Source organism: Phyllobacterium sp. LjRoot231 (assembly GCF_964253365.1).
Classification (GTDB): domain Bacteria; phylum Pseudomonadota; class Alphaproteobacteria; order Rhizobiales; family Rhizobiaceae; genus Phyllobacterium.
The window spans coordinates 1-225,363 of sequence record NZ_CAXUQT020000003.1; the positions used below are offsets into that span (position 1 = coordinate 1).

The following is a 225,363-nucleotide window of genomic DNA, read 5'->3' on the forward strand; positions in this document are numbered from 1 at the left end:
CGGCCAATCTTCACCACTTTCCCCGCAACAAGTTCTCGTCAACTGACCATCGCGAACTTCGTCATGCTGCAATAACAGCGTGGCGTGAGATCGCATGCGCGACAGCAGCATAACTGCGCTATCAAAGACACCATTGTACCTGATCAGAACCAGCGGAAAGTTAAGGTTACAGTGCCCTATTTCGAAATCGGAAAACAGGACGGTGCGACGTTGGCAACAGGCGGGGCACGATCTGGCACCAAGGGGTATTTCGTTGAGCCCACCATGTTCACGAACGTGAAGAACGGTATGCGGTTGGCTCAGGAAGAAATCTTTGGGCCTGTTGTGGCGCTCATTCCATTCAAGGATGACGCCGTATTTCAGGCCAACGACATCCAATATGGCCTGGCGTCGTCTATCTGGACAAACGACCTTGGCAGGGCACATCGCGTTGCGCGAAAGATCAAAGCTGGGACCGTTTGGGTCAACACATTCTTTGAATTCGATCCGATCTTCCCGTTCGGTGGATACAAACAATCTGGGCTTGGCAGAGAGTATGGCCAAGAATCCGTCGATACTTACACTCAGATCAAGTCGGTCGTTGTAAGGTTCTAAGATCCAATGGCCACCTCGGTGTCTGTCGAGGTGGCCTTGCTGATAGCGGTGCCCAAGGGGCCGCCAATCGTCGTAGACAAAAGTAGCCTCAAACAGCCGATTTTGCGATGCTTAGATATTAGGCGAGAAGTGTGTAGTTCGGGGATTCGCGACTGCTGACCCAACGGCGCACAGGTAGAAAGATTGGGATGGAGGATACGCTGAAATCTTCGGTCTACATCTCCGGTGCATCATGTTCCGGAGTGACAACGCTCGGTCGCGGCCTCGCGTCTGCGTTAGGCTTGCGTCATGTTGACTGCGACGACTTCTATTGGTTCCCGACCAATCCACCGTTCACGACGAAGCGTCCGCCTGCCGATCGAGTCCGCCTGATCCGCGAGGCGTTGGGAGAGGAGGGGTGGGTACTGTCCGGATCGTTTGACGGCTGGGGAGACTCCCTCATCGAACGCGTCGATCTGATCGTATTCGTCTACACCCCTACACCTATTCGGATGGAACGGCTCCTGGCGCGGGAACGGGAACGCTACGGCAACCGGATATTGCCTTCGGGCGACATGTACGAAATCCATACGAATTTCGCGGCTTGGGCCGCTCAGTACGACAAACCGGGTTTTCCCGGACGAAATCTGGCCCGCCATTAGGATTGGTTGGAGAAGCAAATCGCCCCCGTATTGCGTCTTGATGGCACCCAAGATCCGCGGGCTCTGGTCTCACGGGTTCTCACTAATCTACCGGCAATCGGTTGAGCTGCCATCCTGCGAACAAAGCGCGCCAAATCATGGTCGACTAATGACGTCTGGGGGACCCAACCACGATAAACTTGGAGCTCGAGGAGTTACCACCACTTGCTACGAAGGCAGCGTCTGTAACGGTCCTCGAAGGACTATCTGAGTTGCTTGCGGCATCACCTTAGTCTTGATGCCGCACTACAAGCCCGACCTGACGGTCGGGTCCAGGGAGCGCACCCGGGAGCGGTCGTGAACCGCAATGGGGTCGGCTACGGCCCTCTTTAATGGAGCGCCGCCCCCATTGCTATCCTAACGGTGTCCCGGATGGAATGCATTCAGATGACATATTGCGTAGGGGGGATTGGCTACGACACCAAGATCATCCGCACGATCGTTCGTCTGCGCAAGAAGGACGCCAACGAGCGCAAGGAAGAAGAAGCGATTCTCGAGCTTTATATGAACGCACTCGGGATGGTTTGATCAATCCCTTTTTATATGAGCATCCCTTAGCTTTTGCAAAAATTCGAGGAGATCAACGTCCCTGGCTGCCAGTGCACAGGCGGATCAGAAGGTGGGTCCGCCATTGCAAACACCTTGAGGTGAATCTACCCGCTGCAAAGTTCCGAGCGGTACGACCGGCCCGCAGCAATCGCTGTCGCTAAAAGTCATGGCCCACGCGATCGATTCATTGCTCAATGCAGTCGAGTTGAAAGAGGCCGAAAGGACATGGTCCGTCTCTGGCGAAGGGGGTAAGATGATCGCGCGACCTTTACGGAGGCGTCAGCGATGCTCTGCGACATGGCGTCTCCGACAAGACAGGCCGAATCTGCAGGCGGCCATGGAGCGAACTATGTCAAAGGACGGAGACGGAGCTGAGGAGGTACTCTCCAGCGGTGAGCAAGAGCTTCGCTTGCTGGTGGAGACGATTCCGGCGCTGGTGTGGCACGCTGGGCCGGAGGGCAATGTTGAATACGTCAACAAGCGTGTGCTCGAATATTTTGGCGCACCGCTTGGCGAAATCGCTGACTGGGGATGGGCGGAAAGAGTCCACCCGGAGGACGTCGCATTCAAGGTGAGGAGCTGGCTCGAAAATCTCGAAACTGAAAATCCTCACGATGTAGTCTGCAGATTTCGCGGAGCGGACAACCGATATCGCTGGTTCAATGTACGCGGAGAACCGCTGCGGGCCAGTGATGGCACCGTGCTCCGCTGGTACGGCGTCCTGATCGACATCGATGAAGCCAAGAAGGCCGAAGACCTGCTGCGCCGTAGCGAAGCCCATCTGGCCGAAGCGCAGACGCTGAGCCATACCGGTTCCACGATCTATAACGAGACCACGCTTCTCTATTGGTCGGAAGAGACTTACCGCATCTATGGGTTTGATCCGGCATTGGGCATTCCGAGCTTTGAAGCCGTGTTGCAACGGGTCCACCCCGACGACCGGGACCGGGTGCGCGCAAAGGCTGAGCGCGCGTACACCGAGAAAAGAGGCTACTCGATCGCGTACAGAATCGTACTGCCCGATGGAACGGTCAAACACCTCGAATCAATCGGCCGTCCTGTTTTTTCTTCGGACGGAAGGATTGTCGAGTTTTTCTGCACAAACATGGATGTGACGGATCGCAAATGCGCCGAGGAAGCCCTACGAGAAAGTGAATACAAGCTCCGTCAAATCTTCGAAACGGTACCGAGCCTCCTCTGGTCATCGGACCCCGCCGGCGAACCGACTCAACTCAATCAGCGCTTGTTAGACTATAGCGGCATGCGATTTGAGGATTTCAAGCATGGCGGTTGGGAGACCTTCCTGCATCCTGACGACTTTCCAGAAACTGCAAGGGCTTTCCAACACGCAATTCAGACCGGAACTTCGTACGAGGCTGTGAACCGTCTGCGCCGGGCGGATGGCGAGTTTCGCTGGCACCATACTCGTGGTGAACCTCTGCGTGACGGACAGGGGCGTATCGTCCAGTGGTACGGCGTGTCTGTCGACATCGATGCAGCCAAGAAGGCCGAAGACGTGCTGCGCCGTAGCGAAGCCCTTCTGGCCGAAGCGCAAAGGCTAAGTCACAGCGGTGCGACGGCCGCCAACGAATCGAAGGTCCTCTATTTTTCGGAGGAGGCTTACCGCATCTGGGGGTTTGATCCGACGCTGGGTATTCCGAGCTTTGAAACGATGGCCGAACGGCTTCACCCAGAGGATCGGGACCGGGTGCTTGCAGCGGTTCAGCTCGCGTTCAGCGAGAAAAGAGGCTACTCGCACGAATACCGAATCGTACTGCCCGATGGAGCGGTCAAACACATCGAATCGATCGGCGAACCCGTGCTGTCCGTAAGCGGGGAACTTGTGGAGGTTGTCTCTACACAGATCGATGTGACTGAACGCAAGCGGGCCGAGGAAGCGCTGCGAGAAAGCGAACACAAGCTCCGTCAGATCTTCGAAACGGTACCAGGCCTCCTCTGGTCGACGGACGCCGCCGGCGAACCGACGCAACTCAATCAGCGCTTCCTGGACTATACAGGCATGCGATTTGAGGACTTCAAGCATGGCGGCTGGGAGGCCTTCCTGCACCCAGACGACTTTCCAGGCACCGCAAGGGCTTTCGATCACGCAATTCAGACCGGAACTTCGTACCAGGCTGTGCATCGTTTCCGAAGAGCAGACGGCGAATTTCGCTGGCACCATACGCGTGGTGAGCCTTTGCGCGACCGGCAGGGACGCATCATTCAGTGGTACGGCCTGTCTGTCGACATCGATGAAGGCAAGAGGGCGGAAGTCCTGCTGCGCCGCAGCGAAGCTTATCTGGCCGAAGCACAGAGGCTGAGCTGCACCGGTTCCGCGGCCTATAACGATACAAAGATCCTCTATTGGTCAGATGAGACGTATCGAATTTTTGGGCTTGATCCGCGTAACGGCCTCCCAAGCCGCGAAGCTGTGGAGCAAAGGATGCATCCTGACGACCGAGAACGGGTGCGCGAAAAGGCCCGGCGAGCGGTGCGGCAGAAGAAGGACTATAAACTCGAGTACAGAATTGTACTGCCCGCAGGAATCATCAAATATATCGAAGTGACCTCTCATCCCAAGTTCTCTGCAAGCGGAGAACTTGTGGAGGTTGTCAGTACGATCCTCGACGTGACGGAACGCAAGCGGGCCGAGCAAGCATTGCGGGAGAGCGAGGCGAAATTCCGCGACTACGCCGAAAGTGCCTCCGATTGGTTTTGGGAAATCGGTCCGGACTACAAATTCACACTGCTGACCGAGAATGCGTTTGGTTCAGACTCGGCTGATCGAATCGGCACGGCGTGCTGGGATCGCGCTCTCGATCTTGAAACGGAGCCGGAGAAATGGCGGCTTATCCAGGCAACTCTCGATTCACGCAAACCGTTTCGTGACTTCGTATATCGCTCCGCTCGCCGTGACGGCTCTCCGATGTACGTGAAGGCCAGCGGCAAGCCAGTGTTTTACGCCGACGGAGAATTCCGTGGCTATCGCGGCACCGGCACCGACGTGACAGCACTCATGCTCGCGCAGGAGGAGCATGAGAGGTTGCGCCAGCTGGAGTCGGATCTCGCGCACATGAGCCGCCTGAGCGTAATGGGAGAACTGACCGCCTCGCTGGCCCACGAAATCACGCAACCGATTGCCGCGGCGCGCAATAACGCCCGTGCGGCCATGCACTTTCTGGACAGAAATCCACCGGATCTGGGCGAAATCCGGGAAGCGCTCGCCAGTATCGTCGACGATGCCGACCGAGCCGGCGATATCATCGACCGTATCCGTGATCACATCAAGAAAGCACCTCCTCGCAAGTCTCGTTTTGATCTGAACAAGGCGATCGACGAAGTGATTGGATTGGCGCGAAGCGCAATCACCACGAATGGAGTCTCGGTCCAAACCCGCCTCTCGGAGGCGCTGGTTCCCATCGACGGGGATCGTGTTCAACTACAACAAGTCATGCTGAACCTGATCCTAAACGCAGTCGAAGCCATGAGCAGGGTCGAGGCGGGGCCACGGGAGTTGTTGATCAGCACCGAGCAAACCCAGACCGGTGGCGTTCTCGTGTCCGTGCACGATTCAGGGCCGGGCATTGATCCGGACCGTCTCGATCGCGTTTTCCAGGCTTTCTACACCACGAAGTCGAGCGGCGTAGGAATGGGACTGTCGATCTCCCGGTCGATCATTGATGCCCACGGGGGCCGGCTGTGGGCAGACACGAATGCATCAGGTGGGGCCATGCTTCGGTTCTCCTTACCCGGCGCAGGCAAGGAACTCACGAATTCTCGTCGCCCGGCTCACCTGACCGGAGGGCCGCACCAAGACACCGTATCAGATGCCGCTCATCAAACGGCTTACGAAGGTAACAAACGACCCCGTCGTTCATAGCGCGGGCGTGGTCAACGTCGTCGGGGTAGGCAGTAACGAGTATCGTCGGAATGGCGTGACCCCTCTCGATGAGGTGTTCATGGAGCTCGAACCCGGTCATCGCTGGCATATGGACGTCAGCGATCAGGCAGGCGGTTTCGGCGAGATGAGGCGATGCGAGGAAATCGGCTGCCGACGGGAAGGCCGCGACGTCGTAGCCAAGCGATCTCATGAGCCTCCTCATGGATTCGCGAAAGAACTGATCGTCCTCGACGACCGAGACCAACGACACTGTCGCCATGTGTGCTCCGGAAGTGCGCATGAACTGCGAAGCGGGCACCCGCATGCGAGTGGTAGCTTGCGCCCAAGAGTGATGCTGGAGCAATACCAGTGCCTGTAAACTTTGGCTTATGCCAGGACGCGAATTCCGTAGCTACGCGGCAGGATGCCACCAAGCGGATGATAGAGCGCATAAACTTTCGTTTACGCCCGCGCGCATCCCTGACGGAGAATGAGACTGTTCACGTCCATCGATCGGGACTAAGCTTGCGATAGGGGAGCCACGCGAACCTCTCCAACCGAGACAGGCTCATTTGCCTGCCCTTTAATCGAGAGCAGCCGCGATGTCGGACGAGAACGCTACCGTCTTGGTCATCGACGATGATACAGCCCTGCGAGACTCGATCGGGCGTTTGTTGCGATCGCTCGACCTGGATGCTCGGCTGTTTGCTTCCATCTCGGAGTTTCTCGAGTCGGACCCGCCGAATGGTCCCGCTTGCCTGGTGCTCGACGTCAGATTGCCGGGGGGAAGCGGCCTTGATCTTCAACGTCAGCTCGCCATGACGAACCAGGAGGTCCCAATCATCTTCATCACAGGCCATGGCGATATTCCCATGTCGGTGCAGGCGATGAAGGGCGGCGCCATTGAGTTCCTGACCAAGCCGTTCCGCGATCAGGAGCTGCTCGACGCCATTCAGCTCGGCCTCTCTCGCGATCGTGCCCGGCGGGAGAATGAAGAGGCGCTGGTCGCTCTCAGGGAGCGCTTCGCGTCGCTCAGCCCCAGGGAGCGCGAGATCATGATTGAGGTCGCGCGCGGCCGCCTCAGCAAACAGATTGCCGGCGATATCGGCATCGCAGAAGCCACGGTGAAGGTGCATCGCAGCCGTCTGATGCGAAAGATGAAGGCCCACTCGCTTCTCGCGCTCAGCCGAATGGCGGAAAAGCTGCAACTGGTACCCGAGGAGCCGCAACACTGCTGAGCCGAAGCCGCACCAGCAGTGGTGGTTCTACTGGCATTCGATCTGCCGTCCTTCGCGTGTAAACTAAAGTTCAGCGCTGTTAAACCATGATGCTATTCCGTACCACCTGCGTGCAATAGATCGCAGCATTCCAAATCATCAAACTCTACGTCACCACGGCCGAGACCGTGTTTTGTTTCTCTTTGAGAGCCAGCACATGAAATTCGTCCCGGCTGGCAAGGGATATTTGACGAGGGGTTCGATATGGAAAGGCTCTACAGCGAGGATGCCGGTGTTTCGTCTCCAACCGATTTCGAGTTCGGTTCTCTGGCAAACAGCCTCGCGCTGCTCCTTGAAGCAGCCAAAACCGAGCTCGAGCATGATCAGGAGGCGGCAAGGACATCGCTGGCCACCGCGTCGTGCATCCTCCAGTCAGAGATGGAGCGCCGTTCACGCGCCAAGGACTCCAGAACGGGTGGATTGGCGGGTTGGCAGATAGCGCGTGTCCGATCTTTCATTGACGAGAACCTGCATCGGACCATTCACGCCAGTGACCTCAGTGCCGTCGCGCGGCGAAGCACGGCGCACTTCTCACGCTCGTTCAAACGAGCGTTCGGAGAACCGCCGCACACCTACGTCGTGAGGCGGCGGCTCGAGGAAGCCTGTCACCTGATGCTGACCAGCTCAGCAACGCTGAGCGAAATCGCTCTGAGTGTCGGATTTTCTGACCAGGCACATTTGTGCAAGCTTTTCAGGCCGGCCTTTGGCCAAAGCCCAGCCAAGTGGCGGCGCGAACACGAGGCTCCAGAGCGCGGCTGACGGGCTCCGCCGGCGCCCGATGGAACGGTTCGCGCGTCCCTTTACTGGCTAACTCGAACTACAACACATCCAGGACACAGTAGGTGCATACCGTCACCTCGACGGAATTGGCTCCATCCATGCCTGCATTGGAGCACACCTCAGGGCTACATACTTACCGCAATCCGGAAACAAAGGACAAATCGACGAGGCAGCTGATTGGTAATTGAGAGAGCAGGAAACGACAAGACCCGATGACAATCGCCGTCAAGTATTGTCCAGACCAACGAGTGGAGACTTACGGTGCCGGACATGTCGCGTGACTCGCTAAACGAGACATCAGACTCGACTGATGATCTTCGCGCGCCCACACCAGTCCAACTCGCCGCCGCTGAGCCGCCCAGAACCTCGAAAATGGCAGCGATCATCGTTGCGTTCAGCGTGCTGGCGATCGTTGGGTTGTCATTGTGGTATCTCGTTCAGCCGCAGCCGCTGCTGGTGCAAGGTGAAGCCGATGCCACCCGCGTTGATATTGCGGCTCGTATCGATGGCAGGGTCGCGCAGCGACCGGTTTCGCGCGGCGACAATATCACGGCCCTGCAACTGCTCGTGGCGATCGATAATCCGGAGCTGTTGATGAAGCTCCACGAGGCGGAGGCCGCAAGGGTCGTCGCTCTGGCGGATTTGGCGCGCATCGAGGTCGGCACGCGCGCCGAGGTGGTTGCAGAACGCAAGGCTGCGGTCGCTGCAGCCGAGGCAAGTCTGACGCTTGCCCAGCAGACCTACGACCGAGTCAAGCAGGTCACTGTGGGCGGCTTCGAGCCGGTCGCGAAGCTCGACGAGGCGACCGCATCGCTGGACGTGGCGACGCGAACTTTGGAGCAAGCAAAGCTCGCCTATCAGGAAGCTGTCGCTGGCTACACCGCCGAGGAACGCGGCGTGGCACAAGCTGCCGTCGCCAAAGCTGAGGCCGCGATCGCGACCCTCCAAGCTCAGGTTAACGAGATGACCGTCAAAGCTCCGATCGCGGGGCAGGTCTATCAGGTCGGCGCGGAACTCGGCGAATATGTCTCGCCCGGCGTGCCGCTACTCTCGCTTGTGGACCTCAGCGACGTCTGGCTGCGCTTCGATCTTCGCGAGGATCTGGTCAAGGATCTGAAAGTGGGGGACCGGTTCACCGCCAGGATCCCGGCGCTCGGCGATACACCCGTAACCGTCGAGGTTCGCACGATTGCCACGCGTGGCGAATACGCCGGATGGCGTGCAACGCGTGCGACCGGCGACTTCGATCTCAGAACCTTCGAGGTGCGGGCCTATCCGGTCGACAAGCTCCCCAACCTCAGGCCCGGCATGAGCGCTTACGCGGACTGGAATGGGGTGCACTAATGCCGAGCGTGCGTCGTTTCGGGATTGTCGACGTCGCCGTCCGCGAGGTGATCTGGATCTGGCGCGACAAAGTTGCGCTGCTGCTCGTCGTCGGCATCCCGCTGATTGCCTTTGCGATCCTTGCCGCCACATTCAGCAATGCCGTGATCCGCGATCTCCAGGTGGACGTTGTCGATCAGGACCGATCCAAGACGTCCGAAACCTTCGTGCAGGCAATCAGCTCGGCGCCCGGCGTCACCGTGGCGAGACGTTCTTCCGATCTCAATGGAGCCATGCACGCCGTCCGCTCAGGCGAGGCTATCGCTGCGGTCTACATTCCAGAGAATTTCGAGCGCGACATCACGGAGGGGCGTCGACCCCAAGCGGTGATTTTCTTCAACAAGCAGTTCTTCACGCCTGGCAACGTCGCATCGAGTGCACTGCAGGCCGCGCTATCGGCAGCCGTCGCCGACCTGCAGGCGGGGCCACACAGTACTGCCTACACGCCAGGTCCGCTTGTCGTCGAACAATACGTTCTCACCAATCCCGCATTGAACTATGCGCAGTTCCTGTTGCGAGCGATCCTGCCGACCGTGCTCCATGTCATCGTCGCAATTTCAGGCGGCTATGCGGTCGGCTCCGAGTTCGGGTCGCGCAACATGCGCGAATGGCGCGCCACAGCCGGAGATAGCACGCTCATCGCCTTTGTCGGCAAGCTGGCACCTTACTTCGGCATCTTCCTCGTCATGATGGCTGTCGGGCTTGGGATTATTCACGGCATTTTCAAGATACCATTCCGCGGCGACCCCGTGCTGGTGGGATCTGCCGCTTGCTTGCTGATCATTGCCTATTTGTCGCTGGGGGCACTCCTGCAACTCCTCGCCAGGAACCTGGCCTTCGGTCTCAGCCTGACCGGCATCATCTGCTCGCCGGCTTTCGGCTTCGCCGGCGTGGGCTTTCCGGTATTGGCGATGAACATCTTCGCCCGCGCCTGGGGCGCAATACTTCCGCTGCGCTGGTACATCCAAATCCTGTTCGACGAGGCGGCCCGTGGCGTGCCGGTAGCAGATTCCGCGCAGCCTTTCATGATGCTCGGCGGATTGGCAGTCGTCTATTTCGGCTTGGCCTGGCTGAGGCTGCGCTCTATTGCTCGGCATCCGCTGCGAAAGCCGGTCACAGCGCCTGAACAAGACAGGCCGGGCAGGATCGGCATTGTTCGAGCATTCACTGAGGAATACGGCCGAGTGATCCGTGACCGCAGCGCCTTCGGTCTGATCGTTCTGGCGCCTATCATATACGGTGTGTTCTATCCGCAGCCCTATCTCCGCCAGCTCATCAAGGACATTCCAATCGCCATCGTGGATGACGATTCCTCCGACGTTAGCCGCACGATCATCGAGGCAGTCAATGCCGACGAAGCGGTGAAGGTGGCGGTTCGACCGACGACGTTGGCCGAAGCGCAGGCGGCACTCGCACGCCGAGAAGTGTTCGGCATCCTGAGTATTCCAGCAGGAACGGAGCGCGAGATATTGAAGGGCGATCAGGCCAGACTGCCCGCCTATGTCGATTCGGCATATTTCCTGCTCTACAACCGGACGCTGCAGGGTATTCAGGAAGGAGTGGGCGCGGTCAGGACAGATCTCGCGGCGCGCAGCGCCCGCCCAGACGGCAGCCTGTATCGTGCTGCTCTCGCGAAGAGCTCGCCTGTGGAGATTCTGAACCAGCCTCTGTTCAATCCCACCGGCGGCTATGGCAGCTACATCGTTCCGGCCGCTTTTCTGTTGATCTTGCAGCAGACTCTGCTGATGGGCTCGGCAACGATGGGTGGGGTGACCTACGAGCAGGGCGGCCGCAGCGCTCGCCGCCGTCGCGGCACCATGTCAGCGGTGCTTGGCCAAAGCCTCGCGCATCTGCTGCTGGCGTTGCCGGGCTTTACGTTGTTCCTCGTCGTGCTGCCAAGGGTCTACGGTTTCTCGGCAAACGATCATGTGCTCGACCTGATCGTCCTGGTCATTCCCTTCATCCTCTCGGTCAGCCTCCTCGGCCAGTTCATTGGCAGCTGGTTCAAGCGGCGCGAAACCGCGGTGCTGCTGTTCATTGCCATCAGTCTTCCGATCTTCTTTCTCGTTGGCGTCGCCTGGCCGCTGGAAGCGATCCCGCCGATCCTTCGGACGGCCAGTTTTATCCTTCCAAGCACTTTCGGGATCGATGGCCTGGTGCGGGTCAACCAGATGGGAGCGACTTTGGCAGACGTCTCGAAAGATTGGATGCGGCTGTGGGTGCTGACAGGCGTTTACGCAATCCTTGCTATCGCCTCAGCCAGAATCACCGCGGGTAGGAGGGTGTCTGATGCGCGCTAGATCGAGACGCGGATTTGCAATCATACTCGCTACCGCGAGCGCCATAACTTGTATTGCTTGGGAAGCGTCGGCAGAGCAGGCGAAGCCGCCGATCCCCGGCATGGTTAGGCAGACCGAGATTCGCATCGCGCCCGAGACGACGGGGCGACTGGCGACGATAGCCGTCATTCCAGGCAAGCATGTCCACAAGGGCGATCTTCTTGCCGTGCTTGACAACCCGGAGCTGACAGCGGCTGTTGGTGAAGCCAAAGCCGCCGCGGCGAGCGCCAAAGCAGAGCGGGATCGGGTCTATTCGGGCGTGCGGGCGGAAGAGGTGGCAAGCGCTACCCAAGCCGTCCAGACGGCGGAAGCCAATCTTTTGCTCGCCCAGCAGCAGTATGACCGCGCATCAGCACTTGCCGGCAAGGACTTCGCCAGCAAACAAATGCTCGACGAGAGTACGGCCTCGCGTGCAAAGGCAAAAGCTGACCTTGATCTCAAGCGGGCGCAAGTTGCAGAGGCAGGCGCCGGTCCCACCGCCGAGGAGCGTGCTCTGGCCGATGCCCACGTGGCGTTGGCGGCGGCCACAGTCGCGGAGCTCCAGGCCCAGTTGGATAAGACCAAGCTGACCGCGCCAGCGGATGGGACAATCGGCATCCGCGTGGCGGAGCCTGGTGAGATCATTGGTCCCGGAAAGCCGGTGATGACGATAGAAGTGGATGGCCAAGCCTGGTTCGCCTTCACTCTGCGTGAAGATGATCTGCACGAAATGACGCTCGGCAAAACGGTAGCGCTGACGGTGCAGGACGGGCGCCAAATCGATGCACGCGTGACGGAACTGCGTCCATTGGGGGAATTCGCGACCTGGCGCGCGGCCCGAGCCGTCGGCGACCACGATCTCAATTCCTTCCGACTCCGCCTTGATCCAAACGGCAGTGCCGAAGGACTGGAGCCCGGCATGACCGTTTGGCTCACCGCCCAACCGTAGGACTCAAGTTGAGGGCGGTCGCGGGCGCGACAGGAAGACCAGGAAAGCTGTGGTCGGCACAATGTTAAACTATAGCGACATCCTAGACGTCATCGCTGATCCGATCGTCCAGACCGGGTTGGTTGCGGCGGTGGGGGCCCTGGTTACGCGTGTTCTCCTGCGTGGCCACCCGGCGCGTCGTCTTGTCGGTCAACTGGCATTCTTTTTGGCCCTCACGACCCTGCTGCTCTATCACGGCATTGTTCCTTACGAACCCGTCCCTCCGAACGCGTCTACGCTGCAGCGCGTATTCATCGGGATCGCGAAGGTCATCTGGTGGATCAACGCTGCCTGGTCCCTGATCAGCATCGTTCGGGTTTTTCTGATCTTCGAACGGCAGCCTCGAGAGGGCCGGATTCTTCAGGATCTTGTTGTTGGCGTGATCTACGTCGGAGCAATCCTGTCGGTCGTCGCCTACGTCTTCAACGCGCCCGTCGGAACCTTGATTGCCACGTCGGGTGTGGTCGCCGTCATCCTCGGCCTTGCGCTGCAGAGCACCCTGGGCGACGTCTTTTCGGGCATCGCGCTCAACCTGGCCAGGCCTTACGGAATCGGTGACTGGCTCGAACTCAGCAACGGCATCGAAGGCAAGGTCGTTGAGACGACCTGGCGGGCGACGCATCTGCTCACAGGTGCAAACGACCTGGTGGTCGTTCCCAACAGCGATCTCGCAAAGGCGAGGTTGACCAATCTCAGCAGCCCGGAGCGTAGTCACGGCGTGACAATCACGGTCTGGTTACGGCCGACCACAACGCCATCCGCTATGGTGGATGTCATGCGCGCGGTTCTCCTTAGCAGCAACTTGATACTTGCCGAACCGGAACCTTCCGTTGAGGTGGTGTCTCTAGACGCAAGCGCGGTCGAACTGGAGCTGAGTTTCCGGGTCGCGGAAATAGGTGCAGCGGCAAAGGCAAAAAGTGAAATCTTCGACCTGATCTATCGGCATGTAAAAGCGGCGGGGCTGGCCCTCTCGACACCCTCAGACGGGGCGAGTGTTGCACTCGCTGCATCGCATACCGATGAGCCGCTGTTTGACCATCACCCCACGCCGCGGCGACTGCTCGACGCGGTCGCGCTATTCGCATCGATGACTGAAGACGAGAAGGAAGCGCTAGCCTCGACGATGAGCCGCCGGACCTTTCGGAAAGGCGAAATCCTGGCCGAGCAGGGTGCCGTGATGAAATCACTCATGATTGTCCGCAGCGGAGTTGTGGCGGTCATCCGGCGAGATGGAGTACGAGAGACGGAACTGGGGCGCTTGGCCCCTGGTGACTTTTTTGGCGAGAGCGGCCTTCTAACCGGCGCCGGCGGGTCGGGCACGATTCAAGCTCTGACGTTCGTTGTCGTGTATGAAATTACGCAAGAAGGGTTGGCTCCCTTGTTGCAGGACCGCCCGGCGATTGCCAATGAACTGGCCTCGCTTCTCTCGAAGCGGAACGCATCTGAGCTACTTCGGCTCGGGCAAAGCGACGGGTCAGTGAATGCAAAGGCGATACCGCCTCTGAGGGCACGTATCAGGCACCTGTTCAATCTCTGATCTTCCGGGACCAATCCCGCTCGACGCGCGAAAAAGCTCAACGCAGCGGGCTGGCTCGCGCCATGTCGTCGATTCGTCGCCGCGGGCCCGGCTCGTCGAGCGTTCGATCGAGGAGGCCGAGCGGCAGAAAGATCCTGCGAGAAACGTCAAAAGACCAGATGCTTCGTACAAGCCCTGAATCTTGAGACGTGATCAAATGCCACTCATGGAAGACGAGACTTTGGATGCTGTCAATGGAGAGAAAGCCATGACCAACAATATCAGTCTGCTACCCAGACATTGCGGCACAGATGACGGCACAGCGGCGCCAACAACTCCTGATCCGCGCGTGCTTCTCGCCTCGATGGTTCACGATTTCAACATCTTCCTGACGCCGATCGTGTCCGTCCTTGAGGAGATGCAAGGTCGCGGGGCCGAAACGGCGCGGCAACTGAGAAAGATTGACGGAGCGATTTACTGTGCCTTTCGCGCCAAGACGTTGTCACGGCAACTGCTTGAGTTTGCGAGCCCCCGACCAGTCAAGCTTGCTGCGGTCGATGTCGGTCGGCTTCTGGAACGGCTCGAGGCACCGCTTGTAAGCTTATTGTCGACGCGCATTCGTCTCGAGATGGACATCGCCCACGGTCTGCCCAAGGCCTTCATCGACCCGCAGCTGATCGAGCGGGCGTTGCTCAATCTCGTTTTGAATGCCCGTGACGCGATGCCGGCTGGCGGACGTGTGACGATTGCTGTTGCGCAGGATTATCATTCCACCGGTCGGGTGCGAGGAGGCAACGCGATGATCCGCCTGACAATCTCAGACTCTGGCATCGGAATGGATGAGGCGACCCTGAAAATGGCGGGGGAGCCTCATTTCTCGACCAAGACAAATGGAACGGGCCTCGGCTTGGCGACTGTCAGGCAACTCATGGAACGCCAGGGTGGTGGGCTGTCGATCGTCAGCGCGCCTCATCGCGGCACCACCATCGATCTGTGGTTACCAGTGATGTCACCTGCCTTCGCCGAGTAGTGTTACCGATCAGCAGGTCTAAAGGAGACGTTCAATCGATGTCCGCACTCTACTCACCAAAGTTGGTTCTAGCACCCGTGATTTCTTCTGGCCGCGCTACCGGCCGGAGCTGTACTACATGCGGGGCGCCGGACCGGCTACTGCTCGCCGTGCCGTCATGGTTCAGTCGCGCCAAGTGCCGCGGAGATTACGTGAAGAACAGCGGTAGCCTCTCCTGGCGACGCGCTCACACCCGTCTGGCCAGCGCTGCGCTTCGGCTATCGGGGCGCTACTCCTCGGGCACGCACTTTGATCTACGTCCAGGGATCTCCAAGCATCCGTTAAGCCCGGCACCGTCCGAATGCCGCAAGCACGTTCCGCTCGCGGCAGACCGGTACAAGAGAGATGTGCATAGGGAAGGTATCGCATTGCATGGTCGTCAGATCGGCCAGTTGCACAACCCCCAGCTAGTCATGAGGTGATGAGCGATGTTGGCTGAGACTGATCCCTTCGAGATTCGCGCCCCAGGCGCAAGGCCGCGCGTCGTGATCATAGGTGCGGGCTTCGCGGGAGTTGCGGCCGCACGGGCCCTTAAGAGATCCGATGCGGAGGTTGTTCTGATCGATCGCCGCAATCATCATATCTTCCAGCCGCTGCTCTATCAGGTGGCGACCGCAGTGCTTGCACCGTCCGAGATCGCGGCGCCGATCCGGCAGCTAGAAGCGAAGCAAGCCAATTTGAATGTGATACTCGGTGACGTCGTCGACGTAGATTCGGCCCATCGCACGATTGATACCGTCTGTCCCGGGATCGGCACCCGCAAGGTGCAGTTCGATTTCCTCGTGGTCGCTACAGGCACGCGTCCGAGCTATTTCGGCCACGACGAATTCGCAGCCTTTGCACCGGGGCTCAAGAATCTCGCCGACGCCGAGGCGATCCGAACGAAGATCCTGAGCGCGTTCGAAATGGCCGAGGCGACCGATGATGAGAATGAGCGCGCCCGCCAGATGAATTTTGTGCTCGTCGGTGCCGGACCGACCGGTGTCGAACTCGCGGCCTCGATCGCTCAACTGGTCACGGTCACACTGCGTGGGAATTTCAGGCAGATCGATCCTGCTACCAGCACGATCACCTTGCTCGAAGGAGGCGACCGGGTTCTTCCGAGCTTCGCTCCTTCGCTGTCAAGGAAGGCGGCCAAGCGTCTCGCGAAGCTGGGCGTAAAGGTTCTGACAGGCGTCAAGGTCGAGCGTGTTGACGCACAAGGTGTGATCGCAGGAGGCACAAGGATCCCAAGCGCGACCGTGTTGTGGACGGCAGGCGTCGCCGCATCGCCGATCGTCCAGCTGCTCGGTGTCAAAACGGACCGGGCGGGCAGGGCATTGGTTGAGCCCTTCCTCAATTTGCCGGGTGAACCAAACATATTCGTGGTCGGCGACGCGGCGTCCGTCCAGCAGGACGGGCGACCCGTACCCGGCGTTGCGCAGGCGGCCATCCAGCAAGGGCGCTATGTGGGGCGTCTGATCTCCGATCAAATCAGGGGGCGCGAACCAAAGCGCGCGTTCCGGTACCGGGACAAGGGCAATATGGCGGTCGTCGGCAAGAACTTCGCCATCCTGGAGGCCGGTCATCTCAAAACGGGGGGCTTGCTCACTTGGTTCATATGGGCTTTCGTTCACCTGTTGGCTCTACCCCAACTTCAGAACCGTTGGAGGGTTCAATCGCAATGGCTGTGGTCGTATCTGACCGGTCAGCGCAGCTCGCGGCTGATTTCTGAAGCGCCGCCACCCACAAATGCTTCACAAGCGACAAAGCAGACGCTTACGTCATGACCAGCTTGGCGCGCAAAAGGAAAACCTCCTCGTCACGCGCGGTGATTTCTTCGACGAGGCGCTGAGGTGACTGCAACGCTGCCGCACCATCACCCATCTCGCCCGAGCCGGGCAGTGACCAGATAGTTTTGATCGAACGACGCTCGGACGAGCCGCAGACGACCTGACGAATGGCCTGATCGATCAGCCGCACGACATCCTCAAACACACGACACAGGAGAACCTGACGGGTGTCCGCGAACGCGGCCAAAACGGTGCTCAATGTGATGGGGTCACCGCGTAAGATGGGGGCACGGACTTCCTACCCACCGCAGAGTTCTCCAAGAAGAAAGCGCCGGCTGAAGCCATATTCCACTCACACTTCATTCCGAGAGATCGGGACAATCGAGCAGGAGAACGAGGATGGCAATCGCAACCAACGAAGACAAGAAGGTGAAGCCCTTGCCGGCGCCGAACAGCGACTTCTACCAGCTTGTCGACGTCCTGACCCCCGACGAATTGGCGGTGGTCAAGAAAGTGCGGACCTACATGGAGACCAAGGTCCAGCCGATTATCAACAAATACTGGTCCGACGACGCGTTTCCTTTCGAGCTGCTGCCTTCGTTCAAGGAGCTCGGAATTGGCGGCCTCGGGTACGAGGGCTACGGCTGCGCCGGCGGAAGCCAGAAGCTGTTCGGCTTCGTCGCCATGGAGCTGGCACGCGTCGACGCTTCGTTCTGTACCTTCTTCGGCGTGCACAGCGGCCTCGCCATGGGCTCGATCTATCTCGACGGCTCGGAGGAGCAGAAGCAAAAGTGGCTGCCACCGATGGCGCGCTGGGAAAAGATCGGCTGCTTCGGCCTTACCGAGCCACTGGTCGGTTCGGGCACGAGCGGAGGGATGACGACAACTGCCAAGCGCGAGGGCGACACGTGGGTGCTTAACGGGCAGAAGCGCTGGATCGGCAATGCGACGTGGTGCGACGTTTCGATCATCTGGGCGCGCGACCTCGCCGACAATCAGGTGAAGGGCTTCATCGTCGAGAACAAGACGACGCCAGGATTCAGCGTCGAAAAGATCGAGCACAAGATCGCGCTCAAAGTGGTCCAGAACGGCCAGATCACGCTGAAGGATGTCCGCGTGCCGGAAGCGAACCGCCTGCAGGGCGGCAACTCGTTCCGCGATACCGCGCGGGTGCTGCGGATGACGCGGTACATGGTGGGCTGGGCCTCGACCGGCATCCAGATGGGCGCGTTCGAGGCAACACTGAAATACACGCAGGAACGTCTGCAGTTCGGCAAGCCGATCGCTTCATTCCAGATGGTGCAGGATCTCCTCGCCAAGATGCTCGCCAACGTGACCGCGTGCCAGTGCATGATGGTCCGCCTGGCGCAGATGGATGACGAAGGCAAGCTTGCCGACCACCACGCGTCACTGGCCAAAGCGTTCTGCACGGCAAAGTCACGCGAGACCGTTGCATGGGGCCGCGAGCTGCTGGGCGGCAACGGCATCGTCGCCGACTACAATGTCGCGCGGTTCTTCGCGGACGCCGAAGCACTCTACTCATACGAAGGCACCTATCAGATGCAGAATCTGATCGTGGGTAAAGCCATCACCGGGCTTGGTGCATTCGTGTGAGCAATGGCGAGCCAGGGGGTCCCTCCCCACCTGACTCGCCCCCTTCCTAAAACAGGAGATTCATCATTATGGCTTCGGAAAGCGCGGGCCTGACGCTCGCAAACGTCCTCTACGAGAAGAAGGGCAGCATTGCCTACGTCACCGTAAATCGCCCAAAGGTCCTCAACGCGCTCAATACGCCGACGTGGTCGGACTTGAGAAAGGCCTTCGAGGATGCCCGGGGCGATGCCGCGGTACGAGGTGTCATTCTGACGGGTGCCGGCGATAAGGCTTTCATTGCGGGCGCCGACATCAGCGAGCTCGCGCAGGTATCAGCGGTCGAGGCTGAACAGTCCAGTCGCTTTGGACAGGAGGTGCTCGATGTCATCGAGAATCTCGGCAAGCCGGTGATTGCAGCTGTGAACGGCTTCGCGCTCGGCGGCGGCTGTGAGACAGCGATGGCCTGCACTATCAGGATCGCGGTGGAAGCGGCGAAGTTCGGCCAGCCAGAAGTCGCACTTGGGTTAGTGCCCGGTGGCGGCGGAACGCAGCGACTGCCGCGGCTCGTTGGGAAGGGCCGCGCCCTTCAGCTCATCCTCTCCGGGGAGATGATCACAGCGCAGGAGGCGTATCGGATCGGGCTGGTCAACGAGATCGTTCCGGCCGCCGAGCTGATCCAGCGCGCCGAGGCAATCCTTACGAAAATCGCCTCCAACGCTCCCATTGCCATCAAGTTCGCGCTTGAGGCGGCAAACAAGGGGATGGAGACGAGCCAGAGCGAAGGCCTGCTGCTCGAGGCCTCCTATTTCGGGCTTTGTGCCGCAACCGAGGACAAGAAGGAGGGTACGACCGCCTTCCTCGAAAAGCGCACGCCACAATTTCGCGGACGGTGAAGAAAACCCGACGCACACGGCAATTCAGAAAGGACAATCCATGGCAAACGACAACATTTTCTCCGGACTGAAGGTGGTGGACTTGGCGAGCTTCATCGCGGGTCCGGGTGCAGCGGTGATCCTGTCCGACTTCGGCGCCGACGTGATCAAGGTCGAACCACCGACCGGCGACACCTGGCGGATTGGGTACAAGATCCCGCCGCAGCCACGCGCAAAGGACAACTATCCCTGGCATCTCAACAATCGGAACAAGCGCGGACTGGCGCTCGATCTGAAATCGCCCGAAGCGAGGGAAGTTCTGCGGCGACTGGTTGAGTGGGCCGACGTTCTGATCGTCAATACGCCGCACCCCGCTCGCGAAAAACTCAAGCTCGGCTATGAGGACGTCGCACCGTGGAATCCGCGCCTGATCTATGCGGACGTGACCGGCTATGGCGACAACGGGCCTGATGCGCAGCTTCCGGGATTCGACATCACGGCCTATTGGGCGCGAAGCGGCCTGCTGTCCCTGACACGAGATGCGGGTGCCCCACCGACACTCCCGGTCTCGGGCAGCGGCGACCATGCGACGGCGGTCAGCCTCTATTCGGCAATTGTGACCGCACTCTACCGGCGCGAACGCACGGGAAAGGGTTCGTACGTCACGACCTCGTTGCTCGCTGCCGGCGTCTGGGCCTCTGCTGTCTCGGCTCAGGCAGCACTTAGCGATGCCACGTTCTTCCCGTTGCATGATCGGGCGAACCCGCCGAACGCGACCTTCAATGTCTATCGGGCGGCCGATGACACATGGTTTGTGATCGTACTGACGCCCGACAAATGGCCGGCCCTGGCCAATGGAATAGGCCGCCCGGATCTCTTGACGGATGCCCGGTTTGCCGACCCTGCAAAGCAGGCCGCGAATTCAGCGCAGCTGACTGCGATCCTGGATCAGACCTTTGCCTCGCAGCCGATGGCGCATTGGCGTGAGGTCTTCGAGCAGGCCCATCTTACCTTTGGCGTGGTGCTTGCACCCAGCGAAGTGATCAAGGACCCGCAGCTCAGGGCGAACGACATCGTCGTTCCACTCGATGGCGCTGGTGAGAACCTCAAGTTCACGATCAGCAGCCCTCTCCAGGTGCATGGCATAGCCAAGGTCCCGGCCACACGGGCTCCGGAACTCGGTGAACACAGCGAGGAAATCCTCAAACAACTCGGCTTCAACACCAACGAGATAGACAGTCTGCGCACCAGCGGCGCCGTTCCGAAAGCACCAGGACGCGCCGCCTAGAGCGCGGTACCGCAGCCACTCGAACCCTGCCGAGCCTAGCAATTATTGGGCAGACGGAGATTGAAGACGATGGATGACATAGTGATTGAACGCTCCGAAGGTGTACTTCGCGTTGAATTGAACCGACCAGAAAAGCTTAACGCGATGACTTCGAGCATGTACACGAAGCTCGCGGATGTCTTCAATGACGCGGCCAAGGACGAGCGCATACGTGTCGTGCTTTGGCACGGCGCAGGAGATGCTTTCAGCGCCGGCAACGATGTGAAGGACTTTCTGAAGAATCCGCCCGGTCCGGGAGAATCTCCGCAGGCCCGGCTCATGAATACGCTGGTTGATTTCGACAAGCCGCTGATTGCAGCCGTCCACGGGGCGGCGATCGGAGGCGGAACCACAATGCTGTTGCATTGCGATTTCGTCTATGCGGCGGAGAACACCAGATTCCAGATGCCCTTCATTAACCTCGCCGTGGTGCCGGAATTTGGATCGTCTTGCCTTCTACCGCTTGCAATCGGGCACATTCGCGCGGCTGAGCTGATCCTCCTGGGATCGCCGTTCGATGCCAAGCGCGCTGCAGAATTGGGATTGGTCACGGAGGTCGTGCCATATCTCAGCCTCCTGCAGGTGGCGACCGAGACAGCGCGAAATCTGGCAGCGAAGCCGGCTGGTGCGCTGCAAGCCTCCAAACGGCTTCTGAAGCGCTCCTTTCGCGAACAGGTCAAGGCGGCAATGAGGGCTGAGAACGAAGCATTCAGCGTGCAAGTTCGTTCGGAAGAGGCGAAAGAGGCGCTGACGGCCTTCCTAGAAAAGCGTGCACCTGACTTCACCAAAACTAGGAAACATGTGGCGGCCACGTAAAGCTGCCGCCGTCGAACGAACATCCAGAGATGCTTCGGCATTGAGGCCTGAACTGTGAAAGGAAAGAACCATGACTGACGCTTTCGCGACGAAGTCGAAACCAACATCGGGCCGCAAGGACGCGGTTGGCCGACTGTTCGTTCTCGAACTGAGTGGTGACCGTATCCACTCGATGAGTCCGGAGGGCTCCAACCGGAAGGTCATCGTCACCGAGTGTCATCTGCCTGACGGCATCGTGGTCGATGTCGAAGCCGGTCACATCTACTGGACAAACATGGGGATTCCCAACCTCAACGACGGTTCGATAGAGCGTGCCGATCTCGATGGAAGCAACCGAAAGGTCATCGTTCCGCAGGGCGTCACACACACGCCAAAGCAGCTTCACCTCGAAAAGCGGAGCGGCAAGCTCTACTGGTGTGACCGCGAGGGCATGCGGGTGATGCGTGCAAATCTCGACGGCACAAACGTCGAGACGCTGGTCAAGACGGGCGAGGGCGAAGACGATAGTCGCGACGCGACGAGGTGGTGCGTCGGCATCACGGTCGATCCAAAGCGCGAGCAAATTTACTGGACACAGAAGGGTGCTGATAATTCCGGCCTCGGCCGCATCTTCCGCGCTGGCATAGACATCCCAAAAGGCGAGGACGCGGCCGGTCGAACAGACATCGAACTATGGTTCGATGACCTGCCTGAACCGATCGACCTCGAGCTCGACCTTGAAAGCCGCGTCCTCTACTGGACGGATCGCGGCAACCCGCCGCTCGGCAATACGGTCAATCGTGCCTCAATCGATGCGCCGGCCAAAAATGGACGCGCGCCTGAAATCATCGCCAGCGATCTGATGGAAGGCATCGGCATCGCGCTCGATGTTCCCGGCAATCGGATGTTCGTCACCGACCTCGGCGGCTCGGTCTATTCCGCAAAGCTCGATGGCTCCGAGAAGCGCGCGCTTCTCTTTGCCCAAGGCAATCTGTCTGGCGTCGCATACGCCGAAATCACTTCAAAGGAGAATTGACCATGGCTGCGAACAAACAGATCTCTCAAGTCACCATTATCGGCACGGGTGTCATCGGCGCGAGCTGGGCGGCACTCTTCCTGGCAAAGGGCCTAGATGTCGTGGCGACAGATATCGCGCCGAACGCCGAAGGTTCGTTGAGACGCTTCGTTGACGACGCGTGGCCCGCGCTCGAAAGACTGGGCCTCACTCCCGGCGCCTCTCCACTTCGGCTGGTCTTTACGGCGGACTTGGCAGAGGCCGTGAAGGGTGCCGATCTTGTTCAGGAGAACGGACCCGAGCGGATCGATTTCAAGAAGAAGCTCTACGGTCAGCTCGACGAGCTGCTGCCGTCCGATGCGATCATCGCATCGAGCTCGTCCGGCCTGACGATGAGCGAGATCCAGTCCGGTTGCCCGTTTCATCCGGAGCGCTGCGTCATTGCGCATCCGTTCAATCCGCCACACTTGATCCCGCTTGTCGAGATCGTCGGCGGAGCGAAGACGTCCGAGGAGACGATCCGGCGTGCTTCTGAATTTTATACGGCTCTGGGCAAGCGAACTGTCCGCCTTCACAAGGAGGTGCCGGGACATGTTGCCAACCGGCTGCAAGCTGCCCTGGCCCGGGAGGTGTATCATCTGGTGGGCGAGGGCGTTGTCAGCGTCGCTGACGTCGACACTGCGCTCTGCTGGGGCCCCGGACTCCGGTGGGGCATCATGGGCCAGGTCCTCCTCAACCATCTCGGTGGTGGCCAAGGCGGCATGGAGCATTTCCTGGAGCAATTTACCGGTCCCATGACGGCGTGGTGGAAGGTCCTGGGTTCACCGCAACTGACCCCGGAGCTCCAGCAAAAGCTGATCGAAGGCGTTCATGCCGAGGTGGGCTCGCGGTCGATCGACGACTTGGCGGCAGAGCGGGACGAGGTGCTGCTTGGGCTTCTGGAATTGCGCCAAGGCGGCTGAAGAAGCTGTGCAGGCCAGAAAAAGCGATCGCGACGCTTAAAGGCGCGTCAAAGTGAAAGCCTGACAGGAGGAGACTCGCCGTTATCAAACGCCACTTGGCCGGCGTGCTCGCCATCGAGCGCTGACGCGCGACATATTTGAGGACGCCGCCATGACTGGAAGGCTCATACAAGTCACTGAGAATGCATATCAGTATCCACTGCTCATAAAGCAGCTGTGGCATACCCCCCTTCAGCAAGCGCCCGATCAGGAGATCGTATATCGTGACATGAGGCGCTTCACTTACCGGCAGTTGCGTGAGCGCATTGGACGGCTTGCATCCAGCCTCGCGAGGCTCGGTATTGTCGCCGGCGACACAGTCGGCGTGCTGGATTGGGACAGCAATCGATTCCTGGAGGCCTACTTTGCCGTTCCAATGATGGGGGCTGTCTTGCAGACGGTAAATGTCCGTCTGTCGCCGGAACAGATCGCCTACACGATCAATCACGCGGGCACGTCGGTCCTTCTCGTCAACGACGACTTCGTCCCAGTTCTGGAAGGCATCAAGCAGCAACTGCCTAAGGTGAAGACGCTGATCCTGATGTCGGATCGGGCGGTGCCCCAAACCGGCGGGCTTACATTCGCCGGCGATTATGAGGACCTCCTACTCGGCGCTTCGCCCGACTACAGCTTTCCGGACTTCGATGAGAACACCCTCGCCACCACCTTTTATACGACCGGGACGACGGGTTCGCCGAAGGGTGTCTACTTCAGCCATCGACAACTGGTTCTCCATTCACTCGCCGAAATGGCTTTCTTCGGTACCGCCGCGAAACAGGGCCGGTTTTGCCGCGACGACGTCTATATGCCGATTACCCCGATGTTTCACGTGCACGCTTGGGGATTTCCGTGGACGGCGACGCTTTCTGGCGTCAAGCAAGTGTATCCGGGTCGCTACGACCCCGCTTTGCTCGTAAAGCTGATCAAAACGGAACGTGTAACATTTACGCACGGTGTCCCGACGATCCTGCAAATGCTGCTTGGCGCGGCCACGGCGGCGAATACCGATCTCGCCGGCTTGAAGATAGTAGTAGGAGGTTCGGAACTACCGAGGGCGCTCGCCAGACAGGCGCTCGCGCTGGGCGTCGATGTTTATGCCGGCTACGGGATGTCGGAGAGCGCTCCGCTGCTTTGTTTGGCGCAGGTGAAATCCGCGGACCTTACTGGTGACCTTGAAAAAGAGGTCGATATCCGAACCAAAGCCGGCATGTCCGCACCGCTGGTCGATATCCGTTTGGTCGACAAGGACTTGAACGAAGTACCTCATGACGGAAAAACTCCTGGCGAAGTTGTCGTGCGCGCGCCGTGGCTCACCCAGGGATATGTCGACAACCCCGAAGCATCCGAGCAGTTGTGGGCTGGCGGTTACTTACACACGAGTGACATCGGCGTCATTGAGCCGAGCGGCTATCTTCGTATCGTCGACCGAATCAAGGACGTCATCAAGACCGGTGGCGAGTGGGTGTCATCGCTCCAGATCGAGGATCTCATTTCGCAGTGCGAGGGTGTGTTGGAGGCCGCTGTCATCGGCGTCAAGGACGACAAATGGGGCGAGCGCCCACTGGCGCTCGTCGTCAGGGATGCCGCGACGGGCGGCGATCTCAGCGACACGCAGATAAAGTCGCATCTGAAGTCCTTCGCCGATGCCGGGGTGATTTCGAAGTACGGAATCCCCAACACGATTCTGTTTGTCAAAGCGCTCCCTAAGACAAGCGTCGGGAAGTTCAACAAGAATGAGCTCAGAGAGAAATACGGCAAACTCTAGCGCACTCTGCATTTGCCGACCGGCGTTCTCGACCGAAGGTGGTCGCGACGCCGATCTCGCCGTCGGAGGTTCGAAGGTGGGGTTCGCGCTCGGTCAAGGAATTGAGCCGCAATGTGAGACAACGTCCTGCGCAGATTGCTCGAGTTATGCAATTTGACTGCTCCGAGCGGCTGGGCGTTAAACGCTCGTTGCCTTTCAAGAGCGATGACCAACTCGTCGCATCCGCCAGCACCCTTGACGTATCAAGCCCATTTACAGCCGTTTCTCGGAAGGATTTGGAACCCTGATCTCGTTCTTGCGCGGAAAATTCGAAACACTCCCTGACACGCGCCGACTGGCAGGAGCTTTCCATCCGGGCAACGCTGGATGTTGCAGGTCGATGTCGACCTCGGCGTTTACCCATTCTTTGAGCACGATCGGCCCCAGTTCAGCAGCGCCGTACAAGCGTGTTTCCCCTTGAACATGCAACGTCGGAGAATGGACGTCCGACACGATGAGCATACGGCACGGGCCTCTATTCGAAAGGATTCGGAGCAGCATGATGAGCGTCAAGACCATTGCTGACCAGATGAGGTTTGATATGCGGCTTAAGCTGCTCGCTACTAGCTCGATCGCCGCCGTGACACTCACGGGCTGTTCGGAAGGTGTGCTCAGCCCGCAAGGCCCCATCGCCTCCGCCGAGCGGCAGATTCTGTTCAATTCGCTTGGCATCATGCTCGCGATCGTGATCCCGACGATCCTCGCCACGCTCGGCGTCGCCTATTGGTTTCGTTCGTCGAACTTGCGCGCTCGCTACATGCCCGATTTCGAGTATTCGGGCCGTCTCGAAATGCTCGTCTGGTCGATCCCAGCCATGACGGTCCTCCTGGTGGGTGGCGTTGCCTGGGTCGGCGCGCATGACCTCGACCCGCGCAAGCCAATTGCCTCTGCGGTCAACCCTGTCAGGGTTCAGGTGGTCTCGCTCGACTGGAAATGGCTGTTCATCTACCCCGACCAGGGAATCGCAAGTGTCAATCAATTGACCGTCCCCGTCGGCACTCCGGTCAACTTCGAGCTGACCTCCTCGGGCGTGATGAACAGCTTCTTCGTGCCGCAACTCGGCAGCCAGATCTACACCATGGCGGGAATGGTGACGCGCCTTCAACTGCAGGCCGATCGTCCCGGAGCCTACCGGGGCCTCTCGGCCAACTTCAGCGGCGACGGTTTTGCCGATATGCGCTTCGCCGTTAATGCAGTACCGGCGGAAGGCTTTGCGCAGTGGGTAATTGCAACGCGCCGAGCCGGTCCGCTGCTCGACGCGCAAGCCTATGCCGACCTGGCCAGGCCTAGCGAAGCGGTCGCGCCTTTCACTTACCGCGAGGTCGCCCCCGACCAGTTCAACAACATCCTGATCTCCGCAACGCAACCGAACGATACATCCCGGCTCGCGGATCTGGCGTCACAGAGGACAGAAAAATGAATCTTCTTGGCAAGCTCAGCTGGAGTTCAATCCCGTTCGACCAGCCGATCATCATGGGGACAGGGGCCTTCATGGTCCTGGCGATAGTCGCCATCCTGTCGTGGGTCACGCTGAAAGGATATGTTCCCTATCTGTGGCGCGAGTGGATCACGTCCGTCGACCACAAGCGGGTCGGCGTCATGTACTTCCTGCTGGCGCTGGTCATGCTGCTGCGCGGATTTGCCGATGCGATCATGATGCGGGCGCAACAGGCGGTCGCCGCCGGCGGTGCCCAAGGGTACCTGCCGCCGGAGCATTTCGATCAGATCTTCTCGGCACACGGCACCATCATGATCTTCTTCGTGGCGATGCCATTGGTCATCGGCCTGATGAACTTCGTCCTGCCGCTGCAGCTTGGCGTCCGCGATGTCGCCTTCCCGACGCTGAATTCGGTGAGCTTCTGGCTGACGGCCTCAGGCGTCCTGCTGATCAACGTCTCCCTCGTTATCGGCGAGTTCGCCAAGACAGGGTGGATCGCCTATCCGCCGCTCAGCGAGCTGCAATTCTCGCCCGGCGTCGGTGTCGACTACTATCTGTGGTCACTGCAGATCTCCGGCGTCGGCACGCTGCTGACAGGAATCAATTTCGTCACCACAATCCTGAAGCTGCGCGCACCGGGAATGGGCTACATGCGCATGCCCGTCTTCTGCTGGACCTCGCTCGCGGCCAACCTGCTCATCGTCGCGGCCTTTCCGGTTCTGACCGCCACCTTGGCGATGATGCTGCTCGACCGCTATCTCGGCTTCCATTTCTTCACGGTCGACGGGCAGGGCAACGCGATGATGTATGTCAACCTGTTCTGGGTCTGGGGTCACCCGGAGGTCTACATCCTGATCCTTCCGGCGTTCGGCGTTTTTTCGGAGGTCGTCGCGACCTTCTCGGGCAAGCCGCTGTTCGGCTATCGCTCCATGGTGGCCGCGACGATGGCGATTTGCGTCCTCTCCTTCCTCGTTTGGCTGCACCACTTTTTCACCATGGGCGCCAGCGCCGACGTTAACGGCTTCTTCGGCGTCATGACCATGATCATCGCGGTGCCAACAGGCGTCAAAGTCTTCAACTGGCTGTTCACGATGTATGGCGGCCGCGTTCGCTTCACAGTTCCCGTCCTCTGGTCGCTGGGATTCATGGTGACCTTCGTCATCGGCGGCATGACGGGCGTGTTGATGGCTGTGCCTCCCGCCGATTTCCAGCTGCACAACAGCCTCTTCCTGGTCGCCCATTTCCATAACGTCATCATCGGCGGCGTCGTGTTCGGTGCGATGGCGGGCTACAATTACTGGTTTCCCAAGGCGTTCGGCTTCAAGCTCGACGAGCGCTGGGGCAGGGCATCGTTCTGGTGCTGGCTGATCGGCTTCTACGTCGCCTTCATGCCGCTCTACGTGCTGGGCCTGATGGGCATGACCCGGCGCATGCAGCACTACGACAATCCGGCCTGGCAGCCATGGCTGGTCGTGGCGGCGATCGGTGCCGTCATCATTCTGGCCGGGGTTGTCTGCCAGATCGTGCAGCTGGTCGTCTCGATCCGCGACCGCGATCTGCTTCGCGTGAGCGGCGATCCGTGGAACGGCCGTACGCTGGAATGGTCCACGGCGTCGCCGCCGCCTGCCTGGAACTTTGCAGTCCTGCCACATGTCGCCGAACGGGACACGTACTGGGTTGGGAAGCAACGCGCCAGCGTACAGCAAGATCAACCGGTGCCACAACATCAGTACGAACCGATCGAAATGCCGAGGAACTCCGCAGTCGGGGTCGTCAATGCCTTCTTCGCGGTCGTCGCTGGTTTTGCACTGATCTGGCACATCTGGTGGATGGCCGGGCTGGGTCTTCTAGGCACGTTCCTGGCGATACTCATCTTCGCCTTTCGCGATGAGGACGAGATCGAGGTGCCGGCAGCGCAGGTTGCCCAATTCGATCGGGTTCACGAGGCGGAGGTCGCGATATGAATGTCACCGTTGCCATTGACGCTGGCGAAGCGCCGCCGAGCGCAAGCGAAGCGGGTCCAGCGCCGAAGCGGATCGTCGTTGCCTACGGCTTCTGGATCTTCCTGCTGAGCGACATCGTGATGTTCTCGGCGTTGTTTGCCGCCTACGCCGTCCTGCGGCATGCCACCGCGGGCGGACCGACCGGCGCCGAGCTGTTCAACCAGGGCAGGGTTGCCATCGAAACCGCCTGTCTTCTCGCCTCGAGCTACACGTGCGGGCTGATGACATTGGCGGTCAATTCGCGCCGCCGCATCGGCATATATCTCGGTGCTTTGCTCACATTCGCGCTCGGAGCCGCGTTCCTCACTCTCGAGATCCGCGAATTCGCCGACATGATCGCACAAGGCGCGAGCCCGCAACGCAGCGCATTTCTCTCGGCCTTCTTCACACTTGTCGGCTGCCACGGGCTGCACGTTGCCGCAGGGCTAATCTGGCTCGTGGTGATGATGGCGCAGGTCGCGTCGAAGGGCTTTCGCGCGCCGGTGCTGCGTCGGTTGCAATGCTTTTCGCTGTTCTGGCACGCGCTCGACATCATCTGGGTCGGGCTGTTCACAGTCGTCTATCTGATGGGAGTCACCTCATGACAACAGAACGTTACGATCGCGCCCCGGGCGACCGGTCGATACTGGCCGACAAGGAAGAAGCGACATCCTCCGGCGTGCTCATCTACAGCATTGGCCTGCTACTTGCGGTGGTCCTCACAGCGGCCTCGTTCTGGGTCGCCAACACGTCGCTGCTCTGGGCGCCGGGTATCCCGCTTGGCCTTGCCGTTCTCGCCATCGCTCAGATGGGGGTCCACGTCGTGTTCTTCCTGCACATCACAACCGGCCCGGATAACACCAACAATGTTCTGGCGCTTGCCTTTGGTGTGCTGATCGTCCTGCTGGTGATGGCCGGTTCCCTGGTGATCATGGCCAACTTGAACGGCAGCATGATGCCGCCGGCCGAGATGATGGACATGCAAATGAAGTACTGACCCCGAATGCGCGGAAAAAGGCGAAGGCAAGAGCGTCGAGGAGCACTGTTTTCGCTACAAAGTCGCACTTCGAAATAGAACCCACCCTGCTACAAACAAAGATCGCATAATGGCTTGTGTGGAACTCGATCGGAACACGGCGGCGGATTACCTTTAGTTGATGAACCGGACAACGACGCCCGGCTTCACCATTCCAGCTAGCTCCTCGGCGTCCCAGTTCGTCAGACGAACGCAGCCATGCGACCCGACTTTGTTGATAAGCTCGGGATCAGGCGTTCCATGAATGCCGTAGGTTGGCTCGGTTAGATCGATCCAGACGCTTCCGACCGGCCCATTGGGGCCCTTGGGGATGGTGAGGACCTTGTCGTTCTTCCCTTGCTTAAAGTTGACCTTTGGATTGTACCTAAAGACGGGCATCCGCGCGACGCCCTTCACCTTGTGCGTACCCCCCGGAGAAGGATTGTCCTCGCTGCCAACTGTCGCGGGATACGCCGCTAGTATGACATCACGATTATCGTAAGCCGTGACCTGCCCCGCCGTCTTGTCGGCTTCGATGCGGGCCACCTTTCCTTGACGCGGGGGACCCGGCATCGCTACCTGGACTGTCTCCCCAGGGACGAAATCCGAACCTGGATTAAGCGCAGTCAGCAGGTCGATATGCATGTGGAAACGCTCTGAAAGCTTTTCGGCGACGCTGGTGTAACCCAAGCTGGGCATCTTCGCCTTTTCGCCGTAGTCTACGGGAATATGGTCCACGAGGCCTTTCGCGTCGTCGGCCGTGACCGTGTAGGTGCCGATAATCGGACCACCCGTCTCCAGCTTGCTGATTACATCGGGGTCGATTGTGCCGTCCGGGGGCATCCCCGTCATCTTTTCGAAACTGACCACCGCCTTGGTAACGTTCTTTCCATAAATGCCGTCGATCACGCCCGGCGACGTACCCGCGCGGTCGAGGAGAACCTGAAGGCGGACGATCGCAGGATCGGGATCCGCTGATGGTTTGGAAGCGCGTTCTGCTGGGATTGTGGACAGGGATGCAGAATTGATCGCGTCGGGTTTGACCTCTGCGGCTTCAGCGACGATGACGGAAACGATCAGAAAGAACGCGGACATTCCAACAAATGTTTTCATGTCCGCTCAAATGGAGTTGCGATGAAGATGTTCCGAAAATAATGGTTCTTCTGTGTGAACGTGTGATCAAGTACGCTCTTCGGTGAGGCCGTTGACTGCGGCATTTCGAGAGACCGCTAGTCGGTGCGGTGATCCGCGGATTGGACCAAGATCTTGTTCGCGAGCTCTGAGCTTCAAGATCTGTTCTGGTTTTCCCTATCCGGATCGGTTCGATCCCGTGCCCATTCAGGTCATCGACTTCTTGCATCTCTCACGGGCACAAATCGTTAATATGAATCTCTATCGTTACGTCCGTGCTTCGAAAATCGCATAATGCCTCCTCTGGAACCGCAGTGCCCATTCAGGGCTTCGGTGGTTCGTGCCGCCATTTCGTCATCGGCATGCGCGAGCGGAGAACGCCACATGGACGGAAGCTGATCGCTCGGAATCAATTCTCTCGCAGAATTCTATCAATGGCTTTTCCCCGAGCCAGCTCGTCAATGAGTTTATCCAAGTAGCGGATTTCACGCATAATGGGCTCCTCGATATCCTCCACTCGAACGCCGCAAACCACGCCCTTGATCAAGGTTCTCGAAGGATTGAGGTTAGGAGCCTCCGTAAAGAATTTTTCAAAATCAGTTTGTTGTTCAAGCTGAGTTTGAAACTGCTTCTCGTCATAGCCTGTCAACCAAGAGATGATCTGATTAACCTCCGCTTTTGTGCGTCCCTTTTTCTCCCCTTTCGCAACGTAATGAGGATAAACGCTTGCGAAGCTGGTCGTATAGATCCTGTGTTTTGCCATATACTTCCTACTCCTAGATCCTGCGCTAAATTGGGCTACAAGACCATGCTGGCGCTGAAGGACATGAAGGACGGCAAGCCCGCGCCTGCCGATCCGACCTACACCGGTCTCGACGTCTGCACCCCCGAAACCGCCGGCACCTGCATTGCAAAATAGGTGAGGCACGCAACTCTGCGGCGGGCGAGAGGACACTCTCGCCTGCCCCTGGGAGGCGACAACAGACCAATCCAGCGACTGGCTCAAATCGACCGCTGCCGTCAGGCCTCAGGGAGGCTTCGCTGGCCACGGCGTGGCAGTTTGAGGACGAGTGCCGGGAGTGTCCCATTCGGGAGGACCAATTGACGACGATACGGTATGCCGTGGTGGGCTGGATTGCACAGGAAGCCTTTATGCCCGGTGTGCCCTAGACCGGAAGCTCGACAATCACGGCGATCGTCAGCGGCTCGGCCAAAAACGCCGCGAAGCTCGCCGAATTCTACGGCGTGGAACACGTCTTTCTTAAAGACGTTAGTTCGCTCGGCTAGAAAGACCGCAGCAATGCGACTGCGGCCCGTTAAAGCCTTGAATTTTTATACCGCAATTGGGATCAGCCAAGGCTGATCGGTTGCTACCGAGCTGTCAACAACCGCATCCACGAATGCGACCCCCTTGAGCCCATCGTGCGCCGTCGGAATATCGCGTCCAATCGCTGTCGGTTCGCGTCCTTCACGCTTGGCACGAATTGCTTCCGCAAAGCCGGCATACAGATTCGCGAACGCTTCGAGATAGCCTTCTGGGTGGCCGGGAGGCGTACGGGTCCGCGCTTTGGCGCCTTCGCTGAGATCGTGGGCGCCGCGTTTGATGATTTCAGTCCGCCCATTCAGCCGAGCGTGTACGAGCTCATTCGGTTGTTCTTGAAACCAAGTCAGCGAGCCTTTTTCGCCAAACACCCGAAGGCGCACACCATTTGAAGATCCGAGTGCAACCTGTGAAGACCAAAGTAGCCCGCGGGCGCCGCCTTCATAGCGCAGCATGACATGAGCGTTGTCATCCAGGGCGCGGCCTTCCACGAATGTGGCGAGATCCGCAGTCAGAGATTGAAGCTTGAGACCTGAGACGAAACCGGCCAGATGATAGGCATGCGTACCGATATCGCCGATTGAGCCACCGCGGCCGTTTTTCTTGGGATCGGTTCGCCAGGCGGCCTGCGCATTGCCCTCAGTCTCAATGGCGGTCGCCATCCATTCCAGCGGATACTCCACCTGAACGGTGCGGATCTTCCCTAGTTGGCCAGCCGCAACCATATGCCTGGCCTCATGTACCATCGGGTAGCCCGAGTAGGTATATGTAACGCCCATAAACCGGCCACTATCGCGAACCAGGTTTTCGAGCATGACTGCGTCATCCAAAGTCGCAGTAAGAGGTTTCTCGCAGATGATGTCGAAGCCCGCTTCCAGAAACGCCTTGGCGATTGGGAAATGCGTGAAGTTCGGCGTGCAGATTGCGACCGCATCAATACGGTCCTCGCGGACGCTCTCGCCCGCGATCATGGCCTTGAAGTCGTCATAGGAGCGTGTGGGATCCAAGCCCTCACTCAATGCAAAAGCATGACCACGGGCGGAATCAACGTCGAATGCACCTGCAACCAGGCTCCAGGCTCTGTCCTGGCGAGCGGCGATGCGATGGATATTGCCGATGTAGGCGCCACTGCCCCCACCCATCATTCCGAGGCGCAACGGTCTTTGCGAAGAAGAGTTTGCTGGCATATTTATCCTCAATTCAATCCGAGCATCGCTCGGTTGGCGTCCCTGTTGGCGCCGGATTTCACGAAATCGTCGAATGCGCGGTCAGCGACCCTGATGATATGTTCACGGATGAACTTCGCGCCCTCGGCGGCCCCGTCCTCCGAATGTTTAATGAAGCACTCCCACTCCAGCACCGCCCAGCCGTCGAAGTCATAGGTCGCGAGTTTGGTGAAGATTGCGCCGAAATCCACCTGACCGTCACCGAGTGAGCGGAACCGTCCCGCGCGTTTCGACCATGGCTGGAAGCCGCCATAAGCTCCTGTCTTGCCGTTCGGCCGGAACTCGGCATCCTTGACATGGAACATCTTGATCCGCTCGTGGTAATGATCGATGAATTCCAGATAGTCGAGCGCCTGCAGCACGAAATGGCTCGGATCGTAAAGAATGTTGCAGCGGCGATGATTGCCGAGGCGCTCCAGGAACATCTCGAAGGTCAGGCCGTCGTGGACGTCCTCGCAGGGGTGAATCTCGAAGCACAGATCGGCACCCTGTTCATCGAAGTCGTTCAGGATTGGCAGCCAGCGCTTTGCCAACTCGTCGAATGCCTCGTCGACCAGGCCCTCCGGCCATTGCGGATAGGGATAAAGATAAGGCCAGAGCAGTGATCCGGTAAAGCTGACATGGCGATCGATGCCGAGATTGCGGGAAGCGCGGGCGGCAAAGCGCATTTGTTCCTCCGCCCAGGCCCGCCGGCCGGCCGGATTGTTGTGAACGTGCGCAGGGGCGAAGCTGTCCATGATGCGGTCATGGGCAGGGTGGACGGCGACGAGCTGGCCGGTAATGTGCGAACCGAGCTCCGTCACTTCAAGCCCGCTTTCCGCAAGCACGCCCTTGAGATCATCGCAATACGTCTTGCTTTCGGCCGCCATCTTCATATCGATCAGGCGATTGTCCCACGTCGGTATTTGAACGCCGGCGAAGCCCTTGCCAGCGACCCATTCTGAAAGGCCGGAAAGCGAATTATACGGGGCTTCATCGGCAGCGAATTGAGCCAGATAGATGCCGGGTCCTTTTATCGTTTTCATGCTTTCTCCCTTATTCGGATAAGGCTGCTGCCGGGGCAGGGGGACCGCCGTCATAGGCTCCCCAGACCGATTGATCGAAGTGCACGACAGAGCCCGTCATCATCCCTGAATCGTCGGATGCGAAGAACAAGACGGCCCGGGCGACTTCCTCGGGTGCCAGGATGCGGCCAAAGGGTTGTGCTGCTGCGGCCTTTGCCAACCAATCCGGGTCCGCACCATGATATTCGCGCTGGACGCGGTCCTCTCCGTCAGAGGCCATCCAGCCGATATCGAGCTGATTGACCCGAATCTGGTTGCGCATCAGGGCGTAGCCGGAGTTTCTGGTGAGCGTAGCCAGCGCACCCTTTGATGCAGAGTAGGGGGAGAGAAATGGCTGTCCGGCATGCTCCGATGTGGAGCCGATATTGATCATGCTGCCCCTGATGCCATCTCGGATCATGAGTTTTGCCGCATCTTGCATGAGAAAGAATGGCGCGCGCACATTGACGGCGAACATGCGGTCAAAAAGATCTGGCGACGAATTCAAGAGATTGCCACGGTCAGTGAGGCCGGCGGCATTAACCAGAATATCGATTCTGCCGAATTCTGCGTCCGCCCTTGCGATGACCGATCGGCAATCTTCGACCCTTTCAAGATCCGTGGGCACAAACGTCACCGGGACCCCGGTGTCGCTCGTAATCGAAACAGCAACGGCATTGCCTTTTTCGGCATTTCGTCCGCAGGTGACAATGCCGGCTGCACCCGCTTTGGCGAAAAGCCGTGCAATCGCTGCACCCAGCCCCTGTGTACCCCCGGTGACAACAGCGATCTTTCCCTCGATGCGATTCATCTTACACTCCTACACGCTGCTTCTTGCGGATTTCTTCCTGATCAGCACGCGCCTTTTGAACGGATTCACGCTCTGAGACCTCTGGAACGCCGACGTCCCAGTCGGCATCGCCCGGCATCCAGGCATAGGCGTCAGTGACCAGCGTGACGATCGTCGTGCGGTCCGTCGTCTGCGCCCATTCCATTGCCGTCTTCAGATCGGCAAGGCTTTCGCAGCGGCGTGCAAGGGCCCCCATGGATTCCGCGTGCTTCACAAAATCGACGGCGAACGGTTCCTTCACCCGGCAATCCTTGATGAGATTGTTGAAGCCGGGCACGCCTTTGAATTGCTGCAGACGATTGATGACCGCATAACCGCCATTGTCGCAAACGACGACGATCATCTTGTGGCCCGTCAGTATCGTCGAATAGATGTCGGAGTTCATCATCATATAGGTGCCGTCCCCGATCATGACGATCGGTGTGCCGTTGCCGGCCTTGGCCATAGCATGACCCCACCCTGCGGCGATCTCGTACCCCATGCAACTGAAGCCGAACTCGCAGTCGAAGGTGTTCGGATTCTTGACGCGCCAACCCTTTGTGACTTCGCCAGGTGTACCGCCTGCAGCCGCAATCAGGGTGTCGTTCGGTTTTGAAGTTTCGTTCACGATGCCGATCACCTGCGCGTAGGTGGGGATCGGTCCGTTCGTGACAGCCTGATGCTGATCAAGGAGCTTGTTCCAATCGGCAAATAGCGATTGAGCCTTTGGAAGCAGCGCCGGATCGGCCTTCCAATCACCGAGCGCGTCGTCCAACTCGATGACCGTTTCAAGCGCGTCACCGACGACGGCAAGGGCGCGATGCTTGACAGCGTCAAAGCGCGCGGCGTTGATCGAAATGAACTTTGCATCCTGGCGGAACGCAGTCCATGAACCGGTGGTAAAATCCTGCAAGCGAGTCCCGATTGCCAGTATAACGTCCGCCTCGCTGGCGAGCGCGTTCGCCGACGTCGAACCAACGATCCCGATCGGACCGGCGTGAGCAGGGTGGCTGTGAGTCAATGCGCCTTTGCCGGCAATGGTTTCGACGATCGGGATACCGCGATTGATGGCGAATTCCGCGACTTTCTCCTCGGCCAGCGAATAGCGAACACCGCCTCCCGAAATGATAAGCGGCTTCTTGGCGGATTTGAGCAATGCCGCCGCTTCGGCCAGTTTTTTTCTGTCGGCGCGGGGGCGGGGTATAGACCAGATAGTTGGGTCAAAGAATGCGGCCGGATAATCGAAAGCGACTTCCTGGGTATCCTGAGCCAGACCAATGAAGGCGGGGCCGCAATCTGCCGGATCAAGCATCGCCGCAATTGCCTGTGGCAATGATGAGATGATTTGTTCAGGCAAAACGATACGGTCCCAATATCTGCTGACCGGCTTGAACACGTCATTGACCGTCAAGGTTGGATCGTTGAAGTGTTCGACCTGTTGTAGGACCGGATCGGGAACGCGGCTGGCGAAGGTATCTCCTGCAATCAGGAGCACTGGCAGACGGTTTGCATGCGCGGTACCAGCTGCCGTCACCATGTTGGCTGCGCCCGGTCCAATTGACGTCGCCGCGACCATCAGCTGGCGCCGGCGTTTGGCTTTGGCAAAGGCGATCGCGGCGAGCGCCATCGACTGCTCGTTTTGACCACGCCAAGTTGGCAATTGGTCCTGCACCGACTCGAGTGCTTCCGACAAGCATGTCACGTTGCCGTGACCGAAGATGCCGAACACGCCCGCAAAAAGTGGGAGGCGTTCGCCATCGATCTCCGTGAATTGATTACACAAATAGCGCACAAGCGCCTGCGCCATCGTTAGGCGCACGGTCTTCCGGGACATCCGGTTCTCCTCCCATGGATCATGTTCTCTGGATGCTACGAAATATTAATTGACAAATCAAGAGTTCCGCAACAATCATTGCATAAATTAATTTGGGAGGACACTTATGCTGAAAATCGCCGTTCTCGGCTGCGGCCGTATTGGCCGAATGCACGCCGAAAACATAGCCGCACATCCGCGGGCAACGCTTGCTGGTGTCTTTGACGTTAATCGATCCGCCGCGGACGATGTCGGCAGCAAACTTGGCGTGACGGTGTTCGATTCCGCCGAAGCGGTGTTCTCCAGCAAGGATGTCGACGCGGTACTGATCGCAACCTCTACGCCGACGCATGCCGATTTCATTGAGAAAGCCGTCGCGGCTGGCAAACCAATTCTATGCGAAAAGCCGATCGATCTGAGTCTCGCTCGCGTCCAGCGGTGTGCGGAAGCGATTGGCACGACCAAAGTGCCGATCATGCTCGGTTTTGTCCGGCGCTTCGATCCTGGTCACAGGGCCGCTCGCGATGCTGTCCGCGCAGGCGAGATAGGAGACTTGCATCAGGTCGTTATAACATCGCGGGATCCCGGTATGCCGCCCGTCGCCTATGCCGAAGCGTCCGGCGGTATCTTTCGCGACATGACAATCCACGACTTCGATATGGCGCGGTTCATGTTGGATGAGGAAGTTACCGAGGTTTCGGCGACTGGTAGCGGTCTTGTCGATCCGGCTCTCATGCAGCGGTTGAACGATTACGATACGGTGACGGTCGTGCTGAAGACGGCATCGGGCAAGCAGTGCATCATCAATAATTCGCGTCAGGCCGTCTACGGCTATGACCAGCGCGTTGAGGCTCTGGGGACGAAGGGGATGGTCATTTCCGAAAATTGCCGCCCCAACATGACGACATTGCACCGTGCCGATTCCACTGGCAAGGGCGCGCCGCTCCTGAACTTCTTCATCGACCGTTACGCCGCGGCTTTCATGGCCGAGATCGGCGCTTTCGTCGATGCGATCGATAACGGCGAGCCTCCAGAGGTTGGGTTTGAGGACGGCCGTCAGGCGCTGATCCTGGCAGAGGCCGCGATAAAGTCGGCGGCCGAGGGCCGCACAGTAAAAACCAGCGAGATTGGGTGAAACATGTATCAGAATTTTGGACTGTATATCGATGGTAAATGGCGCGGCGCCGCTGATGGAGCAATGGTCGATGTCCTGAGCCCTGTAACGCAAAGTGCTCTGGGGGCCGTTCCCGTGGCAACGGCCGCTGATACGCAGGAAGCCTTGGCCGCAGCCGGCAGAGGTTTTGCGGCGTGGAGGGCGACAACCGCTTTCGCTCGCGCCGACATTTTGCACCGGATTGCCGACGAGATGCTACGACGCACCGACGAAGCGAAAACGATGATCTCCGCAGAGACCGGCAAGCCGATTGCGCAGTCGGAGCGCGAATGGGGATTGTCCATAGATCAGTTCCGGTGGTTCGCGGAAGAGGCACGCCGCATCTACGGCAGGATCATCGAATCGCGAGTACCAGGCGGCCGCTTCGAGGTGACGCGTGAGCCTGTCGGCATTGTTGGGGCCTTTACTGCCTGGAATTTCCCTGCGGCACTCGTCGCCCGTAAGGCAGCGCCTGCGCTTGCGGCAGGTTGCGCCGTCATTATCCGGCCTTCCAGCCAGACACCGGGCGTGGCCATGGTCATGGTCGATTGCATGCGAGCGTGCAACCTTCCTGATGGCGTCGTCAATCTGGTCGTTGGCCCGACCGCAACCACCTATACGCCGATAATGGCGGACAAATCGGTGCGCAAGGTGTCCTTGACGGGCTCAACGCGCGTCGGCCAGCAAATGATCCGCGATGCCGCCGATACCGTGAAGAAAGTCTCGATGGAGCTAGGCGGCAACGCACCGCTTATCATTTATGATGACGCCGATCTTGAGCTTGCGCTGAATATGTCCGTGCCGACGAAGTTCGCAAATGCCGGCCAGGTTTGCGTGACGCCAGATCGCTTCTTCGTGCACGAGCGTTTGCACGACGCCTTCGTTGATGGGTTCGTCACACGCACAAATGCGCTCAAACTCGGCGATGGCCTCGATCCCGCAGTGCAGATGGGGCCCCTGATCAATAGCGGGCGCCTTTCAGAGATCGAGTCGATCGTCGCGGGCGCGGTGAAGGCAGGAGCCGAATTGGTAGCGGGTGGTGAACGCGCTTCGGAATTCAACGCCGGTCATTTCTACAAGCCAACCGTTCTGACCAACGTCACCGATGATATGAGGGTCTTCGCCGACGAAAATTTTGGCCCAATCGCCGCGGTCACACGGTTTACCGAGGAAGACGAAGTGCTTTCGCGGGCCAATGCCTCCGACATGGGGCTTTCGGCCTATGCTTTTACCCGCTCGCCCGATCGTGCAAGGCGGACGGTATCGACCTTGAAGGCAGGGATGGTCGGAATAAACAGCTTTGCGCTGGCAGCGTCCGAGGCGCCGTTTGGCGGCACCAACCATTCCGGCATGGGCCGCGAGGGCGGGACCGAAGGTATCAGCGATTATCTCGACACCAAACTCGCGCAAATTGTGTTTTGAGGGCAATGAAAATGATCAAAAACAAGCTGAAAGAAATCTGGGCTGAAGGCCGTCCGTCGATCAATGGTTGGCTGTCAATCGGCAATGCCTTCACCGCAGAGATTATGGCGGCTCAAGGCTATGACTCCGTCTCGATCGACATCCAGCATGGCGCGCTGGATTACAATTCGGTTTTGCCGATGTTTCAGGCCATGCGCGCCTCCGGCGTCGTGCCAATGGCGCGCGTGCCCTGGCTGGAGCCGGGCATCATCATGAAAGTGCTGGATGCGGGCGCCTATGGTGTGATTTGCCCGATGGTAAATACCGCCGCACAGGCAGCCGAATTCATCAGCTATCTTCGCTACCCGCCACACGGCCAACGCAGTTTTGGACCGACGCGGGTTAGCTTCGCCGCTGGGCCGAATTATGCGGGTGAGGCGAATGCAGAAGTCCTTGCTTTTGCCATGGTCGAGACCAAACAAGCGATGGAGAACCTCGATGCGATTGCCGCAACGCCAGGATTGGACGGCATTTACGTTGGCCCAGCCGATCTGACCTTCAGTCTGACGGATGGCCGGCTTACGCCGGCTTTCGATCGCGAAGAGCCGGAGATGATCGAAGCTCTCCAGCGTATCGTCGCGGCCTGCAAAAAGAACAGAATTCGCGCCGCCCTTCATTGCGGCATGCCGGAATACGCCGCTCGCGCCGTTCAATGGGGCTTCGATATGACAACCGTATCAGGTGATACTCGGCTTCTCGCAGCAGCGGCGGCGACAAGTGTCGCGAAGTTTCGCGACCTCGTAGGACAGTCGGCCGGCCGAACTGAAAAGGGGGCGTACTGATGCCGCATATTCTCGTTGCTGGAAAGCTGCATCCGTCAGGGATGGCGCTATTAAACAGCGCCCCTGGGGTGACGTTCGACTATGTCGAGGAAGTATCGGAGCGGTCCTATTGCCCGCTCATCGGCAGGGCTGACGCTCTGGTGCTGAGGACGCAGCCCCTGTCCGCATCGACTGTCGCGAGCGCGGATCGCTTGAAGATCGTCTCCCGCCATGGCGTTGGATATGATGCCGTGCATCTGGCGTCGCTCAACGAAAGAGGCATCGCGCTCACCGTTGTCGGCGACGTCAATTCGGTGTCGGTGGCTGAGCATGCAATGATGCTGATCCTGTCAGCGGCCAAAAGAGTTCTTCGCGGCGATCACGCTGTGCGCAATCCGTCAGAGTGGGGGTGGCGTAATCGACTGGAAGCGGAAGAGATTTCGGGAAAGCGCCTGTTGATCGTCGGATTTGGTCGCATTGGGCGTCATCTCTCGCGGATGGCCACCGGCTTTGGCATGGAGATCAGGGCCTTTGATCCTTTTCTGCAGACCCAAGGCTGGCCCGAAGGACCGGTCCTGCCGGTGGGTGATCTTCTGGAAGGGCTTCGGTGGGCGAACGTCGTTTCGGTCAACATTCCAAAGGCCGATCGGCCGATCATTGATAAGAACGAATTTGCGGCGATGCAGCCTGGTGCCATACTCGTCAACACGGCTCGTGGAGGCGTTGTTGATGAGACCGCCTTGATCGAAGCATTGCAATCCGGACATTTGGGCGCAGCGGGGCTTGATGTCTTTGACGACGAGCCGCCCTCCAAAGATTGCCGACTTCTCGTGTTCGACCAGGTGGTGCTGTCGCCGCATATTGCGGGGTTGACGCGTGAGTGTGGTGAACGAATGGCCGTAGCGTCGATCCAAAATGTGCTGGATTTCTTTTCTGGACAAATAGATCCGAGGCTGGTCGTGAACGCTGATCAGTTGCGAACCAACTAGGCTCTGAAGCCGATTTTAATCGCAAACTGAGTGAAGCGACAGCCAGAGGCTCCTGTCACGCGGGTCGATTTCAATCCGTCTCGCAATGAAAATTGCAATAGTAGTAAAATGCATAAAACATTGAAATATGCTTTGACTCACGAGTTATTGCAGTTTACTGTAATTTGCAATGATTGTTGCAATCGACATAGATACGGGCGGCAATCATGGACTGGTAGAGGGTTTGGCGCTGGGAGGCGTCTCTCTGCCGGTCTCGGGGTTCACTTTGTTCCATGGGAGGTAGAAGATGGGACGTCTGATCCGTGGCCTGTTGGCCACAACATTTATCGCATCTGCAATGGGCGGGACAGCAGTCGCGCAGGACAAGTCCAAAGTCTTTTTCCTATTGCCCAATCAAACGACAATTCGCTTTGCAAGCCGTGACGCGCCGTTTTTCGTTCAGGCAATGAAGGAAAAAGCACCCAGCGTTGAAGTGGTGGTTCAAAATGCACAGGGCGATCCCACCAAACAGCAGGCTCAGGTCGAAGATGCGATTGCGCAGGGAGCAAAGGTAATCCTGCTCACCTCTGCCGACGCAAATCTTGCTGCCGGTGGACTCGCCGCTGCCGCCAACGCAAACATCCCGGTTGTTCTTTACGATCACGACGCAGTAGGAGGAAAGGCCGACGCTCATATTGTTTTTGACTCACTCGCGGTTGGCCAGGAGCAGGGCAAGCGCGCCGCTGAATTAATCAAGGCCATGTCGAAGCCGCTGGTCAAGGTTGCTCGCGTTAAGGGTAATCAGGGCGAGTATGGTACTGGGCAATATGAGAAGGGGCAGAACGAATTTCTCCAGCCGCTGATCGACTCCGGAAAAGTCAAAATCGTCTGCGAACAGTACACCCAGAATTGGGATCCGGTGCTGGCCCAGAACTTTGCTGAGGATTGCCTTACAAAGAATGGCGGCGACGTTGACGTCTTTCTTGGCATGAATGACGGCACCACGGGCGGCTCTGTGGCGGCCCTTATTTCTCAGGGATACAAGCCTGGAGAGAAGCTCGTAACCGGCGGCCAGGATGCCACTGTCGAAGCACTTCGCTACATCGCACAAGGGTGGCAAGACAACTCCGTTCTCAAAGACCTCAAGGTGCAGGCAACTCAGGCCGCGGATGTCGTCTCTTCGATTGTCGCCGGCAAGGGCGTGCCGAAGGACGTTGTCAACGGCAAGGTCAATAACACCTTCATGGATGTTCCGGCCGTGTTCCTGCCCGTCACTAACATCACCAAGGACAATCTTGGTGATGTGGTCTCGAAGGGCGTTTGGACCTGGGCAGAGATCTGCAAAGGCGTTGAGACGACTGATGTCTGCGCAAAAAATCTTTAATTTGACCATTTGCTGCGGAGGAAAGCGGGGCGACCGCTTTTCTCTTTCCGCTGGATCAATATCCCCGAGGATGAGATGACCGCGACCATTCCAGAGCATTTAGAGGACGATACCCTTTTAAACAGAGAATCCGTTCCGCTAATTTCGATGCGCAACATCCAGAAGTCATTCGGCTCAGTTCATGCCTTGCGAGGGGCTTCGGTTGATGTACATGCGGGCGAGGTCGTCGCACTCGTCGGCGACAACGGCGCTGGCAAGTCGACACTCGTGAAGGTGATGGCGGGTGTGTGGGCCGCTGATTCAGGGGAATACGAAATAGAGGGCAAGCCGGCCAATATTAGAACACCTGCTGATGCGACTGCACAAGGCATTGCAACCGTCTACCAGGATCTGGCCTTATGCAATAACCTAGACGCCGTTCAGAACCTGTTTCTTGGCCGCGAATTGACCGGCTCGGGTATTTTCGGCCGCCGCATTCGACGCGCCGAATGCGAAGTGCGGGCCCGCGAAGTGATGACAAGAATGCGTCTTGGCAATCTTTCGCTGACTCGGCCCGTGGGCGCCATGTCAGGCGGCCAACGTCAGAACATCGCGATCGCCAGATCAATTCTTTGGAAGCCCAAGGTAGTAATCCTCGACGAACCTACGGCTGCTCTCAGTCATTCTGCGGCGCAGCAGGTCGCAGATCTTGTCCGCAGCCTGGCCGACGATGGGCTGGGTATTGTGATCGTCAGTCACGACATCCACCACTTTGTCGTGAACTCGACCGACCGGATCGAGGTCATGCGACTTGGCGCGAATGCGGCGAGCTTTCGCTCTAAAGATGTGACCGGCGAAATGGTTGTCAATGCGATGGTCGGTGGCAATGAAGGGGTTAATCTTGCAGGCTGACAAGAATCTTTTCCATGTTCGAGGATTGAAAACTATGGCTTCTATGGCATCCGTCTCCACAACCGCCGTGCCGAAGCGGCGTACATTCGGAGAGCTTCTCAACAGCGATCTGAGGGCCCTGCCGGTGGTTATCGCGCTGATCGCACTATGGGCCTTCTTCGCCGTTCAAAGCGACATCTTCCTCACGCCACGAAACCTGTCAAACTTGCTTCAGCAATCGACGGTCGTGGGTGTGATGGCGCTCGGCCTGATGTTTGTACTTCTGGTCAAGGAAATCGATCTTTCGATCGCAGCAATACACGGTGTCACCGCGGTCTTCAGTGCCAAGCTGATTGTCGATTATGGATTTTCACCTTGGTTGGCGCTTCCTATTGCCATATTGATCGGAGCTGCAATCGGGTCCTGTTCTGCGCGGTGGGTGAACTGGGTTGGGGTGCCGTCATTCGTTGTAACCTTGGGGTTGGGACTCGCACTCAACGGTATCCAATTACTTCTACTTCCTGCCACCGCCCGCTATGGCCTGTTAGGAACCGGTATGGAATATATAGCGCAGACGACGATCTCCGGCGCCAGTGCCTGGATCACGTGGGCGGTTGGCCTTGCGCTGTTTGCAGGCCTGATTTCTTCTGGTGTCGCCCGGCGGAGGCGCGCAGGTCTCGAAGTGTCGACGCTTCAGAGCGTGGTTATACCCCTCGTCGGAGCCGGCCTGTTGGGAGCACTTGTCGTACTGGTCCTCAACGCCAGCCAAGGCATCCCATTGCCCGTTCTTATCTTCGTTGTTCTTCTCGGCATCGGCGGCTACGTCCTGAACGAAACGCAATTCGGTCTTTATCTCTATGCTGTGGGAAACAATGACGAAGCGGCACGACGGGCTGGCATCAGGGTGCCGCTCATCCGCATGGCAGCCTTTGCGATTGCAGGGGGGGTTGCAGCAATTGCCGGCATCATTGCATCATCGCGAACCCTTGGGGTGGGCGTCTTCTCGGGCGGTGGGGTCGGCGGTGGAACTCTGCTTCTGGAATCAATTGCGGCGGCAGTTATCGGCGGTGTGAGCCTATTCGGCGGCCGAGGCTCCATTCATGCGGCGCTTTTGGGTGCTTTGGTAATCGGCACCGTCCAAAACGGCCTGAATCTCATGGGTGTGGAGAACGAAGTTCGTCTGATTGTCACCGGTCTTCTCCTGGTTCTCGCCGTTTCCATAGACAAGATCATTGAGAAACTGACTGGGCAAAACTCGTTCTGATCTAGCGCCACGCGAGGTGAGGGCGAGGCCACCGCCGCTGCTTGTGAGAACCGTTCGATTTGACCTTGGCAATCTTTTGTTATTCAGCGCATGATGCAATGAAATTTGCAGGTTTAAAAAATGACAGAGATCGAATCACCGCGCGATTATGAGGAATTCATTCGTCTGGTCCATGACCGTTATGACGGTATGAGCAAAACCTATCAGAAGATCTCGGTCTATCTTACGCAGAGCCCAAATGATGTGGCGGTCCTTTCTGTCAATGCAATCGCAGATCGCTGCGGCATCCACGCGTCCAGTTTCGTGCGTTTCGCACAGTCCTTGGGCTACGCGGGTTTTAAAGATCTACAAGGTTTGTTTCAGCGCCGGCTTTCGACGGCCGCACCCGGTTTTGAAGCGCGAAAGAAGGCACTTGAAGGAGAGTTGGGCGCGCGCACGGACAGAAGCGAGGCAGGATTTCTACGCGACCTTGTGGTGCGGGACATTGCGTCGCTGCAGGACGTACTTGCTCAAATCTCAGGCGAGGATCTGGCCACGGCGGTTGACCTTCTGGAAAAAAGCGAGACGATCTACTTAATTGGGCAGCTGCGCTCAGCACCGGTCGTCGACTTGCTGCGTTATATTCTTACCATGCTTGGAAAGCGATGTGTTCTGCTCGACCCGAGCGGTGGGCTTGCCACGTACATGGCACGCGTGATGAAGGACACCGATCTTCTGTTTGCAGTATCGTTTCGCTTTTATGCAACGGAAGTCGTGAACGTGGTCGAAGATGCTGCCGCTCGCGGCATTCCTATCGTTGCCATCTCCGATAGCACGCTTTCGCCTCTGGCCAAGTCTGCGAACGTTCTTTTCCCTGTCCCCGAGCATGAATATACGTTTTCACGCTCTCTCGCGGCTCCGATGTGTCTTGCACAGGCTTTGACCGTTGCGTTGGCAAGCCGCCTCCAAGGCAGCAAGGACGAGCCTCGGATTCCAACTGTGACCGGGCAGTAGCGAGCCCATCCCGCGTGATGCAGGCGCTCTCTGCTCCGATGAGTCGATGCAGTGATTGTAGAATTTCGGGCACCAATCGAAATCTGCGAAAAATTGCTATTATCGGAATTTGCAAAGGAACGTTTACCAACGAGTGTCGGTTTTGAACAAACGCCGAAATCCGAGGGTACCGGCAGCAGGCCAGCCATCCAATTGGCGCCCATCCGCGGCATGACCTCGTGTCCTTCAATTCAGCTCGTATGGATCGTTAGTGTCGAGACGCGACATGTGGAGTTCGCGCTTGACTGTCATGCCGGCCAGTCGACCAAAGTCTCGTTCACCGCGCTCAAAGAAAATCATGATCGTGAGTGCCATACGTTCGGCCAGTGGATGCACAAGCGGATCGCGCCCGAGGAAATCACAAGCCCGACGGTGCGCCCTTTGCAAGATGCGCAAGTCCTCTTGGGTGTAGTCGTGGTCAATCGTGGAAAATGGCATGAGGTGCTCCACCTTTGGCGGGAGCACATCTCATCTCTCAAGCGCCGATGGGCCTCTAATTTACCCGGCGTTGTATGGATTGTACGCCTCTGTGGGTGAATTGCGAGTCTTCTGGAAAAGCCTTGCTGCTCCAAGGCGTGGATGGGTTCCTTTAGCTGCCTCAGCGGCGTTGTCACGGTAACCGAAAGATCGCGCGAGATTTCCTCGGTCCCGATTTCAATCGAGTATGCCGGTCATGGCTTTCCACTCAGCCATGGCCCTGAGCCGGTGCAGGTGAATACCAAGAGCGGAGCGGTTGTGGCGGAGTGGAACGAACAGATTTCGAAGGGCTGAGAAGGTGAACACCCGCCCGCGGCAAGATTTGCGATCGCGATGCTGTCGCCAGAGCATTGGAAAGCGGCCAGTTGGCCGGGTATGCAGGGGATGTCTGGTTTCCGCAACCGGCACCGAAAGATCATCCGTGGCGGACCATGCCGCATCACGGAATGACGCCGCACATCTCCGGAACATCCTTGTCCGCCCAGACGCGTTACGCGGCTGGAACACGAGAAATCCTTGAATGCTGGTTCGAAGGGCGGCCCATTCGTGAGGAGTATCTGATCGTTGACGGCGGGAAACTCGCAGGTGCTGGTGCACATTCCTACAGTGCCGGCAATGCAACGGCCGGGTCCGAAGAAGCAGAGCGTTTCAAGAAATGATCTTCGGTAGGCTGGGTTACGCGAGGCCAAGATTTCCGCCCAAAACTTAGGCAAACAGCCAACCCTGCCGACACAAGCAGCACTGCTTTTTTCGCTATGGGGCAGATTTATGTGCAACTGCACCGCAGTTTCACCAATCTGGTTGCACCCCCGCAACTCTACACCACTTGGCATAGTAATTGCTTGATTGATCCTGACAACAGCCAGAACAGGAAACAAGCAAGATGAAGCGCAGACAACTTCTCCTAACATTCGGTGCCGCGATCATGATGATGACACCAATCCTGGCGCCCAAGGCCGCTCGGGCCGACGCGCTTGCCGATATTACAGCGCGAGGCGTGCTGCGCGTGGCTGTTCCACAGGACTTTCCGCCTTTCGGAAGCGTGAGTACCGACATGGCGCCGATGGGGTATGATATCGATATGGCCAATCTGATCGGCGAGAAACTGGGCGTAAAAACCGAACTGGTTCCCGTGACAAGCGCCAATCGCATTCCCTATTTGCAGACGAACAAGGTCGATCTGGTTATTTCCAGCTTGGGCAAGAATGCGGAACGAGAAGCTGTCATCGATTTTTCCAAACCCTATGCGCCATTTTTCAACGGCGTCTTTGCGCCTGAGTCTGTAGCTGTATCGAAGGCTGAAGATCTCTCCGGCAAAACAGTCGGTGTGACGCGCGGTGCCATCGAGGATCTGGAGCTGACCAAGATTGCCACGGGCGATACGGTCATCAAACGCTATGAAGACAATAATGGCACCATTTCGGCTTTCCTTTCCGGCCAGGTGGAGGTTGTGGCGACGGGCAATGTCGTTGCCGCCGCCATCCTTGCCAAGAACCCGCCAAAACGTCCCGAACTGAAGTTCCTGATCAAGAATTCTCCCTGCTATATCGGTCTCAACAAGAACGAACCTGCACTGCTGGAGAAGGTCAACGCCGTCGTAGCAACCGCCAAGTCCGATGGTTCGCTGAATACCATCGCGCAGAAATGGCTAGGCGCCGGCATTCCCGCCGACCTCTGAAACCAGCTTCTCGTCACCCCGCCACGCGGGGTGTCTTTTTCTCCTGAGCGGACGGGGGCTCCACTTTGAAATATATATTTGATTATGCTTGGCTCGCCCAATATTGGCCGGTGCTGTTGAAGGGCATTCTCGTTACCATCCAGCTGATCGCCGTTGGCGCTGTTGTCGGCATAGCGCTCGGCATTGCCTGTGCATGGGTCCGAAGTCTGGGGCCGAAATGTTTGCGCCCGCCAGTCACGGCCTATGTCGAACTAATTCGCAACACACCTTTCCTGATCCAGTTGTTCTTCATCTTCTTTGGCTTGCCCTCGCTCGGGCTGCAGATGAACGAGTTGCAGGCCGCCAATCTGGCGATGATCGTCAATCTCGGCGCTTACAGTTGCGAGATCATCCGGGCAGGCATTCAAGCGACGCCGCGAGGCCAATTCGAAGCCGGGGCAAGCCTTGCCATGTCACCTTTCGAAACATTTCGCCACGTCATCCTCGTCCCTTCGCTGCAACGGATTTGGCCGGCACTGTGTTCACAAGTCATCATCGTCATGCTGGGTTCGTCCGTTGTTTCCCAGATTGCCGCTGAAGATCTGACGTTTGCAGCCAATTTCATCCAGTCCCGCACCTTCAGGGCGTTTGAAGCCTACTTCGTCTCGACGGCAATCTATCTGCTGCTGGCGATATTGCTGCGGCAGGTGCTCATTACCGTGGGGTCGCTGATTTTCCCGAAAAGGAGCCCCCGGTGATCGAATTTTCTCTCTGGGATATTGTTCGCAATCTCCTTCTGTCGGCGCGCTGGACAGTTGTGCTGTCGCTGGTTTCGTTCATTGGCGGCGGGCTCGCCGGGACATTGCTCCTGTTCATGCGGATCGGACGCCGCCGCGTGCTCCGGCTCGCTGCGAAATACTATGTCGAGTTGTTCCAAGGCACGCCGTTGCTGATGCAACTGTTCCTTGCCTTCTTCGGTCTCGGTCTTTTAGGTATCGACGTTCCTGCCTGGCTGGCGGCGGGTGTTGCACTGATCCTGTGGTCCGCCGCGTTTCTCACCGAGATCTGGCGCGGTTGTGTTGAGGCAATCGCCAAGGGACAATGGGAAGCATCGTCCAGCTTGGGCATGGGATATGTGCAGCAGATGCGTTACGTGATCCTTCCGCAAGCGCTGAAGATTGCGATCCCGCCGACCGTCGGCTTTTCCGTTCAGGTCATCAAGGGGACCGCCCTCACCTCGATCATCGGTTTTGTCGAGCTTTCAAAAGCCGGAACCGTCGTGACAAACGCGACTTTCCAACCCTTCACGGTCTACGGGCTCGTCGCACTGATCTATTTCGCGCTGTGCTGGCCGCTCTCGAAGAGCAGCCAGATCTTGGAAAGGAAGCTCAATGTCGCTCATCGAAATCACTGAAGTCCGCAAGAGTTTCGGGGCAATTGAGGTTCTCAGGGGCATCAATATCGATGTCGATCCGGGCGAAGTCATTGCCATCATCGGCAAGAGCGGCTCGGGAAAATCGACACTGTTACGTTGCATCAACGGTCTGGAACTGATTGATGATGGCTCGATTTCCGTCGCTGGTGCGCAATTGTTGCCAGATGAACTCCATCTCAAGGCGCTGCGGCAGAAAGTCGGCATGATCTTTCAACAATTCAATCTCTTTCCGCATCTGACCGCCGGTGGCAATGTGATGCTTTCACAGATGGTGGTGAAGATGACGCCGAAGGCCGAAGCCGAAGCCATGGCACGCAAGATGCTCGACCGAGTGGGGCTTGGCCACAAATACGACGCCTTTCCTGACGAACTGTCCGGCGGACAGCAACAGCGCGTCGCCATCGCACGTGCGCTTGCGATGCAGCCTATCGCCTTGCTCTGCGATGAAATCACCTCGGCGCTCGATCCGGAACTCGTGGCTGAGGTTCTGGGTGTGGTGCGTGAACTCGCCGCGGAGGGCATGACCCTGCTGATGGTGACGCATGAAATGAAATTCGCCCGCGACGTCTGCAGCCGGGTCGTCTTCATGCATCAGGGCCGTGTGCACGAGATTGGAAGACCAGAGGAGGTCTTTGCCGATCCGAAGACACCGGAACTGAAGCAGTTTTTGGGAGTGGTTGCCACCGATCGTGCGGGATCGTCGTGCGGATGATCGGTTCTGTTGCAACTTTTCGATTACCGTTTGTGTGGCATTGAATATCTGACGAAAACGCAGACGTTCAGATGTTCAAAGGCCGTCAATTCGATCGATCTGTGAACCTGCTTTGTGTGCGCTGGTATCTGGCTTATGGACTGAGCCTGCGCAACTAGAAAGAGATGATGGCCGAGCGCGGCATCAGTGTGGATCATTCTACCATTCATCGATGGGTTATCCATTTTTCACCGTGGCTGATGAAACGCTACAGCTTGCGCAAGCGTAAGGTATCCAGAGCAAAGTTTCGGGGACAATGGATGTATCTTTACCGTGCCATCGACAGTCTCGGCGATACGGTTGAATTCAGGTTTAGCGAACACAGAGATCTCCGGGCAGCGAAACGCTTCTTCAAGCAGGCATTGCAACGACACGGACAGCCGGAACGTGTTGTCATCGACGGTACCCGATGCCGCGACTGCCGTCCGGCAGGGACTGGTTGTCGTGCCGCTGCACGACCACCGGTGATATCGGTTGTATCTCTAAAAGGATGTAATTGCTGTAAAGGAAGTGCGATGGCAGAAGTGAATAGTCCGCAGAAGCCTGATCCCTCGATATCGCCATCGAACGACGGAGTCCGGGCAAACCTCCTGCTTGGTACGGCCGTGACAATACTTCTCTTCGGCGGCCTGGGTGCCTGGGCCTCCACGACCTCACTGGCTGGAGCAGTCATCGCGGCGGGTACAGTCGTTGTCGAAAGCAACGTGAAAAAGGTACAGCATCAATCCGGCGGCATCGTTGGCGAAATTTTGGTTCACGAAGGGGATGCTGTCTCGGCCGGCGATGTCCTGCTCAGGCTTGATGAAACGCTGACGCGAGCCAATCTTCAGATTATCAGCCAACAATACGACCGCATGATTGCTCGGGAATCGCGCTTGCAGGCCGAACGTTTGGGCCTGCCCGAAATCGAGTTCCCCGATAGTTTGCAACAGCGAATGGACGATCCGCAGGTCGCGGTGGTCGTCGCCGGAGAACAAGCACTGTTCGATAGCCGGAATAAGGCGCTCGCTGGTCACAAGGCTCAGTTGGAAACTCGCGTGGCTCAATTGCGCCAGCAAATCGACGGTCTTACCGCGCAGCAAAAAGCGATGGATGAATCGGCAGAGCTCGTCGAGAAGGATTGGAGCAGTCTGCAGACTCTTTATGACAAGAAGCTTGTTTCGCTCGAGCGCGTTAGTGATCTTCATTTGAATCTGTCACGATTACGCGGCGAGTCCGGGCGATTGGTCGCTGCAAACGCGGAAATCGAAGGAAAAATAGGCGAGACGAAGCTTCAGTATCTTCAGCTCGATGAGGATATGCGCAAGGACGTTAATGAGGAGCTGCGCGAAATAGAAGGGAAGGCCGTCGAATTACTTGAGCGTCAACTGGTTGCCCAAGACCAGCTTATGCGTACCGATATCCGCGCTCCGCAGTCAGGGCTGGTGCAGGAACTTGCCGTCCATACCGTCGGGGGGGTCATTGGTGCGGGCGAGACCATCATGCTGATCGTACCCGCTGCCGATCGGCTTGTGGTCGACGCTAAGGTCGCGCCGTCGAGTGTTGACGATATCGAACCAGGCCAGCCGGTTTCTATTCGGTTTTCCGCATTCGATGCTAACACCACACCTGAGTGCCATGGAGTTGTGGAAAGAATCTCTGCCGACCTCATCAGGGACACTCAGATGCAGATTTCTTATTACGTCGCACGAACGACGCTTGATGACAAAGAATCGTGCTTGCGCGGCAAAAGACGTCTTCTGCCCGGCATGCCAGCCGAAGTTCACATACAGACAGGTGAACGCAATGTTTGGTCCTACCTCATGAAGCCATTGTCAGACCAGATGTTCAGGGCGTTTAGGGAATAGCCATCGCGAACGGACCAGCCGTTCCATTTCGTTGCGCGACGGTCCATGAATCCGCCTGCCCCGACTCAACAGGAGTGCCTCTCCCAACGTGATGGACCGGCTTGTTTAAGGATTGCGGCACCAACGATACTTCTCTGCAAAGCGCCGCCAAGTGCTTATCCGCCTAAAGAGTTACCGTATGGCACATCAGTGCCGGCTGAAGTCCGGACAGCTTTGCCGTTCCTGGACATCGCGCCTAGAGAGCGTCGCCCACACCCCGTCTTTCGGCCGCAGCGTAATTGACGGATGGGGTGTCACCTTTCGTTCGAGGTGCAAGGCAATCCTGAAGCGGTGCACGATCGTGGCAAGAATCAGAACCGCTTCCATCATCGCAAAGCGCTGGCCGATGCAGATGCGCGGGCCGCCGCCGAAGGGGCAGTAGGCGAACCTCGGCAGCTCGCGGTGCAGACCATCCGCCCATCGGCCGGGCAGGAATTCGTCGGGGCGGTCGAAGTTGCGCGGGTCGCGGTGTATCACCCAGGGCGAGATCAGGATCGTGGTGCCTGCCGGTACGGCGTAGCCGCCCAGCTCGCAATCGCGCACGGCCTCACGACCGATCGTCCATACCGGCGGATAGAGCCGCATCGCCTCGGTGACCACGCACTCCGCGAACCGCAATGACGGCAAGTCCTCCACGATTGCGCAGCGGCCGTGCAGCAACTCTCCTGCCTCGGCTGCCAGCTCCGCTTGAACGTCTGGGTACCGTCCGAGGAGATAGCAGGTCCAGGAGAGCGCGAGAGCGGTGGTCTCGTGGCCGGCCAGGATCAGCGTGATCGCCTCGTCACGCAGCTGGCGATCGGACATCGGCTGCCCGTTCTCGTCTCTCGCCGCCATCAACTTGGAGAGGAGATCGGTGCCTGCCGTTTTTGCTGACCGGCGCTCGCCGATCAGCCTGTCGATCAGCCGCTCGATCCGCGCGATCGCGCGCCTGTAGCGTATGTGGCCCGGAAGAGGAACGAAGTCGGGTACAACAAACGGACGCTTGAATCGGGCGGCAATCTCCCCTGTGAGGTCGTTCAGCGCACGATCTATTTGCGAAACATCCTCCGCGATTTCGGAGTCGAACAACGTCTTCGCGGCGATTTCGAGCGTGAGTGCCATCATTTCGGCATGCAGGTTGCGGGTTTCGCCATCCCGCCAGTTCTCCAGCATCCGCTCGGTGTGGCACACCATGGCCGTACCGTAGCCCTGCAACTGGCCGCCGGCAAATGCAGGAGCCGCAAGCCGCCGCTGTCGGTGCCAAAGCTCGCCCTCACTCGTCAGCAGGCCGCTGCCGAAGAGCGCAGTGACGTGTCTCCAGAAGAAGCTGTGCTTGACGAAATTCTCATGCTCCTTGACGAGAACCCTCTCGATGTCGTCGGAGTTAGAGAGCAGCAAGGCCGGCCAGGAGCCGAGCCGCATCGCGACGACATCCCCGTACCGGCGCGCGCTTGCGGTCAGGAAGGCGAGCACGTCGCTGTCGAAGTCGACCAGGTTGCCGATAAGAGGAAGCCCTTTCGGGCCCGGCGGTTTGCCTGCGGACGTCATGTGTCGCACTCCTCGATGACGAAGCGCCGGACCTTTCCCGTCGGCTCCGGTTTGAGCTCGCTGCAGGGCTCTACGACCAACTGCAGATCGCCGACGCCCATGTCGCGCAGTCGATTTCTGATCGGCGACGCAAGATCCTGGAGCCTCGTTGAATCCGGCCTGCTCAGCGTCTCCGCGTAAAAGGGCGAACACCGACGGGCATAGGAAACGACGGCCTCGACGCGGCGCGCCAGCGCTGCCCCGATGCTGTTCTCGGCACCTCAGGACAGCAAATACTCTTAGGCGAGACTAGCAAATTTACAATTGAAGCGCTATCTCGACGCCATGGCGAAACAAAGCACTAAAACTCGTTCACAGTCGACCGGGCAATGGATGCCTTTCAGAAAGGAAGGCGTCAAACGCGCGTCCAAGGTCAAGTTTGGCAGCGTCACAGTGACAGGGACAAAGCCCACCGCAGCAGCCCGTCAAAACTAACGTTGAACGCAGCACCGAAGCACTTAAGCGTATAGGCAAGACGCTTTCCAAGCCGGGTGTAGTGCTTCGAACCAAGAAAGATGTTCCTCAGTTCTCGGTCGCCGAAGGGGAGTCCGGCGTCTTCATTCGCAGTTTGAATGGACGTACTGAACGTGGACGCCTGATCGATGGGTCGTTCCGAGTCATTGATTGACGCAGCTTTCCGAAGCCGTTGAAGAAATACTGAAGGCGCAGCGACGGACTAAGAAGCCGCTTGCGATCGTTTTGGCTGGACACAATGGCTCCGGCAAATCGACGATGTGGCGGCAAATCCTATCCGGCCAGTTACAGATCCCGCTCATCAATGCCGACCGCATGATGCTGTCCATTCTTCCTGAAGCAGGAAGCGATGGTGCGCTCGACAAATGGGCTCAGGTTGCGCGATACCGACGAGGGGTGGATGAAGGTCGCTCAGGATGGTGTCCAAGCCTTTGTGGGTCACGCGATGCAGGCTAAGGTGCCCTTCGCGATGGAAACCGTCTTCTCATATTGGGAAGAGCAGCCCGACGGTTCAGTGCTCTCGAAGCTCGATCTCATCCGCGACATGCAGACGGCCGGCTACTTCGTGCTGCTGTTCTTCGTCGGCCTTACGACTGTCGAGCTCTCGATCTTGCGTGTACAGACCCGTGTCGCCGACAATGGCCATGACCTACCCATGGAGCGTCTGCTGCGTCGCTTTCCCAAGACGCAACGCGCTATTGCGGCCGCTGCTAATGTCGCCGATGCTTCGATTTTCACCGACAACAGCCGCGGCCCAAAGGAAGCCTTCACCGTCTGCCGGGTCCAGTTGGGCGAGAAGGAGATGTTCGATGTCCGTCGCGGGCCGAAGTCGGTTCCGCCGTCGATTGGGGAGTGGTTGGATGTCGTCAGCCCGCTGGTCGCGTGACATCTAGGACCTGGGCGATTATGAATCTGTTGGAATAGCAATGCTGACTGCACCGAACGTCAGCTGTCGCTAAATCAACCCTTCAACCTTACGAAAGAACGGCGGATTGTGCAGGCGAAAACGGGATCTTTCGGGATTGTAGAATTTTAGGGAACAATCCAAAACGGCCATTATCGGCATTTTCAAACGAAGGTTTGCTGACGGTCTCTGGATCTGTACAGACGTCACATTTCAAGAGCTAGTGGCTAGATTTCAGGTGATTAACTTGTGGGTCGTGTGTTCGAATCCATTCGTCTCGAACAGGGTAGCAACTCTGGAATCAAAGTTGACGTTACTCACTTGCGAACATAATCCGGAAATTGATCGCTGATAAGATCGATGATGGATAGCGTTCCAGATAAATGTCTGCGCATGGCGCTTTCAGCGGCTTCCGGGCGTCCCGATTGGATCGCACCGACAATCTCTTGGTGATCCTTGAGGACATTTTGCATCTTGCCGGGCATAGGCAGATTGAGGCGGCGCAATCGGTCAAGATGCACGCTTTGCCGACGGACAGTGGACCAGAGATTAAGGATGCCCGCACGCGCATAAATCTTGCGGTGAAAGTCCTTGTCGAGCGTATCGAACAGATCATATGTCTGCGGGGTGGCCACTTGCCGTTGTCTTGCGAGGACTTCCTCGAGTTCTGCTGCGATTTGGACCGGGCACTCGGCTGTCAGGCGACGAACAGCTTCGAGTTCAATCGAGAGCCGGAGGAATTGCGCTTGCCTTGCGTGATCAATATCGATCTTTGCCACGACAGTCGCGTATTGGGGAAAGACTTCGACAATGCCTTCTTCTTCCAGGCGCATGAGCGCATCCCGGACCGGGGTCTGACTGACGCCGAACTCCAATTGAAGCGAAGCCCTGGAAAGAATTGTTCCCGGCACAAGTTCAACAGAGAGAATGCGGTCCCTCAATATCTCGTGAATCTGATGGGCGACCTGCCGTGTCCGGTCCAGAACGCTGTTTTTCACCCTGCCGCTCATGATTGCTGCTCTCTCGTTGTCTGTCTCCATTGCAGTACCACAATTATTTAGTTGATGCACTGATGCATTAGTGCTTTAATGGAAATAAGCGATGTCGGAGGATCGTTGCCCTATGCGAACGACACAGAGAATTATCGGGAGGAAAATATGCGATTATTTAAGGGCGGTATTGCCGCATTTGGTATCATTCTGGGTTTAGGCTCGTCTGGCTATGCCCAGGAGAAGACGGATATCTCCATAACACGTCAGCCGGGCATCCTTTACCTGGCGAGCCATGTTATGGAAACGCAAAAGCTCATTGAGAAGCACGCGGCCGAGGATGGCCTCGAAGATGTTACCGTCAATTGGCGCACCTTCAGCGGCGGCGGCGCACAAACCGATGCGCTTCTTTCCGGGAATGTCGACATCGTCAACACCGGGACGGGCAACCTGCTTCTGCTGTGGGACAGAACACGCGGCAAGGTGAAAGGGATCATCACCAGTTCGGCGCAGCCGGTCATCATGGTATCGCGTGACCCCAAGATCAAATCACTGAAGGACATCGGTCCGAGCGACAAGATTGCGGTCCCGACTGTCGGCGTTTCGACGCAGGCGATCCTGTTGCAAATGGCGGCAGGTCAGATGTACGGAGACGGCGACCTCAAACATTTCGATGTCAACACCGTGCAGCTCGGACATCCCGATGCGATGGCAGCGCTGGCGAACAAGAGCCACGAGGTGGCCAGTCATTTCTCCGCACCGCCTTTCCAGTATCTGGAGATCGATGCCGGCAACCACATCGTCGTCAATTCCAAGGACATCATTGGCGGTCCTTTAACTCAAGCGACGTTCTTCACGACAACGGATTTTGCCGAGACAAATCCTGTCATCATCAAGGCCGTGCGTGAAGCCACGGTCGAAGCAATCGACATGATCAAGAAGAACCCGCGCGACGCCCTGAGCGCCTACAAGCAGGTTTCGGGGGATAAAACCGATCTTGATGCCCTGGTGAAAATCATCGAGCAGCCGGACATGATGGAGTTCCGCACCGATCCGCAGGGAACAATGAAGTTTGCCACCCATCTGCACAAGATCGGGACGCTCAAGACGATGCCTGCGGCGTGGACAGACTATTATCTGCCTGAATCTGCCGATCTGAAAGGCAACTAACTGTCGGCAACGAGCCAACGACCTGGCAGAAATGCCGGGTCTTCCGACTATCTTATGGAGGCCCATATGTTACAGGCCATACAGCAAAAAATAGATCCAAAAGCTGGTCTTCCTGATGTCAAAGCGGCAACTGAGGCCAAGTCGCTTCTCACCGTGGACAAGGTGACGCTTCGCTACAAGACCCCGAATCTGCTGATAACTGCGACGGAGGACGTCAGTTTTTCTGTCGAACGATCCGACCGTTTTGTTCTTCTCGGACCGTCCGGTTGCGGCAAGTCCACGCTGTTGAAAGCCGTCGGCGGATACATGGCCCCGGTGAGCGGTTCAATTCACATCAACGGACGTCCGGTCAAAAAACCTGGTGCCGACCGCATGATGGTGTTTCAGGAATTCGACCAGCTTTTGCCTTGGAAGACGGTGCTTGAAAACGTCATGTTTCCACTGATGGTTGCGCGCAAACTGCCACGCAAGGAGGCGGAAGAACGGGCCCGGGAATATATCGATAAGGTAAAGCTTACACGGGCCACAGACAACTATCCGCACACTCTTTCCGGTGGCATGAAACAACGGGTGGCGATTGCCCGCGGCATGGCCATGCAGCCCGACATTTTGCTGATGGATGAGCCGTTTGCGGCGCTCGACGCTTTGACCCGGCGTCAGATGCAGGACGAACTGCTGCAGCTTTGGGAAGACACCAGGTTTACGGTCATTTTCGTTACACATTCGATTGCTGAAGCCATCAAGGTCTCAAACCGCATTCTGCTGTTGTCGCCTCATCCAGGGCGCGTGAAGGCCGAAGTGATCGACGTTGATCACGCCCGTCACGACGATGGCAGCGCCGCCGCGCTCGAACGCGATATCCACAATCTGCTCTTTTCCGAGTCCGGCCACAGGGAGTGACAATTATGGCAAGTCCACAAATCATTCTTGCAGCCGATGTTACGACAAACAGGCAGCATGCCAATGTAGCCGAGGTCGAACAGAGGCTCGGTTCCCTCGAATTGGTCTGGGGCATCAGCGCTGTGCGCAAGACGGTTCTGATTATTGTCCTCGCCGTCATTTGGCAGGTCTATGCAAGCTATCTCGACAATCCCCTGCTTTTCCCGACGCTCAGCGACACGCTGACCACCCTTTATGATCGTTTTGTCGATGGCACATTGCCGTCGCGCATCTGGACGACGCTTCAGGTGCTAATCACGGGGTATGTCGCAGGGACTGTGCTAGCAGCCATTTTGACAATCCTTGCCATTAACACACGGATCGGCACCGATTTTTTGGAAACAATGACGGCGATGTTCAATCCGCTACCCGCCATCTCATTGCTGCCACTTGCTTTGATCTGGTTTGGGCTCGGCGCTTCCAGCCTTGTCTTCGTGCTTATCCATTCAGTGCTTTGGGCGGTGGCGCTCAACACCCATGCGGGCTTTCTTGGCGTGTCGCGAACGCTACGCATGGTCGGAGGCAATTATGGATTGACCGGTTTATCCTATGTGATGCGGATTCTCGTTCCCGCTGCGTTCCCGTCGATCTTGACCGGCCTGAAAATCGGCTGGGCGTTTGCCTGGCGCACGCTGATTGCTGCCGAACTCGTATTCGGCGTTTCATCGGGGCAGGGCGGACTTGGCTGGTTCATTTTCGAGAACCGCAATCTCCTCGATATTCCCGCGGTCTTTGCCGGCCTTCTCACCGTGATCATCATCGGCCTCATTGTTGAAAACCTCGTGTTCCAGACGATCGAGCGCCACACCATTCAGAAATGGGGAATGAAGGAATGAGCAGTTTAAGGCTTCCTTCTCCGTCGCATTTTCCAATTGAGCAATGGCTATGAAAAAAACTCCAGAAACATTAAGGAGCGCCCGCTGGTTCGCTCCGGACGACCTGCGCAGTTCGGGTCATCGCTCCAGAACAATGCAGATGGGATACGCACCGGAAGAATGGACAGGAAAGCCTGTCATTGCCATCCTGAATACCTGGTCGGATGCCAACCCCTGTCATGCACACTTTAAACACCGCGTCGAGGACGTGAAGCGCGGTGTGCTCCAGGCGGGTGGGTTTCCCTTAGAATTGCCAGCGCTTTCTCTGTCGGAGAGCTATGTCAAGCCGACGACGATGCTCTATCGCAATATGCTGGCGATGGAAGTCGAGGAGCTGCTGCGCTCCCACCCCGTCGATGGCGCTGTGTTGATGGGTGGATGTGACAAGACCACACCGGGCTTGGTGATGGGCGCTGTGAGTGCCGGCCTGCCTATGGTCTATCTGCCGGCCGGCCCCATGCTGCGCGGCAATTATCGTGGCAAAGCCTTGGGTTCCGGTTCGGATGCCTGGAAATTCTGGGATGAACGGCGGGCGGGCAATCTGTCGACCGACGAATGGGTAGAGGTCGAGGCGGGTATCGCGCGGTCTTACGGACACTGCATGACCATGGGCACAGCAAGCACTATGACGGCGATCGCGGAAGCCTTGGGCTTGACGTTGCCGGGCGCGAGTTCGATTCCCGCTGCCGACTCCAATCATATTCGGATGTCATCTGCTGTGGGGCGTCGGATTATCGACATGGTCTGGGAGGACCTTGTACCGAGCAAGATTTTGACCGATGCAGCCGTACGCAATGCCGTGGCCGTCGCCATGGCTACCGGATGCTCGACCAATGCCATCGTCCACCTCGTCGCCATGGCACGCCGGGCTGGTGTCGACCTGACAATGGACGATCTGGATCGTGCAGGCCGCACGACCCCGGTTCTCGCGAACATACGGCCAACTGGCGATATCTATCTGATGGAAGATTTCTACTACGCCGGCGGCCTGCGCGCGCTCATGGCAAAACTCTCATCAAGGCTCGACCTTTCGGTGCTCACAGTCTCAGGTCAAACGCTTGGAGAAACGCTGGAAGGGGCAAAATGCTTTAACGATGATGTCATCCGCTCCCTCGACAATCCTGTCTATCAGGAAGGCTCGCTTGCTGTCGTTAAAGGCAACCTTGCTCCAACAGGCGCAGTTATAAAGCCAGCCGCCTGTGATCCGAGACTGCATCAACACCAAGGCCCGGCATTGGTCTTCGACAGCTACCCGGAGATGAAAGCGGCGATCGACGATGAAAATCTTGACGTCACGCCCGATCATGTTCTGGTGCTGCGCGGGGCCGGGCCGCAGGGCGGCCCGGGCATGCCGGAGTGGGGCATGTTGCCGATGCCGAAGGCCCTGCTCAAGAAGGGATATCGCGACATGCTGCGTCTGTCTGATGCTCGCATGAGCGGGACCAGCTATGGAGCCTGCGTTCTGCACATCTCGCCGGAATCGCATGTCGGTGGTCCGCTGGCACTTCTGAGGACAGGCGACATCGTGCGGCTCGACCTGAATGCGCGCCGTATCGACATGCTGGTCGATGACAGTGAGATCGAACGCCGTCGTTCCGAATGGCAGAAACCTGCGGACAAAGCCGGTCGCGGCTATGGCTGGATGTTCGCCAAACATGTGGGCCAAGCCGACACGGGCGCGGATTTTGACTTTCTCGAAACACGCTTTGGACCATCCGCTCCTGAACCAGATATCTACTGATACCCGAGGACAACCAATGACAAACTATGATCTAAGCGAAGAAACGCGCAAAAAGCTGATGGGCGTGGCCACGCCAACGATTGCGACGGCACTGTTCAAGCGCGGGCTGCGCAATCAGTTCATCCAAGATGTGCGGCCGCTGTCGGCAAAGCAGACCAACATGGTCGGGCAAGCCTTTACGTTGCGCTATATACCGGCCCGCGAAGACCTTAACACGATCGAGGTCTTCAAGGACCCCAATCATCCGCAGCGCGCCGCGGTAGAGCAATGTCCGGAGGGAACCGTCCTGGTGATGGATAGCCGCAAGGATGCCCGGGCAGCTTCGGCCGGCTCCATATTGATATCAAGGCTACAAGTGCGGGGTGTGGCAGGTGTCGTTACTGACGGAGGCTTCCGCGACAGTCCCGAGATTGCCAATTTAACCATTCACGCCTACCACAATCGTCCTTCGGCTCCAACCAACCTGACCCATCACCAAGCCTACGATATCAACGTCCCAATCGGCTGCGGCGATGTCGCTGTATTTCCGGGCGATGTGCTCGTCGGGGACAATGAAGGCGTCATCGTTATTCCTGCCCATCTCGCCGACGAGATTGCCGACGAAACGGTCGAGATGACGGCCTATGAAGATTTTGTCACAGAGCAAGTCATGAATGGCGCGACGATCATCGGGCTTTACCCAGCCACCAGCGAAAAACCGAAGACAGATTTTGCCGCCTGGCGACAAAAGAACGGACGATAAGAATCCCGAAGTTCGGATTTCGGTTCTGTTGCAAACGTTAAGTATAGGCGTTTATGGGAGCTCTTTGATGGCATGCCTCTCGAGCTAAGGTGTTGATTTTTTTGCACATCTGGTGTGGCTCGTCACCCGTCATTGACAAGTATAATCGAGTTTGCAACAAAACCAGTCGTAGTGCCAGGTCTTATCATTGGCGCTCTGAGATTAGCCGGCTCAGGAATCGATCGAAACGGCGGGTCGCTTGCCGTACATCTTGCTGGCGCGCAGCAGACGTTGCGAATAAGGGTGCTCGACTGCTCCTTTTCGCAGCCTCGTGATGTCAACTTGTTCGATGATCTCACCCCCCTCCATGATGGCGACGCGACTGCACATATGCGACACTACAGCCAGATCATGGCTCACGAGCAAATATGTTAAACCACGCTCTTTGCGCAGATCGTCCAGCAGATTGAGAATTTCCGCCTGTACCGACACATCGAGGGCAGATGTCGGTTCGTCCAGCAGCAGTACGCTCGGTTCAAGGACCAGCGCGCGCGCGATCGCGACGCGCTGACGTTGCCCGCCGGAGAGCTGATGCGGAAATCGATAACTCAACGACGGCTCGAGACCGACCGTCCTAAGAACGGCATCCATATCCACCGATCTTGTCGAGATCCCCTGGTTGCGCAGCGGTTCCTTGAGTTGCGAGCGGATTGTCTTGCGAGGATGGAGGGATCCATAAGGATCCTGAAAGACCATTTGTACGTGCCGGAAGAACGATCGGTCCCGCTGACGATTCAGTATGTTGCCGTCCAACTTGATCCGGCCCTGGTAGTTCGGGTTAAGACCGGATATCGCCCGCAGCACCGTTGATTTGCCGCAACCGGATTCGCCGACCAGGCCAAAAGCCGTCCCCTTGCTGATAGCCAGGCTGGCATTTCTCACCACCGGCACCTGACCGGCGCCAAAACGGATCGTCAGATTGTCGATTTCGATCACGGCAGTGACTCCACACAAGCGTCGGCGAGCCATGCGGTATCGCGTTTCAGGACGGGCAGGCGAGCGGGCGGATTGTCAATCGAAGGAAGCGATGCGAGCAGGCCTCGCGTATAGGGATGCGCCGCATTGTCGAGATCACAAGCCGCCAGGGCTTCGACGACCCGCCCGGCATACATGATGAGGACGCGGTCGCAGAAGTGCCGCACGAGGTTCAGGTCGTGACTGATGAAGATCAGGCCGAGGTTGCGGCGTACGACGAGTTCGTCGAGCAATGCCATAACGTCGAGCCGCACCGTCACATCGAGGGCCGATGTCGGTTCGTCTGCGATCAGGACTTCGGGTTCGGCGATCAGCATCATGGCGATCATCACCCGCTGGCCCATGCCGCCCGATATCTCATGAGGATAAAGGCGAGCCACCCTTTGCGTATCGCGGATTTTTACTGCGTCGAGCATTTCCAGCGTTCGCTGACGCGCCTGCTTTGCGGTCGCCCTCGGATAGTGCAATTGATACGTTTCCGCAATCTGCTCGCCGATCCGCATGACGGGATTGAGCGAATATTTCGGATCCTGCAGGATCAATCCGATCCGCCGTCCCCGTATCGCCATCATGGCACGTTCGTCTGCTTCAAGCAGGTTCATATCCCGAAAGGTCATCCGGTCCGCAGTGACCATCGTTGTCGGTGGCAACAGCTTCATGATGGCGCGCCCGACTGTCGATTTTCCGGAGCCCGACTCGCCGACGATTCCAAGCTTTTCCTGTCTGAGTGCAAAGCTGATGCCCCGCACGGCCCTTACCGCCCCACCGCCGAAGGCGATCTCGAGATTGCGGATGTCGATCAGCGGCGTACTCATTGCAAACTCCTGGGATCAAGAACGTCGCGTAGCGCATCGCCGACGAGGTTGAAGGCAAGGCTCACAAGTGCGATGGCGATGCCTGGCGCCGCAATTACCCAAGGACTGTCGAGCATGAATTCGCGCCCGGTGGCCGCCATCGCGCCCCATTCCGGCCAAGGTGGCTGCGCGCCGAGACCGAGGAACCCGAGGCCAGCGGCGGTGATGATAATGCCGGCCATGTTTAGTGTCACGCGGACAATGACCGAGGGAACGCACATCGGCAGAATATGGCGGGTAATGATAGTCGTTGCCGAGGCTCCCTGCAGTCGCACGGCAGCGATGAAATCGGCTTTTCGCAAGCTGAGCGTTTCGGCGCGCGCAAGCCGGGCGATCGGTGGCCAGGCGGTCAGAGAGATTGCGATGATGGCGTTGGTGATGCCAGGGCCCAGCGCGGCAGCAAAACCAAGCGCCAATACCAGTCCAGGGAACGACAGGAAGATATCAGTAACCCGCATAAGTATTTCATCGACGATGCCACCAAAATAGCCGGAGCAGGTGCCGATCAGGAGTCCGATCGGTGCGACGATAACCGTCACGAGGATAATGATGTAAAGCGTGGTGCGCGCACCATAGATCACGCGCGAGAAGACGTCGCGGCCGAAATTGTCGGTCCCGAGCCAATGCTCAGCGGAGGGTGGGGCGAGGCGCCCCGTCATGTCCTGTACGATTGGATCGAAGCTTGTCAGCAGTGGTGCTGCAACCGCAACCAAGATCAGGAATATGATAATCATCAGGCCGATCAATCCGAGCGGATGCAGCCGGAACTGGAGCCAACCTTGATAGAATTGCTGCATGGACGACTGGAACCAGCCCTGCGGGTCTGGCGCGAGCAACCAGTTGCGAAGATCGCTGCCGCCGACGTTATTTGCATGTTCAACCGGTATTGTCATCGGCATCACCCTGTTCTTGGATCAAGAATGCGATAAAGAACATCCGATAGGATGTTGATGGTCAGGAAAACGAGGCCAATCGTCAGTACCGCACCCATCACAACATTCATATCGTTCATCTGAAGTCCTCGCGTAAGGTACTGGCCCAACCCCGGCCAGCCGAAAACGGTCTCGATCAGTACCGCGCCCTCGAGGAGGCCGCCGAAAGTGAGCGCCATGATCGTCAGCAATTGCACACGGATGTTTCTGAACGCATGGCGCCAGACGACCTTGCGCGTCCCAAGCCCCTTTGCCCGCGCCGTCACGATGTATTCCTGGTTGAGCTGCTCCAGCATGAAGCTGCGCGACATGCGGCTGATATAGGCTACCGAATAGTAGCCGAGGATCGTTCCCGGCAGAATTATATGTCCGAGCGCGCTCCGGAAGACATCCCACTGACCTTCCATAGCGGAGTCAAGCATGAGAAAACCGGTAATGGGCGTGACGAGGCCCTCATAAAAGACATCGACACGGCCTGATGCTCCAACGAGTTGAAGCTTTGCGTAGAAAACGAAAAGGGCCATCAATCCGGTCCAGAAGACCGGAACTGAGTGACCGGCCAGAGCAATGATGCGCGCAATGTGGTCTATGATCGTGCCACGTTTGACCGCCGCCGTGATACCGAGCGGAATGCCAACCACGGCGCCGACGATCATGGCGATGACCGCAAGCTCGATCGTGGCGGGGAAAACCGCGAGCAGATCGCTGACAATGGGCTGTCCTGTCGTTGCTGAGGTGCCCAGGTCTCCCGTCAGAACGTTTTGCACGTAATTTAAAAATTGCATCCATATCGGCTGCCCGAGCCCGAGCTCATTATAGACTCTGTCGTAGACCGCCTTGCTGACTTCAGGACCGGTGATGGCGAGAACGGGGTCGGCCGGAAGCAATCGGCCCATGGCGAAGGTCAGGAAGAGAAGGCCAAGCAGTGTGGTCACAATCGCCAGGACGCGCCCTGCCAACCCCTGCATGATCGTCAACAGCCGGTGCCGATCCGCGGGCCCGAACGCATCCTGATCCATTTTGCCGTCCGAATCCCGCTCCGACAGATCGGCGCTTGCCATGACAATTTACTCCTTTGTGACGTCGTGCCAGCGTGTCGACCACGTCGTGTGGCCTCGATAGCCCTTCACATTGGAACGCATGACGTACGGATCCGTACGCTGAAAGAAGATCACAAGCGGAGAATCCATCCCGCTGTAGATGCTATCCATTTTTTGGAACATCCCCGCACGCTTGTTCGTATCGCGCTCCTTCATCGATTCATCGACGAGCGTATTGAGTTCATCCACCTTCATCGCGGCCCTCCACAGGTAATAGCTGCCGAGACGTGCCTCGTCGCTATTATCCGGATTGTAGGCATATTGCGTGGCCACGGCGAAAGGGTCGGGAAGCCGTGCTCCCGAATTGCCGAGAAGTACTTCATATTTCCGCTCGCGAAATGCCGGCGTGAATTCGCCGGGCACGAGATCGAGCTCAATGCCGGCGGTGCGTGCGCTCGCCTGCAGGGCTTCCGCAAAGGGGAGGGTTGCAGCACTCGACGGATTGAGCACTTTTTTCAGCCCGTTCGGATATCCGGCCTCCGCCAACAATTGCTTGGCCCTGGCAGGATCATAATCGTAGCGGGACGTCGCGTCTTCCGGAGCTCCGATCATACCGCGTGGGATAATGGACTGCCACGGAAAGCCGGTGTAGCGCATGATGTTGTTGGAGATCGCCTTCCAGTCAAACGCGTGCTGAAAGGCTTCGCGGATTTTTGGCTTTTGCAGGTCCGGGTCCTTTTGGTTGAGTGCAATATAGTAGAAGCCCAGTCCGGGAACGGTGTCGATCACTACGTTTTTGTTGTTGGCCAAAGCGTCAAGGTCACCGCTGGCGAGGTATTGGCCGACATCCACGTCGCCGGCTTCCAGCTGCAGGCGCAGGTTGCCGGATTCAGGTATATGGCGCGCCACGACCCGCGCGAGGGCTGGCGCGCCAGCCCAATAATTCTTCTGTGCATTGAAGATCGCAATGTCGTTGGGCCGCCATTGCGCCAGTGTAAACGGCCCGCTGCCTGCCGAGTTGGCTGACAGCCAAGTGGCGGCGAGGTCGCCGGTTGCTTCATGCGACAGCGCCGTCTTCTTGTCGACGATGCCCAGCGACGAGCCGGCGAGAGAATAAAGAACCAGATCTGTATTGACCGATAGCGGCAGTTCGATCTCCAGCGTGTGCTCGTCTTTCGAACGCACGAGTTTGTCCACATTTTCGGGCGTGAATCCCCAAAGCGCGACATCGGTCGAGCCGACCTGCCCCATTTTGATGACGCGCTGAATGGACCATGCCGCATCTTCTGCCGTTACGGGATTGCCACTCTGGAAGACCGCGTCGTCGCGCAAGGTCATGGTGATTATCTTGCCGTCCGCCGAAACACTCCATTTAGTGGCAAGCATCGGTCTCAACGTCTGGAGGTCATCCGCAGACAGCTGCACAAGATTGTCATAAAGATTCGAGATCAGTTCGGATACGGTGCGGGCATTGTTCTGCGCCGGATCGAGCGTGCGAATACCGGTGAGGTTAGTGCCGATAACGAGCATGTTTGGCGGCGAAGCCGCCGAAGATGGCTGCGCAGTTATCAAGACACCGGCAATTGCAATTGTCGTCAGTAAGTTTCTCAGCATTTCAAGACCTCCCAATCTCGGGGCGCAGGAGTGGTGACGCCCTTTCGCCTGCATTTGTATGTCGGATTCAGCCCGCCGCCTTTGCGGAAGCCTGTTGGTCCGATCGGGTATGGATGTTGCCTGCTCTCTCCCAGTCTTCGAGCAGGCGAAACAAATCTTGTCGATCGTGTTCATCGAGCAGCGGCAATCCCGGCACGCGCACCGGCCCCACGTTCAGGCCGGAATGTGTTACGGCCTCCTTGACGACCGTAACGTTCGCGCCGTTTCGAAATTTCGTCCGCATACGTTCAAATGGTTCGAGCCGATTGACGATCGCACGCGCCGTCTCGAAATCGCCTTTCTCCAGCGCATGGTGCACGGCGAGCGACAACTCAGGCGCAACGTTGACCAGACCGGATGTGAAGCCACGCGCTCCTGCTGCGGCGAAGGCGGGCGCCCAGCTCTCCGCGAGACCGCAGACGAACAACGCTCCAGTTGGATCCGACGCGGCAATTGACCTGGAAAGAAGCATCAGATCCGGCGTCGCGAACTTGATACCGGCAATATTGCCGTGCTTGGCAAGACGGACCATGTCTTCGACCGTAAAACCGTCTGCCCGTACATAGGCCACGAGCGGCAATGGAGACGCCTCCGCAAGAGCGCAGAAGTAATCGATCTGCGCTGATGGAGCCGCGAAGGGATCGACAGGCTGGTGCGACATGACGGCGGACGCCCCAATCGCGGCGGCGTCCTTCGCCATCCCGATCGCTTCGCGCAGCGATCGACCGATCGCTGCGGTCACAGGAGCCTTGCCGTCGACGCCAGAAACTGCAGCCTCGTGCACAGTGCGAATCTCTTGTGGTGTCAGGGCGTAGAATTCGCCGGTGTTTCCCGCCGCAACAATATTGTGGATCCCCGCCGTCGCCACCCGAGCGTAGATCATTGCTGTAAACCGGGCTTCGACCGCGCCCTTTCCGTCATAGGCTGTTACAGGGACACCCGACACCCCAGTCAGTGCCTGGCGCAATATTGCGATATTCATCTTTTTCCCCCTGTTACCGTCCATCACTCATTGAAGCGAAAAGGCGGTATGGCCTTCCTCCCGTCAGAGTCACGTGTTTCATCTTCGCTCCTCCCATCGCCGCTCAAATGCCCTGGAACATGCGGGCGCGGGCGTTCAGTATATGCCGCTTCATTGCGTCATGGGCGTCGGCCTCGCGCCGGGCGAAGATTGCCTCCACGATCACCGCATGCTCGTCCTGCACACTGCGTATCTGCTCCGGTGTCCGCTTGAGGCTAAGGCTTCGGGTGACTGAATGACCGATAGCGAAGTGCGGTCGGAACCACTCGCGAACCGTCGTGTGAAACTGGTTCCCGGTCGCCACTGCAATCGCGTCATGCAAGGCTTGGTCCTCTTCGGCGCCGAGTTCGCCGTTCCGCAGACATTGCTCTATGGCAAGAAGAGCCGCCGTTATGCGCTCCGCGTCCACCGGCTGCCAGTTACGGGCAGCGAGCTCCGCTGCCTCGGCTTCAAGGCCTGCACGGAATTCGAAGAAACGTTGAACATCCGCCAGAGACCCCACCGGTACCATTTTCAGCATGGACGAGTCCGGCCGCTGCCGAACATAGGAGCCGGATCCCTTGCGCGAAACGATCAGGCCATCGGCCCTCAGGCGTTCGAGCGCCTCGCGTACCACAGGTCGGGATGCCCTCAGGGTAACGGAAAGCTTCTCCTCCGACGGGAGCCTTTCGTTCACCGGAAAGTTCCCGTCCGCGATCATCCCCACAATCTTCTCATAGATGATATCGCTGAAGCGGGTCGCGCCTCTGTTCGAATCGATGGCGGCCGACTGTTTCATCATCGATCTGCTTTCTGCCGCCGAGGAGCAAATTCAGCAGTCGCCTCCTCACCCGGAGCATAGGGGGCGAATATGCCACGCTCGGCCTGTACCTGCATTTCGCCGGAGTCTTCGAAAATCGACTGCTCGCAGGCTTCGTTCGTAACCACACCCTCCATAACGACACCGGCTGCACCACGCTTGAAAAGACGCCTTACGAGAATTCCCCCTGCCGACGCAGCCGACGCATCTTTGCGGCTGTCGATAATCAACGGCACCGTGGCCAACATCTTGGTCGAAACAGCTTCGTGAACAGCATCTGATAGATCCATGTCTCATCGGCTCCCCGAGACCTGCTATTGGAGCTTTAGCTTCCTCTACTAAATCTGTTAATATCTGTCAACTCTTGTAATTATCTGAAAACGTACATATGGTTTTGCTCGCATCGCAACAAAGGTGGCGTTGCGATTCTCGAGCCAGCTGGAAACAATCTCCCGCCGGCATCGAAGCGGGAGGAGATCGATGCGCATTGAAATATTGTCCAGTGGCGCGAGCTGTCAGGCCATTCTCGGAGACGTGGCTGGAGTAGCCGCGTTGTCCATTATCGGTTGCGTCTCTGCAGCAGATAGCGGCGCCCGGAATGGGAGTTCCGTGCATTGAAGATCACAGAAATAAGAACCTTTCTGATGCAGGCCGGCCAACCGGACCCAACCAGATCGCCTCTTGATGAACGTTTGGGCGAGGGCGCACCACAGAAGCTTTCGGGAAGCAGAAACTGGCTCTTCATCAAAATCGGGACGGATGAAGGCATTACGGGCATCGGCGAGTGCTCCGGCTGGCCTAGGGTCATCGAAACGGCCATACACGATCTTTCGCCCCTCCTCCTCGGCGAAGATACTGCGCATATCGAGCGACTTTGGCAGAAGATGCAGATAGCCATGATGGGACACGGCATGCTCGGCACTGTTGGCGCTGGCGCCATGACCGGCATCGACATGGCGCTTTGGGACATTAAGGGCAAAGCGCTCGGCGTGCCCGTATGGATGCTCCTTGGCGGCAAGGTTCGCGATCGCGTTCCGATCTATTCGCATGCTAACACGCCTGAACGCGCAATTGCCGTCAAGAAACGCGGCATAAAAGCGATTAAATGCAGCGGTGTCGCCGATCCGGTCCGGAAGGTTGCCGCATTGCGGGAAGCGGTCGGCAACGACATCGACATTGCCATCGATCTCCATGGGCCGCCATGGCTGTCGCCTGCCGATGCCTGCCGCCTGGTTCGAGCGCTCGAACCTTACGAACTCTTCTGGGTCGAGGAACCGATCGCCCCGGAAAACATCGACGGTTACCGTCGCATCCGCGATGCCGCGCATGTGCCGCTCGCAGCCGGCGAACGATCGGCCACCATCTTCGGCGAGCGCGAACTGATCGAGAAGGAACTGGTCGACGTGATCCAACCGGACACCGGCCGGGCTGGCGGAATAACCCAGATGAAGAAGATCGCGGCCATGGCCGAAGCACATTATATCCAGATCGCGCCGCATTCTGGATCGCTGGGTCCTGTAGCCGAATACGCCGCGCTGCACGTTCTGGCGGCAATCCCCAATGGACTCATTCAGCGCATCGACGACGACTGGTGTGGCCGCCGCGAGACAATCGTGCCGCATCCACAGCAGATCGACGGGGCAATCCCTGTTCCAAACGCGCCGGGCCTCGGCTGCGATATCGACGAGGCCTTCGCCGCCCGCTTCCCGAGCGGCGGCAATGTATCGGTTCCGGTTCCCGAGAGTGAAGACGCCTACAACCCCGGAACGTATAACGAGCACCTGTATGTGCAAACGCGCCTGTCGCGTCGAACCTATTTCAATCGCTAAAGGGATCCAAGAAATGAAGATTGACCGCATGCGAGTATTCATGACCCGCGACAAGGATCGGCCCCGAGTCATCGTCGCGCTCGATACCAATGGGGGGCTGACCGGATGGGGCGAGTGTTACAACCATGGTCCTGACAAGGCGCTGCCGCCGCTCCTTGATTATCTCTATGACTTCATCGCGGGCCAAGACCCAACCCGTGTCGACTATCTGGTGAACTTGCTTATCCAGCAGAGCCGCTTCCCCCCCGGCGCGCTCGGGCTGGCTGCAATCTCAGCTCTGGACCATTGCCTGTGGGACCTCGCCGCCAAAGCCGCGAACGTGCCTGTCTACAAGCTACTCGGTGGCGAGGTTCGTGATCGAATCAAGGTCTACGCTGGCGTCTATACTGCGCCGGACGCGCCAGCAGCGCGCGACGAGTTCGATCGCCTGAACGCAGAATGGGGCTTCACCGCCTTCAAGCTCAGCCCATGGCGCATCGACATGCATGCGAACCGCTGGGGCAACGTCGTCAAAGCCTCGGCCGACTATTTCCGCTCGCTTCGCGAAACGGTGCGCGACGACTATGAGATCGCCTTCGACGCTCACGCGAAAATATACGAACCGGTCGCCGCAAGGCAACTCGGCAACGCGCTCGCACCCTATGATCCATTGTTCTACGAGGAGCCTTTGCGCCCTGAAAACATCGAGGCCTGGGGCGACCTCAAGCAAGGGCTCGACTGCGTCTTGGCCACCGGGGAGTCGCTCTACAACCGCAACGAATTCCTGCGCCTTTTGCAGGTCAAGGGCGCTGACCTGATACAACCAGACATCTGCGTCGTCGGCGGCATCAGCGAAATGCGGCGCATCGCGACGCTCGCCGAAGCCTTCTTCGTGGGTGTCGCGCCGCACAACCCTATGGGCCCGCTGGCGACGGCGGTCAACGTTCACTTCTCGGCGACCGCTCAGAACTTCCGCATCCTTGAATACCGCCTCCCGAGAGGCCAGGCGTATGTGTACGGAGGTAACGATATCGAGAAGCGGCAGGGTGAGACACGTTACGTTGTCGACCCCTACCTGCCCAAGGATGGCTATCTTGAGCTCAGGCCCGATAGGCCCGGCTGGGGCGTCGAGATGGACGAAAAGGCAATGGCTGAAGAAGGTTACGTTCACTGGCAAAGGCGCGTCCCGAAACGGCCAGACGGATCTTACGCCTTTGCCTGAGCGTGCTTCAGCACAAGGCTGTTGCGAGGAAGCCAGCCGGCTTTCAAACGATCAATGACGACACGACACAGCTGCGGATGCTGATGCAGCTTGCGATATGATCGCCGCCGCTGTTCAAAAGATTTTGTGCTGTCACGTGCCAATAGCCATCCGTCTGCGGGACTTCTTTATCGTGCCACCAGTTGCGTTTGATCTCGCGGTGAACTGCGGAGCGACTGCGGCCAAGAACCGATGCGATACGCGCCAATCGGGCCTTGGCTTGCAGCATCTGCGCAACGATACGGCGTTCATCCATCGTCAATTATCTGAAACTGCGGGGCATTCCATCCTCCTGAAAACAAAGAGGGTTTAGCATTTGTTGCAATTGAAAACAGAATGTGCCGCTATTTCGTCATCGGCATCCGCAGGCGGAGAACGCCACATGGACGGAAGCTGATCGCTCGGAATCAATTCTCGCGCAGAATTCTATCAATGGCTTTTCCCCGAGCCAGCTCGTCAATGAGCTTATCCAAGTATAATGGGCTCCTCGATATCCTTTCGCAACGTAATGAGGATAAACGCTTGCGAAGCTGGTCGTATAGATCCTGTGTTTTGCCATATACTTCCTACTCTAGATTCTTCGCTAAATTAGCTATCTTTGGCAGCAATTGTAGCCTTTCAGGCATCAATGAAAATCGAGCAAAAGCCATTATCGGCATTTTCAAACGAACATTTTCTAATCACTGCCGAATGGATCTGATGGGGTGGACGCCCCCCGACGGCATCGATGTGCCAGAATGGAGACGTTGATCACCATTTAAAGGAGGCGTCCATGAAAGAGATTAGCATTATTGGTCTGGATTTGGCGAAGAACGTGTTTCAGGCCCATGGGGCTGATGAGACTGGTTCGGTGCTTTTGCGCAAGAAACTCCGCCGCGATCAGTTGCTCACGTTCTTTGCTGCGCAGCCAAGCTGTACGATTGCGATGGAAGCGTGCTCCAGCAGTCACTACTGGGGGCGGGAGATCGGCAATCTTGGCCATACGGTTCGGCTGATCCCGCCTGCCTACGTGAAGCCGTTCGTGAAGCGGCACAAGAATGATGCTGCCGACGCTGAAGCGATCTGTGAGGCAGCGTTGCGCCCGACCATGCGTTTTGTCGCCGTAAAAAGCGAGGTGAGCCAGGCTGCAGCCATTGTGTTCCGGACACGCGATCTTTTCGTGCGTCAACGGACGCAGGTTATCAATGCTCTGCGGGGTCATCTTGCCGAATTCGGAATTATCGTTGCCCAAGGTCCCGCTCATGTTACCAAGCTGATCCTAGCTGTGGAGGACTCGGAGAAGCTTTTACCGGATATGGCGCGTCCGGTCCTTGGGGCATTGGTCGAGGCGCTGCATGCATTGGAGGAGCGTATCAGGCTCCTAGATATCGAGATTGCCCGCCGTGCCAAAGAGGACGAGGTGGCGCGTCGTTTGATGACTGTTCCCGGGATTGGTCCGGTCATAGCAACGGCGCTGACAGCGCTGGCACCTGCGGCTGAGACGTTCAAACGTGGGCGTGATTTTGCCGCGTGGTTAGGGCTAACACCGCTGCAACGATCGACCGGCGGCAAACAGCGGCTTGGCAAGACCTCGAAGATGGGGGAACGGACGTTGCGCCGTCTGCTCATCATCGGGGCGAGCGCGGTTGTGCGGTGGGCGGCACGGAAGGGAGCCGTGGCAGGATCATGGCTGGCGCGCATGCTGAGCCGCAAGCCACGGATGCTGGTGACGGTTGCCCTTGCCAACAAGATGGCTCGCATCGTCTGGGCATTGATGGCCAAGGGTGGAATCTATCGGGCTCAGATCGCGGCAGAATAACCGCTGCAGCGATCATGGGGCTGTTGAAGGTGTAGGAAGGTCAAATGGAAGGTATGGCGTAACGGTCGACGAGACGGGATCGGGAAAACCAGATTGCAACGACGTGCCCAGAGCACGCGGATCTGAATTGGACCCGGTCCGCGAACTCCCATACAGGCCCGCGGCATGTTGAACGCTGCATCAGAGGCCGGATACATGTCAGCACCCGACTATACGCAATATCAGCTCCAAAAGATTTCTCTTGCACCCACGGGGGCGTCCATACATGTTGCAACGTTTTGGTTACCGGCAGCATGGCAAGAAACCCGTCGATCATCTCAGGGGGATTCGATGTTCAAGGGCCGCCAGTTCGACCGATCAGTGATACTTCTGTGTGTACGCTGGTATCTTGCCTACAATCTAAGCTTGCGCGATCTTGAGGAGATGATGGCCGAGCGCGGCATTGCGGTTGATCACACGACCATCCATCGCTGGACCATTCGTTTTTCACCGTTGTTGCTCGAGCACTTCAACAAGCGCAAGCGTTGCGTCACCGGTAAATGGCATGTGGACGAAACCTACATTAAGGTTCGAGGCCAGTGGATGTATCTCTACCGCGCCATCGATAGCGTTGGCGATACGGTCGAGTTCCTCTTTAGCCAGCATCGCGATCTCACTGCGGCAAAGCGCTTCTTCAACAAGGCGCTAGAGCGCCATGGCCGACCGGATCGTGTCGTCATCGACGGAAGCCAGACCAACCGTGAGGCGATTCTTTCCTGCGACACGACAAATCGCTTGCAGGATCGCGCCCGGCGTCAGCTGAAACCGATCACGATCAGGAAAAGTCCATACTTGAACAATCGGATCGAACAGGATCATCGGCGCATCAAGCGCCGCGTGCGGACAATGCTTGGCTTCAAATCGACGGCCACTGCCCGCATCATCTTGTCCGGCATCGAAATGGTCCACATGATGCGCAAGCGACAGGCGAGGTACGCCTTCAATCCGAATCCATCCCTGGCTGAGCAGTTCGCGATCCTCACTGCATAGCTGTTATCGTATCAGGCGATCGGCGTTCCAATTCCGCCGTTGCAACAGAACCTGTCGATCGCCTCGTTCTTCTTTGGAAAGAACGTTGGCCCGACAACTCTGATCCGTAGCTGGGCCGCTTCGGAAGGAAGTGGTTCATCCTTGGCGTTCATCAGGGCCGCCGGATCAACTTGGTTGATCCAATTTCCGTATCGGCGGTAGTTTCGTCCTTCGATCGCGCTTCTAGACCGCCATCGGAGCTTTCCGGGCGCGACAAGTTCGTGCGCACGCTTTACTGAAATTGTGCGGCGGCTCATTTGGGGCCGCAAATTATTCGTATTGTCTGCCGAGGTCAAACGGTGACGGTCTGTGTATTACAGTTCGGCCTGCTTGCGTGATCCACCAGGACGTCCGTCGTCCGCTTGCCCCCGTTTCCTGGTGTCTTGCTGTGTGCGGTGCAACGGAGCCCGCGCGCCGGAACGTTCAATCGTCACAATATCCTTGGCGGAAAATTTGACAGTTGCAGGTCGGCCTTTTCGACGTTCTTGCCGTAAGCGAGTTTCTGCCAATAGCCGGCGGGTGGTCTTGCGATGTCGTAAAGATCGCAAGCCTGGGCGATCTGCAAATCGCGGACACCATAATGCTTTGCAATCTCTGTCATCGGGTAAGACCAGACCAGCTCGTAAAGCACGGCACGGGTCAGCTTCATCATCTTCATTCCAATTGCGTTGGCCCAGCTTGGTGCCGGCTACGTCATCGGGTTTGCAACGAATTCAAACGCCCTTCAGCAGACAGCCGGCTGCCAGGACGATGAAAGCGACTAGCAGGAGCCAATAGCTATAGACGCCAAGAATGGCGACTGCGATCCCAAGCACAGGCAGCAGTGATATTACCGCCAGGATAACCGCAATGAAAAAGACGATTTTCGTGGGTGCACTCAGATTCATTCTGACTTTCCTTTCAAGCTTAGCACAACCCTGTCAGCATGCCGGAATTTCAAATAGAAATGATATCAAGTCCCTTTCGGCTGCCCCGGAAGAAGTTGAAGAACCACCGGCAATAGCCTCGACGATGCCGAGAATGATATCCGGAATCATGCCCTGACCGCTTTTGTTGACGATTTTACTACCAAGAAATCCAAGGCCAAAGAATGATCCATCAGATAACAGACATGGAGTATTCCTCCTCCGTCCATTACATCAATGTCATGCTTTCGCATGGACAGTATAAAATCAAGATGTGTTTTTCTTTGCTAACAAGATAGTTAATTGTAGACCTGGGTTGGCAAGATACTCTTGTGCTGCAGACCTTGTAAGATTGAAGAGGCGGTCGAATATCGGAATTTCTGACAACGCCGATCCAGGCGGAAGCATAAAAAGCGTTGAGCATTGCTCTCGGAGCGCTGCTCTTGATGAAATGTTCAGCAACAACGCAAGTCAACCGACGCCTGGCGATCCGCAAACGGCGGACAACAGCAATTCGGAAGGCCGTCTTCCCCGGACAGCTCCCGGAGTAGCTGAACAATGCCGATCACGGTGACAAGGCGAATTCATGAGTCTAGCCTGGAGACAACGAGTCCGTTCAGCGGTTGAACGTGTCGCGCGTTTGACAGTGATAAGGCATAGCTGCCCTAATTCTGGCCCGGCCCGGTCGATCCGGATGTCAATCGGCATTGAACTTTTGCATGCCGGAACACACACGTTACCAGCGATTCAAGGGCCAGCGCTCTGCCGCGTTGCGGTTTTATGGCTCCTTGATGTAATGTTTGAACAGCATGGTGTTCTGGTCAAACAGGCTCATGGCAGCCTGGCCTTCCGGGGACTTCATGAAGACTGCCGCACCATTCTCGGCATCCTTGAGCGAAGCCCAGTGCACGATCACAAACCATTCACCCTTGGGACCGGCACCTGTCTCGCGGGAGATGAAACCGGGCTGTTTCGCGATCAGAGCAGCCACCGCCTGGTCGGCATTGCGAAGTGCATCCATATTGCCGCCGGCCTTCATCTGGCCAGCCACAACTTCCAGAGCCACACGCTGATCGGCGGCACTGGCGGGCAAGGCGGCTGATGCGGCCAGCACAGAGGCGGCAAGCGCCAGTGCGAGCGGGATTGTACGGGTCATGTTCATGGGTCCCTCCGGTTTCACGCGTTCCGATGCGCATCTCTTGAAGGAGCCAGAAAATTCTGCTTCCTTGTGGGCTGGTCGGATAAAGAAACGAAACAGTTTCATTTTATTATGAAGCAATATCGATGTAAACTGCTTTCTTCAGGGATAGGCTTTGCCCATGACAGATCTGATGAAAAAAACCGTTGGAAAGGCCGGTCGCCCGTCCCGAGGGGAAATGGCCGGCCGCCGTGGGCAGCTGCTCGCAAAGGCCTTGGAACTCTTCACAAAACAGGGGTTTGCTGGAACATCCCTTGATCAGATAGCCAGCCAGGCTCATGTCGCCAAACGCACCATTTATGAGCAATTTGGCGGCAAGGAAGAGCTGTTTGCCGCTACCATTGAGCAGGCAGCAACCGCGCTGATAAGCCGTTTCCCCATCCCGAAAGCCCGGTGCACAGATCTGAAACAGGATCTTCAGGAGATAGGCTGTCTTGTGCTGGACTATGTCCTGCAATCCAGGAGTCTTGCAATCTACCGTCTTGTGGTGGGCGAATCCGGACGGCAACCGAAACTGGCCCGTTTGTTTTACGAACACGGCCCAGCACGGGTGATCAGTTGTGTTGTCTCCCTCATCGCCTCCTATCTGCCGGAAGGAGCGCCGGAACCGGTCTGTTTGGCTCGGGATTTTATCGCTCAGGTCGTTCTGGAGAAGCAGCAAAGGGCATTGATGGGATTTGCCGGAAAGATGGATAGAGCTGAAATAGCTGATGAGGTTGCCAGAAATGTCACGAATTTTCTGGCAACCCTTCAAACGTAGTGGACGTTTCCCGATTCTTCTCTATTCGGCGTGTTGAGGTCAAGCACTTTCGAGCTTCCCGCTTCACCGGCATCTGAGATCTTTCGCGGGTCCTTGCTTCTCTTCGGGATCGGCTGCCTGGCCCTCCCAGCATGGGATCAGTAGAGTGAGGCGGCCCAATCTGTCGCGCGTTCTGATCGGGACGGGTGATGTCATGTCTGGATGTATATGGACCCCGCCCGATTGCAACAGGTTGGCTGGATGAGGGTTGATGGTCACAACTGCTGATGTATATCCGGCTTCCTGATGCGGCTTGATATTCTTCGCCGCGAGCCTCGATGGATTTTCGCACGCTTTCACCTCAATGGCGCCGAGACATTGGCAAAAGCCATGCCGATCCAGACATCAGGTTCGGAAAGCGACGGGAGTGACCGTTTCACCATCTCCTGCCTTATGTTGCAATTGCCAGGGTGAGACCTCCTTTGCTTGTTTTCTCTACCAGTATTCTCAGGCCGCCGCCGTCACCGATAGGGCGGGCTTGTAGAACGTATCGCCGGAGAGCATGGCCCACACGATCCGCGCGTTCTTGTTGGCGAGCGCGACGGCCGCGATGTTCGGATGTCGTCGTTGCCTCAAGTGGCCGAGCCAGAGGCTGCGCGGATCCTGCTTGCCGCCCACTCGACCCAAGGCGGATCGAGCGCCATGGATGAGCAGGGTGCGTAAGTAGCGGTCACCGCGTTTGCTGATGCCAAACAGGCGAGCTCGTCCGCCACTCGATCGCTGCTTGGGGACGAGCCCCAACCATGCTGCAAACTGACGGCCATTCTTGAAGCATGTTCTGTTCCCCACGGCCGCAATCAATGCCGTTGCGGTCACAGGGCCAATGCCTTCAATCTTCCCGAGCCGCTGGCACTGCTCGCTATTGCGGAAGATCTCGCGTATCCGCTGGTCAAAGGACTTTATTCGGACATCGAGTTCGGCCATTTCCGCCTGCAGATCCCTCATGAGCGACCGGACAAGATCGCTGAGGCCGTCATCGATGTTCCCGACAATGTCGGCAAGGCTGCGTCGCAGTTGCGTGATATCACGGGCAATGACAATCCCATGTTCAGAAAGAAGCCCGCGAATCTGATTGACGAGCCTGACCCGGTCTGCAACCAGACGCCGGCGAATGCGATGAACGGCTTGCACCGCCAGTTGATCCACTGATTTCGGCGGCACGAAGCGCATTGAGGGCCGGCTGACAGCTTCGCAGATGGCTTCCGCATCATTCCGGTCGTTCTTGTTCGACTTCACATACGGCGTTACGAACTGAGGGCTGATCAGCCGGACTTCGTGACCGAGATCGGTGAGCACTCTTGCCCAATAGTGTGCTCCGTTCGAGGCTTCCATCCCGACCAGACACGGCGGCAGATTGGCGAAGAACGCAGTCACCGCGGCACGACGCAGTGTTTTGCGCAAGACAACCTTGCCGTCGTCGTCTACGCCGTGAACGTCAAAGACATATTTCGCTAGATCAAGACCTATCCGAACAGCTTGCATGACACTCCTCCTTCATCGCAATTGATGTTCGAGATTCCACCTCACCGGGAGGGCGGGGTCCATACCATTGGCGCCCGTTTGGCAAGGTGATTTTGGGCGAGGTTTGAGCTTGGCGGGTTGGGTGCAGTCATGTCTCCGGCCTTTACGTGCGGTGCGTCTTGACCGCTGGCCCTGATGTTATCCGCTTGATCCGGCCCCTATCAGGTTATCGCGCTGTGATGGCGCAAGACATCAATTCTAGAACCTCATGGTCCGTCAACTGCGGAAAGTCGCCATAATGTGAGCTGATCGCATCCAGCGCCACAGGTTCCTCAAGGCAAACCACTTCATCGACATCTTGCCTTAACGCTTCAATCGTTTCGCTCGCTCCGACCGGCACGGCGAGAACGATCTTGCCCGGCCCGGCCTGTCTCAGACCGAGGATCGCGGCCCGAACCGTTGCACCCGTCGCGATGCCGTCGTCGACGAGTATCACCGTGCGGCCCACGATATCGATCGGCACCTGCTTCCCAAAATACCGCCGCCGACGGCGTTCAATTTCCTCCATCTCTTTCGTACATTCATTCTGGAACTCCTCTTCAGAGATTCCGTGGCTGCGAATGATGTCGTCATTACGGACAGTTATCATATAGAAGCCGTCCATGACGGCACCCATGCCGAGCTCCGGTTGATACGGAACACCAACTTTGCGTACGATGAGAACATCAAGCGGCGCGCCTAGCTCCCTTGCAATTTCGACCGCGACGGGGACACCGCCACGTAGGAGGGCCAATACAACGACATCTCGAGTGCGATAGAGCTTCAAGGCTTTAGCCAATTGCCTGCCTGCGTCGATTCTGTCTTCGAACATGATGAACATCCTCCGCTTGATCGGCTGTAATTGTACATAAACGTTCGACGGCGCTCGTTGATCCAGCTCAATGCCGAGCGTCGCGCCCTCAAATAGCTTCGAGCAAATGATAGTCTCCGCCATCTTCCCAAAGGAGGTTACAATGAACAGGTTTCGTTGGCAGGATGGAGACTGATCACAACGGTCGGGCTCCGGTTATTCGTATCACCCGTCATACTTGGGTATGGAGCTGAACGCCGTCGCTCGCCTTGATGCCGTTTCGTGGAATTTCATTCTCACCGGATTTGCCGTCGTGACGATCAGCGTGATCGCGCTGTTCCGGAATCAGTTGTGGCAAAAATGGGCGGACCTCGTCGTTGGCATTTGGCTCGCATCATCACCTAAGTCACCTTGCCAAAACGGGCGCCAATGGTATGAACCTCGCCCTCGCGGTGAGGTGGTTTCCTGAACGTCAATTGTAGTGACAGAGATGAAGGAGGTGTGTCATGCAAGTTGTTCGGATTGGTCTGGATTTGGCGAAGTTTGTCTTTGAGGTTCACGGCGTTGATGCGCACGGAAAGACCATCGTGCGAAAGACGCTGCGTCGTGCTGCGGTGTCTGCGTTCTTCGCCAATCTCCCACCGTGTCAGGTCGGAATGGAAGCCTCGAACGGCGCGCATTATTGGTCAAGAGTGCTAAAGGATTTCGGTCACGACTTGTGGTTGATCAGCCCTCAGTTCGTAACGCCATATGTGAAATCCAACAAGAACGATCGCAATGACGCGAAAGCAATCTGCGAAGCAGTTGGACGTCCATCAATGCGTTTCGTGCCACCGAAATCAACCGATCAATTGGCGGTACAGGCCGTTCATCGCATTCGCCGCCGTCTGGTTGCCGGCCGGGTCAGGCTCGTCAATCAGATTCGCGGTCTGCCACCACGACGCAAGCCTGCTTCGTATTCCGCCCAGTTCGTCACCCTGAATTTCATCTTCGCGGTGTGATGACGGCGAGCGGCATTGTGTTTGTTCGGCACGAGACCACGATCGAGATGGGAACTGCTCCTCCATCTATATCGAGACCGTTCAGAAGTTATCTACGCACCAACGCCCTGCAGCGCTTTTCGTCCCGCATCGGTCAGATTTTAGACGCCGAGATCGTAATGGACGAACCATCATAAACGGTCCGTAGCAGAACCTTGTCCGGCTCGACGATCAGGCAAGCCCTTCAACAATGATCCTGCGAAACGTCGCCGGCCTTATCCGGCGAATGTCTCACGCAACCGCGCGAACATGCCTGGCTGGGTAGGCACCGCCCGGATGTAATGGGCGGCCGTCGCCGCGTTCACCGTCGCGCCGAAATGGCAATAGCAGATGACCTTGTGCAATTGCCTGTCGGTCAGTTCGAAGAACCGTTTCGCTTCACCGTAGGTGTCGTTTTCCAACCCGGCTGCGCGGAGGACAGGATCCTCGAAAGCGACCGAGATTGGCGTGCTGTCTCCGCGCATGGTCGCGCGCACCCCGGCCAGCTGATACTCGGTCTGGTGCAGCGTCGCGAGGCGCCGGTCAGGATTCTGTTCGAGGAGCTCCGCCCAGCGTTCAAGACGTTCACCGCGCGACATAGTCTGGCGCGGGTAATCCTGATCGACCTCGGCGACGATCTGCAGTTGCTCGAGTGCATGGTGCTTCATTTTGGCCTCCTATTCGAACGATAGTTGGTCCGCCCATTATCGACTTATACCCGAGGTAAGCGTGACTCCAACGGATCGTGAAGTCCAATCACGATCATGGCTGGAAGATTCGTTCACGAAAACGTGCAGGCTCCGCAAAAGGCGCGCCTGTTCTACGATATCGGTTTGGCGCGCGTGCCGGTCGAGGCGACCGACGCGCAAGCAAACCGATATTCCACGTTGAGGCCGCCCGGGAATTTGCCCCTCGTACCGGACTCGGCGTACCATCCGCGTGGCATTTGCTTATCGATTTCAATTTGAAGCCGTAAGGCAGGAATCGACAACCCATTTCTGGTTTTAGGCTTTCAATCGGGGCGAGGTGACCTTCCCGGCGATCTCACACCTTCGTGAGGATGCAGCTAAAGCGCTTGTGTTCCAGATGATTACAGATTTGCAGCGAAGATAAATCCGGCTCGCGTAACGCCCCAGCGATGGTAACATTGCACATGTTGCCGGATTGAGAATTTTGTCCAATTGCCGCGCACAATCTCCGTCCGAAGCCGAAAGTCATCTGTATAATTCTTTTCCAATCATTGCCCTTGCTGCCGAGCGATCGAACACCCACGTTCACAACAGCGTATATTCAAGAGAGGCCAGAACAGTGCGCCAGGATCCCGTAATCGAAATCAAGGATGTCGGTGGCTTGTCAAACGTGCTGCTGCTCGACGTAAGGGATCAGGCAGCATGCGATGCCGATCATACGGATGGCGTTGTTCGTGTCCCGATCGAGGTATGGGTGGATGCCGCCAAAAACAGCGAGACGTCGTTCGCAGACGTCGTGTTTTGGCAGCAACAAATCAGCGATCTCGGAGTAAAGGTAAAGACGTCCGCAATCGTCTTTGACGACGGGCGGCTGACCGAAGCGGCTCGCGTATGGTTCATTCTGCAATATTTCGGTGCAACCGCCTATGTGCTGAATGGCGGCTGGGATGCCGTGAAAGGCAGCGGGATCGCAAACAGCGAAACGCAATCCACAACACAAGGCCCGTTCGTCGCGAAACCGGGATCAGGCAAAGTCGGTCTAATCGAGCGTGAGGTCCTCAAGGACGAGATTGGCAATGGGGCCGTTATTTTCGATGCGCGCACGCAAGCGGAGTTTGATGGGCTGGACTTGAAAAACAACGTCCGCGGTGGTCACTTGCCCGGTGCACGGCTTCTTTCCCATTCCGATCTGCTTGAGGGCAAGCGGCTGAAATCCGCCGCGACCTTGCACCGTCTCATCGATGATGCTGGCTTTCAACTCGGCGATCATATCGTTACCCACTGCGACGGCGGCGGGCGTGCTGCCCTGGCGGCCGTGGCGGCTGTAAGGGCGGGCTATCCCGGCGTTCGGGTTTACTACCTGAGTTTTGCCGACTGGGCAAAGGACGAAAGCTGCCCCATCGTCTAATATGCAAGCGTCATCATTTCAGGAAGGCGCGTTCTCCTGCTCACGTGCCCGATACAAAGCTTCGATCGCAGCCTGTATTTCCACCAAGGGCGTTGTCACCTTGTTTGCAACGGAATGCGCGGAAGCAGTAACCTGGGATTTCAGGCCACTTCACGACCGCGTCGTCATTCGACGCGCTGAAGGCGATATCAAATCCAAGGGCGGGATCATTATTCCCGACACTGCCAAGGAAAAGCCGCAGGAAGGCACAGTGATTGCGGTGGGACCGGGAGCCCGTGATGAAAGCGGCGCCCTGATCGCACTCGATGTCAAGGCAGGCGATGCCGTTCTGTTCGGCAAATGGTCCGGTGCCGAAGTCAAGATTGACGGCGACGATCTCCTGATCATGAAGGAGACGGACATCATGGGCATCGTCGAGACCCAGTAGGCGGAACGAAGAATGCCCTATGGGCAATTGCCGCACTTCTCAATTTCAAGAACGAACTGGACGAACAAACATGTCTGCCAAAGAAATCAAATTTTCCACCGATGCCCGCGACCGGATCCTTCGCGGTGTCGAAATACTGAACAACGCCGTCAAGGTGACGCTGGGCCCAAAGGGACGCAATGTCATCATTGACCGCTCCTATGGCGCGCCGCGCATTACCAAAGACGGCGTAACTGTCGCCAAGGAAATCGAACTTGCCGACAAGTTCGAGAATATGGGCGCACAGATGATCCGCGAAGTCGCGTCAAAGACCAATGACCTCGCCGGTGACGGAACCACCACGGCGACGGTGTTGGCCGCCTCCATTTTGCGTGAAGGCGAAGCCTTGGCGACCCTTGTCGTCAACAAGTTGCGCGGGGGTCTCAAAGTCGCAGCCGTCAAGGCTCCGGGGTCTGGTGATCGTCGCAAGGCAATGCTGGAGGATATTGCGATCCTTACCGGTGGTCAGCTGATCTCCGAAGATCTCGGCATCAAGCTTGAGAATGTCACGATCGACATGCTCGGACGGGCAAAACACCTCCTCATCGACAAGGAAGCCACCACGATCGTCGAGGGTGCAGGCGACAAGGCCGCCATCGCAGCGCGGGTCCAGCAGATCAAAGCGCAGGTCGAGGAAACCACTTCAGACTATGACAAGGAAAAGATGCAGGAGCGACTGGCAAAACTTGCCGGTGGTGTTGCCGCGATCCGTGTAGGTGGTGCAACCGAAACTGAGGTCAAGGAAAAGAAGGACCGCATTGACGATGCGTTGAACGCCACGCGTGCTGCAGTGGAAGAGGGCGTTGTTCCAGGCGGCGGTGTCGCGCTGTTGCGTGCCAAGGCATCATTGGCTGCCCTTACCGGTGCAAATGCCGACGTGACCGCCGGTATTTCGATTGTGCTGCAAGCGCTTGAAGCTCCCGTCCGACAGATAGCCGAAAATTCCGGTGTCGAAGGTTCGATCGTTGTCGGCAAACTTTTGGACAGCAAGAAACCCAATCAGGGGTTCAACGCGCAGACCGAACTTTATGTCGATATGATTGACGCTGGCGTCGTCGATCCGGCCAAAGTAGTCCGCACAGCCCTTCAGGATGCCGGCTCGATTGCCGGGCTTTTGATCACAGCGGAAGCCATGATCGCCGATATTTCACCATCGGCAGCACTCGGAATGAATGACGCAAGAAGTACGGGATACTAAATCCTAGATCCCCGTATCATAACATCGCGCCACAGCTTTTGGCGCGATGTTTGCCCATTACAAAGATCGAGATTGAATTCCTAGAAGCTCGAATAAAGCGGTTTAGACTAGTAGTCAGCTCACTCGCCAAGTTCATGCTTGAGAACCGTGTTCCGTTTTCGATCTCAGCTTGAATGACATCTACAAGTCCATCCGTGCGCTTACCGCGGAAGTTCAGGCTTTTGCATTTTCGGAAACGCGAAGAGCTAATCATCAAAACTGGATCAAAAAAAAGTAATCGCAGGGCATTCTGCGTCCAATAAGCTCAATGTTGAACCATTCCGTTCAAGTACAGCAGGAGCACCCTCTGACCGCCGCGACTAACACAACACCAGTCCCCTCGTCATAGCACGGCGACAGCATCAAGAATTCGCCCGATTTGGGGACGCGTATAGACCTCAGCCGGGTGCTCATCTCGATTGCCATCGTGATAATATTCTCCGGAATCAAAGGCGAGATAGATTTCCCAGAAGAAATGGGGGCGTTGCTCGTTCTTCAAAATTATTACTGAATGAATTTCATTGACAACAGCGTCGCAAAATTCAAAAGACGGCTGTGAGGCGTTGAAGCCGCGGGCTAATTCAAGCGCCAATTCATTGTAGAGGTCTTGTCTGGGTATGTCCGCAGAGGCGGTTCATTTCAGAACATCCAAGTTGGTGAGACGAAGGCGTTCACGCCACGTGGCACCGTCCGGATATCTGGCGTGCAGATCAGCGAGTAACTCATCAATCGTCATAGCGTCGAACTCCTTTCCTCTTCGAGTTACGCCATCCCCAATACAGCCGCTCATTGTATCCAGACGTACCACAGCAAGGCGGACGCGACCGTGACCGCCTGGCGTCAGCGCTTCCAAAAGCCAGTTTTACTTCAAGATTCAGCCCACTGCTCCCAGCAAAACGCTTCCCGCATGGGCCTCGATGTTCCTGCGGAGAACCTCTTGGCTAATGATGCGTTTTCATAGACGGGGTGGACAATCGCGGCACTTCGACGAAATAGCCAACGTGGGGTCTCGCGTCGATTGGGTTCGGTATTACCTCGTTGCGAGAAATGCGAATGGCGATGGCTTCCTCAATCACATCCAAGCCATGTCGGCGAGCATCCTCCCGATCAGAGCCGAATGATACCAATTCTGGGAAAGCCGGTGCCCTAACCAGCCATGTATCCCCGCTACATTCCAATTTTACTTCGTACCAGGCCATCGGTGCATTCCTCCCATTTCGTGAGGCTATTCCCGCATTTCTTCCAACGTGGCAGGACGGAAGCGGCGATCTCTGAAGCATCAGTGACCCTAAAACGCCTGACGACAGAACAGCATGGCGCTCAAAGACGAAACGAGTCAAACGCTGATCCTCGGGGAACATTCGCCCAGCTAGGTGTCTGAACTTTCGGTTCGCGCCTTGGCTTACAATTATGCTGCAACAACGGGTCTGCCGTAGAATAAGGCCAACTTGAATGTGGAGCAGGCTGAACGCTTGGCCCGCTGGGTAATCGTCGATTACGAAGCCATCGCAGCAGGAGTTGAAACCGGGCGCGACAAAGTCCATCGAACATCGCTATCTGGCGAAAAGGAAGACATCTTGCTCAAGCCGCAGACCATTACCGGCGTGTTGATTCCCCTTCAAAGAGGTCGTGGCCCGCTGTTTTTTGTTTGTGAGATCCTGATTTGTCGTCGGTGTAAACCTCGCTGCTATGTATGACGAGGCACATCGCAAAAAGCCAATCCGCGCATGGCTATTGAGAGCAGATTTCGTAAACCATTCAATGGTCAACTTGCTGTCTTGCGGCGCACCTGTGCCACAAGCGTTTATCAAGCCTATGCCACACGATTTATTCGGTAAGTAACGTCGTAGCGTGTGTCCTCATCCTGATCCACGTAGTCGTGCCTCACCCGATATTGAAGCGGTATCTTGTCGACAAATTGCGGATTGACGGTGATCTTTCCTGCAGTGACATAGCTGACATCTGCTGGCGCGGGATAATTCTCACTTGTGAGCGCTGTAAGATCGGCTGTCGAGTATCCCAAGCTGTCTTCGATGATCAGATCGGCGGGTGCCCAGAGTGCAATGATCAAATCGATACCCGCCGTGACCAACGCGCCTATTCCGATGGCGATCCAGCCATAGGGTCCAAGTTTGCCGATAGCCGACGCACCTCCGGCTGCCGCGAGGCCAGCCTTGGCGTAGTTCCATTGTTCCTTGATGAGATCGACGAATATGTCCTTCCAGTCGGTGATCATGTTGTCGTAGGCATCCTGACCGTCGACTTCGTGGCCGAGTGCCGTTACCACCACAGCAGCGATCGGCTGTTGCTGATCGAAAAGCAATCTGTTCAACGTACGGCTTTCGGCCGAATCGACGTCTCCAAATACCGGAAACTTGTTGCTGACTGCGTCGCTCATCGTCATATCGGGGAAGAGCGCAATGGTGAGGAATGTGAGTCCAACCTCATCCGAGCCAGCCCATGTGGGCGAAGATTCCTTCCGGCATCCAAGACGTTCGGCCGTAATCTGGAATCGCGCCGTCGAGGCGGGCAATACATTAATGAACTCGCTATTGGAAACGAGCGACTCTCCCAACGATGCAATGCCCGTGACATTTGGAACAACGACTTGCAGCTCATAGATCGCTGGTGGCAAGTCATCAGGAAGGCGGAAGGTAATCCTGTCGTCAACGCGGCAGTCATTGATCAGCACAGCCTCGCCTACGGTCTCGGTGACGGGGGTTGTGATGTCGCCATATACATGGGCATCTACCTCGCGGACGACTGTTGCCGGAGGACGCGACGTCAACCGTACCTTTGCATCCACACTGAAGTAATTCACGCCTCGCAGGACCACCGCGTTCCCTGCCTCGATATCGAGAACGCGCATACAGACAGACTCGTTGAAACGGTAACCGGGGCAATCATCAGTGCGAACCTGGCAAACGACCTGGACGGCGCCGTCAACGATTTGCGACGAGCAATCGTGCTGTACTTCGTCGGGCAGAAGGTCTCCCGGAGTAAGTGTAGGGATGAAATTTGCGGTTCTGAGATCATTAATGCGGCAGATTCGAACTTGGCTGAAGAAATCTTCCCCGACGGGTTCGTAAACACGGATTTGTCCCGGTCGCTCCTGTTCAGGTGCATCGGGATCATTGAACACCAGCAGGCCAGTGCGCCTGACAATCTCTTGCGCCACCGCCGCTGACAACACGCCAGGGTCCACCGATTGATCATTGCCAAGAGACAGTGATGGGTCGAAAAGCTTGTCCCGTTGTTCTTTCGGCAATGTATCGAAGGATGAGACCGCGCAGGACATTACCTCGCGCATCTGAGGCGTCAGCCTGGATAGCACCGCATGGGATGCGCTCTCCAACGCGTTCGCTGGCGGTTTGTGGAGCAGAAATCGACGAATTGTGTGAAGGGCGCTTGCCGCAAGTGCGCTTGGCACGGGCTTGCCTTGTGCCCACTTGTTCAGCCTCTGCTCCCGGCTGAGTTTGTGTTTCCGCCCGGCGGGTACCGCCAGGCAAGAACCGGCAGGCACAGTGGGATGGCAATCGTTCGATCCGTCATGCTCAGGCTCGCAAGGCGCTGAGCAATTGTAGATGTTTATGGTACCGGTGCTTTTGATGTGGATGTTTATGTTGCAGCTCGAATTGGCGTCAGACCCGCACGCCTCCTTGTCCGGTTTTTCAACAGGATCATTTCTAGTCCCACCAGTTCCCCGGGGTGTCTCTGTGTTTTTTGTCGATTCGTTGGTTGTCACGTTAGACTTACTCATGGTCCCCCTCCATTCACGAGTTCAACATCATTCCCAGCAGTATGTTCAATTGCGTCATCGCTTTTCACCGTAACCGCTCCCAACGGCGACAATTGAACGTTGAATGCCAAAGTCTCAGCGAAGAATGGAAACTCCCTGTAACCATTCTGGATTTTGAGTATCCGCACCCTTTTGCGGCCTTATATGCACGTGCCAACCGCGATAGCGGTCTAGACCAATTCATGCATTGATCAAACAACGCTGCAGTCGGACATAGTAAAACTCGATGTAAAGTATGATCCATATCGGTGCTGCCCGGTCTCGCGGCCCACAGTCAAAATAAAAAACCACACCGTCAGTAGAACTGTACAGCGCGCTGAAGCTCGCAATCAATGTACCTGGACCAAACCTTGCAACAGTGCGCGGTCGAGTTTTAGGCAATGTGCTGTTGGAACTCGTTTCAACCGCATCAGCATTCTCATCGAATTGACAACAGATAGGTAGGTGCAATCAAGAACAGTACGGAACCGGGCCAAAGACGATTTCTTCAATAACACCGGTCCGCCATAACTCTAAGTACGTAACAGTTACAAAGCACTGTCGCGGACTTGGCCCTTGTCCGGGATTAGGGGAACATCCGGTCGACTCTGATTGAGAAGGTGGCCCTCGGGGGACATCCGCTAGCGTGCTGCGCCCTCCTTTTTCATAGCCACGGCGCAAAGGACTGAACCATCAGATGCGAACAATCTGTCAATTGGAAAAATCGACGGCGTTGAGTCCGCGTATATCGAAATCCGCCACAGAGATAAAAAGGGCATTACGGACATCTAGGCATAAGTCAAAAACCGCCCTTATCGGCATTTTCAAAGGAACAGTTGCTGTTGCCTGCCCGCATTGTACAGTTCTGCGTATCGAGACCTTGGCTCTCAGGCTTTTTCTGCGTGAGGCGATTTCTAATCGTCGAAAGAACAGGCCGACGCGCCTCTCTTGCAGCTGAACTGTTTGGTGATCGGCCCTCAGCCTGGTCATGGCAAAATCAGACAGCAACACCGTCAACAAGTATGAGGTTGCGGGTGAGGGCGCTGTCACGGACCTCTAATGCTGCTGCGTATTCGGGCGATCCGTACCATCGCTTAGCGCTTGCTATGTCAGGAAACTCGACAACAATGATTGGGTCGGGCTTCCATCCCCCTTCCAGTGTTTCCACTGCGCCACCGCGAACCAGATAGCGCCCACCATATTGTTTAATGGAAGCTGCTGCATGTTCGCGGTAAGACTCTATGGCCTGCGCATCACGAATGGTGACATCTGAAATGATATATGCGGCCATAAGGATTTCCTCGGTGAACTGGAACGGCTGATCTTGGATGCTGATATTGAACAGGGAACTTGAGCAACGGACTCAGTTCCTGGCAAACCTGGATACCCGTATCGCCACACTCAGTGGAGATCAATCAAAGGGTCTGCCGGCAGGGAGGAGCTCGATCCCGGCCCGCTTTGACAGGACCGTGTCAACAAGGCCCCATTCCCTGGCTTCCTCCGCGGTCATGAAGTGATCGCGATCCAATGTCTTTTCCACATCCTCGAACGAGCGTCCGCAATGCTGCGCGTAAAGGCTGATCATTCGGTGCTTGGTTTGGCGCATTTCTTCCGCATGGATGAAAATGTCGGAGGCCTGTCCCTGAAATCCGCCGAGCGGTTGATGCACATGAATACTTGAATTTACCAGAGCAGTTCGCTGACCGGGTTCACCAGCCATCAGGAGGAAAGAACCCATGGACCGCGCCGTACCCATGCACAAGGTTGCCACCGGGCATGTGATGAACTGCATCGTGTCATAGATCGCCAAACCACTGGTGATAACACCACCGGGCGAGTTTATGTACATTGAAACCGGCTTCGTGGGGCTTTCCGATTCCAGAAACAGCAATTGCGCGCAGATGAGTGCTGCCATTCCGTCTTCGACCTCACCATTCAGGAACACGATACGTTCGCGTAGCAAGCGCGAGTAAATATCGAATGATCGTTCGCCGCGGCTTGATTGTTCCACTACCATAGGGACGAGTTGCATCATGTCGCGCATAGGCGCGCTCCTTTCCGTGGTGTTCAAGGAATAGTCTTTAGGCTGCTGCGCGCAGGGGTTGCTGCCAGTTACTGTTGGCTGCTCTCATCGCAAGTTCATGCACAATGCTGAAGGTAGTGCCACCACTGCCATTTGCTCCGATCTGGAATGTCACAACACTAACGGCATCATTATCCTTGATGCTATAGCGCACGCGGGTATCAGGATCGGCGGAGATCAGGCGTAATTCGAAGGATGACTCCAGCGCATTTTCCTCCGGAACCTCGTTCTTGCCGGTGGGTCGCTTCAGCCATCGCGACACGTATTCCGGTACGGTCAAAGCCCGCCACACTTTAGATGGAGCAGCGTCCAGTTCATAGGTGAGGTTTATGCTCGCGTCGGTCTTGCGTGTCATTGATCCATCTCCTTGAGAAGCTGCTTCAGGTCGTCCACGCGGCTTGGCCAGAACGCGTTGTAGCGGCTAAGCCATTGATGGATTCGCGCTACGCCGTCGGGATTGATCCGATAGAGGACATTCCTGCCGTGTTTCTGTTCCGCGATCAGTCCAGCCGTGCGCAAAACAGCCAGATGCTGCGACATGGCTGGCTGCGACAGGTCAAACCCTTGCCGCAAGTCCGTGGCGTTCATCTCGCCATCGGCCAGCCGTTCGAAGACGGTGCGTCTTGTCGGATCGGCCAGCGCCTTGAAAAATTCTGTTTCGCTCATGCAAATACATAAGCACAGACTTATATGATTCGCAACAGGAACAAATATCAAAATATAACGGATCGCAGTCTAGTTCATCAAAGTTAGAAATGGCCCCGAGCTCTGGAGCGTACCTGCACTGAAGGACTGGCTTGGTGGAGTTCTTCCAGTTGAAAACGATCCGTGTTGAGGCTTGAAGGTCTATAGCAACTCACCAAGTGGGACAGCACACGGTGCCTCCTTGTATGTGAGGGTGTAAACCCCTGGCAGCGGCTTGTCTTCGTGCCTTGCGTTCATCTCGTGCCATACGGACTGGACCATCCCATCAGCCAGATATCAGACCAGGGAGCATCACGACATCACCACAGGCGGCGAAAAGATCACCCACTTCCACACTCAAACATGTTTCGGCGGTTCCTGCACCTCATCGGAATTCGGCAAGGGCATCTCATCCGGTAAGTGAATTGGTTGTGGTTCCTCTACAGGTATTTGCCCAGGTCCCGGAATCGGGTCGGGCGGAACTTCGTCAGGCCGCGGTGTTGGCACAGGATCGACGGGCGGGTTCGGTTCGGGTTCCGGACCGGGGATTCGATCACCCATATCAATTTCTCCTTATGATGAGTTTCTAACTCCTTAGCGCCACCTAATGTTCCGTTGGCATTGAAGCCATCATTGCAAAGCGCAAGGACCGGGGAGCGGCACGCTATCGCCACGCCCCTTAGCCGCACGCTCGTGACCTTGTTGCGGGCAGTGCGACCTACGGTTTTTCGGGCAAAACTCAGGCCCACGTCTAGAAGGAGCGTCCCTATTGGTAATTGTGGCTGAGACGTCACCGCCTTGAAGAAACGGATGAAGCCGCGCCATTAGCGCTGGCGAATACCATAGTCCATGAGAATATCTGCTTCTCTTGCCGCATCGATAAAGACCGCCCTTGCATCGGCGCCAGAGAGATTTCCTTTGAGCGCATCGAGGCATGCCTGTCGCGCCAAGCCATGCAATCTGCCGCGCTCAGGTGGCCAATCATTCGTTAGAAATTCAGCAGCCTGTTCGATAGACGTTATGGTGCAAGGCTTGCCGCCACGCGCAGGTTCAACCGTCACAGATGGGAATGAAATGCACGGCATGAGCGTTTAACGCCTCTGGCCTGATATGGTTTCGCGCAACAAATTCTTGTATCGCGGGCTAACGATTCATGATCGAAAACGGCGAGCACTGATCTGCCAAACAGGCGTCACGTTATGACCGGCACCCTGCTGTACGCCGCTTTGGCCGAATAACATCAGGTCTGGCGAAGCCAATCGCACCCGCGCCCGGTTGCGTGAAAACACGCCATCGGTTCGCCGTGATGTTTCCAGCTACGCTCCGTCACGATCAGATTGTCACGCTGCAGGGTTTTCAGATGGGACCGCAGCAATGTTTCGCCGAACAATACGAACCGCCACAACGGTCCGAGATCATGAACCGGATGACCAAATGGCGCATAGCCGATTTCGCGCGCTGCCAAAGCGAGTATTTGCCTGTCAATTGCACCCAAACGCCGCATGTGGAAATCATAGCGAACTTGCGTGATCAAATCCACGCTCAGGTACGATCTTCGAGATGCGGGCATTAGCCTAGCGGGGCTTTTCCTCACGCTTTGCGGATGATGTGGCCTTCGTGCATCTCGAATACACCGCGTTGGCTGCCTTGTGCGTCAAAAGCGGCTTCAAGTTCAGCCCATGTCCCGAGGAACCTGCCGCATTGAATGCACTCATCGGTCATTTGCGTGAAGACGTGAAAAAAGTGGACGATCCGCAATTCAAGGCTAGGTTCGAGACCTCCGCGGAGGTTCTGGGCGGATTGGTGAAGGCGTTTTCGGATTACGAGGCCAAGAACGAGGCCGCGTGGAAAAAGGAAAACTGAACCAACCTGACGCCTTCAGGCACAGCGGCCGCTACTATTGACCCGCGCCACTGGCGCGACACCACTTCATATTTCATTGACAAGGATTTGGCCCCAGTTGCCGCCGTGTTGATGTGCATCAATGACCAAAGAGGTGTATCATTTAAACTTTCCTGCACTTTCAAAATATGGAGGTTGCCATGAAAGTCTCTGAAGCGATGCATAAGGGGGTGAATTGGGTCGCGCCTGATGCCTCGCTGGCACAAGTCGCGAAAATTATGAAAGACAATGACGTCGGCGCTGTACCGGTCGGCGAGAATGACCGCCTCATCGGCATGGTCACGGATCGCGATATCGCGCTCCGGGCTCTCGCCAACGGCGGGGATCCGGCGTCATTGACGGCGCGAGATGTCATGACCAAAGGGATCGTCTATTGCCGGACTGACGAGACTGTTGAAGACGCCATTCGGTTGATGGAATCAAAGCAGATCAGGCGCCTGCCGGTTATTGGCGATGAGAAACGGATGGTCGGCATGCTCTCTGTCGGCGATATTTCGCACCACAACGGACGCGAATTCATGGGAGAACTGATGATGGCTGTCACCGCGGCTCATCCATGAGTCCACGCTTGGCCGCCCATCAGCGAAAAAATGGAGGTCTTGAAGTCCGCTAGCAAATATTGATCACAATCGCGGACGAATGCCAGAGCGTCATGCTCACGCCTCAAAATAGAGGTTTCTCTTGGAGGATCGATGTTTCGTTCCCGAGGCCCATTGTTCAGCTGACGTGAGGCCACCATGGTTGAAGCAACTGTCCGCAATTTCACCATTAATTTTGGCCCGCAGCATCCGGCGGCGCATGGTGTGTTGCGTCTGGTGCTTGAACTCGACGGCGAGGTGGTCGAGCGGGTCGACCCGCATATTGGGCTGCTTCATCGTGGCACCGAAAAGCTGATCGAGCACAAGACATACCTGCAGGCGCTTCCCTATTTTGATCGGCTCGATTATGTCGCGCCGATGAATCAGGAGCATGCCTTTTGCCTGGCGATAGAAAAGCTGCTCGACTTGGCGGTTCCGCGACGCGGCCAGCTCATCCGCGTGCTCTTCAGTGAGATCGGGCGGCTGCTCTCGCATCTCCTCAATGTCACCACCCAGGCCATGGATGTCGGCGCCCTTACCCCACCCCTATGGGGTTTCGAGGAACGTGAAAAGTTGATGGTGTTCTACGAGCGTGCGTCAGGGGCCCGCATGCATGCCAATTATTTCCGGGTGGGTGGCGTGCATCAGGACCTGCCCCCGGAGCTCCTCGACGATATCTGGGCGTTTTGCGATCCATTTCTGAAGGTGTGCGACGATCTCGAAGGGCTGTTGACCGAAAACCGCATCTTCAAGCAGCGTAATGTCGGCATTGCCGAGATCAAGCTCGATGACGCATGGGGATGGGGATTTTCGGGCGTCATGGTGCGCGGCTCGGGTGCGGTCTGGGACTTGCGCAAGGCGCAGCCCTACGAATGCTATGCCGAGCTCGATTTCGATATTCCCGTTGGCAAGAACGGAGACTGCTATGACCGCTATCTCGTTCGCATGGAAGAAATGCGCCAATCGGTACGCATCATGCAGCAGTGCCTGGGGCAGCTGCGGCTGCCCGCAGGGCAGGGGCCGGTCGCGGCCCAGGATCACAAGATCGTGCCGCCGTTGCGCCGCGACATGAAACGCTCGATGGAGGCCATCATCCAGCATTTCAAGCTCTACAGCGAGGGCTACCGCGTCCCTGCCGGTGAAGTCTATGCCGCCGTCGAAGCGCCAAAGGGTGAATTCGGTGTCTACCTCGTTTCCGATGGTTCTAACCGCCCCCTACCGATGCAAGATACGCGCTCCCTCATTCGCCCATCTGCAGGCAATGGACTTTCTGAGCTGCGGCCACATGCTGGGCGATGTCTCGGCGATCATCGGCACGCTCGACATCGTGTTTGGAGAGATAGACCGATGATCTATCTTCCGATTGCATTGACGAAACCCACTCTCTCTTGAAACATGGAGGGACCATCAAAATTGAAACGGAAATACCCGGAAATATTCGTACAATCCATATGAGCTGGTTTGTGCGGCATAGCGGTAAGCGGGTGTAGCATTTTCGCTAGTTTGATCTTTTTTGGAGGTACGATCATGCGTATAGCGGTTCTCGGAGCAGGAGGCGTCGGCGGCTATTTTGGGGCACGACTCGCGGCCGGCGATACCGATGTGACCTTTGTCGCGCGGGGCGCCCATCTTGCGGCCATTCAAAGAGACGGCCTGCGCGTAACCAGCCAACGTGGTGACGTCCATCTGCGGGACGTCAAAGCGGTCGATGACATCGCCAAAGCCGGTGAGGTCGACCTTGTCATCGTCGGCGTGAAGTTATGGGACACGGAAATGGCCGCCGCCCGCGGCGATCCTCTCGTTGCAGAACGGCGTTCACAAAGACGAGGTGCTGCGCAAGTACGTGCCACCCGAAGCGGTTATCGGCGGACTCTGCTATATCACAGCCGTGATCGACGAGCCGGGAATTATCCGACACGACGGAACAATGCAACGCATCGTTTTCGGCGAATATGATGGGACCCGCCCCGCCCGGATCGAAGCCTTCTATCAAGCCTGCATCGCGGGCGGCATCGATGCCGACGTCAGCAGCGAGATTGAACGACTGATCTGGGAAAATTCGTCTTTCTCGTCGGACTGTCGGCAACCACGTCGGCTATCCGCCAAACCACACGACCAATCCGGGAAAATCCGGCTGCCCGCGCCCTCCTGCTCGATATTATGAACGAGGCGGTTGCCGTCGGGCGGGCAAAGGGCGTGCCTCTGGCTCTAGACTTTACCGCGGACAGGCTGGCCTTTTGCGATACACTCCCGGTTTCGATGACATCGTCGATGTACCATGATCTTGATCGCGGCAAGCAGATGGAGTTGCCGTGGCTGAGTGGCGGAGTCGCCGCCTTTGGAGAGGAACTGGGCATACCGACACCCATGAACCGAGCGGTCGCCAGAATCCTGAGCATCTACGCTTCCGGGAACACAGGCGCGGTGAGTGCGTCGGGTTCTTAGTTCGGGGAGATGTGAGCGATTTCACCCCATGAATGCCCGTGAAAATGCAAGGCCAGTACGGCAAGACTGAGCCCGGCAACAACTGCCACGCCATCGTTGCGCGAGCTCCGCCAGCTGGCATGAAGGACACCTATCCGCTAAGAGTTTTCTTTCTCACTGGTCGGGAAGCAACACTACGATTGGTTGCCGCTGTATTCAGCGGCGCTTTGACGTGCGATCATTGTCAGGTTCATGGCCGCGAGGAGGAAGCATGCGGATAAGGCGGCGGACATTTCTCGAAGGGATGCTGGCGGCGGGAACTGCAGCTTTGGCGCCATCACTTGCACGGACACAGGAAGGCGCGCCGTTGACGCGGCGCATTCCCTCGTTGGGAGAGGCGATACCGGCGATCGGCCTCGGCAGCTGGATCACCTTCAATGTCGGCGATGATGCCGTGCTGATGGACGAATGCGCTGACGTCATGGCAGCTTTTTTCGCAGCCGGTGGGCGGATGATCGATTCCTCGCCAATGTATGGCTCGTCCCAGCCTGTCATCGGATATGGCCTCGAAAAGCTAGGCCGTCCCGAGTCGCTGTTTTCGGCGGAGAAGGTATGGACGCCATCCGGACCGGACGGTCCAGAGCAGATCGAGCTGTCGCGTCAGTTCTGGGATGTGTCGCGGTTCGATCTCGTCCAGGTCCACAAAATTTCCCTTATATTTCAGTATGTTGTGGGAATGCCTCATCTGGGGAATCTAGTCGGTTGAACTCGGGGCACCCCGAGGGCACCCCCGAAGACGGTTTCGACTATCCACAAAGATTTCGGTTGCGGGCCAGCGCATCTGGTTGGGACCAGAGGGCCGCAGGTCATGTTCCGGGCTTGCAGCGCTCATGAGTTTGGCGTCTAGGAACACCAGTTCGAACTTATACTGAATACCTTCAAAGTCGCCCCGATAGGGCATCCGTTCCCGATCACACGACGCTAAGCCGCAGGGCGCGGACCTGGAAGCCGTCAGTCAGATTGGATGACGGAGCGGCAGTGCCGGGCGGTCCATTGCATGTGCTGGTCGACAGCACCGGCCTGCAGATCTACGGTGCCGGCCAGTGGCTGGAAGAAAAGCATGGTGCCAAATCCCGCCGCAAGTGGTGCAAGCTGCATATGGCCCTGGATGCCGACAACGGCGAGTTCATTGCTCATACGCTGACAGATCAGGACACAGGCGACGCCTCGCAGGTGCAGCCGTTGCTCGACCAGATCGACGGCCAGATCGACGTGTTCACCGCCGACGGCGCCTATGATGGCGACCCTATCTACAACGCCGTCTTGCGGCACAGCGCCGAAGCCCGGATCGTCATTCCACCACGCTCGAACGCAGTGGAACGGACCGACACCGAACCACCCGGCCAAAGAGACGATCACATAGCGTCGATCAATAAAGATGGTCGCATGAAGTGACAGGCGTCCACCGGCTACGGCAAGAGGGCGATGATCGAGACCGCCATCGGGCGATACAAAGGAATGATCGCAGGGCGCTTGAAGGCTCGCTCCTTCCCGGCTCAGCAGACAGAGGTCGCCATCGGTTGCGCCGTTCTCAACCGCATGCTCGCCTGTGCACGCCCGAAGTCCGTTCGTTGCAAGGTGAAGACGAAATGACGAGCGCCATCATAGACTCAATTGTGGCCAACAACGGATCCATGCACCAACGCCTCGGAAACACATATCTCAGTCAAATTGCTAAAGCGTTTGCGACAGAGCCTTCGAGCTTGCTGTCGATTTTTTTTACCCACATCCGTTCCATCACAATGCCAGTCCGGTCTACTCTGTGCTCATCATTTTGGAACTGCAAATGGGGTCCCCACGTTTTAGGGCATGCGCAACTCGCCGTTCCCGTACGTGACTATTGAGACTGATCACCTTGGCCGTGTCCGTAACGTTTCCTCGGTGGAAGAGGCAGCTGAACATCTGATGATGTATTGGCCGATCAAAACGGGTCCGAAGCTCGCGGAGCCCGCCAGGCTTGTCTTGATGCTCTGGAAGGAACGATTATGTGTACCGCGGCGCGTGAGGCTTTTATTGAGGCGGCAAAAGAGGCAGGTATCTATGTTCGCCAGCAAAGATCTAGACATCCGCCTCCTCGCATATAATGCTTCCCCACCAGTTCATTCAACCGGTCCTCCGCGACCGCCTGGGCAGGCACAAGCGACCGGAATGGTTTCGTGGCACGTCGCACTTGATGGTTCCTGAGCGATTGGCGCTCCTGTAGATCCATCAATCCCACCAGTCCCTTCGTAATTTCGCTGATTAGTGCCATGAGATGGCGAGCCTTCAGCTCTGGAACAATCCGGACCCAGACCGGTTAGTGAAGGTAACCGCAATAAAATATGGAGGGCGTCATGAGACCTGGTTTCATGAGATTTGTCCTCGTAATTTGCTGTTTCTCTACGGTCGAGGCGTCGGCGATCGCCCACGAACGGCATTTTCACCAGAGTGGCGATGAACAGCCCGGTCCCGAGGAGTGCCAGATCGATCCGGAGGCACTGGGCGGGATGGAACAAGGCAAAGGGCAAGCCGAACGCGATGCGGGGGTTCTCCAAAGATGCAAAGGCATATTAATACCGCCGCCGACAGGCGACTCAGAAATGGTTGAACCGGCTCCGGATGTAGGCACCACACCGGTGATTCCGCCTGACACAGTGCCCGACCAGCCACCCGGCCCTGATTATCCCTGACGGTATATGCCGCCAAACAGAGGGCCATACACATGACTAGTGACAGCCGGACCCAAAAAAGAATTGTCACCGTCTTCGGCGGAACCGGCTTTTTGGGACGCAGGATCGTCACTCGGCTGCTGGAAAAAGGCTTCACCGTCCGTGCCGCATCCCGACACCCGGATCGCCTGGCGGCGCTCTTTTCCTCGGATGCAAGGTCTCCTGAAGCCGTCCGAGCTGATATACTGGATGCGTCCTCGGCCGCCTCGGCCATCGCCGGCTCACATGTGGTCGTGAATGCTGTCAGCCTCTATGTCGAACGTGGAAATCTAACGTTTGAGCGCGTGCATGTGAAAGCAGCGGCGGATCTCGCCGCAGCGTCGCGCAAGAGCAGGGTTGAGCAGTTCATTCAGATTTCGGGGATCGGCTCTGACTCCCGATCGGAATCGAGTTACATCAGAGCGCGGGGGCGAGGTGAAGACGCCGTGGCGAGCGCATTTCCCGGTGCCGTCATTGCCCGTCCGTCCGTCATGACAGGACCAGACGACGCTTTCCTTACGATTCTTGTCAGACTGATACGCCTCTTGCCGGTCTATCCGCTGTTCGGCGACGGCGGCACACGGCTTCAGCCGGTCTATGTGGGAGACGTCGCGGAAGCCGTAAGCCATCTGATCGACGGCAACGACCACGGAGATTCCTCCATCTTCGAATTCGGCGGCCTGCAAATCTATACCTATGAGGAACTGCTGCGGGAGATCGCCCGGCAGCTCGATATACGTATCAGGCTGATACCGATGCCGTTTGCGGTGTGGACCGCTTTGGCGCGCGTGGCAGAATTCCTTCCCGCTGCTCCCCTCACACGCAACCAAATCGATCTCATGCGTCATGACAACGTGGCAGCAGCCGATCTGCCCGGCCTGAAGGAACTCGGCATCGAGCCGCACGACATCAGTGAGGTGATCCGTGCGATCGAGGAAGCGAACAGATCAGGTATCTGACACAGGCAAGAACAGCTTACGGTATCCGCACATAGCGGCATCACCGACGCAATGTTGTCACGAGGATCACAAGCAGGCTGGTCGCAACTGCCATTGGTCCGGTCTCAACTGGCTACAGCGGCACTCCGATGAGTTTCCCTGCAATGGAAAACATTCATCAGCCGAAAGTCTCAAGAGCCAAGACGATAATTAGCTTTCGTGCCACATTCTCTTCTTGCATCCACCGCTTGGGAAGACCCAGCGTATGGAACCTCCACCGGTCTTCTTTGTTCAGTTAGTGAGCGAGAATTTTCGCGCAAGTTGCCTGAAAACTCTCATTGAACAGAAGGAGTATGTACAATGATCAGGACCCTTATCGCAGCCACGGCATGTGTGTGGTTCTGATGTCCGGTACAGCGTTGAGTCAGACCACGGCTCCGGCACCGGCCGAAACTCCTGCACCGTTAACGGTATCCAACAAGGAATTGTTCAAACCCGCGCCGGGCACTTCGCCGGCTGCACCGGAGGGCAGCCGCTTTGAGGAAAGCCCAGCGGAATCCATAGGAAAGCTCAATGATCTCGCTAACGAAGCCGCTGTGCGAAGCGCTTCGTCCCGGTTCCCTACCACACCAGTCAAAGCGAAAGGATAACAAAATGGGCGATCCGATCACGCCTCCAAGGCCGGAACCAGACCCCGCGCAACCGGATGAACCATTGCCGATGCCGGACGACGATCCGTTGCCCACGCCCCAGAAACCGCCTTCGAAAGAGCCTTTGCCTGACAGTCCGAAGATTGGCGGCAACAATGATTTCCCGGATCCGCGTGAAGTATAGCTGGCCGCGTCGAACGGGGCTCTGCGGCGCAGGTACGCCAACAGCTGGAGAGTCGTGGCGGGGGCGAGTCGTCATCGAAGCAGCCAATGGCGCAGGTCCCCTCATGCAACCTGGCAACGAAACGTCAGGCGTGGCGTTCCGCCGCGCGCATCGGCCATTTGCGTATGGCTTCATGATCGGTGGTTCGTTGAGACGGGGGTGTCGGGCATCTTCTTTTCTCCTTTCATACAACGCACCGCGCACCATTGCTGCCACAAAAGTTCCGCTAGCTGGAGCTGCAATTCAATAGGGGCTGATCAAACACGGAACTATCCCGTTCGTTCGGGGTTACGAAACAAAGATTCAGCGAAAGCAAACCGTCCAATGGTGAGGTCGCATAAGCGCGTGGTCATTGTGTCCGGTAGGGTCTGCAGCTGATTTTTCCCGTGCCCGGCGGGAGTTCATATCGCGTCGATAGTAAAGGAGGTCCCAATGGCCCTGACATTACTGAGTCCCGCATTTGCAGATGGCGAGCCAATTCCCAAGAAATATACCCGAAATGGTGAAAACCTGTTTCCCCCCTTGAAGTGGACCGGTGCCCCGGACGGGACTCGCAGTTTTGCTCTTGTGGTTGAAGATCCCGATGCGCCAAGCGGGCTCTTCCGCCATTGCGGCATGTTCAACATCCCGCCAACGAAGGATGGTTTGCCTGAAAGCGTCGATACATCTCCGGACCAAGGACCGCGTTATTCAGAAAATGACTTCGGCAATGCGCGTTATGATGGTCCGCAACCGCCCAAAGGTCATGGGGTTCACCACTACCATTTCCGCTTGGCCGCTCTCGATGTTCCAAACTTGACGATTCCGGGGACGGCGGGGGTCAAGGCGATGTGGGATGAAGCAAACAAACACATTCTCGCGAAGGCGGTTCTGACCGGGACGTTTGAAGCATAGAAATAGCGGCGGATGAGCCCCTTTGTGTGTTGTTCAGCGTGGGGTCTGGGCCCCAATAGGCACTCAACAATGACCCCACTGTACGTCTTCTAAATATTTGATTAAATTATAATTACCTACATGACAGGTTCCCAATTGGATGCGCATACCGGGTCAAACCGAACGCCGAATAACACGCAGCCCGTGGACCTGCGAGAACCGACGCCAGAAAGCACGGAAAACGCGCCCTTGCTGCTCATCAGGTAAAGAATTCATCTTATGAACTCTTTACCCCGCGAACACTGCTGTGTAAGCTTGATCTCGTTGCGAACAGAATGCGTTGGTGTGAGGTTCCGAGGGCATCAAAGGAGCCTTGGGCGTTTTTTTGAGATAGCACCCAGCGGCTGTCGACGCCGAAGCCTCTTGGAAGCTGCCACACTGGTGTGTCCGAAGCGCCGCCTGCTACCGCCGATGCGTCATTGGAATGGCGCAAAAAGGTGGCATGGTTTTGGGAGACCGGAACAATGAGCTTGACGCGCCGCGATGTGTTGATCGCCGCCGGTTATGCGGGGAGTGCAGGATTTGCCGGGGTAGTACTCCTTTCGCCGCAGGCCGCGGGTGCGAGCGATGAGGCGCTGGAACTTGTCAAACGGCTCACCGGTCGGACGGCTACGGAGTCGGATCGCCTTCATCTGATAATGCCGGCGGTCTTCCCAACCGGTTACACTGTGCCCATGAGCCTTGACGTCGACAGCCCCATGACCGAGACCGACCATGTGAGGCAAATCCGCGTGTTCGCGCCGCAGAACCCGCTTATCGAAGTCGCCAGTTTCCATTTCGTTCCCCAACGCAGTCTAGCTCGCGTGTCGACACGCATCCGCCTTGCCAAACCACAGTACGTCGTGGCGGTCGCCGAGATGAATGATGGCACATTGCTCATGACCAAGACCTGGGTCCACGTGGCCACCAATGGCTGCGCCTGACATCCGGGAGGGAGGCGGACAGTGATCACCCCCACACCACGCGTGGTCGTACCAAGCGCTGCGGCGAAGGGCGACGTTTTTCAGGTCAAGACCATCATCAGCCATGAGATGGAAACAGGGCTGCGCCACGATGATCAAGGCGATGTGATCCCGCGCAAAATCATCAACAAGTTTGTCTGCCGCTGGAACGATGCCGTGGTATTCAGCGTCGATCTTCACGAGGCAATTGCCGCCAATCCTTTCATCGAATTCTCCCTGCGGGCGACGGAGAGCGGCCGGCTCGATTTCCTCTGGGAAGAAGATGGCGGTGCCGTCTATGCGTTGTCGCACCAGCTCGCGGTCACTTGATCATGGCTCTGCGACGGACCCCTCTCAGTTTCCTTGGCGCGCAGCGGACGCGCCAGATTTTTGCGCTGGCGACCACCGCGACCTTGGCCGGTCTCGGTGCGGATCGTAGCAGCGCGCAAGACATCGAGCGAGGCGCGCGGCTCGCCGCGGCCTGCGCCTCCTGCCATCGCCTCGACGGCCGGGACACGGCCATTCCGCCGATCGCCGGAGTGGATCAGGACAAGCTTGTCAGCGCGATGCAAGCCTTCAAGTCGGGCAAGCGGCCGAGCCAGATCATGTACATCATGGTCCGCTCGCTCACTGACGAGGAGGTCGCGACGGTGGCGCACTATTTCTCGACGCTGGGAAAGGAAACGACGCAGCCATGAACCGCTGGACACGTCGCAAGTTCACTCACCTTGCGGGAGCGGCTTGTCTCGCCCCGTTCTGTCCACGCGTCGCAAGAGGCCAAGCCAAGGCGCGAGTCGTCGTCGTCGGCGGCGGCGTCGGCGGCGCGACCGTCGCCAAATATTTGGCCGCGAGCGAGAAAGGCCTCGATGTCACCTTGATCGAGCCGAAGCCGAGCTACACGACCTGCTTCTTCAGCAACCTTTATCTCGCCGGGCTTCGCTCGCTCGAATCGCTCACGCATTCTTATGAAACGCTCGCGCAGAAATACGGCATCACCGTCATTCACGACATGGCCGAAGCGGTCGACCCGGTGGCCAAGATCGTCGCGCTGAAGAACGGAACGAAGCTCGCTTACGACCGCGCCGTCGTCGCCCCGGGCATCGCTTTCAGATATAGCGACATCGAGGGTTATGACGAGGCCGCAACGCAGAGTCTGCCGCATGCCTGGAATGCCGGGCCGCAGACCAAGCTGCTGCGTGAACAGCTCGAAAGCATGGAGGATGGCGGCGTATTCGTGATCACCGCCCCCCCCAATCCATTCCGCTGCCCGCCTGGTCCCTACGAGCGCGCATCTCTGATCGCCTACTATTTCAAGCAGTTCAAGCCGCGGGCGAAAATCCTGATTCTCGATGCCAAGGACAGTTTCTTCGAGCAGGATCTGTTCCAGGACGGCTGGAGCCGCCACTATCCAGGCATGATCGAATGGCTGCCCAGTCAATTCACCGGCGGCATCAAGGCGGTCGACGTGAAGGGCCGCGCCGTCAAGACGGCGGGCGGCACATTCAAGGCCGCCGTCGCCAATATCATCCCGCCGCAGATGGCCGGCGAGCTGGCGCAGCGGGCGGGCCTCGTCGATCAGTCGGGCTGGTGTCCGATCGATCCGCTGACGTTCGAGTCGAAGCTGCAGCCGGGAATTCACGTGGTGGGCGACGCGACCAGCGCCGGCGACATGCCGAAATCGGCTTTCGTCACGAACAGCCAGGCCAAGGTTTGCGCCTTTGCCATTGCCACCGCGCTCACCGGCTCCGAGGCCGCCGAACCTCACCTGTTCAACACCTGCTTCACCTTTCTCGCCGCCCATGATGCGGTGAGTGATGCTATCAGCTTCAAGGCCACGGCGGAGACCATCAAGATCAGCGAGATCTTGCTCAGCGCGGTCGGAGAGGATGCCGAACTGCGCCGCCAGGTGGTGCGCACCGCCAACGGCTGGTATGACGCCTTCACGCACGACGTGTTTGGCTGAAGCGGAACTCAGCTCCGCTCGATGGCCGGGCCGGCCATGACGGAAGTGCCGGCACCATGGCGGGCGCTGTCCGCCTCGGCGCCGGATTGCTGTTGCGCGATCGGCGACGGAACTGGATCGGGGAGCCGTTCCAGCCGCAGCGAATTCATCACCACGAGGATGCTCGATCCGGCCATGACTGCCGCTGCCAAGATCGGCTGTAGCAATCCGAGGGCCGCGAAACTGAGCGCGACGAGGTTGTAGCCGAACGCCCACATGAGGTTGGTCAAAATGGTCCTGCGGACCGCGCGGGCCACGTCGACGACCCAGGGCAGCATCCACAATCCGTCCGCGGGCAGCACGATTGCCGCAGTCTCGCGGGCGAGATCGGTGGCCGAGCCGACGGCGATGCCGACATCGGCGGCGGCGAGCACCGGCCCGTCATTGAGGCCATCGCCAACCATCGCCACCACATCGTGGCCGTGGCGGAGCCGGCCGAGGGCCTCCCGTTTGGCCTCGGGCGAAAGACCCGCCTGCACGGCCTTGATCCCGACCATGGCCGCGATCCGCTCCGCCGCCGGTGCCAGGTCGCCGGTCAACAGCGCGACGTCGAGCCCGCGCTCACGAAGTGCCGCGATCGTCGACTGCGCCTCGGGAAGCGGTGAATCGTCAAGCGACAGCACGGCACGGACCCGCTCGCCCCAACCAACATAGACCAGCGAATGACCGCTCGCCTCGCGCGACCGCTCAATCAGCGCCGAGGGAAGCGGCCAGCCCAGATCATTCATCAATCTCATGCTCCCCGCCGCCACGGGCTCGCCATTTGCGCTGCCGCGGATACCACGGCCGGGAACCGTCCGGACATCACAGGTCGCGAACGGCGTTATGCCGCGCGCAGCTGCGGCTGCCGCGATTGCCAGCGCCAATCCATGTTCGGAATGGCGCCCCAGACCGGCGGCGCGCGCCAGCACGTCGTCGATGCCGACCCCGTCGCGGTTGATGCCGACGAGACGCGCTTTGCCCGCCGTCAAAGTGCCAGTCTTGTCGAAGGCGAGTAACCGCACGTGCGCGAGGGTCTCGAGCACGCCGGGGTCGCGGACGAGGCAGCCGTGCCGCGCCAGCCGGCCGATGCCGAGCGAGGTCGCCATTGGAGCGGCGAGGCCGGCGGCGCAAGGACAGGCAACCACCAGTACCGAGAGGCCAATCAGCAACGCCCGATCGAACGGCAATGCCTGCGTCCAGTAAACGATCGTCAGCCCGCCGAGGGCGAGGACGAGCGGCACGGACACGCCAACGACGCGATCGGCAAGGCGCTGGGTTGGACTGTGACGGCCCAGCGCTTCGCGCACCGACCGGCAAATCTGTGCCCAGCGCGTTGCGGTTCCGTCACCGCTGCTCTGGATCAGGAGCGGGCCGTCGATATTGATGCTGCCGGCAATCACCGTGGAGCCGGCGCCCTTTGTCACTTGCCGGCTTTCTCCGGTGATCACGGCTTCATCGGTGTTCGATTCCCCCTCGACAACCACGCCGTCGACCGGAATGCGCTCGCCTGGCCGGACCCGCACCAGCATGCCGGCCGTCACCTCCCGCACCGGGCGGCGAATCTCTGCCGCGCCATCGACAACAGTTGCGCTCTCGCTTTCGGCGGCCAGGAGAGGTTCGAGGTCGCGCGCCGCCCTGGCGCGGCCAACGGCCTCGAGATAGCGGCCAACGGTGAACAGCATCAGCACCATCACGGCGGTGTCGAAATAGACATGCGTGCTGCCCTCGAACACGGCAAATGCCGAATAAAGATAGGCGGCAGCGACGCCAAGCACGATGAGCGTTGACGATGTCACGCGTCCCTGAATGCCATTGAGCCACATTTCGCGCAGATAGGGTCCGCCGAGAATCACCACCGCTGGCGTCGCGAAGATCCAGAGCAAAAGGTGAATCCACGGCAGAACGCCCGCATCGACGCCGGTGAATGCGTCCGAATAGAGGAGGAGGCTGAACATCATGATATTCATGGAGAGAAAGCCGCCCACGCCAAGCTGGATCAGAAGCCAGGCGGCTTCCCACTCTTCGTGTCTGCCGCTCTTCACCTGAAAGGCGATACAACAGCCGTAGCAGCAGAACGCGCAAGCCTCACCGTTGATCCTGCGCTCCATCGGGCGCAGGCCGATGGGCAGCGAACAATGGCTGCACAGGATATGGTCACGCGCAGTCATGCGGGAAGTCCTCCCAGCCAGGCATGGCCGATATGCACGTCCGAGGGCAGCAGACCACGGCCGAGCGTGATGAGGCCGAGCAAAAGGATAAAGCCGCCGGCCAGCCTAACGCCGCGCCGCCGCCAGGCTGGCCCGAGAACCTGGCCGACGCCGCCCATCATCAACATCGCGGGAAACGTTCCCAGTCCGAACGACGCCATGACGAGAAAGCCGGGAAGCGCCCCGGCGGTGCTCGCCGCCTGGGCAGCGAAGGCATAGACCAGGGGACATGGCAGGAAGCCGTTGAACACGCCAAACGCGAGCGGCGCAGCGCTGCTTCGGGCCGTCATCAGACTGCGCAGGGACATGGCAAACGTGCTGCCGCCGAATCCGATCGCTAGGCGATGAAAGACCCGCAGCAAGCCGAAGAACTGCAACGCCATGGCAATCATGAGCACGCCAGCGACAATCGCGAGAATTCGCTGGGCGATGTCGAGGGAGCCGTCCAGAAGCGGCGCCGTCGCCGCTCCTTGCGGCGTGCATATGACTTGACCGAGCGCGCCCGCGAGCCCGCCGAGGAAGCAGTAGGTTGTCAATCGGCCGGTATTATAGAGCAGGTGGCGCGCCGCAGTTGCGCCGCCGCCGCGCGGATCGCGTCCCAGCCCACAGGCAAAGCCGCCGCACATTCCGATGCAGTGAAAGCTGCCTGCAAAGCCTGCAGCGAAGATCATCAGGTAATAGGTCATCGGCAGATTGTCCTGCCCACCCGCCGCTCATTCACGAGGCGATTCACGCCGCGCGCCATCAGCGACGCACGAGGTAAGCGACCCAAACGAAGAAGGTGACGGTGGCTATCGTAAAGCCGACGAAAGCGAGAATTTGGAGCCCGCTTGCATCGGCCAGCGAGAAAGCAGTGTTTTCCAGCATGATTTGCCTCGGTCAACCGAAATAAACACGGAGCACATTCATTGCCAGCGCGGAAATCAGCAGGATCATATTCAACACCGCGACTCCCAAAACGATCTTGGCTGCCAGCATGTCCTGCTCCTTCTCCCCGCCACTCATCCATTCGCTCGCATGGGCGACCACGGGTCCTTTTTCAGATCCGACCCGGTCCTAGCCCACCCCAATATACCACCATGTAAAACAGCGACCAAAGGAAAAGCACTGCGTAGACGACCAGCAGCCACACCGGGAGGTATCCGTGCCGTGCCTGGATGGTGCCGCCGGCATATTCCTCCAACTTGTGCTCGTGGTCCGAACCTTGATCCGAGCCGTCACTCTCTGGTGTACTTTCCGGTGTGCTTGGCGTTGTCATTTTCCACTTCCCTTTCGTAGAATCTGGTGGCCGCGTCGTCGGCGCCGCGGAAGGCGCCCGAGAGCACGCCCCAAACGAAGACGCAAAGCGCACCAAGGCTCATCAACATGGCGCCTGCATAAGGTCCGGTGATCTCAAATCCGAGCATAACTCAGTCTCCTTTGGCGGTATGTTGTTTGCCGGTCACCGACCCGCCGTCACCTTCGCCGGATTCGGAAGCCTTCTGCGCCCGGCTCCCGCCGGGAACATAGGCTTTATCCGGAGAATCCGCCTCCAGATTGAGGTCGTTCAGCGCCGCGCGATCCGTGTCCGCGATCGCCAGCGGTTCGCCCGTGAGCGGGTCCTTATAGGCGGAAAGTGCGAGGACGTAGTACGAGAGCGCCCACCGGTCCTTCTCGGGCAATGCATCCCGATAGGAGGGCATGGGCGTGCCGCTCAACCCGGTCGTCATGGTCCGAAAGATGTCTTCGACTGCTGTCCCCGATTTGAACTGGCCACTGGTGAGGTCGGCCGGCACAATACCAAAACCGAGATCGTCCTTCAGCCCGGCGGCTTTCTCGCCATCGCCCTTTCCGCTCTTGCCATGGCACTCCCAGCATTTGGCGATCTGCCAGACTTCCTTGCCGCGATCGAGGATTTGCGGAGAAGCCTCGGGCGGCTTTGCGATGTACAGAGGAGCGCCGGGCGGCTCCTCGACGAAGAACGCATAGGGCTTGGCCGGGTCGGAGCGGTCCACCGCCAGCTCATACTTGATGTATTGGATGACCGCGAGCCTATCGTTGAGCGGCAGATCGTACCAGGCCGGCATAGCCGTGCCGCGAACTCCGCGGGTGATGGTGCGCAAGAGGTCACCGTCCGTCGGCAGCGGCTCCTTGGTCAACCGGAACTTGAACACAGCCGCCGCAAAGCTTCGCGGGCGCTGATTGAACATGAAGGTCGCCGCAGGTCCATTGCCGTCGCCGTTGACCCCATGGCAGCCGAGGCACCGCCGCCCATAGACCTCCTTGCCATGCGCGATCCACTCGCTCGAGCGCGGCATCGTCGCGTCCATGACTTCAAGTTGCTGCGGCTCGAACAGGTCGCGCCATTTGCCACGATTCATGCCGAGCTTCTGGACATAAGCGACGAGACCTTCCAGGTCTTTCGTCTCGGCGGCGATTTGAACCGTACTGCCTGTGTATTCCTGGTTTGGTATCACAATGACTGGGGCCTTGCCGCGCGCCCGCATCGGCACGAACAGCAGCCCGTCGGCGCTTGGCGTGAGCCTGATCTGCTTCTGGCTCGCAAAGTCGAACAGCCCTTCGGTCACGGGCGTTTTTTCCAGAGTACGATTGCCGGCTTCGCCATCGACGATTGCGACCGGCTGCTCGGGCGTGTCGAAGAGTCCCCGGTAACGCGCCATGACCGTGTCCGGGGACAGCATGCGCGGATTCCAGAAATGGGCAAAATGCCACTCGTCGCTGTATTTGAGGCCGACCCGCGTCAGGTCCGGGCCGATGCGCCGCGTGCCGAAAAGATGGGGCACGTCATAGGCATATTCGCCGGACTCGGTCACCGGGCCCCAGCGGCGCGTTTCGCCGGTCACCGGGCGCACGTATTGGGAGTGGCAGTACCAGCAGCCCTCGCGAAGATAGACCGCGCGGCCGAGTTTCTGCTGCGGCGTGTAATCGGTCGCCTCCGTTTGTACCCATTTGAGCTGGCCGAGATCGGTCCGGGTAACCGCGGTCACCCGGGTGGTGCGGGCCGAAGGTTCGAAAAACGGCAGGAAGCCCTGGGTGACGAGGGCGGCGAAGAAGCAAAAGATGCCGGCCACCAGGACAACGAACCGCGCACTCATCGCGTCGCCCGTCCAACCGGAACCGGGCTCCTGTCGAAAGCCGAACTATCCGCTGCTCTGGCCGGCCGGGTCAGCGCCGTCATCATCAGATTGATGACGAGAAGCGTCATCCCGATATCCATGCTGATGCCGGCAACAGTCCGCACCAGCCAATAGGGCCGCATCGCGAGCACAGTGTCGAGCCACTCGGTGCCGGCCATCCACTGGAAGCCCTGCTGCAGACCGCCAGCGGTCAGCACCAGACCCATGGTGGAGATGCCGACGGTGATCAGCCAGAACGCCCAATTGCCCATCGTGAACGACCAAAGCTCGCGCCCGCAGGCCCGCGGCCAGACATAGATCAGACCGCCCATCGCCCAGACCACGAACGTCCCGAACACGGTAAGGTGCGAATGCGAGATGACGAAATCCGTGAAATGGGTCGGCTGCTGGATCGAGCGCAAGGCTTCCGTCGAGCCCTGGAAACACCCCACCAGATACATCAGCGAGCCCGTGATCAGAAATTTCGCCGGGAGGTTCTTCCCGAAGGCGTCCCAGCGGCCTTTCACGGTGCCGAAGAAGTTCACCAGCACCGTCCACACCGGAATGATCAGCAGCATGGAGGTGATGATCGCCAGCGTCTCGGCCCAGTCGGCGATCGGACTGTAGAGATAATGATGAATGCCGACAAAGGGATAAAACAGGGCGAGAGACCAAAAGCCGACAAGCGACAGCTTGTGGCCATAGATCGGATTGCGCACGCTGATCGGCAGGAAGTAGTATATGAGCACGTAGCCCGCCGGCGTGATCCACAATCCGACGATGTAATGGAGGTAGAGGCCATGGAAGGCCGCGCTGTTGATGCCTGAGATTGTGTAGGGCAGGATGATGCCCAGAACGAGATTCATCGTCGTCCACACGAAAGCCCCGATCAGATACCAGAGCGCGACATAGAGCGGCGGCTCGAGGCGTCGCGAGATGGTGATCAGGAATTGCGCGGTCGCCACGGCGATAACGAGAAAGAGCGGGATTTTGGCGAACAGCGGGAACTCGCCGGCTTCCAGGCCGTTGTTTTCGCCGAACGGCAGCGAGATGAGCGCGGCCGCCACGACGACATTCCACAGCCAGGCCAGCGGTATGCCCCATCGCGGCCACGGCACCCGCACGCCGCACAGACGCGGCACCAGGTAATAGCATTCGCCGATGAAGAGCGATGAAAAGGCGCCGAAGATGACGCCGTTGACGTGGACCGGCCGCAACCTGCCGAAGGTCAACCCCAGACTGGTGCCGAGGTAATCGGGATAGTTGAAGAGGCCCGACAGCGCCACGCCGACCGAAGGGGCGACCACGAGCCAGAACATGCCCCAATAGAGCCAAGTTCGCACAACCGGCCAGTCCACCAGTTCATCCAGGTCGATGCCAGCGAATCTGCCACGCAATGCTTCTGCCACGGCATGCTCCCCAATCACGCGGTTCAACCGCGCGGCTCGTCAGGACTCGATTTCAAAACTTTGCCAGCGTCGAGGACTACCCGATGCCGGTTGTGCGGTTTCGGATATCGTGCGGCGCGACTCGGGCCTCCCCGCAGCCCGCGCCACGCCGAAAAGAACTAATGCTTGCCGGGGACCAACACCGAGCCGGTGTTCGACCAGGTAATGTACGCTTCCAAAGCCTTCATCGCGTCCGACTCGGGATCGATCTTTTCGCCCTGGTTGGGCTTCTCGATGCACCAGTTGATCATGTCGCGTAGCGCCGCGAATTTGCTAGTTTCTACCTGGAACTTCGGGTAGGACTGCGGGTGGGTGTCGGAGGCCATGGGATGGCACATTGCGCAGGCCATTCCCGTGGTGGAGAGGACGACGCCCATCTGTTTGGCAGTTGCCCCATCGCCATGGAACAAGAGGTCGCCCTTCCTGACCTGCTCCATGAACACGTCTTCGTATAGTTTCAACTGCGCCGGTGCGTGCGGTGCCTTGTGGGCACTGGTGGGGCCGACGAGGACGGCGACCACCGCAATCGCTACGACGAAGGACGGTCGGCACAACACGCCGAGAAATGTCGCTCTGATTGTCATAACCATTCCTCCCTTAGTATGGCCACATATTGTCCGCCATTCGCGGCCGCAACTTCTCAGGTTGACTCAACGAGGAATCCGGGTCCGTTTGAACGAAAACCTCCTTGCGGCCCCACATGATGTATTCGACGTCAACCTTGTCGTCGGCGTTCACATTCACGGTTTCCCAGCCGACCCCATCGAAGTGATCGCCGGGGTCGGCCCGGATCATCAGCTTGGTCAGCTTGGGCACGCCTTCCGGGGCATAGGGCCACGGCCAGGAGGTCGCCAGCATGCCGATTGAGCGCATGGTGCCGATCTCGTTATAGAGCACCTGGTGGACGTGACCGTGGATGTTGGTGACCTTGGTATATGGCTTCAGCACCTCATTTACTTCGCGCCAGTCGCGCACCCAGAAATTCCAGGGCGGGTAGTACTCGTAGAGCGGATTATGGCTGAAGATGACGATCGGTCTGGACTTATCCCAGTCGGCGAGTATCTTCTGCATCCAGTCGAGCTGGTCGCGGCCGACGCCGGCCCACGCGCCGGCAACCGTGCCGTCGAGGGTTGCCATATGGCCCATGCGTTCCTCTGGCGTCATCTTCTTCACTGTCCAGTAGTCCGGTCCCCGGCTGACCGTATCGAGCCCGATGAAGCGCACGCCTTTGTGGTCGAACGTCCAGTTGGGCTGGCCGAACAACTCGCCCCACTTCTTGCCCATATCCAGATACCAGTCGTGCTCGCCCGGGATGTAATACTTCTTGACCTTCAGATCCTTGAGGAGCTCGACGCCAAGCTCGAGTTCCTCGATCTTTCCGAGCTGGGCCAGGTCGCCGCCGAAGATCAGGAAGTCGGCCGGCGGATCCATGGCCTGGACCTCTTTCACGGCGCGCACCACCTTGTCGACGAAGCGCGTGTTGAGGGATTTCTCGTAGAGATGGGTGTCCGAAATCCAGGCGAACTTGAAGGGCGCTTCGGCGGCGTGGGCGACGTCGATGGTGTTGAGCAGCGGCCACCACGCGAAGGTCTGGGCGACGGAAGCGGCGCCGAACAGCAGCGATCTGTGAATGAAGGTGCGACGGGTGATTTGGAGCGAGTCGTCGGGGCGTACCCCAGGCTGCTGCAGCACCGCATGCATTTCCCGCCGAACGCGGTCAAGCTCGTTAGACATCAGGGTTCCTCCTCAGTGCAGACCGTTTCTTAAAGCGTCGGTCCTCTCATAGGCACGCGACCCTGTTGGGTCAGTGGGTCGCCCGTTTTCTTATTTTTTCAGTTCAATCGTCAGGCTGGTAGGCTTATTCTCCGCTACAGTTACGGGCTGCTCGATTGGCCCGGTGAAGGGTTGGACCGCCACGAGCGTATAGTTGCCCGGCGGAACATCGGTTATGGTGAATTTGCCGTCGGGGCCGGTGATCGCGTAGTAGGGATTGTCCACCACATAGACCCAGCCTTCCATCCAGCCATGCGCGTCGCAGTCGATGCGGACAGTACCGGCGCGGTTCAGTTCGACGGGTATGCGCTGTCCCTGATTGGGCAGCGCCAGGTTGAAGGCGGTGCGCTTGCCATAATAGCCGTGGGTGTTGTGGAGCACCGGATCGGTGTTGACGACATCCAGCGGACCGGCAGGGATTGCCTGAACCTCGGGTACGAAGCGGCATTTGACATTGTCAATTTCGGGCGGCTTACCCGTCTCAGGCCAAGGTTTTCCCGTGGCCACGTCGACCAGGTAGACAACTGCGCTCTCGACGGCTTGATCGGCGCCGACCCGGATCAGCGGGTCCTCGCGCGGTGCTCCGCACACTTCGACATCCTTGGTGGGGATGATCGTTTTTGTCGGCACGTCGCCGCGGTAGACGATTGTACCCTCGATCGTGCCGCCTCCCGTGACCGGGCCCACGTCGTAGGCTCGCGCAGGCGCGGACATCGTCGCAGCGAAAACGGTCACCGCTAGCCCACTGATCCACTTGAGCGTCTTCATCGACGACACCTCCTCCGAGGGGATCATGTTTCGTTTGGGAAACTGGTGGATCATAAGGCGAAATGAGTTATCATGTCTAGGGTGTGAACCAACTAAATAAGACCAGATCGGCGCAACCAGCCAGCAGACGGTTACTTGGACAAGCGTCGTGCTCGGGAACGTGAGGCGCTTTTCTCGATATACCGGAGGTACCTGATGAAGCGACGGCATGGACTCCTCCGCCCCTGGGCTCATGCTCCCCATGCCCTCTTCTGCCTCATAGTCGCAGCGGCCCTGTCGGTCTTCCAACCGACGGCGCGGGCTGACACAGCGGCTGTGACGATCGGCGGCCCATTCACGCTCACGGCGCCGGACGGAACGACCGTCACAGATGCGACGTATCGCGGCAAATGGCTGCTGGTTTTCTTCGGCTATACTTCTTGTCCCGACATCTGCCCGACGACACTGTACGAAATCGACGCGGCGCTTGAGGAACTCGGCCCCGACGCCGCAAGACTGCAACCGATCTTCATCACCGTCGATCCTGAACGCGACACACCCGAAGTGATGGGCAAATACACCGGAGCGTTCGGTTCACGGATCATTGGACTCACCGGCAGCCCGCAGCAGATCGCCGCGGTTGCGAGGGAATATGGCGCCGACAGCGCGCGCCACAAAACGGGAGCCGGCGCGGAAGACTACGCCGTCGACCACAGTACTTACATTTACATCATGGATATTCAGGGCAAATTCGTGCGAGGCTTGGATTTCGACACGCCGGCTGATCGCATTGCCGATACGCTACGCAAAATCATGGCGCAGCCCGATGAATGAAGGAAGCCATAGCTGGAGTTGCAGATAAGACAAAGTGTGAGGTGTAACCAAAGGTCGGCGCGATGGGAGAAATCGAGATCTGCGGCGACTGGAAATTGGGGGGAGCATGAGCGATAGCCGATGGCAGTCCCGGGAGGCCGGCGTCACGAGTTATGACGGGTTCTTCGCCGACGCCATCGCGCGGCTGCAGGAGGAGCGGCGCTACCGGGTCTTTGCGGACCTCGAGCGGATCGTAGGCCGCTTTCCCTACGCGGTGTGGCACTCCCCGCAAGGACCGAAGGACGTCGTCATCTGGTGCTCCAACGACTATCTCGGGATGGGACAACACCCGAAGGTCGTCGCAGCCATGGTCGAAGCGGCGACCCGGATGGGGACCGGGGCGGGCGGAACGCGCAACATTGCCGGCACCAACCATCCGCTGGTCGAACTCGAGGGCGAGCTTGCCGATCTCCACGGCAAGGAGGCGGCGCTGGTCTTCACGTCCGGCTATGTTTCGAACCAGACCGGCATCTCGACCATCGCCAGGCTGGTCCCCGATTGTCTGATCCTGTCCGATGCCCTCAACCACAATTCGATGATCGAGGGCATCCGCCAGTCCGGCACGGAGAAATGCATCTTCCGCCACAACGACGTCGGTCATCTCGAGGAATTGCTGAAGACGGCGGATCCGGATCGGCCGAAGCTCATCGTCTTCGAAAGTCTCTATTCGATGGGCGGCGACGTCGCGCCAATCAATCGCACTTGCGATATTGCCGATCGTTACGGCGCGATGACCTATCTCGACGAGGTCCATGCGGTGGGCATGTACGGTCCTCGGGGCGCTGGAATCGCCGCGCGCGACGGCGCCATGAACCGCATTGACGTGATTGAAGGCACGCTCGCCAAAGCCTTCGGCTGCCTCGGCGGCTATATCACGGGAAGCGCTGTGCTGATCGATGCGATCCGTTCCTATGCTCCAGGTTTCATCTTCACCACCGCGCTGCCACCGGCTATCTGCGCTGCCGCCACGGCGGCGATCCGGCATCTGAAAACCTCTGAGGAGGAGCGCAAGCGTCAGCAGGATCGCGCCCGACGAGTTAAGGCGGTGCTGGGCGCGGCGGGCCTGCCCGTCATGCTCAGCGACACCCATATCATTCCAGTGGCGGTCGGCGATCCGGCGCAGTGCAAGGCGGCAAGCGACCTTCTGCTGAGCGAGTACGGCATCTATATCCAGCCGATCAATTATCCCACCGTGGCGAAGGGAACCGAGCGGCTGCGCATCACGCCGACGCCCTGCCATGATGACATCATGATCGATCGGCTCGCCGCGGCTCTGGTCGATGTCTGGAATCGGCTCGGGCTGCCACGCGACAATCTCGCTTACGTGGCTGAATGAAGCCGTGTCGTTTCGCCCCAACCGTTCCTCGAAGATTGAACCTTAAGGATCAAAGAAATGGCTGCCAAGGAAATCAAATTCTCGTTCGATGCTCGCGACAGAATGCTGCGTGGCATCGACACCCTAGCGAGTGCGGTGAGGGTCACGCTTGGCCCCAGAGGACGCAACGTCGCAATCGAAAGGTCGTTCGGTACACCGCGGGTCAGCAAGGACGGCGTGACCGTCGCCAAAGAAATCGAACTCGACAACAGATTCGAGGATATGGGCGCCCGGATGGTGCGCGAGATCGCCTCCAAGACTTCCTATCAGGCTGGTGACGGCACGACCACCGCGATCGTGCTCGCTCATGCAATCATCAGGGAGGGCGCCAAGGCGGTGGCCGCCGGCATGAATCCCATGGACTTGAAGCGTGGCATCGATCTTGCGGTCGAAGCCGTTGTCGCGGAGCTCAAGAAGAACGCCAGGAAAGTCATCTCGAATGTTGAGATTGCACAAGTCGGCACCATCTCGGCTAACGGCGACACCGAGATTGGCCGCCACCTTGCCGAAGCCATGAAGAGGGTCGGCAGCGACGGCGTGATCACCGTCGAGGACGGGACGTCGCTCGAAACCGAACTCGAGTTTGTCGAGGGCATGCAGTTCGACCGCGGCTACATTTCGCCTTACTTCATTACCAACCGCGACAAGATGCGGGTCGAGATGCAGGATGCGTATATCCTCATCAGCGAGAAGAAATTGTCCAGCCTGAACGAAATACTGCCGCTGCTCGAGAAGGTGGTTCAGGCTGCCAAGCCACTGCTCATCATCGCGGAGGATGTTGAGCGCGAGGTGATGGCGGCGCTTGTGGTCAACAAGTTGCGCGGCAGTCTCAAGGTTGCCGCCGTGAAGGCACCGGCCTACGGAGACCGCCGTAAGGCGATGCTGCAGGACATGGCGTTGCTGACAGGTGGAACGGTGATCTCTGAGGATCTCGGCCTCAAGCTCGAGAATGTTTCCCTCGATGCGCTCGGGCGCACCAAGAAGGTGATGATCGACAAGGGAAACACCACGATCGTCGGCGGCGCCGGCAAGAAGGCAGGCATCGAAGCCCGCATCGCCGAGATTAAGCTCCAACTTTCGGAAACCACCTCCGATTACGACCGCGAGAAGCTCCAGGAGCGGCTGGCGAGGCTGGCTGGCGGCGTCGCCGTGATCCGCGTCGGCGGCGCCACCGAAGTCGAGGTCAGGGAGAAGAAGGATCGCATCGATGACGCGATGAATGCGACCAGAGCTGCGGTCGAGGAGGGCATTCTCCCGGGCGGTGGGGTCGCCTTGTTGCGCGCCGGCAAGGCGCTCAAGAAGCTCGAGGGCGGCAACGCTGACCAGAACGCCGGCATCGCGATTGTCAGGGAGGCGATCACCTGGCCGGCCCGGCAGATCGCGAACAATGCCGGCGTGGAAGGCGCGGTCGTCATCGCCAAGATCCTCGAAAACGACAACAAGGCCTATGGCTACGATGCCCAAACGGGCGAGTACGGGGATCTGGTGTCGAAGGGCATCATCGACCCGGCCAAGGTGGTGCGCACGACGCTCCAGGGCGCGGCCTCGGTGGCGGGCCTCCTCATCATGACGGAAGCCATGGTGGCCGAACTGCCGGGCCCACCGCCGCCAACGCTTCCCGGTCACGATCATGATCACGATCATCATCACGACATGGATTTCTGAGCGTCTTGCGGCCAGCAGAATCGCAGAATTGTCCGGGTTGGATCGCCGCACCAAGCCCGCTGGAACAATTGATCGGACACAGGGTTTCATCATCAACGTTACCGAAGGAGAAACCAATGACCGCCGCCGATAATACTTTGAACGACTGGTTGCGTGACGCACACGCAATGGAGCAGCAAGCCCTGACAATGTTGAAGGCGCAGCAGAGCCGGCTGGAAAACTATCCGGAGGTGCGCAAAAGGATCACCGAACATATCGGCGAAACCGAACGCCAAGCTGAACTCATCCGAGGCTGCCTGAAGACCCGGGGCGAGGAGATCAGTGCGCTGAAAGATACCGGGGGTCGGTTGATGGCGCTGGCTCAGGCGCTGGGCGGAATCTTTTTGAGCGACGAAGTCGTCAAAGGCTCGCTTGTAAGTTACGCGTTTGAACACTTCGAAGCCGCCAGCTATCGCATGCTGATAGCAGCGTCAAAGCATGTCGGTGATCAAAACACGCAAAGTGTCTGTGAAGGGATCTTGGCGGAAGAGGAAGCGATGGCTCAGTGGCTTGCCGAACACGCCGACAGTGTCGTCGATACGTACCTCACGCGAGAGGCGGAGGGTTCTGACGCTGCCAAAAGATGATGCCAGAAGTACGATTGGCCGATGATCGAAACGGCCCAGCCCGGACCATGCAAGACGAGGTGTCACCATGATCGACGAATTCAAGATGTTCATTGAAAGGCGCAAGATCGTTGCGCAGGCCTATGTCAACGGCGATGCTGAACCGCTGACGAAAATTGCAATCAAAAATTCCGCCGCGACTTTTTTCGGTCCGATGGGCGGTGTGGTCGAAGGCGCGGCCGAAGTTATGTCGCGGTATGAAAGCGACGCCCGCTCTTTCGATACTGGCAGCGAGAGTGACCTGGAGATTGTGCACATGTCCGCTAACGGCGAAATCGGTTACTGGGCGGGCTTTCAGAATGCCAAAGCGCGGTTGAAGGGAAGGACCGAGACAATCCCGATGCGTTTGAGGGTTACAGAAATTTTCCGCAAAAGCGAGGGTGAGTGGCGCTTGATCCACCGACATGCTGATCCTCTTTCAAAGGAGAAGTAAAGCTCACTCTCTGTCCGCACCGCCAAGCCGAATTTGGCGATTGTGATATTCAATAACCTGCTGGAGGGCGATGCATCGGTGGTGCTGTCCTTCTGGCCGGTGACCACGCAATCCGTAACGCGATCAAAGGTTTTGCCTTCGAACTAGGGCGATTGTAGCCTTTTAGTCATCAATCAAAATTGGCCATTATCGGCATTTTCAACCGATCGTTTATCAACCAGAGGCGAACTTGAACAAAAACGCTCCAGTAAGCCCCATCGGGGATTAGGTGTCCCCCAAGGCGCCTTGACGCAAACAACGTGACGCCACCGCCCATCGCGTTCAGCTGAGAATTAGACGACCGACTTCACGCGTTCCCAGCCATTGGCCAAGTGAATGTCCAGTTCGTGGGCTAATGTCTCGGCGTCGCGGGCTTCGAGAGCTGCGATGATACGCTCATGCTCGGCGACGGCACCTGCCCATCGCTCCGCTCCTTCATGCCCGATAAAGCGGATACGCTTGACGCGCGATTGCAATAGCCCATGCACTTCGGCAAGAGGGGCATTATTGGCGAGGGCGACAATCCCGGTGTGGATCTGCTGGTTCAGTTTGTAGTATTCGAGCCGCTCGCCGGCCTCGTAATGCCTCACCATGGCATCGTGCAGAACACGAATCTGCGCGATTCCTTCGTCGCTCGCCTGTGCGCATGCGAAGCGGCCGGCCAGCATTTCCATTGACCGGATGACGATGAGCATGTCCTCGACGTCCTTCGCCGAGAAACGCTTGACCACCGCACCGCGGCTCGGAACCAGTTCGACAAGTCCTTCGCTGGCCAGAAACTTCAACGCCTCTCGCAACGGCGTACGCGAGACGCCCAACTCCTCGCCAAGCTGATTCTCGTAAATCCGCTCGCCGGGTTGCAGATCGCCCTCGATGATCATGTCGCGTAACCGGGTGACTATCTCGCCGTGCAGCGATTGACGAGAGATCGTGGCAACTGTGCGCCGCCCAGCTGGTTCAATTACTTCCGAAGCCATCGTCTCTCTCCCTTGTAATTTGTCCGCCCGACTTACGGGCTTCGCTGGCATTCATTTTCGCATTGCCGGAGGCAAAATGATACAGCCTTTTTCATACGTAATTTTTTATACTGTATACGAAATGCTTGCGTCTTCAAAGATTAGCCTGTAGTCCTCTGATGGATCATTGAAGAGGAGGAGCTTTCATGGCCATGAGCGAAACTGCTGCCAAGACACGGGCGAACCGACCCGTTCTGGCCCTTGCCATGGGCGATCCGGCCGGCATCAGTTCGGAACTAACTGCCAGATTACTTTCCTTGCCGGAGCTTCGAAGCGCCGCGCATCTCATCGTCATTGGCGATCGCCGCATCTTGGACGAAGGCGCGGAGGCGGCGCAGATTGCACTCGACCTCGATTTTCGCACGGTGAGCGATTTTTCGACGGGCCCCGCCGAGCGGCCCGTCTTCGTTGATCTTGGCCATCTCGACCCAGCTGACGTGACGCGCGGCGAGGCAACTCTTGCTGGCGGCATTTTTGCGACCGAGAACTTTCGCTTCGCGCTGCGCCTCGCCAATGAAGGCCGCGTCGACGGCGTCTGCTTCACCCCTTTCAACAAAAAGGCGATGCGCTACGCCTATCCTGGCTATGACGATGAGATCCGTTTCGTTTCCGATGTCCTCCCCTTCAAGGGGAAGATGCGTGAGTTCAACGTACTTGAGCGCATCTGGAATGCGCGCGTAACCTCGCATATCCCGCTGTCGGCAGTCTCCGCCCACATCAGCGAGGACGCTATTCTGGCGGAGGTCGAGCTAACCGTTGCGTGCCTGCGCCTCGCAGGGATCGACAATCCAAAAATCGCGGTAGCAGGGCTTAATCCGCACGCCGGAGACGGTGGCAGCTTCGGAATGGAGGAAATCGAGGTCATTGAGCCTGCGGTGGCGCGGGCGAAGGCTGAAGGCTACGCCGTCGAAGGTCCGTTCCCAGCCGACACCGTGTTCCTGCGAGCCGTGAAGGAGGGCTTCCATGCTGTGCTGACCATGTATCACGATCAGGGGCAGATCGCGATGAAGATGATGGGCTTCGACAAGGGCGTCACGATGATGGGGGGGCTGCCGTTCCCGCTCTGTACCCCGGCCCACGGCACAGCCTACGATATTGCCGGCCGTGGCACCGCCGACGTAGGAGCCTCGCGCGAGGCTGTCCTGCTGGCGGCAAAAATGGCAGTGCGGCAGGCTGGGTTGAAAGAGACGGCGCATAACACCGATTAACGAAGACAGAACCGAACGCCGGGGTAGGAGCTTGCGGCGGGCGGTTCAACAACCGGGAGGAACTGATATGCTGAAACAGATTACGTTGGCACTGCTTGCGATAACCACCGCTGCGCCGGCGCTGGCTTTCGAGCCGACGCGGCCAGTAGAGTTCGTGGTGACTTCGGGGCCCGGCGGTGGCACCGACAATTTCGCCCGAACGGTACAATCGATTATCGCCAAACACAAATTGATGGACGCGCCGATCGTCGTCACCAACAAGGGCGGCGGCAGCGGAGCAGAGGGCTTTGTCTACGCGGCCGGTTACAAGGGCGACCCTTATAAGCTGACATTCGGCACCAACAATGAATATCTCCTGCCGAGCGTCGCCGACGTTCCCTACGCACCGGAAGACCTGACGCCCGTCGCTGCCCTTGCGCTCGATGAATTCCTGGTCTGGGTGAATGGCGAATCCAAGATCAATGACATCAAGGCTTTTGTGGCGGCAGCGAAGACTGAGCCGAAGGCAATCCAGTTTGGCGGCAGTCAGTCCAAGGATACCGATCAGATACTTGTTTCGACCATAGCCGAGACAGCAGGGGCCGAATTCCGTTACATTCCATTCAAGAGTGGCGGTGAGGCGGCTGTCCAGTTGGCCGGCGGCCACATCGATGCCAATGTAAACAATCCCAACGAAAATCGCGGCCAGTGGCAGGCCGGCATGGTGAAGCCGCTCTGCGTCTTCCGGCCTGACCGCTTCCCGCAAGGTGCGCCCGTGCATGATGGCAAGGGTTGGCATGATATCCCGACCTGCGCCGAGGCTGGTCTGGCGATCGACAGCTATCGCATGCCGCGCACCGTCTGGCTGCCGGCCGGGGTCGATGAGGAGGTCATCGCCTTCTACCGCGACGTTCTGAAGAAGGTTTCCGAGACTCCGGAATGGGCAGATTACGTTGCCAAGACCTCGCAGACATCGCAGTTTATGGCGGGCAATGACTTCAATGCCTACCAGACAGGTGACCGCGACAACGTCCGCAAGGTGCTCAAACGCGAAGGTTGGCTGGTGAAGTGAACCATGTATGGGGACGCCTTCGCTGGCGTCTCCAACCTTTGCAACGCTTGGGAGGCGAGCATGGCCGAGTTTGAAAGAGGATCGGTGTCCCGTAAGACGATGGAAGTCGTCACCGCACTCCTCACCGCAGGGGTAGGTTTCGCCGTCTGCTACGGATCCTGGCGCAGTGGCATCGGCTGGAGTGATATGGGACCCGGAGCGGGTTACTTCCCCTTTTACATCGGTGCCCTGATCATACTCGGTAGTCTGGTGACGCTGCTGCGTAGTCTGTTCTTCTATCAACATATCGGCGAGGTTTTCCTCGACGCCAAGAGGGCCAAGCCCGTTCTCGGCTTCTTTTTGCCGATCGTCGCCTTCATCGTCGTCTCGCTGTTTCTCGGTCTCTATGTCGGCACGGTGCTTTACATCTTCGGCTCCATGAAGTGGCAGGGAAGCTACCGTTGGTGGATTTCTGTCCTCTCGGCACTGGCTGTTACCGCTCTGTTTTATCTCGTTTTTGAGATCGGATTTCAGGTTCCGCTGCTCAAGGGGCCGGTTGAAAGCTGGCTCGGCATCTACTGATCCAAGGGCAGGCGGTCTAGTGCGACCATAAGAACGACTACGGAGGAAATGGACGATGGGCAATTTCGGCTACTTGATGGATGGCTTTGTCACTGTCATCACCATGCACCACATTGCCATCATGATTGCCGGCGTCATGCTGGGAATCCTCGTCGGCGTGCTGCCGGGGCTCGGGGCGCCGAACGGTGTTTCGTTGCTCCTGCCGCTCACCTTCACGATGGACCCAATTTCGGCCATCATCCTTCTCTCTTGCATGTATTGGGGCGCGCTCTTCGGTGGCTCGACCACCTCGATCCTCTTCAACATCCCCGGTGAGCCCTCTTCGGTCGCGACGACGTTCGACGGCTATCCGATGGCCAGAAACGGTCAGGCAACACGGGCGCTGACCCTCGCTTTCATGTCGGCCGGCATTGGAGCACTTGCCGGGGTGGTGATGATCACGCTGCTCTCCAGCTGGGTCGCTCGCTTCGCGCTGCAGTTTTCCTCGCCGGAATTCTTTGCGGTCTATTTCCTGGCTTTTGCGAGCTTCATCGGTATGAGCTCCAACGCACCCGCCAAGACGCTGGTCATGATGATGTTGGGTTTCGCCTTCGCTACCGTTGGCATGGATACGATCTCGGGTGGACTGCGACTGACGTTCGGAATTCCTGATCTTATCAAAGGCGTCTCCTTCCTCGTTGCCGTCATGGGCCTGTTCGGGATTGGCGAATTGCTGTTGACCACGGAGGAGGGGCTTCGCTTCGATGGAATCAAGGCGCGGGTCAGGGCGATCGACGTGCTGGGAACATTGAAGGAGATGCCGCGCTACGGGTGGTCGATCCTGCGTTCAACGCTGATCGGTATCTGGATGGGCATCACACCTGCCGGCCCGACAGCCGCGTCGTTCATGAGCTATGGTTTGGCTCGGCGTTTTGCCAAGGACAAGTCCCAATTCGGCAAGGGCGACCCACGCGGTATCGTTTCGCCGGAGACGGCCGACCATTCGGCCGGCACATCAGCATTGCTACCGATGCTGGCCTTGGGCGTTCCCGGCTCGGCGACCGCCGCGGTGATGATGGGCGGATTGATGATCTGGGGTCTGACGCCGGGACCAATGCTGTTTATCGAGCGGCCGGACTTTGTCTGGGGACTCATTGCGTCGATGTATATCGGCAACGTCGTTGCCGTTCTGCTGGTGCTCGCAACCGTTCCGCTCTACGCCTCGATCCTGCGGGTGCCGTTCTCGATCGTCGGACCGGTGATCGTCGCTATTATCTTCTCGGGTGCTTATCAGATCGCCAATGCGACTTTCGATATGTGGCTCGTGCTCGGCTTTGGCATTTTTGGCTATCTTTTCAAGAAGCTGGACTATCCAATCGCTCCGCTCGTCCTCGCGATGGTTCTCGGTGACAAGGCTGAGGATGCCTTTCGTCAGTCTATGCTGATGTCGAATGGTTCACTGACCATCTTCTGGTCGAATCCGCTGGTCACGGGAATTATGGCGCTCGGCCTTCTGATGCTTGCCTGGCCAATAATCGCCAAGGCCGTCGGTGTGCGAGGCTTTCGACGCCGCGCCAGCGAGCATTCAGCCAAGGTTTGATGGCCCTACTTCCAGCCGTTCACAAGGATCGATCCCAATGAATTATCATGAATACTTTGCCGGTGCGACCAAACCAGTCGAAGCCTGCATCGTTGGTACCGGCGGGTTTGGCCGCAGTTTTCTAGCGCAGAGCCTGCGCGTTCCTCTGATGAATGTGCGGATTGCGGTCGATGTCGACAGCGCCACGGCCGCTGCTGCCTTAAAATCTGCCGGGATCGAGGCTGTGGTCGAGTGCCACACAAAGGAAGAAGTCAGCCATGCCTGGACCCACGGTCTGTCGATCGCCGTCGGCGATCTTGTGCATGTCAGCCATCTGCCATTTGACGTGCTGGTCGAAGCGACTGGCCATCCGGAAGCGGGTGCCCGTCATGCCGAGCTTGCGATTAGCGCAGGCAAACACGTGGCACTGGTCTCCAAAGAAGTAGACAGTGTTGTTGGTCCAGGCCTCGCACTAATGGCTGAAAAAACGGGGAGAGTGGTCACCCCTGTCGACGGCGACCAACCGAGCCTTCTGATCGGCCTGGTCACCTGGGCAGAAATTCTTGGCTTCGAAATCATCTGCGCCGGAAAGTCGAGTGAATACGATTTTGTCTTCGACCCCGCGACCGAAACGCTGACAAGCAACGGTGTTTCCGTTACTGCCCCCGGATTTGCCGATCATCTCGTTCTTGGTGAGCGAGACGCTGCCGAGCTCGTGGCAGCCAGATCCCGTGCCGCGTTGAAACTGCCCCAGCGTGCGGTTCCTGACCTTTGCGAGCTCGCCGTCACCTCGCATTCGGTCGATCTCGCTCCCGACCGTCCGGAGCTTCACTGCCCTATCGCCCGGATTTCAGAGGTGCCAACCTTCTTTTCTACACGGATTGATGGAGGGCTTCTCGAAGGTGAGCGGCGCATGGATGTCTTTCATTGCCTCCGTCTTCCTGACGAGGTCAGCTTCGCCGGCGGGGTCTTCATCGTCATTCGGTGTGGCGATGCAGCAAGTTGGGAGCTTCTGGCCGGAAAAGGGCATGTCGTCAGCCGCAGCGGTGCGACGGCAATGATCTATCTGCCCCGCCATCTTCTCGGCCTGGAAGCGGCCACCAGTGTTCTCGAAGCGGGGCTCAAGGGTCTTTCCAGTGGTTCGCGACAGCCGCAGCCGCGTTTCGACCTCGTAGCGATCGCCGACGCCGATCTTGATGCTGGAACATTGTTGACAGCTGCCGGCCATCATCATGCCATTGAGAACGTCTCGTCGGCGCTAGTACCAGGAAGGCCGCTCGAAGCGGAGCTGCCGGCACCGTTCTACCTGATCGCCAACCGTCGGCTGGTCCGACCGGTGAAGGCCGGTAGCGCGATCCGCCTCAATGATATTGCTGTCGAGGACTCGCGCCTCCTCGAATTGCGTAGACGACAGGATATGCACTTTTTCGCGCCTACGTACGATGCGCATCTTTGATCAGCGATTGACACGATAAGGCCGAAATTGAAGCGCTTTCAAACGATCCTTTCTCAACGACTTGCCAATAGGTTTTCCAGCCGATGATCCAATTCCCTTCAAAATTGTGGTCTGCAGGGCGTTGTCGCAAACCCTTCGGTAAGGGAACATGATCTACGTATCTCCGGCGAAACTTCGGAGATGTCAGATGTTCAAAGGGCGTCATTTTGACCGGTCGATCATCCTGCTGTGTGGGCGTTGGTACCTGGCTTACGGACTGAGCCTGCGCGATCTGGAAGAAATGATGGAAGAGCGTAATATCCATGTTGACCATTCGACTGAGCGATGATCGGTTCTGTTGCAACGGCGGAATTGGAACGCCGATGGCCTGACGCCACACAACATTTATGCGGCAAGAATCCCGAACTGTTCGGCCAGGGATGGATTCGGATTGAAGGCGTACCTCGCCTGTCGCTTGCGCATCATGTGGACCATTTCGATGCCGGACAAGATGATGCGGGCAGTGGCCGTCGATTTGAAGCCAAGCATTGTCCGCACGCGGCGCTTGATGCGCCGATGATCCTGTTCGATCCGATTGTTCAAGTATGGACTTTTCCTGATCGTGATCGGTTTCAGCTGACGCCGGGCGCGATCCTGCAAGCGATTTGTCGTGTCGCAGGAAAGAATCGCCTCACGGTTGGTCTGGCTTCCGTCGATGACGACACGATCCGGTCGGCCATGGCGCTCTAGCGCCTTGTTGAAGAAGCGCTTTGCCGCAGTGAGATCGCGATGCTGGCTAAAGAGGAACTCGACCGTATCGCCAACGCTATCGATGGCGCGGTAGAGATACATCCACTGGCCTCGAACCTTAATGTAGGTTTCGTCCACATGCCATTTACCGGTGACGCAACGCTTGCGCTTGTTGAAGTGCTCGAGCAACAACGGTGAAAAACGAATGGTCCAGCGATGGATGGTCGTGTGATCAACCGCAATGCCGCGCTCGGCCATCATCTCCTCAAGATCGCGCAAGCTTAGATTGTAGGCAAGATACCAGCGTACACACAGAAGTATCACTGATCGGTCGAACTGGCGGCCCTTGAACATCGAATCCCCCTGAGATGATCGACGGGTTTCTTGCCATGCTGCCGGTAACCAAAACGTTGCAACATGTATGGACGCCCCCGTGGGTGCAAGAGAAATCTTTTGGAGCTGATATTGCGTATAGTCGGGTGCTGACATGTATCCGGCCTCTGATGCAGCGTTCAACATGCCGCGGGCCTGTATGGGAGTTCGCGGACCGGGTCCAATTCAGATCCGCGTGCTCTGGGCACGTCGTTGCAATCTGGTTTTCCCGATCCCGTCTCGTCGACCGTTACGCCATACCTTCCATTTGACCTTCCTACACCTTCAACAGCCCCATGATCGCTGCAGCGGTTATTCTGCCGCGATCTGAGCCCGATAGATTCCACCCTTGGCCATCAATGCCCAGACGATGCGAGCCATCTTGTTGGCAAGGGCAACCGTCACCAGCATCCGTGGCTTGCGGCTCAGCATGCGCGCCAGCCATGATCCTGCCACGGCTCCCTTCCGTGCCGCCCACCGCACAACCGCGCTCGCCCCGATGATGAGCAGACGGCGCAACGTCCGTTCCCCCATCTTCGAGGTCTTGCCAAGCCGCTGTTTGCCGCCGGTCGATCGTTGCAGCGGTGTTAGCCCTAACCACGCGGCAAAATCACGCCCACGTTTGAACGTCTCAGCCGCAGGTGCCAGCGCTGTCAGCGCCGTTGCTATGACCGGACCAATCCCGGGAACAGTCATCAAACGACGCGCCACCTCGTCCTCTTTGGCACGGCGGGCAATCTCGATATCTAGGAGCCTGATACGCTCCTCCAATGCATGCAGCGCCTCGACCAATGCCCCAAGGACCGGACGCGCCATATCCGGTAAAAGCTTCTCCGAGTCCTCCACAGCTAGGATCAGCTTGGTAACATGAGCGGGACCTTGGGCAACGATAATTCCGAATTCGGCAAGATGACCCCGCAGAGCATTGATAACCTGCGTCCGTTGACGCACGAAAAGATCGCGTGTCCGGAACACAATGGCTGCAGCCTGGCTCACCTCGCTTTTTACGGCGACAAAACGCATGGTCGGGCGCAACGCTGCCTCACAGATCGCTTCAGCGTCGGCAGCATCATTCTTGTGCCGCTTCACGAACGGCTTCACGTAGGCAGGCGGGATCAGCCGAACCGTATGGCCAAGATTGCCGATCTCCCGCCCCCAGTAGTGACTGCTGGAGCACGCTTCCATCGCAATCGTACAGCTTGGCTGCGCAGCAAAGAACGTGAGCAACTGATCGCGGCGGAGTTTCTTGCGCAAAAGCACCGAACCAGTCTCATCAGCCCCATGGGCCTGAAACACGTTCTTCGCCAAATCCAGACCAATAATGCTAATCTCTTTCATGGACGCCTCCTTTAAATGGTGATCAACGTCTCCATTCTGGCACATCGATGCCGTCGGGGGGCGTCCACCCCATCAGATCCCGTCAGAATGCTCTCTTCCGGAATACGCCTCGCCGGCGCGACCGAGGATAGTCCACCGAGAGGCAGGCGACGTTCCTCGTTCGTTGTACGATATCTCGATGCCGTCAAACTGCCTTAGGGAGTTGGTTCGGTCACAAATGAAATGAATGTCATGGAGGTCTCCGATCGCAAGATAGAACATGCGGTCCGATCTGTCGGCCACGGAAGCGCCCAACGCGTCAACGATCTGTGCCGCCATCGCATCGCAAATTGCATTCTGTTTTGGATCGATCGTTCCGCCTGCATTGGATTGGCTGACCAATCGAAAAGTAACAGCAAGGGCGAACGCGGCCGCTACGACCACAGGTCTGTAAATCATGGCTCCCCCTTGGATATCGCACGGGAGGATACTCAATACGGACAGGCGTTCAAGCGCGCTCGCGGCTGTTTTCTGGACAGGGAGAAACTAACCGCGATCTGGCGAGGTCTTGGGATTGCCGATGCGCGGACAACGATGGCTGCGATTGAACTCCGTCCATGCGTCCCCGATTTCGGCGAGCGGCATTTACGGATCAATCTCTTTGGCCAATTCGATTATTTGCGGAATTAGATCCCATGGGAAGTTACAGCTTCCATGACGGCGGCTCCTGTGAAGTGAGTGGGTTAACGCAGCCTCACTCTGACAGAGCGCCGACCGCTGTTCACTCCCCATGGGATCTAATTCCGCGGTTTTTGGTAAGCCGCTCCCAGATACCCAGATATTCTCTCGGCAATGCTCGCTGCTCAAGGATCAGATATTTCTCGTTCTATGCTCGCTCACCTGAACTCAGATATTCTGATGCATATGCTCGTTCGAGGATTGATCAGATATTCTTCCACGATTACTTATTATGTCCTTTCCCGCCGCCGTTGGCCCCGCCGTATGCGTGGCCTTGCGGGTCATGGGTGTGGGTGTGGTTCTTGTCGCCGTAGCCGTGGCCGCGTTTATCCGGGGTTGGCGTATCGGGTGTGTCGGGTGTGCCCGGGTCAGACGGCGTCGATGGCGTGTCGGGCCTGTTAGGCGCATCGGGCTTGTTTGGTTGGCTCCTGTTGGGTGCTGACTGTTCCTTCGTCGCCGGTGTCGTATCGTTCGGTGTGTCCAGTACCGCGACCGACATACCGCAGTCTGAGCTAGACCCGAACCCGCCCGACAAGTGCTGATTATCCGATAAGAACGGTAACGCCTTCGTGTTACCCAGCGCGGTGAGGGTCTTGCGGCTGGCGCGGGTGAGGGCTGGTCGTTGGCCCCGCTTGGCGATCACGCAATCGCACTTCCGCTGTAGCTGGACGCACCCACCTGTACCGCAGAACTGAGCGCGGCCGCTAAGCAGGACCATAGCTACCTTACCGTCCGCGCCGACGTAGAAGTCGAACTTCGTGCCGCGAACACCGATCGTCCCGGCGGGGGTCAGGATTGAGTAAGCGGTGGATTTTGAGTTACCGCTGATCCATCGGAACGTGCCCTTGGCGGCCTTGATCGAAAGCTTCTTGACTGAATTGGAGTCATCGAAGACGTACTTGTCGATCTTGACGACCGAACCTGCCCCGACGGCGAGCTTGGTGCCGTCGCGGAACACGAATTCACCCAACCCTGATCGGGAGGTAACAATCCGTTCGTCCCGGTGAACCGGCTCCTTGACTTCCACCGTGCCGTAGTCACCGTTGACGGCGGTCTCGATACGGGTTGCCGTCCCGACCCGCTCCGCTTCGGCTGATGCTAGGTTTGTCGCGCATAGCAGTGCTAGCGCGGTAATCACCGGCACAAATTTCATGTGGCCCTCCGCCACTCCTGTGAAACCCTGTGCTACTGCACCGGGTCCATCTCACGTTCCGGGTACGGTCGCCGTGGCGGGATATAACCCGTCACGGTGCAGATCGCGTTCCGGATATTTTCGATGATTACATCGGTTTCTTCCAGCATATCCAGTTCGCGCCAATCAAATCCGGTGCGCTTGCGATTCTGCGCTGGCAGAAAAAAGTGCTAAAACAACAACCGATACACAAAATGGAACACGTCGAGCTGAGGCCACAAGCACTGCTCCAAGCAACCATCGATGACTTAGCATGGCCCCTCCGAATGCCCGTAACCAGACACGTTCCGAGGGCGATTTTAGTCCGTTCTATATTCTGTTCCTATTTAGCTATTGTAATTACCAGGCCGCTGACTGACATAATCCAGCGCGTGTCGTCTCGAGTTACTTCGCTTTTCGGAAGAGCATCTGACCGAGTCCATTCACAGATGGAAATTCCTGCGCCTGTAAAGGTAGGATGGCTGTTACAATTACTCATAGCCTAGTATTACGCTTTTAAGTTCACCAGCTTGCGAACGGAACTCTGCCCAAGATGGTATCGCTTGAAAATCAGGATTTCCGTGTCCAGTTGTGGTTTTGGGGATGTCGCACGGCAGTTAATTGGGGTCTTCCTCAAAGTGTGTGGTGCTTGGCTTGAACGATCGCCCGAAAAACACTTCTCCCTGCGCACGCCGGACGTATCAGGTAGCTGAAATTGTTCACGTTCTTGGTTACAGCGGATTGCTCTGCGGGAGGTTGGTCGGATTGAGCGAACACTCTTCATGATCAACTGGATCATGGACACCGGCATGCACCGCCGTGCATGGGTGGGTTTGAACAAAGGGGAGTCCCATCACGCCTTGAAACAAGCCATCAACTTTTATCAGCGTGGTGAAATCCGTGACCGCACCACCGAAGGCCAGCACTACACGATCGCAGGCCTGAACCTGCTCGCTGCTGTCATCATCTTCTGGAACACCCTGAAACTCGGCGACGCTGTCAAAGATCGAAGCCAAACCGGATTACCCGTTCCGCTGGAACTTCTCGCTCACGTGTCACCGCTTGGATGGGATCAATCTAATCGGCGAATACAGGTGGCCGGTCGCTTAGACCCAATGACCGTCATTCCCTCCCAGCTCTGGAGGTCGGTTGGTAGCATAGGAACTGGGCTTTGGTGCATCGATCCTTTTTCAATGGTTTGGAGGTAGGCACGTTGGATCGCAATCAGTCTGATCCGAGCCATGCCCTTCAAACATAATGCCGCCCGCCGCCATCGTATCAGGAAGATGAAGTTCAAAGTGACGAACTGGCGGGACTACGAGGCTGGACTGCGCCAGCGCGGCAGCCTGACGTTCTGGATGACACCGGATGCTCTGGACAAATGGCATGCGCCTCGACGAGACACCCGTGGTGGTCAGCGCCGATATTCCGATTTCGCCATCGAAACGGCGCTGACGTTGGGCTGCATCTTCCATTTACGTCTGCGCCAGATTGAGGGGTTCCTGCGCTCGGTGCTCGATCTCCTCGGGTTACAGCTACCGGTCCCTGATCATACGACATTGAGCCGCCGGGCTCAGAAGTGGGAACGACCAGCCGGAAGCATGCAGTCGATGCCGGACGGGCCAATCCATGTACTGATCGACAGCACTGGGTTGAAAATATACGGCGCTGGCCAATGGCTGGAAGCCAGGCATGGCACCAGATCGCGGCGCAACTGGCGCAAACTCCACCTGGCGGTGAACGCCAATAACGGGGACATTGTCGCAGAAACGTTGACCGATCAGAACACCGATGATCCTGCGCAGGTGGAGCCATTGCTCAACCAGATCGATGGTGCGATTGGCCAAGTTACAGCCGATGGTGCCTATGACGGCAAGCCCACCTACCGGGCCGTTCTTGAACACAGCGATACCGCCAACATCGTCATTCCACCTCGTTCGACGGCGGTGGAAAGCAATGGCGATACGGGGCCGCCTGCTGATCAAAGAGACAAGCACATCGCGGCGATCGCAAAAGACGGTCGGCTGAAATGGCAGGCAACCACCGGCTATGGCAAACGCTCATTGGTCGAGACCGCGATCGGTCGATACAAGGGGCTGATCGGTCGACGCCTGCGGGCACGTTCGTTTCCGGCTCAGCAGACCGAGGTTGCCATTGGCTGCATCGTGCTCAATCGCATGCTGGCATGTGCACGCTCGAACTCTGTCCGCTGCCAAGAAAAGCACGCGTAATCGCCGACATCAAAGAACCAATTGCGTCCGTTGACAATTTCAGCTGCATTCATGCACCAGCGCCCTTTTAATCCCGTGCTGTCTGCCAGCACATGCAGCGGACCATCCGGCAAGGAGGATCGTATTCTGGTCGGTTGCTTCTGTGCCCTGCGGCTAAGGGTTGTGCGATCGGGAACAGGCGAATCCAGTCCCATCAGGTCGATCACAGAATCAGCCCCTCGGTCTGGCGCAGACGCAGCATTCCAAATGCGCAGCCCAGCATCAGTGTTGTCTCGATCGCGAGATCGGAATAGCGAGGCTGCCCACCTGGAGTTGTGCGCCGGGGCGCCCGCCATTTTGCCAACGCTTCTGGCGTGATCCATAACGGCAGGCTGCCGCGACGACGCAAGCCTGCTTCGTATTCCGCCCAGTTCGTCACCCTGAATTTCATCTTCGCGATGTAATGACGGCGGGAGGCATTGTGTTTGTTCGGCATGAGACCACGATCGAGATGGGAACTGCTCCTCGATCTATCTCGAGACCGTTCAGAAGTTATCTACGCACCAACGCCTCAAAGATCTCAAGGCCATGATTTCCTCCGTTTCGTCGTCGGGTTCGTGGCCAAAGATCAGCATGTTTCACAAGGACTTGCAATTGTCCTCGCAAAGTAAAGGCGGCCCAAAAGAGCCGCCCTTCTTTCGATCGATGAATAATCCTTATTTTGCGACGTGCCAGACTCCGCCAACGCCGTCGCCGGTCATATCGCCGGCCTTCTTGTCCTTCGCGAACATATAGAGCGGCTTGCCTTCATAGGCCCACATGTCCTTGCCGTCGGCATCTTTGACAAGCGTCCATTCACCCTCGGCCTTGGCCCTTGCATCTGCATGGAAAGCCGGCCAGTTCTTCAGGCATTTCGCGTCACAGTTGGATTTGTCCTTCGTATCCTTGTCAAACGTGTAGAGTGTCATGCCCTTGGGGGTGGTCATGACCTTGCCCATCTTCGTATCCATCATCTTGACCGGTTCAGCAGCAAAGGCAGACAAGCTGCCGGCCGCAACAATTCCCATTGCAACGAGTATTGTTTTCATATCGTTCACTCCCTCTTAAGGTTGTACGGTCCAAGCTTCGAGGCAAAATCACCGCCTGTCATCCTCCCGCATCATTGAACACTTCATCTGCCACGGTTATTCAATGCGCGACCCATATGGGAGATAAGGGATGAACTTCTACGTGCAAGAATGCTGCCGCTCCACGCATCCAACCACCACACAGATTGAGGAAGACCCTCATTAACTGCAGCGCGACACAGGGCATGGTGCCGAGGCGTATGATCACCGACAGCCTCCGCTCCTATGGAGCAGCTCGGGGTCAAATCATGTCGGCCGTTGAACATCGGAGCCACAAGGGGATGAATAACCGGGCGGAGAATTCACACCTGGCTAAAGACTGAGCTCGTGCGCCCGATCGACGATACAATCTGCGGCGCAAGACGACCCCGATGCCTGGTGATATAGTTGTTTGTCTCTGATACCCGGAGACTAAAATGACCGAAAAGACTTTCTCGATACTTGCGGCCGCAATATTCGGAGTCGTTGCCGTGTTGCACCTGGTTCGCATTCTCATAGGCTGGTCAATTGTCGTTGACGGCTGGACGGTTCCTATGTGGGTGAGTTGGGTCGGCCTCATCATCGCCGGTGCCTTGAGCTACTACGGCGCCAAGCTCGCCATGCGGTGATCCAAGCACGGTCATCAGGAGAGTAGATCTGGCGTCGACCGCATTGCAGACGTTTTGTCTTGCGGCGTAATGGTCACGAATTGGCGCGCCTTGTTCGTTCGGTGGACAAAAACAAACAGCCGTATCCGCCTTTCAACGGCAGTTGTTAGGCATCAAGCGTCAGGTTTTCGCCACTAGGTCAATAGAGCGGCTCAAAATTGCATGGCCCAGTAGGATTGCTAATTTTTTATTTGACCTAGGCCAGTAAGCTAGGCTTTGTGAAGTGTACCCAAATGAGCCGCTCTCTACGCGGATCGTTCTAGCTCAAAAAGCTTCCAAACGGCACCAGCGGTAAACGCCGCCTCTTTGCTTCGGCCGCGTCGGACGACTCGCTTGATTGCTTCGCCGGGCTTACGGAAGTTCAATCTCGCCGTCCACCACGTGGGTGAGGCCCGTGCCTTCCGCCGTCAGCGTCATGCGGACCTTCAGCTTCTTGCCGCTGATCTGCCTTTCGCGCACCGTCTCCTCGATCTTGCGCTGTGAGGTGACGCCGACTTCCTTCAGGAACTTGCGGATCGAAATGTTGAAGGCGTCTTCGCTCATGGCGGAACTCCTCTGTGTCGGGAAGGGATTGTAAGGGAAGGCGTGTGGTGAGGGAAGCAGGACGGTGACGCGCGGTGCCATGCAAATAGACCCCGAGCCGGGAGGGAGCATCGGGGTCTTTGAACTGATGGGTTCTGGGTGGAGGTGCAACCGACGTTTTGCGCAGTGGGAGGAGGTGCTGCGCTTTGACAATGGTGAGGATAAATCATTTCCCATTGCTAGATAGTGCCCTGGGTCACATCGCAGCATTTGCGCGGAGCGCAATCGGAGCGGCCTGCTTTCGCGAATTTAGCCAGCGGCGAAGAGGGGCTAATGGCCGAAGTCGTCGACAGCATGTTAGAGGGCGAGAATAAGGATGGGAATACGCACGTGCCTTTGGTCTCATTACCGGACAGGTTGACGAGTAACCATTTGGGCCACCAGGCTCAGGGCACGTTTATCGATCCGTTCCATGCAGTATCTCCATTTCTGCGGCACGTATCACTTGGTTTATGGTGCGATTACAGAGAAGTTGTAGACCCTCGGGTTCAATCCAAATCCGCATTATCGGCATCCTTAAACGAACGTATATCCCCATCAGTCGTCGCCACTTTTGAGTACTAAACAGCCTGATGTTCTCGGTATTTGCTCCGAAAATCGCATAATGACTCATCGGGAACTGCCGGTGCAGGTTGCGCCTTTTAAGCCGATGTTCGGCCGTTCCAAGCCAGTCTGGGAGGACCTCGCGGCCGGCGAGATGGGACCAGACGAGGCGAGGGGCAGGCACGGCGAATCTCCAATCTGTCGCGCACCGGTTTAGCTGCTCCGCAATCGCTCGCGTCAATGATCTCGCCCTCGATGGTCGTTAACCCTGTCGTACGCCTGCGGCCCTATGCGCACCGACGCTGTTCCCTCGTGCTGCGTCGCAAGTCCTCGTGATGGGGCAACCAGAGCGCCGCCAGAGGCATGGCATGCGGCGACCGCACGCGCCGTAGCGCGGGGTCACCGCCGGCGTTGCGTGAACGGTCCGGGCGTCTGGATCATGGGCTTGACGGTATTGTCCATGCAGGCCCGTCGACTTCGGCTTCATCCAGCCACTACAGCTTGTAGCCGATCTTTCGCAGCAGGTCTTTCCGCCATGCAATGTCCGCGTCGGTTTCGACACCCAGCGGTGAGGCGCCATCCACCACGCCGAGCACGCCGCGGCCCAGCTCCGTTTGCGCGACGATCACCTGTGTCGGGTTGGCCGTCGCGCAGTAGATGCGGCAGACCTCTGGCACCGCACGCACCGCAGCCAGCACGTTGACGGGAAAGAATCCGTCGCCCAGGAAGATCAGGAAAGTGTGGCCGGCGCCAATGGCCAATGCGTTGTCGCGTGCGAGCACGGCTTCGTCATTACCCGACCAGCGCACCAGCCGCTTACCGGAGGCCTCGCAGAAGGCCAGCCCGAAGCGGATGCCAGGAACCGCGCCCACCAGCGCCTCGTGGAGGTCTTCCACAGTCTTGATGAAATGCGACTGGCCAAAAATGAAGTTGGCGGCGTCCGGCTTGACGATGGGCACGACGGTGAGTTCCATGGCTGCGCTCCTTCAAGGTAGGCAACGCAATGGTACGCCGACGGAAGGCGATTTCAAGCCGCCACAGGCAGCCGATTCGCCCCCCCCGCGCTGCCACCCCCGCCTTCCTCGCGGATCGCCCGACACAGCCCAGGCGCAGACACGGGCGAATCTCCTTGTCACGTGACACTCAAATGGGGCATTGGTGCATCGATCCTTTGTCAACGGTTTGGCGATAGGCAGGCAGGATTGCAATCAGCTTGATCCGGGTGCCATGCCGTACAAACACAACGCCGATCGTCGTCATCACATCGCAAAGATGAAATTCAGGGTGACGAATTGGGCGGTTTATGAGGCTGGTCTGCGCCGGCGGGGCCGGGTGGCGCGCTTTGCGACGCAAGACCCGGGGAGGCCAAGCCGGTATTCCGATCTCGCCATCGAGACGGCGCTGACCCTGGGCTGGAGAGCATAAAGATCTGTGGGGCAGTTGATGACGAAGGCTCTTTGAACGGCAGGAGTCGCGGCACGAGAAGAACCCATTTACGGGGTCGTAGTGTAGTTGCCCCACGGATCTTTATGCTCTCCTAATGGGCTTGCAGCGGAAAATGGCCGACTCGGCAAAGGCAATGAGTAACGATCTCATCGCGCATGTCGCGATATCTATTCGGGGCTGCGGTTCGAATTCCTCCGGTCAGCGCTCGCACCAAGCCGGATTGCAGTATTCATTTGCGGGCATAATAAGCAAACCGCAGACAAGTAAGTAGTCGCGTAAAATCTACCGTTAGCGGCATTTTCAGCGGATCGAGTATCGATGGCAAACGAATTTGAACAAAACGTCCAGTTTATCAGGGGGCCGATAAGGGCACTTTGATACGGCCTGGCGTGCAGTGGCTCTCTTAGCTCTTAATGCGAGCGAAATATTCGCTCATGACGCTCAGCTTTTTGCTCTAGTGCTTCTTTCATTCTGTCGAATAATCTAGGAACGGCAGTCGGGAGAATCACCACACCCATAAATCAGCGCGCATCGGCCAACTGGACAACGCTCCCTTCACGTGGAGGGGAGCCGCAGCCGTCCTCGCGGTAGCGCACTGTATTTCATAAAATGGCGTACCGACCGCATTTTTCGGCCGCTCATCCTTGAAGGTGGCGAGGTGGCCGCGCCAGGGTTTCGCAGAGGATTGTTCGCATCGCATTCGGATTCAAAGTTCATCGCCAAGGGGACCGCAATGGCATCGACGACCTCGCAGCTACGATTTCTTCTTAACGGCCAGGAAGTTGTAATTGACAATCCGTCGCCTGAAATACTTCTGGTTGACTACCTTCGATCAGCGGAAGTGCGACTGACCGGGACGAAGAAACCTTGCGGTCAGGGGGGCTGCGGCGGATGCACCGTTGTCCTGTCGGATTGGCCCAATGGCAAGGTCAGGCATAGGGCAATCAATTCCTGCTTGCGCCGGCTCTGTTCGCTCAACGGACTTGCCGTGACGACAATCGAGGGCACAGGCAACGTTCCACCGCCGCCACCCGCCTACCGGACCCACCAGATGGCAGGCTCTCGTTCGGGTGCACAGATCAATTCGCCGATTCCTACGGCTTTGATAGAGGTGACAGATCAAACGACGGCCGCTCTCACGCTCAAAGCGGACCTGAAAGGGCCAGCCGGGAATACGGCAATCGACGTTTCAAAGATCAATCCTGTCGCACAGCGGCTCGCCATCAACAACGGGAGCCAATGCGGCTATTGCAGCGTCGGCTTCGTGATGAACATGTCGGAGTTCATCACAAATCGTCCGAGCGCCACGAAGCAGGAGATTGAGGATGCCTTCGACGGGAATCTTTGCCGGTGCACGGGCTATCGGCCAATCCTGACGGGTATGAAAACCATGGCGAGCGATTGGAGCGAGCAGGACCAGCACAACGCGATGCACTGTCTAGAAGATCCGGAAATTCACATACCGGAAGGGAGCACCGTCAAGTTTCCAGTTCCAGCAACACAACCGGCGCAGCCGCAGCCACTTGTCGTCACAGCTAAGGTAAAGTGGTTTACGCCGACGAACATGCGGGATCTCGCCGCGACTGCCGCTCAGCTGTCTGGGGAAGGCAGCAGCTTCCGCTTCATTCATGGCGGAACATCATACGGCATTTACAAAGAGGAGTTCGAAAATACCGATGCATTTATCGATTTGAGGTTTGTGGAGGAATTGCAAAAACCCCTTTTATACCCGGAGCGCGACGGTGTAGCGCCGTCAGACGACGGCTCTTGGAATGTACCAGCTACCACAACTTATGGTGAATTTCAGGATTTCTATACGTATTGCGACGGCCTATACGGAGGAAAGGTCACAGACGATCTGTCCTCTATCGACTACATGGTGCGACGGACGGCCGGCAGGATTGTTCGCAATGCTGCGACAATCGGTGGAAACATCATGTTGCTTGTCCACCATATTGCCAAAGGGACGGGAGCACCATTTCCCTCCGACATTGCCACCGCGCTCTACTCTATCTCCGGCTGTTTGGAATATTATGAAATCGACCTGGGCAGCGGCGGTTATGATCTGCACACGCCCAACGATCTCAGTTCTCTCATAAAAGATGTCGAAATTGATCCAAGCTTGGCGAGCAGAATCGTTCTCGCAAATTTCCATGTTCCTTTGATCAACATATACCCGCCCTCTACTTCAGCGGTGGCTCAGAAAGTCGCCATAAGAGAGGTAAATTCCCATTCCATTGTTAACTGCAAGCTTTCTGTGGAGATTCTTGAAAATGCTCCTCCCTTGATAGTGGCCGCCTTTGGCGGGATAAATTCATCGATATGGTCGCCGTCACCTTTTAATTTCAGTCAGTGTTTTGGAAATGGATTTACCTATGACGCTTTGGGGAAGGCTTGCGCACCACTTTACGATGAGGTGAAGCAGGCGTTAAGAGACGCTCGTCCACGCATGCACGGCCTGCCAGATGAAGGATTCACCGAAGAATATAGAGCGCAGCTCGCCGTTGCAATGTTCCTCAAGGGGGGACTGAATTTGCTTATCGAGGCGGGCGCTTTCGTTCCGGACAGCGTTAGATCCGCCGGGGAAATGACATGGGGAACTTGGGGTGTAAGTGACGGCCATCAGGATTATGTGGCCCAGGACTACAAGGCGCCAGTCGCCAAGCCCTATATCAAGAGCACGGCGCTTGCCCAATCCTCGGGGCGCACGCATTACACGCACGAACTGTCCTATCCTCAGGGTACGTTTTACGCCGCCTTCGTCCAGAGCCGACGCGCCCTGAGCCGTTTTTCCTACCAGTGGCCCAGTGCCGGTTCGATTACAACTCGTGGACTGAACGATTATCTGAGGGCGACATTCCCAGCATTTCAACGTTTGATAACGTGTTCAGATATTCCACCCTGTGGCCTCAATCTTCAGGGGATGGCGCTCGACCAGCCACTCTTTGCCGATGGCTCTGTCCATTATGTCGGCCAGTCAATTGCTCTTGTGCTTGCCACCAATGAGCAAGATGCCAACAGGATCGCGCAGTATGTCTCTGAGAATTGCCTGGCTTATGAAGCCATCGACTGGCCGTCGCCCTGGCAGGAGCCGGTGCTGACGCTCGAAGATGCCATCAGCAGGGGCAGCATCTACCCGGATACACCCTCCACTGCGCCGTTCCTGTGCCATATCTGGAAGATTACACGCCCGAGAAGCCGCTTCGACTGGCTCGCCTCGACAACCTTGCCTCCGGCTTTTGATCAGGCACCGTTGGTGACGCCGAATATTTTTGTCGATGGCGCTAATTGCACTCGAGTCGTCAACAATCAGAGAACCGGCGGGCAAGCCCATTTTTATATGGAAACGCAGGCCTGTCTTGCTATCCCCTCGGATGAGGGGCGCATTGTCGTCAATTCATCCACCCAAAGCCCGATGGAAATGCAGCAGACGGTCGCCATGGCTCTCGGCGTCCAATACAATAAAGTGAAGCTGCAGACCCGCCTTCTAGGGGGCGCATTCGGCGGCAAGACCGAGCAGGCCCGGTTTGTCACCGGTCCGACGGCTGTGGCGGCCGCAGTCATGGACACGCCGGTCCGCCTTGCCATGTCACGGGACGCAGACACTGCAATGATCGGCAAGCGGCACGCACTATTCGGTGAGGGGCAGATCGCGGTCGATGATGGCTCCTCAAGGTCCGGAGACAAGGGCGTCATCAAGGGGATGCACCTGTCAATCTGGGCAGACGGTGGCGCCTATTATGACTGTTCCTACGTCGTCACGAATTGCATCCAGACCCGCATCGACAACGCCTACATGATTGATAATTTCGAAAGCCGGATCGATGTCTGTCGGACAAATACGGCGCCCAATACCGCCATGAGAGCGTTCGGCGACGTTCAGGCCAAGAACATCCTGGAGAATCTCGTCGACGATGCTGCGGAGGCGCTCGGCATGCGTCCGGAAGCGTTGCGTGAGAAGAACTTCTACGTCCGAGGGGATGTCACGCCATATGGCCAGACGTTAACCGCGTGCTATATCGCCGAGGTGTGGACGTACCTGAAGAACAAGTGTGATTTCGACAAGAAGCTCCAGGAGGTCCAAAACTTCAATCGGATGAACAAATGGCGCAAGCGCGGCATCTCCATAATCCCTGTAAAGTATGGTTCCGGATATAATTTCGAGCAATTGAAGCAGTCGTCGGCAATCGTCGTTGTCAATCAGGCCGATGGTTCGATCGTAATCCACCAGGGCGGCGTGGATATGGGGCAGGGGCTCCTGACACAGGCACTGCAGGTTGCCGCCTATGTGCTCAACATTCCAATGTCTCTTATTCACATCGAAAGCCCACAGACGGATACCACCCCGAACGCCAGCAGCAGCGGTGCTTCGACCGGAACGCCATATAGTGCGGAGGCGGTCAAGCGCACGTGCGAACAGCTGAGAAGCCGCCTGACGGAATTCGGCTATGAATTGCTGAAGGATAATGGCAACGACTGGTGCAGGGCCAATGGTGTCGACTTCTGGAATCATGGGGAAACCGGATGGGCGGCCGAAGTAGTCGTCGGAGGACGCAAATCGCTGATCTGGCAGAACCTGGTCCACCTGGCTTATGTCTATCGTCTGAGCTTGACGACGACGTTCAACGTCGACATTGAACACGGTGACTTCCAGATGCCGGTTCTGATTTTCAAGCAACCAGATGACCAGCCGGAAATCCCCGGGATCACGCGCGCCGCTGTCGACAAGGTGACAGATGTGCAGAACCAGTTCGTCGGCTTTACCTACTCTGCGGCCTGCTCCGTCGTCGACATCGACGTTCTGACGGGCGAGACGAAGATCCTGAGCTCGGATGTTGTTTACGACATCGGTTGGAGTCTCAATCCGGCGCTTGACGTGGGCCAGATCGAGGGAGGCTTTGTGCAGGGGATCGGATTTCTCATGACCGAGGAGTTGGTCTTCCAACCGGAGGGTGAGGAAAAGGGACGCCTGAACACCGTCAATACATGGCGCTACAAGATTCCTGCGCATGTGACGATCCCGCTCGAGTTCAACGTCTCGCTCTTTCCGCGCAACGATCCTTCCGTTGTTGATATTCCTCCCGATGACCAGGGGATATTCTCTGCAAAAGAAGTCGGCGAGCCGCCGCTGGTGCTCGCCAATTCAGTCTTCTTCGCCATCAAGGATGCCGTTCGGGAGTCGAGGCGAGAACGAGGGCTTTCAACATTGTTCAGCATGAGAGTGCCTGCGACGGTTCAGGAGGTTCGCAAGGCATGCGAGGTCTCTCTCGATCAGATCGCTTCCTGAGAAACACAAGCCTTGGAGAAAACAACCCGCTTTGTTCGAGACAATAACGACCACAAATTCGGTGTATTCATCGATGCGGGCCGGCGGCTTTCATGCATCGATTTCGTTTCGCTTGCGCGCAGGCGCGTTGGCCTGCATGAAGTCGATAAATTCTCGCTTCAGTATCTCGATAAAGACCATCATATAGACGGGCTGAACCCGGCCGCGGGGCACCAGCATCGAAATACGAGCAGGTTCCATGATGCCGTCTGCAAGCGGCACCCAAGCGAGTTTGCCTTCCGCCACCTCCCTTTCCGCCCCGAGTGATGATAGCAGTGCAATCCCCAGCCCGGAACGAACAAGCGCCTTGAGTATTCCCGGCCGTTCCGCTCGCGCTACGATGCGTCCCAACGCCTGTTCCCCTTCAAACAGCAGCTTCAACCCACTATGGCGCAGCCAATCTTCGCCCGGAGCGATCAGCGGCCATTGGGCGATGTCGGTCAACGTGGCTTCCTGTTTGTACGAAAGTGGATGGTCCGGCGCAGTGATGACACCGATCGGCTCAGTGATGGAATGCACGCGCTCGGCGCGGATATGGTTGCCGACATCGTAGGCGAGAACAATATCCGCCTCCTTGGCCAAAAGCTCGTTGGTGATACGCTGGTTGTCGCCGGAGATCAGTGTGTAATCGACATGGGGAAACTGTGCCTGCAATCGTGTCATGGCACGCGGCAATACATCCTCGGTGAAGGTTTCGGCAGCGGCAATACGGATTGTACCGCGTATGCCGCCGCGCAAGCTCCCGATTTCCTGCTTTACCAGAGAGGCTTCGCGGTTCCACCGCCGAATATAAGCAAGCAGCACGCCACCTGCTGCCGTCGGTCGAATACCGCGCGGGAGCCGCTCGAACAATTCGACGCCCATTTCCAGTTCCAGTTGAAGGATCTGGCGATTCATCGCCGAGGAGGCCACGTTCAGGCTTTCGGCTGCCTTGCGTATTGATCCGTGCCGGATCGCGGCGTCGAAATGGATGAGCGAGGTTTTCAGGAGCGCCATGGGTCCTCTCGAAGAAAGCGCGCGAATAATTCGCTCAGTAAGCGCCAATAAATCTGCTGGTGCAAGCGCCTTGTCGGGACTTACTATCACAGGCAACCATTGAGAAAGCCACGCAGGCTCGGGTTAGTGATGCAGGCTGGCGAACAGACAAGTTCGCCAGCCTCATCAAGAGGGGTACAAGCATGCTCACCACGCCAGAAAGGGGAGTGCCCCCTTTAGCAAAACCGTTCCTGACGAATGTTGCGGCCGTCAAATCCGCGATCGAAGTGGACGCGGTCTCCATGTCATTTGCCGGGCGGAAAGGTAGCGTGGAGGCGCTTGTCGATGTGAGCCTTGTCATCCCTCAGAACAAGTTCACCTCGATTGTCGGACGCAGCGGCTGCGGAAAGTCGACACTGTTGCGCATCATCAGCAACCTCATTTCACCGACGAAGGGCGAAGTCCGCGTCCACGGACTGTCTTCGGCGGAGTATCAGCGCAAGAAGAAATTCGGGTTCGTCTTTCAGGACGCCAGCCTGTTTGCATGGAAGACAGCTCTTGAGAATGTCGAGCTGCCGCTCGAGATCCTCGGCCTTGGTTCACCGGCAGAACGGCGCAAGCGGGCGCTCGATTTGCTCAGCCTCATGCATCTGGAGGGTTTCGCCGATCACTATCCGGCCCAGCTATCGGGCGGCATGCGCCAGCGTGTGGCGATTGCACGAGCACTGTCCTACGAGCCAGAAATTCTTCTGATGGACGAACCCTTCGGTGCGCTTGACGACTTTACCCGGCGAGAGATGCATGACGAACTGATCCGTGTCTGGAAAGCCCGCGGATTGACCGTCGTATTCGTGACTCATAGCGTTCCGGAAGCCCTCTACCTGTCGGATCGCATCGTTGTCATGGCACCCCGTCACGGCCGGATAAAGGCGGTGATGCCGGTTTTGAACCCACGCGAGAGCGATCCGATGGCGCGCGCCAGCTTCGACTACATCCGGCAGACGCAAGAACTGGAGATCTTGATCCATGAGCACTGAGACGGCCAGAACCCAGTCATTGCGCCTGAACATAGCGGATTACGGTTCGCGGATCGTCGATCTGGCACCAGCCATCGGCATTTTCGCCGCCATCGCCATTGTTTGGGAGCTATCAGTGAAAATCTTTGCCATACCGGGCTACCTGCTTCCGGCACCGAGTGCCATCGCCGCCAAGCTGTGGGAAACGCGGGAGATGCTGTTGCAGAACCTCGCCTATACGATGGCGGCGGCAATTCTTGGCTTCATTATCGGCACGCTTGTTGCCGTTGGCCTCGCGATCCTTTTCCTTTATTCGAAAGCGGCGGAGCGAGCTCTCTTTCCATGGGCAATTACGCTGAAAGCCATGCCAATTCTCGCAATTGCTCCTTTGCTGACCATCTGGCTTGGTTTTGGTCTGGCGCCCAAGGTCGCCATTGCTGCCATCGCCTGCTTCTTTCCGATGCTGGTCAATACCGTGAAGGGACTGCGCACGGTAGACCGCCAAAGTCTGGAGTTTCTCGCCGTGGTCGGCGCGACCCGTGCACAGACTCTTCGCCATGCACGCCTCTTTGCTGCACTCCCCTATATATTTGCGGCCGCAAAGGTGAGTTCGAGCATCGCTGTCATTGGTGCCATTGTCGCGGAATTCACCGGTGCGAATTTTGGTATCGGTACGGTGATCGTCACCGCCGGCTATCAGCAGGATGCAGCAATGCTGTTTTCCGCAATCGTCGCCTCTTCCATCGCAACCATCCTGATGTTCTATCTGGTGATCGTCGCCGAAAAACTCAGTCTCTACTGGCCAGAGGCCAACGTGGATAGCTGATCAGTTCCTTTCCCTCATTCCGGAGATCAAACAATGAAATCCTGTTTGCTTACCCTGTCGGCTGCGCTGTTTCTATCCGCTGCACCGTCTTGTGCTGTCCCCGCCGTCGCCGCCGCCGACATTTCGCTGCGCCTGCCTTGGCTGCTCAACGTGCAGTCGGCTGGCTACGTGATCGCCAAGGAGAAGGGCTTCTATCAAGATGCAGGCCTGAACGTCGACATCATGCCTGGCGGTCCGAACCTTAATTCCACCGCTTTGGTTGCTTCAGGAGCCAATACTTTTGGAACCAATGATGTCGGTCAAATCCTGCTCGGTGTCGCCAATGGCATGGACATTGTTATGGTTGGTGCCTGTTTCCAGCGCCATCCGGCCGGAGTGATCTCGCTTGAGAAAAGCGCCATCAAGACACCCGCCGATCTGATCGGCAAGACGCTCGCCTATAATGAGGGTGGGCCCTGGACAATGACAAAGGCGATGCTGGCCAAAGCCGGTGTTCCGCTTGACAAGTTGAAGCTGGTCGTCTCGCCGAGCACCGAGCTGCTGGTCAACGGCTCCGTCGATGCGAAGACCGATTTCGTCATCAACGAGGCAGTGGCGCTCGATCTTCAGGGTCACAAGACCTCAGCGCTTTTGCCTTCCGACTTCGGCATCGACACATACGCTGAAGTCATCTTCGCGGCACGTCAGACGGTTGAGGAAAACCCGGACCTCGTAAAGCGCTTCGTGGCGGCCACGCAGAGGGGCTACGACTACGCCTACGCCCACAAGGACGAGACGGTGAAGGCGGTCGTGGCGCTGAGCAGTCAGCTCGATCCTGTTCAACAAGCCAAGCAGCTCGAATTGCAGGAAAGCTATGTGTACACCGATTTCTCGCGCGCCAAAGGCGCCTGTGCCTTCGACGGTGCCGTGATCGGCGAGACAGAAAAGACGCTGCGTGAATTCGGAGATCTGAAGAGCGACCTCGACACCTCGAAGCTCTATTCGACGGATTTCATTCCCGCCAATTAAGCAAAAACAGGAACGAATACCCATGAACGTTCAGCACACTCCCATTCATCCCGACGGCTTGCAGATGCATCTCAAGATCAAGTCAGGTGATGTCTCGCGCTATGTGCTCACGCCGGGCGATCCCGGCCGTGTGCCGGTGGTCGGAAGCTGTTGGGATTCTTACGAAGAAGTCGCCAATTTTCGCGAGTATCGTACTGCTCGCGGCAAGCTCGATGGCGTCGATATTACTGTCTGCTCCCACGGTGTCGGCGGTCCTTCAACTGACATTGCGATCGTCGAGCTCTCCAATTGCGGCGCTGACACCTTCATCCGCGTCGGCTCATGCGCTGCGCTTCAGCCGGAAATCGAACCCGGTGATCTTGTGATCGCGACGGGCGCACTGCGCCTGACAGGCACGGTTGATGCCTATGTCGACAAATCCTATCCGGCGATTGCCGATCATGAGGTGTTAATGGCTCTGATCCAGGCCGCAGAAGACATGGGCGAGAAATACCACATCGGCTTGGCCGCGAGTGTCGACAGCTTCTATGCCGGCGAGGTCAACCCGATGCCCGGCGGTTTCTGGCAAACGAAGATGGATCATGTGATCGAGGACCTGCGGCGGGCGAAAGTTGCCAATTTCGAGATGGAGGCAGCAACCATTTTCACGCTTGCCCAACTCTTCGGCTTCCGCGGTGGCATGGTCTGCTCGGTCGGCGCCAACCGCATCACGAAGAAGCGCGAGGATTCCGCTGAATCGATCAAGCGATGCTGCGCGGTGGCGAGCCGTGCCGTTGTCATACTCGCCGGATGGGATGCCAGGAAGGCGGAGGCCGGGAAGAAGCATTTCTTCCCCGGCCTCCAGAAGTGATCGCGATGGATAACGCGCTAGAACCGGAGCGGACCATGAGGACGAAAGTGATTTTCGATACCGACCCAGGTGTGGATGATTCCGCAGCATTGCTGTTCCTGAACGCTACCCCGCATGTCGATCTTGTCGGCATTACTACCATGTTCGGAAATAGCGATATCGATACGGTGACGCGCAACGCTTTGTATCTGAAACATCGTTTCTCGATAGCAGCACCTGTGGCCCGCGGCGCCGGGAAATCCTTGGCAGGCGCTGCCAGCCTTCCCCCCGTCCATATCCATGGCCAAAACGGGCTCGGTGATATCGCACTCAAGCATACCGGTCTGCCTGAACTGGATCCGCGTCCGGCGCACCAGTTCATTATCGACGAGGTTCGCGCACGCCCGAACGAGATCATTCTGCTCGCAGTCGGGCGGTTGACCAATCTGGCGCTGGCACTGTCCGAGGCGCCCGACATCGCACCACTTGTGAAGGAAGTGGTTATCATGGGTGGGGCCTTTGGTGTTGCCGGCTGCAACGGCAACGTCACACCCGTCGCGGAAGCCAATATCATTGGTGATCCGGAGGCAGCCGACATCGTGTTCGGAGCGCCGTGGCCCGTGACGGCCATAGGACTCGATGTCACGCGACAGGTCATCATGGGACCGGTCGAACTGGAAAGACTGGAGCGTGGCGGTGGAGAGCCGGGGCGTTTCATTGTGGAGACATCACGGGGCTATCGCGTTTTCCACGCGCAGTTCGGCATCGATGGCTATTATGTCCACGACTCGACCGCGGCGGCATACATCGTCGATCGAACGCTCTTTGGTGTCCGACGGGGTCCGGTCCGTGTCGTAACCGAAGGCATTGCGATAGGCCAAACCATCCAGCGGGACTGGAGAACACCCTATCCGCCGGGCGAATGGGATACCGCACCCGATCAGCAGGTCGCCACCGCTGTAGATGCACGGCGCGTACTCGAGCTGCTCGTCGGAACGCATATCCCCATGCTGGCCACGTCGGAGAGAAAAACAGCTTAATTCTGAAAACAAGCGGACGCCTGGTCACGACATCGTCCTGGCGCCGATGGAGACGTATATTCTGATTTTGCATGGAAAAACAAGGCCTTTGGTGCGGCGCGGTTCAGCGAGAACAACCTGAGTCAGCCCTGGAGCTTGCGCTCATGCCACAAGGCAATCAGGGAGAACTCAAATGCTTGAATCAATTCGCGCCACGGCAATAAACGATGGTTGGGCTGGTCAGGATCGCCGTCACCACTATGATTGGAACCCAGTGTTCTACGATGAGTACGTCCGCAGTTTCACCGCCGTGTACGCCGCCAGCAAGGGTTTACGACAAGAATACCGCTTGATGAAAGCAGTTGGTCTCATGCCCGAACAGGACCGCGAAAGATGGCAACTGGGCCGATCATACCCGATGGCATCAAATTACGCGGCAACCCGTGCACAGCTTGCAAGCACCACAGGACTTGGCCGCATGCAGAAAGCAGCGGGGGAGTCCTAAATGGCAAATGTCGCTTTTCCGGAGTTTAAATGTTCAAACTGCACGGCGATCATGATAGCGGTGCGGCGGAACCTTACCGATTCCAGTCCTATCGTTTGTAGCCGCTGCGGCACGTTTATAGGCACATTCAGCAAATTGCAAAAATCGATGGGCAACTGCAAGACGACGGAAGTTGGATATTTCGATCGGGACTAAGTTGGTGCTGCGCTCACGTTCGGGCGCTGTCACATTGTTTGAAGGACGGGCGTGTTAATGCCGTGCTGACAGTTTCAGACGAGCTGGCCACTGATGGCTTTCCACTGAGCCATGGCTTTCAGTCTGTGATTGTGAATTTGGTTGGCAGAAGGTTTTTCAAGCAGCAATTCCTCAACGTGGCGCAGGCTCAACGGAAACCGATAGTAAAGCCAAACCGCACGGGCGATAATCTCTGGCGGGAAACGGTGGTTCTTGTAATGGGCGAGGGGCTGGTTCATGCCGAACCGTCTAGCGTCAAACTGTTAAACCAAAAACAATGTGACAGCACCCTTCGAATTGTTCAACTGCGGACATCTGCGTTCTCCTTGAATAGTTGGATGGGCGGGCGAGATGCCCGCCGTTTGGTCAGAACTGGGCGACACCGCCGTCGACAAAGAGCTCGATGCCGGTGATGTAGCTGCTGTCGTCGGAAGCAAGGAAGACGGCGGCTTTGGCGAGATCGTCCGGCGTCCCCATGCGGCCAAGCGGCACGTTCGCCTTCATCGCATCGCGTACAGCCTCATCGGCGAGAACCGAAAGGCCGGGCGTTTCCGTATGACCGGGGCTCAGCACGTTGATACGGATGTCGCGGCCCTTCAGGTCGAGGATCCAGCCTCGGGCGAACGAGCGGATCGCCGCCTTGGTGGCGTCATAGATGGAGAAGGACGGGAAGCCCTTTATCGACGCGATCGACCCCGTGAGGATTACCGACGAGCCCTTGGAAAGCAGCGGGAGCGCCTTCTGCACGGTGAAGAGAAGACCGCGGACATTGGTATTGAACGTCTTGTCGAAATGTTCTTCGGTTATCTCACCGAATGTGCCGAGTTCATAAATACCGGCATTGGCGAAGAGAACGTCGATGCGGCCGGCGCGTTGCTTGACGATTGAATAGACGCGGTCGATATCGGCGAGGCTGGACGCATCGGCCTGGATCGCCGTGACATTGCCGCCGATCTCGGTGACAGCCTTGTCGAGCTCCGATTGACGGCGGCCGGTAATGAAGACCTGCGCACCTTCGTCGACGAAATGCTTTGCGGTCCCGAGACCGATGCCGGCACTGCCGCCCGTGATGACTGCCACCTTGCCTTGAAGCTTCTTGGTCATTGTTCCATTCCTTCTGTATGCCGGCCGTGTGCGCGGCGTTCGGTTGGTCACGACGATCCGTCTCGGATCATATGAGAGAAGGTACGGAGAGCCAGCATAGCGCAGTAGATAGCAGGCGCGACTAGAGCTTATTCCTGCAAGGAATGAGCTGAACAGAAAGTGCTTGCATTGGTGAAGAGCGGGCCGTCGTTTAGATAGCCCGCGAGACGTTTGAAGCAGCCAATTGTTCTTCGACGAAAGCAGCGAAGGCACGCGCTTTGGCACTGACACCGCGACCTGCGGGAAAGACAGCCCACAAATCGACCGGCGCGATCGTCCAATCCGTCAGAACGGCTTTCACGCTTCCGGCAGCAAGCTCAGGCGTGAACATCCACTCGGAGGCGACAGTAAGACCCATACCGGCAAGGACTGCCGAGCGCACGCCCTCGGCTGCCGAGACTCTCACGCGACCTTTGACTGTGACCGAAATCTCGGAGGATCCCTTGCTGAAGAGCCAGACGTCCCGCCCTGGGCCTTTGGCATAGATCACGCTTTCATGACCGATCAGCTCTCCGGGGATTTTCGGTTCGCCCTTTTTCTGGAGATACGACGGCGCGGCGACCACGATCCGCGGCGACTGGCCGATCTTGCGGACCGTCAGGCTGGAATCCGGCAAGTTGCCCATCCTCAAGGAGATATCTATGCCTTCTCCAATAAGATCGATCTGCTCGTCATCGAGAACGATCTCCATATCGAGGTTCGGATGCCGGGCAAGGAACTCCGGCAGATGTGGTATGACGTGCAGGCTTGCGAAGGTCGGAGCGGCACTGACGCGCAACCGGCCCGAAAGACTGGTCCCAGCGCCACGTGCGGCATGTTCAGCCTGGTCGGCTTCCTCGATGGCGCGCTTGGCCCGCTCGTAGAAGCTCTCTCCTGCTTCGGTCGGAGTAAGACCGCGTGTCGAACGAAGCAGGAGTTTTACGCCGAGCCGTTCCTCGAGCTGCGCGATTGACTTCGATATTGCCGGCTGGCCGACGTGTAACTGTCGGGCAGCCTCCGAGAAAGACCCGGTTTCAACGACCCGGACGAAAGTCTCCATTGCTGCCATTCTATCCAAGCGCGACCCCTCCTTCGAAACGAGGCATATCATGGCGCAGGATTCAGCCAGTGAGCGCCATGGAAGCACCATTCCACCATGGAATGAATGTTATGCGGTGCGCAAGACTACTTCGGGGTTGAACGATGCGTATCCTTGGCATGCGTTCGGCTGCAGCGGCACCGACATTCACCCGTATCCAAGGAGAAAACCTATGACCCTTCAGGAAAAACTCGACGCCTTCAAAGCGGATTTCGAAGCTGGCAAGCCCCCTTACAACGTCCCCCCTTCAGTGATCGAAACGATGCACCGAGCGACCGCCGAACTGATCGCCTCCGGTGCTGCCGAGAGGGCACGCAAGGCAGGCGACAAGGCGCCTGTGTTCATGTTGAACGATCCGGACGGCAATCCGGTAAGTTCCGTTGACCTCTTGAAGAAAGGGCCCCTTGTCCTGAGCTTCTACCGCGGCGTTTGGTGCCCCTACTGCAATATGGAGCTGCAGGCACTGGAGGCAGCCAAGCCGGAATTCGACAAACTCGGTGCAAGCCTGGTGGCGATCTCGCCGCAGACGGCACCCAACAGCCGCAAATCGGTTCGCCAGAACAATTTGACCTTCCCGATTCTTTCGGACGCCAAGGGAACCGTCGCGGCCGCCTTCGGCCTCCGTTTCGACCTGCCGGACTATCTCGTCGAGCTTTACCAGAGCCTGAAGAACGACTTGCCGAGCTTTAATGACGATCCGAGCTGGACGCTGCCAATGCCAGCCCGTTACGTCATCGGCCAGGATGGCATCATTCTCTACGCGGAGGTCAATCCGGATTACACCCGCCGCCCAGAGCCAGAAGATATGCTGCCGGCATTGCGGGAGGCTGCGGCAAGCCGAGCTGCCTGATATGCCGTATTGGCATGGCAGCAGTGCACCAGATAGTGGGTCGAAGGTTGCCATGTCCGCAATGGGCCTAACAGGGCCGGTGGCATTTGCCACTTGCGGCGTCATCGACGGATTGATTCAATGGTTGCGCAAGGAGGCGCTGCCATGAGTGATTTGATGCTGTTGTCCGAGGCGCAGATGCGCCGCATTGAGCCATACTTTCCATTGTCGCACGGTATTCCCCGAGTGGACGACCGCCGGATCATCAGTGTTATTATCTTCGTTATTCGGAACGGATTGCGCTGGCGCGACGCGCCCTAGGAATATGGACCCGATAAGACGATTTAGAATCGCTTCATCCGATGGAGCAGGCTTGGTGTGTTCGGTCGTATCTTAGCCGAACTCACAGCCAGACGCGGCAAGCGGGAACAATCGATGATCGATGCTACCCATTTGAAAGCACATCGCACGGCAGCCAGCCTGCTAAAAAAGGGGACGTTCCCAGACGTATCGCGCGGACCAAAGGTGGTCTGAATTCGAAACTACACGCGGTTTGCGACAGCCAGGGCCGACCTTTGATCATGTTGCTGAGCGAAGGGCAGATGAGCGATTACAGAGGGGCCGCTCTCATGGGCGTTGGTGCGCGGATATGAAATCGAACGCATTTCGGCCTTTGATGTTGTCGGTTATGCCTGCCTGACGTGATGCCGGACAGACTCCGGGCGTCCACACGCCAGCATGCGGTTGAGAACGATGCAACCGATGGCAACCTCGGTCTGCAGCGTACCTGATCAGATCGCGATTGATCGCATCCCGAACTCGGTTCTGTTGCAACGGCTGAGTTGAGGTGTGCTGAAGGCTTGATGCCGAACAGTTATGCGGCGAGGATTGCGAACTGTTCAGCCAGGGATGGATTCGGATTGAAGGCAACGCTTGCGCCGGTTGAAGCGCTCCAGCAACAACGGCGAATAACGAACAATCCAACGGTGGATCGTCGTGTGATCGACCGCAATACCGCGCCTGCAGCCAGAATGAGGTGGAAAGCATCAGTTTGGGGTGCATAGTTTAAGAGAAATGATTGAGATTTCGGCCGTCACGCCTCGTTCAACGGCAGTGGAAAGCGGTGACACTGGACCACCCGGTCAACGGGACAAGCACATTACCGCAATCGCAAGCGACGGTCGGCTGAAATGGCAGGCGGCCACCGGTTATGGCAAGCGTGCTCTGATCGAAACCGCCATCGGACGTTACAAGGGACTGATCGGATCGCGCTTGCGGGCTCGTTCGTTCGCCGCTCAGCAGACCGAGGTTGCCATCGGTTGCATCGTTCTCAACCGCATGCTGGCGTGTGGACGCCCGGAGTCTGTCCGGCATCAAGTCAGGCAGGCATAACCGACAACATCAAAGGCCGAAATGCGTTCGATTTCATATCCGCGCACCAACACCTCGTCGGATTGGTGGAGCCGACCACGAAGGCGTTAAAGGGATTGCCGCCGCCGTCAACAAATGCCTGGATCTGGCTGTTGTCGGTCAGCGTAATGAAATCGTTGACCGCAATGCCCGCATTCTGGGCAAAGATGTCATCAAGACCCAGTCAGATAAAGAAGTCGTTGGGCGGCCTATGGCTATTTTTCCCGCATCGCTCGGCGGAAGTTCTGCGTGATCGGCTCAGCCAGATAAGAAAGCACGGTGCGAGCACCCGTCCGGATCATCGCCTCGCTCGACATGCCGGGCAGCAGCTTACGGCCCTCCAGCTTGGCGAGTTCGCTCTTGTCGATCAACACGGTCGCGGCGAAATACGGTGCCCCGCTGCGCTCCTCCACCATGCGGTCAGCCGACACGATCTCCACGACGCCGTCGAGTGGTGGCAGGTTGTAGCGGGCGAAGGCCGGGAAACTGACGCGCGCGGGCTGTCCGGGGGCGATCGTCTCGACATCCTCTGGTTTGACCATGGCCTCGACCACGAGTTGCTGTCCGAGCGGCACGACTGTCATCAATGTCTCACCGGGTTTTACGACACCGCCTGCCGTGTGGACCTTCAGGTCCATGACGATGCCCTCAACTGGTGCGACGACATTGGTACGGGTAAGCACGTCCTTGGCGGAACGCTCCTGCTGTCTGAGGTCAAACAACTCCGCCTCGACCTTGCTCAACTCCTCGACGGCCTCGTTCAGCCGCACAGTGTTGAGGTTCAAGATTTGCATGTCAATCTCGGCCATGGCGCTTCTGGCACGAGCGATTGCCGCGACGTTGGTAGCGCGCTCCCCCTCGACCACCCGCTGTTGTCGTCTGAGCAACAGGTTCCGCTCGCGGGTGGTCAGCCCCCTCTTGAGCAGACTCTCAAGGTCTTTGGTTTCCCCCTCGATCGCCTCGATCTGCTTGTCCTCGGTGACGATAAGCTCCTCCAGTCCGGTTATCTCTTCCTCGGTCTGGTGACGGCGCTGGCTGAGAATTTCCCGCTCGTCCTTCAAGTTGTGGTGCTTCGCCGCGAACACGTCACGCTGTGAGGCCACCGCGTCCTTTGCGGCGGTGGCGGCGTTTGCGAGCAACGCCGGATCAAACTCGATCTCGGCCTTGCCGTCACGCTCAGCCCTGAGACGCGCGGCCAGCGCCTCACGCGTTGCTATCCGGTTCTGGATCAGGTCAAGCTGCGCCTTTGCCTGTGTGTTGTCGAGTCGGATGAGGACCTTGCCCGCCTTGACGATATCACCGTTGGCGGCGTTCAACTCCGCGATGATGCCGCCCTCGAGATGCTGGATGAGCTTGCGGTCGCCGGCGACCTTGATAACGCCCGGTGCCACTGCGGCGCTGTCCAACGGTGCCAGCGTCGCCCAACCCCCGGCCACGCCGAAGAACAGGAACATGATCGCGAACCCGGTGAGCGTCACGCCTGTGAGACGCAGGGGTACCGGTTCCAGTGCGGAGGGTGGCGGAACGGGTAACGGCACGACGTTCATATCTGTTTTCGTTTTCATGCTTGGTTCGCCACTATAGTTGGCATCTGCCTCACCTCGCGGATGCGCGCGGCTAGTTCATTGAAGACATAGTCACGTGGACCGAAGAGGTCCTGTTGGCCCCGGTTGAGGACCAATATCTTGTCAACCTTCTCCATGATGTTCGGTCGGTGCGCGATCAGGACAACGGTCGTGCCCGCCGCCTTGACCGTGCTGAGGGCTGCGATCAATGCGTCCTCACCCTCGCGGTCGAGGTTAGAATTGGGCTCATCCAAGATAATGAGTGCCGGGTCGCCGTAGAGTGCCCGCGCCAACCCGATGCGTTGGCGCTGCCCGCCTGACAGCACCGCGCCGGATTCGCCGATCTCGGTGGCGTAACCCTTCGGCAGTCCTTTGATCAGTTCGTGAACTCCCGCCAACTGCGCGGCCTTGACCACATTGTTGAAGACCGCTGGGTAGACCTTCGCGAAGCGGCAGATGTTTTGGGAGACGGTACCGGCGAAGAGCTCGATGTCCTGCGGCAAGTAACCGACATAATGACCACGGTCCTCCGCCGCCCATTGGGCAACGTCCATGCCGTCCAGTAACGCACGCCCCCCGGATGGACGCCAAGCACCGGCCAGTATTCGCGCCAGACTCGTCTTACCGGCCGCGCTCGGGCCGATCAACGCCATTGCTTCACCCGGATTGAGCTGGAAGTTAATCCCTTTCAGGATATGCTCGCCACCCTGTCGGGCAAGCACAAGGTTGTCGGCCTCAAACTTACCTTTCGGTCGTGGCAGTGGCAGAACCGGTGTGGCCTCCGGGTGCTGTCCGGCGACTGCGGTGAGACGCCGGTAAGCGGCACGCGCTCCGACCGTCGCCTTCCATGTGCCGATCGCTTGCTCGACCGGGGACAACGCGCGGCCCATCAGGATTGAGGCAGAGATCATGATACCGGGTGAAGCCTCGTTCCGAAGTACTAGATAAGCACCAAGGCCCAGTATGGCCATTTGCAGGGCCAGCCGGTGACAACGCGCGATGGCCGCGATGACGCCGCCACGGTTGGCAGCAAGAACTTGTCCTTTGTTTGCCTCGTCCTGCTGCGCCTTCCAGCCCTCCAGCAGTGGCTGTAACATGCCCATCGCCTGTACGACCTCGGCGTTGCGGATCGCCGCCTCAGCCTGCACGTATGCCCGCGACTGTGCGCTTGCGGCCTCGGTCAACGGCTTGCGTGTGAGGTATTCGTTGAGCAACGCCAACGCAAATAGTACGATCCCGCCGCCCAGCGCCAACCAACCCAGCCAAGGGTGCATGAGGAATATGGCGGCGAAAAATAGCGGTGCCCAAGGCGCGTCAAGGATCGGGAAGATGCTCGGGCTGGTGAAGAAATTCCGTACTTGATCTAGGTCGCGCAGTGGACGGGCGTTGGCCTGACCGGGCGCTGAGGCGGCATATTCTACCGATGCGGTCAGGAGGACTGGCGCCAACCGCGCGTTCATCCACGATCCGACGGTAGCCAGAAGACGCCCGCGCACCACCTCCAGCCCCGCCATTGTCGCGAGTGCCGCTGCCGCCATCAGCGACAGCATCACCAACGTCTCCAAGCTGTGGCTGGACAACACGCGGTGGTAGACTTGGAGCATATAAAGCGCCCCGGTCAGCATCAGCACGTTGATGCCACCGCTGAACCAGATAAGCGGCCGGATGGCGCGTCTGGCCTCTTTCATCACCACCTGCAGGGCAGCGGGCTGTTGGTTGGTTTTCATCATTTATGTCTCTGGTGTGCGGGATGACATCTCGTGCAACAGATCGCGGGTGGTAGTACGGGGGCAGCATTAGCTGCCCCCGTTGGTCAAGTGTTATGCGACGTCAACAAGTATGTGCTGCATCGCTGTCTGGTCCGCGTCCGCGTCCGCCACTTGGAAGGCGAAGTCGAGGTTGGCATCCGGCGTCTGGGTCACGGTCGAGGTGAAGGCGATGTCCGTGATCTTCAGCACGTCGTTATCGGTGGCGTCGAAGTTCACCAGATTGGTGGTCGCATTGCTGCCGCCGCCAGCGCCGGTCGTCCTGTTCAGGTCGATCGCCGCGTTGTTGCCGGTGATCCCGTTGCCCGACTGCATGATCTGGGCACCCTGCATCACATAGTCTTCGCCGGCTGCGTTGTAGTCGTTCTGCTCGATGATCACGAGGCCGTCGTTGTTGTCGAGCGTGAACTCGCTGCTGTACGGGGCCGGGACCTGACCCGTCTTGAAGATGTCGGCGTTCGACACGTACACAGCCCGCGTGATCGTGGAGTTGTCGTCCGCGGTGCCGGCGATGTTGTCGGCACCGTTCTTGTCAATCAGGTCGAGGATCAGCATCAAGTCCTCGCTGTTGCCGATGCCGTCGAACTTGATGGCCATGGCGCCGGCGGTCGCCGTCGGGGTGGTAGCCTCGGTCTGAATACCGACGTTGCTGTTGAAGAACCGCAACGTGAGCAGTTCGTCTTTCTGGATCGTGTCACCGGCGACACCGTTGGTGCTCTGCGTCGCAGACACCCACGTTTCATTGTTGTTACTCACCATCTCGTGACCACCGACGGTGAACGCGGCGTCAGCGGATGACCCCTCGCCATTGTTCGTCAAGCGGAACGGGTTGGCGTTGTTGATCGCGTTGCCCGTGAACTGCACGTAGAAGTCTTCGTCATCCGGCGTGTTCGGGTCATCCGCCTGCAACCGTTCCACCACGATCTGCGGGTGGCCCGTGTTGCCCGTGGGCTCCTTGGACAAGAGCTCACTGGTGTGGATAACGTCGAAGCTGAAGCCTTCGAGCGGGTCGGTCAGGTTGACGGTATAAGTGTCGGCAGCCTTGTCGAAGACGAGGGTGCCGCCCGCCGTGCCCGTCTGGACGCCAGCCGCTGGGTCCTTGTCGTAGGTGAAGGTGAAGTTGAACGTCGCGGAGGTGAGACTCTCCGACGCGAGCGTCACGTTCGGGGTGAGGACATTACCTCCGCCGCCGCCGGTGATCGTGCCGCTGAGTCCGATCTGGACGCCAGCAAGCGCGCCATTCTGGTCGACAAAGTCAGAACCGCCGCCCGTGTAGAACGCGGCCGTGTGAGCATCCGCGCCGATGTCGTACCCGAAGGCTCCGGTGGCCGACGCGTTGAGCGCGTTAGCCAGAGTCTCGTGGGTCCCGTTACCGTTGCCGACGCTCTGGTCACCGTCGAACGGCACCGTGATCGTCGGCCCGTCGTCCTCGAAGACGAGGTTCCGGCCGATGTCGAGGGTGGCCGATTGGTGGTCACCGTCCTTGTCGGTGATGGTCGCGGTGAGCTGGACCAGGTTGTCCGCAGCCAGGGTCGTGCTGTCGTCGGGGTCGTTGGCGTTCGGATGGACCACCGCCCGGATCTGATCGAGGGTGACGCTGCCCGCGGCGCTGACGGAGACCGTGAACACGAGGGCGTTGGTGGTGGCGGTGCGGCCTTCAACGACGCCGCTGCCATTGACCGAGAGGACGACCGCCTCACCGGTCAATGTGTCGACGATACCGGTTGCGCCTGCCGTCACGCCAAGCGCGTAGGTCAGCGTGCCGGCCCCGTCGGCGCCGAAGGCCGAGCTGAAGTTGGCCGCAAAGCTCTCCGTGGCGTTGGTCGCAAGAACCGTCTCGTCGACGGTCAGCGTCGGCTCCGTGCCGGTTGTCGAAATGCTCGGCCCGTCGTCCTCGAAGTTAAGGTTCTGGCCGATGTCGAGGGTGGCCGATTGGTGGTCACCGTCCTTGTCGGTGATGGTCGCGGTGAGCTGGACCAGGTTGTCCGCAGCCAGGGTCGTGCTGTCGTCGGGGTCGTTGGCGTTCGGATGGACCACCGCCCGGATCTGATCGAGGGTGACGCTGCCCGCGGCGCTGACGGAGACCGTGAACACGAGGGCGTTGGTGGTGGCGGTGCGGCCTTCAACGACGCCGCTGCCATTGACCGAGAGGACGACCGCCTCACCGGTCAATGTGTCGACGATACCGGTTGCGCCTGCCGTCACGCCAAGCGCGTAGGTCAGCGTGCCGGCCCCGTCGGCGCCGAAGGCCGAGCTGAAGTTGGCCGCAAAGCTCTCCGTGGCGTTGGTCGCAAGAACCGTCTCGTCGACGGTCAGCGTCGGCTCCGTGCCGGTTGTCGAAATGCTCGGCCCGTCGTCCTCGAAGTTAAGGTTCTGGCCGATGTCGAGGGTGGCCGATTGGTGGTCACCGTCCTTGTCGGTGATGGTCGCGGTGAGCTGGACCAGGTTGTCCGCAGCCAGGGTCGTGCTGTCGTCGGGGTCGTTGGCGTTCGGATGGACCACCGCCCGGATCTGATCGAGGGTGACGCTGCCCGCGGCGCTGACGGAGACCGTGAACACGAGGGCGTTGGTGGTGGCGGTGCGGCCTTCAACGACGCCGCTGCCATTGACCGAGAGGACGACCGCCTCACCGGTCGCCGTGTCGACGATACCGGTTGCGCCTGCCGTCACGCCAAGCGCGTAGGTCAGCGTGCCGGCCCCGTCGGCGCCGAAGGCCGAGCTGAAGTTGGCCGCAAAGCTCTCCGTGGCGTTGGTCGCAAGAACCGTCTCGTCGACGGTCAGCGTCGGCTCCGTGCCGGTTGTCGAAATGCTCGGCCCGTCGTCCTCGAAGTTAAGGTTCTGGCCGATGTCGAGGGTGGCCGATTGGTGGTCACCGTCCTTGTCGGTGATGGTCGCGGTGAGCTGGACCAGGTTGTCCGCAGCCAGGGTCGTGCTGTCGTCGGGGTCGTTGGCGTTCGGATGGACCACCGCCCGGATCTGATCGAGGGTGACGCTGCCCGCGGCGCTGACGGAGACCGTGAACACGAGGGCGTTGGTGGTGGCGGTGCGGCCTTCAACGACGCCGCTGCCATTGACCGAGAGGACGACCGCCTCACCGGTCAATGTGTCGACGATACCGGTTGCGCCTGCCGTCACGCCAAGCGCGTAGGTCAGCGTGCCGGCCCCGTCGGCGCCGAAGGCCGAGCTGAAGTTGGCCGCAAAGCTCTCCGTGGCGTTGGTCGCAAGAACCGTCTCGTCGACGGTCAGCGTCGGCTCCGTGCCGGTTGTCGAAATGCTCGGCCCGTCGTCCTCGAAGTTAAGGTTCTGGCCGATGTCGAGGGTGGCCGATTGGTGGTCACCGTCCTTGTCGGTGATGGTCGCGGTGAGCTGGACCAGGTTGTCCGCAGCCAGGGTCGTGCTGTCGTCGGGGTCGTTGGCGTTCGGATGGACCACCGCCCGGATCTGATCGAGGGTGACGCTGCCCGCGGCGCTGACGGAGACCGTGAACACGAGGGCGTTGGTGGTGGCGGTGCGGCCTTCAACGACGCCGCTGCCATTGACCGAGAGGACGACCGCCTCACCGGTCGCCGTGTCGACGATACCGGTTGCGCCTGCCGTCACGCCAAGCGCGTAGGTCAGCGTGCCGGCCCCGTCGGCGCCGAAGGCCGAGCTGAAGTTGGCCGCAAAGCTCTGCGTGTCGTTGGTCGCAAGAACCGTCTCGTCGACGGTCAGCGTCGGCTCCGTGCCGGTTGTCGAAATGCTCGGGCCGTCGTCCTCGAAGTTAAGGTTCTGACCGATGTTGTGGGTGGCCGAGGCCTGATCCCCGTCACCGTCGGTGATGGTCGCCGTCAGGGTAACGAGGTCGGCAGCAGCCAAGGTCCTGCTGTCGTCCGGGTTAGTGGCGTCCGCGTGAACAATCGCCCGAGCCTGGTCGAGAGTCACGACGCCAGCGGCGCTGACGCTGACCGTGAACACGACCGCGCCAGCGGCTGAACCGGCGCGACCGACCACGTTGCCACCTTCCAGGAAAAGCAGGACGGACTGGCCGGTTGCGGTGTCGGTGAGGCCGCTATCGTTCGTGACCGGACTGATGCCGAGCGCATAGCTGATGGCGTCGCCATCTGCACCGGCATTCGAGGAGAAGAAAGTCGAGAAATTCGCGCTGTCGTCGCCCAACAAGTTGGTCTCGTCCACCGTGAGCTCCGGTGGGACACCGATTGCCGTCATCGTCGGCCCGTCGTCGTCAAAGTTGATGAAGGAGCCGACCTCTTCGGTGTGGGCGTTGGTGTTTTGCGCCGAGAAATGGACCTCGGTGATGTCGATCCCTTCATTCGAATCGACCGACTCAATATGCAGTCGATCCATAAAGCCGCTGGTGGTGATATCGACGGTGGTGGTGTTATCGAGCCCGGTGATGGTGACTTTGTTCCCGGTCCCGCTGAGCCCGGTGACGGTGACGTTGCCGCTTGGCGTGGCATAGGTGCCATCGGCGGTGATGGTGGACAACGCTGACGCACCCGTCAACGTGAGGCTGGTGATGTCCACGGGGTTGGTCGGACTGCCGTTGAAGAAGTCCGAGCCTTGCTCGTTGCCCTGAACGTTGAAGGCGCTGATGCTGATGTCCGCCCGCCCCGCCCCTTGCGAAGGCGTGAGTTGGTTGATTATGAAGCCAGCCTGCGTGATGTTTTCGAGATGGCTGCCGTACGCGATGTCCGCGCCATCACCTGCGCTGGGCGTACCGCCGGTCACAAAATCGATCTGCAGCACTTCACGTCCTAGAGGTTGATTCTGCCCATCGGTGTCCGGTTGGATGCTCTGGTTATCGACGCCAAAGCCTTGCTGGCTCACGTTGCACTCGCTGTTGACCAGCGCGCTGTTGGGGTCGAGTTGGGAGGACCGCACAAGCCCCGTCACCAGCAACTGCTTGGAAGCGTCATCGGGCGAACTGAGCAGGTTGAATTCATTACTGCCGGGATGGGCATTCTCACCGGTGAAACTGACCGTGGAGGTCCCCGTGACCGAGGCGAACACCTTATCAGTCAGATCGATGCGGTCGTCCGGGTCGGTCGCGATCGGATGGAGCAACGGCACGTACTCGACCGTATACAGGTCCCCATTGGTGGCGCTGGTGTTGATCAGGGCGAACGAGAACGCGAGCGGCCCGTTCTCATCGGGCTCGGCGAGCGGGTCAGAGGTACCAATGACGCCGATCACGACGGTTGGATGAGTTGGGTCTTGGAACAGCCAGACATAATTGCCATCGACCGTCTGAATGTTGCTGTTCACGCCGACAGTGGTGGAAAACGGGGTCCCGGAGGCGTTCTGCGTGAGAACGACCGAGGTGATGGTTTCCCCCGCGCTCGCCGTGGCCTGCACGAAGTTGGTCTGGAAGGCGACCTCCGGTGAGGTCAGCCCGCCCGCATCGTCGAGACTTAGCAGATATTGCAGCGTGGCGTTGGTGCTGTGCGGCAAAACGGATGGGTTAACATCATCGTCCTGAAGGCCGGTGGTCTCGTCGATGATGATGTCTTGAGTTGTGATGTCGAGTGCCATGGAGATTCTCCTCGATTTAAAATGAATTAAGAAAAGGGATCCAGCCCCCAGATGCCGAAATGCACCCGCCCGGGTCTACCCCCCTTGCGCATTGAATTTACGGCTCTCAATTGACTACTATTGTCTCGCCGATCGAGAGCGCGCGTCCATTCTCAGTTCAATAGTATTAAGTTGAATGGCCATATCTAGAGGTTGCTCTAATAACAACGTCGAAGATTAATTCCTCAGACAGTGCAAGAGAGAGCTGGTAAAATTCGACGGCAATCTATGAAGATCATGGCCACCCCTCGCGCCAACGCGCGAATTTCTCCTCGACTTTACACTATACTACGAATTCATTGACAATGCAGGTAGCCAATTGTATTTAGAAGGTGGAGTCGAAATAACCACTCATGGATTTCGAACCGAATTCATAGCTGATACTCTGGATCGGCAGATACTGGTTTGGCCTGCTATCGGCTCCAGTGATCCGCTTGAAGCGGCCGGAACCCAAGCGCACAGGCTCGCGGCGATCGTTCCTGCGGCTGCCAAAATGCTGATTGGGGTTTTGCGTAACATCGTACTTCCTCCTGGTCAGGTGACGTGTTCGGCCGCTGCGCCAGTTCTGACGTTTCGACGAATCCCGTCGTGAAGTCGCAAACGTTGTCAGACGTGCGAATACTCGCCATATCCCCTCTGGATCGGCGTACACATGGATGGTCCTGGCGAGCCAGCGAGCGGAGACACGTGGTTCAGCAAGTTTCGTGGACACCTTGCTCGTCAGCGGGCTTGTCACATTAACTTTGGCTCAGGGAGTTTGGCATAAGTGGATGGGCATGCCTCAGTCTCGCGTCAGCTACAAGCGCCACCGTTTTCCAACCCAGATCATCGCCCATGCGGTGTGGCTTTACTATCGATTTCCGCTCAGCCTGCGTCTGGTAGAGGAAATGCTGCTTGAACGCGGGATACTCGTGTCCTACGAAACTATTCGCCGTTGGGGGATCAAGTTCGGACCTGACTACGCTCGCCGGTTGCAACGCAAACGGCCTTCGCCAAAGGATGTCTGGCATCTTGATGAAATGGTGATCTCTATTTCCGGCAAGAGGCACTATCTGTGGCGCGCCATTGACCAGGATGGTTATATTCTCGATGAGATCGTGCAGAACCGCAGGAATACCAAGGCCGCCAGGCGATTGCTGATACGCCTTCTAAAGAAACAAGGCTTGCCACCCAAGCGTATCATTACGGATAAGCTCCGATCCTACGGCGCAGCAAAGCGGCAGATCATGCCCGCAGTCGAACATCGTTCCCACAAGAGGCTGAATAATCGGGCGGAGAATTCTCACGTTCCATTACGAAAACGGGAATGGTTAATGCAGAGCTTCCGATCTCAAGGAGGTCTGCAACGCTTCGTTTCGATTTTCTCAGCCCTGCGCAACCTGTTCGTTCCATCCCACAAGAACCGTTCCGCTAAAGGCATTCACTTGCACCGGCTCAGTGCTATGGCACAATGGAAGACTGTGACCGGCATCAGCAACTGAAATCAGCTCAAAGCGCATAGCATCGGTCAAGCTCAATTAATGTGACAAGCCCAAAATAAATGTTCGGCATGCGCGCTTAACTCCTCCGGGCTGGTGCGGTTGCGGGCAACAAATTGTTTTTGTTGTCCGCCAGGGCTCGAACGGTGACGATCTATGAATCACAGTTCGGCTCGCTTGTACCGTCCATCTAATGCCGTGTCGCTCCTTTGCCCCGGATTTTCGGCTTTCTGCCATGTGCGGCGCGCCCGCCCGCCCGAGGGTTCAATAATCACGATGTCCTCGGCAAAAAAATTGGTAGTGGGAAGGTCAATCCTTTCAACTTTCTTGCCATGAGCGAGTTTCTGCCAATAGCCGGCTGGTGGTCTTGCAATGTCGTAAGAATCGCAAGCCTGGGCGATCTGCAAGTCGCGGACACCATAGTGCCTGGCAATTGTGGTCATTGGCTGGGACCAGACCAATTGGTATAGTTCGGCACGGCTCAGTTTCATCATTCCAGTCCAATCGCGTTAACCCCACCCCCAGGGCGCTGGCTTGGCTCTCGAGTTTGAATCCCGTTCAAACGCCCTTCAGCAGATTGCCCGCCGCCAGGACGATGAAAGCGAGCAGCAGGAGCCAATAACTGTAGGCGCCAAGAACACCGGCCGCGATACCGATCACCGGCAGCAGTGACAGTATGGCCAGGATAACCGCAATGATGAAAACGATCTTCGTGGGCGCGCTCAGTTCCATCAGGTCTCTCCTTTTCGAGTCTGGGACGACAACGATCGCACCATGGACCGCAGAGGCATTACAGGAAACACCGAGAGCGTTAAAAAGATTTGCCGGCAACACGTTCTGGATCGACATAACGACGAGGAATAGATGCGATCTGGTATGGCCATTGCCTGATCACGCCAGAAATATGAGGGGCAAATAAACTGGATCGCGCCAATGATGAATGTGATCGAGTAGCCAGCGATAATGTTCTTTGATCGCGGTGCGGGATCAAGCGGCGCGTTCCAATCATATTTCACGGCAACTTTGCTTCTTATTGAAATCTCATGAAGCGCGTACGCTGTATCAATCGCGCTGCAACGCCCCGAAGATTGTCCCACTTGTTTCATCTGACCCCATAGAAGGGCCAAAGCGCCGATTCCGAAAAGAAGCGCGAACCCTCAGGGATATCTAAAGTCATGGGCGAAACAATTGCCAGAAACGCTTGACCTTTGCTGGCCAAATAGAGCGCGAAAGATGTCGGATGCCGCTGAAGCGGAAGGCTTGACCTCAATACGCCGAATAGAGAAGAACCGAAAACATTTGGCAATTAAGAAAAATTCGCACCTGTACCAAGATGCCGCTCTATTGTCCCAGCGCGTAATCCTTCGATGATTTTTATGTGCAGGTCTGGATCGTTAACCCGCAATAACCTGAGCTGCATTGATCGTTCATCTGGAGGCCACTCCTCGGGTTCAAGACCCAATCCGCCGCCGTGCAGTGGCGGCGTTTCCAGATATTCTTGAAACCAGAATTTCACTTGATTGGCGGCTTGCTGTTTTGTCGCTGCATCGCCGTCCACGCCTCTATAGCGAAAGTCGAGGTGCCCCAGCAGAAACGACCATCCCCAGCGACCTTCATTCAGGCCTTTTGCAATCACCTTAATTCGACCTATTGTAACGCCGCTGGCCATCACAACGAAGTCATGGCTCAGTGTTTCCCCGCCAACAACGGTTCGAGCCCAGGTTAGCAGGTAGGACTTTCGGTACGCGATGGTCATGGTGCAATTAAGCGGGTTTCCCTGGAACTGACAAAGGGAAAATGTCTGGGGCTCTCGGTGTCAGCCTCCTTGTAAGGGGAACAACAGTGTCGGCTTTTGGCACATATGCTCAATATCCTGATCGGATATTTCGTTCACTGTGATTTCCTTGTGAAGGGAATAGCGCTATCGTCAAAGGGCTGAAAGCCCCCCACAGTTCAGCGATGGCCCGACCTGCCGCTGTACTGCTGCGTATCTGGCGTGTCGGGCCTTACTGACTCTATTTGCTGATGAAATGTCCGCCGGCTGAAGGTCACCGAGTTCCGGACCCGAAACAATTTCTGATGGTCCCCTCAACCCATTTATGGCCGGTCAAGCCACAGCTCTCACCTGATTTGAATTGCGTTCGCAGCAAAAAAGCGGAGTCTGCCTGTTGCTTCCGCCCTAAGAGAGTTTTGAGCGAATATGTCATTAAATGAGTTTTGCTGGTCAGTGTGTCACAGGCGATTGTAATATGGCCTCTATTCGTTTCCGGGCAATTGCTGATGCTTAACAATTTCAGCTGAATCGCATAACAGGAGTATGACTGCCTTGTCACAAGATCCGAAAGCAAGCCTTCGCACAGCAGCGTTGGACTTCCACCAATTTCCCAAGCCAGGTAAGCTTGAGATCACGCCAAGCAAGCCATTGGCCAACGCGCGCGATCTCGCACTGGCCTATTCGCCTGGAGTTGCAGCACCATGCGAGGAAATCGCTGCTGATCCGGAGAAGGCCTACTCCTATACGTCCAAGGGCAATCTTGTGGCCGTCATTTCCAACGGCACGGCCGTGCTGGGTCTAGGTAATATCGGAGCGTTGGCCAGCAAGCCCGTCATGGAAGGCAAGGCTGTTCTCTTCAAGAAATTCGCCGGGATCGATAGCATCGATATCGAGGTGAATGAGAGCGACCCCAAGAAATTCATAGAGATAGTTGCGCCGCTGGAGCCCAGCTTCGGGGGTATTAATCTTGAAGACATCAAGGCCCCGGACTGCTTCGATATTGAAGAAAGCCTGAGGGAGCGGATGAATATCCCCGTGTTCCACGATGATCAGCACGGCACGGCGATCATTGTTGCTGCAGCTGTTCTCAACGCGATGAAGCTCGTCGGAAAAAACATCGCCGACGTGAAGATTTGTACATCGGGTGCGGGTGCAGCAGCGATCGCGTGCATGAACATGCTGATGACCGTGGGCGCAAGGCGGGAGAACATTTACCTGGCGGACCGTCAGGGCATCATCACCAGGAAGCGGGCAAATTCCGTGGATCGGTGGCGCGGCGCGTTTGCTCAGGACACGGATGCCACCGAACTGGCTGAAGTCATGGCCGGGGCGGACATCTATGTTGGCTTGTCCTCGGCGGGCGCTCTGAAACCTGAAATGATCCGTGAGATGGCGCGTGATCCCTTAATCCTGGCATTGTCGAACCCGATACCGGAAATCATGCCGGAACTGGCAATCGCCGAACGGCCCGATGCGATGATCTGTACGGGAAGGTCCGACTATCCCAATCAGGTCAACAACGTCCTGTGTTTTCCTTTCATCTTTCGCGGTGCATTGGATGCAGGCGCGACGACCATAAACGATGACATGAAGCGGGCGGCGGCTTACGCTATTGCGCAATTAGCCCATGAGCCTGTTCTGGAATCCCTGGGAACTGAGGCGTCGGCTATTTTCGGGAGTGGCTATCTCATTCCGTCCCCGTTTGATCAGCGGCTGATTTTGCGAATTGCTCCAGCGGTTGCACAAGCCGCCATGGACAGCGGTGTATCACGCCGCCCGATCCAGGACATGCGCGCATATCACGACAGCCTGAAACGTTTCGTCTTCCGTTCCGGACTGGTCATGAAACCAATGATCGAGCGCGCCAAAGGTCAGGGGAAACGCATTGCCTTTGCGGATGGTGAAGATGAACGTGTGTTGCGCGCCACCCAAGTGATATTGGAAGAAGCCATCGGGCGGCCCATTCTTATCGGCCGACCCTCCGTCATCGAACAACGGATAGAACGTTTCGGCCTCACAATTAGACCCGATCGCGATTTCGACATCATCAACCCTGAAGACGATCCGCGGTATCGCGACTATGTCGGCCTCTTTCACAATTTGGTCGGACGCAAGGGCGTATCGCTCGACACAGCCCGTACACTTGTGCGCACCAATACGACTGTGATTGGAGCATTGGCTGTCCATCGTGGAGAGGCTGATGCTCTGATATGCGGATTGCAGGGAAGCTTCATCAAACATGCGCGTGATATTCGATCGATCATCGGACTGGCCGATGATTCAGCACAGCTGTCCGCACTGTCGATGTTGATCATGTCCAAGGGCGTGTTTTTCCTTGCTGACACCTACATGAACATCGATCCAACTGCCGAAGAGATCGTCCAGATAGCCTTGCAAGCCCGCGATCATCTCAAACGCTTCAGCATCGATGCCAAGGCGGCGCTGCTGAGCTATTCGAATTTCGGCTCGCGTGACGGGGCGTCCTCGGAAAAGATGCGTGCAGTCTATTCTCTGCTGAAGCAAGCCGCGCCCGATCTGCTCGTTGAAGGTGAAATGCAGGGAGACCTTGCCATCAACGGTGTGTTGCGCGAGCGCTACTTGTCTCAAACGGCCTTTCAGGGCGAGGCAAACCTGTTGATCTTTCCGTCATTGGAAGCTGCGAACGTCTCGATGACATTGCTCACGGAACTGAACAATGCCCTTGCGGTAGGACCCATACTGATGGGAACCAAGCGCCCGGCACACATTCTTGCTCCATCGGTAACCAGCCGGGGCATCGTGAACATGTCGGCCATCGCGGCTGCTGAAGCTTTGGAAGCCTGACGAGCAAACTGAACGCGCTTCCCTGCGCTTTAAAAATCCAATTTTTGATTGTGCGACGCAAAAGTATTATTGCAACGCACAATAAACTAATGTACATAATGAAATGTATTTAAATCTGAAGCCGGCGCAGGCGCCGGTAAAGACTTGCTGCTGCGCCACAGGGAGGATTCTACAATGAGCAAGACCACCAAACAGGCCGATGCGTTCTCGATCCCCGCTTTCGATGCCACCGCTGTAACCGACCAGGTTCGCGAATTCACCGAAAAGGGCGTGGCTCAGTCCAAGGAAGCCTATGCCAAGATCCAGGATCAGGCCGAAGCTGCCCAGAAGACCCTCGAAACAACTTTTGAAACTGCTCAGTCGAATGGCGCCGCTCTTTCGCTGAAGGCTTTGGCTGTGCTCCGCGCCAACACCGAAGCCAGCTTCGCTCATATCGAAGCGCTGATCGGTGTGAGGTCTTTTGGCGAAGTGATCGAACTGCAGAGCGCATTCGTTCGCAAGCAGGCTGAAGCCATATCCGGTCAGGCCAAGGAATTCCAGGCTGTTGCTTCCAAGGCCGTCGAAGAAATCTCCGCACCGGTCAAGTCGGCCGTCGAGAAGGCCATCAAGGACGTCAAGGTCATCTAATTTCTGATCGTCTTCGTTGAAATTATCGGGTCGCATTCGGCGGGATTTGCCGCCATGCGAGGTTAGATAATAGCGCAGTCGACAAAGTGGTGCAGGAGTCGGACAGACCGTTCTCTAATCGGAATGTAGATTCCAAGTGTGTCCGGGAACTAACGTCTTTTGCCGCCGCGCAGCGACAGTGCTAATGCCTCGTTTGCCGGCGTATTGCACATCACAGACAAGTGTGGAGCCACTAAAAATCTGTCGTTAGTGATATTTTCAAACGATCGTTGTCTGCAGGATTCGTTCTGAACAAAACGTCCAATTCAGAAACTAGATTAAAGGACTAGGTGCGCTTCACGCTGGTCCATGGGTCATTTTGTTTCAGATTCCATCGCAAGAATCGACGTCGACTGGCCGTGGCCATCGGCTTTGTCGCTATCCAAAAGCTGCTCGCTGACGATGTCCTGAGTCGCAGGGTTCAGCGAAATATGCTGATTCATGATGCGAGAAGCCGATCAAGTTCAAGTATGATGGGTGCCACGAAGGCGCGGGTTGTGGATGCTGCCTTTTCCGAATCGCCGGATGCGATGGCATCGACAATGGAGACGTGGGCGGCCATGTCTGGTTCGAGGAGTTCGCCCGTTACCGTCGCCTTGATGATTTCCTGGATCGAAGCCGAGAAGAACTCGTAGACTTCGACGAACGCATGATTACCGGATGCGGCGACAACAGCCTTGTGAAAAGCAAGATCCTGTTCGACATAGAGATCATGGTTGGCAGGGTCATATTCGCCGCGGTTAGCCAATATTTGCCGAAGCTCGGCAATAATCTCGCGCGTATAGCGAATTGCCGCCAGCCGTGCTGCCTCGACTTCAAGTGCACAGCGGGTCTCGACCTGATCGCGAAGCCCGGTTCGCCGAATCCGCAGGGCACTGTCTTTGGCATCAATGACCGATCGCACGTAGGTTCCGGAGCCCTGACGTGTCTCGAGGAAGCCCTGAGCAACGAGAACGCGAACGGCTTCCCTTACTGTCCCTCGGCTCACGCCAAGCAGGCCGGCAAGCGCTGCCTCATTCAGTATGCGATCACCGACTTGCCAGCGATTGGCGGTAATTTCGGCCCGGATATTGTTGACCGCAGTTTCCGCAAGATTGGTGCGCCACGCAGGCTGCATTTGCTAAGAATTCCTAAAGTCATCTAATGACACGACTAATATGTGGGTGAAACCGAGTGTCAACGAGGAAATGAGCTCGGCTGTTAGAGTTGGATCTGTTGCAGCGTTTTGGTTACCAGCGGTATGGCAGGGAAACGCCGATTATTTTCGGAGCGTTGTTCGCGGCCATTGGCTGTAACTCTACCGGGTGATCGACAGCGTTGGGGATACGGCCGAGTTCCTCCTTAGCGAACATCGGGATCTCACGGCGGCAAAGCGCACCTTCAGTAAAGCTCTCAACCATCATGGCTGGCCTGATCGCGTTGTCATCGACGGCAGTCAAGACAAACGGGGAGGTGATCGTTTCCTGCGACCTGACAAATCGTTTACAGGATCGCTCTCGGCGTCAGCTGAAGCTCGATCACGATCGGGGAAAGTCAGTGCTTGAACAATTGCTTCGAGCAGTACAATCGGCGCATCAAGCGCCGCGTGTGCCGGTCCCACGCTCGAACCACGCCATCGCGGTCTACGTTTCCTTGGTTTGAAAGCCAATTGGCTAGGTCTTTTGATTGCAACGATCGGTGCGCTCAGTGTGCTTCGGCGTGCAAGATCACACTTTTCAAACTTTCAGATATTGCAGTTAAGTCACCGATGACTTATATAGTCGGTGTCGAAGGAGATGGACAATGACGACCCAGATTCTACAATTTAAGAGGCTGCAGGACCAAGATCGAAAGCAGATTGGCTTTGTCCCGGGTAAGGGCGGTCGGGTCGAATTACACCTTCGAACAGGATCAAAAACTACTGAAACCGTTGCTTTGCCCCGTGAAGTCAACGAAATGATTGAGGTTCTCCTATATCACTTGGCACGCGGCGAAGAAGTCGCAATACTTACCGAAGATCAAGAGCTAAGTCCTAATGATATTTCCCGAGTTCTTGGCGTCTCCCGTCCGCTCGTAGTTCACAGAATGGATGCTGGTGATCTTCCGTATCGTTACGTCGGAAAGCACCGTCGTGCAAAACTGAAGGACGTTTTGGCACTCAAGGCCCGAATTGACACCCAGCAGGCTGCTCTCGATGCCCTGGCTGAAGATACAGAAGAACTCATGCGCGACCATGCCATTTGAGCCTCAGATCGCCATCTACGACGCGTGTGTCTTATATCCTTTTCATCTTCGCAATCTCCTAATCCAATGCGCTGTCGATCGGCTAGTGGAAGCGCGCTGGACTGATGAAATCCACGACGAATGGATCAGAAACCTGGCGGCCAACGCTCCCGGCGTTTCCGCAGAACGTCTGCAGAAAACGCGAAACCTGATGAACGCCGTGCTGCCTGATGCAACTGTACGCTGCTACGAACACCATATTCCAGAGATCACGCTTCCCGACACCGACGATCGGCACGTGGTTGCTGTGGGAATTTCCGCCAGCGCATCTGTGATTGTAACTTGGAACACTCGCGATTTCCCCTCCGAAGAACTCAGAAAGTATGGGTTATCGCGGCAGACGCCCGACGACTTTCTCTTCGATCTTTACCGTCAATTCCCTGAAGTTGTCGTCACAGTAATCGCAAACGCCAGACGTAATCTGCGAAAAACAGGATTGTCCGCAGCTGAATTCATAGACGCTTTGAAAAGGCAGAAGCTGACACGTTTTGTTGCCGAAATCTCAAGGCACATCGACGATATTTGAATCGCAGAGGCACTCAACCACCACACTGTCTGCAGTGGATGCCGAGGCTGTTCTGTGCTTTCTTGTCCCCACGACGGTCATGAGAGGGTAGTATCTCGCCCCATCCCCGCAAACGACCCCTGACGGAATCGCCGAGCTGGAGGTGTTCCAAAAATTCTGGACGGCGCCTATATTATCGCGGCTGGCGTTTAGGCCCGCGAGGGCATGGAGCCTTTCGATGGGCGTTGGTGCGCGGATATGAAATCGAACGCATTTCAGTCTTTGATGTTGTCGGTTATGCCGGCCTGACTTGGTGCCGGACAGACTCCGGGCGTCCACACGCCAGCTTGCGGTTGAGAACGATGCAACCGATGGCAACCTCGGTCTGCTGCGCGGCGAACGAACGAGCCCGCAAGCGCGATCCGATCAGTCCCTTGTATCGTCCGATGGCGGTTTCGATCAGAGCACGCTTGCCATAACCGGTGGCCGCCTGCCATTTCAGCCGACCGTTTCTTGCGATCGCCGCGATGTGCTTGTCCGGGCTTGTCACATTAATTGAGCTTGACCGATGCTATGCGCTTTGAGCTGATTTCAGTTGCTGATGCCGGTCACAGTCTTCCATTGTGCCATAGCACTGAGCCGGTGCAAGTGAATGCCTTTAGCGGAACGGTTCTTGTGGGATGGAACGAACAGGTTGCGCAGGGCTGAGAAAATCGAAACGAAGCGTTGCAGACCTCCTTGAGATCGGAAGCTCTGCATTAACCATTCCCGTTTTCGTAATGGAACGTGAGAATTCTCCGCCCGATTATTCAGCCTCTTGTGGGAACGATGTTCGACTGCGGGCATGATCTGCCGCTTTGCTGCGCCGTAGGATCGGAGCTTATCCGTAATGATACGCTTGGGTGGCAAGCCTTGTTTCTTTAGAAGGCGTATCAGCAATCGCCTGGCGGCCTTGGTATTCCTGCGGTTCTGCACGATCTCATCGAGAATATAACCATCCTGGTCAATGGCGCGCCACAGATAGTGCCTCTTGCCGGAAATAGAGATCACCATTTCATCAAGATGCCAGACATCCTTTGGCGAAGGCCGTTTGCGTTGCAACCGGCGAGCGTAGTCAGGTCCGAACTTGATCCCCCAACGGCGAATAGTTTCGTAGGACACGAGTATCCCGCGTTCAAGCAGCATTTCCTCTACCAGACGCAGGCTGAGCGGAAATCGATAGTAAAGCCACACCGCATGGGCGATGATCTGGGTTGGAAAACGGTGGCGCTTGTAGCTGACGCGAGACTGAGGCATGCCCATCCACTTATGCCAAACTCCCTGAGCCAAAGTTAATGTGACAAGCCCCCGGCGTGAAAGTCGATGTAGACGCATGTGCGCTCATCAACGTTTCGGTCACTTCGGAACGAGACATCTGCAACGAAACTGCATAGCAGCTGGTGTCCTTGCTTGATACGAAAGTATTGAACAAGATCTGCTAGGGCTTGCCAATTTGCGTCGGCGTCGCCGAGCACAAGCGGTGTTTCGCTCATTTCACGACCTTCACCTCGAATTGCAGGCTGCACCAAGCCTCAAGGGAACGCGTAAAAACACAACGCACTGGGCAAGCGATGGTTGCGGAGCCAACGGATGTTATGGGATTTTGTCCAGATTGCCTCATAAATCCTTTGCGCGAATTGAGGGTCGCTAGTCCGAATTCATCCGGTATCTGCTTTTCATGTATCAGACAGCAAGGCGTTCAGGATTTGCCCGGTGTCCGCAAATTATCAAGGGATACGCTTCCCGGTCCAACCGAGTGAAGATGACTGGCTGGTTCCTAGCCGCCCGGATGTAATGGGCGACTGTCGCGGCGTTCACCGCGAACAGCCGGTCATTTGCGAAGCCAGCACGTTTTCGTGAATGAAATCCGCCAGCCATATCGTGATTGGACTTCACGATCCGCTGGAGTCACGCTTGCCTCGGGTATAAGTCGATAATGGGCGGACCAACTATCGTTCGAATAGGAGGCCAAAATGAAGCACCATGCACTCGAGCAACTGCAGATCGTCGCCGAGGTCGATCAGGATTACCCGCGCCAGACCATGTCGCGCGGTGAACGTCTTGAACGCTGGGCGGAGCTCCTCGAACAGAATCCTGACCGGCGCCTCGCGACGCTGCACCAGACCGAGTATCAGCCGGCAAGAGAACGCGCGGCCATGCGCGGAGACAGCACGCCAATCTCGGTCGCTTTCGAGGATCCTGTCCTCCGAGCAGCCGGGTTGGAAAACGACAGTTACGGCGAAGCGAAGCGGTTCTTCGAACTTTCCGACGAGCAATTGCACGAGGTCATCTGCTATTGCCATTACGGTGCGACGGTGAACGCGGCGACGGCCGCCCGTCACATCCGAGAAGCCAGGTCCGACTGGTTGTAGTTGAATTTTGATCCGCTGGCTCGTGACTGAGCGTAACAATCTCGCCGGTCCTTGCGCGAGTTATCGAGCGATCGATCAGCGAGGGCTAAACAAGATTGTCGAACGCCGCTGAACGGACTCAGCAACTGAATCATTTTCTTCCGTCGGCTTGGCGGTGCGGACAAGAGTGAGCGTTACTTCTCCTTTGAATGAGGATCAGCATGTCGGTGGCTATTACAGCGATCAAGGCCATGATGGTTGAGCGCCGGAATTAGCCGATTGAACTCGGTCATGGTGCGCTTGGCTATTCATTCGCAGGAGCTGAAACCTTATGACCAAGCACGCTTCAACCCGGCCCTTAGATCGTCCAGAACAGGCACGATGGCCAGCGTCAACAGAATGGCGGCAAGGACGAGTGATGCGGCGAAGCCGAAATGTTGTCGCGCAAGCATGAGCGAAATGCAGATAAAGCACCGTTGAGTTCCGGCATGCCGAAGATCTGCGCGGACGAAATACCGGCGAATGCAGTGATCAGACCCAGTACAGCGGCTCTGTCCACGACAGGACGGTGAAGCGGCAGGCCGTTCTTTGAGTCATGTCGTGGCCCTAGGCGACAGCTTCGGTCGGCAAACCGGCAGCCTTCCATTCGGGATAGCCGTCCTCAAGCCGATGCACGAGATAACCGCGCGCTCGCAGTGCCGCAACCGCCTCGAACGAGAGAACGCAATAGGGCCCGCGGCAATAGGCGATCACTTCCCTGTTGACGGGGAGTTCTCCCAAGCGGCGCTCCAGTTCGCCGAGAGGAATATTGAGTGCGCCGGGAAGATGTCCGAGGGCAAATTCGTCTTCAGGCCGTACGTCGAGAATCGTGATAAGCCCGTCGCGCAGCCTCGAGACCAGGTCCTGTCGCGACACGGCCTCCAGCGCATCCCGCGCGCGGAAGTAGTCGGTCATGACGCGGTCGACCTCGGCCAGGTTCCGCTGGCCCACGCGTCCGAGCGCCTGCGTCAGCTCAACCACCTCAGTATCGCCGGCGAGGCGGTAGAGCACGTGCTTGCCGCGGCGCTGGGTGTCGACGAGGCGTGCGCGGCGAAGGATCTGCAGGTGGCGCGACGTGTTGGCGAAGTTGAGGTTGGCCCGCACTGAGAGTTCCTCGACGCTGCGCTCGCCTTGGGCGAGGTGTTCCAGCAGCTCCAGCCGGTGGGCGTGACCAAGCGCCTGGGCCACTTCCGCGAGACTGGCGAAGATCGATTGTTTTGGTCCAATGCTTGACACGGCTTCCTCTCAGTGAAACATTCAGCAGAATAATTGAATGTTTCTATCTCGTCGAACTCAGGAGCGCAAGGCCATGATCCTCCGTCAGTTCCTTCACAAGGATCCAGTCGGCATCTCGTATCTCTTCGGTTGTGGTGGTCGGGCGGCCGGAGCCGTCGTCGATCCGGTGGGTGAGATCGAGCCCTATCTGCACGCAGCGGAAGACGCTGGCATGCGTATCCACTTTGTCATCGATACTCACGTTCACGCCGACCATCTCTCTGCCGGTCGGCAACTCGCCGAGGCGGCCGGTGCCGAGTATGTTCTCTCGGCGCACGCGGATGTTTCGTTTCCGTACAAAGCCGTGCGCGACGGCGAGATGTTGCCGCTTGGTAACGTCGAGGTAAAGGTGCTGCATACGCCCGGTCACACGCCTGAGCACATCTGTCTGCTGGTGGGCGATCGCACTCGGGCCGATGAGCCCTGGTTCGTGCTGACTGGTCATACGCTGATGGTCGGCGACCTCGGGCGCACGGAACTTGCCGTCAACGCCGAACAAGGCGCGAGGGACCTGTTCCAGAGCGTGCGCCGGCTCAAGGCTCTTCCGGACTATGTCGAGGTGCTACCCGGCGCCTATGCCGGCTCCGTCTGCGGCCGGCGGCTGAGCGGCAAGCCCTGGTCGAGCATCGGCTTCGAAAAGCGCCACAACGAAGCCTTCAGGATCGAGGACGAAGCCGAGTTCATCCGCTTCATGCTCGCCGAGATTCCGCCGGCACCGCCCGAGGCCGCCGCGCTCAGGGCCGCGAACTCCGGCATGACCGTCGCGGCAGCCTGACCTGTGGGCGACGCGGCATCGGTTCCAAAGCCGGAAGGTTCGCCAATCAAGCTAGGGCTCAAGGAGAACTGGCGGCAGTTCGCCCTGCTCATGCTGGTCAACGCCTTTGTCGGCGGCATGGTCGGCATCGAACGAACCGTCGTGCCGCTGATCGGCTCGGAGGAATTCGGCATCGCCTCGACGACACTGGTCGTCTCCTTCATCGTCAGCTTTGGTGTCATCAAGGCCGCCGCCAATCTCGTCTCAGGTCAGCTGGCCGATGCCTGGGGACGGAAGCGGGTTCTCGTCCTCGGCTGGCTCGTCGGCTTGCCGGTTCCGTTTATGATCATCTGGGCGCCGAGCTGGGGATGGATCATCGCAGCCAATGCGCTGCTTGGCATCAACCAGGGGCTTGCCTGGTCGATGACGGTGATCATGAAGGTCGATCTCGTCGGACCGAAGTCGCGCGGCCTCGCTGTCGGCCTCAACGAGTTTGCCGGCTATCTTGCCGTCGGTGTGACGGCTTTCCTCACTGGCTATCTCGCTTCGCGATACGGGCTGCGCCCCGTACCGATCTACCTCGGTATCGGCTACGCGGTCTTCGGGGCCGTGCTGTCAATTCTGCTCGTCCGCGACACACGGGACCACGTCCGGTTGGAAGCGTACGGGCATTCACAGCAACCGGCTCCGATCAGCTTCCGGGAAGTGTTTGCGCTCACGACGTTCCGAAACCGCAATCTTTTCGCCGCCTCGCAGGCCGGCCTTGTCAACAACCTCAATGACGGTATGAGCTGGGGCATCTTCCCGCTGTTCTTCGCCTCCTTCGGCCTTGGTGTCGAGCGTATCGGCATCCTTAAGGCGGTCTATCCCGCGACCTGGGGCATTCTGCAGATCGCCACTGGCCCCTTGAGCGATCGCTGGGGTCGCAAGGGCTTGATCGTCGCTGGCATGTGGGTGCAGGCGGCCGGCCTGTTCCTCACTGCGGCCACGCGCCAATTCGAATGGTGGCTCGCCGGGAGCCTCCTTCTCGGGCTTGGCACGGCGATGGTCTACCCGAGCCTGATCGCCGCCGTCTCCGACGCCTCGCATCCGACCTGGCGTGCCCGCTCGCTCAGCGTCTACCGGTTCTGGCGGGATCTCGGCTACGCCATCGGCGCCCTTTCCGCCGGGCTCATCGCCGATTTCTTCGGGCTCTCATGGGCGATCACATCCATTGCCGGGCTGACGTTTCTCTCGGGTGCCGTCGTCGCCATCGCCATGCAAAAGACCGGCAAGGGTTCGAACCAACCAACCTCTTTGGAGGGTCGCTCGTTATGAACGGCATGGAAGGAGAGGTTGGGCAATGAGCCTTATTCGCCCATGGTGGTGATCTTGCTCGTCCTCGGGATCGTGCGAGCCCGGCAACCCCTTGGCATTTATCCTTTACCACAAGGCGACGCCGGACAGTGATGAGTCTTATCCCGAGTAATTCAGCGTGTGAGCGATCTTCCAGAAAGCCGTCTTTCGATCGTCACAATAGCCTAACTTCTGAGACCGAGTTTTGCGGGCACGCTGAAAGCCCGGTCTCCACCATAGCTACCTCATGGAGACCCGAACGTTCTCTTTGGGCCAAAAAGCAGATGTCGGTCCCCAGCTTTGTCCTTCAACGCGAAGACTTGGCGCGCTCAAAAGGATTCAAACCTCTGCCCCCCGTTGGCAACGGTCAGCCTCCACAACGTGCGCTGGGATGGTTAACAAAAGGTGAGCACCATAGAGCTGAAGAGATCATTGAGGCCGGGTCTCCGCTGGTCAGAAGGACCTAACCAGCATGCCAATAACCAACTAACGAAAATAATGTTCCGTCGAATCCTGAACGTGAGAGTCTAACGCCGATCGAGCGTATTTAACTGGCGCCCTGCAAGTTGCAGAACCTTTGCATCAAACGGGCGAATAGGCCCAAAATACATTGAGCGCGGCCACGGCTGCCAAGCCGATCGACACGCCCGCAAGGTAAACCCAAACAGGAATCCTGGAGCGCCGCGGTTTGTCGCCATCCTGCATCTCGTGCTTTTGATCTCAAAAAACGAGTCCCGGCAGGGAAGGTTTCCTTGGGGCGCCGGGACTCGTCCGCCCCGTGGGTAACCGGGCCATTTTTTGATTAGAAGATTCGCAGGGAGATTGCTGTTCACAAAATGTGGACAGTATTAACAGGTTGAATGGAGCGTCTGCCGATGCGGGTGAGGCTTGGCCGGTGCTTATGAAGGAAACCAGCCAAGCCTCTTGCTGGGACATCGGTATTTGTCTCGAGCCCGGGTAGGCTAAGCTAAACATGGGCGCGGTGGCAAGTAAGTTGGTCGCCTTGGATACGCAGTCCTAAGAATACTGGCGGATTTAGATTCTGCTCGTAACGGTCTCATCACGCCTGATTGGCACGACAGGAGGTAGTCCTATCGATTGGTGATTCTCCTCCTATGCATGACATGCCATTTGCTTTCGTTACCGTGTTAAACCAACATACAGGCCAGAGAAAACCATTCATTCACTTGATGACGCTACAGAGTTCTTGCTCTACGACTGGCCAGTTACACCGCGTTGGTGCATCAATCAGGCATTTGGCGCAGGTCGATCTATTATGAGGTTTACTATGTCTTCTTTGCTTGGCTGCGGACGGACTCCGGGCGTCCGCACGCCAGCATGCGGTTGAGAGCGTGGCAACCGATCGTAGCTTCAGTCTGCTGAGCGGCGAATGAGCGAGCCCGCAAGCGCCTTCCGATTAGCGCCTTGTACCGCCCGATGGCAGTTTCGATCAGAGCCCGCTTGCCGTAGCCGGTGTTTGCCTGCCATTTCCGCCGACCGTCGCTTGCGATCGCGGCAATGTGCTTCTCCCGTTGACCAGGCAGTCCGGCATCATCGCATGCCACTGCCGTCGACCGGGGTGGTATGACGACGTTCGCGGTGCTGCTATGCTGCAGGATCGTCTGGTAAGTTGGCTTGCCGTCATAGGCTCCGACGGCCGTGAAGTGATCAATCTCGCTGTCGATCTGATCGAGCAACGGCGCCACCTGGGAAGGATCATCCGTATTCTGGTCTGTCAGACTATGAGCAATGATCTCGCCATTCTTGGCATCCAGCGCCAGATGGAGTTTACGCCATTTCCGTCGTGACTTCGCGCCATGCTTTTCCTCCAACCATTGCCCGGCGCCGTAGACTTTCAATCCGGTGTTGTCGACCAACACATGCAGCGGGCCGTCCGGCAGAGGTCGGTTTCGTCTGGCTGATGGCTTCCACTTTTGCGCCCGACGGCTCAGCGTCGTGTGATCGGGAACAGGAACCTTCACCCGGGGATGTCACGTTAACACAGCATAGTGTTTTTTGGCGGGTCGCCACGCGGTTTCACAGCCCGCTAAATGTCTGATTTCATTATCATGCGATTTTCTGCTTGACGAGTAGAAGGCAGTATTCCGCATTAACGTGACATCGCCGCTGCCCACACACCCGGATTTGCAGAAGCAATCCTACCGCCTGATCGTAGCGACGCTGGCACGCGAGGCCCGCGTCGGCCGCAACGCCATCTACACCAACCATCGGTCGATGATCGAGGAATTACGGCGCGCCGACAATCACAGGATCATCCCCGACAAGCTTGCAGCCTGGGAAGACAAGCTCGCCCAGCAACCGATCCCTCATCCAGGTCCTGCAACTCGAGGGGCGGCGTCTGGTGACCGAGAACGCCGTTCTGCTGAAGCGCATTCTCGAAGCGGAAACGGAGGCTGATCGGCAGAAGCGTCACAACGCCCGCCCTATCGCAGAACGCGACCAGGCGCTGAAGCCGGTGTCCCTCGTTCCGCGTTCCCGCCGGTGAGTCTGCAGATGTCAAATTCAAAAGCGAAGTGGAGTGATTTCCGCGGAAATGTCGGTAGCGACCAACACCCCCGACGGCAGGGTTCGACCCTTAGGCGCCTTGCAATTTTGAGTTAGATTAGGTCGGCTGCGGTCAGCGCGGGAAGAACCGCCAAGTCTGGCAGCCCGGAAATGGAGGGCTTGCCTTCGCCTCGCCAGATAGCACACACCACAGCTGCCACATCGGCACCGGCAGCGCGCACAAGTCTGGTCGCATCGGCAACCGCGCCCCCGGTGGTTATCACATCCTCTATGAGCACGACCTTTCGGCCCTCAATTCGCACACCTTCGACGGCTTTACAGGTGCCATATTCCTTGGCCGCCTTTCGCACAAACACTGCAGGCAGCCCGCTTTCAAGCGACATCGCCGTGGCAATCGGGACGCCGCCCAATTCTAGCCCGGCGAGTACCTCGGTGCCGTCCGGCATTAGCTGCAGCATGCGCTGCGCCACGCGGCGAAGAAGCATCGGATCGGATTCAAATCGATATTTGTCGAAGTATTCATTCGAGATCTGACCAGAGCGCAGCCTAAAAGTCCCACGAAGGCGCGCGACTGCATTAATATCGGTCCCCAACGAATCTTTGCTCACGATTGTCTCCCTATAGGTTAACCTTCTTGGATTGGCACAATCTGCGAATGCCTGCAATCCACCCCCTTCTCGGACCTTCCCCGCGCGATTTTTGGTGTTCGACACGTCGAGCGTTTCACTCCGGTTGACTTCTGAGCACTCTAATTCTCCATTTCTCAGCGGATGCTCAAGATACAGCCCGAAACGGCGTTGCGGACAAAAACGCTCGAATTATCAATACAGTCGAGCAAAGAGGACACTTGACGCATAACCTAACCGCTCCACCCCGCCGATCAGTTCGAAGCCTTCAGGCAACTGGCAGACAATGGCAAAACCATCACCGAGATTGCCAGCGTCTACGGCGTCAGCGAAGTGCTGGTGAAAAAGCGGCTGAAACTGGCGAGCGTTGCCCCTTCGATCCTCAAGGCATACCGCGCCGACAAGATCGACCTTGAACAGGTCATGGCCTACACGCTGAGCGAGAAACGGCAGGAAGCGCTTTTCCGTAGGAATCCGGACATGAATGCCTATCAGGTCAGGCAGACGCTGACCGAGGGCGATATTCCGCTGTCCGATAAGCGGGTGACGTTTTCAGTCATCGAGCTTCGCTTGCAAAGGGTTTATCAGGCGAGCCCCAAGCAACTCGTCGAGGATCTGATTAAGGCCTGTGGCGTCACGCGACCGCGAGCGTCAGATGGCCGACCGGATCCGCAGCGGGCTTTACCGTGATTTCAATGTCGTAGCCGAGGCGATTTAGACACTCCATCAGTTTGCGTTCCGACAGGTTGGTGAAGTCACCGCGAAGAAGCGCCGACACCTTAGGCTGTGGAAGACCCATGCGTCGCCCGGCTTCCTCCTGTGTAAGGCGGAGCCGCCGCACGGCCTTCGTAATTTCGATCAGCAGACCGGACTTGATTTTCAGCTTCTCAGCATCGGGAAGGCCCAGATCGGCGAATACATTGCCAGAGCTGACCTCGATCTCGATCCCGTCAACGATGCGGGTTGCCATGTCTCATCTCCTTTACAACAGTCTCCGCAACCTTGAGCCGGGCGCGGATGATGTCCATGTCCTCTTTTGGCGTCGCAATCCCGCTCTTGCTCTTCTTCTGGAAACAATGCAGGACGAAAACAGCCTCCTCGTATCTGACCGTGTAGACGGCCCTGTATGTGCCGCCAGTGTCGTTCTCGACCACTTCAAGAACACCGGCCCCGCCAAACCCCTTGAGGACCTTTGCGGCCGGATGCTGGTCGCCGTGTTGCGCGAAATGCAGCGCGTAGCCGATGAACTTCCGCACCTCGGCCGGGAGCTGCATCAGGTCTTTTCGGCTACCGCCAATCCATTCAATCGGTCGTTCGTCTCGGCTCATGACCACGTTATACCCGAAATGGTATAATTGGCAACCTGCGTTCCGCTCAAGCAAGCGCAATAACGCCGCCGCCAAACGCGAGCCCCCATTTCCGGAAACTACCTTACCGCGCCTCTGGTCGCCGCCATGGTATGACTTGCCATCAAGGCCGCATCATTGCCCTGTTTCGGGAGCGTTACACGACAGCCAGGCAATCTGCTTGTCATAGCCAATGTTGGCTTTGGGTTTCAGTGTAAGAGGCCATGCCCTTCGTGACTTGATCTTTGCATGATTCCGCGATGTGTTCGGGTCCTGCAGCCTTGTAATGTCTTGGATACGTTTACCTGGTGTTACCCACATATTGTCTCTTGTTGGCGCTAACCCGTGAAGGCCGATGTCGAAACCTACGTGGAATGATTGTATCTAATCTGACTGTGGTGTCTGCGTTGATCTGGATGAACGAGGGTAGTCGAAATCACGCTGTCACTGCTCCTGTTCGGCGCGTTGTCTTGGGAATGGATGACTAGGACCGCCTGTCCGGCAAGCAACCGCGGGTCCGAATGATTTCCCCCTGTCCTTACGGCCATTCCTCGCGAGGCAAAATCATCCGCTTGCTCATCGCGCGCTCCGTCCTCCGCCGTCCTCCACTCACGTTCCGGTCCTGCGGATGCTTTCCGGCCTCTTGCCGGTCCTTAACCGTATCCATCGACAACGCGAACAAGGAGCAAAACGCGATGACCGACACCCTCGTAAACTACATCCAGATCAACGCAGACAACACGGTCGTAGGCAATATTGCCACGGTGGCCTTCGACATCGACATCACAGGCGAGAAGCTGAACAGCGACAACCCGAAGGCTCCCGTCTTCAAGCTCTTCGCCAAGACACCCCGCGACCGCAAGATCGAGATCGGCGGGATCTGGGAAAAGACCAGCGTCTCGAAGGGCACCCCCTACTACACCCTCTCCGTCAACACCGGCTATGACAAGCTGAACGCCAACCTCGGGCGTTACCCCGGCCAGGACGACACGACCCTGATGGCAGTTATCCCCTGGGACTGAGATACGAAGAAGAAAGGAAGCCCCCGCAAAAATGAACTGACCCCAAAAGGTTGGACGATTGATTGATAGGCTAGGATGGTAGGGACTGAGTTCTGAATTGCACAGGGCTCAGTCCTTTCAGTTTCAGTTTTATACGCTGATGATTGTAATACTGAATATAGTCGCTTACCCGAGGATTGAGTTTAGTGCGGCGAGGCTAGTGGTGAAAATCTGACGCTTGGCACCGGAGCCGAAATTCCGGTTTCGATCCTGTGCAGCCGTCTGATAAGCAATGGGGCAAAGTCTTGACCGCATCTTGCTGATCGGCTTCCGATACAGTTCGGACTTCCAAGGGGTGTGAAATGGAAGATGATATCTGGGATCGGGCCTTCTATGACGATGGAGAGTGGGTTTCCTGGTCCGACGTGGAAGAACAGCTCCGATACCAGGAATGGCGAGCAAAGTATCCTAATGCGCTAAGATCTTTGATTCCGTATTTTCAGGATCTCTTGTCGCTGGCAGAAAGCTACCACGTTGAGACAGGTCGTCATCTCAATGTGTACGGAGACATTGGGGAGCTCTTCGGCGCCATCACCTACGGGATAAAGCTGAACAAGAACTATGCGCAGGGTGCTGATGGTAGGCTTGGTAACGATCATGTTGAGATCAAGACCATCACCCCGTTCAAGTCGAAGGACGAGGTTGTAGTGAAGGTATCAGGTAACTTCAGCAAGCTGCTCGTCGTGAAGATCAACGCGGATTTTGAAGTCTCATCCCGGATGGTCGATCGCTCGAAGCTTCCCAAAACGGCGAAGCCTTTCCTCACTATAAGGTGGGAGGATCTGCACGCGGCCAAATGACGGCTTCGTCCGCATTGCAGCCGTTCCACGTGCCAGCCGTGGGTGACTGCTCAGGGCGACAGGTGTAAGCTGTATATCCTCGACTCGTGGGAAAGCGCCTCAGAGCAATCCGAATTCGACCATGTCAGAGGATGCTAGGTCATGCCCGACATCGGAGACTGGCTCGCCAGCATCAGGCTTGAGCGGTATCGCCAAGCCTTCTTGAAGAACGGCATCGATCTCGATGTCGTCGACGATCTCACCGATGCCGACCTCAAGGAGCTCGGACTGTCCCTTGGTGACCGCAAGCGTTTTCTCAGGGCGGCCGCGACTCTGGCTCAGCAGTCGCCGCCGCCCACGGCGGCACTACGTCCCTCCGTGTCACCGATCCACAGCGAGGCGGAACGGCGACAGCTTACGGTGATGTTCTGCGATCTCGTTGGATCGACAGCACTCTCCGCCCGCCTCGATCCAGAAGACCTACGGCAGTCGATCGTTGCGTACCGTGCTTGCGCCACCGAGATCGTCGGTCGGTACGACGGTTTTGTTGCCAAGTATATGGGCGACGGCGTCCTCGTATACTTCGGCTATCCCCAGGCTCACGAGGAAGATGCCGAGCGGGCCGTGAGGGCCGGCCTCGCGGTCGTTGAGGCCGTCGACCGGCTGGATGCGGCAGGCGAGCACCTGGCTGTTCGGATCGGAATCGCCACTGGCCTGGTCGTGGTGGGTGACATCATCGGCACCGGCGAGGCCGAGGAATGCAGCGTCGTAGGTGAAACGCCGAACCTGGCGGCCCGCCTACAGGAGTTGGCCGGATCCGGCACAGTGGTCATTGCCGAAGCAACGCGGGCACTGCTGCGGGGCCAGTTCAAGCTCGAAAGCATCGGACTGCGGCCGATCAAAGGTTTTTCCGGGGCGGCTGAAGCGTTTCGGGTGCTCGGCGAAGTGCGTAGCGACGACCGCTTCGAGGCGGGTCACGCGACCGTGCTGCCGTTGGTCGGCCGTGACCCGGAACTCGCATTGTTGGTCGATCGCTGGACTCAGGCCAAGGCCAAGGAAGGTCAGGTCGTCCTGCTCGAGGGTGAGGCCGGAATCGGCAAGTCGCGTCTCGCCCTGGCCCTTCGCGAGCGTCTCCTTCGAGAACCACACAGGTTGCGCCGCTACTTCGCCTCGCCATACCACATCAACAGCGCGCTTCGTCCGGTGATTGGCCAGCTTGAACAGGAAGCGGGATTTGAACGCGAGGATTCATCGGTCGTGAAGCTCGCCAAACTCCAGGCGCTGATCGCGGAACAGGTGGGTGAGGGGAGCGAAGCGCTCCCATTGTTGGCCGAGCTTCTCGGAATTCCAGGCACTGGCCGCTGTCCAATACTGAATCTCGCGCCCCAACAGCGTAAGAACCGAACCTTCGACGTGCTCATCGCCCAGCTTGGCAGACTGGCTGCGAAGCAGCCGGTGCTCCTGGTGCTTGAGGACGCTCACTGGCTGGACGCGAGTAGCCTTGAGCTGTTCGGCTTGTTCGTGAACCACATCCGGCAGCTCCCGGTGCTGCTGGTCATTACCCACAGGCCCGAGTTCGTCCCGCCTTGGCGTAGTTACCGGCACGTGACAAAGGTGGTCCTGAATCGCCTCGACCGGGTGCACGCTCAATCGCTGGTCGAACGGCTGACCGGCGGAAAGGCACTGCCTGCCGGAGTGCTCGATTACATCCTGGCCAACACCGATGGCGTACCGCTGTACCTTGAGGAGTTGACCAAAACCATGCTCGAATCTGGTCTCCTGGGAGTGGCCGGCGATCAGTTTGGACTGGCTGCACATATGCCGCCGCTGGCGATCCCGGTAACGCTATACGACTCGCTGATGGCCCGCCTCGACCGCCTCGGCAGGGCCAAGGTGGTGGCCCAGATCGGCGCCTGCATTGGGCGCGAGTTCTCCTATGAGCTGATTGCGGCGTTAGCAGTGCTCGATGAGCATGAGCTGCAGAGGAGCCTTGATCAACTGGTTGCTACTGAGCTAGTTTTTCGGCGCGGAAGCCCCCCTAACGCGATCTACAGCTTCAAGCACGCGCTCGTCCGAGATACCGCATATCAGTCGCTCCTCAAGAGTCGCCGCCGGGAACTACATCGCCGTATTGCGCAGGTCTTCGAAGAACTCGCCCCACATGTCGTGTCCGCTCAGCCGGAGCTCCTGGCCCATCATCTGACGGAGGCAGGAGAGCTGCCGCAAGCCGTCGTGTTCTGGCACCGGGCCGCCGAGCACGCAAACGAGCGGGCGGCGAATGCCGAGGCCGTCGGCCATTTGGCCAAGGCACTCGACCTGCTCGCCCAGATGCCTGAGAATCCGGAGCAACTCGAGCTTGAGCTGACGTTGTTGACCACGATGGGACGAGCGCTTACCGCCGCGAAGGGCTATGGCCACCCGGAGGTCGAGCGCGTCTACAACCGTGCTCTCAACCTGGCGGAGCGGATCCAGGAAACGCCCAGGCTGTTCCCGGCGCTCCTCGGTCTCACCATTCATCATGCGGTGCGGTCCGAGCTTTCCGCGGCGCGGGACCTTGGCGAACGGCTTCTGAGGTTGGCGCAGCAGATCTCGGATCCTGTGCTCGTGGTGGAAGCGTCCTATGCTTTGGGCATTACCTGCTCCTGGCGTGGCGAATTCGCCTCGGCATGGAAGCACTTCGAGCACGGGATCAGCCAATACGACATCGCCCAGCACCGGGCCCATCTAGCGCTCTATGGACAGGATGGAGGACCGATCTGCCTGTGCCGTGGCGGCATGGCGCTGTGGTATCTCGGCCACGATGACCGGGCGCTGGAGCTGATGGACGAGGCGCTCGCCATGACCGCGAGCCTCAGGCATTTGTTCAGCCGTGCCTATGTACTGACATGGGCGGCGATTTTGCAGGTGCATCGACGCGACATCGCCAAGGCGCAAGAGGCGGCGGAGTTGGCGTTGGCGTTCGCGGCCGAACACGAATTTCCATTCTGGCACACCCAGGGAGTCTTCCTGCAGGGGTGGGTGCTGGCGGAGCGGGGCCTGATCGCGGAAGGCATCGAGCGGTTGCGAGACGGGTTGGCTTGCATGCAGGCGATCGGGTCAGGAATGACGGCGCCTTGGGCGATGGGCTTACTCGCGGAGGCGCATGGAAAGGCTGATCGTTTTGCCGAGGGTAGCACCTTGATTGACGAGGCGCTTACCATTGTCGCACGCACTGGCAACCGCTGGTGCGAGGCGGAGCTGCATCGGCTCAAGGGCGAACTCATATCATCGAGCTCAGAGTGCGATCCTGCCGAAATCGAGGCGTGCTTCCGCCGTGCGCTCGACGTCGCCCGCATGCAGGATGCGAAGATGTGGGAACTGCGCTCGGCGGTGAGTTTGGCCCGGCTATGGCGAGCACAGGGTCTTAGAGCGCAGGCCTGCGAGCTGCTCATGCCGCTCCTCGGCTGTCTCTCTAACGGCCACGGGACGCTCGATCTTCAGGATGCTCAAGCGGTCCTTGAGAGCTGCGGAGGTAGTAAATCGAGCACCTGAACACTTGCTCCGCTGCAACGACTTTGTCGTAACTCCCGATGGAGCGATGATTCTGACTCCGACATTTGTTATTGCGATGTCGCAGTATAGGGAGTCACGCAACGACTGCAACCCGGTGGGAGCAGACCTCAGCCGAGGGGCGTCCGAACTTCGGCTTCCCACCCTATTGAGAAGTTCAGCGCCCGCGCCGCGGCCCCGAATTGTGGGAGGCGTTTTCCAGCCGCGCCGGCATGGCCGGCATAAGCGGCCGCAGCGAACCTCAGGAGAGCGGAGCAGCCGAAGGCAACCCGCGTCCGCCAGGTAGCGCCGTAGGGTTTGCCGGAGGATTGTGGTAAACCGGGCGGGTGCTGCCATACCCAATGAGCAGCCACGGCCAATCGGTCGCTTGACCCAAAAGGAACCGCTTGCCGGGGGCAGTCGGTCCCGGTTTCCGCCCTTCGGGCGGCGCTATGCTAAACCTCCTGCGGCTGCCCTTTTAACCGGTCAAGCGATGCGCGAACTGGCTTCGGCCGCTGCGCTTACCTTCGCCTGGTACGCTCATTGTTTCACCAAGAGGGGAAAGGGCGCGCTGCCCCCTCTCCCCTGCAAGGAGAAAATCGGTCTCCCCGTCCTTCCTCCGCTAAGGCCTCCGGCCACGCTCCGTGCAGGATCGACGCGGATCCGCATGCGCGGATCATGCGTCGCCCCTTCTGCTTCGCCTCGGGCGGGTGATCCCCCTCCGATTTGTCTCCTTGCCCCCTCTCCCCCGCTGTTCCGCACGAGCTCGGGAGCAGGAGCGGGGCTCCTGCCCCTTCGGGCACGAGACCGCTTCGCGGTTGTCGCTTTGCTCTTAAAGGCGAGATGAGGAATTCAACAAAATCAAAGGCGTTCCTTTGTCTCTAAATCTGATATTTTGCCTTTAAATTCGAGATTTTTGCCCCTAAACTTGAGACAGGGTTCACAGGGGCATGCGGCTGAGCTTCAATCCGGACATCCGTCTCTTCTGTCTCGCCGCGATTGCAGTGGTCCAGAAGCGTCCGCTGATCAAAGCGGCGTTGTTTGCTACTGGTATCGATGACTTCGCCAGAGTCGCCTTGCTCCGGACTTATCAAAAGGAGGCCCCCTTGCTCGTAACCGTCAACCGGATTGGTCGCCAGATCGAGAACCGACGTTGCGCCTCGACATCAAATGCCATCGAACGAACCTGGTTGTCATCTCGCATTTAAGGGCAAAGAATGGCGTCTGTCGACGCAAAACGCGACAAATCTCGGAATTAAAGGCAATGCGACACCTGGAAATGATGGCGGGCGTTACTGTGACAAGACGAACAGGATATAATGCTATCTGGCAGCAGACTGGTTGAGGAAAGCCCCACCGTCATGAAACCGATGAACGAAGAGCACCTTGCGGTTCTACGCAGGCACATGGTCGAGATGATTGCGATCCATGCCGACCTTGCAAGCGAAGAACTCGGCAAGGCGACGCTCGATGAGCGGGTGATGGAAGCGATGCGGCGGGTCCCGCGGCATCTCTTCGTGCCAGCCCCGGTCGCGCCTTATGCCTACCAGAACATGCCGCTGCCGATTGGTTTCGGCAAGACCGTCTCGCAGCCCTTCATTGTCGCTCTGATGACCGATCTCCTTGCTCCCCAACCGCACGAGGCGGTGCTCGAGATCGGAACCGGCCTGGGCTACCAAACCGCAATCCTCGCGGAACTCGCCGGGCAAGTTTGGAGCGTCGAAATCATCGAGGAATTCGCGAGCCATGCCGAGGCTCTGCTGCAGGGCCTCGGCTTTTCCAATATCGCCATTCGTGTCGGAGACGGGTCTCGCGGCTGGCCCGACCACGCCCCATTCGACAAGATCCTGGTTAGCGTGGCAGCTGAGCGGACGCCGCCGGCTTTGCTTAAGCAGCTCAAGCCAGCGGGACGTCTGGTTCTGCCTTTGGTGTCTGAAGAAGTACAGTTTCTGACTATCATCGACAAGGATGCGGCAGGGCAACTCAAGACTCGGAAACTCATCCCGGTTCGGTTCAGCCGGCTCGAAACCGTCTAATGAGGTGCGCACAACTGGCGCGACCGCGCTTTTCCGACCATCAACCGGATGCCAGCCTTCCGCGCTTCTTCGCCCTTGGTGAACGCGAAGAAACGACCCTTCTCTGCCCTCCTTTTGAGGAACTGCTAGGGAAACTCTCTGGCCCTCTGTCGACTTTCGTCTTCTCCCGCGCATTAGCCGGTGTGTGCGACGATTCGTCATTCGACCAACATGGGGCCATGACAAGAACACCGCGAAATCGTACGGGACTTTGGACGAACCGTGAACAGGTACGAACGTCGGCTCATGCTGCTCGATGAAATAACGTGTCGGTTTCTCGCAATGGCCTCAAATCGCCGGGTTCCGGGGTATCGCCTGTCCATGAATAGATGCCTGTCAGATTAATATGCTCCCAAGTCAACGGCGAAACATGGCGAAGAAGGTTGTCTGGGATGTCGCGGCCCTGAGCCTTGAGATGAACGGCGGCTTTGGCAAGGTAGACTGTATTCCAATGAATAATGGCGCTGACGACGAGATTGAGACCGGAAGCACGAAATGATTGGCTGTCGAGTGAACGATCGCGAATCTCACCACGCTCATGAAAGTAGACGGCGCGTTTTAGCTTGTGGGCAGCTTCACCTTTGTTGAGGCCAGCTTGGCAACGACGGCGTATCCACAAAACGCGTTAGAGCAGAGGAATCATAATCCTTGTGTCGGGGGTTCGAATCCCTCCTTCGCTACCGAACAAGCGCACTGGCCAATTATGGGCCGGTGCGCTTCTAGCGCGCCGAGCCCCGTGCAGACCTTCGCCAAGCAAGGTCTTGGGCAATTCATTCATGACCCATCACGGAACGTTCCGGGCGCTTGCGTCGTTCCATTGCATAGCCTGTCCGCAGGATGGGATTACCGGTGAACAGCACAGACTTTAAAGGCGTCACAGTGAGAACTTAGCGTGCTGTTCACCTGATGTTCAGGTTCGAAGATCCTCTCGGCCAAGAGCACGGAGGGCTTCGGGCATGCTTGACGGTGTAGTCAATTAAATACCTGTAGGAATGGAACTAAGCGCGCCCAGCCGGAGGCAGGGCACGCCATAATCGCTATCAATGAACGACGAAGTAGTCGCTCGGATGACTCGTAACTTCGTCGGCGCTGACGCCCACGAGAGTGACGGAATCGCCATGTCCGAGATCGACAACAACATTGTCGCCAACCTGCGTGACACGGGAAGCCAGGTCATCAGCAGAAGTAATGTCCTGACCGTTGATACCGCTGGAGATCTGGAGGATGTCTTCACCAGGGGTAAAATCAAGCACAACGTCGTTGCCGCCGCCGCCACTGAACGAGAATACATCATTGCCGGCGCCACCGACGAGAACGTCGTCGCCTGCGCCGCCTGAAAGTAAGTCATTGCCAGCACCACCGAGAAGCACGTCGCTTCCAGCGTCGCCGAACAAGACATCACTTCCCTCACCACCGCTCAGTACGTCTGAGCCGTGTTCCCCGAAAAGAATGTCGGAACCGTTGCCGCCGAAAAGGGCATCATTACCCTTTCCGCCGAACAACAGATCGTTACCGTCATCCCCGAATATCGAGTCGTCGCCTTTCCCGCCCAAGACAAAATCATCACCGCCATTGGCGTGGATGAAATCGTCAAAACGCGAGCCAAACAAAACGTCGTCGTAGGCGCCGCCTTCTAAAGTGGCCATCTGCTTCTCCTTCTGTTCTGAAACTGCCGGAGAATCCGGCGGTTGGTGCCTGATGACTGTGCACGGAATCAAGTCGGATTGCAATATACACTAAGAGTATAAATCCAATATTACATAGTAACAAGCGGACATATGTGGGTTTTTGTAGAAAATATACTTAACAACTAATCTGGATTTGCGACAACAGTAATTCATTTATATGGGAATATTACGCATATATTATTTCATGATTTGAAGTATTTATTTGCGGAGTTGGATGCCAGCTCGTACTTGCTGTTCACCTGACGTTCAGGTTAGAAGCCGGAACTTGGTTATGTCCGGCGCGTTAAGGCACAGGAGGATTGCATCATGAGAACTATCGGCTTCATTACCGCCCTCAGCATTGCTCTCACCGCCGGCGTGGGCATGGCTACCGCAGATCCATGGAAGGATGAAAGCGGCAACGGGCGCTGGCTCCGCACCTACGAACGTGGCAACGACGAGTGGCGTGGGGACCGCTATTACCGTGAGCGGCCCTCCAAACGACGTGCGTACAAGGAAGAGTACCGACGCGGCGGCTGCAAGATAGAGCGGAAGTGGGACGACGACGAGTACAAGGAAGAGATCAAGTGTAAGCGCGGCTGGAGGCGTCCCGTCTACGACTATTACCGCTACTAGCGATTTCGTAACTCTTCGTCTATCGACGGCGAGCAGGGCCTTAAGCCATGAACTTGCCTATACTGAAGCAATCGAGCTCTGTAGGAGACCGAACCCGCGTCCTTGGGGGGGAACGTTCGAAACGAGCCTTCGCCACCGATCAAAGCGCACTGGCCAACTATGGGCCGGTGCGCTTCTAGCGCGTCGAGTTGCTCCCGCTTGCTGCATGATTAGCGTGATGGGGTCGGGTTTGCGCCGATATTGTTGAAAAAGTCGGTTTTCTACGATGTCTGATTATTTGGAGGGCCGTATAGGCCGATACTGAAAATTGACTGGGGGGACCTACCAATTTTGCGATCAAGCAGCGTGTGAGGAGCCTAGCCATATTGGGACTGCATCGAGCGGCAACATCCGCTTAGACCGCGAAATGGCGGACTTTTCGGCAAGCCCCGATTTGGGACTTTTTCAACAATATCCGCCACAAGCGGTCACTAAGACGACAGAGCGACGCGAACTATGGCGATCGAATTTGCATAGACACTAACCATCCTGGGGAGTACCTTTCCCTCGACGCCCGACCAAAGCGAACATTATTCGCTTCGTCCCGCGCCTCTGATGACCATCGGTTTGTGAATCGATTCAGGAGGCCGGCATGCATGTTGATCGCTCCAATGCACTTTTCTGCCGTTGCAACTCTGAACCACGGCAGTTTGTCTGCGACGCCATAAACCGAAGAGAACTCGTCTGCGGCGGGGGCGCTGCCTTGTTCGCGGGGTTGCTGGCCGGGCTGCTCAGTGGGGCAAGTCCCGCGAGGGCCGAGAAGCTGGCTGGCGCGGTTCCTGAGTTGGACCGAGTGGCTGTCCGAGTCCTGATCGATAACTATCAGTTCGCCGTGGCCCCCAGCAGAAAGGCCGATGGTCTGGATATACAGCATTTCGGTTGGGGAATCGGTGATCACCCACCCGCGAGAACGCTGATCAGTGAATTCGGTCTTTCGATGCACGTTGAAACACAGCGTGGCTCCGAGATCCAAAACACCCTGATCGATTTCGGTTTCACGCCCGAAGCGTTGAACAACAATATCGACCTCGTTGGCCTTGATCCCGGCGCGCTGGACGTGTTGGTACTCAGCCATGGCCATTACGACCATTTCGGCGGACTCGTTGGTTTCCTTCAGCGTGCCAGCGACAGGCTCAAGCCCAAGCTTCCGCTGTATGTCGGTGGTGAAGACTGTTTCTGTGCCCGCGAATGGATCGGTCCACCGGTAAAAGGCGATTTTGGGGTCCTGGACCGAAGGGCACTTGAGAAGGCAGACCTCGTAGTGACGGACTCTGTTGGCCCTTCGCGTGTTGGCAACCATGGTTTCACGTCAGGCCAAATCAGCCAAAGCAGCTTCGAAAAGTTACTTTCGCCTAGCGCCATGAAGATTGGAATGGTCAATGGCGTTGGCTGTTTCCCGGAGCGGCTTGCAGAGGAAGATCGGAAGCCGGGGCTGGTGCCAGACCAGTTCCGCCATGAGCTTGCCACAGCATTCAATCTCAAGGGACGGGGGCTAATCGTGCTCACATCATGCAGCCATCGAGGGCTGATCAATGCGATCAAGCAGGTCCAAACGGTATCCGGCGTTGACAAGGTCTATGCGATCATCGGGGGCTTCCATCTGGCCCCCTATCAGCCCGATTACCTGCGCCAGACCATCGCCGCCCTCAAGGAACTTGATCCCACTTATGTTGTTCCGCTTCACTGCACTGGCGAACCATTCACCGATCTCGCCAAGGCCGAGCTTCCGAAGCAGTTCCTCCGGGCATATACGGGGACGCGATTGATCTTCGAGAGTTGATCTTAAAGTAACCATGCCATTCCAGGGCAGAGTTGCCTTTAGAAAAGGGAACCAAAAAAAATATTTGGATTTCCGGAGAGCGTCGCGAGGTCGCCTACCTTGCGATAAGCCGTCGCGGTTCACGAGAGACGGGACCAGCGTCCGCATTGGGCGCCAGAAGCAGCCATTCCGTCCGCCGCTGAAAAGCAGAACAGGCAGCGCCAGCGCATCGCAAGGGAATGACTGATGCCTGGGCGACTGATATGAAGGGCCGGCCACTCACTCTGGATTGCCAAAAGGATCTGTTCTGATGACGACCATCGCTCATAGAGACCAACCATTTGAAGACTGGCGAACAGGAGTAAAGACGCAGATGCATGTCTCGGCCCGCAAAGGTGCAACGCAGCTTTGCATATTTGAGCAATGGGTAGCGCCAGCCGTCGGAGCTCCGACCCATTGGCATACGGTGGAGGAAGTACTTACCGTTGTCGCAGGTGAAGCGGAGATGTGGATCGATGACGAACGTTTTATTGTAACTGGCGACCATTCCCTCATTGTACCCGCTCGACGGAAACACGGTTTCCGAAACATAGGGCCCGCTATCCTTCACTTGCGTGCCGTGCTTGCGTCATCGGTCTTCGAGGCAACGTTTGAAGGATCTGAACGTGTGCAGCGCTGGCTTCCATGAGCGAAGTCCATAATATTTAACATTTCCCCGTCAGGCAGCCCGGCGATAAAACCTTTGGCGCGAAATCAGCGGTCGCAAAGGGGCAGGAGCGTCCATGGTGTGCCCACGCAGTAATGTCGGGGGGCCATTAGCGGCCGGTGTTCCTGCTTTCCACGACCGTCTGGCAATCGATTAGGCCCGGAATTTTCCGATACTGATTAATCCGCATTCATCGCGAATTCGCATCTTCCTGGATGGGGGGGACCGATCGAAACGCACCTTCGCTACCGATCAGGCGCACTGGCCGATTATTGGCCGGTGGCTTCTAGCGCGCCGAGTTGCTCCCGCTTGCTGCAATTGATTAGCGTGATGGGGTCCGGTTTGCGCCGATACTGTTGAAAAACTCTAAAACCGGGGCTTGCCGAAAAGTCAGCCATTTCGCAATCTCAGCGAATGTTGCCGCTCGATACCGTCCCAGTTCCGCTACGCGCCTCACACGCTGCTTGATGGCAAAATTGGTAGGTCCCCCAAGTAAATTCTCAGTGTGGGCCTCTACGGCCCTCCAAAAAATCAAACGTTCTAGAAAACCGACTTTTTCAACAGTATTGGCCGGAAGGCGTCATGGCTCGTTCGCGCCAGAAGCGGCGATCGACGCAGCCGTTTGAGGAGAAGCCGAAGAATCCGGTAGCCTGCGCGTCCGGGAAAAGTGCCAGGTGGCTCGCCAACTACGCCTGAAATCAATAGTTGGGGGAGACGCACGCCCGTCGCGGACCGTAGTAGGGCTGGAACGTGTTGTCGTAAGCCCTATAGGACCGGTAGCGGGCATAGCACCAGCGCGTGTGTGTGTTGCCGCCATAATAGACCTGGCGGTAATTGCGTGGCGCGTAGTAGCGCGGACGGTAATAGGTCGGCCCGTAATAGCTCTGATCGTAGTAGCTGGGGCCATAATACCTCGGCTGCGCCAGCAATCCGCCGATGATTACGCCAGTCGCGAGCCCGCCCAGTGCCCAAGCCCAATCGTCGTTACCATTGTGGTGTCCATGCCCGCGGTAGCCTCGATAGCCGCCCCAGTATCCACGGTTGTAACCGCCGCGGTAACGCCTGTACTGGACCGGCTGCGCCTCTTGGACTTCGATCTTCGGCACGGCAACGGTGGGAAACGCCATGGCCGGCGGGGCGCTCGTCAGCGCCGTCACCAGCGACAGGGCAAAGATTGCTAACCTTTTCATTGGCTTCACCTTTCCTCTACAGTGCTCCGCGTCGAAGACGGCGCGCAAGGACGCTGCAGCCCTTTAAATGCTCTGCGCAATTTTACTCCAAAATCGATTTTGACTCGAGAAATTATGCGTTAGCAGGAAAGCTTTCTTTCAAAAATGGTCCATTCGCGGTGTCGCATCGCCGCGCGCGAAAAACGCATTTTGTTGATCGCGAACGTTCTCTTGCGTCGACGAATGGTCGTCAATGGGCCATTAGGGGCCGGTGCTCCTGCTTTCCACGACCGTCTGGCAATCTTAGGCCCGGAATTTTCCGATGCTGATTAATCCGCATTCATCGCGAATTCGCATCTTCCTAGTTGGGGGGGACCGATCGAAACGAGCCTTCGCTACCGATCAAAGCGCACTGGCCAATTATGGGCCGGTGCGCTTCTAGTGGTCAAAACCTAACGCTTGGTACCCGATGCGGAATACCTCTTCCGACGGCGATGTCACATTGTTTTTGGCTTAATAGATTGTCGATAGACGGTTCGGCATGAACCAGCCCATCGCCAATTACAAGAACCACCGGTTCCCGCCAGAGATCATCGCCCGCGCCATCTGGCTCTATTATCGGTTTCCGTTGAGCCTGCGCCATGTTGAAGAGATGCTGTTCGAACGAGGAATCGCTGTATCCTATGAGACAATCCGCCGGTGGGGCAGAAAACATGGCCCCGAATATGCCCGGCGCATTCACCGAAAGTCACCTTCCAGCAATGATGTCTGGCACCTCGATGAAGTCGCGGTGCGCGTCAACGGCAAGAAATGTTGGTTATGGCGGGCGGTTGACCAAGATGGGTATGTTCTTGACGAAATCGTGCAGGTTCGCCGGGCGCTGTCACATTGTTTGAAGTATAGGCGTGCGAAACCGCAAGCGCCCCTTTTCAGGCAATCTGGCCGCTCACTGCTTTCCATTCGGCCATGGCATGCAAGCGGTGATTTCGGATCTGACATGCTGAGCGATTTATACGGGATGGAACGAAAAGATTGCGAACCGCAGAGAAGAGCGAAACGAAATGCTGCAAGCTTCCGATCGATCGAAAGCCCTGGCGCATTTGCTCCCGTTTTCGAAATGGAACATGCGAATTCTCCGCCCGATTGTTCAAGCCTTTGTGAGAACGATGCTCGATGTCCGGCATGACCTGACGCTTTGCCGCGCCATAGGAGCGCAATTTATCAGTCACCATCCGTTTTGGCGGCAGGCCTTGCTTCTTTAAAAGACGGAGCAATAATCGTCTGGCAGCCTTGGTATTGCGGCGAACCTGCACGATTTCGTCAAGAACATACCCATCTTGGTCAACCGCCCGCCATAACCAACATTTCTTGCCGTTGACGCGCACCGCGACTTCATCGAGGTGCCAGACATCATTGCTGGAAGGTGACTTTCGGTGAATGCGCCGGGCATATTCGGGGCCATGTTTTCTGCCCCACCGGCGGATTGTCTCATAGGATACAGCGATTCCTCGTTCGAACAGCATCTCTTCAACATGGCGCAGGCTCAACGGAAACCGATAATAGAGCCAGATGGCGCGGGCGATGATCTCTGGCGGGAACCGGTGGTTCTTGTAATTGGCGATGGGCTGGTTCATGCCGAACCGTCTATTGACAATCTATTAAGCCAAAAACAATGTGACATCGCCACTCAGTCAGCTTTGATCAGAAACTTCAAGCTCGCCTCCGACCGTTGTTCGCGCATCAATACGGGTGGCTCGGTAGACTTTGGGCGCTATAAACTATAAACTTCCGCCAATCGGGACAGGCCGTAACGGTCCATCCCGTATACTTCGTCGTCGTTATTGCACACAGCCTGATATTGGTGCTTGTGTCGATGTTACAGGCTTCATTTCTTTCAATATAGAACCTGTGTCGCATGACTTCGGGCTGAATAACTCGCTCAATTCCTCTAGCCGATAGATCACGGCAATCTCTAAATTGAGCTGCTATGATAGGAGTCGGCAGCGGCCATGACATATCTGAAGCAGAAAACGATCCTTCTGGTCGGAGCCGATGACATGGTTGCGCAGGCTCTGGCTGATTCCTTTAGGAGGCGCGGTGACAGTGTTCATCGCTTTGAAGATCCATTTCTAATTCCTTCACCTGGTTCGCGTGTAGCGGATGGAAAGAAGGAACAGTGGGCTACGGATGAGCTGGACCAACTCGTTCAGGAGATCGGCACGATCGACCTCCTGGTGACTTGCCTCTCGCTCAATGCACAGCACGGTTCGCGCTCCCAACCGAACTTTGCCGCTGTCTATGCGTCTGCGATCAAGCAATTGAGCCGGGCGATGTCAGCCGTTCTGCCTGGTATGATCATTCTTCAAAGGGGCAAGATCGTAACTCTGGTTACCGCACATCGGCAAACCGTCGGCAAGCCTGCTTATCACGCGGCGATCACAGCGGCAGCAAGTGTGACGGACCGTATCGCCGGCGCCATAGAACGGGATAACATCCAAGCCCATATCATGTTCCACCGCGGCAGGTTGAGTGGTGATAGTATAAAGGCGCTCGCGCAAAAAGTGGTCGGACTCGCAATCTATACCAGCCCGCCAAGCTCATGCATGCGTCTTGTCGGCGAATGCCTGAGGACGGTATCAGATACGACGGTGGCGGCGAACCTCATTCGATTGAACTGAACGGACAGAGAATGTAGGGCTTGAGCCTTCGGCCTTGGGTAAAAAAAACCGTTCGGTGGGGGAGGGACCAGAGCGGTTTAGTCTGACCGGCGCGATGAGCGGTCATTGCAGCGCCTGTCGGGGGAATCTCGCAAACTTGTTCTGCCACTTTCCACCCATCAATTGCCATATCGAACTGCGCAGCGTGTATTTGTCAGCTTAGGCCATGCAACCTGCCGCAGTCGGGCGACCAATCATTTATCTGAAAATCAGCGGCCTGTCCGACAGACGCTATGGTCGGCGGTTAAATGCCATGCGCCGTTTCAACCGTCACAGATAGAAAGGAAGTGCTCGGCATGCGATTGACGCCTCAAGGCTGATTTGATTTGGGGCAGCAAATTATTCTTGTTGTCTGCCAGGATCCAAACGGTGACGGTCTGTGTATTACAGTTCGGCCTGCTTGCGTGATCCACCAGGACGTCCGTCGTCCGCTTGCCCCCGTTTCCTGGTGTCTTGCTGTGTGCGGTGCAACGGAGCCCGCGCGCCGGAACGTTCAATCGTCACAATATCCTTGGCGGAAAATTTGACAGTTGCAGGTCGGCCTTTTCGACGTTCTTGCCGTAAGCGAGTTTCTGCCAATAGCCGGCGGGTGGTCTTGCGATGTCGTAAAGATCGCAAGCCTGGGCGATCTGCAAATCGCGGACACCATAATGCTTTGCAATCTCTGTCATCGGGTAAGACCAGACCAGCTCGTAAAGCACGGCACGGGTCAGCTTCATCATCTTCATTCCAATTGCGTTGGCCCAGCTTGGTGCCGGCTACGTCATCGGGTTTGCAACGAATTCAAACGCCCTTCAGCAGACAGCCGGCTGCCAGGACGATGAAAGCGACTAGCAGGAGCCAATAGCTATAGACGCCAAGAATGGCGACTGCGATCCCAAGCACAGGCAGCAGTGATATTACCGCCAGGATAACCGCAATGAAAAAGACGATTTTCGTGGGTGCACTCAGATTCATTCTGACTTTCCTTTCAAGCTCAGCACAACCCTGTCAGGCATGCCGGAATTTCAAATAGAAATGATATCAAGTCCCTTTCGGCTGCCCCGGAAGAAGTTGAAGAACCACCGGCAATAGCCTCGACGATGCCGAGAAGGATATCCGGAATCATGCCCTGACCGCTTTTGTTGACGATTTTACTACCAAGAAATCCAAGGCCAAAGAATGAACCATCAGATAACAGACATGGAGTATTCCTCCTCCGTCCATTGCATCAATGTCATGCTTTCGCATGGACAGTATAAAATCAAGACGTGTTTTTCTTTGCTAACAAGATAGTTAATTGTAGACCTGGGGTGGCAAGATACTCTTGTGCTGCAAACCTTGTAAGATTGAAGAGGAGGTCGAATATCGGAATTTCTGGCAACGCCGATCCATGCGGAAGCATAAAAAGTGTTGAGCATTTTTCTGACAGGTGCTGGATTTGAACAACCTCTAAGTCCCTGGGTAGGGATCGGCAACATTTGTAGTGGTCGCAGACTTCCCTTCGTCCTGACGGACCGCCTTATCCAATAAACCGCCGTCGTTATTCAGGCACGAGACCGTCAAACACTTCTGGCATCGCGTCCGAGATTGCTTTCACTCCAACAAAGCCATTTTATCCATTGCTCACAACAGAACGCTTTGTCATGTCGGAACTCGATTGTTTTCGTACAGCACCCTTTCCGTGTGTCCACAATTAACGCGACGGCGTGCCAGTCGCCGGTTATGTATGCGCGTTCTTTTTTCGTTCTAGCTTAGCGTATGATTTGGAACAGTTCTTGTTGTCGCCCCAAGAAGGGCGCGGGTATAGTCTTCCCTCGGCGCTTCGAACACCTCGCGCACGGTGCCGAGCTCCACGATATTGGCCTTCTGCATGACCATGACGTGGTCGGCGAAGTCGCGCACCACCGGCAGGTCGTGGGCGATGAAGATGAAGGCGATGCCCATCTCCTTGCGCAGCTCTCACGGGGCGAAACGCAGGCACTTCTCCGCGACTCCGCCAAGCTGATAGCAACCTACCGTCGGCTCGCTGCATATTCGATTGGGGAAGGGGACCTGCAATGCGACCTCGGAAAGTTAAGGTTACAGTGCCCTCCAGCCGCATGAGCGACGCGGTCATGGCGCACAACCAAAGGTGTCAGCGGGTTCCTATCTATGTCGAAATTCCCAGGCCTAACTTTTCGCGCCGATCTCATTCGGATCGGACGCGACATCTGACTTCACGCTTCGCATTCCGATGTCGTAAACGGCTACTTGCTCGTCGAAGCCCTTGAGGTCGCGCGCGCCGAGTGCGACCATCGGAACCTTGCCACGGACGGTGTGCGCCACGGAATGATCGATGAGGATTTGCTGGTCATCGGCGGACGAACACAGTCTCGATGCCAGGTTCGCCACGTTACCGATCGCGGTGTAGTCGTGCCTCCCTTCGTAACCAATGCGTCCGACCGTCGCCCATCCCATGGCAATGCCGATGCCGAAGCCGATCGAATGGCCGCGCGCGCACCATCCGCAAATCATGCGTTGAACGTCCTCTTGCATGGCGATCGCCATGTCTACCGCGCGCAGCGCCGGCTCCGCGCACGGCACCGGCGCGTTGACCAGAACCATCAAGCCGTCCGCCGAGAAGTTCGTCACGGTCGCTTCGAAACGCGTGACGACGGCACCAAGCACCTGATAGTACTCCCCGAGGACCCGCATGATCTCCTCGGGATCAGCTCCATGTGTGAAAGCCGTAAAGCCACGCAAGTCGCAGAATACGACCACCACCTCCATCCGCTTGCCGACCAGTAGATCTTCGTCCCCCGCGCCCTCGACGAGTTCCGCGACCTGTGGTGCCAAAAAGCGCTTCAGCCGCGCGATGCGCTCCATCCGCTCGCGCGACGTGGCAAGCCCCTGCGCCATCTCGTTGAACCGGAGGGCCAGTCATTCAAGCTCGTCTCCGGTCGCAATGTTGATCCGGTGTTCGAACTGCCCGGCCCCTATTTTTTCGGCGCCTTCCTCCAGAATTCGGATGGGGCCACTCATGCGTCGCGCCAGCCAATAAGCAAGCCCGGCAGCGCCGGCGGCGGTGCCAAGCAGCAGGCCGCCGGTTCGCCAAAGAGCGGCGTAGATGGGTGCAAAGGCCTCGGCTTGCGGTTGTTCGACGAATACCGTCCAGCCAACGCCGGGGATATCCTCCATGCTGGCGACAACCGCTTCGTCGTCGCCATTGACGGTGGTGATCGATCTGCCACCGGCCTCCTCGATCTCATCACGCAGTTGGCGAAGCCTCCTCGCCACTTCATCATTGGTGCCCTGCAACACCTTGCTTAGGTCTGGATGCGCAACGAGCCGCCCGAGCTGATCGGTCACAAATGCCCGGCCGCGGTTGCCGACCCGGATCCCAGCTATGACATCCCGGACAAGCTTGAGGTTGATTTCCGCGACGGCGATGCCAGCCGCCTTGCGGTTGCCGGCGACCGACATAACCATGAACGGTTCGGACTCATGGTAATAGGTGACCGGGCCGTACCAAACACCTGCCGCGCGTGCGCCGGACACGGCTGGGTCGTCGGATCGATCCTTCTGCCCTGCCTCCCTATTGAGGTCGATGCGCGAGACATGCAGCCGCTCGATGCCGGCCTCGTCGACAAGCGCCACGCTGACGATCGCCGGGGCCTGGCGCAGCAGCCGCAGGGTCTCCAGCTTGCGTTGATCTTCGGTGCCCGGTGTCCAGGATTGCTGGACGCTCCAGCCGAGCTGTTCTTCAATGCCACTCAGGAACCCGTGGATCTTTCCCGCCGCCGTGGCTGCTTCGACGCGAAGAAGCGCGTTGAGCATGCTGCGTTGGTCGCGGTAGCCAAACCACGCATCGCTGATGCCGCTCGCCAGCAACGGAGCGGTTGCCGCAAGAAAAATGGTGAGGAAGTATTTTTGAAAGAGTGATCGGGGCATGACATGAGGCTTCATTCGATAACTTCGTCGGCAAGCGTCAAAATTGTCGGGGGCAATTCCAACCCCAAGGTTTTGGCCGTCTTCAGATTGACCGTCAGCCTGAAGGTCGTTGGCTGCTCCATGGGGAGGTCGCCGGGTTTCGCTCCCTTTAAAATACGGTCGACATAAAACGCCAGACGACGGTTCATCTCGTCGTAGTCCGCGGAATAGGCCATCAAGCTGCCAGCCTGGGCGAACCAGACCCCCCACGCCATTTCCGGCAGCCGGTTTTCGATCGCAAGGGCTGCGATGCGTTCCGCCTCATAGGCGAACATGACATCGGGCAGGACAAAGACCGCCTGCACGCCGTCCCTCTTCATCTCAGAGAAGGCGCGATCGAGGTCGGCCGGCTGTCTGGCCTGATATACAGCTATCGCTATGTTTAGCCTGCCGGCGGCTCGCCTGGCATCCGCCTCGAACGGCAGGTATGACAGGTCCGGGTTGACCAGGACGCCGACCCTGGCGATGCCGGGGATCGCCTCTTTCAGCAGTTCCATCCGCTTCGCGGTGAGTTCGGTCGCGTAGTAGCTGACGCCCGTGAAATTGCCACCCGGTTTGGCAAGGCTGCGCGCGAAGCCGGCGGATATTGGATCCCCACTCACCACGGATACAATCGGAATCTGGTGTGTCGCCTCTTGAGCAGCGCGTCCCGACGGTTGCGAGCCCGTCACGATCACGTCCACCGGAATCCGTACCAGTTCGTCCGCCGCGTTCCGGAGTTTGTCGTATTGTCTGTCGGCACTCCTGCATTCGATCGAGACGGTTTCTCCCTCCTTGTAACCGAGCTCTTCGAGCCCGCTTAGAAACGAACTGAACTCACTTCGATAGACTACTGGGTCACATGACCCGTAAGTGAGAATTCCGATCCGGGGAGTTTCTGCCGCAAAAGGCTGGCTGACCCCGAATACCCAAACCAAAACCGACGATGCGCCAACGAGGTCAAGACAAAGTCGTCGACTCCACCCCCAGCGATCAGGTCGCGATCGGGGGGCGATTTGCCATGAAACAGGGCCACGGTCGCAAATTGCGCGCATTCCACACTCCTGGACACAATTCGCCCTCGGTGCGATCAACTGGTGGAACGACTTTGAAGCCAGCGGATAATAGCCTAATTTGCTACCAATGAGTATCAGCTGGATGCACTTTGCGAGCGATGTCAGGAAATCAAAGTTTCACTTTGGTTGATGGCCCGATTGCAGCCGAGATCGATGACGGATTTTGTTTTCGATAACCTTCATGAAGGGATGTCCTAGTCGCGCTTGCGAATAACCGTCTCGATCCACGTTTCTAATAGGCCCTAGAGCTTTCGGTTGGGGGAACGAAGTTGTGGGTCAATGTCCGCTTCGCGCTGATGCTGTTGAAGGTCGGTTTGCTATAACGCCTGATTTATTGGCGGGCCGATACTGAAAATTGACTGGGGGACCTACCAATTTTGGGATCAAGTAGCGTGTGAGGCGCGTAGCCAAATTGGGACTGCATCGAGCGGCGACATTCGCTTAGACCGGAAATGGCGGACTTTTCAGCGAGCCCCGATTTGGGACTTTTTCAACATGGTGTAATGGGCCGCCGCTCTTCTCGGAGACCGCTAAGCGCGGCTCCGTCATTTGAAAGAGGAGACTGACCATGGAATATTTTGTGGGCTTGGATATCTCGATGGAAGAGACGCACGGCTGTATTGTCGACGCGAGGGAACAGTCGTTCACGAGCAGAAGACGGCATCGATGCCTGAGGCAATCGCAGCCTTGCTGGCAAAGGCGCCCGCTTGCCGGCGCATCGAGTTCGAGACCGGTCGGATGGCGCCGATGCTCTACTATGGGCTGGCAGCCTTCGGCCTGCCGGTCGTCTGCATCGAAAGCCGGCAGGCGTACCAGGCGCTGAAGTCGCTTGCAACCGACAAGACCGATCGCAACGATGCCCGTGGTTTGGCGCACCTTGCCCGCACCGGATTCTTCAAGCCCGTGCACGTGAAGTCGCGCCCCGCGCATGCAATTCGCGCGCTGATCGTCGCCCGCAAGAAGCTGTCCAGGGACCGGGGAGCGCTTCGAGGGGCTTTTGCTTCAAGTGATCGCGGCCCCGGCTTTTGCGATCCGCAAGCCTGCCGGCGGTGTTCACGCTCGACGACTATGTCGCCGCCGGCATCATGACCCCCGGCCAAGCCGCCGTGCTGCGCAGCGCCGTCGCCGCGCGCAAAAACATCCTGGTCGCCGGCGGCACCTCGACTGGCAAGACGACGCTGACCAACGCACTGCTCGCTGAGATCGCCGGCACTGCCGATCGCGTTGTGCTGATCGAGGATGCCCCACCACGAAACCTCTCCGCCGCACGTCGATCGGCAAAATTGCCTCGCCCGTCATCCTTTGAGGAAGGCCAATAGGTCTGCATTCACTTGGTCGGCGTGGGTGACGCACATGCCATGCGGAGCGCCGGCATATTCCTTCAAGCTCGCGTTTGGCAGGATCTTCACCGAACGCCTGGAAGCAATGTCGATCGGAACAATCTGATCATCATCGCCCTGTAGGAGCAGGGTCGGGATCGTCATCTTCTTGAGATCGTCCGTAAAATCTGTCTCGGAGAAGGCCTTGATGCAGTCATACTCGCCTTGGAGGCTCCCCATCATGCCCTGAAGCCAGAAGGAGTCGATCTGGCCCTGCGATACCTTCGCGTTGGAACGGTTATAGCCGAAGAACGGCATTGCCAGTTCCTTGAAGAACCCCGCCCGGTCGGCAACCAGGTTCGAGCGCAGGCCGTCGAACACGCTCATCGGCGCGCTGTTCGGGTTCGTCGGCGTCTGCGCCATGTGCGGAGGCACCGCCGAAATCAGTACCGCTCTCGACACACGCGATGTGCCATGGCGGCCGATATAGCGCGCGACCTCGCCTCCACCGGTCGAATGGCCGATCATCGTTGCACCCTTGACGTTTAGCGCCTCGAGGAGCGTGGCGAGATCGTCAGCGTAGGTATCCATGTCGTTGCCGGTCCACGTCTGATCCGATCGACCATGGCTGCGGCGATCATGGGCAATAACACGGTAGCCGTTGTTCCCCAGGAACAGCATTTGGGCGTCCCAAGCGTCAGCGGTGAGTGGCCATCCGTGGGAGAATGTAACGACCGGACCAGTGCTCCAATCCTTGTAGTAGATCTTCGTGCCGTCTTTCATTGTCGCGGTCGTCATGGGAATTGATCCTTTGCGAGAAGCATGGTGGGCAGGCGGTTTGGCATCGTTCGCCTTCTTGGCGCGCGCCACTTTCGGGAGGCTGAGAGCAGCGACAACACCGCCACCAGCGAGCAGGAGCTGGCGTCGCGACGTCATGAAACCGCTCCGACTGATGGGCACGATCTGGCTTCTTCCAGCCGATCGGCTGGCAGTGAGCGAGGGCAATATCTCGGCATGGACGCGCGGATTCTTGACGTCCGGCATTTTGCTGTTTCCTCTCGCCGTACGGGTGTGGGGAGCCGCGAACTACTTCGCTGTATCGGTCCAAAAGCACGCGAAGCGGGGCGATCGGGCGGGCACGAAGCTGACGAAGGCGGGCCCGATGAATCCCTGAGCGCTACCAAGCTCCCAACGAGGCTCGCGAGTCGCATCACGAACGCTGAGCTTCGCCGATGAGCATGGCGAGCGGAGCGAGCGGCCCGAGAGCGATCAGCTCGAATTCCATCATGCCGGCCACGCCAAGCGGAAGTTTCTCCAGGAGCTCGTGCGCCTCTGCAGTGCTCGTGGCATTCACGATGAAGACCACTCCGTAGCCCTCCGTCTGGAAGAACCACTGCTCGATCTTTCCGGCGAGGTGGTTGCGAACCGTCGCGCGAACCTCATGGGGCAGAACCGGCGCGATCGCCTCGGGCGTTCCCTTAGCCGTGACCGAGCCGATCGCCAGAATCTTGGTTGTCGGACCGACAACGGCAGCGAGCGCGGGCAATATCTCGGCATGGACGCGTGGATTCTTGACGTCAGACATTTCATGTTTCCTTTCGTTTGATTGATGGGAGGCAGCCCGAATTATTTCGGGGGATCGGCCAAGAGCACGCGTAGCGGCGCAATCGGGCCAAGGGGGATGATCTCGAACTCCATCAACCCCGCTTGGCCGAAAGGAAACCTACCCAGCAGTTCCCGGGCTTCTTTCGGGTCGGTGGCGTTCATCATGAAGACGACGCCGCTCTGGTCCTGCTTGAGGTACCACTGGTCGATTTTCCCAGCGAGATAGAGCCGTACCGTGTCGCGCACTTCAGCAGGGAGGAGCGGCTTCCACTGGTCAGGCGTTCCTTTGGCCGTGAAGGTGCCGATCGCCAGCAGCTTGGTGGTCGGCACGTCAAGGCCCGATGATGGCGGCGCCGACTGAGCGAACGAAATAGCCGGGCCGATCGCTGCGAGCACCGCGATGAGGGCGCCGAAGCAGGCGAGCTTGGTCAAGCGGGTTGCGCGCATGCCGAGCTTGTCGAGGACGCGGCTCATGACAGCATCGCCTTCGCGACTTGCGCGGGCTCGTCGGCCTGCAGCCAATGGCCAGCCGGGATGACGGTGAGGGACGCATTCTTGAGCTGAGATTGGCGCCGCTCGGCCACGGCGACGGTGATGTAAGGATCGTGCTGTCCCCAGATCAGCTTGACCGGAATATCCAGCGTCTTGAGCGCCGTCAGATGCTTGGCGTTTCGGGCATGTTCATCGAAGAATTCCGCCGCCAACTGCACGAAGGCGGGACCGGCGCCAGGTTGGACGATGAAGTTGTCGCTGATCAGCGGACCGATGAACGTGCTGAAATGGGGCTTTTGCGCTTCGGGCAGTGGATCCTGGAATTGCTTCTGCTGCCATTTCAGCAGCCAGCCAAACTGTTCGGGGCTCTGGGCGATCGATATTGCAAGGGCCTGCATGCTCCGGGTCGCAAAGAGCGTGATCATCTCGGGCCAAAGTACCGTGGTGTCCTCGCTAAAGGCCGAGTTGAGCATGATCGCGGAGTCGACGCCGCCCGGATGGATGAGCGCGTAGTTGAGCGTCGCCATCCCGGAGGAATCGTGAGCAACTGGAACGATCTTCCCCAGGCCCAGACCCTCGACGACCGCTTCAAGGTCGCCCAACTGCTGTTTGAAGCTATAGACAGCGTTGGCGGGCTTGTCTGAGGCGCCAAAGCCCAGGAAATCGAACGTCACGACGCGCCGTCCGCTCCCGATCAGGTAGGGGATCAGATCGTCCCAGATGTGTAGATTATCGGGGAAGCCGTGCATGAGCACGAAGGCGGGGCCAGCGCCCGCATAGTCTCGAGCGTAGAGGCTTCCTTCCCCCCGCGGAATACGGTGCTCAGAGAACTCGCTGGGATCAAAAGACATGCATCATCCTATCTTCCTCATGGAAGCGCTGAGGTAGGCGCGTGATTGGCGGCCATTGCCGCAACAAGATCCGCCTCTAGAGAACCCTCGGAAGAGTCGTATCCAGTGAATACGGGGCGGTGTGGCTACGGCACTCGAATTGATGACGACCAGAAAAATTCTTCCTACCTTGTCCCAGGAAATGATCGATAACTGAGTCAGGCAGGACGAGATGTGTGTGTTGCTTGTACGTTAGCGCTTCTCGCCGGTTCGGCGTAGGTCGTTCTTGCCACCATTCATGACATAGGTCGACGCGAGCACGGCGAAGCTTGGCGCTCGCGGCCGCCGAGCGGTTATTTCGAAATACGCCTCGTGGATGGCACTAATTCGGGGTAGTGTGTGAATTTAGGAGAGATCCAGGAGAGATTATGCATCGGGTTGGTTTCATCGTGCCGCAACGATTTCAGCTGATGAGCCTTGCAGCATTGACGGCGTTCGAGATTGCGAACCTGCCCCCGGCCGGCCCTCGCTATGATATCCGCCTGTTGTCAGAACACGGCGGCCTGGTTCGGTCTTCCGGGGGGATGATGGTTGAAACCGAGGCGTTCGGAGATCCGGCCTTCGATACCGTCATTGTGGGTTCGATCACCGAGTTCGAAATGCCTTCCTCCGATGCGAGGATAATCGCATTCGTACAAGAAGCTGCCAAAGCGTCGAGGCGAACAGCGTCCATCTGCAGCGGGGCGTTTATTCTTGCTGAAGCGGGCCTTCTTGATGGACGGCGTGCGACGATGCATTGGGCCCATGCGGTTAGTTTCAGGGCTCGGTTTCCGGATGTCACGACGGAGGAGGACCGAATCTTCATCAATGACGGTCCGATCTGGACGTCGGCCGGCATGACCGCAGGGATCGATCTCGTTCTAGCTTTGATCGACAATGACCTCGGTCCGGATGTAGCGAAATTGATTGCCAGGCTTCTCGTCATGAGCCAGCGTCGACTGGGTGGACAAAAGCAGCATTCCGCGCTCCTCGACATGACACCAAAAACCGATCGCATCGAGCTGGTCCTGGCGCACATCCGCCAGAATCTGCGCAACCCGCTCACCGTCGAGGAGCTTGCGGCCATCGCCAACCTCAGCCCCCGTCAGTTCAGCCGTGCCTTTCTGGCCGAGACCGGCCAGTCACCGGCAAAAGCCGTAGAGCGGCTTCGGCTGGAAGCTGCCAGGTTCATGATGGAGGAGGGGCGGCACACGGTTAATGTCGTAGCACAGGAGACGGGTTTTGCGGATCGCGAACGCATGCGCCGGGCGTTCCTCCGGACCTTCGGTGTGCCACCGGAGGTATTGCGCAGGACCGCGCGACGGGAGGCGGTGGCGGCTGCCTGACTTTGAGCTGTCAAGAATGCAGGTTTTTGTCTGGCTCTCGATGCGGCGCCGAACGGCGCTCTCGGCCATCCGGCTCTCGCGTGAGCAGCAGGGTTCGATATCAGAGCATGCGCCTTGATGGGATCCATCTGGGCTATCATCCACATTTCAGACACCAGGAGCAGCCATGCATCGGGTAGGTCTCATTGTCCCGCACGGCTTCCAGCTCTTGAGCCTTGCGCCTATGACGGCATTCGAAATGACGGGATTCGGACTTGCGAAGCCGCCTCCGGCCGATTCCCACTATGACCTCCATCTGTTGTCGGAACACGGCGGTCCCATTCGATCGTCCTGTGGTTTGACCGTTGAAACCGAAGCATTCGGCGATCCGGCTTTTGATACAATTATTGTCGGCGCGATTACCGCGTTCGAAATGGCCCCATCGAACGGAAACTTGATCGCCTTTGTGCAAGAGGCTGCCAGGGCGTCGAGGCGCACCGCTTCATTTTGCAACGGTGCGTTTGTTCTCGCCGAAGCCGGACTTCTAGATGGTCGCCGTGCGACGACGCATTGGATTCAAGCGGCCAGTTTCAAGGCTCGGTTTCCTGATGTCAGGATGGAGGAGGACCGAATCTATATCAATGACGGTCCGATCTGGACGTCGGCTGGAATGACGGCAGGAATCGATCTTGTCCTAGCGATGATCGATAGGGACCTGGGTCCCGAAGTTGCGAAAGCTGCTGCCAAGCTTATGGTCATTAATCAACGTCGGATGGGCGGGCAAACGCAGCATTCTGCACTCCTCGACATGACGCCGAAATCCGATCGCATCGAGTTGGTCGTGGCGTACATCCGCCAAAATCTGCGGAGCACGCTCTCGGTCGAGGAGCTTGCAGCCGTCGCCAACCTCAGCCCTCGTCAGTTCAGCCGCACGTTTCTCGCCGAGACTGGCCAGTCACCGGCAAGAGCCGTCGAGCGGCTCCGGCTGGAAGCTGCCAGGTTCATGATCGAGGAAGGGCGGCACTCGGTTAAAGTGGTCGTGCAGGAAACGGGCTTTGCGGATCGAGAACGCATGCGCCGCGCGTTCCTCCGGACCTTCGGCGTGCCCGCGGAGGCGTTGCGCCGGAATGCTCGACAGGCAGCGGTGGCGGCTGGCTGACTTTGAGCCTGGCCACGGTACGCAGGTTGGAGTTGATGTCCAAGTTGGTCGTCAACTCGAGACGGGTCGGTTTCACCAGGATTTGGATCTGGCGCGTCGCGCCCGATCCGTTCGCGGTGTCGCCGATGATCCAGCGCACGGTGTCGGTGATCTGACCGATGGCAGCGTAGACCTGATAGCGCGCGCGCCTTGCGTGAAGGGATAAGGTTTTCCCGTTCTGTGCTTTTAGAGTTGCACAATGCCTCAAGTGGAACCGCAGCCTCTCGTGCTGAATTTTGGAGAGCTGTTCGTTGGAATCTATTCAAGGCGGTCGTGATGGCTGCTCTGGCAGACCCCTAGCGAACAGTGCTGTACGCACCTTTTGCAGTCTGGAAATGCTGATGCGGCCAGCGCGTGCTCGGCGAACTCAACAACGCAGCGGTATTGCACCGAACAGACATCTCATAAGCCAACGCCGAACGCTTACGGTCCAAGCCCCTTATGTGCGTATGAATCTAACACAATTTAACAGTTGCCTGAGACTTTTAGGGGTTCATCTCGCCGCTGATGCGTGCGCATGTTTCGGATTTCTGGAGCGCGTATTCGTCGGGACTGTTAACCTTGAGCTTAGAAATATCGTCGACGGCATTTTGCTGATTATTCCAGCCGAGAATCCAGTCTCCTTCAAAGTTTTCGTCCGCGGCAAAGGCATGTCGCGCCCGCTCTTTGTAGGCATCAATTTCTTTCGGGTCGAGTTGGCAAATATCGGTGGCGATGCGCGCGGTACCGCCCGCCACCTGCGCCCCTAATACGGCCGACTGCTTTGACTGATCGGATTGTGCGTGAGCCGAGATCGTCGAGATGCAAAGCATGCCAAGAGTGAGAAGCCTGGCGAATGTCATACGTGCCGTTCCCTTCAAGTCATCGTGACATAGCGCATGTCGGAGGCCTTGTCGATTTAGGCGGCGTTATCGTCGCGATTACCCGAGGCGAACAGCGTTTCGCGCTGTCGCTCGGGCACAATGGTGCGCCGTGGCATGCATGATTGTCCCTATTGAGTATCGCCTGTTCTGGACAACACTCGCACCATGCGCCGAACATCCTTGATCGTCAGTACATACGAAGCCGCGTGCATGAGCAAAAAAGACGATGCCATCTGCTGGTAGGAAGGTATTGTAGACCTTCGGACGCCAATCAAAATTGACCAAAATCCCCTATTATCGGCATTTTCAAACGAACATTTATCCGCCACTTGCGCGCTTGCACAGGTGCGGATTACAAAAGCAGGACGCACCGGGTTTCTGCGCAGTTTGAATTTGCATCGGTGCCTTCAGGATTTTCGCGAATATCCTGAAAATGCTGCGTCGGAGAATCCTATGTTTGCTTCTGACAACAAGTATAGGCGATTTCGTCGCGCTAACAGAGCGCTTATTCCTGACGCCCTATCTTCGCGTGCAACACCTATTGTAGAGCTTCAGCGTATCGGATGATGCTCTGATTTTGCACGTTTTCGACCAATTCATCCGCACGAGATAAAAGCCGGCGGAGCAAGGGAGAGGAATTTGCCTCGTTGTATCCCAGAGTGAGATCAACTGTCGGAGGCACACCCTCAAGCGCTCTGGCAACAACGTTTGGTGCCAGCATATTTTGCGCATAAAGCGGGACAAGAGTAACTCCGCCCGTGGACGCGACGAGCGACATTGCCGACGATATGTTCTCGCCTTCGTACTTTGCCTTGAGCGTGATCCCGGCCCTTGATGCGTAATCCTGAATCACAGATTGCAATACCGGAGACGTTCTCGCCGAGCTGACGTAAATTTCGCGGGCAAGGTCCTGCGGCCGAATCTTTTCGCGCGATGCCAAGCGATGGCCTGCCGGCAGCACGGCGATCAGAGGCTCCTTCGCTAACAATTTGAAGGATAGGCCCAAACTCTGTTTCTCGGGGCGAAGGAAGGCTACGTCCAACTTCCCGCGCATTAACGCAAGAGCGAGCTCCGGGGAGGACTGACTACACAGCGTGACTTCGATCTCCGGTGCTTCCTCGCGGATCATGCGCAATAGGTGAGGTAGCCACGTGACCTCCAGTCCAACCAGAAACCCCATAGCAAGTACGGGCCTTTTCGGCTGTGCCGTCCGCCGGGCGCCTTCGGTCGCAGCCTCGACCTGAAGAAGTGCCAGCCGAGCGTGATCCAGAAAAACGCGCCCCGCAGCGGTAAGCACAACGCCGCGCGCCTGCCGTTCCAATAGCTGTACGCCGACTTCAGTTTCGAGATCGCGAATCTGCCGGCTCAACGACGGCTGCGAGGTGTTCAGTCGCCGCTGGGCAGCGGTTAACAAGCCGCCTTCCTCGGCAACCGCAATGAAATAACGTAAATGGCGGAGTTCCATCGGATCCTCGCTATACCTCCAAGGCATAGGTCGAACGTACAAGGTATTTGTCACAGATAGAAGGAAGATTTACCTTCGCGCTAAGGTCAAAGAAGGAGAAAGCAAAATGTCTACAGCATCCAAGCCTACCATCGTATTCTGCCACGGCATTTGGGCCGATGGTTCGTGCTTCAGCAAGGTGATCCCGGCATTGCAGGCGGACGGACACGAGGTGATTGCTGTCCAATATGGTCTGGATTCATTCGAAGAGGATGTGGCGACGGTCAAACGCACGCTCAACCGCGTTGGCAGCCCGGTCATCCTCGTCGGCCATTCCTACGGTGGCGCCACGATCACGGCTGCGGGCGTCGATGAGCGCGTGATCGGCTTGGTCTACGTCGCCGCCGTCGCCCCGGATGTCAGCGAGACTGTGCAAGACCAGCTCGACAAGTATCCGTCGGACATCTTCTCTCGCGTCGAGGTCGCGGATGGGCGCGCCTGGATGCTTCCAAACGGCACCGAGTTCTTTGCCGGCGACCTCTCGGCGGAAGAGCAGAAGCTCGTCTGGGCTACCCATTATGCACCCGTCTTCGATCTGTTCCACCAGCAGAAGCTGAGTGCCGATCGCATTGCGTGGAAGTCGAAGCCGAGCTGGTATGTGCTGGCTACGAAAGACCACACCGTGCATCCCGATCTCCAGCGCTGGGTTTCGAAGCGCATGGGAGCGACCGTCACGGAGGTGGCAAGCAGTCACGTGCCGATGCTCTCCCAGCCCGCCGTCGTCATCGACGTAATCCGGAAAGCTGTAGCTGCTGTTCAAAACGGTTGAGAGCAGCCGTCCGACGGATGTGGAGAGACTGCCGCAGGTCGGTCTCTCCTGCTCGTGCGAAGCGTTGCGGAACTCCAAAGCGCTCCGCCTTCGGACTTTAAGTATAGGCGTTTATGGGAGCTTTTTGATGGCATGCCTCTCGAGCCAAAGTGTTGATTTTTAGTGCATCGGGTGGTGCTCGTCGCCCGCCGTCAACAAGTACAAATCGAGTTTGTAACAGAACCGCCGAATTTGGGGTGCGGATGTGTGGTTCGAGAAAGGAATGACTCTGGTTTTCCAGGCATCACTAAACGAAACGCCAGAAGTTCATGATGCGCTCAGTCTTGGCGTACGATTTCGAGCAGTTCTTGTTCTGACCCCAGAACAGCACTTATCGGCATTTTCAAAGGAACGTTTATGTCCGGCGATCGTCATGCCTTTTTCAGCACTAGATCGCCCCTCGTGTTCTCGCTTGTGGGTTCTATTTCAAATGCAACGGCGGGGTGGGGCAGGCTAATCCGGCAGCGATACTATTTCAACAAGCTGCTCCCTGAACACTTCGGTTGGGGTCCTGTAGTCAAGACACTTTCGCGGGGTCGCATTGAGGCGCTCGCATATTGACCTGACCGATTGATGTGGCAGTGACAGGAGATCGGTATCACGCGGCAGGTAGCGCCTCACTCTTTTGTTCATGTTTTCGACAGAGCCTTTTTGCCAGGGCGCTTGCGGGTCGCAGAACCATGCCTTCGTCCCCATCCCGGACTCCAGATCGCGCCAGGACACGAACTCGAAGCCCCGGTCAAACGTGATACTTTGCCTCGCTGAATGCGGAAGCGTTGACAGTTCATTGATCAGACGGCCCATGATCGGTTTCGATTGCCGGTCATTGTTGCGAAACAGGACAGTGTAACGGCTTTTACGCTCCACCAGTGTGGCAATGTTGGCATTGCCGTACTCCTTGCGAAAGATCATCAGATCACCCTCCCAATGTCCAAACTGGCCACGGTCATTGATCTGTGCGGGACGGTGGCGAATAGCCATAAAGTCCGGAAACACAAGACTTCGCGGCCTTCGGGCATAGCGCGGCTTTCGTTTGCGGCGACGCTCGGGCAAGTGACGGGCAAGCGCCTGGGATTGGCCATCTTCAGAATAGACGTAACGATAGATCGTCTCATGGCAGAGCCGGTGTTGACCATCAGGTTCTATCTTCAACCGGCCGGCTATCTGTTCAGGCGACCAGCCGGCTTTCAAACGATCGATGACGACATGACACAGTTGCGGATGCTGATGCAGCTTGCGATACGACCGCCGCCGCTGTTCACAAAGACTTTGCGCTGTCACATGCCAATAACCATCAGCCTGCGGGACTTCCGTGTCATGCCACCAATTGCGTTTGATCTCGCGGTGAACCGTGGACCGGCTGCGGCCAAGAACTGTTGCAATCTGCGCCAATCGAGCCTTGGCTTGTAACATCTGCGCAACGATACGGCGCTCATTCATATTCAATTGCCTGAAACTACGGGGCATTCCATCCTCCTGAAAACAAAGAGGGTTTAGCATTTGTTGCAATTGAAAATAGAATGTGCCGCTATGTGCTCCGAAAATCGCATAATGTCTCGTCTGGAACATCTGCTCCCAAAAGATTAGAAGCCACCGGTTTATGGGCAAATGTTCCCACGGCCAATACAGTCTGCGGCTTATAAGGGCGATGCTGACAGCGCCGGGTCCATGCGGGGCGGGTACCACGAGTTCGCTTCTTGCGTAGGAGACTGAGAAACAGTCGCACAGGCTCCTCTTTCTGGCTGAAGGTTTTTGGTAATCTCCAAAATTTTATCGCTCAAGCGAACCATTCCGCCGGGCTATTTCACGCATCGGCCGCGTATCGAGATTCTGCAACGCCGTGAGTTCTTAAATCCCTGAACCGTCGAGCTGCTCGGCGTCTTCGCCTTCCCAGGGTGAGGGCATAGAAGTGCGATTGAGATTGGCCGAGGGCATCGGCATCCAGCACTTCAATTCCGGCTCGGCATATTCGACGACGCGGCCGGGTGAGGAGTCAGAGGCGCGCCAGCCTTCGGCACCGAACTGGTCGCCATTAGACCAATACGCGAGATCAACTTCTGCCTGCCCCTGTTCGGACGGGCGGATAGTTACGAGGATTCGACTGCCGTCTTTCGGCGCGCTTGCCATGTGGCGCCAGCGGTCTGGCTCGTCCATCGTTTTTCCTCTTGCCTTGCTGCGGGTTGCAAGTGTCGCCTCGCCATCGAAAACGGTCAACTCAAACTTTTTCACAACTCATCCAGCGAACTCCGCTGCATACCGCCGCCTGACAACGAATGCCTCCTGGTCGCTTGTGGAAGGGCATGGCGTCCTTCAACCATACGCCATGGCGGCCCGGCTGCTGGCCGCCGCGGTTGCGTCAGGCCGGTCTGACGACACGGTGCTTCTTCCCACAGTCAATCTCGGCCTGAAATCCATTGCCGGCCCAGTTCACGCCTTGTTTCGGGTTTGTGCTGAAAAGATCGCATAATGGCCAGTCCGGAAATCAGCTCTCGCCTACGCCGCGTGCGCACGTTTGGAGTAGGCTAGGCTACATGGGCCGACCCGTCTTGGCGATGGCCTGTGACTTCGCGTGTAGGAGTTTAAGCTATTCCGTCTAGGACGGCGGCATCCGCGTCTAGTTTTCCTTCATTGAATTTGTGTGTAGGCACTGAGACGTAATCCAAACCACCCTTGTTTATAAAAATGATCCGGTGACGACCTTCCACTTCCAAGCGGATCATCCCATCCGGCGCAATGCCACCCTCAAATTCGACCAAGTCATAAAAGGCATCATAAAGTTCCTCAGAGGTGTGGATGTGGACAGTTCGACGGTCGCCCATCGAAAGTTGGTAAGTTATACCAGAAGCGAGACTGAATATACGGTCAGTCTCGAGTTGGTTCTTCTCGCGTTCGGTTTGAAGTTCCTCGGCTGCGATACGACCATCAGCTACAAGTTCTTCGTACTGCTCATCTGTGATCATGATCATCTTCTGGACGCGCTCAACGTGAGCTGGGTCAAAGTCCTCCATGTCATCGTCATTGTTAGCTGAGCCAAATACGCATTATGCACCTTCCAGCATTGCGGCGCTTGAACAATCACTGAGCTAGTGCCCTTGAATGACCGAGATGGGGCCGGTACCGGAACGACGGCTTTCGGGAGCGACTTGGATAAAGCCGGCAGTGTAGAGGCCCTTTCGGCGGGGTGGATGTCTCCGAACCTCGTGAAAGTCCGGATCGCGGAAGGCGGGCCGCGCTATCGACCCAAGGCGTACGCTGGGGATGTCCGCTTCCGGGCACTTGTCCACTGCAAGCGTCGCCGGCGGCCTGCTGCGCATCAGTCGCGCGATACAGACAGCCCCACGAGAAGCGGCGCGTACGCGGCGAGCCTGCGGGATACGAACTCAGTGAAGAGCCGCACGCGCTTCGTCTTGCGTGTCTCCCCCTGCGTGAGAAGCCAGAGCGTTCCATGCATGTGCAGGTCGGTGCCCGGCACCCTCACCAGTAGGGGGTCGGCATCTCCGACGAAGCACGGCAGTGTCGTCATCCCGAGCCCTTGCCGTACTGCAACGATCTGCGTCTCGCCGTCCGTGGTCCTGAACGGAACCCCCGTGGTGCGAACCTCACCCTCGCGGGCCCAGTCCGGGATGCCATGAATGCTTATGACGATCCACCGGATGGGATCCGGCGCACCCGCACGCCACGCGGCTAGTCGATCGCGAGACATGTAGACGCCGCCGAACAATTCCGGTCCCTTCAGGCCGTGAAGATTGAGCGGCAGGGTTTTGCGGTCGTAGACGACCCCTCCCTGTCGAGGAAGAAGCGGATCGCCCAGATCTGGCGCTGCTTCAGCGGCTTCTTGACGCCGACCTTTCGGCCGGCGTTCCATGCCGGACGTCCCAGCGCGGTAGGATCGTATTGTGCAATACCCATTTGATTTCTCCTTCGGCCACCATTGGCCGTTGGGAAAAACGCGTGAGCGCAAGGATTGACGGGGCCGATTCCGGTCAGGCAGCTTTCAAGAACCGCCCTGCGAAAGCAGACGTTTAGGTCGGCTGCCGTGATGTCTGGGTCTGACCCTATGCGGACCTTGCTATCGGCTCGGTTGAACGCGCTCGAAGCGGAGTCTAGCGTCGAACCGGTACACCACCCAGCACCACTTGCAAGTCGAACGCGCTGCAAATCTCCGGCTTGGTCTTGATGACCTTTGCTTGGAAAGATGCTAAGTTGCCCGGTAGTTCACAAAATCGAGCCGCTTCCCTATGGAACGCCGTCTTTCCGCGATCCTCTCGGCCGACGTGGTCGGTTTCAGCCGTCTGATGGGCTTGGATGAGGTGGGCACGCTCACTTCGCTGAAGGCGCACCGCCGGGAACTCATCGACTGTAAGATCGCAGAGCACCATGGCCGCATTGTCAAAGTTACCGGCGACGGCATGCTGGTGGAGTTTCCGAGCGTCGTGAACGCGGTTGCCTGCTCGGCGGAGATCCAGCGGGCCATGCCCGGGCGCAACGAGGACGTGCCGCAAGACCGCCGCATCGAGTTTCGCGTGGGCATCAACCTGGGCGATGTGATCGTCGACGGCGAGGACATATTCGGGGACGGTGTGAATGTGGCGGCGCGCCTAGAGGGAATCGCCCCGCCCGGCGGCATCGCGATTTCCGCTTCGGTCCGCGATCACGTCGGCGACAGGCTTGGCCTCGCATTCGAAGACTTGGGCGAACGGGAGTTGAAGAACATCGACCAGTCGGTCCGTGTTTTCCGGGTGCTTCTAGATGGCGCCCGGATGGTGTCCGACGGGCCATCGTTGTCGCTGCCGAGCAAGCCCTCGATAGCCGTGTTGCCATTCACCAACATGAGCGGGGACCCGGACCAGGGCTATTTCGCTGACGGGCTGGTCGAGGACTTAATCACCAGTCTGTCGAAGGTCGCCGGCCTTTTCGTCATCGCCAAGAACTCCACCTTCGCCTACAAGGGCAAGACTGTGGACATGCGCCAGATCGCCAAGGAACTGGGCGTCCGTTACGTACTCAAAGGAAGTGTCCGCAAGGACGCAAACCGGCTGCGCATTAGCGGGCAGCTAGTCGAGGTACCTTCGGCGACCCACGTCTGGGCCGACAAGTTCGAGGGCGCGGTCGAGGACATTTTCGATCTGCAGGATCGACTGACCGAGAGCATCGTCGGCGCGATCGAGCCGTCGCTGCGACGCGCCGAGATCGACCGGGCGCGCCGCAAGCGGCCCGGCAGCCTCAACGCCTATGACCTCTACCTCCGCGCCATGCCACATGTCCACGCGAACACGCCCGCCGACACCGACGAGGCACTGCGTCTCCTCAACGAGGCGCTGAGGCTCGACCCGAACTACGCTACAGCGCACGGCTACGCTGCCTGGGGCCATGAGCAGCGCTTTTTTCGCGGCGGCTTTCATCCTGAGGACAGGGCCGCCGCGCTGGAGCATGCCAACATGGCGCTGAGCATTGGCGCGAACGATGCGCAGGCGCTGAGCATCGGGGCTTTCGTCCACGCCATGATCACTCGTGACTACGAAGGAGCAATCGGCGTTCTCGACAGGGCGCTGAAATTGGACAGCAATTCGGCCTTGGCATTCGGTTTCAGTGCCTTGGCAAACGCCCACAGTGAACGCTATGAAAAAGCGATCGAGCACGCCATGAAGGCGTTGCGGCTCAGTCCGTTCGATCCTTTGAACTATCACCCCTACTGTGCGCTTGCGATCGCCTATTTGTTCACCGACCGTTTCGCCGAGGCCGCCCGCTTTTCGACCCTGGCAATCCAGGCAAACCCGAACTTTAGCGTGTCCCATGCATATTTGGTCGCAAGCCAAGTCAATCTTGGCAACCTTGCCGCGGCGCGGGCGGCGGCGCAGCAGCTCCTGGAAATTGCTCCAGGCTTCACGGTGAGTGGATTCGAACGGGCGCCCCTGTGCTTGGCTATAGGTCCGTCGTTGACGAAAGCGCTCGGCGCAGCGTTGCGAAAGAGCGGTCTGCCCGAATGAGCCGCTGCATCGTTGTGTGGCGCGGTCCCGGGCCGACCGTTTTCTCATCATAAGGAGTTCAACCAAGCGGCCACGAATGTCTGCAAATGGCGCAACCGCGACCTCCAGCGTGGTCGTCGGCAATGTCTGCTTTCAGGCGGTGGCAAAACTGACCTCAACGGCCGACATAATGCGCATACCGGCCGAGGTTGGCGCCGTCGTTAGGCCGAGACAGTCAAGTGCAAGTGCGCCTCCGTTGTCTTTTCGACCTCGCGAAATGGTGCCGCGACGGCGCCTGCGAGTTCGCCAAGATGGCGCGCATTAAAGACCCCCTCAATCTGCCTGCATGTAATCCGCCACGCTGTAGCAATGGCTCGCCTGATAGGCGTTCCGCCCCCGGTTCATGTGCGTCAGGTTGAACGTCCGAATGGCGCGCACCACGCGGCGGCTCGTGAGGAATTTGCGGATCGAGACAGAGCCTTGCACATTGATCCCGAAAATGTCCGCACCACGCGGGAAGAAATAACTGACGTGCTCTGGCATCGCGACGCTTTGCTCGAGAAAGGGTTCGTCCACTCGGCTCGGCGTGGCTGAACGATCCGTAGTGAAATCCGAAAGATGCACGATGAATCTGGCGCGGATATCTTCGCCTTGGGCATAGAGCGTGAAAAGCTCCATCCAGCTCGCATTGACGCGGACGAGCGGCTTGTCCGAGGTCGACGGCAGACAGGAAACCGACCAGTAGTAGCGCTCGGTCTTGCGTAGTATGGGAATGCAGCTTGGACCGTATAGCCCGAGAATCTCCAGTACTTTCCGTGCTTGCGGGCGACTAAGTAGCTTCTCAAATCGCGCGACATATTTGAAGCGCTGTTCCAGGGACTCCAAGCGATCGCTCGTGTCCGGCAAGTCGACCTTGCCCTCTATCCAGTCGCGCTGCTGCTCAGAATTAAGGAATTGCCGCACACCGGTGGTTCTCGGGCGAGAGGTCGCTACCATATCAGAAGCCCTGCGAAATTCGTGTGCTCGTCATCGACCGACTCCTGTGTTCTCGCTTATCCCTGATGTCGCACTGCACTTAACCGTAAGAATGCGGCCGTTCACGTTGAGTGCTGTACTTAATTTGAGAATGACATCGATTGGATTCTCAAATTAACAGCAATATTGACAATTCAGACGCCGCACGGTTCATGAGGCTATCTACCTGAAATTAATGGAATTTTATGAAGAGAGTACGCCTGAGCGCCTACAATTGTCAGCAACGAGCAAGAACCAACGTTGTGAAGATCCTTTCTCAAATTAACTGCAGTGGTCAGCATTGAATTCTCAAATAAACTGCAGGCTCTCAAATTGAGTACAAAGCTAAGTTATTGAAATCACTGACTCGGCATTCTCACAGTTAACTGCAGCACGACGCCGTCTCCCTATACCATTATGTCGAAAGCCGTACCGATCCTCTTGTTGCGGCGGTCTCGGCGCTGATGGTCACGATCACACTTGTCCTGGTGCTGATCATGGAAACGAGCCATGGGACTGCGCCGGGCCGTCGCAAAGTAACGCGGACGATCTTTTTCCGGCTGGCATTGGCGTGTGTCGTGGCTCTCCAGGAGATTTCTTTCCTGGAGGGAGTTCGGTTGCGCCTTTTAAACTCGTCCAAGGGCACTGTAACCTTAACTTGCCGGTTATTTTGATGACCGACAATGCTTTATGAACAACGCTTGCTCGCCTCTGTATCGCCGCCATCGTTTTCCAGCCGAAGTCATCGCCGAAGCAGTATGGCTGCACTTCCGCTTCCCACTGAGTTTTCGCATGGTCGAAGATATGCTGGCCTACAAGGGAGTAATTGTCACACACAAGACTATCCGACAGTGGGCGGAAAAGTTTGGCAGGGACTACGCTAGCAAGATCCGCCGCCGGACACCATGCCTTGGCGACAAGTGGCATCTGGATGAAGCCGTTGTTTCGATCAGGGGCAGGAAACACTGGCTGTGGCGCGCCGTTGATCAGGACGGCTTCGTCCTCGATGTCTTGGTGCAAAGCCGCAGGAACGCCAAGGCAGCCAAGCGTTTGATCCGCAAGCTGCTGAAGGTGCAAGGTCGTGCACCCCGGGTCATGGTGACCGACAAGCTCAGATCCTACGGGGCGGCCAACAGACAGATTGGACTAACCGTCTGCGATCATCGCCAGCATAAAGGATTGAACAATCGGGCGGAGAATTCCCATCAGCCGATACGACGACGGGAGGCGATTATGAAGCGCTTCAAATCACCCGCGCAGCTTCAGCGATTTGTTTCCATCCATGATCCCATTGCCAACCTTTACTGCTTTCCTCGCACTACCTTCACTTCAAACGATCATCGCGAACTTCGTCATGCTGCAATGACCGCGTGGCGTGAGATCACATGCGTGAGCGCCGCTTAAATCCACCATCAAAGACGGACAATGTGTTTGAGCAATATCGGCCACAAGTTAAGGTTACAGTGCCCATGCAAGGAATTGCCCATGGAACGCACCTACTCCCAGATTGATATGGATGAACGCCACAAGATCGCTCGATGGCGAACGACCGGCCGCAGTGTTTATCAAGAAAATTGACAAAGGTGAACCCAAGGCTCATGCGTAAGCGGGCATCTCCAGTGCAATTCGGTCGTAGACCACGTGAGGAACGAGTTTGCCACCCTCCCTTTTCTCTAGTTCTACTAAGCCGTACCGCTCCATCGTTCGCAGCGTTCGACTGAGATTCGATTTTGCTCGACCCGACATGGTTTCCAGCTCTGCTAACGAACACGGCTTTTGCTTCACGATGATATCGAGTAGAGCTTGATTTCGAGCTGACAAAACTTTTGCGAAACTTTCGACTGATGTAAACCAAACTTTTGGGTCGTCTTTTTTTGGCTTTAACTGACCCCGGGCAATAGCCATCGTTCGAGCTTTCATAGTCTCGTAGTTTGCAATTCCAACATGAAGTGTCTTCATTTGATCACTCCTACCTCTCTTAGGACCGAGTCAACTTCTTTCCAAAAGTCCTCGAGCAATGTGCCTGCATCGCTGTAATCGTACGGCCGAATCGTACGAAAACGATGCTTGTGGTCATACTTCTGTTTCGACCTGCGTCCTGGTCCTTTGACATCGGCGACTGGATGCGCATTGTCGAAGCCAACGATCCGTTCGCCAAAAGCGCTATGCAAAGTCAGCGAGTAGCTCAACCCGTGCGGCCGTTCTGGCGAAACAGGCGTCCTGATGACACCAAACTTGACCCAATAGTTGTCGTGGATGAACAACGTCTGGCCGTCCAAATCAAGCAGGGTGTCAAGACTCGTGTCACGCGAACTCATCACTAAGTGTTATCATTTAGTGATAACTACTGCAAGTTCAAGGCTGACGTAAGGATGTGCTGATTTTATCGCAGCAATATTCAGCAGCGCCTTTGCCATAGGATGGTACCAAGTTTGCCCGAATAGTTGAGGGTCATGCGCGTATAGGGTGCTGCGTGTCTAACCGCACCGAGTTGATCCGCCAAGCCTGCGCCCCCGGCTTGACTGATACCGCGAGTGATAGCACAGTTACGTTCGCTTTTCGGGGAGGATGGATGTCGCCTCTGATCAAGTTGGTTCGTGTCCTCGCGTCCTGGTTGCAGACGTTTCTTGCCTGGTTGCTCGGTGTCTCGATCACCGACTTCACGCCGCGCGGGGGCTGGCCTGGCACGATCCTCACGATCAGCGGCTATGGATTTTCCGCAAACCGCGACGAGAACGACGTCCGGATCGGCGCCGAGCGCGCGATCGTGATTGACGCAGCAAGCAGCATGCTCACCGTGCTGGTCGGCGAGGCAACGACGACGGGGGCGCTGAAGGTCATTGTTGGATCGGACTCCGGAACGGCCGCCGAGCTGTTTCAAGTGTTGCCGCGGCCAGCATTCGACGACACCAGCGCTGCCGGCCCGCCGCGATTTTTCCATGGACCGCAAAGCGGAACGCCCCAGACCAACAAGCCGAATCAGCCGGTGCTGGTCCTGTTCGCGCATTCTAACGACCAGAATCCCGACGATCCCGGCAAACCGCGTGCGACCCTTCGCAACGAGTTAATTGCGAACTGCGGTGAAGCGAACCGCTGGTGGCGCGAAGCGTCGTTCAACCGGACCTCCTGGACGATGACCTTCTCCGATTGGCTCGCCTTGCCGAACAGCGACAACTTCTATTTCTGGCGCGATACCGATACCTTTGTGGCGCGAAGGGACCTCCTCACCCATACGCTGCGTCCGCTCGCATGGCAGGGCAACAACATTGCGAGCGGCGCGATTCTCGTCGAGCATCCTAGTCCGCTCAACTATGCGTTCAAGCCCGGGGTCACGAGCGGAGGCGTGGATGTAACGGCGAACGCGCTGTCCGGAACGCGCCTGTACGTCGGCAACGCTACCGGCGGCGTGTTCATCCATGATATTGCCAACATGAACGCACCCGTGGCGCTCGGCAATATCACGATTGCCGGGCAATTCATCTCCGCGCTCGAGGTGGTTGGGTTGCGACTCTACGCGGCGTTGCGCGACTTTGGATTCGCCGTGATCGACGTGAGCAATCCTGCCGCGCCGACCCTCGTCACGCAAGTGAATGCGGGCGGCGGCTGCTACGCGCTGCGCGTGTCGGGGAACGATCTGTGGCTTGGACGCCAGGTCAACCTGGAGCAATACTCGCTGGTTGGCGGAATGCCGGGCTTCCTGAAGACGCGCGCGCTCGGTGGATGGATCACGGCGATCGATGCCGCGGGTCCACTTCTCGCGGTCGCCACCGACGGCGACGGCGTACATCTCTTCGACACCAGCGGTGGCGGCGCCCTTCCAATGGGAGTGAACCTCGACATCCTCAACGTGCGCGACGTGACGCTCACGGGCTCGATCGCGCTGCTCGCGGCCTATGAGACCGGGTTGGTCGTGCTGGACGTCGGCAATCCGGCGGCGCCAAAGAAGCGTGGACAGTTGAAGACGAAGAAGGCGGTCTGCCGGATCAAGGTCCAGGGCACGGAGGCGATGCTCGCACTCGGCGGACTCGACCTGCTGGCGGTCGACGTCTCCAATCCGGATGCACCGAAGGCGCATCACGGCGAGACGCCTTCCACCACCGATCCGGACGTGCCTGCGTTGCGCAACCAGATGAAGGCGGCGATGCTCGGTGAAGGGCTGGTGAAGGACAAGAGCCCTCTCTTCACGCACGCGTTGCGCGCGTACTTCAATTCGTTGCCGGGTGGCCAGTCGCAGGCGAACCTCAGTCAGTTCGTCGGGATCATCGTCCTCCTCAAAGGACCGTCACTGCGCGGCCAGAGCTTCCCCAAAGAGACTGCCGCGTATTTCTGGCCGGACAACATCCCCTTCTTCGACACCAAGGGGATGATCTACCTGGCGCACGATGCGGCGATCGGGCGCATCGCACACGAGATCGGGCACTGGCTGGGAATGGACGACATCTACCAGGACAAGCTCGATACCGGCGAGATCATCCCAGGCACGGCCCAGGCGTTTTGTCTGAGCGGATCGCACGACGACGAGCCGCTCTTCGCCGGTCGCGAATTGAACGACACCATGCACTTCCTGGACGCGCAGCCCAACAACACGCAGGTTCGTACGTGGTCGCCGACCGCGAAGCTGGATGAAGTGTTCACGTTGGTCGCCCATCACGGTACCGAGAACACTGATGGCAGCCGCAATCACATCCTGAAGCTGATCGCGTCGGAGGGACTGATTTACTTCGTGGAAACCCGCGAGCTCGCGCCCGCGGGCGTGCGCTTTGATCAGCATCTGCCGGTCGGGGCACCGGGACGGGTCGTCGTTACGCGCGCGACCACCGCCAAGTCGTTCTCCAACTCGCTCGAGCGCGCCGTGATGCTCGTCAATGTGCTCGACGTCGGCCAGCAAGCAGTCGATGCCGCACGGAACATGACCATCAGGGTCGAGGAGCGACTTCCCGGGACGCCGCTCGCGCATAAGGTTCGCGTGCGCTGGAATCAGCCCATCGCGGGCGATCCGAATGGCACGTTCGATCTTGCGATTACGCCGTGGTCCACTGAAACTTGGGAATCGGTCGACATCGCGGTTGACAGCAAGCGCAACGGCGACGGCGTGTTCGAGTTCTCCGCGCCGGGCAAGCCGGGAGAGCCGATATTGAACGGCGACCGGCCGTGGGTCAACCACCAGAACACCATCATCGCGAAGGTGAGGAATACCGCACCGGGCGATATCCCCGAGGTGTACGTGAGCTGCTACGTCACCTCGCCGCCGGGCATTGGAGACAACGGCAACTGGGCGCTGCTCGAAACGAAGCTGATCACGAACTTCAAGGGCAATAGCGTGCAAGACATCACCTTTGACTGGACTCCGAAGGCGGCAGGGCACACGTGCATCAAGGTGGCGATCCTGCCCATGCAGGGCGAGATCAATACCGATAACAATTCGGCGCAGGAGAACGTCGCGGTGTTCGATTCCGGCGCTGCCTCATCGCATCAGCCGTCGTAGTGTCGGCGGAGGTAAGGAGTCCGTTCTCGGTATTGCGCAAAGTCGATCTGGCGGTTCGCGGGCTGCCGCTCGGCTGGCATGCGGTAGTCGAATACGACTGGGTTTGGCTAGAGGGGAAAGGCAGTCATCCGGTGCGAGCAGTGATC

The 225,363-nt window shown here is 57.7% G+C and carries 203 protein-coding genes, 1 tRNA gene and 32 pseudogenes (1 of these 236 only partly in view); 131 read left to right on the plus strand and 105 right to left on the minus strand.

Annotation, left to right across the window (positions count from 1 at the left end; translation table 11 throughout):
• Positions 1-84: 84 nt before the first annotated feature.
• The 4 genes and pseudogenes from ACSQ3H_RS25965 to ACSQ3H_RS25980 all read left to right on the plus strand — a co-directional run bounded on the left by ACSQ3H_RS25965 (position 85) and on the right by ACSQ3H_RS25980 (position 5,703).
• Entirely contained in the window at positions 85-594 is a 510-nt protein-coding gene (locus tag ACSQ3H_RS25965; protein WP_436120009.1) for an aldehyde dehydrogenase family protein, read from the plus strand.
• 188 nt (positions 595-782) lie between these two features.
• Positions 783-1,235, plus strand: coding sequence for an adenylate kinase (locus tag ACSQ3H_RS25970; RefSeq protein ID WP_436120010.1), 453 nt, complete (start codon positions 783-785; stop codon positions 1,233-1,235).
• Positions 1,236-1,679: 444 nt separating this feature from the next.
• Positions 1,680-1,802: pseudogene (locus tag ACSQ3H_RS25975) on the plus strand (DUF2312 domain-containing protein); the annotation flags it as partial.
• A gap of 370 nt (positions 1,803-2,172) precedes the next feature.
• Entirely contained in the window at positions 2,173-5,703 is a 3,531-nt protein-coding gene (locus ACSQ3H_RS25980; protein WP_436120011.1) for a PAS domain-containing protein, read from the plus strand.
• On the opposite strand, the gene ACSQ3H_RS25985 is transcribed toward ACSQ3H_RS25980, so the two are convergent.
• Positions 5,591-6,028, minus strand: coding sequence for a response regulator transcription factor (locus ACSQ3H_RS25985; protein WP_436120012.1), 438 nt, complete (start codon positions 6,026-6,028; stop codon positions 5,591-5,593). The genes ACSQ3H_RS25980 and ACSQ3H_RS25985 overlap by 113 nt on opposite strands.
• 277 nt (positions 6,029-6,305) lie before the next feature.
• On the opposite strand from ACSQ3H_RS25985, the gene ACSQ3H_RS25990 reads away from it, so the two are divergent.
• The 8 genes from ACSQ3H_RS25990 (at position 6,306) to ACSQ3H_RS26025 (ending at position 16,803) form a co-directional block, all read left to right on the plus strand.
• Positions 6,306-6,941 (plus strand): response regulator transcription factor, encoded by a 636-nt coding sequence (locus ACSQ3H_RS25990; protein WP_436120013.1) that lies wholly within the window; start codon positions 6,306-6,308, stop codon positions 6,939-6,941.
• Between the two features lie 243 nt (positions 6,942-7,184).
• Entirely contained in the window at positions 7,185-7,739 is a 555-nt protein-coding gene (locus tag ACSQ3H_RS25995) for a helix-turn-helix domain-containing protein (RefSeq protein ID WP_436120014.1), read from the plus strand.
• Positions 7,740-8,030: 291 nt separating this feature from the next.
• Entirely contained in the window at positions 8,031-9,104 is a 1,074-nt protein-coding gene (locus tag ACSQ3H_RS26000; protein ID WP_436120407.1) for an HlyD family secretion protein, read from the plus strand.
• The gene (locus tag ACSQ3H_RS26005) at positions 9,104-11,443 is read left to right on the plus strand and encodes an ABC transporter permease (protein WP_436120015.1); all 2,340 of its coding nucleotides are present in this window, start codon (positions 9,104-9,106) and stop codon (positions 11,441-11,443) included. The genes ACSQ3H_RS26000 and ACSQ3H_RS26005 overlap by 1 nt, the downstream gene beginning before the upstream one ends.
• A complete protein-coding gene (locus ACSQ3H_RS26010; protein WP_436120016.1) occupies positions 11,433-12,410 on the plus strand; it encodes an HlyD family secretion protein in 978 nt (325 codons plus the stop codon). The genes ACSQ3H_RS26005 and ACSQ3H_RS26010 overlap by 11 nt, the downstream gene beginning before the upstream one ends.
• 61 nt (positions 12,411-12,471) lie before the next feature.
• Positions 12,472-13,986: a cyclic nucleotide-binding domain-containing protein gene (locus tag ACSQ3H_RS26015; RefSeq protein WP_436120017.1), complete on the plus strand. Its 1,515-nt coding sequence runs from the start codon at positions 12,472-12,474 to the stop codon at positions 13,984-13,986.
• A 247-nt stretch (positions 13,987-14,233) separates the two neighbouring features.
• Positions 14,234-14,995, plus strand: a complete 762-nt coding sequence (locus ACSQ3H_RS26020; protein ID WP_436120018.1) for an ATP-binding protein — start codon at positions 14,234-14,236, stop codon at positions 14,993-14,995.
• A 467-nt stretch (positions 14,996-15,462) separates the two neighbouring features.
• Positions 15,463-16,803 carry an NAD(P)/FAD-dependent oxidoreductase gene (locus tag ACSQ3H_RS26025; protein ID WP_436120019.1) on the plus strand — a complete coding sequence of 447 codons (1,341 nt, stop codon included), beginning with the start codon at positions 15,463-15,465 and terminating at the stop codon, positions 16,801-16,803.
• Here ACSQ3H_RS26025 and ACSQ3H_RS26030 read toward each other — a convergent pair.
• Positions 16,793-17,065 carry a hypothetical protein gene (locus ACSQ3H_RS26030; protein WP_436120020.1) on the minus strand — a complete coding sequence of 91 codons (273 nt, stop codon included), beginning with the start codon at positions 17,063-17,065 and terminating at the stop codon, positions 16,793-16,795. The two genes, ACSQ3H_RS26025 and ACSQ3H_RS26030, sit on opposite strands and share 11 nt — an antisense overlap.
• A gap of 140 nt (positions 17,066-17,205) precedes the next feature.
• On the opposite strand from ACSQ3H_RS26030, the gene ACSQ3H_RS26035 reads away from it, so the two are divergent.
• The 11 genes from ACSQ3H_RS26035 to cyoD all read left to right on the plus strand — a co-directional run bounded on the left by ACSQ3H_RS26035 (position 17,206) and on the right by cyoD (position 29,630).
• Positions 17,206-18,420 (plus strand): acyl-CoA dehydrogenase family protein, encoded by a 1,215-nt coding sequence (locus ACSQ3H_RS26035; protein ID WP_436120021.1) that lies wholly within the window; start codon positions 17,206-17,208, stop codon positions 18,418-18,420.
• 68 nt (positions 18,421-18,488) lie between these two features.
• Complete coding sequence (locus ACSQ3H_RS26040; RefSeq protein WP_436120022.1) at positions 18,489-19,292, plus strand: enoyl-CoA hydratase-related protein; 804 nt, start codon at positions 18,489-18,491, stop codon at positions 19,290-19,292.
• Between the two features lie 40 nt (positions 19,293-19,332).
• Positions 19,333-20,559: a CaiB/BaiF CoA transferase family protein gene (locus ACSQ3H_RS26045; RefSeq protein ID WP_436120023.1), complete on the plus strand. Its 1,227-nt coding sequence runs from the start codon at positions 19,333-19,335 to the stop codon at positions 20,557-20,559.
• 69 nt (positions 20,560-20,628) lie between these two features.
• Positions 20,629-21,414 (plus strand): enoyl-CoA hydratase, encoded by a 786-nt coding sequence (locus ACSQ3H_RS26050; RefSeq protein WP_436120024.1) that lies wholly within the window; start codon positions 20,629-20,631, stop codon positions 21,412-21,414.
• 70 nt (positions 21,415-21,484) lie between these two features.
• Positions 21,485-22,429: a 3-hydroxyacyl-CoA dehydrogenase gene (locus ACSQ3H_RS26055; RefSeq protein WP_436120025.1), complete on the plus strand. Its 945-nt coding sequence runs from the start codon at positions 21,485-21,487 to the stop codon at positions 22,427-22,429.
• A gap of 2 nt (positions 22,430-22,431) precedes the next feature.
• Positions 22,432-23,370, plus strand: coding sequence for a 3-hydroxyacyl-CoA dehydrogenase NAD-binding domain-containing protein (locus ACSQ3H_RS26060; RefSeq protein ID WP_436120026.1), 939 nt, complete (start codon positions 22,432-22,434; stop codon positions 23,368-23,370).
• A gap of 151 nt (positions 23,371-23,521) precedes the next feature.
• Complete coding sequence (locus ACSQ3H_RS26065) at positions 23,522-25,174, plus strand: fatty acid--CoA ligase (protein ID WP_436120027.1); 1,653 nt, start codon at positions 23,522-23,524, stop codon at positions 25,172-25,174.
• Positions 25,175-25,712: 538 nt separating this feature from the next.
• Entirely contained in the window at positions 25,713-26,633 is a 921-nt protein-coding gene (gene cyoA, locus ACSQ3H_RS26070; RefSeq protein ID WP_436120028.1) for a ubiquinol oxidase subunit II, read from the plus strand.
• On the plus strand, positions 26,630-28,615 hold the full coding sequence (cyoB, locus tag ACSQ3H_RS26075) for a cytochrome o ubiquinol oxidase subunit I (protein ID WP_436120029.1): 1,986 nt from the start codon (positions 26,630-26,632) through the stop codon (positions 28,613-28,615). The genes cyoA and cyoB overlap by 4 nt, the downstream gene beginning before the upstream one ends.
• On the plus strand, positions 28,612-29,238 hold the full coding sequence (cyoC, locus tag ACSQ3H_RS26080; protein WP_436120030.1) for a cytochrome o ubiquinol oxidase subunit III: 627 nt from the start codon (positions 28,612-28,614) through the stop codon (positions 29,236-29,238). The genes cyoB and cyoC overlap by 4 nt, the downstream gene beginning before the upstream one ends.
• A complete protein-coding gene (gene cyoD, locus ACSQ3H_RS26085; RefSeq protein ID WP_436120031.1) occupies positions 29,235-29,630 on the plus strand; it encodes a cytochrome o ubiquinol oxidase subunit IV in 396 nt (131 codons plus the stop codon). The genes cyoC and cyoD overlap by 4 nt, the downstream gene beginning before the upstream one ends.
• A 153-nt stretch (positions 29,631-29,783) precedes the next feature.
• Here cyoD and ACSQ3H_RS26090 read toward each other — a convergent pair whose 3' ends face one another.
• From ACSQ3H_RS26090 to iolD, 6 genes are all read right to left on the minus strand, one after another.
• Positions 29,784-30,761: a L,D-transpeptidase family protein gene (locus tag ACSQ3H_RS26090; protein WP_436120032.1), complete on the minus strand. Its 978-nt coding sequence runs from the start codon at positions 30,759-30,761 to the stop codon at positions 29,784-29,786.
• Between the two features lie 427 nt (positions 30,762-31,188).
• Positions 31,189-31,542: a DUF2200 domain-containing protein gene (locus tag ACSQ3H_RS26095; RefSeq protein ID WP_436120033.1), complete on the minus strand. Its 354-nt coding sequence runs from the start codon at positions 31,540-31,542 to the stop codon at positions 31,189-31,191.
• A 569-nt stretch (positions 31,543-32,111) separates the two neighbouring features.
• Positions 32,112-33,287, minus strand: coding sequence for a Gfo/Idh/MocA family protein (locus ACSQ3H_RS26100; protein WP_436120034.1), 1,176 nt, complete (start codon positions 33,285-33,287; stop codon positions 32,112-32,114).
• Positions 33,288-33,295: 8 nt separating this feature from the next.
• Complete coding sequence (locus ACSQ3H_RS26105) at positions 33,296-34,351, minus strand: sugar phosphate isomerase/epimerase family protein (protein ID WP_436120035.1); 1,056 nt, start codon at positions 34,349-34,351, stop codon at positions 33,296-33,298.
• A 10-nt stretch (positions 34,352-34,361) separates the two neighbouring features.
• The gene (locus ACSQ3H_RS26110; RefSeq protein ID WP_436120036.1) at positions 34,362-35,180 is read right to left on the minus strand and encodes an SDR family oxidoreductase; all 819 of its coding nucleotides are present in this window, start codon (positions 35,178-35,180) and stop codon (positions 34,362-34,364) included.
• A gap of 1 nt (position 35,181) precedes the next feature.
• Positions 35,182-37,032, minus strand: a complete 1,851-nt coding sequence (iolD, locus tag ACSQ3H_RS26115) for a 3D-(3,5/4)-trihydroxycyclohexane-1,2-dione acylhydrolase (decyclizing) (RefSeq protein WP_436120037.1) — start codon at positions 37,030-37,032, stop codon at positions 35,182-35,184.
• 106 nt (positions 37,033-37,138) lie between these two features.
• Between iolD and iolG the strand changes: the two genes are divergently transcribed.
• The 8 genes from iolG to ACSQ3H_RS26155 all read left to right on the plus strand — a co-directional run bounded on the left by iolG (position 37,139) and on the right by ACSQ3H_RS26155 (position 45,865).
• Positions 37,139-38,146 carry an inositol 2-dehydrogenase gene (iolG, locus tag ACSQ3H_RS26120; RefSeq protein WP_436120038.1) on the plus strand — a complete coding sequence of 336 codons (1,008 nt, stop codon included), beginning with the start codon at positions 37,139-37,141 and terminating at the stop codon, positions 38,144-38,146.
• Between the two features lie 3 nt (positions 38,147-38,149).
• Positions 38,150-39,586, plus strand: a complete 1,437-nt coding sequence (locus ACSQ3H_RS26125) for an NAD-dependent succinate-semialdehyde dehydrogenase (RefSeq protein ID WP_436120039.1) — start codon at positions 38,150-38,152, stop codon at positions 39,584-39,586.
• 11 nt (positions 39,587-39,597) lie between these two features.
• Positions 39,598-40,407, plus strand: coding sequence for an HpcH/HpaI aldolase family protein (locus ACSQ3H_RS26130; RefSeq protein WP_436120040.1), 810 nt, complete (start codon positions 39,598-39,600; stop codon positions 40,405-40,407).
• The gene (locus tag ACSQ3H_RS26135) at positions 40,407-41,375 is read left to right on the plus strand and encodes a hydroxyacid dehydrogenase (RefSeq protein ID WP_436120041.1); all 969 of its coding nucleotides are present in this window, start codon (positions 40,407-40,409) and stop codon (positions 41,373-41,375) included. Before ACSQ3H_RS26130 ends, ACSQ3H_RS26135 begins: the two co-directional genes overlap by 1 nt.
• Positions 41,376-41,661: 286 nt before the next feature.
• Positions 41,662-42,738: an ABC transporter substrate-binding protein gene (locus tag ACSQ3H_RS26140; protein WP_436120042.1), complete on the plus strand. Its 1,077-nt coding sequence runs from the start codon at positions 41,662-41,664 to the stop codon at positions 42,736-42,738.
• Between the two features lie 75 nt (positions 42,739-42,813).
• Positions 42,814-43,629, plus strand: coding sequence for an ATP-binding cassette domain-containing protein (locus ACSQ3H_RS26145; RefSeq protein WP_436120043.1), 816 nt, complete (start codon positions 42,814-42,816; stop codon positions 43,627-43,629).
• 34 nt (positions 43,630-43,663) lie between these two features.
• On the plus strand, positions 43,664-44,872 hold the full coding sequence (locus ACSQ3H_RS26150) for a sugar ABC transporter permease (protein ID WP_436120044.1): 1,209 nt from the start codon (positions 43,664-43,666) through the stop codon (positions 44,870-44,872).
• Positions 44,873-44,992: 120 nt separating this feature from the next.
• Positions 44,993-45,865, plus strand: a complete 873-nt coding sequence (locus ACSQ3H_RS26155; RefSeq protein WP_436120045.1) for a MurR/RpiR family transcriptional regulator — start codon at positions 44,993-44,995, stop codon at positions 45,863-45,865.
• 225 nt (positions 45,866-46,090) lie between these two features.
• Here the strand turns inward: ACSQ3H_RS26155 and ACSQ3H_RS26160 are convergent, their stop codons facing one another.
• Positions 46,091-46,342, minus strand: coding sequence for a hypothetical protein (locus tag ACSQ3H_RS26160; protein WP_436120046.1), 252 nt, complete (start codon positions 46,340-46,342; stop codon positions 46,091-46,093).
• Positions 46,343-46,558: 216 nt separating this feature from the next.
• A pseudogene (locus ACSQ3H_RS26165) lies at positions 46,559-46,678 on the minus strand (IS6 family transposase); the annotation flags it as partial.
• Between the two features lie 11 nt (positions 46,679-46,689).
• On the opposite strand from ACSQ3H_RS26165, the pseudogene ACSQ3H_RS26170 reads away from it, so the two are divergent.
• The 7 genes and pseudogenes from ACSQ3H_RS26170 to ACSQ3H_RS26200 all read left to right on the plus strand — a co-directional run.
• Positions 46,690-47,040: pseudogene (locus ACSQ3H_RS26170) on the plus strand (NAD(P)-dependent oxidoreductase); the annotation flags it as partial.
• A gap of 224 nt (positions 47,041-47,264) precedes the next feature.
• A complete protein-coding gene (locus tag ACSQ3H_RS26175; RefSeq protein ID WP_436120047.1) occupies positions 47,265-48,059 on the plus strand; it encodes a transporter substrate-binding domain-containing protein in 795 nt (264 codons plus the stop codon).
• A gap of 65 nt (positions 48,060-48,124) precedes the next feature.
• Positions 48,125-48,796, plus strand: coding sequence for an amino acid ABC transporter permease (locus tag ACSQ3H_RS26180; RefSeq protein ID WP_436120048.1), 672 nt, complete (start codon positions 48,125-48,127; stop codon positions 48,794-48,796).
• Positions 48,793-49,452, plus strand: a complete 660-nt coding sequence (locus tag ACSQ3H_RS26185) for an amino acid ABC transporter permease (protein ID WP_436120049.1) — start codon at positions 48,793-48,795, stop codon at positions 49,450-49,452. Before ACSQ3H_RS26180 ends, ACSQ3H_RS26185 begins: the two co-directional genes overlap by 4 nt.
• Positions 49,430-50,185, plus strand: a complete 756-nt coding sequence (locus ACSQ3H_RS26190) for an amino acid ABC transporter ATP-binding protein (protein WP_436120050.1) — start codon at positions 49,430-49,432, stop codon at positions 50,183-50,185. The genes ACSQ3H_RS26185 and ACSQ3H_RS26190 overlap by 23 nt, the downstream gene beginning before the upstream one ends.
• 71 nt (positions 50,186-50,256) lie before the next feature.
• Positions 50,257-50,634 (plus strand): annotated as a pseudogene (locus tag ACSQ3H_RS26195) (IS6 family transposase); the annotation flags it as partial.
• A 105-nt stretch (positions 50,635-50,739) separates the two neighbouring features.
• Complete coding sequence (locus ACSQ3H_RS26200; RefSeq protein WP_436120408.1) at positions 50,740-52,071, plus strand: HlyD family type I secretion periplasmic adaptor subunit; 1,332 nt, start codon at positions 50,740-50,742, stop codon at positions 52,069-52,071.
• Positions 52,072-52,257: 186 nt separating this feature from the next.
• Here the strand turns inward: ACSQ3H_RS26200 and ACSQ3H_RS26205 are convergent, their stop codons facing one another.
• A complete protein-coding gene (locus ACSQ3H_RS26205; RefSeq protein ID WP_436120051.1) occupies positions 52,258-53,637 on the minus strand; it encodes a cytochrome P450 in 1,380 nt (459 codons plus the stop codon).
• 663 nt (positions 53,638-54,300) lie between these two features.
• Here ACSQ3H_RS26205 and ACSQ3H_RS26210 point away from each other — a divergent pair.
• Together ACSQ3H_RS26210 and ACSQ3H_RS26215 are read left to right on the plus strand one after the other, a co-directional pair.
• The gene (locus tag ACSQ3H_RS26210) at positions 54,301-54,606 is read left to right on the plus strand and encodes a hypothetical protein (RefSeq protein ID WP_436120052.1); all 306 of its coding nucleotides are present in this window, start codon (positions 54,301-54,303) and stop codon (positions 54,604-54,606) included.
• Positions 54,551-55,036 carry a hypothetical protein gene (locus ACSQ3H_RS26215; RefSeq protein ID WP_436120053.1) on the plus strand — a complete coding sequence of 162 codons (486 nt, stop codon included), beginning with the start codon at positions 54,551-54,553 and terminating at the stop codon, positions 55,034-55,036. Before ACSQ3H_RS26210 ends, ACSQ3H_RS26215 begins: the two co-directional genes overlap by 56 nt.
• Before the next feature lie 335 nt (positions 55,037-55,371).
• Here ACSQ3H_RS26215 and ACSQ3H_RS26220 read toward each other — a convergent pair whose 3' ends face one another.
• On the minus strand, positions 55,372-56,094 hold the full coding sequence (locus ACSQ3H_RS26220; RefSeq protein WP_436120054.1) for a GntR family transcriptional regulator: 723 nt from the start codon (positions 56,092-56,094) through the stop codon (positions 55,372-55,374).
• 117 nt (positions 56,095-56,211) lie between these two features.
• Here ACSQ3H_RS26220 and ACSQ3H_RS26225 point away from each other — a divergent pair, with 117 nt between their 5' ends.
• From ACSQ3H_RS26225 to ACSQ3H_RS26245, 5 genes are all read left to right on the plus strand, one after another.
• Positions 56,212-57,213 carry an ABC transporter substrate-binding protein gene (locus ACSQ3H_RS26225; protein ID WP_436120055.1) on the plus strand — a complete coding sequence of 334 codons (1,002 nt, stop codon included), beginning with the start codon at positions 56,212-56,214 and terminating at the stop codon, positions 57,211-57,213.
• Positions 57,214-57,279: 66 nt separating this feature from the next.
• Positions 57,280-58,113 carry an ABC transporter ATP-binding protein gene (locus ACSQ3H_RS26230; protein WP_436120056.1) on the plus strand — a complete coding sequence of 278 codons (834 nt, stop codon included), beginning with the start codon at positions 57,280-57,282 and terminating at the stop codon, positions 58,111-58,113.
• A gap of 5 nt (positions 58,114-58,118) precedes the next feature.
• On the plus strand, positions 58,119-58,988 hold the full coding sequence (locus ACSQ3H_RS26235) for an ABC transporter permease (protein WP_436120057.1): 870 nt from the start codon (positions 58,119-58,121) through the stop codon (positions 58,986-58,988).
• Positions 58,989-59,031: 43 nt separating this feature from the next.
• Positions 59,032-60,768: an L-arabinonate dehydratase gene (gene araD, locus ACSQ3H_RS26240; RefSeq protein ID WP_436120058.1), complete on the plus strand. Its 1,737-nt coding sequence runs from the start codon at positions 59,032-59,034 to the stop codon at positions 60,766-60,768.
• A 16-nt stretch (positions 60,769-60,784) separates the two neighbouring features.
• Positions 60,785-61,510: a ribonuclease activity regulator RraA gene (locus ACSQ3H_RS26245; RefSeq protein WP_436120059.1), complete on the plus strand. Its 726-nt coding sequence runs from the start codon at positions 60,785-60,787 to the stop codon at positions 61,508-61,510.
• 210 nt (positions 61,511-61,720) lie between these two features.
• On the opposite strand, the gene ACSQ3H_RS26250 is transcribed toward ACSQ3H_RS26245, so the two are convergent.
• From ACSQ3H_RS26250 to ACSQ3H_RS26285, 8 genes are all read right to left on the minus strand, one after another.
• On the minus strand, positions 61,721-62,485 hold the full coding sequence (locus tag ACSQ3H_RS26250; protein WP_436120060.1) for an ABC transporter ATP-binding protein: 765 nt from the start codon (positions 62,483-62,485) through the stop codon (positions 61,721-61,723).
• The gene (locus ACSQ3H_RS26255) at positions 62,482-63,339 is read right to left on the minus strand and encodes an ABC transporter ATP-binding protein (protein WP_436120061.1); all 858 of its coding nucleotides are present in this window, start codon (positions 63,337-63,339) and stop codon (positions 62,482-62,484) included. Before ACSQ3H_RS26255 ends, ACSQ3H_RS26250 begins: the two co-directional genes overlap by 4 nt.
• Positions 63,336-64,271 (minus strand): ABC transporter permease, encoded by a 936-nt coding sequence (locus ACSQ3H_RS26260; RefSeq protein WP_436120062.1) that lies wholly within the window; start codon positions 64,269-64,271, stop codon positions 63,336-63,338. The genes ACSQ3H_RS26255 and ACSQ3H_RS26260 overlap by 4 nt, the downstream gene beginning before the upstream one ends.
• Positions 64,272-64,276: 5 nt before the next feature.
• Positions 64,277-65,329 carry an ABC transporter permease gene (locus ACSQ3H_RS26265; protein ID WP_436120409.1) on the minus strand — a complete coding sequence of 351 codons (1,053 nt, stop codon included), beginning with the start codon at positions 65,327-65,329 and terminating at the stop codon, positions 64,277-64,279.
• 48 nt (positions 65,330-65,377) lie between these two features.
• Positions 65,378-66,964 carry an ABC transporter substrate-binding protein gene (locus ACSQ3H_RS26270; RefSeq protein WP_436120063.1) on the minus strand — a complete coding sequence of 529 codons (1,587 nt, stop codon included), beginning with the start codon at positions 66,962-66,964 and terminating at the stop codon, positions 65,378-65,380.
• A gap of 67 nt (positions 66,965-67,031) precedes the next feature.
• On the minus strand, positions 67,032-67,985 hold the full coding sequence (locus ACSQ3H_RS26275) for a dihydrodipicolinate synthase family protein (protein ID WP_436120064.1): 954 nt from the start codon (positions 67,983-67,985) through the stop codon (positions 67,032-67,034).
• Between the two features lie 103 nt (positions 67,986-68,088).
• Positions 68,089-68,802, minus strand: a complete 714-nt coding sequence (locus ACSQ3H_RS26280) for a FadR/GntR family transcriptional regulator (RefSeq protein ID WP_436120410.1) — start codon at positions 68,800-68,802, stop codon at positions 68,089-68,091.
• Positions 68,802-69,113 carry a hypothetical protein gene (locus ACSQ3H_RS26285; protein ID WP_436120065.1) on the minus strand — a complete coding sequence of 104 codons (312 nt, stop codon included), beginning with the start codon at positions 69,111-69,113 and terminating at the stop codon, positions 68,802-68,804. Before ACSQ3H_RS26285 ends, ACSQ3H_RS26280 begins: the two co-directional genes overlap by 1 nt.
• A 324-nt stretch (positions 69,114-69,437) precedes the next feature.
• Between ACSQ3H_RS26285 and ACSQ3H_RS26290 the strand changes: the two genes are divergently transcribed.
• The gene (locus ACSQ3H_RS26290) at positions 69,438-70,652 is read left to right on the plus strand and encodes a mandelate racemase/muconate lactonizing enzyme family protein (protein ID WP_436120066.1); all 1,215 of its coding nucleotides are present in this window, start codon (positions 69,438-69,440) and stop codon (positions 70,650-70,652) included.
• Positions 70,653-70,665: 13 nt separating this feature from the next.
• Positions 70,666-71,853: a galactarate dehydratase gene (locus ACSQ3H_RS26295; RefSeq protein ID WP_436120067.1), complete on the plus strand. Its 1,188-nt coding sequence runs from the start codon at positions 70,666-70,668 to the stop codon at positions 71,851-71,853.
• A gap of 43 nt (positions 71,854-71,896) precedes the next feature.
• On the opposite strand, the gene ACSQ3H_RS26300 is transcribed toward ACSQ3H_RS26295, so the two are convergent.
• Both ACSQ3H_RS26300 and ACSQ3H_RS26305 read right to left on the minus strand, forming a co-directional pair.
• Positions 71,897-72,148: a helix-turn-helix domain-containing protein gene (locus ACSQ3H_RS26300; RefSeq protein WP_436120068.1), complete on the minus strand. Its 252-nt coding sequence runs from the start codon at positions 72,146-72,148 to the stop codon at positions 71,897-71,899.
• Positions 72,149-72,299: 151 nt separating this feature from the next.
• Positions 72,300-72,365, minus strand: coding sequence for a DUF2200 family protein (locus tag ACSQ3H_RS26305; protein WP_436120411.1), 66 nt, complete (start codon positions 72,363-72,365; stop codon positions 72,300-72,302).
• Between the two features lie 299 nt (positions 72,366-72,664).
• Between ACSQ3H_RS26305 and ACSQ3H_RS26310 the strand changes: the two genes are divergently transcribed.
• Both ACSQ3H_RS26310 and ACSQ3H_RS26315 read left to right on the plus strand, forming a co-directional pair.
• On the plus strand, positions 72,665-73,690 hold the full coding sequence (locus ACSQ3H_RS26310; protein ID WP_436118813.1) for an IS110 family transposase: 1,026 nt from the start codon (positions 72,665-72,667) through the stop codon (positions 73,688-73,690).
• 330 nt (positions 73,691-74,020) lie between these two features.
• Positions 74,021-74,719 carry an IS6 family transposase gene (locus ACSQ3H_RS26315; RefSeq protein WP_436120069.1) on the plus strand — a complete coding sequence of 233 codons (699 nt, stop codon included), beginning with the start codon at positions 74,021-74,023 and terminating at the stop codon, positions 74,717-74,719.
• Between the two features lie 469 nt (positions 74,720-75,188).
• On the opposite strand, the gene ACSQ3H_RS26320 is transcribed toward ACSQ3H_RS26315, so the two are convergent.
• The 3 genes from ACSQ3H_RS26320 to ACSQ3H_RS26330 form a co-directional block, all read right to left on the minus strand.
• Positions 75,189-75,410: a hypothetical protein gene (locus ACSQ3H_RS26320; RefSeq protein WP_436118866.1), complete on the minus strand. Its 222-nt coding sequence runs from the start codon at positions 75,408-75,410 to the stop codon at positions 75,189-75,191.
• A gap of 61 nt (positions 75,411-75,471) precedes the next feature.
• Positions 75,472-75,645, minus strand: coding sequence for a hypothetical protein (locus tag ACSQ3H_RS26325; RefSeq protein ID WP_436118865.1), 174 nt, complete (start codon positions 75,643-75,645; stop codon positions 75,472-75,474).
• Between the two features lie 796 nt (positions 75,646-76,441).
• Positions 76,442-76,825, minus strand: coding sequence for an antibiotic biosynthesis monooxygenase family protein (locus tag ACSQ3H_RS26330; RefSeq protein WP_436118864.1), 384 nt, complete (start codon positions 76,823-76,825; stop codon positions 76,442-76,444).
• Positions 76,826-76,982: 157 nt separating this feature from the next.
• Between ACSQ3H_RS26330 and ACSQ3H_RS26335 the strand changes: the two genes are divergently transcribed.
• The gene (locus tag ACSQ3H_RS26335; RefSeq protein ID WP_436120070.1) at positions 76,983-77,621 is read left to right on the plus strand and encodes a TetR/AcrR family transcriptional regulator; all 639 of its coding nucleotides are present in this window, start codon (positions 76,983-76,985) and stop codon (positions 77,619-77,621) included.
• Positions 77,622-78,107: 486 nt separating this feature from the next.
• Here the strand turns inward: ACSQ3H_RS26335 and ACSQ3H_RS26340 are convergent, their stop codons facing one another.
• Positions 78,108-79,142 carry an IS110 family transposase gene (locus ACSQ3H_RS26340; protein WP_436118399.1) on the minus strand — a complete coding sequence of 345 codons (1,035 nt, stop codon included), beginning with the start codon at positions 79,140-79,142 and terminating at the stop codon, positions 78,108-78,110.
• 205 nt (positions 79,143-79,347) lie between these two features.
• Entirely contained in the window at positions 79,348-79,992 is a 645-nt protein-coding gene (locus ACSQ3H_RS26345; RefSeq protein WP_436120071.1) for a phosphoribosyltransferase, read from the minus strand.
• Between the two features lie 223 nt (positions 79,993-80,215).
• Between ACSQ3H_RS26345 and ACSQ3H_RS26350 the strand changes: the two genes are divergently transcribed.
• Complete coding sequence (locus ACSQ3H_RS26350; protein WP_436120072.1) at positions 80,216-80,440, plus strand: SPW repeat domain-containing protein; 225 nt, start codon at positions 80,216-80,218, stop codon at positions 80,438-80,440.
• Between the two features lie 37 nt (positions 80,441-80,477).
• A pseudogene (locus ACSQ3H_RS26355) lies at positions 80,478-80,903 on the plus strand (IS110 family transposase); the annotation flags it as partial.
• Here the strand turns inward: ACSQ3H_RS26355 and ACSQ3H_RS26360 are convergent.
• Together ACSQ3H_RS26360 and ACSQ3H_RS26365 are read right to left on the minus strand one after the other, a co-directional pair.
• Positions 80,903-81,004: pseudogene (locus tag ACSQ3H_RS26360) on the minus strand (IS5/IS1182 family transposase); the annotation flags it as partial. The pseudogenes ACSQ3H_RS26355 and ACSQ3H_RS26360 sit on opposite strands and share 1 nt — an antisense overlap.
• 222 nt (positions 81,005-81,226) lie before the next feature.
• Positions 81,227-81,658, minus strand: coding sequence for a hypothetical protein (locus ACSQ3H_RS26365; RefSeq protein ID WP_436120073.1), 432 nt, complete (start codon positions 81,656-81,658; stop codon positions 81,227-81,229).
• A 640-nt stretch (positions 81,659-82,298) separates the two neighbouring features.
• On the opposite strand from ACSQ3H_RS26365, the gene ACSQ3H_RS26370 reads away from it, so the two are divergent.
• The 3 genes from ACSQ3H_RS26370 to groEL all read left to right on the plus strand — a co-directional run bounded on the left by ACSQ3H_RS26370 (position 82,299) and on the right by groEL (position 84,751).
• Positions 82,299-83,087: a sulfurtransferase gene (locus tag ACSQ3H_RS26370; protein ID WP_436120074.1), complete on the plus strand. Its 789-nt coding sequence runs from the start codon at positions 82,299-82,301 to the stop codon at positions 83,085-83,087.
• 100 nt (positions 83,088-83,187) lie between these two features.
• Positions 83,188-83,514 (plus strand): co-chaperone GroES, encoded by a 327-nt coding sequence (locus ACSQ3H_RS26375; RefSeq protein WP_436120412.1) that lies wholly within the window; start codon positions 83,188-83,190, stop codon positions 83,512-83,514.
• A gap of 70 nt (positions 83,515-83,584) precedes the next feature.
• On the plus strand, positions 83,585-84,751 hold the full coding sequence (groEL, locus tag ACSQ3H_RS26380; protein WP_436120075.1) for a chaperonin GroEL: 1,167 nt from the start codon (positions 83,585-83,587) through the stop codon (positions 84,749-84,751).
• Positions 84,752-85,133: 382 nt separating this feature from the next.
• On the opposite strand, the gene ACSQ3H_RS26385 is transcribed toward groEL, so the two are convergent.
• A complete protein-coding gene (locus ACSQ3H_RS26385) occupies positions 85,134-85,382 on the minus strand; it encodes a hypothetical protein (protein WP_436120076.1) in 249 nt (82 codons plus the stop codon).
• Positions 85,383-86,238: 856 nt separating this feature from the next.
• Between ACSQ3H_RS26385 and ACSQ3H_RS26390 the strand changes: the two genes are divergently transcribed.
• Positions 86,239-86,487 carry a hypothetical protein gene (locus tag ACSQ3H_RS26390; protein ID WP_436120077.1) on the plus strand — a complete coding sequence of 83 codons (249 nt, stop codon included), beginning with the start codon at positions 86,239-86,241 and terminating at the stop codon, positions 86,485-86,487.
• A gap of 116 nt (positions 86,488-86,603) precedes the next feature.
• Here ACSQ3H_RS26390 and ACSQ3H_RS26395 read toward each other — a convergent pair whose 3' ends face one another.
• The 8 genes from ACSQ3H_RS26395 to ACSQ3H_RS26430 form a co-directional block, all read right to left on the minus strand.
• Positions 86,604-88,100: a hypothetical protein gene (locus ACSQ3H_RS26395; RefSeq protein ID WP_436120078.1), complete on the minus strand. Its 1,497-nt coding sequence runs from the start codon at positions 88,098-88,100 to the stop codon at positions 86,604-86,606.
• Between the two features lie 1,465 nt (positions 88,101-89,565).
• Complete coding sequence (locus tag ACSQ3H_RS26400; RefSeq protein WP_436120079.1) at positions 89,566-89,859, minus strand: DUF1330 domain-containing protein; 294 nt, start codon at positions 89,857-89,859, stop codon at positions 89,566-89,568.
• A gap of 120 nt (positions 89,860-89,979) precedes the next feature.
• Positions 89,980-90,612, minus strand: coding sequence for an ATP-dependent Clp protease proteolytic subunit (locus tag ACSQ3H_RS26405; RefSeq protein ID WP_436120080.1), 633 nt, complete (start codon positions 90,610-90,612; stop codon positions 89,980-89,982).
• 37 nt (positions 90,613-90,649) lie between these two features.
• Positions 90,650-91,006 (minus strand): SRPBCC family protein, encoded by a 357-nt coding sequence (locus ACSQ3H_RS26410; protein WP_436120081.1) that lies wholly within the window; start codon positions 91,004-91,006, stop codon positions 90,650-90,652.
• Positions 91,003-91,317: an ArsR/SmtB family transcription factor gene (locus ACSQ3H_RS26415; RefSeq protein WP_436120082.1), complete on the minus strand. Its 315-nt coding sequence runs from the start codon at positions 91,315-91,317 to the stop codon at positions 91,003-91,005. The genes ACSQ3H_RS26410 and ACSQ3H_RS26415 overlap by 4 nt, the downstream gene beginning before the upstream one ends.
• Positions 91,318-91,692: 375 nt before the next feature.
• Positions 91,693-91,896 carry a hypothetical protein gene (locus ACSQ3H_RS26420; RefSeq protein ID WP_436120083.1) on the minus strand — a complete coding sequence of 68 codons (204 nt, stop codon included), beginning with the start codon at positions 91,894-91,896 and terminating at the stop codon, positions 91,693-91,695.
• A 263-nt stretch (positions 91,897-92,159) separates the two neighbouring features.
• Positions 92,160-92,420 carry a DUF982 domain-containing protein gene (locus ACSQ3H_RS26425; RefSeq protein ID WP_436120084.1) on the minus strand — a complete coding sequence of 87 codons (261 nt, stop codon included), beginning with the start codon at positions 92,418-92,420 and terminating at the stop codon, positions 92,160-92,162.
• Between the two features lie 155 nt (positions 92,421-92,575).
• Positions 92,576-92,869, minus strand: coding sequence for a hypothetical protein (locus tag ACSQ3H_RS26430; protein ID WP_436120085.1), 294 nt, complete (start codon positions 92,867-92,869; stop codon positions 92,576-92,578).
• Between the two features lie 83 nt (positions 92,870-92,952).
• Between ACSQ3H_RS26430 and ACSQ3H_RS26435 the strand changes: the two genes are divergently transcribed.
• The 17 genes and pseudogenes from ACSQ3H_RS26435 (at position 92,953) to ACSQ3H_RS26515 (ending at position 104,634) form a co-directional block, all read left to right on the plus strand.
• A complete protein-coding gene (locus tag ACSQ3H_RS26435; protein ID WP_436120086.1) occupies positions 92,953-93,198 on the plus strand; it encodes a hypothetical protein in 246 nt (81 codons plus the stop codon).
• Positions 93,199-93,377: 179 nt separating this feature from the next.
• Positions 93,378-93,797 (plus strand): CBS domain-containing protein, encoded by a 420-nt coding sequence (locus tag ACSQ3H_RS26440; protein ID WP_436120087.1) that lies wholly within the window; start codon positions 93,378-93,380, stop codon positions 93,795-93,797.
• 177 nt (positions 93,798-93,974) lie between these two features.
• Positions 93,975-95,166 (plus strand): annotated as a pseudogene (locus ACSQ3H_RS26445) (NADH-quinone oxidoreductase subunit D).
• Positions 95,167-95,342: 176 nt separating this feature from the next.
• Positions 95,343-95,979, plus strand: a pseudogene (locus tag ACSQ3H_RS26450) (ketopantoate reductase family protein).
• Complete coding sequence (locus tag ACSQ3H_RS26455) at positions 95,865-96,260, plus strand: ketopantoate reductase family protein (protein WP_436120413.1); 396 nt, start codon at positions 95,865-95,867, stop codon at positions 96,258-96,260. The pseudogene ACSQ3H_RS26450 and the gene ACSQ3H_RS26455 overlap by 115 nt, the downstream one beginning before the upstream one ends.
• A gap of 250 nt (positions 96,261-96,510) precedes the next feature.
• Positions 96,511-97,005: an aldo/keto reductase gene (locus tag ACSQ3H_RS26460; protein WP_436120088.1), complete on the plus strand. Its 495-nt coding sequence runs from the start codon at positions 96,511-96,513 to the stop codon at positions 97,003-97,005.
• Between the two features lie 194 nt (positions 97,006-97,199).
• Positions 97,200-97,892 (plus strand): annotated as a pseudogene (locus ACSQ3H_RS26465) (IS5 family transposase); the annotation flags it as partial.
• 216 nt (positions 97,893-98,108) lie between these two features.
• Positions 98,109-98,383 (plus strand): annotated as a pseudogene (locus tag ACSQ3H_RS26470) (DUF982 domain-containing protein).
• Positions 98,384-98,632: 249 nt separating this feature from the next.
• The gene (locus tag ACSQ3H_RS26475; RefSeq protein ID WP_436120089.1) at positions 98,633-98,968 is read left to right on the plus strand and encodes a hypothetical protein; all 336 of its coding nucleotides are present in this window, start codon (positions 98,633-98,635) and stop codon (positions 98,966-98,968) included.
• Positions 98,969-99,000: 32 nt separating this feature from the next.
• The gene (locus ACSQ3H_RS26480) at positions 99,001-99,945 is read left to right on the plus strand and encodes a complex I NDUFA9 subunit family protein (protein WP_436120090.1); all 945 of its coding nucleotides are present in this window, start codon (positions 99,001-99,003) and stop codon (positions 99,943-99,945) included.
• Positions 99,946-100,277: 332 nt separating this feature from the next.
• On the plus strand, positions 100,278-100,574 hold the full coding sequence (locus tag ACSQ3H_RS26485; RefSeq protein ID WP_436120091.1) for a hypothetical protein: 297 nt from the start codon (positions 100,278-100,280) through the stop codon (positions 100,572-100,574).
• Between the two features lie 4 nt (positions 100,575-100,578).
• The gene (locus ACSQ3H_RS26490) at positions 100,579-100,758 is read left to right on the plus strand and encodes a hypothetical protein (protein WP_436120092.1); all 180 of its coding nucleotides are present in this window, start codon (positions 100,579-100,581) and stop codon (positions 100,756-100,758) included.
• A 471-nt stretch (positions 100,759-101,229) separates the two neighbouring features.
• Complete coding sequence (locus tag ACSQ3H_RS26495; RefSeq protein ID WP_436120093.1) at positions 101,230-101,691, plus strand: YbhB/YbcL family Raf kinase inhibitor-like protein; 462 nt, start codon at positions 101,230-101,232, stop codon at positions 101,689-101,691.
• A gap of 503 nt (positions 101,692-102,194) precedes the next feature.
• Complete coding sequence (locus tag ACSQ3H_RS26500) at positions 102,195-102,653, plus strand: thiosulfate oxidation carrier protein SoxY (protein ID WP_436120094.1); 459 nt, start codon at positions 102,195-102,197, stop codon at positions 102,651-102,653.
• 21 nt (positions 102,654-102,674) lie between these two features.
• The gene (gene soxZ / locus ACSQ3H_RS26505; RefSeq protein WP_436120095.1) at positions 102,675-103,001 is read left to right on the plus strand and encodes a thiosulfate oxidation carrier complex protein SoxZ; all 327 of its coding nucleotides are present in this window, start codon (positions 102,675-102,677) and stop codon (positions 102,999-103,001) included.
• A gap of 2 nt (positions 103,002-103,003) precedes the next feature.
• Positions 103,004-103,369 carry a c-type cytochrome gene (locus ACSQ3H_RS26510; RefSeq protein WP_436120096.1) on the plus strand — a complete coding sequence of 122 codons (366 nt, stop codon included), beginning with the start codon at positions 103,004-103,006 and terminating at the stop codon, positions 103,367-103,369.
• Positions 103,366-104,634: an FAD-dependent oxidoreductase gene (locus ACSQ3H_RS26515; RefSeq protein ID WP_436120097.1), complete on the plus strand. Its 1,269-nt coding sequence runs from the start codon at positions 103,366-103,368 to the stop codon at positions 104,632-104,634. The genes ACSQ3H_RS26510 and ACSQ3H_RS26515 overlap by 4 nt, the downstream gene beginning before the upstream one ends.
• An 8-nt stretch (positions 104,635-104,642) precedes the next feature.
• Here ACSQ3H_RS26515 and ACSQ3H_RS26520 read toward each other — a convergent pair whose 3' ends face one another.
• The 10 genes from ACSQ3H_RS26520 to ACSQ3H_RS26565 all read right to left on the minus strand — a co-directional run bounded on the left by ACSQ3H_RS26520 (position 104,643) and on the right by ACSQ3H_RS26565 (position 113,913).
• Positions 104,643-106,823, minus strand: a complete 2,181-nt coding sequence (locus ACSQ3H_RS26520; RefSeq protein WP_436120098.1) for a heavy metal translocating P-type ATPase — start codon at positions 106,821-106,823, stop codon at positions 104,643-104,645.
• Complete coding sequence (locus ACSQ3H_RS26525; protein ID WP_436120099.1) at positions 106,820-107,548, minus strand: sulfite exporter TauE/SafE family protein; 729 nt, start codon at positions 107,546-107,548, stop codon at positions 106,820-106,822. The genes ACSQ3H_RS26520 and ACSQ3H_RS26525 overlap by 4 nt, the downstream gene beginning before the upstream one ends.
• A gap of 58 nt (positions 107,549-107,606) precedes the next feature.
• Positions 107,607-107,729 (minus strand): hypothetical protein, encoded by a 123-nt coding sequence (locus tag ACSQ3H_RS26530; RefSeq protein WP_436120100.1) that lies wholly within the window; start codon positions 107,727-107,729, stop codon positions 107,607-107,609.
• A gap of 172 nt (positions 107,730-107,901) precedes the next feature.
• Positions 107,902-108,120 (minus strand): hypothetical protein, encoded by a 219-nt coding sequence (locus ACSQ3H_RS26535; RefSeq protein ID WP_436120101.1) that lies wholly within the window; start codon positions 108,118-108,120, stop codon positions 107,902-107,904.
• Positions 108,080-108,268, minus strand: coding sequence for a hypothetical protein (locus ACSQ3H_RS26540; RefSeq protein WP_436120102.1), 189 nt, complete (start codon positions 108,266-108,268; stop codon positions 108,080-108,082). Before ACSQ3H_RS26540 ends, ACSQ3H_RS26535 begins: the two co-directional genes overlap by 41 nt.
• 3 nt (positions 108,269-108,271) lie before the next feature.
• Entirely contained in the window at positions 108,272-109,957 is a 1,686-nt protein-coding gene (locus ACSQ3H_RS26545; RefSeq protein ID WP_436120103.1) for a cbb3-type cytochrome c oxidase subunit II, read from the minus strand.
• A complete protein-coding gene (locus ACSQ3H_RS26550; protein ID WP_436120104.1) occupies positions 109,954-111,387 on the minus strand; it encodes a cbb3-type cytochrome c oxidase subunit I in 1,434 nt (477 codons plus the stop codon). The genes ACSQ3H_RS26545 and ACSQ3H_RS26550 overlap by 4 nt, the downstream gene beginning before the upstream one ends.
• Positions 111,388-111,545: 158 nt before the next feature.
• On the minus strand, positions 111,546-112,010 hold the full coding sequence (locus tag ACSQ3H_RS26555; RefSeq protein ID WP_436120105.1) for a c-type cytochrome: 465 nt from the start codon (positions 112,008-112,010) through the stop codon (positions 111,546-111,548).
• A gap of 13 nt (positions 112,011-112,023) precedes the next feature.
• Positions 112,024-113,160, minus strand: coding sequence for a metallophosphoesterase family protein (locus tag ACSQ3H_RS26560; RefSeq protein ID WP_436120106.1), 1,137 nt, complete (start codon positions 113,158-113,160; stop codon positions 112,024-112,026).
• 90 nt (positions 113,161-113,250) lie between these two features.
• Positions 113,251-113,913, minus strand: a complete 663-nt coding sequence (locus ACSQ3H_RS26565) for a carboxypeptidase regulatory-like domain-containing protein (protein ID WP_436120414.1) — start codon at positions 113,911-113,913, stop codon at positions 113,251-113,253.
• A gap of 249 nt (positions 113,914-114,162) precedes the next feature.
• Between ACSQ3H_RS26565 and ACSQ3H_RS26570 the strand changes: the two genes are divergently transcribed.
• From ACSQ3H_RS26570 to ACSQ3H_RS26590, 5 genes are all read left to right on the plus strand, one after another.
• Entirely contained in the window at positions 114,163-114,780 is a 618-nt protein-coding gene (locus ACSQ3H_RS26570; RefSeq protein ID WP_436120107.1) for an SCO family protein, read from the plus strand.
• A gap of 106 nt (positions 114,781-114,886) precedes the next feature.
• The gene (gene hemA / locus ACSQ3H_RS26575) at positions 114,887-116,155 is read left to right on the plus strand and encodes a 5-aminolevulinate synthase (RefSeq protein WP_436120108.1); all 1,269 of its coding nucleotides are present in this window, start codon (positions 114,887-114,889) and stop codon (positions 116,153-116,155) included.
• Positions 116,156-116,212: 57 nt separating this feature from the next.
• Positions 116,213-117,859 carry a chaperonin GroEL gene (groL, locus tag ACSQ3H_RS26580; RefSeq protein WP_436120109.1) on the plus strand — a complete coding sequence of 549 codons (1,647 nt, stop codon included), beginning with the start codon at positions 116,213-116,215 and terminating at the stop codon, positions 117,857-117,859.
• A 116-nt stretch (positions 117,860-117,975) separates the two neighbouring features.
• Entirely contained in the window at positions 117,976-118,485 is a 510-nt protein-coding gene (locus tag ACSQ3H_RS26585) for a ferritin-like domain-containing protein (protein WP_436120110.1), read from the plus strand.
• Between the two features lie 67 nt (positions 118,486-118,552).
• Complete coding sequence (locus ACSQ3H_RS26590; protein WP_436120111.1) at positions 118,553-118,957, plus strand: YybH family protein; 405 nt, start codon at positions 118,553-118,555, stop codon at positions 118,955-118,957.
• Positions 118,958-119,289: 332 nt separating this feature from the next.
• Here ACSQ3H_RS26590 and ACSQ3H_RS26595 read toward each other — a convergent pair whose 3' ends face one another.
• Positions 119,290-119,973: a GntR family transcriptional regulator gene (locus ACSQ3H_RS26595; RefSeq protein WP_436120112.1), complete on the minus strand. Its 684-nt coding sequence runs from the start codon at positions 119,971-119,973 to the stop codon at positions 119,290-119,292.
• A gap of 191 nt (positions 119,974-120,164) precedes the next feature.
• On the opposite strand from ACSQ3H_RS26595, the gene ACSQ3H_RS26600 reads away from it, so the two are divergent.
• The 6 genes and pseudogenes from ACSQ3H_RS26600 to ACSQ3H_RS26625 form a co-directional block, all read left to right on the plus strand.
• Positions 120,165-121,220, plus strand: a complete 1,056-nt coding sequence (locus tag ACSQ3H_RS26600; protein WP_436120415.1) for a 4-hydroxythreonine-4-phosphate dehydrogenase PdxA — start codon at positions 120,165-120,167, stop codon at positions 121,218-121,220.
• Between the two features lie 67 nt (positions 121,221-121,287).
• A complete protein-coding gene (locus ACSQ3H_RS26605) occupies positions 121,288-122,271 on the plus strand; it encodes a Bug family tripartite tricarboxylate transporter substrate binding protein (RefSeq protein ID WP_436120113.1) in 984 nt (327 codons plus the stop codon).
• Positions 122,272-122,331: 60 nt separating this feature from the next.
• Positions 122,332-122,832: a tripartite tricarboxylate transporter TctB family protein gene (locus tag ACSQ3H_RS26610; protein WP_436120114.1), complete on the plus strand. Its 501-nt coding sequence runs from the start codon at positions 122,332-122,334 to the stop codon at positions 122,830-122,832.
• Between the two features lie 55 nt (positions 122,833-122,887).
• On the plus strand, positions 122,888-124,411 hold the full coding sequence (locus tag ACSQ3H_RS26615; RefSeq protein ID WP_436120115.1) for a tripartite tricarboxylate transporter permease: 1,524 nt from the start codon (positions 122,888-122,890) through the stop codon (positions 124,409-124,411).
• 37 nt (positions 124,412-124,448) lie between these two features.
• Entirely contained in the window at positions 124,449-125,846 is a 1,398-nt protein-coding gene (locus tag ACSQ3H_RS26620; protein WP_436120116.1) for an NAD(P)H-dependent oxidoreductase, read from the plus strand.
• A 187-nt stretch (positions 125,847-126,033) separates the two neighbouring features.
• Positions 126,034-126,165: pseudogene (locus ACSQ3H_RS26625) on the plus strand (IS6 family transposase); the annotation flags it as partial.
• A gap of 65 nt (positions 126,166-126,230) precedes the next feature.
• Here ACSQ3H_RS26625 and ACSQ3H_RS26630 read toward each other — a convergent pair.
• The 4 genes from ACSQ3H_RS26630 to ACSQ3H_RS26645 form a co-directional block, all read right to left on the minus strand.
• Complete coding sequence (locus tag ACSQ3H_RS26630) at positions 126,231-126,929, minus strand: IS6 family transposase (RefSeq protein WP_436120117.1); 699 nt, start codon at positions 126,927-126,929, stop codon at positions 126,231-126,233.
• Positions 126,930-127,259: 330 nt separating this feature from the next.
• Positions 127,260-128,285: an IS110 family transposase gene (locus tag ACSQ3H_RS26635; RefSeq protein WP_436118813.1), complete on the minus strand. Its 1,026-nt coding sequence runs from the start codon at positions 128,283-128,285 to the stop codon at positions 127,260-127,262.
• A 72-nt stretch (positions 128,286-128,357) separates the two neighbouring features.
• Positions 128,358-128,723: a hypothetical protein gene (locus ACSQ3H_RS26640; protein WP_436120118.1), complete on the minus strand. Its 366-nt coding sequence runs from the start codon at positions 128,721-128,723 to the stop codon at positions 128,358-128,360.
• 502 nt (positions 128,724-129,225) lie between these two features.
• On the minus strand, positions 129,226-130,140 hold the full coding sequence (locus ACSQ3H_RS26645) for a FecR family protein (RefSeq protein WP_436120119.1): 915 nt from the start codon (positions 130,138-130,140) through the stop codon (positions 129,226-129,228).
• A gap of 773 nt (positions 130,141-130,913) precedes the next feature.
• On the opposite strand from ACSQ3H_RS26645, the pseudogene ACSQ3H_RS26650 reads away from it, so the two are divergent.
• Positions 130,914-131,283: pseudogene (locus tag ACSQ3H_RS26650) on the plus strand (Tn3 family transposase); the annotation flags it as partial.
• Positions 131,284-131,414: 131 nt separating this feature from the next.
• Positions 131,415-132,404, plus strand: coding sequence for an IS5 family transposase (locus ACSQ3H_RS26655; protein WP_436120120.1), 990 nt, complete (start codon positions 131,415-131,417; stop codon positions 132,402-132,404).
• A gap of 17 nt (positions 132,405-132,421) precedes the next feature.
• On the opposite strand, the pseudogene ACSQ3H_RS26660 reads toward ACSQ3H_RS26655, so the two are convergent.
• Positions 132,422-132,879, minus strand: a pseudogene (locus ACSQ3H_RS26660) (transposase); the annotation flags it as partial.
• Between the two features lie 220 nt (positions 132,880-133,099).
• Positions 133,100-133,471 carry a COG4315 family predicted lipoprotein gene (locus ACSQ3H_RS26665; RefSeq protein ID WP_436120121.1) on the minus strand — a complete coding sequence of 124 codons (372 nt, stop codon included), beginning with the start codon at positions 133,469-133,471 and terminating at the stop codon, positions 133,100-133,102.
• A 218-nt stretch (positions 133,472-133,689) separates the two neighbouring features.
• On the opposite strand from ACSQ3H_RS26665, the pseudogene ACSQ3H_RS26670 reads away from it, so the two are divergent.
• Positions 133,690-133,821 (plus strand): annotated as a pseudogene (locus ACSQ3H_RS26670) (IS6 family transposase); the annotation flags it as partial.
• A gap of 105 nt (positions 133,822-133,926) precedes the next feature.
• Positions 133,927-134,118 (plus strand): hypothetical protein, encoded by a 192-nt coding sequence (locus tag ACSQ3H_RS26675; RefSeq protein WP_436120122.1) that lies wholly within the window; start codon positions 133,927-133,929, stop codon positions 134,116-134,118.
• A 390-nt stretch (positions 134,119-134,508) separates the two neighbouring features.
• On the opposite strand, the gene ACSQ3H_RS26680 is transcribed toward ACSQ3H_RS26675, so the two are convergent.
• A complete protein-coding gene (locus ACSQ3H_RS26680; protein ID WP_436120123.1) occupies positions 134,509-134,700 on the minus strand; it encodes a DUF6494 family protein in 192 nt (63 codons plus the stop codon).
• Positions 134,701-135,776: 1,076 nt separating this feature from the next.
• Complete coding sequence (locus ACSQ3H_RS26685; RefSeq protein WP_436120124.1) at positions 135,777-136,256, minus strand: adenosine-specific kinase; 480 nt, start codon at positions 136,254-136,256, stop codon at positions 135,777-135,779.
• A 253-nt stretch (positions 136,257-136,509) separates the two neighbouring features.
• On the opposite strand from ACSQ3H_RS26685, the pseudogene ACSQ3H_RS26690 reads away from it, so the two are divergent.
• Positions 136,510-136,695 (plus strand): annotated as a pseudogene (locus ACSQ3H_RS26690) (IS5/IS1182 family transposase); the annotation flags it as partial.
• A gap of 766 nt (positions 136,696-137,461) precedes the next feature.
• Complete coding sequence (locus ACSQ3H_RS26695) at positions 137,462-142,015, plus strand: molybdopterin cofactor-binding domain-containing protein (protein WP_436120125.1); 4,554 nt, start codon at positions 137,462-137,464, stop codon at positions 142,013-142,015.
• A gap of 90 nt (positions 142,016-142,105) precedes the next feature.
• On the opposite strand, the gene ACSQ3H_RS26700 is transcribed toward ACSQ3H_RS26695, so the two are convergent.
• Entirely contained in the window at positions 142,106-143,050 is a 945-nt protein-coding gene (locus ACSQ3H_RS26700) for a LysR family transcriptional regulator (RefSeq protein WP_436120126.1), read from the minus strand.
• A 182-nt stretch (positions 143,051-143,232) separates the two neighbouring features.
• On the opposite strand from ACSQ3H_RS26700, the gene ACSQ3H_RS26705 reads away from it, so the two are divergent.
• The 6 genes from ACSQ3H_RS26705 (at position 143,233) to ACSQ3H_RS26730 (ending at position 148,232) form a co-directional block, all read left to right on the plus strand.
• On the plus strand, positions 143,233-144,066 hold the full coding sequence (locus tag ACSQ3H_RS26705) for an ABC transporter ATP-binding protein (RefSeq protein WP_436120127.1): 834 nt from the start codon (positions 143,233-143,235) through the stop codon (positions 144,064-144,066).
• Complete coding sequence (locus tag ACSQ3H_RS26710; protein WP_436120128.1) at positions 144,056-144,871, plus strand: ABC transporter permease; 816 nt, start codon at positions 144,056-144,058, stop codon at positions 144,869-144,871. The genes ACSQ3H_RS26705 and ACSQ3H_RS26710 overlap by 11 nt, the downstream gene beginning before the upstream one ends.
• Before the next feature lie 33 nt (positions 144,872-144,904).
• On the plus strand, positions 144,905-145,879 hold the full coding sequence (locus ACSQ3H_RS26715) for an ABC transporter substrate-binding protein (RefSeq protein ID WP_436120129.1): 975 nt from the start codon (positions 144,905-144,907) through the stop codon (positions 145,877-145,879).
• Positions 145,880-145,901: 22 nt separating this feature from the next.
• Positions 145,902-146,729: a nucleoside phosphorylase gene (locus ACSQ3H_RS26720; RefSeq protein WP_436120130.1), complete on the plus strand. Its 828-nt coding sequence runs from the start codon at positions 145,902-145,904 to the stop codon at positions 146,727-146,729.
• A 35-nt stretch (positions 146,730-146,764) separates the two neighbouring features.
• The gene (locus ACSQ3H_RS26725) at positions 146,765-147,748 is read left to right on the plus strand and encodes a nucleoside hydrolase (RefSeq protein WP_436120131.1); all 984 of its coding nucleotides are present in this window, start codon (positions 146,765-146,767) and stop codon (positions 147,746-147,748) included.
• Positions 147,749-147,920: 172 nt separating this feature from the next.
• Positions 147,921-148,232 carry a MucR family transcriptional regulator gene (locus ACSQ3H_RS26730; RefSeq protein WP_436120132.1) on the plus strand — a complete coding sequence of 104 codons (312 nt, stop codon included), beginning with the start codon at positions 147,921-147,923 and terminating at the stop codon, positions 148,230-148,232.
• Positions 148,233-148,579: 347 nt separating this feature from the next.
• Here ACSQ3H_RS26730 and ACSQ3H_RS26735 read toward each other — a convergent pair.
• The 3 genes and pseudogenes from ACSQ3H_RS26735 to ACSQ3H_RS26745 form a co-directional block, all read right to left on the minus strand.
• Positions 148,580-148,705 (minus strand): annotated as a pseudogene (locus tag ACSQ3H_RS26735) (IS6 family transposase); the annotation flags it as partial.
• 127 nt (positions 148,706-148,832) lie between these two features.
• Entirely contained in the window at positions 148,833-149,570 is a 738-nt protein-coding gene (locus ACSQ3H_RS26740) for an SDR family NAD(P)-dependent oxidoreductase (RefSeq protein ID WP_436120133.1), read from the minus strand.
• A 190-nt stretch (positions 149,571-149,760) separates the two neighbouring features.
• Positions 149,761-150,666, minus strand: a complete 906-nt coding sequence (locus ACSQ3H_RS26745; protein ID WP_436120134.1) for a LysR substrate-binding domain-containing protein — start codon at positions 150,664-150,666, stop codon at positions 149,761-149,763.
• 193 nt (positions 150,667-150,859) lie between these two features.
• Between ACSQ3H_RS26745 and ACSQ3H_RS26750 the strand changes: the two genes are divergently transcribed.
• The gene (locus ACSQ3H_RS26750; RefSeq protein WP_436120135.1) at positions 150,860-151,537 is read left to right on the plus strand and encodes a peroxiredoxin-like family protein; all 678 of its coding nucleotides are present in this window, start codon (positions 150,860-150,862) and stop codon (positions 151,535-151,537) included.
• A gap of 144 nt (positions 151,538-151,681) precedes the next feature.
• Positions 151,682-152,148: pseudogene (locus ACSQ3H_RS26755) on the plus strand (IS5 family transposase); the annotation flags it as partial.
• A 291-nt stretch (positions 152,149-152,439) separates the two neighbouring features.
• Here ACSQ3H_RS26755 and ACSQ3H_RS26760 read toward each other — a convergent pair.
• Positions 152,440-152,535: pseudogene (locus ACSQ3H_RS26760) on the minus strand (IS6 family transposase); the annotation flags it as partial.
• Positions 152,536-152,608: 73 nt separating this feature from the next.
• Here ACSQ3H_RS26760 and ACSQ3H_RS26765 point away from each other — a divergent pair.
• Positions 152,609-152,908 (plus strand): annotated as a pseudogene (locus ACSQ3H_RS26765) (IS5/IS1182 family transposase); the annotation flags it as partial.
• Between the two features lie 233 nt (positions 152,909-153,141).
• Here ACSQ3H_RS26765 and ACSQ3H_RS26770 read toward each other — a convergent pair.
• The 4 genes from ACSQ3H_RS26770 to ACSQ3H_RS26785 all read right to left on the minus strand — a co-directional run bounded on the left by ACSQ3H_RS26770 (position 153,142) and on the right by ACSQ3H_RS26785 (position 162,540).
• The gene (locus ACSQ3H_RS26770) at positions 153,142-154,491 is read right to left on the minus strand and encodes an HlyD family type I secretion periplasmic adaptor subunit (RefSeq protein ID WP_436120136.1); all 1,350 of its coding nucleotides are present in this window, start codon (positions 154,489-154,491) and stop codon (positions 153,142-153,144) included.
• Positions 154,488-156,218, minus strand: coding sequence for a type I secretion system permease/ATPase (locus ACSQ3H_RS26775; RefSeq protein ID WP_436120416.1), 1,731 nt, complete (start codon positions 156,216-156,218; stop codon positions 154,488-154,490). The genes ACSQ3H_RS26770 and ACSQ3H_RS26775 overlap by 4 nt, the downstream gene beginning before the upstream one ends.
• Positions 156,219-156,311: 93 nt before the next feature.
• On the minus strand, positions 156,312-161,789 hold the full coding sequence (locus ACSQ3H_RS26780) for a DUF5801 repeats-in-toxin domain-containing protein (RefSeq protein WP_436120137.1): 5,478 nt from the start codon (positions 161,787-161,789) through the stop codon (positions 156,312-156,314).
• Between the two features lie 364 nt (positions 161,790-162,153).
• Complete coding sequence (locus tag ACSQ3H_RS26785; protein ID WP_436120138.1) at positions 162,154-162,540, minus strand: hypothetical protein; 387 nt, start codon at positions 162,538-162,540, stop codon at positions 162,154-162,156.
• Between the two features lie 64 nt (positions 162,541-162,604).
• Between ACSQ3H_RS26785 and ACSQ3H_RS26790 the strand changes: the two genes are divergently transcribed.
• Entirely contained in the window at positions 162,605-163,309 is a 705-nt protein-coding gene (locus ACSQ3H_RS26790) for an IS6 family transposase (RefSeq protein ID WP_436120139.1), read from the plus strand.
• A gap of 158 nt (positions 163,310-163,467) precedes the next feature.
• On the opposite strand, the gene ACSQ3H_RS26795 is transcribed toward ACSQ3H_RS26790, so the two are convergent.
• The 3 genes from ACSQ3H_RS26795 to ACSQ3H_RS26805 form a co-directional block, all read right to left on the minus strand.
• Positions 163,468-163,800, minus strand: coding sequence for a hypothetical protein (locus ACSQ3H_RS26795; RefSeq protein WP_436120140.1), 333 nt, complete (start codon positions 163,798-163,800; stop codon positions 163,468-163,470).
• Between the two features lie 64 nt (positions 163,801-163,864).
• Entirely contained in the window at positions 163,865-164,038 is a 174-nt protein-coding gene (locus tag ACSQ3H_RS26800) for a hypothetical protein (RefSeq protein ID WP_436120141.1), read from the minus strand.
• 574 nt (positions 164,039-164,612) lie between these two features.
• Positions 164,613-165,062, minus strand: a complete 450-nt coding sequence (locus ACSQ3H_RS26805) for a hypothetical protein (protein WP_436120142.1) — start codon at positions 165,060-165,062, stop codon at positions 164,613-164,615.
• Between the two features lie 561 nt (positions 165,063-165,623).
• Here ACSQ3H_RS26805 and ACSQ3H_RS26810 point away from each other — a divergent pair.
• The gene (locus tag ACSQ3H_RS26810) at positions 165,624-167,903 is read left to right on the plus strand and encodes an NADP-dependent malic enzyme (RefSeq protein WP_436120143.1); all 2,280 of its coding nucleotides are present in this window, start codon (positions 165,624-165,626) and stop codon (positions 167,901-167,903) included.
• Positions 167,904-168,077: 174 nt separating this feature from the next.
• Complete coding sequence (locus ACSQ3H_RS26815) at positions 168,078-168,530, plus strand: phasin (RefSeq protein WP_436120144.1); 453 nt, start codon at positions 168,078-168,080, stop codon at positions 168,528-168,530.
• 353 nt (positions 168,531-168,883) lie between these two features.
• Here the strand turns inward: ACSQ3H_RS26815 and ACSQ3H_RS26820 are convergent, their stop codons facing one another.
• Positions 168,884-169,012 carry a hypothetical protein gene (locus ACSQ3H_RS26820; protein WP_436120145.1) on the minus strand — a complete coding sequence of 43 codons (129 nt, stop codon included), beginning with the start codon at positions 169,010-169,012 and terminating at the stop codon, positions 168,884-168,886.
• Entirely contained in the window at positions 169,009-169,686 is a 678-nt protein-coding gene (locus ACSQ3H_RS26825; protein WP_436120146.1) for a FadR/GntR family transcriptional regulator, read from the minus strand. The genes ACSQ3H_RS26820 and ACSQ3H_RS26825 overlap by 4 nt, the downstream gene beginning before the upstream one ends.
• 157 nt (positions 169,687-169,843) lie before the next feature.
• On the opposite strand from ACSQ3H_RS26825, the pseudogene ACSQ3H_RS26830 reads away from it, so the two are divergent.
• The 3 genes and pseudogenes from ACSQ3H_RS26830 to ACSQ3H_RS26840 all read left to right on the plus strand — a co-directional run.
• A pseudogene (locus ACSQ3H_RS26830) lies at positions 169,844-170,157 on the plus strand (DDE-type integrase/transposase/recombinase); the annotation flags it as partial.
• A gap of 194 nt (positions 170,158-170,351) precedes the next feature.
• Positions 170,352-170,792, plus strand: coding sequence for a DNA-binding protein (locus tag ACSQ3H_RS26835; protein WP_436120147.1), 441 nt, complete (start codon positions 170,352-170,354; stop codon positions 170,790-170,792).
• The gene (locus ACSQ3H_RS26840; protein ID WP_436120417.1) at positions 170,782-171,357 is read left to right on the plus strand and encodes a PIN domain-containing protein; all 576 of its coding nucleotides are present in this window, start codon (positions 170,782-170,784) and stop codon (positions 171,355-171,357) included. The genes ACSQ3H_RS26835 and ACSQ3H_RS26840 overlap by 11 nt, the downstream gene beginning before the upstream one ends.
• A 274-nt stretch (positions 171,358-171,631) precedes the next feature.
• Here the strand turns inward: ACSQ3H_RS26840 and ACSQ3H_RS26845 are convergent.
• Positions 171,632-171,874: pseudogene (locus ACSQ3H_RS26845) on the minus strand (IS5/IS1182 family transposase); the annotation flags it as partial.
• A 53-nt stretch (positions 171,875-171,927) separates the two neighbouring features.
• Positions 171,928-172,632, minus strand: a complete 705-nt coding sequence (locus ACSQ3H_RS26850) for an IS6 family transposase (protein WP_436120139.1) — start codon at positions 172,630-172,632, stop codon at positions 171,928-171,930.
• Between the two features lie 716 nt (positions 172,633-173,348).
• Here ACSQ3H_RS26850 and ACSQ3H_RS26855 point away from each other — a divergent pair.
• Positions 173,349-173,747 carry a hypothetical protein gene (locus ACSQ3H_RS26855; protein WP_436120148.1) on the plus strand — a complete coding sequence of 133 codons (399 nt, stop codon included), beginning with the start codon at positions 173,349-173,351 and terminating at the stop codon, positions 173,745-173,747.
• A gap of 308 nt (positions 173,748-174,055) precedes the next feature.
• Here ACSQ3H_RS26855 and ACSQ3H_RS26860 read toward each other — a convergent pair whose 3' ends face one another.
• Together ACSQ3H_RS26860 and ACSQ3H_RS26865 are read right to left on the minus strand one after the other, a co-directional pair.
• On the minus strand, positions 174,056-174,178 hold the full coding sequence (locus ACSQ3H_RS26860) for a hypothetical protein (RefSeq protein ID WP_436120149.1): 123 nt from the start codon (positions 174,176-174,178) through the stop codon (positions 174,056-174,058).
• Positions 174,179-174,332: 154 nt separating this feature from the next.
• Positions 174,333-175,001 (minus strand): ArsR/SmtB family transcription factor, encoded by a 669-nt coding sequence (locus ACSQ3H_RS26865; protein WP_436120150.1) that lies wholly within the window; start codon positions 174,999-175,001, stop codon positions 174,333-174,335.
• 73 nt (positions 175,002-175,074) lie between these two features.
• Between ACSQ3H_RS26865 and ACSQ3H_RS26870 the strand changes: the two genes are divergently transcribed.
• Both ACSQ3H_RS26870 and ACSQ3H_RS26875 read left to right on the plus strand, forming a co-directional pair.
• Entirely contained in the window at positions 175,075-175,815 is a 741-nt protein-coding gene (locus tag ACSQ3H_RS26870; RefSeq protein WP_436120151.1) for an MBL fold metallo-hydrolase, read from the plus strand.
• 90 nt (positions 175,816-175,905) lie between these two features.
• Positions 175,906-177,111 carry an MFS transporter gene (locus tag ACSQ3H_RS26875; protein WP_436120418.1) on the plus strand — a complete coding sequence of 402 codons (1,206 nt, stop codon included), beginning with the start codon at positions 175,906-175,908 and terminating at the stop codon, positions 177,109-177,111.
• A 339-nt stretch (positions 177,112-177,450) separates the two neighbouring features.
• Here the strand turns inward: ACSQ3H_RS26875 and ACSQ3H_RS26880 are convergent.
• Positions 177,451-177,516, minus strand: a tRNA-Ser gene (locus ACSQ3H_RS26880).
• 899 nt (positions 177,517-178,415) lie between these two features.
• Positions 178,416-179,099, minus strand: a pseudogene (locus ACSQ3H_RS26885) (IS5 family transposase); the annotation flags it as partial.
• Positions 179,100-179,244: 145 nt separating this feature from the next.
• On the opposite strand from ACSQ3H_RS26885, the gene ACSQ3H_RS26890 reads away from it, so the two are divergent.
• The gene (locus ACSQ3H_RS26890; RefSeq protein WP_436120152.1) at positions 179,245-179,547 is read left to right on the plus strand and encodes a hypothetical protein; all 303 of its coding nucleotides are present in this window, start codon (positions 179,245-179,247) and stop codon (positions 179,545-179,547) included.
• A gap of 200 nt (positions 179,548-179,747) precedes the next feature.
• Here ACSQ3H_RS26890 and pyrE read toward each other — a convergent pair whose 3' ends face one another.
• Entirely contained in the window at positions 179,748-180,263 is a 516-nt protein-coding gene (pyrE, locus tag ACSQ3H_RS26895) for an orotate phosphoribosyltransferase (RefSeq protein WP_436120153.1), read from the minus strand.
• A 357-nt stretch (positions 180,264-180,620) separates the two neighbouring features.
• Between pyrE and ACSQ3H_RS26900 the strand changes: the two genes are divergently transcribed.
• Complete coding sequence (locus ACSQ3H_RS26900) at positions 180,621-180,971, plus strand: hypothetical protein (protein ID WP_436120154.1); 351 nt, start codon at positions 180,621-180,623, stop codon at positions 180,969-180,971.
• Here ACSQ3H_RS26900 and ACSQ3H_RS26905 read toward each other — a convergent pair.
• Both ACSQ3H_RS26905 and ACSQ3H_RS26910 read right to left on the minus strand, forming a co-directional pair.
• Positions 180,916-181,251, minus strand: coding sequence for a helix-turn-helix domain-containing protein (locus ACSQ3H_RS26905; RefSeq protein WP_436120155.1), 336 nt, complete (start codon positions 181,249-181,251; stop codon positions 180,916-180,918). The two genes, ACSQ3H_RS26900 and ACSQ3H_RS26905, sit on opposite strands and share 56 nt — an antisense overlap.
• Positions 181,232-181,555: a type II toxin-antitoxin system RelE/ParE family toxin gene (locus ACSQ3H_RS26910; RefSeq protein WP_436120156.1), complete on the minus strand. Its 324-nt coding sequence runs from the start codon at positions 181,553-181,555 to the stop codon at positions 181,232-181,234. The genes ACSQ3H_RS26905 and ACSQ3H_RS26910 overlap by 20 nt, the downstream gene beginning before the upstream one ends.
• 767 nt (positions 181,556-182,322) lie before the next feature.
• Between ACSQ3H_RS26910 and ACSQ3H_RS26915 the strand changes: the two genes are divergently transcribed.
• Positions 182,323-182,649 (plus strand): DUF736 family protein, encoded by a 327-nt coding sequence (locus ACSQ3H_RS26915; protein WP_436120157.1) that lies wholly within the window; start codon positions 182,323-182,325, stop codon positions 182,647-182,649.
• A gap of 70 nt (positions 182,650-182,719) precedes the next feature.
• On the opposite strand, the pseudogene ACSQ3H_RS26920 reads toward ACSQ3H_RS26915, so the two are convergent.
• Positions 182,720-182,830, minus strand: a pseudogene (locus tag ACSQ3H_RS26920) (IS3 family transposase); the annotation flags it as partial.
• A 160-nt stretch (positions 182,831-182,990) separates the two neighbouring features.
• Here ACSQ3H_RS26920 and ACSQ3H_RS26925 point away from each other — a divergent pair.
• The 4 genes from ACSQ3H_RS26925 (at position 182,991) to ACSQ3H_RS26940 (ending at position 189,031) form a co-directional block, all read left to right on the plus strand.
• Positions 182,991-183,488, plus strand: coding sequence for a hypothetical protein (locus ACSQ3H_RS26925; RefSeq protein ID WP_436120158.1), 498 nt, complete (start codon positions 182,991-182,993; stop codon positions 183,486-183,488).
• A gap of 141 nt (positions 183,489-183,629) precedes the next feature.
• Positions 183,630-186,998: an AAA family ATPase gene (locus tag ACSQ3H_RS26930; RefSeq protein ID WP_436120159.1), complete on the plus strand. Its 3,369-nt coding sequence runs from the start codon at positions 183,630-183,632 to the stop codon at positions 186,996-186,998.
• Between the two features lie 947 nt (positions 186,999-187,945).
• The gene (locus ACSQ3H_RS26935) at positions 187,946-188,203 is read left to right on the plus strand and encodes a hypothetical protein (RefSeq protein ID WP_436120160.1); all 258 of its coding nucleotides are present in this window, start codon (positions 187,946-187,948) and stop codon (positions 188,201-188,203) included.
• A 153-nt stretch (positions 188,204-188,356) separates the two neighbouring features.
• A complete protein-coding gene (locus ACSQ3H_RS26940; protein ID WP_436120161.1) occupies positions 188,357-189,031 on the plus strand; it encodes a protein-L-isoaspartate(D-aspartate) O-methyltransferase in 675 nt (224 codons plus the stop codon).
• A gap of 283 nt (positions 189,032-189,314) precedes the next feature.
• Here ACSQ3H_RS26940 and ACSQ3H_RS26945 read toward each other — a convergent pair.
• Both ACSQ3H_RS26945 and ACSQ3H_RS26950 read right to left on the minus strand, forming a co-directional pair.
• Positions 189,315-189,683, minus strand: a pseudogene (locus ACSQ3H_RS26945) (Tn3 family transposase); the annotation flags it as partial.
• Between the two features lie 427 nt (positions 189,684-190,110).
• Positions 190,111-190,716: a calcium-binding protein gene (locus ACSQ3H_RS26950; protein ID WP_436120162.1), complete on the minus strand. Its 606-nt coding sequence runs from the start codon at positions 190,714-190,716 to the stop codon at positions 190,111-190,113.
• Positions 190,717-191,064: 348 nt separating this feature from the next.
• Here ACSQ3H_RS26950 and ACSQ3H_RS26955 point away from each other — a divergent pair, with 348 nt between their 5' ends.
• The 3 genes from ACSQ3H_RS26955 to ACSQ3H_RS26965 all read left to right on the plus strand — a co-directional run bounded on the left by ACSQ3H_RS26955 (position 191,065) and on the right by ACSQ3H_RS26965 (position 193,859).
• A complete protein-coding gene (locus ACSQ3H_RS26955) occupies positions 191,065-191,373 on the plus strand; it encodes a hypothetical protein (RefSeq protein WP_436120163.1) in 309 nt (102 codons plus the stop codon).
• Positions 191,374-192,004: 631 nt separating this feature from the next.
• Entirely contained in the window at positions 192,005-193,192 is a 1,188-nt protein-coding gene (locus tag ACSQ3H_RS26960; RefSeq protein ID WP_436120164.1) for an MBL fold metallo-hydrolase, read from the plus strand.
• Between the two features lie 352 nt (positions 193,193-193,544).
• The gene (locus ACSQ3H_RS26965; protein WP_436120419.1) at positions 193,545-193,859 is read left to right on the plus strand and encodes a cupin domain-containing protein; all 315 of its coding nucleotides are present in this window, start codon (positions 193,545-193,547) and stop codon (positions 193,857-193,859) included.
• Positions 193,860-194,575: 716 nt separating this feature from the next.
• On the opposite strand, the gene ACSQ3H_RS26970 is transcribed toward ACSQ3H_RS26965, so the two are convergent.
• Positions 194,576-195,067: a BA14K family protein gene (locus ACSQ3H_RS26970; protein ID WP_436120165.1), complete on the minus strand. Its 492-nt coding sequence runs from the start codon at positions 195,065-195,067 to the stop codon at positions 194,576-194,578.
• A gap of 520 nt (positions 195,068-195,587) precedes the next feature.
• Here ACSQ3H_RS26970 and ACSQ3H_RS26975 point away from each other — a divergent pair.
• A pseudogene (locus ACSQ3H_RS26975) lies at positions 195,588-195,923 on the plus strand (IS6 family transposase); the annotation flags it as partial.
• Between the two features lie 52 nt (positions 195,924-195,975).
• Here ACSQ3H_RS26975 and ACSQ3H_RS26980 read toward each other — a convergent pair.
• Positions 195,976-196,680 carry an IS6 family transposase gene (locus ACSQ3H_RS26980; RefSeq protein WP_436120166.1) on the minus strand — a complete coding sequence of 235 codons (705 nt, stop codon included), beginning with the start codon at positions 196,678-196,680 and terminating at the stop codon, positions 195,976-195,978.
• Between the two features lie 375 nt (positions 196,681-197,055).
• Between ACSQ3H_RS26980 and ACSQ3H_RS26985 the strand changes: the two genes are divergently transcribed.
• On the plus strand, positions 197,056-197,724 hold the full coding sequence (locus ACSQ3H_RS26985) for an SDR family NAD(P)-dependent oxidoreductase (RefSeq protein WP_436120167.1): 669 nt from the start codon (positions 197,056-197,058) through the stop codon (positions 197,722-197,724).
• 539 nt (positions 197,725-198,263) lie between these two features.
• On the opposite strand, the gene ACSQ3H_RS26990 is transcribed toward ACSQ3H_RS26985, so the two are convergent.
• The 5 genes and pseudogenes from ACSQ3H_RS26990 to ACSQ3H_RS27010 form a co-directional block, all read right to left on the minus strand.
• Positions 198,264-198,485: a hypothetical protein gene (locus ACSQ3H_RS26990; RefSeq protein WP_436118866.1), complete on the minus strand. Its 222-nt coding sequence runs from the start codon at positions 198,483-198,485 to the stop codon at positions 198,264-198,266.
• Positions 198,486-198,546: 61 nt separating this feature from the next.
• Complete coding sequence (locus ACSQ3H_RS26995; RefSeq protein ID WP_436118865.1) at positions 198,547-198,720, minus strand: hypothetical protein; 174 nt, start codon at positions 198,718-198,720, stop codon at positions 198,547-198,549.
• A 771-nt stretch (positions 198,721-199,491) separates the two neighbouring features.
• Positions 199,492-199,704, minus strand: a pseudogene (locus tag ACSQ3H_RS27000) (ABC transporter ATP-binding protein); the annotation flags it as partial.
• A 210-nt stretch (positions 199,705-199,914) separates the two neighbouring features.
• Positions 199,915-201,675: pseudogene (locus tag ACSQ3H_RS27005) on the minus strand (adenylate/guanylate cyclase domain-containing protein).
• Between the two features lie 11 nt (positions 201,676-201,686).
• Positions 201,687-202,748, minus strand: coding sequence for an ABC transporter substrate-binding protein (locus ACSQ3H_RS27010; RefSeq protein ID WP_436120168.1), 1,062 nt, complete (start codon positions 202,746-202,748; stop codon positions 201,687-201,689).
• A 589-nt stretch (positions 202,749-203,337) separates the two neighbouring features.
• On the opposite strand from ACSQ3H_RS27010, the pseudogene ACSQ3H_RS27015 reads away from it, so the two are divergent.
• Together ACSQ3H_RS27015 and ACSQ3H_RS27020 are read left to right on the plus strand one after the other, a co-directional pair.
• Positions 203,338-203,756, plus strand: a pseudogene (locus ACSQ3H_RS27015) (IS110 family transposase); the annotation flags it as partial.
• Positions 203,737-204,010: pseudogene (locus ACSQ3H_RS27020) on the plus strand (ATPase, T2SS/T4P/T4SS family); the annotation flags it as partial. The pseudogenes ACSQ3H_RS27015 and ACSQ3H_RS27020, both read left to right, overlap by 20 nt.
• Positions 204,011-204,064: 54 nt before the next feature.
• Here the strand turns inward: ACSQ3H_RS27020 and ACSQ3H_RS27025 are convergent.
• Positions 204,065-204,886, minus strand: a complete 822-nt coding sequence (locus ACSQ3H_RS27025) for an alpha/beta fold hydrolase (protein ID WP_436120420.1) — start codon at positions 204,884-204,886, stop codon at positions 204,065-204,067.
• 136 nt (positions 204,887-205,022) lie between these two features.
• On the opposite strand from ACSQ3H_RS27025, the gene ACSQ3H_RS27030 reads away from it, so the two are divergent.
• Positions 205,023-205,262: a hypothetical protein gene (locus tag ACSQ3H_RS27030; RefSeq protein WP_436120169.1), complete on the plus strand. Its 240-nt coding sequence runs from the start codon at positions 205,023-205,025 to the stop codon at positions 205,260-205,262.
• Positions 205,263-205,298: 36 nt separating this feature from the next.
• On the opposite strand, the gene ACSQ3H_RS27035 is transcribed toward ACSQ3H_RS27030, so the two are convergent.
• From ACSQ3H_RS27035 to ACSQ3H_RS27045, 3 genes are read right to left on the minus strand one after another with little or no spacing between them, the layout of a single operon-like run.
• Entirely contained in the window at positions 205,299-205,673 is a 375-nt protein-coding gene (locus tag ACSQ3H_RS27035; RefSeq protein WP_436120170.1) for a hypothetical protein, read from the minus strand.
• Between the two features lie 41 nt (positions 205,674-205,714).
• Positions 205,715-206,167 (minus strand): hypothetical protein, encoded by a 453-nt coding sequence (locus tag ACSQ3H_RS27040; protein WP_436120171.1) that lies wholly within the window; start codon positions 206,165-206,167, stop codon positions 205,715-205,717.
• Complete coding sequence (locus ACSQ3H_RS27045) at positions 206,164-207,036, minus strand: alpha/beta fold hydrolase (protein ID WP_436120172.1); 873 nt, start codon at positions 207,034-207,036, stop codon at positions 206,164-206,166. Before ACSQ3H_RS27045 ends, ACSQ3H_RS27040 begins: the two co-directional genes overlap by 4 nt.
• Before the next feature lie 407 nt (positions 207,037-207,443).
• On the opposite strand from ACSQ3H_RS27045, the gene ACSQ3H_RS27050 reads away from it, so the two are divergent.
• Together ACSQ3H_RS27050 and ACSQ3H_RS27055 are read left to right on the plus strand one after the other, a co-directional pair.
• Complete coding sequence (locus tag ACSQ3H_RS27050; protein WP_436120173.1) at positions 207,444-208,400, plus strand: GlxA family transcriptional regulator; 957 nt, start codon at positions 207,444-207,446, stop codon at positions 208,398-208,400.
• A 166-nt stretch (positions 208,401-208,566) separates the two neighbouring features.
• Positions 208,567-209,538, plus strand: coding sequence for a GlxA family transcriptional regulator (locus ACSQ3H_RS27055; protein ID WP_436120174.1), 972 nt, complete (start codon positions 208,567-208,569; stop codon positions 209,536-209,538).
• Between the two features lie 16 nt (positions 209,539-209,554).
• Here the strand turns inward: ACSQ3H_RS27055 and ACSQ3H_RS27060 are convergent.
• A pseudogene (locus ACSQ3H_RS27060) lies at positions 209,555-209,742 on the minus strand (P-type conjugative transfer protein TrbG); the annotation flags it as partial.
• Between the two features lie 320 nt (positions 209,743-210,062).
• Positions 210,063-210,419 (minus strand): hypothetical protein, encoded by a 357-nt coding sequence (locus tag ACSQ3H_RS27065; protein WP_436120175.1) that lies wholly within the window; start codon positions 210,417-210,419, stop codon positions 210,063-210,065.
• Between ACSQ3H_RS27065 and ACSQ3H_RS27070 the strand changes: the two genes are divergently transcribed.
• The gene (locus ACSQ3H_RS27070; RefSeq protein ID WP_436120176.1) at positions 210,413-210,562 is read left to right on the plus strand and encodes a hypothetical protein; all 150 of its coding nucleotides are present in this window, start codon (positions 210,413-210,415) and stop codon (positions 210,560-210,562) included. The genes ACSQ3H_RS27065 and ACSQ3H_RS27070 overlap by 7 nt on opposite strands.
• A gap of 416 nt (positions 210,563-210,978) precedes the next feature.
• Here ACSQ3H_RS27070 and ACSQ3H_RS27075 read toward each other — a convergent pair whose 3' ends face one another.
• The gene (locus ACSQ3H_RS27075; protein WP_436120177.1) at positions 210,979-211,905 is read right to left on the minus strand and encodes a LysR family transcriptional regulator; all 927 of its coding nucleotides are present in this window, start codon (positions 211,903-211,905) and stop codon (positions 210,979-210,981) included.
• A gap of 106 nt (positions 211,906-212,011) precedes the next feature.
• On the opposite strand from ACSQ3H_RS27075, the gene ACSQ3H_RS27080 reads away from it, so the two are divergent.
• Entirely contained in the window at positions 212,012-212,713 is a 702-nt protein-coding gene (locus ACSQ3H_RS27080; RefSeq protein WP_436120178.1) for an alpha/beta fold hydrolase, read from the plus strand.
• Between the two features lie 492 nt (positions 212,714-213,205).
• On the opposite strand, the gene ACSQ3H_RS27085 is transcribed toward ACSQ3H_RS27080, so the two are convergent.
• From ACSQ3H_RS27085 to ACSQ3H_RS27105, 5 genes and pseudogenes are all read right to left on the minus strand, one after another.
• Positions 213,206-214,219 (minus strand): IS30 family transposase, encoded by a 1,014-nt coding sequence (locus ACSQ3H_RS27085; protein ID WP_436117907.1) that lies wholly within the window; start codon positions 214,217-214,219, stop codon positions 213,206-213,208.
• A gap of 381 nt (positions 214,220-214,600) precedes the next feature.
• Positions 214,601-214,906: a hypothetical protein gene (locus ACSQ3H_RS27090; RefSeq protein ID WP_106713774.1), complete on the minus strand. Its 306-nt coding sequence runs from the start codon at positions 214,904-214,906 to the stop codon at positions 214,601-214,603.
• 425 nt (positions 214,907-215,331) lie between these two features.
• Positions 215,332-215,712: a hypothetical protein gene (locus ACSQ3H_RS27095; protein WP_436120179.1), complete on the minus strand. Its 381-nt coding sequence runs from the start codon at positions 215,710-215,712 to the stop codon at positions 215,332-215,334.
• A gap of 353 nt (positions 215,713-216,065) precedes the next feature.
• Positions 216,066-216,530: pseudogene (locus ACSQ3H_RS27100) on the minus strand (LysR substrate-binding domain-containing protein); the annotation flags it as partial.
• Positions 216,530-216,661, minus strand: a pseudogene (locus ACSQ3H_RS27105) (integrase); the annotation flags it as partial. The pseudogenes ACSQ3H_RS27100 and ACSQ3H_RS27105, both read right to left, overlap by 1 nt.
• Positions 216,662-216,990: 329 nt before the next feature.
• Here ACSQ3H_RS27105 and ACSQ3H_RS27110 point away from each other — a divergent pair.
• Positions 216,991-218,739 (plus strand): adenylate/guanylate cyclase domain-containing protein, encoded by a 1,749-nt coding sequence (locus ACSQ3H_RS27110; RefSeq protein WP_436120180.1) that lies wholly within the window; start codon positions 216,991-216,993, stop codon positions 218,737-218,739.
• 312 nt (positions 218,740-219,051) lie between these two features.
• On the opposite strand, the gene ACSQ3H_RS27115 is transcribed toward ACSQ3H_RS27110, so the two are convergent.
• Positions 219,052-219,714: a hypothetical protein gene (locus tag ACSQ3H_RS27115; RefSeq protein WP_436120181.1), complete on the minus strand. Its 663-nt coding sequence runs from the start codon at positions 219,712-219,714 to the stop codon at positions 219,052-219,054.
• 708 nt (positions 219,715-220,422) lie between these two features.
• On the opposite strand from ACSQ3H_RS27115, the gene ACSQ3H_RS27120 reads away from it, so the two are divergent.
• Positions 220,423-221,136: an IS6 family transposase gene (locus ACSQ3H_RS27120; protein ID WP_436120182.1), complete on the plus strand. Its 714-nt coding sequence runs from the start codon at positions 220,423-220,425 to the stop codon at positions 221,134-221,136.
• Positions 221,137-221,328: 192 nt separating this feature from the next.
• Here the strand turns inward: ACSQ3H_RS27120 and ACSQ3H_RS27125 are convergent, their stop codons facing one another.
• On the minus strand, positions 221,329-221,691 hold the full coding sequence (locus tag ACSQ3H_RS27125) for an HVO_A0114 family putative DNA-binding protein (RefSeq protein WP_436120183.1): 363 nt from the start codon (positions 221,689-221,691) through the stop codon (positions 221,329-221,331).
• On the minus strand, positions 221,688-222,050 hold the full coding sequence (locus tag ACSQ3H_RS27130; protein ID WP_436120184.1) for a toxin-antitoxin system TumE family protein: 363 nt from the start codon (positions 222,048-222,050) through the stop codon (positions 221,688-221,690). The genes ACSQ3H_RS27125 and ACSQ3H_RS27130 overlap by 4 nt, the downstream gene beginning before the upstream one ends.
• A gap of 254 nt (positions 222,051-222,304) precedes the next feature.
• Between ACSQ3H_RS27130 and ACSQ3H_RS27135 the strand changes: the two genes are divergently transcribed.
• The gene (locus ACSQ3H_RS27135; RefSeq protein WP_436120185.1) at positions 222,305-225,217 is read left to right on the plus strand and encodes an IPT/TIG domain-containing protein; all 2,913 of its coding nucleotides are present in this window, start codon (positions 222,305-222,307) and stop codon (positions 225,215-225,217) included.
• A 32-nt stretch (positions 225,218-225,249) separates the two neighbouring features.
• A protein-coding gene (locus tag ACSQ3H_RS27140; protein WP_436120186.1) for a hypothetical protein crosses the window boundary here: on the plus strand, positions 225,250-225,363 show its 5' end (the start). Its footprint extends 426 nt past the window's final position; the window shows 114 of its 540 coding nt (coding positions 1-114); its start codon is at positions 225,250-225,252; its stop codon lies beyond the right edge, outside the window.

Bases quoted from the DNA above. Each gene is read 5' to 3' on its own strand.
- ACSQ3H_RS25970 (WP_436120010.1), top strand. From the start codon at position 783: ATGGAGGATACGCTGAAATCTTCGGTCTACATCTCCGGTGCATCATGT.
- ACSQ3H_RS25980 (WP_436120011.1), top strand. From the start codon at position 2,173: ATGTCAAAGGACGGAGACGGAGCTGAGGAGGTACTCTCCAGCGGTGAG.
- ACSQ3H_RS25985 (WP_436120012.1), bottom strand. From the start codon at position 6,028: ATGCGGGTGCCCGCTTCGCAGTTCATGCGCACTTCCGGAGCACACATG.
- ACSQ3H_RS25990 (WP_436120013.1), top strand. From the start codon at position 6,306: ATGTCGGACGAGAACGCTACCGTCTTGGTCATCGACGATGATACAGCC.
- ACSQ3H_RS25995 (WP_436120014.1), top strand. From the start codon at position 7,185: ATGGAAAGGCTCTACAGCGAGGATGCCGGTGTTTCGTCTCCAACCGAT.
- ACSQ3H_RS26000 (WP_436120407.1), top strand. From the start codon at position 8,031: ATGTCGCGTGACTCGCTAAACGAGACATCAGACTCGACTGATGATCTT.
- ACSQ3H_RS26005 (WP_436120015.1), top strand. From the start codon at position 9,104: ATGCCGAGCGTGCGTCGTTTCGGGATTGTCGACGTCGCCGTCCGCGAG.
- ACSQ3H_RS26010 (WP_436120016.1), top strand. From the start codon at position 11,433: ATGCGCGCTAGATCGAGACGCGGATTTGCAATCATACTCGCTACCGCG.
- ACSQ3H_RS26015 (WP_436120017.1), top strand. From the start codon at position 12,472: ATGTTAAACTATAGCGACATCCTAGACGTCATCGCTGATCCGATCGTC.
- ACSQ3H_RS26020 (WP_436120018.1), top strand. From the start codon at position 14,234: ATGACCAACAATATCAGTCTGCTACCCAGACATTGCGGCACAGATGAC.
- ACSQ3H_RS26025 (WP_436120019.1), top strand. From the start codon at position 15,463: ATGTTGGCTGAGACTGATCCCTTCGAGATTCGCGCCCCAGGCGCAAGG.
- ACSQ3H_RS26035 (WP_436120021.1), top strand. From the start codon at position 17,206: ATGGCAATCGCAACCAACGAAGACAAGAAGGTGAAGCCCTTGCCGGCG.
- ACSQ3H_RS26040 (WP_436120022.1), top strand. From the start codon at position 18,489: ATGGCTTCGGAAAGCGCGGGCCTGACGCTCGCAAACGTCCTCTACGAG.
- ACSQ3H_RS26045 (WP_436120023.1), top strand. From the start codon at position 19,333: ATGGCAAACGACAACATTTTCTCCGGACTGAAGGTGGTGGACTTGGCG.
- ACSQ3H_RS26050 (WP_436120024.1), top strand. From the start codon at position 20,629: ATGGATGACATAGTGATTGAACGCTCCGAAGGTGTACTTCGCGTTGAA.
- ACSQ3H_RS26055 (WP_436120025.1), top strand. From the start codon at position 21,485: ATGACTGACGCTTTCGCGACGAAGTCGAAACCAACATCGGGCCGCAAG.
- ACSQ3H_RS26060 (WP_436120026.1), top strand. From the start codon at position 22,432: ATGGCTGCGAACAAACAGATCTCTCAAGTCACCATTATCGGCACGGGT.
- ACSQ3H_RS26065 (WP_436120027.1), top strand. From the start codon at position 23,522: ATGACTGGAAGGCTCATACAAGTCACTGAGAATGCATATCAGTATCCA.
- cyoA (WP_436120028.1), top strand. From the start codon at position 25,713: ATGATGAGCGTCAAGACCATTGCTGACCAGATGAGGTTTGATATGCGG.
- cyoB (WP_436120029.1), top strand. From the start codon at position 26,630: ATGAATCTTCTTGGCAAGCTCAGCTGGAGTTCAATCCCGTTCGACCAG.
- cyoC (WP_436120030.1), top strand. From the start codon at position 28,612: ATGAATGTCACCGTTGCCATTGACGCTGGCGAAGCGCCGCCGAGCGCA.
- cyoD (WP_436120031.1), top strand. From the start codon at position 29,235: ATGACAACAGAACGTTACGATCGCGCCCCGGGCGACCGGTCGATACTG.
- ACSQ3H_RS26090 (WP_436120032.1), bottom strand. From the start codon at position 30,761: ATGAAAACATTTGTTGGAATGTCCGCGTTCTTTCTGATCGTTTCCGTC.
- ACSQ3H_RS26095 (WP_436120033.1), bottom strand. From the start codon at position 31,542: ATGGCAAAACACAGGATCTATACGACCAGCTTCGCAAGCGTTTATCCT.
- ACSQ3H_RS26100 (WP_436120034.1), bottom strand. From the start codon at position 33,287: ATGCCAGCAAACTCTTCTTCGCAAAGACCGTTGCGCCTCGGAATGATG.
- ACSQ3H_RS26105 (WP_436120035.1), bottom strand. From the start codon at position 34,351: ATGAAAACGATAAAAGGACCCGGCATCTATCTGGCTCAATTCGCTGCC.
- ACSQ3H_RS26110 (WP_436120036.1), bottom strand. From the start codon at position 35,180: ATGAATCGCATCGAGGGAAAGATCGCTGTTGTCACCGGGGGTACACAG.
- iolD (WP_436120037.1), bottom strand. From the start codon at position 37,032: ATGTCCCGGAAGACCGTGCGCCTAACGATGGCGCAGGCGCTTGTGCGC.
- iolG (WP_436120038.1), top strand. From the start codon at position 37,139: ATGCTGAAAATCGCCGTTCTCGGCTGCGGCCGTATTGGCCGAATGCAC.
- ACSQ3H_RS26125 (WP_436120039.1), top strand. From the start codon at position 38,150: ATGTATCAGAATTTTGGACTGTATATCGATGGTAAATGGCGCGGCGCC.
- ACSQ3H_RS26130 (WP_436120040.1), top strand. From the start codon at position 39,598: ATGATCAAAAACAAGCTGAAAGAAATCTGGGCTGAAGGCCGTCCGTCG.
- ACSQ3H_RS26135 (WP_436120041.1), top strand. From the start codon at position 40,407: ATGCCGCATATTCTCGTTGCTGGAAAGCTGCATCCGTCAGGGATGGCG.
- ACSQ3H_RS26140 (WP_436120042.1), top strand. From the start codon at position 41,662: ATGGGACGTCTGATCCGTGGCCTGTTGGCCACAACATTTATCGCATCT.
- ACSQ3H_RS26145 (WP_436120043.1), top strand. From the start codon at position 42,814: ATGACCGCGACCATTCCAGAGCATTTAGAGGACGATACCCTTTTAAAC.
- ACSQ3H_RS26150 (WP_436120044.1), top strand. From the start codon at position 43,664: ATGGCTTCTATGGCATCCGTCTCCACAACCGCCGTGCCGAAGCGGCGT.
- ACSQ3H_RS26155 (WP_436120045.1), top strand. From the start codon at position 44,993: ATGACAGAGATCGAATCACCGCGCGATTATGAGGAATTCATTCGTCTG.
- ACSQ3H_RS26160 (WP_436120046.1), bottom strand. From the start codon at position 46,342: ATGCCATTTTCCACGATTGACCACGACTACACCCAAGAGGACTTGCGC.
- ACSQ3H_RS26175 (WP_436120047.1), top strand. From the start codon at position 47,265: ATGAAGCGCAGACAACTTCTCCTAACATTCGGTGCCGCGATCATGATG.
- ACSQ3H_RS26190 (WP_436120050.1), top strand. From the start codon at position 49,430: ATGTCGCTCATCGAAATCACTGAAGTCCGCAAGAGTTTCGGGGCAATT.
- ACSQ3H_RS26200 (WP_436120408.1), top strand. From the start codon at position 50,740: ATGGCAGAAGTGAATAGTCCGCAGAAGCCTGATCCCTCGATATCGCCA.
- ACSQ3H_RS26205 (WP_436120051.1), bottom strand. From the start codon at position 53,637: ATGACGTCCGCAGGCAAACCGCCGGGCCCGAAAGGGCTTCCTCTTATC.
- ACSQ3H_RS26215 (WP_436120053.1), top strand. From the start codon at position 54,551: ATGAAGGTCGCTCAGGATGGTGTCCAAGCCTTTGTGGGTCACGCGATG.
- ACSQ3H_RS26220 (WP_436120054.1), bottom strand. From the start codon at position 56,094: ATGGAGACAGACAACGAGAGAGCAGCAATCATGAGCGGCAGGGTGAAA.
- ACSQ3H_RS26225 (WP_436120055.1), top strand. From the start codon at position 56,212: ATGCGATTATTTAAGGGCGGTATTGCCGCATTTGGTATCATTCTGGGT.
- ACSQ3H_RS26230 (WP_436120056.1), top strand. From the start codon at position 57,280: ATGTTACAGGCCATACAGCAAAAAATAGATCCAAAAGCTGGTCTTCCT.
- ACSQ3H_RS26235 (WP_436120057.1), top strand. From the start codon at position 58,119: ATGGCAAGTCCACAAATCATTCTTGCAGCCGATGTTACGACAAACAGG.
- araD (WP_436120058.1), top strand. From the start codon at position 59,032: ATGGCTATGAAAAAAACTCCAGAAACATTAAGGAGCGCCCGCTGGTTC.
- ACSQ3H_RS26245 (WP_436120059.1), top strand. From the start codon at position 60,785: ATGACAAACTATGATCTAAGCGAAGAAACGCGCAAAAAGCTGATGGGC.
- ACSQ3H_RS26255 (WP_436120061.1), bottom strand. From the start codon at position 63,339: ATGAGTACGCCGCTGATCGACATCCGCAATCTCGAGATCGCCTTCGGC.
- ACSQ3H_RS26260 (WP_436120062.1), bottom strand. From the start codon at position 64,271: ATGACAATACCGGTTGAACATGCAAATAACGTCGGCGGCAGCGATCTT.
- ACSQ3H_RS26265 (WP_436120409.1), bottom strand. From the start codon at position 65,329: ATGGATCAGGATGCGTTCGGGCCCGCGGATCGGCACCGGCTGTTGACG.
- ACSQ3H_RS26270 (WP_436120063.1), bottom strand. From the start codon at position 66,964: ATGCTGAGAAACTTACTGACGACAATTGCAATTGCCGGTGTCTTGATA.
- ACSQ3H_RS26275 (WP_436120064.1), bottom strand. From the start codon at position 67,985: ATGAATATCGCAATATTGCGCCAGGCACTGACTGGGGTGTCGGGTGTC.
- ACSQ3H_RS26280 (WP_436120410.1), bottom strand. From the start codon at position 68,802: ATGAAACAGTCGGCCGCCATCGATTCGAACAGAGGCGCGACCCGCTTC.
- ACSQ3H_RS26285 (WP_436120065.1), bottom strand. From the start codon at position 69,113: ATGGATCTATCAGATGCTGTTCACGAAGCTGTTTCGACCAAGATGTTG.
- ACSQ3H_RS26295 (WP_436120067.1), top strand. From the start codon at position 70,666: ATGAAGATTGACCGCATGCGAGTATTCATGACCCGCGACAAGGATCGG.
- ACSQ3H_RS26300 (WP_436120068.1), bottom strand. From the start codon at position 72,148: ATGGATGAACGCCGTATCGTTGCGCAGATGCTGCAAGCCAAGGCCCGA.
- ACSQ3H_RS26310 (WP_436118813.1), top strand. From the start codon at position 72,665: ATGAAAGAGATTAGCATTATTGGTCTGGATTTGGCGAAGAACGTGTTT.
- ACSQ3H_RS26315 (WP_436120069.1), top strand. From the start codon at position 74,021: ATGTTCAAGGGCCGCCAGTTCGACCGATCAGTGATACTTCTGTGTGTA.
- ACSQ3H_RS26320 (WP_436118866.1), bottom strand. From the start codon at position 75,410: ATGATGAAGCTGACCCGTGCCGTGCTTTACGAGCTGGTCTGGTCTTAC.
- ACSQ3H_RS26325 (WP_436118865.1), bottom strand. From the start codon at position 75,645: ATGAATCTGAGTGCACCCACGAAAATCGTCTTTTTCATTGCGGTTATC.
- ACSQ3H_RS26330 (WP_436118864.1), bottom strand. From the start codon at position 76,825: ATGAACATGACCCGTACAATCCCGCTCGCACTGGCGCTTGCCGCCTCT.
- ACSQ3H_RS26335 (WP_436120070.1), top strand. From the start codon at position 76,983: ATGACAGATCTGATGAAAAAAACCGTTGGAAAGGCCGGTCGCCCGTCC.
- ACSQ3H_RS26340 (WP_436118399.1), bottom strand. From the start codon at position 79,142: ATGCAAGCTGTTCGGATAGGTCTTGATCTAGCGAAATATGTCTTTGAC.
- ACSQ3H_RS26345 (WP_436120071.1), bottom strand. From the start codon at position 79,992: ATGTTCGAAGACAGAATCGACGCAGGCAGGCAATTGGCTAAAGCCTTG.
- ACSQ3H_RS26350 (WP_436120072.1), top strand. From the start codon at position 80,216: ATGGAGCTGAACGCCGTCGCTCGCCTTGATGCCGTTTCGTGGAATTTC.
- ACSQ3H_RS26365 (WP_436120073.1), bottom strand. From the start codon at position 81,658: ATGAAGCACCATGCACTCGAGCAACTGCAGATCGTCGCCGAGGTCGAT.
- groEL (WP_436120075.1), top strand. From the start codon at position 83,585: ATGTCTGCCAAAGAAATCAAATTTTCCACCGATGCCCGCGACCGGATC.
- ACSQ3H_RS26395 (WP_436120078.1), bottom strand. From the start codon at position 88,100: ATGCGCGAGGTAATGTCCTGCGCGGTCTCATCCTTCGATACATTGCCG.
- ACSQ3H_RS26400 (WP_436120079.1), bottom strand. From the start codon at position 89,859: ATGGCCGCATATATCATTTCAGATGTCACCATTCGTGATGCGCAGGCC.
- ACSQ3H_RS26405 (WP_436120080.1), bottom strand. From the start codon at position 90,612: ATGCGCGACATGATGCAACTCGTCCCTATGGTAGTGGAACAATCAAGC.
- ACSQ3H_RS26410 (WP_436120081.1), bottom strand. From the start codon at position 91,006: ATGACACGCAAGACCGACGCGAGCATAAACCTCACCTATGAACTGGAC.
- ACSQ3H_RS26415 (WP_436120082.1), bottom strand. From the start codon at position 91,317: ATGAGCGAAACAGAATTTTTCAAGGCGCTGGCCGATCCGACAAGACGC.
- ACSQ3H_RS26420 (WP_436120083.1), bottom strand. From the start codon at position 91,896: ATGGGTGATCGAATCCCCGGTCCGGAACCCGAACCGAACCCGCCCGTC.
- ACSQ3H_RS26425 (WP_436120084.1), bottom strand. From the start codon at position 92,420: ATGCCGTGCATTTCATTCCCATCTGTGACGGTTGAACCTGCGCGTGGC.
- ACSQ3H_RS26440 (WP_436120087.1), top strand. From the start codon at position 93,378: ATGAAAGTCTCTGAAGCGATGCATAAGGGGGTGAATTGGGTCGCGCCT.
- ACSQ3H_RS26460 (WP_436120088.1), top strand. From the start codon at position 96,511: ATGCGGATAAGGCGGCGGACATTTCTCGAAGGGATGCTGGCGGCGGGA.
- ACSQ3H_RS26475 (WP_436120089.1), top strand. From the start codon at position 98,633: ATGAGACCTGGTTTCATGAGATTTGTCCTCGTAATTTGCTGTTTCTCT.
- ACSQ3H_RS26480 (WP_436120090.1), top strand. From the start codon at position 99,001: ATGACTAGTGACAGCCGGACCCAAAAAAGAATTGTCACCGTCTTCGGC.
- ACSQ3H_RS26485 (WP_436120091.1), top strand. From the start codon at position 100,278: ATGTACAATGATCAGGACCCTTATCGCAGCCACGGCATGTGTGTGGTT.
- ACSQ3H_RS26490 (WP_436120092.1), top strand. From the start codon at position 100,579: ATGGGCGATCCGATCACGCCTCCAAGGCCGGAACCAGACCCCGCGCAA.
- ACSQ3H_RS26495 (WP_436120093.1), top strand. From the start codon at position 101,230: ATGGCCCTGACATTACTGAGTCCCGCATTTGCAGATGGCGAGCCAATT.
- ACSQ3H_RS26500 (WP_436120094.1), top strand. From the start codon at position 102,195: ATGAGCTTGACGCGCCGCGATGTGTTGATCGCCGCCGGTTATGCGGGG.
- ACSQ3H_RS26510 (WP_436120096.1), top strand. From the start codon at position 103,004: ATGGCTCTGCGACGGACCCCTCTCAGTTTCCTTGGCGCGCAGCGGACG.
- ACSQ3H_RS26515 (WP_436120097.1), top strand. From the start codon at position 103,366: ATGAACCGCTGGACACGTCGCAAGTTCACTCACCTTGCGGGAGCGGCT.
- ACSQ3H_RS26520 (WP_436120098.1), bottom strand. From the start codon at position 106,823: ATGACTGCGCGTGACCATATCCTGTGCAGCCATTGTTCGCTGCCCATC.
- ACSQ3H_RS26525 (WP_436120099.1), bottom strand. From the start codon at position 107,548: ATGACCTATTACCTGATGATCTTCGCTGCAGGCTTTGCAGGCAGCTTT.
- ACSQ3H_RS26530 (WP_436120100.1), bottom strand. From the start codon at position 107,729: ATGCTGGAAAACACTGCTTTCTCGCTGGCCGATGCAAGCGGGCTCCAA.
- ACSQ3H_RS26535 (WP_436120101.1), bottom strand. From the start codon at position 108,120: ATGACAACGCCAAGCACACCGGAAAGTACACCAGAGAGTGACGGCTCG.
- ACSQ3H_RS26540 (WP_436120102.1), bottom strand. From the start codon at position 108,268: ATGCTCGGATTTGAGATCACCGGACCTTATGCAGGCGCCATGTTGATG.
- ACSQ3H_RS26545 (WP_436120103.1), bottom strand. From the start codon at position 109,957: ATGAGTGCGCGGTTCGTTGTCCTGGTGGCCGGCATCTTTTGCTTCTTC.
- ACSQ3H_RS26555 (WP_436120105.1), bottom strand. From the start codon at position 112,010: ATGACAATCAGAGCGACATTTCTCGGCGTGTTGTGCCGACCGTCCTTC.
- ACSQ3H_RS26560 (WP_436120106.1), bottom strand. From the start codon at position 113,160: ATGTCTAACGAGCTTGACCGCGTTCGGCGGGAAATGCATGCGGTGCTG.
- ACSQ3H_RS26565 (WP_436120414.1), bottom strand. From the start codon at position 113,913: ATGTCCGCGCCTGCGCGAGCCTACGACGTGGGCCCGGTCACGGGAGGC.
- ACSQ3H_RS26570 (WP_436120107.1), top strand. From the start codon at position 114,163: ATGAAGCGACGGCATGGACTCCTCCGCCCCTGGGCTCATGCTCCCCAT.
- hemA (WP_436120108.1), top strand. From the start codon at position 114,887: ATGAGCGATAGCCGATGGCAGTCCCGGGAGGCCGGCGTCACGAGTTAT.
- groL (WP_436120109.1), top strand. From the start codon at position 116,213: ATGGCTGCCAAGGAAATCAAATTCTCGTTCGATGCTCGCGACAGAATG.
- ACSQ3H_RS26585 (WP_436120110.1), top strand. From the start codon at position 117,976: ATGACCGCCGCCGATAATACTTTGAACGACTGGTTGCGTGACGCACAC.
- ACSQ3H_RS26590 (WP_436120111.1), top strand. From the start codon at position 118,553: ATGATCGACGAATTCAAGATGTTCATTGAAAGGCGCAAGATCGTTGCG.
- ACSQ3H_RS26595 (WP_436120112.1), bottom strand. From the start codon at position 119,973: ATGGCTTCGGAAGTAATTGAACCAGCTGGGCGGCGCACAGTTGCCACG.
- ACSQ3H_RS26600 (WP_436120415.1), top strand. From the start codon at position 120,165: ATGAGCGAAACTGCTGCCAAGACACGGGCGAACCGACCCGTTCTGGCC.
- ACSQ3H_RS26605 (WP_436120113.1), top strand. From the start codon at position 121,288: ATGCTGAAACAGATTACGTTGGCACTGCTTGCGATAACCACCGCTGCG.
- ACSQ3H_RS26610 (WP_436120114.1), top strand. From the start codon at position 122,332: ATGGCCGAGTTTGAAAGAGGATCGGTGTCCCGTAAGACGATGGAAGTC.
- ACSQ3H_RS26615 (WP_436120115.1), top strand. From the start codon at position 122,888: ATGGGCAATTTCGGCTACTTGATGGATGGCTTTGTCACTGTCATCACC.
- ACSQ3H_RS26620 (WP_436120116.1), top strand. From the start codon at position 124,449: ATGAATTATCATGAATACTTTGCCGGTGCGACCAAACCAGTCGAAGCC.
- ACSQ3H_RS26630 (WP_436120117.1), bottom strand. From the start codon at position 126,929: ATGTTCAAGGGCCGCCAGTTCGACCGATCAGTGATACTTCTGTGTGTA.
- ACSQ3H_RS26635 (WP_436118813.1), bottom strand. From the start codon at position 128,285: ATGAAAGAGATTAGCATTATTGGTCTGGATTTGGCGAAGAACGTGTTT.
- ACSQ3H_RS26640 (WP_436120118.1), bottom strand. From the start codon at position 128,723: ATGATTTACAGACCTGTGGTCGTAGCGGCCGCGTTCGCCCTTGCTGTT.
- ACSQ3H_RS26655 (WP_436120120.1), top strand. From the start codon at position 131,415: ATGCCCTTCAAACATAATGCCGCCCGCCGCCATCGTATCAGGAAGATG.
- ACSQ3H_RS26665 (WP_436120121.1), bottom strand. From the start codon at position 133,471: ATGAAAACAATACTCGTTGCAATGGGAATTGTTGCGGCCGGCAGCTTG.
- ACSQ3H_RS26675 (WP_436120122.1), top strand. From the start codon at position 133,927: ATGACCGAAAAGACTTTCTCGATACTTGCGGCCGCAATATTCGGAGTC.
- ACSQ3H_RS26680 (WP_436120123.1), bottom strand. From the start codon at position 134,700: ATGAGCGAAGACGCCTTCAACATTTCGATCCGCAAGTTCCTGAAGGAA.
- ACSQ3H_RS26685 (WP_436120124.1), bottom strand. From the start codon at position 136,256: ATGGAACTCACCGTCGTGCCCATCGTCAAGCCGGACGCCGCCAACTTC.
- ACSQ3H_RS26695 (WP_436120125.1), top strand. From the start codon at position 137,462: ATGGCATCGACGACCTCGCAGCTACGATTTCTTCTTAACGGCCAGGAA.
- ACSQ3H_RS26700 (WP_436120126.1), bottom strand. From the start codon at position 143,050: ATGGCGCTCCTGAAAACCTCGCTCATCCATTTCGACGCCGCGATCCGG.
- ACSQ3H_RS26705 (WP_436120127.1), top strand. From the start codon at position 143,233: ATGCTCACCACGCCAGAAAGGGGAGTGCCCCCTTTAGCAAAACCGTTC.
- ACSQ3H_RS26710 (WP_436120128.1), top strand. From the start codon at position 144,056: ATGAGCACTGAGACGGCCAGAACCCAGTCATTGCGCCTGAACATAGCG.
- ACSQ3H_RS26715 (WP_436120129.1), top strand. From the start codon at position 144,905: ATGAAATCCTGTTTGCTTACCCTGTCGGCTGCGCTGTTTCTATCCGCT.
- ACSQ3H_RS26720 (WP_436120130.1), top strand. From the start codon at position 145,902: ATGAACGTTCAGCACACTCCCATTCATCCCGACGGCTTGCAGATGCAT.
- ACSQ3H_RS26725 (WP_436120131.1), top strand. From the start codon at position 146,765: ATGAGGACGAAAGTGATTTTCGATACCGACCCAGGTGTGGATGATTCC.
- ACSQ3H_RS26730 (WP_436120132.1), top strand. From the start codon at position 147,921: ATGCTTGAATCAATTCGCGCCACGGCAATAAACGATGGTTGGGCTGGT.
- ACSQ3H_RS26740 (WP_436120133.1), bottom strand. From the start codon at position 149,570: ATGACCAAGAAGCTTCAAGGCAAGGTGGCAGTCATCACGGGCGGCAGT.
- ACSQ3H_RS26750 (WP_436120135.1), top strand. From the start codon at position 150,860: ATGACCCTTCAGGAAAAACTCGACGCCTTCAAAGCGGATTTCGAAGCT.
- ACSQ3H_RS26770 (WP_436120136.1), bottom strand. From the start codon at position 154,491: ATGAAAACGAAAACAGATATGAACGTCGTGCCGTTACCCGTTCCGCCA.
- ACSQ3H_RS26775 (WP_436120416.1), bottom strand. From the start codon at position 156,218: ATGAAAACCAACCAACAGCCCGCTGCCCTGCAGGTGGTGATGAAAGAG.
- ACSQ3H_RS26780 (WP_436120137.1), bottom strand. From the start codon at position 161,789: ATGGCACTCGACATCACAACTCAAGACATCATCATCGACGAGACCACC.
- ACSQ3H_RS26790 (WP_436120139.1), top strand. From the start codon at position 162,605: ATGCCTCAGTCTCGCGTCAGCTACAAGCGCCACCGTTTTCCAACCCAG.
- ACSQ3H_RS26795 (WP_436120140.1), bottom strand. From the start codon at position 163,800: ATGATGAAACTGAGCCGTGCCGAACTATACCAATTGGTCTGGTCCCAG.
- ACSQ3H_RS26800 (WP_436120141.1), bottom strand. From the start codon at position 164,038: ATGGAACTGAGCGCGCCCACGAAGATCGTTTTCATCATTGCGGTTATC.
- ACSQ3H_RS26805 (WP_436120142.1), bottom strand. From the start codon at position 165,062: ATGACCATCGCGTACCGAAAGTCCTACCTGCTAACCTGGGCTCGAACC.
- ACSQ3H_RS26810 (WP_436120143.1), top strand. From the start codon at position 165,624: ATGACTGCCTTGTCACAAGATCCGAAAGCAAGCCTTCGCACAGCAGCG.
- ACSQ3H_RS26815 (WP_436120144.1), top strand. From the start codon at position 168,078: ATGAGCAAGACCACCAAACAGGCCGATGCGTTCTCGATCCCCGCTTTC.
- ACSQ3H_RS26820 (WP_436120145.1), bottom strand. From the start codon at position 169,012: ATGAATCAGCATATTTCGCTGAACCCTGCGACTCAGGACATCGTCAGC.
- ACSQ3H_RS26825 (WP_436120146.1), bottom strand. From the start codon at position 169,686: ATGCAGCCTGCGTGGCGCACCAATCTTGCGGAAACTGCGGTCAACAAT.
- ACSQ3H_RS26835 (WP_436120147.1), top strand. From the start codon at position 170,352: ATGACGACCCAGATTCTACAATTTAAGAGGCTGCAGGACCAAGATCGA.
- ACSQ3H_RS26840 (WP_436120417.1), top strand. From the start codon at position 170,782: ATGCCATTTGAGCCTCAGATCGCCATCTACGACGCGTGTGTCTTATAT.
- ACSQ3H_RS26850 (WP_436120139.1), bottom strand. From the start codon at position 172,632: ATGCCTCAGTCTCGCGTCAGCTACAAGCGCCACCGTTTTCCAACCCAG.
- ACSQ3H_RS26855 (WP_436120148.1), top strand. From the start codon at position 173,349: ATGAAGCACCATGCACTCGAGCAACTGCAGATCGTCGCCGAGGTCGAT.
- ACSQ3H_RS26860 (WP_436120149.1), bottom strand. From the start codon at position 174,178: ATGCTTGCGCGACAACATTTCGGCTTCGCCGCATCACTCGTCCTTGCC.
- ACSQ3H_RS26870 (WP_436120151.1), top strand. From the start codon at position 175,075: ATGATCCTCCGTCAGTTCCTTCACAAGGATCCAGTCGGCATCTCGTAT.
- ACSQ3H_RS26875 (WP_436120418.1), top strand. From the start codon at position 175,906: ATGCTGGTCAACGCCTTTGTCGGCGGCATGGTCGGCATCGAACGAACC.
- ACSQ3H_RS26905 (WP_436120155.1), bottom strand. From the start codon at position 181,251: ATGGCAACCCGCATCGTTGACGGGATCGAGATCGAGGTCAGCTCTGGC.
- ACSQ3H_RS26910 (WP_436120156.1), bottom strand. From the start codon at position 181,555: ATGCAGCTCCCGGCCGAGGTGCGGAAGTTCATCGGCTACGCGCTGCAT.
- ACSQ3H_RS26915 (WP_436120157.1), top strand. From the start codon at position 182,323: ATGACCGACACCCTCGTAAACTACATCCAGATCAACGCAGACAACACG.
- ACSQ3H_RS26925 (WP_436120158.1), top strand. From the start codon at position 182,991: ATGGAAGATGATATCTGGGATCGGGCCTTCTATGACGATGGAGAGTGG.
- ACSQ3H_RS26930 (WP_436120159.1), top strand. From the start codon at position 183,630: ATGCCCGACATCGGAGACTGGCTCGCCAGCATCAGGCTTGAGCGGTAT.
- ACSQ3H_RS26935 (WP_436120160.1), top strand. From the start codon at position 187,946: ATGCGGCTGAGCTTCAATCCGGACATCCGTCTCTTCTGTCTCGCCGCG.
- ACSQ3H_RS26940 (WP_436120161.1), top strand. From the start codon at position 188,357: ATGAAACCGATGAACGAAGAGCACCTTGCGGTTCTACGCAGGCACATG.
- ACSQ3H_RS26950 (WP_436120162.1), bottom strand. From the start codon at position 190,716: ATGGCCACTTTAGAAGGCGGCGCCTACGACGACGTTTTGTTTGGCTCG.
- ACSQ3H_RS26955 (WP_436120163.1), top strand. From the start codon at position 191,065: ATGAGAACTATCGGCTTCATTACCGCCCTCAGCATTGCTCTCACCGCC.
- ACSQ3H_RS26960 (WP_436120164.1), top strand. From the start codon at position 192,005: ATGCATGTTGATCGCTCCAATGCACTTTTCTGCCGTTGCAACTCTGAA.
- ACSQ3H_RS26965 (WP_436120419.1), top strand. From the start codon at position 193,545: ATGCATGTCTCGGCCCGCAAAGGTGCAACGCAGCTTTGCATATTTGAG.
- ACSQ3H_RS26970 (WP_436120165.1), bottom strand. From the start codon at position 195,067: ATGAAAAGGTTAGCAATCTTTGCCCTGTCGCTGGTGACGGCGCTGACG.
- ACSQ3H_RS26980 (WP_436120166.1), bottom strand. From the start codon at position 196,680: ATGAACCAGCCCATCGCCAATTACAAGAACCACCGGTTCCCGCCAGAG.
- ACSQ3H_RS26985 (WP_436120167.1), top strand. From the start codon at position 197,056: ATGACATATCTGAAGCAGAAAACGATCCTTCTGGTCGGAGCCGATGAC.
- ACSQ3H_RS26990 (WP_436118866.1), bottom strand. From the start codon at position 198,485: ATGATGAAGCTGACCCGTGCCGTGCTTTACGAGCTGGTCTGGTCTTAC.
- ACSQ3H_RS26995 (WP_436118865.1), bottom strand. From the start codon at position 198,720: ATGAATCTGAGTGCACCCACGAAAATCGTCTTTTTCATTGCGGTTATC.
- ACSQ3H_RS27010 (WP_436120168.1), bottom strand. From the start codon at position 202,748: ATGCGCGCAATTTGCGACCGTGGCCCTGTTTCATGGCAAATCGCCCCC.
- ACSQ3H_RS27025 (WP_436120420.1), bottom strand. From the start codon at position 204,886: ATGACGACCGCGACAATGAAAGACGGCACGAAGATCTACTACAAGGAT.
- ACSQ3H_RS27030 (WP_436120169.1), top strand. From the start codon at position 205,023: ATGAAACCGCTCCGACTGATGGGCACGATCTGGCTTCTTCCAGCCGAT.
- ACSQ3H_RS27035 (WP_436120170.1), bottom strand. From the start codon at position 205,673: ATGTCTGACGTCAAGAATCCACGCGTCCATGCCGAGATATTGCCCGCG.
- ACSQ3H_RS27040 (WP_436120171.1), bottom strand. From the start codon at position 206,167: ATGAGCCGCGTCCTCGACAAGCTCGGCATGCGCGCAACCCGCTTGACC.
- ACSQ3H_RS27045 (WP_436120172.1), bottom strand. From the start codon at position 207,036: ATGTCTTTTGATCCCAGCGAGTTCTCTGAGCACCGTATTCCGCGGGGG.
- ACSQ3H_RS27050 (WP_436120173.1), top strand. From the start codon at position 207,444: ATGCATCGGGTTGGTTTCATCGTGCCGCAACGATTTCAGCTGATGAGC.
- ACSQ3H_RS27055 (WP_436120174.1), top strand. From the start codon at position 208,567: ATGCATCGGGTAGGTCTCATTGTCCCGCACGGCTTCCAGCTCTTGAGC.
- ACSQ3H_RS27070 (WP_436120176.1), top strand. From the start codon at position 210,413: ATGTCATACGTGCCGTTCCCTTCAAGTCATCGTGACATAGCGCATGTC.
- ACSQ3H_RS27065 (WP_436120175.1), bottom strand. From the start codon at position 210,419: ATGACATTCGCCAGGCTTCTCACTCTTGGCATGCTTTGCATCTCGACG.
- ACSQ3H_RS27075 (WP_436120177.1), bottom strand. From the start codon at position 211,905: ATGGAACTCCGCCATTTACGTTATTTCATTGCGGTTGCCGAGGAAGGC.
- ACSQ3H_RS27080 (WP_436120178.1), top strand. From the start codon at position 212,012: ATGTCTACAGCATCCAAGCCTACCATCGTATTCTGCCACGGCATTTGG.
- ACSQ3H_RS27085 (WP_436117907.1), bottom strand. From the start codon at position 214,219: ATGCCCCGTAGTTTCAGGCAATTGAATATGAATGAGCGCCGTATCGTT.
- ACSQ3H_RS27090 (WP_106713774.1), bottom strand. From the start codon at position 214,906: ATGGACGAGCCAGACCGCTGGCGCCACATGGCAAGCGCGCCGAAAGAC.
- ACSQ3H_RS27095 (WP_436120179.1), bottom strand. From the start codon at position 215,712: ATGATCACAGATGAGCAGTACGAAGAACTTGTAGCTGATGGTCGTATC.
- ACSQ3H_RS27110 (WP_436120180.1), top strand. From the start codon at position 216,991: ATGGAACGCCGTCTTTCCGCGATCCTCTCGGCCGACGTGGTCGGTTTC.
- ACSQ3H_RS27115 (WP_436120181.1), bottom strand. From the start codon at position 219,714: ATGGTAGCGACCTCTCGCCCGAGAACCACCGGTGTGCGGCAATTCCTT.
- ACSQ3H_RS27120 (WP_436120182.1), top strand. From the start codon at position 220,423: ATGAACAACGCTTGCTCGCCTCTGTATCGCCGCCATCGTTTTCCAGCC.
- ACSQ3H_RS27125 (WP_436120183.1), bottom strand. From the start codon at position 221,691: ATGAAGACACTTCATGTTGGAATTGCAAACTACGAGACTATGAAAGCT.
- ACSQ3H_RS27130 (WP_436120184.1), bottom strand. From the start codon at position 222,050: ATGAGTTCGCGTGACACGAGTCTTGACACCCTGCTTGATTTGGACGGC.
- ACSQ3H_RS27135 (WP_436120185.1), top strand. From the start codon at position 222,305: ATGTCGCCTCTGATCAAGTTGGTTCGTGTCCTCGCGTCCTGGTTGCAG.